The 225,223-nt window shown below is 74.1% G+C and carries 201 protein-coding genes, 2 pseudogenes and 1 riboswitch (2 of these 204 only partly in view); of the genes and pseudogenes, 83 read left to right on the top strand and 120 right to left on the bottom strand.

Translation table 11 applies throughout. The annotated features are described in order from the left end of the window. From ACZ5WK_RS04970 to ACZ5WK_RS04920, 11 genes are all read right to left on the bottom strand, one after another. Positions 1–391, bottom strand: partial view of a carboxylate--amine ligase gene (locus ACZ5WK_RS04970; protein ID WP_465545011.1) — the 5' portion only. 881 nt of this gene lie to the left of the window's left edge; the window shows 391 of its 1,272 coding nt (coding positions 1–391); its start codon is at positions 389–391; its stop codon lies beyond the left edge, outside the window. Between the two features lie 27 nt (positions 392–418). After that, on the bottom strand, positions 419–1,735 hold the full coding sequence (locus ACZ5WK_RS04965; RefSeq protein ID WP_465545009.1) for a glycoside hydrolase family 16 protein: 1,317 nt from the start codon (positions 1,733–1,735) through the stop codon (positions 419–421). Continuing rightward, positions 1,732–3,765, bottom strand: coding sequence for a glycosyltransferase (locus ACZ5WK_RS04960; RefSeq protein ID WP_465545007.1), 2,034 nt, complete (start codon positions 3,763–3,765; stop codon positions 1,732–1,734). The genes ACZ5WK_RS04965 and ACZ5WK_RS04960 overlap by 4 nt, the downstream gene beginning before the upstream one ends. Next, positions 3,762–4,595, bottom strand: coding sequence for a polysaccharide deacetylase family protein (locus tag ACZ5WK_RS04955; protein WP_465545005.1), 834 nt, complete (start codon positions 4,593–4,595; stop codon positions 3,762–3,764). The genes ACZ5WK_RS04960 and ACZ5WK_RS04955 overlap by 4 nt, the downstream gene beginning before the upstream one ends. Further along, a complete protein-coding gene (locus tag ACZ5WK_RS04950; protein ID WP_465545003.1) occupies positions 4,592–5,680 on the bottom strand; it encodes a glycosyltransferase family 2 protein in 1,089 nt (362 codons plus the stop codon). The genes ACZ5WK_RS04955 and ACZ5WK_RS04950 overlap by 4 nt, the downstream gene beginning before the upstream one ends. Then, positions 5,670–6,998 (bottom strand): lipopolysaccharide biosynthesis protein, encoded by a 1,329-nt coding sequence (locus ACZ5WK_RS04945; protein ID WP_465545001.1) that lies wholly within the window; start codon positions 6,996–6,998, stop codon positions 5,670–5,672. The genes ACZ5WK_RS04950 and ACZ5WK_RS04945 overlap by 11 nt, the downstream gene beginning before the upstream one ends. A 65-nt stretch (positions 6,999–7,063) precedes the next feature. Further along, positions 7,064–8,305 (bottom strand): glycosyltransferase family 2 protein, encoded by a 1,242-nt coding sequence (locus tag ACZ5WK_RS04940; RefSeq protein WP_465544999.1) that lies wholly within the window; start codon positions 8,303–8,305, stop codon positions 7,064–7,066. Further along, positions 8,302–9,624: a glycosyltransferase family 2 protein gene (locus ACZ5WK_RS04935; RefSeq protein WP_465544997.1), complete on the bottom strand. Its 1,323-nt coding sequence runs from the start codon at positions 9,622–9,624 to the stop codon at positions 8,302–8,304. The genes ACZ5WK_RS04940 and ACZ5WK_RS04935 overlap by 4 nt, the downstream gene beginning before the upstream one ends. Next, positions 9,621–10,454, bottom strand: coding sequence for a glycosyltransferase family 2 protein (locus tag ACZ5WK_RS04930; RefSeq protein ID WP_465544995.1), 834 nt, complete (start codon positions 10,452–10,454; stop codon positions 9,621–9,623). Before ACZ5WK_RS04930 ends, ACZ5WK_RS04935 begins: the two co-directional genes overlap by 4 nt. A 472-nt stretch (positions 10,455–10,926) precedes the next feature. Then, on the bottom strand, positions 10,927–13,041 hold the full coding sequence (locus tag ACZ5WK_RS04925) for a putative bifunctional diguanylate cyclase/phosphodiesterase (RefSeq protein ID WP_465544993.1): 2,115 nt from the start codon (positions 13,039–13,041) through the stop codon (positions 10,927–10,929). Continuing rightward, positions 13,038–13,844, bottom strand: coding sequence for an SAM-dependent methyltransferase (locus tag ACZ5WK_RS04920; protein WP_465544991.1), 807 nt, complete (start codon positions 13,842–13,844; stop codon positions 13,038–13,040). The genes ACZ5WK_RS04925 and ACZ5WK_RS04920 overlap by 4 nt, the downstream gene beginning before the upstream one ends. A 269-nt stretch (positions 13,845–14,113) precedes the next feature. Here ACZ5WK_RS04920 and ACZ5WK_RS04915 point away from each other — a divergent pair, with 269 nt between their 5' ends. The 9 genes from ACZ5WK_RS04915 to ACZ5WK_RS04875 all read left to right on the top strand — a co-directional run bounded on the left by ACZ5WK_RS04915 (position 14,114) and on the right by ACZ5WK_RS04875 (position 25,588). After that, positions 14,114–15,892: a glycoside hydrolase family 15 protein gene (locus tag ACZ5WK_RS04915; protein ID WP_465544989.1), complete on the top strand. Its 1,779-nt coding sequence runs from the start codon at positions 14,114–14,116 to the stop codon at positions 15,890–15,892. 47 nt (positions 15,893–15,939) lie between these two features. Next, complete coding sequence (locus ACZ5WK_RS04910; RefSeq protein WP_465544987.1) at positions 15,940–16,425, top strand: SRPBCC family protein; 486 nt, start codon at positions 15,940–15,942, stop codon at positions 16,423–16,425. A 183-nt stretch (positions 16,426–16,608) separates the two neighbouring features. Further along, a complete protein-coding gene (locus ACZ5WK_RS04905) occupies positions 16,609–17,760 on the top strand; it encodes an aminotransferase class I/II-fold pyridoxal phosphate-dependent enzyme (protein WP_465544985.1) in 1,152 nt (383 codons plus the stop codon). 244 nt (positions 17,761–18,004) lie between these two features. Next, complete coding sequence (gene egtA, locus ACZ5WK_RS04900) at positions 18,005–19,357, top strand: ergothioneine biosynthesis glutamate--cysteine ligase EgtA (protein ID WP_465544983.1); 1,353 nt, start codon at positions 18,005–18,007, stop codon at positions 19,355–19,357. Next, positions 19,354–20,724: an ergothioneine biosynthesis protein EgtB gene (egtB, locus tag ACZ5WK_RS04895; protein WP_465544981.1), complete on the top strand. Its 1,371-nt coding sequence runs from the start codon at positions 19,354–19,356 to the stop codon at positions 20,722–20,724. Before egtA ends, egtB begins: the two co-directional genes overlap by 4 nt. Beyond that, complete coding sequence (egtC, locus tag ACZ5WK_RS04890) at positions 20,724–21,479, top strand: ergothioneine biosynthesis protein EgtC (protein ID WP_465544979.1); 756 nt, start codon at positions 20,724–20,726, stop codon at positions 21,477–21,479. The genes egtB and egtC overlap by 1 nt, the downstream gene beginning before the upstream one ends. A gap of 48 nt (positions 21,480–21,527) precedes the next feature. After that, positions 21,528–22,511, top strand: a complete 984-nt coding sequence (egtD, locus tag ACZ5WK_RS04885) for an L-histidine N(alpha)-methyltransferase (protein WP_465544977.1) — start codon at positions 21,528–21,530, stop codon at positions 22,509–22,511. 117 nt (positions 22,512–22,628) lie between these two features. Further along, on the top strand, positions 22,629–24,068 hold the full coding sequence (locus ACZ5WK_RS04880; RefSeq protein ID WP_465544975.1) for a sugar porter family MFS transporter: 1,440 nt from the start codon (positions 22,629–22,631) through the stop codon (positions 24,066–24,068). A gap of 185 nt (positions 24,069–24,253) precedes the next feature. Next, positions 24,254–25,588: a nitric oxide synthase oxygenase gene (locus tag ACZ5WK_RS04875; protein ID WP_465544973.1), complete on the top strand. Its 1,335-nt coding sequence runs from the start codon at positions 24,254–24,256 to the stop codon at positions 25,586–25,588. A 71-nt stretch (positions 25,589–25,659) separates the two neighbouring features. Here ACZ5WK_RS04875 and ACZ5WK_RS04870 read toward each other — a convergent pair whose 3' ends face one another. Next, positions 25,660–26,301 carry a TetR/AcrR family transcriptional regulator gene (locus tag ACZ5WK_RS04870; RefSeq protein WP_465544971.1) on the bottom strand — a complete coding sequence of 214 codons (642 nt, stop codon included), beginning with the start codon at positions 26,299–26,301 and terminating at the stop codon, positions 25,660–25,662. Between the two features lie 244 nt (positions 26,302–26,545). On the opposite strand from ACZ5WK_RS04870, the gene ACZ5WK_RS04865 reads away from it, so the two are divergent. From ACZ5WK_RS04865 to ACZ5WK_RS04850, 4 genes are all read left to right on the top strand, one after another. Beyond that, positions 26,546–27,721, top strand: a complete 1,176-nt coding sequence (locus ACZ5WK_RS04865; protein WP_465544969.1) for an acyl-CoA dehydrogenase family protein — start codon at positions 26,546–26,548, stop codon at positions 27,719–27,721. A 96-nt stretch (positions 27,722–27,817) separates the two neighbouring features. Beyond that, on the top strand, positions 27,818–29,005 hold the full coding sequence (locus tag ACZ5WK_RS04860; RefSeq protein WP_465544967.1) for a thiolase family protein: 1,188 nt from the start codon (positions 27,818–27,820) through the stop codon (positions 29,003–29,005). Positions 29,006–29,057: 52 nt separating this feature from the next. Further along, entirely contained in the window at positions 29,058–29,816 is a 759-nt protein-coding gene (gene fabG / locus ACZ5WK_RS04855) for a 3-oxoacyl-ACP reductase FabG (protein WP_396320018.1), read from the top strand. Between the two features lie 196 nt (positions 29,817–30,012). Beyond that, a complete protein-coding gene (locus ACZ5WK_RS04850; RefSeq protein ID WP_465544965.1) occupies positions 30,013–31,374 on the top strand; it encodes a S53 family peptidase in 1,362 nt (453 codons plus the stop codon). 170 nt (positions 31,375–31,544) lie between these two features. Here ACZ5WK_RS04850 and ACZ5WK_RS04845 read toward each other — a convergent pair whose 3' ends face one another. Both ACZ5WK_RS04845 and ACZ5WK_RS04840 read right to left on the bottom strand, forming a co-directional pair. Then, positions 31,545–33,605: a hypothetical protein gene (locus ACZ5WK_RS04845; RefSeq protein WP_465544963.1), complete on the bottom strand. Its 2,061-nt coding sequence runs from the start codon at positions 33,603–33,605 to the stop codon at positions 31,545–31,547. A gap of 796 nt (positions 33,606–34,401) precedes the next feature. Continuing rightward, entirely contained in the window at positions 34,402–35,316 is a 915-nt protein-coding gene (locus tag ACZ5WK_RS04840; RefSeq protein WP_465544961.1) for an alpha/beta hydrolase, read from the bottom strand. Positions 35,317–35,619: 303 nt separating this feature from the next. Between ACZ5WK_RS04840 and ACZ5WK_RS04835 the strand changes: the two genes are divergently transcribed. After that, on the top strand, positions 35,620–36,636 hold the full coding sequence (locus ACZ5WK_RS04835; RefSeq protein WP_465544959.1) for an Lrp/AsnC family transcriptional regulator: 1,017 nt from the start codon (positions 35,620–35,622) through the stop codon (positions 36,634–36,636). 21 nt (positions 36,637–36,657) lie between these two features. Here the strand turns inward: ACZ5WK_RS04835 and ACZ5WK_RS04830 are convergent, their stop codons facing one another. The 14 genes from ACZ5WK_RS04830 to ACZ5WK_RS04765 all read right to left on the bottom strand — a co-directional run bounded on the left by ACZ5WK_RS04830 (position 36,658) and on the right by ACZ5WK_RS04765 (position 51,701). Next, a complete protein-coding gene (locus ACZ5WK_RS04830) occupies positions 36,658–37,395 on the bottom strand; it encodes a VOC family protein (RefSeq protein ID WP_465544957.1) in 738 nt (245 codons plus the stop codon). Positions 37,396–37,699: 304 nt separating this feature from the next. Then, positions 37,700–41,635, bottom strand: coding sequence for a BTAD domain-containing putative transcriptional regulator (locus ACZ5WK_RS04825; RefSeq protein WP_465544955.1), 3,936 nt, complete (start codon positions 41,633–41,635; stop codon positions 37,700–37,702). Then, on the bottom strand, positions 41,635–42,030 hold the full coding sequence (locus ACZ5WK_RS04820) for a hypothetical protein (RefSeq protein ID WP_465544953.1): 396 nt from the start codon (positions 42,028–42,030) through the stop codon (positions 41,635–41,637). The genes ACZ5WK_RS04825 and ACZ5WK_RS04820 overlap by 1 nt, the downstream gene beginning before the upstream one ends. A gap of 233 nt (positions 42,031–42,263) precedes the next feature. Then, complete coding sequence (locus ACZ5WK_RS04815; protein WP_465544951.1) at positions 42,264–42,662, bottom strand: TadE/TadG family type IV pilus assembly protein; 399 nt, start codon at positions 42,660–42,662, stop codon at positions 42,264–42,266. An 86-nt stretch (positions 42,663–42,748) separates the two neighbouring features. Then, positions 42,749–43,120 carry a TadE/TadG family type IV pilus assembly protein gene (locus ACZ5WK_RS04810; RefSeq protein ID WP_465544949.1) on the bottom strand — a complete coding sequence of 124 codons (372 nt, stop codon included), beginning with the start codon at positions 43,118–43,120 and terminating at the stop codon, positions 42,749–42,751. Positions 43,121–43,155: 35 nt separating this feature from the next. Continuing rightward, entirely contained in the window at positions 43,156–43,434 is a 279-nt protein-coding gene (locus tag ACZ5WK_RS04805; protein ID WP_465544947.1) for a hypothetical protein, read from the bottom strand. 67 nt (positions 43,435–43,501) lie between these two features. Beyond that, entirely contained in the window at positions 43,502–44,380 is an 879-nt protein-coding gene (locus tag ACZ5WK_RS04800; protein ID WP_465544945.1) for a type II secretion system F family protein, read from the bottom strand. Further along, a complete protein-coding gene (locus ACZ5WK_RS04795; RefSeq protein ID WP_465544943.1) occupies positions 44,377–45,369 on the bottom strand; it encodes a type II secretion system F family protein in 993 nt (330 codons plus the stop codon). Before ACZ5WK_RS04795 ends, ACZ5WK_RS04800 begins: the two co-directional genes overlap by 4 nt. Next, the gene (locus tag ACZ5WK_RS04790) at positions 45,369–46,967 is read right to left on the bottom strand and encodes a CpaF family protein (RefSeq protein ID WP_465544941.1); all 1,599 of its coding nucleotides are present in this window, start codon (positions 46,965–46,967) and stop codon (positions 45,369–45,371) included. The genes ACZ5WK_RS04795 and ACZ5WK_RS04790 overlap by 1 nt, the downstream gene beginning before the upstream one ends. Beyond that, on the bottom strand, positions 46,957–48,300 hold the full coding sequence (locus ACZ5WK_RS04785; protein ID WP_465544939.1) for a CpaE-like family protein: 1,344 nt from the start codon (positions 48,298–48,300) through the stop codon (positions 46,957–46,959). Before ACZ5WK_RS04785 ends, ACZ5WK_RS04790 begins: the two co-directional genes overlap by 11 nt. A 1-nt stretch (position 48,301) precedes the next feature. Then, positions 48,302–49,030, bottom strand: coding sequence for an SAF domain-containing protein (locus tag ACZ5WK_RS04780; protein WP_465544937.1), 729 nt, complete (start codon positions 49,028–49,030; stop codon positions 48,302–48,304). A gap of 105 nt (positions 49,031–49,135) precedes the next feature. Then, on the bottom strand, positions 49,136–50,074 hold the full coding sequence (locus ACZ5WK_RS04775; protein WP_465544935.1) for a hypothetical protein: 939 nt from the start codon (positions 50,072–50,074) through the stop codon (positions 49,136–49,138). Next, positions 50,068–50,628, bottom strand: coding sequence for a hypothetical protein (locus ACZ5WK_RS04770; protein ID WP_465544933.1), 561 nt, complete (start codon positions 50,626–50,628; stop codon positions 50,068–50,070). The genes ACZ5WK_RS04775 and ACZ5WK_RS04770 overlap by 7 nt, the downstream gene beginning before the upstream one ends. Before the next feature lie 200 nt (positions 50,629–50,828). Next, complete coding sequence (locus tag ACZ5WK_RS04765) at positions 50,829–51,701, bottom strand: hypothetical protein (RefSeq protein ID WP_465544931.1); 873 nt, start codon at positions 51,699–51,701, stop codon at positions 50,829–50,831. Between the two features lie 375 nt (positions 51,702–52,076). Between ACZ5WK_RS04765 and ACZ5WK_RS04760 the strand changes: the two genes are divergently transcribed. The 3 genes from ACZ5WK_RS04760 to ACZ5WK_RS04750 all read left to right on the top strand — a co-directional run bounded on the left by ACZ5WK_RS04760 (position 52,077) and on the right by ACZ5WK_RS04750 (position 54,704). After that, entirely contained in the window at positions 52,077–52,508 is a 432-nt protein-coding gene (locus ACZ5WK_RS04760) for a pyridoxamine 5'-phosphate oxidase family protein (protein ID WP_465544929.1), read from the top strand. Positions 52,509–52,683: 175 nt separating this feature from the next. After that, positions 52,684–53,136, top strand: a complete 453-nt coding sequence (locus ACZ5WK_RS04755) for a MaoC family dehydratase (RefSeq protein WP_465544927.1) — start codon at positions 52,684–52,686, stop codon at positions 53,134–53,136. Positions 53,137–53,372: 236 nt separating this feature from the next. Further along, positions 53,373–54,704: an MBL fold metallo-hydrolase gene (locus tag ACZ5WK_RS04750; RefSeq protein ID WP_465545239.1), complete on the top strand. Its 1,332-nt coding sequence runs from the start codon at positions 53,373–53,375 to the stop codon at positions 54,702–54,704. Between the two features lie 198 nt (positions 54,705–54,902). On the opposite strand, the gene ACZ5WK_RS04745 is transcribed toward ACZ5WK_RS04750, so the two are convergent. The 3 genes from ACZ5WK_RS04745 to ACZ5WK_RS04735 form a co-directional block, all read right to left on the bottom strand. After that, a complete protein-coding gene (locus ACZ5WK_RS04745) occupies positions 54,903–55,865 on the bottom strand; it encodes a DUF389 domain-containing protein (protein ID WP_465544925.1) in 963 nt (320 codons plus the stop codon). Positions 55,866–56,027: 162 nt separating this feature from the next. After that, positions 56,028–58,712, bottom strand: coding sequence for a DUF7824 domain-containing protein (locus ACZ5WK_RS04740; RefSeq protein ID WP_465544923.1), 2,685 nt, complete (start codon positions 58,710–58,712; stop codon positions 56,028–56,030). After that, positions 58,709–60,112 carry an SWIM zinc finger family protein gene (locus ACZ5WK_RS04735; protein WP_465544921.1) on the bottom strand — a complete coding sequence of 468 codons (1,404 nt, stop codon included), beginning with the start codon at positions 60,110–60,112 and terminating at the stop codon, positions 58,709–58,711. Before ACZ5WK_RS04735 ends, ACZ5WK_RS04740 begins: the two co-directional genes overlap by 4 nt. Positions 60,113–60,248: 136 nt before the next feature. On the opposite strand from ACZ5WK_RS04735, the gene ACZ5WK_RS04730 reads away from it, so the two are divergent. Beyond that, the gene (locus ACZ5WK_RS04730) at positions 60,249–61,160 is read left to right on the top strand and encodes an acyl-CoA thioesterase (protein WP_396319993.1); all 912 of its coding nucleotides are present in this window, start codon (positions 60,249–60,251) and stop codon (positions 61,158–61,160) included. A gap of 102 nt (positions 61,161–61,262) precedes the next feature. Continuing rightward, a complete protein-coding gene (locus tag ACZ5WK_RS04725) occupies positions 61,263–61,913 on the top strand; it encodes a TetR/AcrR family transcriptional regulator (protein ID WP_396319992.1) in 651 nt (216 codons plus the stop codon). A 194-nt stretch (positions 61,914–62,107) separates the two neighbouring features. Here the strand turns inward: ACZ5WK_RS04725 and ACZ5WK_RS04720 are convergent, their stop codons facing one another. Continuing rightward, positions 62,108–63,217, bottom strand: coding sequence for a mechanosensitive ion channel family protein (locus ACZ5WK_RS04720; RefSeq protein ID WP_465544918.1), 1,110 nt, complete (start codon positions 63,215–63,217; stop codon positions 62,108–62,110). 453 nt (positions 63,218–63,670) lie between these two features. Here ACZ5WK_RS04720 and ACZ5WK_RS04715 point away from each other — a divergent pair, with 453 nt between their 5' ends. From ACZ5WK_RS04715 to ACZ5WK_RS04705, 3 genes are all read left to right on the top strand, one after another. Next, on the top strand, positions 63,671–64,459 hold the full coding sequence (locus tag ACZ5WK_RS04715; protein WP_465544916.1) for an alpha/beta fold hydrolase: 789 nt from the start codon (positions 63,671–63,673) through the stop codon (positions 64,457–64,459). A gap of 59 nt (positions 64,460–64,518) precedes the next feature. After that, positions 64,519–64,947 (top strand): MerR family transcriptional regulator, encoded by a 429-nt coding sequence (locus tag ACZ5WK_RS04710; RefSeq protein ID WP_465544914.1) that lies wholly within the window; start codon positions 64,519–64,521, stop codon positions 64,945–64,947. Between the two features lie 194 nt (positions 64,948–65,141). Next, the gene (locus ACZ5WK_RS04705; protein ID WP_465544912.1) at positions 65,142–65,321 is read left to right on the top strand and encodes a hypothetical protein; all 180 of its coding nucleotides are present in this window, start codon (positions 65,142–65,144) and stop codon (positions 65,319–65,321) included. Between the two features lie 133 nt (positions 65,322–65,454). On the opposite strand, the gene ACZ5WK_RS04700 is transcribed toward ACZ5WK_RS04705, so the two are convergent. Beyond that, entirely contained in the window at positions 65,455–67,173 is a 1,719-nt protein-coding gene (locus tag ACZ5WK_RS04700; RefSeq protein ID WP_465544910.1) for a DUF2398 family protein, read from the bottom strand. A gap of 271 nt (positions 67,174–67,444) precedes the next feature. On the opposite strand from ACZ5WK_RS04700, the gene ACZ5WK_RS04695 reads away from it, so the two are divergent. Beyond that, a complete protein-coding gene (locus ACZ5WK_RS04695) occupies positions 67,445–68,176 on the top strand; it encodes a lysoplasmalogenase (RefSeq protein ID WP_465544908.1) in 732 nt (243 codons plus the stop codon). Positions 68,177–68,253: 77 nt separating this feature from the next. Here the strand turns inward: ACZ5WK_RS04695 and ACZ5WK_RS04690 are convergent, their stop codons facing one another. The 7 genes from ACZ5WK_RS04690 to ACZ5WK_RS04660 all read right to left on the bottom strand — a co-directional run bounded on the left by ACZ5WK_RS04690 (position 68,254) and on the right by ACZ5WK_RS04660 (position 75,888). Continuing rightward, positions 68,254–68,865, bottom strand: coding sequence for a hypothetical protein (locus tag ACZ5WK_RS04690; protein WP_465544906.1), 612 nt, complete (start codon positions 68,863–68,865; stop codon positions 68,254–68,256). A 153-nt stretch (positions 68,866–69,018) separates the two neighbouring features. Further along, the gene (locus ACZ5WK_RS04685) at positions 69,019–69,822 is read right to left on the bottom strand and encodes an exodeoxyribonuclease III (RefSeq protein WP_465544904.1); all 804 of its coding nucleotides are present in this window, start codon (positions 69,820–69,822) and stop codon (positions 69,019–69,021) included. A gap of 108 nt (positions 69,823–69,930) precedes the next feature. Continuing rightward, positions 69,931–71,733: a gamma-glutamyltransferase gene (gene ggt, locus ACZ5WK_RS04680; protein ID WP_465544902.1), complete on the bottom strand. Its 1,803-nt coding sequence runs from the start codon at positions 71,731–71,733 to the stop codon at positions 69,931–69,933. 189 nt (positions 71,734–71,922) lie between these two features. Beyond that, positions 71,923–73,029 (bottom strand): ROK family glucokinase, encoded by a 1,107-nt coding sequence (locus ACZ5WK_RS04675; protein ID WP_465544900.1) that lies wholly within the window; start codon positions 73,027–73,029, stop codon positions 71,923–71,925. Beyond that, positions 73,026–73,835, bottom strand: coding sequence for an ATP-binding cassette domain-containing protein (locus tag ACZ5WK_RS04670; RefSeq protein ID WP_465544898.1), 810 nt, complete (start codon positions 73,833–73,835; stop codon positions 73,026–73,028). The genes ACZ5WK_RS04675 and ACZ5WK_RS04670 overlap by 4 nt, the downstream gene beginning before the upstream one ends. Continuing rightward, a complete protein-coding gene (locus ACZ5WK_RS04665) occupies positions 73,832–74,863 on the bottom strand; it encodes an ABC transporter permease (RefSeq protein WP_465544896.1) in 1,032 nt (343 codons plus the stop codon). The genes ACZ5WK_RS04670 and ACZ5WK_RS04665 overlap by 4 nt, the downstream gene beginning before the upstream one ends. Further along, positions 74,860–75,888: a sugar ABC transporter substrate-binding protein gene (locus ACZ5WK_RS04660; protein WP_465544894.1), complete on the bottom strand. Its 1,029-nt coding sequence runs from the start codon at positions 75,886–75,888 to the stop codon at positions 74,860–74,862. Before ACZ5WK_RS04660 ends, ACZ5WK_RS04665 begins: the two co-directional genes overlap by 4 nt. 358 nt (positions 75,889–76,246) lie before the next feature. On the opposite strand from ACZ5WK_RS04660, the gene ACZ5WK_RS04655 reads away from it, so the two are divergent. Next, positions 76,247–77,356 (top strand): alpha/beta hydrolase, encoded by a 1,110-nt coding sequence (locus tag ACZ5WK_RS04655; protein ID WP_465544892.1) that lies wholly within the window; start codon positions 76,247–76,249, stop codon positions 77,354–77,356. 67 nt (positions 77,357–77,423) lie between these two features. On the opposite strand, the gene ACZ5WK_RS04650 is transcribed toward ACZ5WK_RS04655, so the two are convergent. Continuing rightward, positions 77,424–79,016 (bottom strand): PucR family transcriptional regulator, encoded by a 1,593-nt coding sequence (locus ACZ5WK_RS04650; protein WP_396319976.1) that lies wholly within the window; start codon positions 79,014–79,016, stop codon positions 77,424–77,426. 423 nt (positions 79,017–79,439) lie between these two features. On the opposite strand from ACZ5WK_RS04650, the gene ACZ5WK_RS04645 reads away from it, so the two are divergent. The 5 genes from ACZ5WK_RS04645 (at position 79,440) to ACZ5WK_RS04625 (ending at position 86,442) form a co-directional block, all read left to right on the top strand. Further along, positions 79,440–80,327 carry an FAD binding domain-containing protein gene (locus ACZ5WK_RS04645; RefSeq protein ID WP_465544889.1) on the top strand — a complete coding sequence of 296 codons (888 nt, stop codon included), beginning with the start codon at positions 79,440–79,442 and terminating at the stop codon, positions 80,325–80,327. After that, positions 80,324–80,812, top strand: coding sequence for a (2Fe-2S)-binding protein (locus ACZ5WK_RS04640; RefSeq protein ID WP_396319974.1), 489 nt, complete (start codon positions 80,324–80,326; stop codon positions 80,810–80,812). The genes ACZ5WK_RS04645 and ACZ5WK_RS04640 overlap by 4 nt, the downstream gene beginning before the upstream one ends. A gap of 73 nt (positions 80,813–80,885) precedes the next feature. Beyond that, positions 80,886–83,258, top strand: a complete 2,373-nt coding sequence (gene pucD, locus ACZ5WK_RS04635; protein ID WP_465544887.1) for a xanthine dehydrogenase subunit D — start codon at positions 80,886–80,888, stop codon at positions 83,256–83,258. 320 nt (positions 83,259–83,578) lie between these two features. Next, entirely contained in the window at positions 83,579–85,060 is a 1,482-nt protein-coding gene (locus ACZ5WK_RS04630; RefSeq protein WP_465544885.1) for an NCS2 family permease, read from the top strand. 80 nt (positions 85,061–85,140) lie between these two features. Continuing rightward, positions 85,141–86,442 (top strand): XdhC family protein, encoded by a 1,302-nt coding sequence (locus tag ACZ5WK_RS04625; protein WP_465544883.1) that lies wholly within the window; start codon positions 85,141–85,143, stop codon positions 86,440–86,442. A 57-nt stretch (positions 86,443–86,499) separates the two neighbouring features. Here ACZ5WK_RS04625 and ACZ5WK_RS04620 read toward each other — a convergent pair whose 3' ends face one another. The 11 genes from ACZ5WK_RS04620 to ACZ5WK_RS04570 form a co-directional block, all read right to left on the bottom strand. Continuing rightward, complete coding sequence (locus ACZ5WK_RS04620) at positions 86,500–86,793, bottom strand: hypothetical protein (protein WP_465544881.1); 294 nt, start codon at positions 86,791–86,793, stop codon at positions 86,500–86,502. A 223-nt stretch (positions 86,794–87,016) separates the two neighbouring features. Further along, positions 87,017–87,637, bottom strand: a complete 621-nt coding sequence (locus ACZ5WK_RS04615; RefSeq protein WP_465544879.1) for a LysE family translocator — start codon at positions 87,635–87,637, stop codon at positions 87,017–87,019. A gap of 30 nt (positions 87,638–87,667) precedes the next feature. After that, positions 87,668–87,871 (bottom strand): cold-shock protein, encoded by a 204-nt coding sequence (locus tag ACZ5WK_RS04610; RefSeq protein ID WP_465544877.1) that lies wholly within the window; start codon positions 87,869–87,871, stop codon positions 87,668–87,670. Positions 87,872–87,999: 128 nt separating this feature from the next. After that, positions 88,000–88,914 (bottom strand): SDR family oxidoreductase, encoded by a 915-nt coding sequence (locus tag ACZ5WK_RS04605; protein ID WP_465544875.1) that lies wholly within the window; start codon positions 88,912–88,914, stop codon positions 88,000–88,002. A gap of 198 nt (positions 88,915–89,112) precedes the next feature. Next, positions 89,113–89,799 carry a hypothetical protein gene (locus ACZ5WK_RS04600; RefSeq protein WP_465544873.1) on the bottom strand — a complete coding sequence of 229 codons (687 nt, stop codon included), beginning with the start codon at positions 89,797–89,799 and terminating at the stop codon, positions 89,113–89,115. A 103-nt stretch (positions 89,800–89,902) separates the two neighbouring features. Further along, the gene (locus ACZ5WK_RS04595; RefSeq protein WP_465544871.1) at positions 89,903–91,624 is read right to left on the bottom strand and encodes an SDR family oxidoreductase; all 1,722 of its coding nucleotides are present in this window, start codon (positions 91,622–91,624) and stop codon (positions 89,903–89,905) included. Beyond that, on the bottom strand, positions 91,621–92,562 hold the full coding sequence (locus ACZ5WK_RS04590; RefSeq protein ID WP_465544869.1) for a M24 family metallopeptidase: 942 nt from the start codon (positions 92,560–92,562) through the stop codon (positions 91,621–91,623). Before ACZ5WK_RS04590 ends, ACZ5WK_RS04595 begins: the two co-directional genes overlap by 4 nt. 10 nt (positions 92,563–92,572) lie before the next feature. After that, entirely contained in the window at positions 92,573–93,661 is a 1,089-nt protein-coding gene (locus ACZ5WK_RS04585; protein ID WP_465544867.1) for a PDR/VanB family oxidoreductase, read from the bottom strand. Positions 93,662–93,725: 64 nt separating this feature from the next. After that, complete coding sequence (locus ACZ5WK_RS04580) at positions 93,726–94,640, bottom strand: metal-dependent hydrolase (RefSeq protein WP_465544865.1); 915 nt, start codon at positions 94,638–94,640, stop codon at positions 93,726–93,728. Between the two features lie 424 nt (positions 94,641–95,064). Further along, positions 95,065–95,823, bottom strand: coding sequence for a DUF2637 domain-containing protein (locus ACZ5WK_RS04575; RefSeq protein WP_465544863.1), 759 nt, complete (start codon positions 95,821–95,823; stop codon positions 95,065–95,067). Positions 95,824–95,892: 69 nt separating this feature from the next. Further along, on the bottom strand, positions 95,893–96,084 hold the full coding sequence (locus tag ACZ5WK_RS04570) for a hypothetical protein (RefSeq protein WP_396319960.1): 192 nt from the start codon (positions 96,082–96,084) through the stop codon (positions 95,893–95,895). 532 nt (positions 96,085–96,616) lie between these two features. Between ACZ5WK_RS04570 and ACZ5WK_RS04565 the strand changes: the two genes are divergently transcribed. After that, positions 96,617–97,855 (top strand): Mu transposase domain-containing protein, encoded by a 1,239-nt coding sequence (locus ACZ5WK_RS04565; protein WP_465544861.1) that lies wholly within the window; start codon positions 96,617–96,619, stop codon positions 97,853–97,855. Positions 97,856–97,998: 143 nt separating this feature from the next. Here the strand turns inward: ACZ5WK_RS04565 and ACZ5WK_RS04560 are convergent, their stop codons facing one another. From ACZ5WK_RS04560 to ACZ5WK_RS04530, 7 genes are all read right to left on the bottom strand, one after another. Continuing rightward, on the bottom strand, positions 97,999–98,778 hold the full coding sequence (locus ACZ5WK_RS04560) for an IclR family transcriptional regulator (RefSeq protein ID WP_465544859.1): 780 nt from the start codon (positions 98,776–98,778) through the stop codon (positions 97,999–98,001). A gap of 285 nt (positions 98,779–99,063) precedes the next feature. Beyond that, entirely contained in the window at positions 99,064–100,524 is a 1,461-nt protein-coding gene (locus ACZ5WK_RS04555; protein WP_396319957.1) for a catalase, read from the bottom strand. A gap of 105 nt (positions 100,525–100,629) precedes the next feature. After that, positions 100,630–101,913, bottom strand: coding sequence for an allantoicase (gene alc / locus ACZ5WK_RS04550; RefSeq protein WP_465544856.1), 1,284 nt, complete (start codon positions 101,911–101,913; stop codon positions 100,630–100,632). Continuing rightward, positions 101,910–103,286 (bottom strand): allantoinase AllB, encoded by a 1,377-nt coding sequence (allB, locus tag ACZ5WK_RS04545; RefSeq protein ID WP_465544854.1) that lies wholly within the window; start codon positions 103,284–103,286, stop codon positions 101,910–101,912. The genes alc and allB overlap by 4 nt, the downstream gene beginning before the upstream one ends. A 130-nt stretch (positions 103,287–103,416) precedes the next feature. After that, positions 103,417–104,559, bottom strand: a complete 1,143-nt coding sequence (locus tag ACZ5WK_RS04540; RefSeq protein ID WP_465544852.1) for a glycerate kinase — start codon at positions 104,557–104,559, stop codon at positions 103,417–103,419. A 487-nt stretch (positions 104,560–105,046) separates the two neighbouring features. Beyond that, the gene (locus tag ACZ5WK_RS04535) at positions 105,047–105,934 is read right to left on the bottom strand and encodes a 2-hydroxy-3-oxopropionate reductase (protein ID WP_465544850.1); all 888 of its coding nucleotides are present in this window, start codon (positions 105,932–105,934) and stop codon (positions 105,047–105,049) included. Between the two features lie 61 nt (positions 105,935–105,995). Next, positions 105,996–106,841, bottom strand: a complete 846-nt coding sequence (locus ACZ5WK_RS04530; RefSeq protein ID WP_465544848.1) for a TIM barrel protein — start codon at positions 106,839–106,841, stop codon at positions 105,996–105,998. 204 nt (positions 106,842–107,045) lie between these two features. On the opposite strand from ACZ5WK_RS04530, the gene ACZ5WK_RS04525 reads away from it, so the two are divergent. From ACZ5WK_RS04525 to ACZ5WK_RS04495, 7 genes are all read left to right on the top strand, one after another. Next, positions 107,046–107,300, top strand: coding sequence for a thiamine-binding protein (locus ACZ5WK_RS04525; RefSeq protein WP_465544846.1), 255 nt, complete (start codon positions 107,046–107,048; stop codon positions 107,298–107,300). Continuing rightward, complete coding sequence (locus ACZ5WK_RS04520) at positions 107,297–107,677, top strand: helix-turn-helix domain-containing protein (RefSeq protein WP_465544844.1); 381 nt, start codon at positions 107,297–107,299, stop codon at positions 107,675–107,677. Before ACZ5WK_RS04525 ends, ACZ5WK_RS04520 begins: the two co-directional genes overlap by 4 nt. Positions 107,678–107,899: 222 nt before the next feature. Beyond that, a complete protein-coding gene (gene uraD / locus ACZ5WK_RS04515) occupies positions 107,900–108,403 on the top strand; it encodes a 2-oxo-4-hydroxy-4-carboxy-5-ureidoimidazoline decarboxylase (RefSeq protein WP_465544842.1) in 504 nt (167 codons plus the stop codon). Positions 108,404–108,475: 72 nt separating this feature from the next. Further along, on the top strand, positions 108,476–108,811 hold the full coding sequence (uraH, locus tag ACZ5WK_RS04510) for a hydroxyisourate hydrolase (protein WP_465544840.1): 336 nt from the start codon (positions 108,476–108,478) through the stop codon (positions 108,809–108,811). Between the two features lie 27 nt (positions 108,812–108,838). Continuing rightward, positions 108,839–109,759, top strand: coding sequence for a factor-independent urate hydroxylase (gene pucL, locus ACZ5WK_RS04505; RefSeq protein ID WP_465544838.1), 921 nt, complete (start codon positions 108,839–108,841; stop codon positions 109,757–109,759). 298 nt (positions 109,760–110,057) lie between these two features. Next, entirely contained in the window at positions 110,058–111,521 is a 1,464-nt protein-coding gene (locus ACZ5WK_RS04500; RefSeq protein ID WP_465544836.1) for a nucleobase:cation symporter-2 family protein, read from the top strand. A gap of 56 nt (positions 111,522–111,577) precedes the next feature. After that, entirely contained in the window at positions 111,578–112,963 is a 1,386-nt protein-coding gene (locus ACZ5WK_RS04495) for an 8-oxoguanine deaminase (protein ID WP_396319945.1), read from the top strand. Between the two features lie 187 nt (positions 112,964–113,150). Here the strand turns inward: ACZ5WK_RS04495 and ACZ5WK_RS04490 are convergent, their stop codons facing one another. Beyond that, entirely contained in the window at positions 113,151–114,425 is a 1,275-nt protein-coding gene (locus tag ACZ5WK_RS04490; protein ID WP_465544834.1) for an MFS transporter, read from the bottom strand. 55 nt (positions 114,426–114,480) lie between these two features. On the opposite strand from ACZ5WK_RS04490, the gene ACZ5WK_RS04485 reads away from it, so the two are divergent. Both ACZ5WK_RS04485 and ACZ5WK_RS04480 read left to right on the top strand, forming a co-directional pair. After that, entirely contained in the window at positions 114,481–115,284 is an 804-nt protein-coding gene (locus tag ACZ5WK_RS04485) for a transcriptional regulator (protein WP_465544832.1), read from the top strand. After that, the gene (locus ACZ5WK_RS04480; RefSeq protein WP_465545237.1) at positions 115,227–115,496 is read left to right on the top strand and encodes a helix-turn-helix domain-containing protein; all 270 of its coding nucleotides are present in this window, start codon (positions 115,227–115,229) and stop codon (positions 115,494–115,496) included. The genes ACZ5WK_RS04485 and ACZ5WK_RS04480 overlap by 58 nt, the downstream gene beginning before the upstream one ends. Before the next feature lie 48 nt (positions 115,497–115,544). On the opposite strand, the gene ACZ5WK_RS04475 is transcribed toward ACZ5WK_RS04480, so the two are convergent. Together ACZ5WK_RS04475 and aceB are read right to left on the bottom strand one after the other, a co-directional pair. After that, complete coding sequence (locus ACZ5WK_RS04475) at positions 115,545–115,931, bottom strand: allophanate hydrolase-related protein (RefSeq protein ID WP_465544830.1); 387 nt, start codon at positions 115,929–115,931, stop codon at positions 115,545–115,547. 143 nt (positions 115,932–116,074) lie between these two features. Then, entirely contained in the window at positions 116,075–117,727 is a 1,653-nt protein-coding gene (gene aceB / locus ACZ5WK_RS04470) for a malate synthase A (RefSeq protein ID WP_465544828.1), read from the bottom strand. Between the two features lie 200 nt (positions 117,728–117,927). On the opposite strand from aceB, the gene ACZ5WK_RS04465 reads away from it, so the two are divergent. Further along, entirely contained in the window at positions 117,928–118,725 is a 798-nt protein-coding gene (locus ACZ5WK_RS04465; RefSeq protein ID WP_396319940.1) for an IclR family transcriptional regulator, read from the top strand. A 186-nt stretch (positions 118,726–118,911) separates the two neighbouring features. After that, the gene (locus tag ACZ5WK_RS04460; protein ID WP_465544825.1) at positions 118,912–119,478 is read left to right on the top strand and encodes a hypothetical protein; all 567 of its coding nucleotides are present in this window, start codon (positions 118,912–118,914) and stop codon (positions 119,476–119,478) included. A 3-nt stretch (positions 119,479–119,481) separates the two neighbouring features. Here the strand turns inward: ACZ5WK_RS04460 and ACZ5WK_RS04455 are convergent, their stop codons facing one another. After that, a complete protein-coding gene (locus tag ACZ5WK_RS04455) occupies positions 119,482–120,474 on the bottom strand; it encodes a glycoside hydrolase family 16 protein (RefSeq protein WP_465544823.1) in 993 nt (330 codons plus the stop codon). A gap of 2 nt (positions 120,475–120,476) precedes the next feature. Continuing rightward, positions 120,477–120,642: riboswitch (cyclic di-AMP (ydaO/yuaA leader) on the bottom strand. Between the two features lie 180 nt (positions 120,643–120,822). Beyond that, complete coding sequence (locus ACZ5WK_RS04450) at positions 120,823–122,148, bottom strand: esterase/lipase family protein (protein ID WP_465544821.1); 1,326 nt, start codon at positions 122,146–122,148, stop codon at positions 120,823–120,825. A 258-nt stretch (positions 122,149–122,406) separates the two neighbouring features. Here ACZ5WK_RS04450 and ACZ5WK_RS04445 point away from each other — a divergent pair, with 258 nt between their 5' ends. Next, a complete protein-coding gene (locus ACZ5WK_RS04445) occupies positions 122,407–122,736 on the top strand; it encodes a MoaF-related domain-containing protein (RefSeq protein WP_465544820.1) in 330 nt (109 codons plus the stop codon). Positions 122,737–122,826: 90 nt separating this feature from the next. Here the strand turns inward: ACZ5WK_RS04445 and ACZ5WK_RS04440 are convergent, their stop codons facing one another. Both ACZ5WK_RS04440 and ACZ5WK_RS04435 read right to left on the bottom strand, forming a co-directional pair. Further along, positions 122,827–123,969 carry an alpha/beta hydrolase gene (locus tag ACZ5WK_RS04440; protein ID WP_465544818.1) on the bottom strand — a complete coding sequence of 381 codons (1,143 nt, stop codon included), beginning with the start codon at positions 123,967–123,969 and terminating at the stop codon, positions 122,827–122,829. Between the two features lie 416 nt (positions 123,970–124,385). Then, positions 124,386–125,006, bottom strand: a complete 621-nt coding sequence (locus ACZ5WK_RS04435; RefSeq protein ID WP_465544816.1) for a TetR family transcriptional regulator — start codon at positions 125,004–125,006, stop codon at positions 124,386–124,388. Between the two features lie 267 nt (positions 125,007–125,273). Between ACZ5WK_RS04435 and ACZ5WK_RS04430 the strand changes: the two genes are divergently transcribed. The 3 genes from ACZ5WK_RS04430 (at position 125,274) to ACZ5WK_RS04420 (ending at position 127,863) form a co-directional block, all read left to right on the top strand. Then, positions 125,274–126,038, top strand: coding sequence for an SDR family NAD(P)-dependent oxidoreductase (locus ACZ5WK_RS04430; protein ID WP_465544814.1), 765 nt, complete (start codon positions 125,274–125,276; stop codon positions 126,036–126,038). A 311-nt stretch (positions 126,039–126,349) separates the two neighbouring features. After that, entirely contained in the window at positions 126,350–127,345 is a 996-nt protein-coding gene (locus ACZ5WK_RS04425; RefSeq protein ID WP_465544812.1) for an FHA domain-containing protein, read from the top strand. Positions 127,346–127,470: 125 nt separating this feature from the next. Continuing rightward, positions 127,471–127,863: a hypothetical protein gene (locus tag ACZ5WK_RS04420; RefSeq protein ID WP_465544810.1), complete on the top strand. Its 393-nt coding sequence runs from the start codon at positions 127,471–127,473 to the stop codon at positions 127,861–127,863. Between the two features lie 112 nt (positions 127,864–127,975). Here ACZ5WK_RS04420 and ACZ5WK_RS04415 read toward each other — a convergent pair whose 3' ends face one another. Then, entirely contained in the window at positions 127,976–128,635 is a 660-nt protein-coding gene (locus tag ACZ5WK_RS04415) for a Pr6Pr family membrane protein (protein WP_465544808.1), read from the bottom strand. Positions 128,636–128,842: 207 nt separating this feature from the next. Between ACZ5WK_RS04415 and ACZ5WK_RS04410 the strand changes: the two genes are divergently transcribed. Then, positions 128,843–129,376: an SMI1/KNR4 family protein gene (locus ACZ5WK_RS04410; RefSeq protein ID WP_465544806.1), complete on the top strand. Its 534-nt coding sequence runs from the start codon at positions 128,843–128,845 to the stop codon at positions 129,374–129,376. Positions 129,377–129,424: 48 nt separating this feature from the next. Here the strand turns inward: ACZ5WK_RS04410 and ACZ5WK_RS04405 are convergent, their stop codons facing one another. From ACZ5WK_RS04405 to ACZ5WK_RS04385, 5 genes are all read right to left on the bottom strand, one after another. Next, complete coding sequence (locus ACZ5WK_RS04405) at positions 129,425–130,390, bottom strand: phosphotriesterase family protein (protein WP_465544804.1); 966 nt, start codon at positions 130,388–130,390, stop codon at positions 129,425–129,427. Further along, positions 130,387–130,785 (bottom strand): carboxymuconolactone decarboxylase family protein, encoded by a 399-nt coding sequence (locus tag ACZ5WK_RS04400; protein ID WP_465544802.1) that lies wholly within the window; start codon positions 130,783–130,785, stop codon positions 130,387–130,389. The genes ACZ5WK_RS04405 and ACZ5WK_RS04400 overlap by 4 nt, the downstream gene beginning before the upstream one ends. Before the next feature lie 17 nt (positions 130,786–130,802). Further along, a complete protein-coding gene (locus ACZ5WK_RS04395; protein WP_465544800.1) occupies positions 130,803–131,390 on the bottom strand; it encodes a DUF4865 family protein in 588 nt (195 codons plus the stop codon). 220 nt (positions 131,391–131,610) lie between these two features. After that, positions 131,611–132,180, bottom strand: a complete 570-nt coding sequence (locus tag ACZ5WK_RS04390; protein ID WP_465544798.1) for a TetR/AcrR family transcriptional regulator — start codon at positions 132,178–132,180, stop codon at positions 131,611–131,613. A gap of 249 nt (positions 132,181–132,429) precedes the next feature. Further along, positions 132,430–133,449, bottom strand: a complete 1,020-nt coding sequence (locus ACZ5WK_RS04385) for an LLM class flavin-dependent oxidoreductase (RefSeq protein WP_465544796.1) — start codon at positions 133,447–133,449, stop codon at positions 132,430–132,432. A gap of 455 nt (positions 133,450–133,904) precedes the next feature. On the opposite strand from ACZ5WK_RS04385, the gene ACZ5WK_RS04380 reads away from it, so the two are divergent. Further along, the gene (locus ACZ5WK_RS04380) at positions 133,905–134,894 is read left to right on the top strand and encodes an aldo/keto reductase (protein WP_465544794.1); all 990 of its coding nucleotides are present in this window, start codon (positions 133,905–133,907) and stop codon (positions 134,892–134,894) included. Between the two features lie 448 nt (positions 134,895–135,342). Here the strand turns inward: ACZ5WK_RS04380 and ACZ5WK_RS04375 are convergent, their stop codons facing one another. From ACZ5WK_RS04375 to ACZ5WK_RS04345, 7 genes are all read right to left on the bottom strand, one after another. After that, complete coding sequence (locus ACZ5WK_RS04375; RefSeq protein ID WP_465544792.1) at positions 135,343–136,419, bottom strand: LLM class flavin-dependent oxidoreductase; 1,077 nt, start codon at positions 136,417–136,419, stop codon at positions 135,343–135,345. A gap of 4 nt (positions 136,420–136,423) precedes the next feature. Next, entirely contained in the window at positions 136,424–137,329 is a 906-nt protein-coding gene (locus ACZ5WK_RS04370) for an ABC transporter substrate-binding protein (RefSeq protein WP_465544790.1), read from the bottom strand. Positions 137,330–137,382: 53 nt separating this feature from the next. Beyond that, positions 137,383–138,195: an ABC transporter ATP-binding protein gene (locus ACZ5WK_RS04365; protein WP_465544788.1), complete on the bottom strand. Its 813-nt coding sequence runs from the start codon at positions 138,193–138,195 to the stop codon at positions 137,383–137,385. Continuing rightward, on the bottom strand, positions 138,192–138,977 hold the full coding sequence (locus tag ACZ5WK_RS04360) for an ABC transporter permease (RefSeq protein ID WP_465545235.1): 786 nt from the start codon (positions 138,975–138,977) through the stop codon (positions 138,192–138,194). Before ACZ5WK_RS04360 ends, ACZ5WK_RS04365 begins: the two co-directional genes overlap by 4 nt. A gap of 125 nt (positions 138,978–139,102) precedes the next feature. After that, complete coding sequence (locus ACZ5WK_RS04355) at positions 139,103–139,324, bottom strand: hypothetical protein (protein WP_465544786.1); 222 nt, start codon at positions 139,322–139,324, stop codon at positions 139,103–139,105. A 6-nt stretch (positions 139,325–139,330) separates the two neighbouring features. After that, positions 139,331–140,125, bottom strand: a complete 795-nt coding sequence (locus tag ACZ5WK_RS04350; protein ID WP_465544784.1) for an NrtA/SsuA/CpmA family ABC transporter substrate-binding protein — start codon at positions 140,123–140,125, stop codon at positions 139,331–139,333. Next, on the bottom strand, positions 140,122–141,249 hold the full coding sequence (locus tag ACZ5WK_RS04345; protein WP_465544782.1) for an ABC transporter substrate-binding protein: 1,128 nt from the start codon (positions 141,247–141,249) through the stop codon (positions 140,122–140,124). Before ACZ5WK_RS04345 ends, ACZ5WK_RS04350 begins: the two co-directional genes overlap by 4 nt. Before the next feature lie 455 nt (positions 141,250–141,704). Here ACZ5WK_RS04345 and ACZ5WK_RS04340 point away from each other — a divergent pair, with 455 nt between their 5' ends. Next, complete coding sequence (locus ACZ5WK_RS04340) at positions 141,705–142,487, top strand: IclR family transcriptional regulator (RefSeq protein WP_465544780.1); 783 nt, start codon at positions 141,705–141,707, stop codon at positions 142,485–142,487. Positions 142,488–142,635: 148 nt separating this feature from the next. Here ACZ5WK_RS04340 and ACZ5WK_RS04335 read toward each other — a convergent pair whose 3' ends face one another. From ACZ5WK_RS04335 to ACZ5WK_RS04310, 6 genes are all read right to left on the bottom strand, one after another. After that, positions 142,636–143,454, bottom strand: a complete 819-nt coding sequence (locus ACZ5WK_RS04335; RefSeq protein ID WP_465544778.1) for a winged helix-turn-helix domain-containing protein — start codon at positions 143,452–143,454, stop codon at positions 142,636–142,638. 84 nt (positions 143,455–143,538) lie between these two features. Next, entirely contained in the window at positions 143,539–143,667 is a 129-nt protein-coding gene (locus tag ACZ5WK_RS04330; RefSeq protein WP_465544776.1) for a hypothetical protein, read from the bottom strand. Between the two features lie 807 nt (positions 143,668–144,474). After that, positions 144,475–145,023, bottom strand: a complete 549-nt coding sequence (locus tag ACZ5WK_RS04325) for a GTP-binding protein (RefSeq protein ID WP_465544774.1) — start codon at positions 145,021–145,023, stop codon at positions 144,475–144,477. Positions 145,024–145,126: 103 nt separating this feature from the next. After that, positions 145,127–145,606, bottom strand: a complete 480-nt coding sequence (locus ACZ5WK_RS04320) for a DUF742 domain-containing protein (RefSeq protein WP_465544772.1) — start codon at positions 145,604–145,606, stop codon at positions 145,127–145,129. Beyond that, positions 145,603–146,022 carry a roadblock/LC7 domain-containing protein gene (locus ACZ5WK_RS04315; protein WP_396319915.1) on the bottom strand — a complete coding sequence of 140 codons (420 nt, stop codon included), beginning with the start codon at positions 146,020–146,022 and terminating at the stop codon, positions 145,603–145,605. Before ACZ5WK_RS04315 ends, ACZ5WK_RS04320 begins: the two co-directional genes overlap by 4 nt. Continuing rightward, on the bottom strand, positions 146,019–148,982 hold the full coding sequence (locus tag ACZ5WK_RS04310; protein ID WP_465544770.1) for a sensor histidine kinase: 2,964 nt from the start codon (positions 148,980–148,982) through the stop codon (positions 146,019–146,021). Before ACZ5WK_RS04310 ends, ACZ5WK_RS04315 begins: the two co-directional genes overlap by 4 nt. A gap of 485 nt (positions 148,983–149,467) precedes the next feature. Between ACZ5WK_RS04310 and ACZ5WK_RS04305 the strand changes: the two genes are divergently transcribed. Both ACZ5WK_RS04305 and ACZ5WK_RS04300 read left to right on the top strand, forming a co-directional pair. Continuing rightward, entirely contained in the window at positions 149,468–151,300 is a 1,833-nt protein-coding gene (locus ACZ5WK_RS04305; protein ID WP_465544766.1) for an AMP-dependent synthetase/ligase, read from the top strand. Positions 151,301–151,531: 231 nt separating this feature from the next. Further along, entirely contained in the window at positions 151,532–152,722 is a 1,191-nt protein-coding gene (locus ACZ5WK_RS04300) for a polysaccharide deacetylase family protein (protein WP_465544764.1), read from the top strand. 74 nt (positions 152,723–152,796) lie between these two features. Here the strand turns inward: ACZ5WK_RS04300 and ACZ5WK_RS04295 are convergent, their stop codons facing one another. Further along, complete coding sequence (locus ACZ5WK_RS04295; RefSeq protein WP_465544762.1) at positions 152,797–153,156, bottom strand: hypothetical protein; 360 nt, start codon at positions 153,154–153,156, stop codon at positions 152,797–152,799. Positions 153,157–153,568: 412 nt separating this feature from the next. On the opposite strand from ACZ5WK_RS04295, the gene ACZ5WK_RS04290 reads away from it, so the two are divergent. Further along, positions 153,569–154,447 (top strand): nitroreductase/quinone reductase family protein, encoded by an 879-nt coding sequence (locus ACZ5WK_RS04290; RefSeq protein WP_465544760.1) that lies wholly within the window; start codon positions 153,569–153,571, stop codon positions 154,445–154,447. A 155-nt stretch (positions 154,448–154,602) separates the two neighbouring features. On the opposite strand, the gene ACZ5WK_RS04285 is transcribed toward ACZ5WK_RS04290, so the two are convergent. From ACZ5WK_RS04285 to ACZ5WK_RS04275, 3 genes are all read right to left on the bottom strand, one after another. Further along, positions 154,603–155,403 carry an SGNH/GDSL hydrolase family protein gene (locus ACZ5WK_RS04285; RefSeq protein WP_465544758.1) on the bottom strand — a complete coding sequence of 267 codons (801 nt, stop codon included), beginning with the start codon at positions 155,401–155,403 and terminating at the stop codon, positions 154,603–154,605. A 348-nt stretch (positions 155,404–155,751) separates the two neighbouring features. Then, positions 155,752–156,507, bottom strand: coding sequence for a hypothetical protein (locus tag ACZ5WK_RS04280; RefSeq protein WP_465544756.1), 756 nt, complete (start codon positions 156,505–156,507; stop codon positions 155,752–155,754). A gap of 206 nt (positions 156,508–156,713) precedes the next feature. Next, positions 156,714–157,607, bottom strand: coding sequence for a hypothetical protein (locus ACZ5WK_RS04275; protein ID WP_465544754.1), 894 nt, complete (start codon positions 157,605–157,607; stop codon positions 156,714–156,716). 505 nt (positions 157,608–158,112) lie between these two features. On the opposite strand from ACZ5WK_RS04275, the gene ACZ5WK_RS04270 reads away from it, so the two are divergent. Both ACZ5WK_RS04270 and ACZ5WK_RS04265 read left to right on the top strand, forming a co-directional pair. Continuing rightward, on the top strand, positions 158,113–159,282 hold the full coding sequence (locus ACZ5WK_RS04270; protein ID WP_465544752.1) for an exonuclease SbcCD subunit D: 1,170 nt from the start codon (positions 158,113–158,115) through the stop codon (positions 159,280–159,282). Beyond that, positions 159,279–162,335, top strand: a complete 3,057-nt coding sequence (locus ACZ5WK_RS04265) for an AAA family ATPase (RefSeq protein WP_465544750.1) — start codon at positions 159,279–159,281, stop codon at positions 162,333–162,335. Before ACZ5WK_RS04270 ends, ACZ5WK_RS04265 begins: the two co-directional genes overlap by 4 nt. A gap of 87 nt (positions 162,336–162,422) precedes the next feature. Here ACZ5WK_RS04265 and ACZ5WK_RS04260 read toward each other — a convergent pair whose 3' ends face one another. Continuing rightward, a complete protein-coding gene (locus ACZ5WK_RS04260) occupies positions 162,423–162,647 on the bottom strand; it encodes a hypothetical protein (protein ID WP_465545233.1) in 225 nt (74 codons plus the stop codon). A gap of 260 nt (positions 162,648–162,907) precedes the next feature. Between ACZ5WK_RS04260 and ACZ5WK_RS04255 the strand changes: the two genes are divergently transcribed. Then, on the top strand, positions 162,908–163,522 hold the full coding sequence (locus ACZ5WK_RS04255; protein ID WP_465544748.1) for a DUF1990 family protein: 615 nt from the start codon (positions 162,908–162,910) through the stop codon (positions 163,520–163,522). A 161-nt stretch (positions 163,523–163,683) separates the two neighbouring features. Here ACZ5WK_RS04255 and ACZ5WK_RS04250 read toward each other — a convergent pair whose 3' ends face one another. Both ACZ5WK_RS04250 and ACZ5WK_RS04245 read right to left on the bottom strand, forming a co-directional pair. After that, entirely contained in the window at positions 163,684–164,121 is a 438-nt protein-coding gene (locus ACZ5WK_RS04250; protein ID WP_396319903.1) for a YjbQ family protein, read from the bottom strand. Between the two features lie 323 nt (positions 164,122–164,444). Next, positions 164,445–164,711: a hypothetical protein gene (locus tag ACZ5WK_RS04245; RefSeq protein WP_396319902.1), complete on the bottom strand. Its 267-nt coding sequence runs from the start codon at positions 164,709–164,711 to the stop codon at positions 164,445–164,447. A 747-nt stretch (positions 164,712–165,458) separates the two neighbouring features. Between ACZ5WK_RS04245 and ACZ5WK_RS04240 the strand changes: the two genes are divergently transcribed. After that, the gene (locus ACZ5WK_RS04240) at positions 165,459–167,657 is read left to right on the top strand and encodes a bifunctional glycosyltransferase/CDP-glycerol:glycerophosphate glycerophosphotransferase (RefSeq protein ID WP_465544745.1); all 2,199 of its coding nucleotides are present in this window, start codon (positions 165,459–165,461) and stop codon (positions 167,655–167,657) included. A 196-nt stretch (positions 167,658–167,853) separates the two neighbouring features. Here ACZ5WK_RS04240 and ACZ5WK_RS04235 read toward each other — a convergent pair whose 3' ends face one another. Next, positions 167,854–168,066: an EF-hand domain-containing protein gene (locus tag ACZ5WK_RS04235; protein ID WP_396319900.1), complete on the bottom strand. Its 213-nt coding sequence runs from the start codon at positions 168,064–168,066 to the stop codon at positions 167,854–167,856. Between the two features lie 217 nt (positions 168,067–168,283). On the opposite strand from ACZ5WK_RS04235, the gene ACZ5WK_RS04230 reads away from it, so the two are divergent. After that, positions 168,284–168,952: a lysophospholipid acyltransferase family protein gene (locus tag ACZ5WK_RS04230; protein ID WP_465544743.1), complete on the top strand. Its 669-nt coding sequence runs from the start codon at positions 168,284–168,286 to the stop codon at positions 168,950–168,952. Between the two features lie 114 nt (positions 168,953–169,066). On the opposite strand, the gene ACZ5WK_RS04225 is transcribed toward ACZ5WK_RS04230, so the two are convergent. The 5 genes from ACZ5WK_RS04225 to ACZ5WK_RS04205 form a co-directional block, all read right to left on the bottom strand. After that, complete coding sequence (locus ACZ5WK_RS04225) at positions 169,067–170,887, bottom strand: ABC transporter ATP-binding protein (RefSeq protein WP_465544741.1); 1,821 nt, start codon at positions 170,885–170,887, stop codon at positions 169,067–169,069. A gap of 429 nt (positions 170,888–171,316) precedes the next feature. Then, positions 171,317–172,090, bottom strand: coding sequence for an SDR family NAD(P)-dependent oxidoreductase (locus ACZ5WK_RS04220; protein WP_396319897.1), 774 nt, complete (start codon positions 172,088–172,090; stop codon positions 171,317–171,319). 387 nt (positions 172,091–172,477) lie between these two features. Next, positions 172,478–173,371, bottom strand: coding sequence for an SDR family oxidoreductase (locus ACZ5WK_RS04215; RefSeq protein ID WP_465544739.1), 894 nt, complete (start codon positions 173,369–173,371; stop codon positions 172,478–172,480). After that, positions 173,368–174,315, bottom strand: coding sequence for an alpha/beta fold hydrolase (locus tag ACZ5WK_RS04210; protein ID WP_465544737.1), 948 nt, complete (start codon positions 174,313–174,315; stop codon positions 173,368–173,370). The genes ACZ5WK_RS04215 and ACZ5WK_RS04210 overlap by 4 nt, the downstream gene beginning before the upstream one ends. Beyond that, complete coding sequence (locus ACZ5WK_RS04205; protein WP_465544735.1) at positions 174,312–175,886, bottom strand: flavin-containing monooxygenase; 1,575 nt, start codon at positions 175,884–175,886, stop codon at positions 174,312–174,314. The genes ACZ5WK_RS04210 and ACZ5WK_RS04205 overlap by 4 nt, the downstream gene beginning before the upstream one ends. A 180-nt stretch (positions 175,887–176,066) precedes the next feature. Between ACZ5WK_RS04205 and ACZ5WK_RS04200 the strand changes: the two genes are divergently transcribed. The 7 genes from ACZ5WK_RS04200 (at position 176,067) to ACZ5WK_RS04170 (ending at position 182,911) form a co-directional block, all read left to right on the top strand. Beyond that, entirely contained in the window at positions 176,067–176,933 is an 867-nt protein-coding gene (locus ACZ5WK_RS04200) for a MerR family transcriptional regulator (protein WP_465544733.1), read from the top strand. A 134-nt stretch (positions 176,934–177,067) separates the two neighbouring features. Beyond that, the gene (locus tag ACZ5WK_RS04195; RefSeq protein ID WP_465544731.1) at positions 177,068–178,087 is read left to right on the top strand and encodes an ABC transporter substrate-binding protein; all 1,020 of its coding nucleotides are present in this window, start codon (positions 177,068–177,070) and stop codon (positions 178,085–178,087) included. 205 nt (positions 178,088–178,292) lie between these two features. Further along, positions 178,293–179,747 carry an MFS transporter gene (locus ACZ5WK_RS04190; protein ID WP_465544729.1) on the top strand — a complete coding sequence of 485 codons (1,455 nt, stop codon included), beginning with the start codon at positions 178,293–178,295 and terminating at the stop codon, positions 179,745–179,747. Between the two features lie 175 nt (positions 179,748–179,922). Beyond that, entirely contained in the window at positions 179,923–180,276 is a 354-nt protein-coding gene (locus ACZ5WK_RS04185) for a type VII secretion target (RefSeq protein WP_465544727.1), read from the top strand. Beyond that, entirely contained in the window at positions 180,273–181,829 is a 1,557-nt protein-coding gene (locus tag ACZ5WK_RS04180) for a hypothetical protein (protein ID WP_465544725.1), read from the top strand. Before ACZ5WK_RS04185 ends, ACZ5WK_RS04180 begins: the two co-directional genes overlap by 4 nt. After that, on the top strand, positions 181,826–182,227 hold the full coding sequence (locus tag ACZ5WK_RS04175; protein WP_465544723.1) for a hypothetical protein: 402 nt from the start codon (positions 181,826–181,828) through the stop codon (positions 182,225–182,227). The genes ACZ5WK_RS04180 and ACZ5WK_RS04175 overlap by 4 nt, the downstream gene beginning before the upstream one ends. Before the next feature lie 132 nt (positions 182,228–182,359). Next, positions 182,360–182,911, top strand: coding sequence for a GNAT family N-acetyltransferase (locus ACZ5WK_RS04170; RefSeq protein ID WP_465544721.1), 552 nt, complete (start codon positions 182,360–182,362; stop codon positions 182,909–182,911). Positions 182,912–183,169: 258 nt separating this feature from the next. Here ACZ5WK_RS04170 and ACZ5WK_RS04165 read toward each other — a convergent pair whose 3' ends face one another. Continuing rightward, on the bottom strand, positions 183,170–183,502 hold the full coding sequence (locus ACZ5WK_RS04165; protein ID WP_465545257.1) for an NUDIX hydrolase: 333 nt from the start codon (positions 183,500–183,502) through the stop codon (positions 183,170–183,172). Between ACZ5WK_RS04165 and ACZ5WK_RS04160 the strand changes: the two are divergent. From ACZ5WK_RS04160 to ACZ5WK_RS04150, 3 genes and pseudogenes are all read left to right on the top strand, one after another. Beyond that, positions 183,414–183,940, top strand: a pseudogene (locus tag ACZ5WK_RS04160) (DUF5753 domain-containing protein). The gene ACZ5WK_RS04165 and the pseudogene ACZ5WK_RS04160 overlap by 89 nt on opposite strands. A gap of 14 nt (positions 183,941–183,954) precedes the next feature. Next, positions 183,955–184,140, top strand: coding sequence for a DUF397 domain-containing protein (locus tag ACZ5WK_RS04155; protein WP_465544719.1), 186 nt, complete (start codon positions 183,955–183,957; stop codon positions 184,138–184,140). Then, complete coding sequence (locus ACZ5WK_RS04150) at positions 184,127–184,594, top strand: NUDIX hydrolase (RefSeq protein WP_465544717.1); 468 nt, start codon at positions 184,127–184,129, stop codon at positions 184,592–184,594. The genes ACZ5WK_RS04155 and ACZ5WK_RS04150 overlap by 14 nt, the downstream gene beginning before the upstream one ends. Positions 184,595–184,650: 56 nt before the next feature. Here ACZ5WK_RS04150 and ACZ5WK_RS04145 read toward each other — a convergent pair whose 3' ends face one another. After that, entirely contained in the window at positions 184,651–185,220 is a 570-nt protein-coding gene (locus tag ACZ5WK_RS04145) for a GNAT family N-acetyltransferase (RefSeq protein ID WP_465544715.1), read from the bottom strand. Positions 185,221–185,334: 114 nt separating this feature from the next. On the opposite strand from ACZ5WK_RS04145, the pseudogene ACZ5WK_RS04140 reads away from it, so the two are divergent. After that, a pseudogene (locus ACZ5WK_RS04140) lies at positions 185,335–185,618 on the top strand (GNAT family N-acetyltransferase); the annotation flags it as partial. Positions 185,619–185,751: 133 nt separating this feature from the next. Here ACZ5WK_RS04140 and ACZ5WK_RS04135 read toward each other — a convergent pair. Both ACZ5WK_RS04135 and ACZ5WK_RS04130 read right to left on the bottom strand, forming a co-directional pair. Next, positions 185,752–186,066, bottom strand: a complete 315-nt coding sequence (locus ACZ5WK_RS04135) for a hypothetical protein (protein ID WP_465544713.1) — start codon at positions 186,064–186,066, stop codon at positions 185,752–185,754. A gap of 213 nt (positions 186,067–186,279) precedes the next feature. After that, positions 186,280–187,188 (bottom strand): LysR family transcriptional regulator, encoded by a 909-nt coding sequence (locus ACZ5WK_RS04130; protein WP_465544712.1) that lies wholly within the window; start codon positions 187,186–187,188, stop codon positions 186,280–186,282. A 71-nt stretch (positions 187,189–187,259) separates the two neighbouring features. Between ACZ5WK_RS04130 and ACZ5WK_RS04125 the strand changes: the two genes are divergently transcribed. Beyond that, entirely contained in the window at positions 187,260–188,003 is a 744-nt protein-coding gene (locus ACZ5WK_RS04125) for a maleylpyruvate isomerase family mycothiol-dependent enzyme (protein ID WP_465544710.1), read from the top strand. Positions 188,004–188,070: 67 nt separating this feature from the next. Here the strand turns inward: ACZ5WK_RS04125 and ACZ5WK_RS04120 are convergent, their stop codons facing one another. Both ACZ5WK_RS04120 and ACZ5WK_RS04115 read right to left on the bottom strand, forming a co-directional pair. Beyond that, positions 188,071–188,838, bottom strand: a complete 768-nt coding sequence (locus ACZ5WK_RS04120) for a dienelactone hydrolase family protein (RefSeq protein WP_465544708.1) — start codon at positions 188,836–188,838, stop codon at positions 188,071–188,073. Positions 188,839–188,992: 154 nt separating this feature from the next. After that, positions 188,993–189,841, bottom strand: a complete 849-nt coding sequence (locus ACZ5WK_RS04115) for an alpha/beta fold hydrolase (RefSeq protein WP_465544706.1) — start codon at positions 189,839–189,841, stop codon at positions 188,993–188,995. Between the two features lie 58 nt (positions 189,842–189,899). Between ACZ5WK_RS04115 and ACZ5WK_RS04110 the strand changes: the two genes are divergently transcribed. After that, the gene (locus ACZ5WK_RS04110; RefSeq protein WP_465544704.1) at positions 189,900–190,379 is read left to right on the top strand and encodes a MarR family winged helix-turn-helix transcriptional regulator; all 480 of its coding nucleotides are present in this window, start codon (positions 189,900–189,902) and stop codon (positions 190,377–190,379) included. 103 nt (positions 190,380–190,482) lie between these two features. Here ACZ5WK_RS04110 and ACZ5WK_RS04105 read toward each other — a convergent pair whose 3' ends face one another. Beyond that, a complete protein-coding gene (locus tag ACZ5WK_RS04105) occupies positions 190,483–190,884 on the bottom strand; it encodes a VOC family protein (protein ID WP_465544702.1) in 402 nt (133 codons plus the stop codon). Between the two features lie 35 nt (positions 190,885–190,919). Beyond that, positions 190,920–191,798, bottom strand: coding sequence for a (2Fe-2S)-binding protein (locus ACZ5WK_RS04100; RefSeq protein ID WP_465544700.1), 879 nt, complete (start codon positions 191,796–191,798; stop codon positions 190,920–190,922). Between the two features lie 136 nt (positions 191,799–191,934). Here ACZ5WK_RS04100 and ACZ5WK_RS04095 point away from each other — a divergent pair, with 136 nt between their 5' ends. The 10 genes from ACZ5WK_RS04095 (at position 191,935) to ACZ5WK_RS04050 (ending at position 204,659) form a co-directional block, all read left to right on the top strand. Beyond that, positions 191,935–192,969: a FecCD family ABC transporter permease gene (locus ACZ5WK_RS04095; protein WP_465544698.1), complete on the top strand. Its 1,035-nt coding sequence runs from the start codon at positions 191,935–191,937 to the stop codon at positions 192,967–192,969. Beyond that, positions 192,966–194,009 (top strand): FecCD family ABC transporter permease, encoded by a 1,044-nt coding sequence (locus ACZ5WK_RS04090; RefSeq protein WP_465544696.1) that lies wholly within the window; start codon positions 192,966–192,968, stop codon positions 194,007–194,009. Before ACZ5WK_RS04095 ends, ACZ5WK_RS04090 begins: the two co-directional genes overlap by 4 nt. Beyond that, positions 194,009–194,947 carry an ABC transporter ATP-binding protein gene (locus tag ACZ5WK_RS04085; RefSeq protein WP_465544694.1) on the top strand — a complete coding sequence of 313 codons (939 nt, stop codon included), beginning with the start codon at positions 194,009–194,011 and terminating at the stop codon, positions 194,945–194,947. The genes ACZ5WK_RS04090 and ACZ5WK_RS04085 overlap by 1 nt, the downstream gene beginning before the upstream one ends. A 136-nt stretch (positions 194,948–195,083) precedes the next feature. After that, entirely contained in the window at positions 195,084–196,097 is a 1,014-nt protein-coding gene (locus ACZ5WK_RS04080; RefSeq protein WP_465544692.1) for an ABC transporter substrate-binding protein, read from the top strand. Positions 196,098–196,198: 101 nt separating this feature from the next. Next, entirely contained in the window at positions 196,199–197,554 is a 1,356-nt protein-coding gene (locus ACZ5WK_RS04075) for an ATP-grasp domain-containing protein (protein WP_465545231.1), read from the top strand. Positions 197,555–197,634: 80 nt separating this feature from the next. After that, positions 197,635–199,389, top strand: a complete 1,755-nt coding sequence (locus tag ACZ5WK_RS04070; protein ID WP_465545229.1) for an IucA/IucC family protein — start codon at positions 197,635–197,637, stop codon at positions 199,387–199,389. Continuing rightward, a complete protein-coding gene (locus ACZ5WK_RS04065) occupies positions 199,386–200,630 on the top strand; it encodes an MFS transporter (protein ID WP_465544690.1) in 1,245 nt (414 codons plus the stop codon). Before ACZ5WK_RS04070 ends, ACZ5WK_RS04065 begins: the two co-directional genes overlap by 4 nt. Then, positions 200,627–202,381 (top strand): IucA/IucC family protein, encoded by a 1,755-nt coding sequence (locus ACZ5WK_RS04060; RefSeq protein WP_465544688.1) that lies wholly within the window; start codon positions 200,627–200,629, stop codon positions 202,379–202,381. Before ACZ5WK_RS04065 ends, ACZ5WK_RS04060 begins: the two co-directional genes overlap by 4 nt. Continuing rightward, positions 202,378–203,628, top strand: a complete 1,251-nt coding sequence (locus ACZ5WK_RS04055; RefSeq protein ID WP_465544686.1) for a type III PLP-dependent enzyme — start codon at positions 202,378–202,380, stop codon at positions 203,626–203,628. Before ACZ5WK_RS04060 ends, ACZ5WK_RS04055 begins: the two co-directional genes overlap by 4 nt. Before the next feature lie 233 nt (positions 203,629–203,861). Next, positions 203,862–204,659 (top strand): inositol monophosphatase family protein, encoded by a 798-nt coding sequence (locus ACZ5WK_RS04050; protein WP_465545227.1) that lies wholly within the window; start codon positions 203,862–203,864, stop codon positions 204,657–204,659. A 145-nt stretch (positions 204,660–204,804) separates the two neighbouring features. On the opposite strand, the gene ACZ5WK_RS04045 is transcribed toward ACZ5WK_RS04050, so the two are convergent. The 4 genes from ACZ5WK_RS04045 to ACZ5WK_RS04030 all read right to left on the bottom strand — a co-directional run bounded on the left by ACZ5WK_RS04045 (position 204,805) and on the right by ACZ5WK_RS04030 (position 210,549). Then, a complete protein-coding gene (locus tag ACZ5WK_RS04045) occupies positions 204,805–205,992 on the bottom strand; it encodes a cytochrome P450 (protein ID WP_465544684.1) in 1,188 nt (395 codons plus the stop codon). Between the two features lie 267 nt (positions 205,993–206,259). Next, positions 206,260–207,057 (bottom strand): tRNA-dependent cyclodipeptide synthase, encoded by a 798-nt coding sequence (locus tag ACZ5WK_RS04040; RefSeq protein WP_465544682.1) that lies wholly within the window; start codon positions 207,055–207,057, stop codon positions 206,260–206,262. A gap of 472 nt (positions 207,058–207,529) precedes the next feature. Further along, positions 207,530–209,059: a pyridoxal phosphate-dependent decarboxylase family protein gene (locus ACZ5WK_RS04035; RefSeq protein ID WP_465544680.1), complete on the bottom strand. Its 1,530-nt coding sequence runs from the start codon at positions 209,057–209,059 to the stop codon at positions 207,530–207,532. Further along, on the bottom strand, positions 209,056–210,549 hold the full coding sequence (locus tag ACZ5WK_RS04030; RefSeq protein ID WP_465544678.1) for a diaminobutyrate--2-oxoglutarate transaminase family protein: 1,494 nt from the start codon (positions 210,547–210,549) through the stop codon (positions 209,056–209,058). The genes ACZ5WK_RS04035 and ACZ5WK_RS04030 overlap by 4 nt, the downstream gene beginning before the upstream one ends. A 156-nt stretch (positions 210,550–210,705) precedes the next feature. Here ACZ5WK_RS04030 and ACZ5WK_RS04025 point away from each other — a divergent pair, with 156 nt between their 5' ends. Beyond that, positions 210,706–211,329, top strand: coding sequence for a class I SAM-dependent methyltransferase (locus ACZ5WK_RS04025; protein ID WP_465544676.1), 624 nt, complete (start codon positions 210,706–210,708; stop codon positions 211,327–211,329). Positions 211,330–211,520: 191 nt separating this feature from the next. Further along, on the top strand, positions 211,521–211,886 hold the full coding sequence (locus tag ACZ5WK_RS04020; protein WP_465544674.1) for a PH domain-containing protein: 366 nt from the start codon (positions 211,521–211,523) through the stop codon (positions 211,884–211,886). A 34-nt stretch (positions 211,887–211,920) separates the two neighbouring features. Here the strand turns inward: ACZ5WK_RS04020 and ACZ5WK_RS04015 are convergent, their stop codons facing one another. Continuing rightward, a complete protein-coding gene (locus ACZ5WK_RS04015) occupies positions 211,921–212,667 on the bottom strand; it encodes a response regulator (protein ID WP_465544672.1) in 747 nt (248 codons plus the stop codon). Then, positions 212,664–214,394: a sensor histidine kinase gene (locus ACZ5WK_RS04010; protein WP_465544670.1), complete on the bottom strand. Its 1,731-nt coding sequence runs from the start codon at positions 214,392–214,394 to the stop codon at positions 212,664–212,666. The genes ACZ5WK_RS04015 and ACZ5WK_RS04010 overlap by 4 nt, the downstream gene beginning before the upstream one ends. A 251-nt stretch (positions 214,395–214,645) precedes the next feature. Between ACZ5WK_RS04010 and ACZ5WK_RS04005 the strand changes: the two genes are divergently transcribed. Next, on the top strand, positions 214,646–216,070 hold the full coding sequence (locus ACZ5WK_RS04005) for a cation:dicarboxylate symporter family transporter (RefSeq protein WP_465544668.1): 1,425 nt from the start codon (positions 214,646–214,648) through the stop codon (positions 216,068–216,070). A gap of 242 nt (positions 216,071–216,312) precedes the next feature. Here the strand turns inward: ACZ5WK_RS04005 and ACZ5WK_RS04000 are convergent, their stop codons facing one another. Continuing rightward, positions 216,313–217,269 (bottom strand): hypothetical protein, encoded by a 957-nt coding sequence (locus ACZ5WK_RS04000; RefSeq protein ID WP_465544666.1) that lies wholly within the window; start codon positions 217,267–217,269, stop codon positions 216,313–216,315. A 45-nt stretch (positions 217,270–217,314) separates the two neighbouring features. Continuing rightward, complete coding sequence (locus ACZ5WK_RS03995; RefSeq protein WP_465544664.1) at positions 217,315–217,962, bottom strand: RNA polymerase sigma factor; 648 nt, start codon at positions 217,960–217,962, stop codon at positions 217,315–217,317. Between the two features lie 390 nt (positions 217,963–218,352). Between ACZ5WK_RS03995 and ACZ5WK_RS03990 the strand changes: the two genes are divergently transcribed. Further along, positions 218,353–218,727 carry a hypothetical protein gene (locus ACZ5WK_RS03990; RefSeq protein ID WP_465544662.1) on the top strand — a complete coding sequence of 125 codons (375 nt, stop codon included), beginning with the start codon at positions 218,353–218,355 and terminating at the stop codon, positions 218,725–218,727. Positions 218,728–218,898: 171 nt separating this feature from the next. Here the strand turns inward: ACZ5WK_RS03990 and ACZ5WK_RS03985 are convergent, their stop codons facing one another. From ACZ5WK_RS03985 to ACZ5WK_RS03960, 6 genes are all read right to left on the bottom strand, one after another. Next, entirely contained in the window at positions 218,899–219,651 is a 753-nt protein-coding gene (locus ACZ5WK_RS03985) for a GTP-binding protein (protein WP_465544660.1), read from the bottom strand. Continuing rightward, positions 219,632–220,093 carry a DUF742 domain-containing protein gene (locus ACZ5WK_RS03980; protein WP_465545225.1) on the bottom strand — a complete coding sequence of 154 codons (462 nt, stop codon included), beginning with the start codon at positions 220,091–220,093 and terminating at the stop codon, positions 219,632–219,634. Before ACZ5WK_RS03980 ends, ACZ5WK_RS03985 begins: the two co-directional genes overlap by 20 nt. 92 nt (positions 220,094–220,185) lie before the next feature. After that, on the bottom strand, positions 220,186–220,596 hold the full coding sequence (locus tag ACZ5WK_RS03975; RefSeq protein ID WP_465544658.1) for a roadblock/LC7 domain-containing protein: 411 nt from the start codon (positions 220,594–220,596) through the stop codon (positions 220,186–220,188). Next, complete coding sequence (locus ACZ5WK_RS03970; protein WP_465544656.1) at positions 220,593–223,730, bottom strand: sensor histidine kinase; 3,138 nt, start codon at positions 223,728–223,730, stop codon at positions 220,593–220,595. Before ACZ5WK_RS03970 ends, ACZ5WK_RS03975 begins: the two co-directional genes overlap by 4 nt. Before the next feature lie 151 nt (positions 223,731–223,881). Further along, positions 223,882–224,700, bottom strand: coding sequence for an MHYT domain-containing protein (locus tag ACZ5WK_RS03965; protein WP_465544654.1), 819 nt, complete (start codon positions 224,698–224,700; stop codon positions 223,882–223,884). Between the two features lie 352 nt (positions 224,701–225,052). Further along, on the bottom strand, positions 225,053–225,223 hold the 3' portion of the coding sequence (locus ACZ5WK_RS03960; RefSeq protein WP_465544652.1) for a cytochrome P450. It continues 1,197 nt past the right edge of the window; the window shows 171 of its 1,368 coding nt (coding positions 1,198–1,368); the start codon falls outside the window, past its right edge; it ends in the stop codon at positions 225,053–225,055.

Raw genomic sequence — 225,223 nt, 5'->3', positions numbered from 1 at the left:
GGAGCCCGGCGGGCACCGGGGGCAGGACGAAGTACGGAGCGAGCTCCTCGGCGTGCTCGGCGAGCAGGACGGCGGCCTCGTCGTCGGTGGGCAGGGCGATGCACCGGCGGCCGATCGCCCGGCCGACGCCCCGGACGGCCGAGAGCAGCCGGTCGGTGCTCTCGCACCCGTTGGTGGGCCGGACGAAAGCGCGCGTCAGGTAGCGGGAGAGCGCCGTCGGGGTCAGCCGGTCCTCGACCATCGCGTGGACGGCCACCCCGGCGCGGCCCAGCGACCGCACGACGCCGACCGGGCCGTGCGCCAGCGGATACCTCCCCACCTTGACGAGCAGGACCGCGGTATTCCGGTCCAGGTCCAGCCTGGCCGGGTTGGTGTGATCGTCCCGGTTCATGTGTCGCACCTCCTCTTGATCGTGCGTTCAGTGCTGCCACACGCCGACCCAGTCGACCTGCACCTGCGTCTTGTCGACGCCGGGCGGGGGCGACTGCTGGTAGCCCACGGCAAGGTTGAGGATCAGTTCCATCGGGGTGGTCGGGATCGCGGCGGGGTCGGTGACCTGGAAGACCTGCACGCCGTCGACGTACCAGGTGACGGCGTCCGGCTCCCAGTCGAGGCCGAAGACGTGGTAGCCGACGGAGTAGTCCAGCGGACCGTGGGCGTAGTGGGCGTCGATGTTGGTGCCGTCGGGCGCCTCGGCGTGCAGGTTGAGGTCGGCGTACTGGTTGCTGTTGATGAACTCGACGGTGTCCAGTTCCGGCAGCCCGCCCCTGGTGTTGGCGGAGAGCAGCCAGAACGCCGGGAACATGCCGACCGGCTGGTCGGTGGTCCTGATCGCGGCCGCGAAGTACCCGTAGGTGAAGGTGTGCCGCGGGGTGCCGTCCCAGTGGTCGCGGCCGGTGGAGATCATCCCGGAGGTCCAGGGGTAGGTCTTCCCGTCGCTGGCGGGCGTCGGTTGGCGTTGGGCGGTGAGCGTGAGCGCGCCGTCCGCCACCGCGACCTGGCCCGGGAGGTACCACTCGTCCTCGTGGTTGCCGGTGTTGGTGCAGCCGCGGACGTTCCAGTCGTAGCAGGTGGTCCACTTGGAGCCGTCCAGCACGGTGCCGTTGAAGTCGTCCCGGAAGACCTGGTGCCACGGGCCGGGCCCGGGCGGCTGGTCCGCCCCGACCGGCGGCAGGATGGCGGTCGGGCTCGTGGGCGCCGCGATCCCGGGGTGGAGCGCTGCCGCGCCGACGCCCGCGCCGTTGGACGCGCCGCAGGCGGCGGCCAGGAGCAGCACTCCGGTCACCAGCAGCAGCCGCCACCGGGCCTCGGGCCGGGCGGACGGACGGCGCGGGCTCCGGAAACGGCGGACGGGCCCGCCGGACACGGATGCGGGGGCGGCGGGGAGACGGCGCGGGAGCAGCGTCAGGAGGGTGGTGAGCAGGGCGAGCGCCAGGACGGTCCGGCCGACCGTGAAGGCGTGCCTGAAGAACAGCGCCTCCGCCACCAGCATGGTCAGCGCCAGGCTCAGCGTCACGGTCAGCGCGGCGGCGCTCATCCGGCCCGGTCCCCGCTCGCGCCAGGACGGGCCCGGCCGGGCCCAGGCCACGGCCGCCGCGCCCGGACCGACGAGCAGGAAGATGCCGGCGGCGACGGCCCGCAGCGGGTTCCCGGCCGGGAGCAGCAGGGCGGCGAGGGCGATCCAGCCCGACAGTGCGGGCAGGACGCGCGGCAGGGTCCACGGTCGGACGGTCACGGTGTCCTCCCTCCGGCCGGGGCGGTTCCGACGTGCCCGCCACCGGGCGGGACGTACTGGTAGACGACGGCGTCCTCGTTGGAGAACACCAGCCTCAGCTCGGACGAGGTGGCCGCGGCGGCCGCGAAGGCCTTGGTGGCGGTGACCGGCAGCAGCCCGGTCAGCTCGCACTCGGCGATCTGGGCCCGGGTCAGGATCACGTAGCTCGGTCCGCCGGCCACGTTCGGGCGTTCCAGCGCCATTCTCAGGACGTCGCCGGGGTTGGTCGCCAGACGCTTGAGGTCCTCGCCGGCGGCGTCGCCGAGGACGAGCCGGTCGTGGTCGTCGTAGCGCATCTCGCCTCCCGGCTCGTTGGAGGTCAGCGAGATGACCCGGGAGCCGGGCGGGGTGGTGGCGACGTACCGGAGCGCGGCGGCCTCCTGCGGGGTGAAGTAGTTCATGCTCTCCTTGCCGAAGTAGCCGAACAGCAGGCCGGAGAGCAGGCCGAGCAGGACGACGGCGGTGGCGCCGGTCCGCAGCGGGCCGATGGGCCGGGCGGCCCGGGGAACGGACGAGGTGCCGGCCGGCGGACCTGACTGCGGATGGGACGGCGCGTCGGGCGACGGGCCGGACGGCCGGACGGCGCGCGGGCTCCAGAGCAGGGTCGCGGCGAGGAAGGCGGCGGCGGGGAGGGCGAACAGGTAGGCCCGGAAGAGCATCTCCCCGTCGTAGGCGTTGGCCAGCAGCAGCACGAGCGGCGCCACCAGCAGGGGCAGCAGGCCGACCCGGCGCACCCAGCGGTGGCGGACCAGGGCGGCCAGGGCGAGCAGGAAGACGACGAGGGTCAGGGACCGGTCCGCCCAGGAGGTCAGGATCTGGCCGGGGGCGGCCTGCCCCAGGTGGGCGAGGCCGGCCACCGCGTTGTGGTCCGGCGAGCCCAGGGCGGTGACCAGGCTGGTCAGGTGCTCCGACACGAACGGCCGGGCCACGGTGGCGTCCCAGAGCACGGTCAGCCCGACCACGGCGGCCAGTACCGGCAGGACGGTGCGGCGGTTGCGGCGGCCCAGAGCCAGCAGGGCCATGCCCACGGCCAGCATGATCGGGGTCAGCTGGTGCGAGGAGACGATCGCGGCGATCAGCACCAGGACCAGGGCGAACGGCGCCGCCCGCCAACCACCGCGGGCCGATGCATCGTCGGCCGCCGACAGGGCCCGGGCTCCGGGCGGTCCCGCCCTTCGCTCCCGGGGTTCGCGCGAGTCCGCCGCGAGCGAGCGCGCCACCGCCAGGCGGCGCATGACCAGCGCGATCACGGTGAGGGACAGCACGTAGGCGAAGGCCTGCGGGGAGAAGTAGTCCTGGCCGACCCAGGCGGTCGTGTAGTAGAGCCAGACCCCGCCCCAGACCAGTCGGTGGTCGGTGGTGATGCTCCGGTACAGCATCAGCAGCGGGCCGATCAGCAGGAGGTTGGTGATCACCGGGTACCAGGAGGCGTAGCCCAGGACGGAGTCCAGGCCGGTGGCGCGCAGGATCACCGCATGGAGGTCGAAGAAGCCGGGCCACTGGTTGTAGACGTCGAGCTTGCCCGCTCCCGGCACCGACCCGTCGTGGCGCAGCATGGCGTCGACGATCGCGACGTGCTTCCAGGCCCAGGCGTACCGCAGGGTCGGGTAGAGCAGGCTGGGCGTCGCGTGGATCACCAGGATCAGCGCCAGGACGTAGGCGGCGGGCCAGCGGTGACGGATCTGCGGGGCGCGCAGCGCGGTGACGAAGCCGAGGGTGAGCAGGCCCAGTGCGGCGAAGTAGGCCGGCGGCAGGGCCTGGAGCAGGCCGAGGTCGCCCATCCGGGAGAGCTCCACCCGGGAGAGGGCCAGCAGCCAGAGCACCAGCGCGGCCGGCAGCGCGCACCGGACCACCCAGCCGGACCAGCCGGCTCCGGAGAGGGCTGCGCGAAGCCGGCGGGTCCGCCGGCCCTTGTCGCGGGGGGAGGTCGAGCGGTGGGCCGGTGGCCGCGGGTCGGGTCGGACGTCTTCACGTTCCAGGGCGTCGGTCACTGTGATCTCTCCTGACCGCGAGTCCTCGGCGGTCCGCCGACCGGGGTGCCGAGGGCCGCGCGCAGGCGGCGGTAGGCCCGCCACGCCCGGGTGGCGGTGCTCTCGTGGATGGGCGCGGTCGGGGCGCCCCTGCGCTTCGTCCAGTCGTCGAACACCTGCGGCGGTGTGTCGGCGCGGACCATCAGCCGGGCGATCCGAAGCGGGTCGTCGGCCGGGGAGCTGAAGGCGTTGCCGACGGCGGCCGCGGAGGTGTAGCCGGCCTGTGCGACCTTGCGGCGGACCTCCACGCCGGAGTACCCGTGCGGGTAGGAGAAGGAGGCGACCTCGTGGCCGAGGACGTCCTCCAGGACCGTCTTGCAGCCGGCGACCTCGTCGGTCAGCCGCCGGCCGTAGACGGTGTCCATGGGGACGTGGGTCCGGGAGTGGGCGCCGATCTCGACGCCCAGCGCGTCGAGGTTGCCGATCTGGCGCCAGTTCAGCATGGGTGCCGGCGGCAGCAGACTTCCGGTGCCCCGCGCGCCGGGCGGGTGGACGGCACCGGTCGTGATGTAGAGAGTGGCGGGAAGGCCCTCGTCCGAGAGGATCGGGGCGACCGTCCAGTAGAAGTCGGCGTAACCGTCGTCGAAGGTCAGGACCGCGGCGCCGGGCGTCAGCGGCGGACCGCCGCGCAGGGCGGCGACCAGCCGTCGCAGCGGCACCAGCGACAGGCCGCTGTCCTTGATCCGGTCCAGCTGCTCGCGGAACACGTGGGGAGTGACGGTGAACGGCGCGAGCCAGGACGGCGGGTCGTCCGAGACCGAGTGGTAGAGGAAGACGGGTATCGCGCTCATGGCCCGTCCCTGGTCGGCCGGACCCCTGCGGGCCGGGCTGTGGTGGGCTCGGCGCCGGTGGTCCGGTCACGGGCGGCCGGACGGACCGCGCCGGTCCGACGGGACGCGGTCCGTTCGGCCCAGCCGCCGGCCAACCCGGTGAGGTAGCCGGCGGCGGTCAGGGTGACGCCGGCGCAGAGCGCCGCCGCCGTGGCGGGCCGGCGCCGCCGCAGGCTGTCCAGCAGCGCGGCGGGCACGGTGTGCCGCAGGTAGGCGCGTTCGCTGGCGAGGCCGGCGGCGGCGCCGTCGTAGCGCACCACCGCGGCCTTGGAACGGCCTTCGGCGAAGCAGCGTGCGGCGAAGTAGGAGAGGGTGGTACGGGCCGGCGGCACCCGGTGGAGGACCGCCGCGGCCGGCTCGTAGCGCAGCACGGCGCCGGGGTGGCGGGCGGCGAGGCGGATGCAGAGCTCCGTCTCCTCGCAGCCGAGCGGACGCCGGCCGACCCGGCCGAGGTCGGTCCGGAAGCCGCCGGCGGCCAGTGCCTCGGCACGCCGGAAGGACATGTTGGCGCCGATGAAATTCCGCACCCCGGCCGGCCGGCTCGGCAGTCCCCGGTAGGAACAGCCGACCACCCAGTCGAACTCGGGCGGGAACCAGTCCGGCCGGCCGCTCTGCCACCAGGGCCGGACGTGGCCGCCGACGCCGAGCACCCCGGGTGTCCGGTAGCCGGCGAGGAGCCGCGCGGTCCAGGCGGGGTCGGCGGTGGCGTCGTCGTCCAGGAAGGCGATCAGCTCGCCGTGGGCCGCGGCCAGGGCGGTGTTGCGGGCGCCCGAGAGACCGCGCCGCTGCCGGTTGGGGAGGATCCGCCCGTCGGCCGACAGGTGTTCCCGGGCGAGGTGCAGCAGCTCGGGGCAGTGGTCGATGACGAGCAGCAGCTCGGCGGGCGGGTGGTGCTGGCCGCGCACGGAGGCGACGGCGGCGCACAGGTCGTCCCAGCGCTCGACGGTGTAGGCGCAGATCACGACGGTCAGGCTCGGTGCACGGCCGTCGGCGGCGCGCTCGGGAGTCCGGTCGTCGTTCCGGCCGGAGGACTGGTCAGTGGTCATGGTCCTGGTCTCCTTCCATCGCACGCAGCCAGCGCCGGAGGACGAACAGCAGTGCCGCCGCCATCGTGTACTCGGAGATCACCCAGGCGAGGCCGACGCCGATCAGTCCGTGGCGCGGCAGCAGCAGGACGACCAGGGTGACGATCATCGTGGCGGAGGCCATCCGCACCCCGATCATCCAGGGCAGCGCCCGGCGGACCCGGGCCACCTGGATGACCACGTTGGTCACCGCGATCGGCAGCGCGCACAGGGCGAGCAGACGCAGCACCGCCGTGCCGTGCTCGGCGTACGCGGGGCCGAAGACGCTCAGGATCTGGCGCGCACCGATCTCGATCACCAGCACGGCGCCGACCAGCAGCAGACCGGTGTGGCGCAGCATGCGCCGGGCGTACTCGGCCAGCCGCTTCGGGTCGCGGGCGCCCTCGACCACCAGCGAGTGGCCCATGCTGAACGTCGCGACGAAGAGGGTGGAGGCGATGACAAAGGCGAGCGAGTAGTAGGCGCTGCCCTCAGGTCCGAGCTGGGCGAGCACGATCAGGGGGACGGCGCTGTAGCTCGCGAAGCTGAAGAGGTTTCCGATGTAGTCGGCGCCGGCCCAGTGCAGGACCCGCTGGGGCGGTTCGGCGTCGGCGTCGCCGGCCGCCTCGTGGGCCGGCACGGCCCGACGGAACAGCACCACGTTGGCCAGCGCGATCGAGACGACCATGGCCACCGCCCAGGCGACCAGGATGCCGGTGCCGACGGCCAGGGCCGCGCATCCGGCGAGCATCAGTGACTTGGCGACGGCGAAGACGGCGTTCTCGCCGAGGACCCAGCCGGTCCTGCGGGTGCCGGTGAGCGCGCCGTCCTGGAGCACGAAGACCGCGTAGCCGGCGGTGGCCGCGACGAACGCGACCGCGAGCACCGGCGAGTCCAGGAAGCCGAGGTTGGGGGCGACCACCGGGACCAGCAGCAGGAAGCCGACCGCGACCGCGGCGCTGACACCGACGCTGATCGCGTAGCACCGCAGCACCAGGTGCCGGGTGTGCCGGCCGGCGGCCGGGACGAAGCGCACCAGCGCGTCCCCGAGGTTGAGGCTGCCGAGCGTGGCCAGGAACATCGCGGCCGACAGGGCCGCGTAGCTGCGCCCCACGGCCTCGACGCTGTAGTAGCGGGTGGCGAGTATCCAGAAGAACGCGCCGAGTCCGGCTGCGACGATCGAACTCGCCGCCAGTACATGGCCGTTGTGCATCAGGGAGTCCGCGCGCAGGCTCTGGGCGCCCGCCCTGATCCGGGCCCGCAGCAGTGCCGGGTAGGAGCACTCGCAGGGCAGCGCCACCGGGCAGGAGCACGGCCGTGCGGCTGCCGTCCGCCGCCTGGAGCGCGTGTGGTCAAGGATGGACATCACGGCCTCGCCAAGGTGTCGGCCCGGCGTTGCAACCGGACGCTGCGCAGGTAGCAGACCGGCCCGTAGAGCAGGCCGAGGAGTTCGAGCCGCCCGAGGTGGACCATCAGCGGGTCGCGGCGGGCGGCGGCCGGGTCACCGCGGTGCAGGGTCTGCCGGACCCCGTGCGGCACTCGGGCGAGCAGGGCGGCGAGCAGGCGCGGCTGCCGACGGGTGGCTGCGGCCAGATAGGCGCCGAAGCCGACGCCGAAGCCGAAGACCTGGGCGGTCAGCGCCTCCATGGAGCGGCGGTGCGGGTGCCACACCAGTGCGTCCGGCCGGTAGACGACCGTGTGACCGGAGGTCAGGACCTGGAGGAAGGAGAGCAGGTCCTCTCCTCCGCGCGCCGGGGTGCCGGTGCTGGTCGCGGGGTCGAAGCCGCCGATCGAGCGGAGGACGCCGGTGCGGAAGGCCATGTTGGCCCCGGTGCCGAGCCGGCCGGTGGCGAAGGGGAAGAGCGGGTCGTCGGACGGTTCGCCGAGCGACCAGCTGCGGCTGGTGAAGCCCTTGGCGTAGCCGCAGTACCGTTCCAGCGCGATCTGCGCCCGGGTGTCCAGCTCGGCGGGCAGCACCAGGCCGGTCACGCAGCCCACCTGCGGGTCCGAACGGAAGCCGTCGACCAGGGCGGCCACCCAGCCCTCGTCGATCAGGAGGTCGTCGTCGGCGAAGGCGCAGATCTTCCCGCGCGCGACGGCGAGGCCGCGGTTGCGGGCACGGGCCAGGCCGGGCACCGGCTCGCGCAGGTACCGGACCCGGCCCGGGTAGCGGAGCGCGACGAGCAGCTCGGTGGCCCGGTCGGAGGGGGCGTTGTCGACCACGATGACCTCGACGTGCCGGTAGGTGCCGGCCAGGAGGGCGTCCAGGGAGCGGGGCAGCAGGTCGACGCGGTTGTGCGTGCAGACGATGACGCTCACGAGCGGGGCGTCGGCCGGCGGTTCCGGCCGCACCGCGGCCGGTGCGCGCGGGTCCCGCTCGCGGGCCGCTGCGGCGGCCAGGGCCCGGCAGAGTGCGGCCGGGTCACCGGGCGCGGCCTCGGCGGTCACCAGGCAGAGGGGCTGTCCCCCGCGGCGGATCAGGGCCAGCACCCGGCCGCTCGGGGAGAACACGTCGCCCCGGCCGGGACGGTGCAGTTCGTCCGGGTGTTCGAGATCCAGCTCGGCGACCTCGACGGGCGCGGGCGGCAGCGCGATCGGGGTGGTCATGACAGCCGACCTCCAGACCTGGGATGGTGTTGTTGCCAGACGGTGAACAGGTAGCAGAACGGGCCGTACAGCAGCCCACGGCGTTCCAGCCTGCGGAGGCCGCGCAGGGTGTCGCCGTCGGCCGGCCCGGTTCGGGCGCCGAGCCGGTGGCTGACGTGCCAGCGCCACACGCCGTAGGGCAGCCTCCGGACGAGCTCGGTGAGCAGGCTCGGCCGGTGGGACACCGCCGCCGCCAGGTACGCGCCGAACCCGACCCCGAACCCGCTCACCTGGTGGGCGAGCGCCTCCATGGTCCGCCGGTGCCGGTGCCACACGATCGCGTCGGGCTGGTAGGCCACGGTGTACCCCGCGGTCAGGACCTGCTGGAAGGAGAGCAGGTCCTCCCCGCCCCGCGAGGGCGTCCCGGTGCCGGTGGCCGGGTCGAAGCCGCCGAGGGCCCGGAGTACCGCGGTGCGGAAGGCCATGTTGGCCCCCATGCCGAACCGGCCGACGGAGAACTGGACCAGCGGGTCGTCCATGGGCGCCGGGAGCGACCAGCTGCGGGCCTCGAAGCCCCGGCTGGGAGCGCAGTACTGCTCCACGACGAGCTGTGCCTTGGTGTCCAGCTCCGCGGGCAGCACCAGGCCGGTCACACAGGCGATCCGCTCGTCCGACTGGAACGCCTCCACCAGGGCGTTCACCCAGCGGGAGTCGGCGATGGCGTCGTCGTCCGTGAAGGCGCAGAGCTCACCGCGCGCGGCCGCGAGGCCGCGGTTACGGGCCCGGGACAGGCCGGGCAGGGGCTCCCTCACGTACCGGATCCGGTCTCCGTAGCGCGATCGGACCAACTTCTCGGTGGCGTCGTTCCTGGGTGCGTTGTCCACCAGGATCACCTCGACGAGGGGATCGCCGATCCGCACCAGGGAGTCCAGGCAGCGCGGCAGCATCTCGTCGCGGTCCCGGGTGCAGACGATCACGGAGACCGTCGGCGGGCCCGCAGGCACCCGGGCGCGGCCGACCCGACCGGGACGCGCCGCGGGTGTCGCGGTGGACAGGGCGGGAACACGCAGTTCCCGGTGAGCGGCGTCGACCAGCGCCCGGCGCAGCGCGGCACTGTCGCCAGCTGTTCCGGTGGCCGTGACCAAGCCGAGCGGGTGTCCGTGCAGCCGCACCAACGCCAACACGCGGCCGTCCGGGTCGGCGGCACCGAGACCTCCGGGGGAGCGCAGCTCGCCCGGTTCGTCCAGGTCCAGGTCGACGACACGGACGGGGGTGTAGAGCGAGTCGCGGGCGGCGGGGCGCGGGCAGGCAGCTGCGGTGCGCCGGTCGGGGCCATTCATCGTCGCTCCTCCGCGGGGGCGGCCGCCGAGGCCCGGGCGCCGGGACGCTCGGAGATCAGGGTCCTCAGCACCCGGCGGCCGTCGGAGATGGCGTGGAGGTGGGAGCGACCGCTGCGGCGGGGGAGTTCCAGGCTCGGCACTTCGGCGATCCGCAGTCCGGAGCGCAGGGCGTGCGCGATCATCTCGGCCTCGATCTCGAAGCCGGTGGAGCGCAGGTCGAGAGCGTCCAGGAAGGAGCGGCGGAAGGCACAGTAGCCGTAGCACAGGTCGGTGAGGCTCGCGTCGTACAGGCGGTTGACGACGGCGAGCAGGGCGCGGTTGCCGAGCGAGCGGACCTTGGTGAAGTCCAGCGAGCCGCCGCCGGCGATGCACCGGGATCCCTTGACCAGGTCGAAGCCGTGGTCGAGGAAGTGCAGGAAGTGCGGGATCTCGCCGGGCCACATGGAGCCGTCGGCGTCCATCATGACGATGTACTCGCCGGTGGCGGCGGCGAAGCCGGTGCGCAGGGCGTTGCCCTTGCCCGGGCCGCACTGCTGGACGCTGCGGACGGTCGGCAGGCAGTGCCGGGCCATCGGGACGGTGGCGTCGTCGGACGAGCCGTCGACCAGGATCACCTCGTCGACGCAGCGCGGGATCTGCTCGAACACCCAGGGGATGTTGCGGGCCTCGTTCTGGGCGGGCACGACCAGCGTGACGCCGTGCTTGCTGGCGACGCCGTCCCCGGCCCGGCGCATCGGCCGCCGGACGGTGACCCGGTCCTCGGCGCGGCGCTGAGGCCGGCCGTCATGGTTCGAGTACGGAACGACGTTGGGGGGCAGGGTGGTGCTCATCGAGAACGGCCTCTCGGGGGGAGGCGACGGGCGGGCGCCGGGCACGGCGCGGCCCCTGACGGAACGGGGCGGGCCCGGTGCGCGACTGATACGCGGGGCGGGCGGGGCCCCGGAGGGAAGTCCCCGGGAGGGGACTGCCGAAAACGTGGAGAGCGACTCGGGCGGCCGGATGGGGGTGCGCGCCGCCGGCTCTCTCGGGCGCCGAAGCGCCGGTCTGTCGAACTGGCCGAATGTGCTTCCCGCACGGAGGTGCGAGGTGTGCCAGGGCCTCATCGTGCCCAGGTGACCGGCATCACGTCAAGTGGTTTGTCATAATTGGTTCTTTATGCCCGATTCGGCATACGTCCGTCGGCGCCCCCCGCACGGGCACCGCACGCCGAGCGGCCCTCGCTCCCGACCGGTCCTCAGCCCCCGGCCGATCCCCGGCCCCCGGCCGATCCCCGGCCCGACCGCCCCCCGGCCCCACCGGTCCTCAGCCCCCGACCGGCCGGCCCTCCGGCTCCTCGGCGATCCGGCGGGCGATCTCGCCCGGCCGCACCGGCCGCCCGAAGTGCCAGCCCTGCGCCCAGTCGCAGCCGATGGTGCGCAGCCGCTCGGCGTCCCGCAGGGTCTCCACGCCCTCGGCGGTGACGGTCAGGCCCAGCGCGTGCGCCATCGACACCAGGCCGCTGACGATCCGCCAGCCGGTCTCCTCGTCCTTGGCCGGATCGTGCAGGTCACCCACGAAGGAGCCGGCGATCTTCAGCCCCGAGACCGGCAGGTCGCGCAGGTAGGCCAGGTTGGACCAGCCGGTGCCGAAGTCGTCCACGGCGAGCGAGACGCCCTGGTCGACCAGCCCGTGCAGGGTGCGCAGTGCCTCGTCCTCCGGGCCGACCACGGTGGACTCGGTGATCTCCAGCTGGAGCCGGGCCGGGTCCAGGCCGGTGGATTCGAGGATCCGGGCGAGGTCGGCCACCAGCGCGGCACTGCGGGCCTGACGGACCGCCAGGTTGACGTTCAGCTGCGGCGCGTCGTCGCCGAACCGCCTGATCCAGTCGGCCGCCTGGCCACACGCCTGTTCCAGCACCCAGCGGCCGAGCGGCATGATCAGGCCGGTCTCCTCGGCGGTGGTGACGAACTCGTCGGGGCCGAGCACCCCCAACTGCGGGTGGCGCCAGCGCACCAGCGCCTCGACGGCGGCCAGCCGGCCGTCGGCCAGCGCGTACAACGGCTGGTAGTCGATGAAGAACTCGCCGCGGTCGAGCGCGGCCGGCATCCGGACGGACACGGCGTAGCGGCTGACCGCGCGGGCGTTCTCCTTGGGGTCGAAGAGCGTCCAGCGGCCGCGGCCGGCCTCCTTGGCCCGGTACAGCGTCAGGTCCGCCGCGCGGACGGCGGCGCCGGGGGTGGTGGTCGAGACGCGCCGCTCCAGCACGCCCACGCTGGCGCCGACGGCGAGCTTGTGATCGCCGATCAGGACCGGCCCGGCCAGTGCCTTCAGCACGGTCTTGGCGGCGGCGACGGCCTCCTGCTCGCCCCGGCAGTTCTCCAGCAGGACGACGAACTCGTCGCCGCCGAGCCGGGCGACCAGGTGGCCGAGCGGGGTCAGGGCGGCCTTCAGCCGGGCGGCGACGGCGGAGAGCAGCTGGTCTCCGGTGTCGTGGCCGAGGCTGTCGTTGACCACCTTGAAGCCGTCGAGGTCCACATAGCAGAGACCGAACCGGGCACCCGGGTCCGGCTCCTCGAAGAGCTTCTCCAGCCGCTCGAAGAAGGCCGCCCGGTTGGGCAGGCCGGTCAGCGGGTCGTGGGTGGCCTGGTGGCGCAGCCGCTCCTGGAGCCGGTAGCGGTCGGTGATGTCCTCCAGCATCGCCACCTGGTACTGCGGGACGCCGTCGTCGTCACGGATCAGCGAGACGGTCAGGTGGGTCCAGACCACCTCGCCGTCCTGCCGGTAGTACGGCTTGTCGAACTGGAAGTAGTCCCGCTTGCCGCTGATCAGGTCCTCGTACGCCTCCCAGACGCCCGGGGCGTCCTCGGGGTGGACGAGGTCGCCGACCCGGCGGCCCTGCATGTCCTCCGGGCCGGCCCCGAACAGCTCCTGGAGAGCCTTGTTGACGGCCAGGATGTTGCCCTCGGTGTCGCCGATGCCGATGCCGATCGCCGCGCTCTCGAAGAGCGCGCGGAACCGCGCCTCGGAGGCGCGCAGCGCCCGCTCGGCCTCCTTGCGGGCCATGTCGGCGGCGGTGCGGATGGCCTCCTGCTCGCGCAGGGTCCGCTCACGGAGGGCAGCCGCCCAGCCGGCCGCGAAGGCGCCGCAGAGCGCGGGCCCGCGGTCGTCGGTGACCGGCTGCTCCTGGAGCAGCTCCACGGCCCGGGCTAGCACCACCGGGTCGGTGAAGTGCGCGTCCACCAGTTCGGCACCGGCCTGCGCGGCCAGGTGCGGCTCGAACGGGTCGTCCTGCTGGGCACGGTGGAGCAGCGCGGCGGTCCGGGAGACGAGCCGGCCGAGCAGGCCGGGGTGGACCGCCGTGCCATGGTCACCGGAGAGCAGCCGCGACCAGTCCTCGTGGAACCGTTCGGCACTGCTCGGCACCGGCGCATCACTCACGGGCGGAACCCCACGCCCGCCACCCCGGTCATCCGCTCGGGGTGCTGGCCGACGGCCTCCGGCTGGTCGGGCCGCCACTGCGGCAGGTAGACGACACCGGGCTCGACCAGATCGAAGCCGGCGAACATCGCGGTGATCTGCTCGTGGGTGCGCATGGTCAGCGGAGTGGGCGTCATCCTGTACAGCTTCTGGTGGTCCTCGGCCTGGTCCGGGCGGCCCTCCAGGGAGGCGTGCGAGAGGACCAGCGCGCTGCCCGGCGGGAGGGCGTCGCGCAGCACCTCGACCAGCTTCCACGGGTCCTCGGAGTCGCTGACGAAGTGCAGGACGGCCACCAGCAGCACGGCCACCGGCTCGCCGGCCGCAAGCAGGGACCGCACCTCGGGGCGGGCCATCAGGTCGTCGATGTCCCGCAGGTCGGCCTGGACGACGGAGCTCTTCGGGTCGTCCTCCAGCAGCAGCCGGCTGTGCGCGACGGCGACCGGGTCGCGGTCGATGTAGACCACCTCGGCCTCGGGGCGGATCGCCCGGGCGATCTCGTGCACGGCGCCGAAGGTGGGGATGCCGGAACCGATGTCCAGGAAACGGGTGACGCCCCGTTCGGCGACGAACTGCACGGCGCGGCGCAGGAAGGCCCGGTTGGACCGCATGATCTGGGGCAGCTCCGGCCAGAGGGCGATCGCCTTGCGGGCCATCTTCCGGTCCACCTCGAAGTTGTGCGAACCACCGAGATAGTAGTCGTAGACCCGCGCGGCGTTCGGTTTGTCCAGGTCCGTGCCCTCCGGTACCCAGTTCGGTCGCCGCATCCTAAGGACTCCTTCACTCCGGTTCCGGGAAGCCAGCTGTCTGAAGGGACGGCTGGGACTGATGAGACTACAAGCACAAAAGATCCTCCCTTGCACGCCGAACGGGTGCAAGCGGAGCTCTCCCGTCCTGCCGGAGGGTCCGCCTCCGTTCCGGCCCGTGTCCGCCCGTGCGCCGCCCCGGGCCACCCGGCACCCGCCCGGCGCCCGCCCGCGCCCGGGGCCGGCTCCCCGCCCTGCCGGGAAGGCGAGCGGGCCGGACAATGGAGCCGATGGCCAGACTCATCGAGGACTACGCCCTGATCGGCGACCTGCAGACCGCTGCCCTGGTGGGCCGGGACGGATCTGTCGACTGGCTCTGCCTGCCCCGGTTCGACTCCCCCAGCTGCTTCGCCGGCCTCCTCGGCGACCGGCAGCACGGCGCCTGGCGGCTCGCCCCCGTCGGCGGCACGCAGTGTTCCGCCCGCCGCTACCTCGGCGACAGCCTCGTCCTGGAAAGTGAGTGGCGCACACCCGGCGGCTCGGTGCGGATCACCGACTTCATGCCCCAGCGCGGACCGGACAGCCGCACCCCGCAACTCATCCGGATCGTGGAGGGCCTCGGCGGCACCGTCCCGGTCCGCGGCGAGCTGCGGCTGCGGTTCAACTACGGCCGGATCGAGCCCTGGGTACGCCGCACCGGCCGGCACCGGGTCGCCGTCGCCGGGCCGGACTCCGTCTGGTTACGGGTCCCGCCCGGCGTGCACACCTACGGCGTGGACGGCATCACCGTCTCCGACTTCACCGTCACCGCCGGCGACCGCATCGCCTTCGTGCTCACCTGGCAGCCCTCCCACCTGACCGCCACCCCGCGCACCGACCCCGAGGAGACCCTGCTCGCCACCCTGCGCGACTGGCAGCGGTGGGCGGCCGGCTGCCGGTACCGCGGCGAGTGGCGGGACGCCGTGCTGCGCTCGCTGATCACCCTCAAGGCGCTCACCTACGCCCCCACCGGCGGGATCGTCGCCGCGCCCACCGCCTCCCTGCCCGAACGGATCGGCGGGATGCGCAACTGGGACTACCGGTTCTGCTGGCTGCGCGACTCCTCGATGACCCTCTCCGCCCTGCTCCGCGGCGGGTTCCGCGAGGAGGCCGCCGCCTGGCGCCGCTGGCTGCTGCGCGCCATCGCCGGCGACCCGGGCGACCTGCAGACCGTGTACGGGGTCGCCGGCGAACGCGTCCTCGGTGAGACCGTCGCCGACTGGCTGCCCGGCTACGAGGACTCCCGGCCGGTCCGGTTCGGCAACGCCGCCGTCGACCAGCTCCAACTCGACGTCTACGGCGAGGTGGTGGACACCCTGCACCTCGCACTGCTGGCCGGCCTGCCGATGGAACGGCACGTCTGGACCCTGCTGCGGACCCTGATGGAGTACCTGGAACAGCACTGGCGGGAGCCCGACGAGGGCCTCTGGGAGGTCCGCGGCGGGCGGCAGCACTTCGTCCACTCCAAGGTGATGTCCTGGGTCGCCGCCGACCGCGCCGTCCGGCTCGCCGAGGCCACCGGCCTGCCCGCGCCCGTCGACCGCTGGCGGGCCATGCGCGACGCCGTCCACGCCGACGTCTGCGCGCACGGCTACGACCGGCGGCGCGGCGTCTTCGTCCAGCACTACGGCGGGCAGGGGCTCGACGCGGCCACCCTGTTCGTGGTCAAGAGCGGCTTCCTGCCGCCGGACGACCCGCGGGTGATCAGGACCGTGGACGCCGTCCGGGACGGCCTCGACCACGGCGGCCTCGTCCGCCGCTACCAGGCCCACCAGCGCACCGACGGCCTGCCCGGCGGCGAGGGCGCCTTCCTGGCCTGCTCGTTCTGGCTCGCCGACGCGCTCGCCGCGACCGGGCGGCGGGCCGAGGCGCGCGAACTGTTCGCCCGGGTGGTCGGGCTCGCCAACGACCTCGGGCTGCTCTCCGAGCAGTGGGAGCCGCGCTCCCGCCGCCAACTCGGCAACACCCCGCAGGCGTTCACCCACGTCGCACTGGTCAACACGGCGTTCACGCTGGCCGAACCGGAGTGACGCGCAGGGGCCCTGCCCGGCGGGCGGACGGGAGTACCGTTCGGCAGGTGGACCCCAACCACTACCGATTCCGCGGCGCCTGGCGACTGCCCGCGCCGCCGGCCGCCGTGTACGCGGCACTGGAGGACGTGCGGAGCTACCCGCTCTGGTGGCCCGAGATCCGCACCGCCCGGGAGACCGGCCCGGACGCCGGCGAGGTGGAGGTGCGCGCGCTGCTGCCGTACCGGCTGGTCATCGGGCTGGAGAGGGTCCGGCGCGACCCGGCCGCCGGGGTGCTGGAGGCCGCCATGCACGGCGACCTCACCGGCTGGTCCCGCTGGACCGTCACCCCGGACGGCCCGGGCGCCGCGGACGGCGCGGGCAGCCGCGTGCTCTTCGAGGAGGACACCCGGCCGGCCAAGCCCCTGCTGCGCCGGCTCGCCCTCCCCCTGCACCCCGTCTTCCGCGCCAACCACGCCGCGATGATGTGGCGGGGGCGGCGGGGGCTGGCCGGGTACCTGGGCAGGGGCGGGGCGCGGGCCGCCGACGGCTGACCGCGGTCGGCGGGCGCCCGTCACCCCGCTGGCCTCGGTCGAACAGCCAGCCGCGCAGCAGCCGGGTGACGGTCGTCAGCCAGGCGGCCACCGGCTCCGGGCGGCCCGGTTCGAGTGATCGTCCGATGCGGCTAGCGTGGCTGTGGACGTCTTCGCCCGCCGCCGTACCGGGAGGCCCCTGCCGTGAGCGCTCCGCCCGAGGACTTCGGTTTCGACCGCCCCTTCGACCGCGCCGGCACCGGCAGCAGCAAGTGGGCGCGGGCCGGCGGCGGGGCGGACGGGGTGATCCCGATGAGCCTCGCCGACATGGACCTGCCCGGCCCGGCCGCCGTCGCCCGCGCCCTGGCGGACCGGGCCGGGCACCGCGCGTACGGGTACACGGTGTGCGACCCGGCCGGGCGGGCGCTGGTGGCGCGGTGGTACCGGGAGCGGCACGGGGTGACGGTGGATCCGGCATGGGTGGTGCTGCTGCCGGCCGGCCCGCGGACCGCCGTCCGGCTGCTGCTGGAGGCGGTGCGCCCGGCCGGGCCGGTGCTGTTCCCGGCCCCCGAGTGGGGCGGCTTCGCCCAGCTCTGCCGGTCCGCCGCGCTGCCGTACGAGGAGGTGCCGCTGCCCCGGGACGACGCGGGATACCGGCTGCCGGTGGCCGCGTTGGCGGGGCGCCGGGCCGGGGCGGTGCTGCTCAGCAGTCCGCACAACCCGTCCGGGCGGGTCTGGCACGAGGGCGAGATCCGTGCGCTCGCCGGGGCGGCGGCGGAGGCCGGCGCGGTGCTGGTCTCGGACGAGGTGCACGGCGACCTCACCCACCCGGGGCACCGGCACCCGGTGGCCGTCGCCGTGGCGGGCCCGTACCGGGAGCGGACCGTCACGCTCAACTCGGTGGGCAAGACCTTCAACACCTCCGGCATCCCCAGCTGCTTCGCGCTCGTCCCGGACGGCGCACTGCGCGAGCGGCTCACCGACGTGATGGCCGGTTACGGCCTCTGGGAGGGCGGGCTGCTGGAGCAGGAGGTGCAGCAGGCGGCGCTGCGGCACGGCGGCCCGTGGCTGGACGCGTTGCTGGCGCACCTGGCGGCCGCCCGGAACCGGCTGACCGGCCTGCTCGGCGGCGCCGTCGTCTCCGCGCCCGAGGCCTCGTACCTGCTCTGGGTGGACGCCGTCGCGCTGGGCCTGCCGCCGGCCGGGGCGCGGGGGGCGCTGCTGGAGCGGTGCGGTCTGGAGGCCTCCGACGGGGCCGACTTCGGGCCGGGCGGGCACGGCGCGCTGCGGCTCAACTACGCGCTGCCGGGCCCTGTCCTGGAGACCGTCCTGGAGCGGCTGGCCCGGCTCCGCTGAGGTCCGCCCGAGGCCCGGCCGAGGGGCTGCCCGGAGCCTGGGCGTGGCTCCGCCGGGGCCCCGGAAATGACTCCGCCGGGGCCCGGGCGAGACTCCCCCGGAGCCCCGGATCACCCGATTGCACCCCCTCTGACCTGCGACGACATCTCTTCACGAGATGTTTGCGGAGCGCCCCCGCATGGTCCGTAGCAGACTGGGCAGGGTAGACCGGGCCGCAATCGTGATCCCGAGGATGGTGAGTCCGGTGACACCCGTTCGCCCGACCAGCCCGACCGCCCGCCCCAGCACGGACCCGCCCCCGAGCGGGGTGACACCGCTCACCGAATCGGCGGCACGCCGCCACATGGCCGGCGTCTGTTTCAAGATCGGACCGCCCCGGCTGATCGGTGTCGAGGTGGAGTGGTTCGTCCATGACGACCGATGTCCCACCCGCCCCGTCCAACCGGAGCGGCTGCACGCCGCACTGGACGCGCTGCCCCTCGGAGGCCCCGACGGGACGTCGCTCCCCTCCGGAGCCCGCCTCACTCTCGAACCCGGCGGACAGGTCGAGCTCAGCTCCCCGCCCGCCGACGGCCTCACCGCCTGCGTCGACGACACCCGACGCGATCTCGCCGCCCTGCGGGCCGCCTTCGCCGCCCAGGGCCTGCGCCTCACCGGCACCGGCACCGACCCCCTCGCCCGTCCGCGCCAGATGGTGCTGGACCACCCGCGCTACCTGGCGATGGAACGGTTCTTCAACTCGGCCGGCCCCTGGGGCCGGATCATGATGACCGGCACCGCGTCCGTCCAGGTCTGCCTGGACGCCGGCGCCGCGGACGGTCCGCACGCGCTGGACCGGCGCTGGCGCCTCGCCCACCGGCTGGGTCCGGTGCTGGTCGCCGCCTTCGCCAACTCCCCGCTGCTGGACGGCAGGCCCACCGGCCACCGGTCCACCCGGCAGACCGTCTGGTCCCGGATGGACCCCACCCGCACGCTCGCCCCCGCCCCCGACCACGGCGACCCGCGCGAGGCCTGGACCCGGTACGTGCTGGACGCCGAGGTGCTCTGCATCCGCCGCCCCGACGGGCTGCCCTGGACCGCTCCGGCCGGGATGACGTTCGCCGACTGGCTGCGCGGCGCCGGCGAGCGCCCGCCCACCCTGGCCGACCTGGACTACCACCGCACCACGCTGTTCCCGCCGGTCCGCCCGCGCGGCCACCTGGAGCTGCGGATGATCGACGCGCAGCCCGGCGACGGCTGGATCGTCCCCGCCGCCCTGGTCACCGCACTGCTGGACGACCCGGTGGCCGCCGAGGCCGCACTCGCCGCGCTGGAGCCGCTGGAGTGCGCCGACGGCCCGCGTCCGCCGCGCAGCGACGCCTGGCGCCGGGCCGCCACCCTGGCCGTCGCCGACCCCGAGCTGCGCCGCGCCACCCTCGCCTGCTTCGCCGCCGCCGACGCCGCGCTGGGCCGCCTGCCCGGCGCCGGACGGCTGCGCACCGCCGTCGCCGAGTTCGCCGAGCGCTACCCCGCGCGCGGCCGCTGCCCGGCCGACGACCAGCTGGACGCACTGCGCTCCGGCACCCGACGCACTCCCCCGGAGGAGGCCGCACCATGATCGACGACGCCCGCCCGACCGGCGCCCCCGCCCCGGCAGCCGCGCCGCTGGAGACCCTGTCGCCGGAGGCCCTCCGGGAGATGATCGCCGCCGAGCTGCTGGCCGCCCGCGCCCGCACCGCCGCGCTCACCGACTGCGTCGAGGACCGTGACCTGACCGCCCAGCACTCACCGCTGATGTCCCCGCTGGTCTGGGACCTCGCGCACATCGGCAACCAGGAAGAGCTCTGGCTGCTGCGGAACGTGGGCGGCCGGGATCCGATGCACCCCGAGATCGACCCGCTCTACGACGCCTTCGAGCACCCGCGTGCCGAGCGCCCCAGCCTGCCGCTGCTGCCTCCGCACGAGGCCCGCGCGTACGCGCACGAGGTGCGCGGCCGGGTGCTCGACCTGCTGGGCGAGAGTCCGTTGGAGGGCGCGCCGCTACTGGACGCCGGGTTCGCCTTCGGCATGATCGCCCAGCACGAACAGCAGCACGACGAGACGATGCTGATCACCCATCAGCTCCGCAGGGGAGAGCCCGCCCTGGCCGCTCCCCCGCCGCCGCCCGCCCCCGCGGACGCGGCCACGCTGCCCGCCGACGTGGTGATCCCGGCGGGCCCGTTCACCATGGGCACCGACACCGAGCCGTGGGCGCTGGACAACGAACGACCGGCGCACCGGGTCGAGCTGCCGGCCTTCCGGCTGGACACCACGCCCGTCACCAACGGCGCCTACCTGCGGTTCATCGCCGACGGCGGCTACGACGACCCGCACTGGTGGACCGCCGAGGGCTGGGAGCACCGGCAGAAGGCCGGGCTGACCGCCCCGCTGTTCTGGCACCGCGAGGGCGGCCAGTGGCTCCGCCGCCGGTTCGGCCTGCTGGAGCCGGTGCCGGCCGACGAGCCGGTGCTGCACGTCAGCTGGTACGAGGCCGACGCGTACGCCCGGTGGGCGGGCCGGCGGCTGCCGACCGAGGCGGAGTGGGAGAAGGCCGCCCGGCACGACCCGGCCACCGGGCGCTCCCGCCGCTACCCGTGGGGCGACGCGTCGCCCGCGCCCGAGCACGCCAACCTCGGCCAGCGCCACCTCCGCCCGGCCCCGGCCGGAAGCTACCCGGACGGCGAATCGCCCGACGGGGTACGGCAGTTGATGGGCGACGTGTGGGAGTGGACGGCCAGCGACTTCCACCCCTACCCGGGCTTCCGGGCCTGGCCGTACAAGGAGTACTCGGAGGTCTTCTTCGGGCCCGAGTACAAGGTGCTGCGCGGCGGCTGCTTCGCCGTCGCACCGGTCGCCTGCCGGGGCACCTTCCGCAACTGGGACTACCCGATCCGCCGCCAGATCTTCGCCGGGTTCCGCACCGCCGCCGATGTGGAGTCGGACTGATGTGCCGCCACATCGCCTACCTGGGCGAGCCACTGGCACCGGGGGAGCTGCTGGTCGAGCCGCCGTTCGGGCTCTACCGGCAGTCCTGGGCGCCGCGGACGCAGCAGTACGGCACGGTCAACGCGGACGGCTTCGGCCTCGGCTGGTACGCCGACGGCGACGAGGTGCCGGCCCGCCACCGGCGGGCCGGGCCGATCTGGGCGGACTCCTCGTTCGCCGACCTCGCCCGGGTGATCCGCACCCGGGCGCTGCTGGCGGCCGTCCGCTCGGCCACCGAGGGGTGCGCGGCGGGCGAGGAGGCAGCCGCGCCGTTCGCCGGCGGGCGCTGGCTGTTCAGCCACAACGGCGCGGTGGCCGGCTGGCCGGAGAAGCTCGACGCCCTGGCCGGGCTGCTGCCGCCGGCCGAGCTGCTGGAGCTGGTGGCGCGCACCGACTCGGCGCTGCTCTGGGGCCTGGCGCTGCACCGGCTGCGCGCCGGCGCGGGCCTCGGCGAGGCACTGGCCGGCACCGTCGCGGACGTGGCCGCCCACACCACCGGCCGGCTCAACCTGCTGCTCACCGACGGCCGTGCCATCGCCGCGACCAGCTGGGGCGACACCCTGCACCACCGGACCCTGCCCGGGCGCGGGGTGGTGGTGGCCTCCGAGCCGTACGACGACCACCCGGACTGGACGGCCGTCCCGGACCGCTCGCTGCTGCTGGCAGGCCCGGACGGCATCACGGTCGAGCCGCTCGGAGCCGTTCGGGCGCTCTGAGTCTTCCTCCCTCTCCCCTTCACTTTTTGAACCGAGGACCCATCTGTCATGAGCACCTTTGATCTCACCCGGCTGCTGCCCGCCGACCACTTCAGCACCGCCTTGCGGCACGACGTGCAGCACGGTCTGACCTCCGAACCGAAGTGGCTCCCGCCGAAGTGGTTCTACGACGCCCGGGGCAGCGAGCTGTTCGAGGAGATCACCCGGCTGCCGGAGTACTACCCGACCCGCGCCGAGCGGGCCATCCTGACCGCCCGGGCCGGCGAGATCGCCGCCGCCACCGGCGCCCGCACCCTGGTCGAGCTGGGCTCCGGCTCCTCCGAGAAGACCCGGCTGCTGCTGGACGCCCTGCGCGACCTCGGCACCCTGCACACCTATGTCCCGGTCGACGTCAGCGAGAGCGCGCTGACCTCCGCCGGAGAGGCGCTCGCCGAGGAGTACCCGGGGCTGACGGTGCACGGCGTACTGGCCGACTTCACCGCCCGGCTCGGGCTGCCCCCGGACGGCGGCCCGCGCCTGGTCGCCTTCCTCGGCGGCACCCTGGGCAACCTGCTCCCCACCGAGCGGGCCGCCTTCCTGCGCGGCCTGCGCGCCGCCCTCGACCCGGGCGACTTCCTGCTGCTCGGCACCGACCTGGTGAAGGACCCGGGCGTACTGGTCGCCGCCTACGACGACGCGGCCGGGGTGACGGCGGAGTTCAACCGGAACGTGCTCAACGTGCTGAACCGCGAGCTGAACGCCGACTTCGACCCGGACGCGTTCGAGCACGTGGCGCTCTGGGACGAGGAGCAGGAGTGGATCGAGATGCGGCTGCGCTCACTGCGCTCCCAGACCGTGAAGATCCCGGTGCTCGACCTGCCGGTCCACTTCGACGCGGGCGAGGAGCTGCGCACCGAGGTGTCGGCGAAGTTCCGCCGGGAGCGGGTCGCGGAGGAACTGGCGGCGGCCGGCCTGCGGCTGAGCCGCTGGTGGACGGACGACGGGGGACGGTTCGGACTGTCGCTGGCCTCGCCGGCCGAAGCTCGGATTTGATAGTTCACTTTACTAATGGCAAAAGGGACTTGATGGGCATCCCACGTACAACATTTGAACATTGACGGGTTACGATCTCGGCACCAAGCTCAGCGTTGAGTATCAGGAGTCAAGATCGTGAGCGTCACCCAGCAGCCCACGGAGCCGACGGAGCCCTCGGCGGCGGAGGCCCGATCCACCGACCGCCTCGGCTTCGTCGTCTTCATCACCGCCGCCGCGGCCCTCGGCGGATTCCTGTTCGGCTACGACAGCTCCGTGATCAACGGGGCCGTCTCGGGCATCCAGGAGAAGTTCGGCGTCGGCGACGGCGTGACCGGCCTGATCGTCTCCTCGGCGCTGCTCGGCTCGGCGATCGGCGCCGCGGTGGCCGGCCGGTTCGCCGACCGGTACGGCCGGATCAAGGTGATGAAGGCGGGTGCGCTGCTCTTCGCGGTGAGCGCGGTCGGCTCGATGCTGCCGTTCTCCGCCTGGGACCTCGCCTGCTGGCGGGTCCTCGGCGGAGCGGCCATCGGCATCGCCTCGGTGATCGCCCCGACCTACATCGCCGAGGTGGCGCCGACCAAGTACCGCGGCCGGCTCGCCTCCTTCCAGCAGGCCGCGATCGTGCTCGGCATCGCGATCTCCCAGCTGGTCAACTGGGTGCTGGCGGACGCCGCCGGCGGCGAGACCCGTGGCCACCTGCTCGGCCTGGAGGCCTGGCAGTGGATGCTCGGCATCTGTGTGCTGCCCGCCGCCGTCTACTTCGTGCTCTCCTCGATGATCCCCGAGTCCCCGCGCTACCTGATCTCGGCCGGCCGCCTGGACGAGGCCCGCGCCGTGCTCGCCGACGTCGAGGGCAAGGACGCCGACACCGACGCCCGGATCGCCGAGATCCAGGGCCTGATCGACTCCGACCACCAGCCGCGCTTCCGCGACCTGCTCGGCGGCCGCTTCGGCCTGCTGCCGATCGTCTGGGTCGGCATCGGCCTCTCGGTGTTCCAGCAGCTGGTCGGCATCAACGTGATCTTCTACTACTCGTCGATCCTCTGGCAGTCGGTCGGCATCGACCAGAGCAACTCGCTGCTGATCAGCTTCATCGGCTCGGTCATCAACATCCTCGGCACGGTGGTCGCGATCCTGCTGGTCGACCGGATCGGCCGCAAGCCGCTCGCCCTGATCGGCTCGGCCGGCATGGCCGTCGCCCTGGCCGCCTGCGGCTGGGCGTTCTCCTCCGCCACCGGCAGCGGCGACAACGTCACCCTCCCGGACCTCCAGGGCACCGTCGCCCTGATCGCCGCCAACGCGTTCGTGCTGTTCTTCGCGATGTCCTGGGGCGTCGTGGTCTGGGTGATGCTCGGCGAGATGTTCCCCAACCGGATCCGCGCCGCCGCGCTCTCCGTCGCCGCCTCCGCGCAGTGGATCGCCAACTGGGCGATCACCGTCTCGTTCCCGTCGCTCTCGCGCTGGAACCTCTCGGCGACCTACCTGGTCTACGCGGCCTTCGCGGCCCTGTCGATCCTCTTCGTGGCACGGTTCATGAAGGAGACCAAGGGCATCCGGCTGGAGGACATGGGCTGACGCAAGCCATGGGCTGATCCGACAGTCCGACCTTCGGCCCCCGCACCCTAGCGCCCCCGGCGCGGGTGCGGGGGCCGAATCGTTCACTCTCTGCGGCGGGGCGCACACCTCCGGTACTCCTGGTGGCCAGGAGGGATGAGTCCTTGATCTTCAACCGGCTTCGCACCCGCAGCACCCGCAGACCCGTGGCAGCGCCTGCCGCCGGCTGTCCGTACGCCCATGCGCACCCCGCGCCCGAGCCCGCCGGGCCGGCGCCCGTCCAGACGCCCGGGCACCCGGTCGGGCGGCTGACCGACCACGGCACCGGCTCGCTCACCCCCCGCGACCAGGCGCCGGAGGCGGCCCACGTCATCGGGGCCGGCCACTTCACCGGCCCCGGTCACTTCACCGGCCCCGGTCACTTCACCGGCCCCGGTCATTTCACCGGCCCCGGTCATTTCACCAATCCTGCGGAGGCCGAAGCGTTCGTCCGGCAGTTCCACCGCGAGCAGCCCGCCGCCGGGGACCCGGCCGAGCGGGTGCGGGCCGTCCTCGACGAGATCGACCGCACCGGCACCTACGAGCACACGCCGGCCGAGCTGGCGTACGGCACCAAGCTGGCCTGGCGCAACGCGGCCCGCTGCATCGGCCGGCTGTACTGGCGCAGCCTGGTCGTCCGCGACCTGCGGCACCTCGCCTCGGCCGACGACATCGCCGCCGAGTGCTTCGAGCACCTGCGGGTGGCCGGCAACGGCGGCCGGATCCGCCCGGTGATCTCGGTCTTCGCCCCCGACCGGCCCGGCCGTCCGGCCGCCCGCATCCTCAACCAGCAGCTGATCCGCTACGCCGGCCACCCCGGCGCGGACGGTGGCTGGATCGGCGACCCGGCCGGCGCCCAACTGGCCGCCCGCGCCCGGGACCTCGGCTGGAAGTGCGGCGAGGGCCGGTTCGAGGTGCTGCCGCTGCTGGTCCAGGAGCGGCCCGGTGAGCGCCCCGAGTGGTACGAGCTGCCGGACGACACGACGTTGGAGGTCGAGCTCGTCCACCCCGACCACGACTGGTTCGCCGACCTGGGCCTGCACTGGTACGCGGTGCCAGCGATCAGCGACATGACGTTGGAGATCGGCGGTGTGCGCTACCCCACCGCGCCGTTCAACGGCTGGTACATGGGCACCGAGATCGGCGCCCGCAACCTCGCCGACGCCGACCGGTACGACATGCTGGCCACCGTCGCCGAGCGGCTCGGGCTGGACACCTCCAGCGACCGCACGCTCTGGCGCGACCGGGCGCTGGTGGAGCTCAACGTCGCGGTGCTGCACTCGTTCCAGGAGGCCGGGGTGACCATGGCCGACCACCACACCGAGTCGGAGCGGTTCCTCAAGCACGTCGCCCAGGAGAAGCGGCTCGGCCGGGCCACACCCGCCGACTGGAGCTGGATCGTGCCGCCGGTCTCCGGCGGGCTGACCCCCGTCTACCACCGGTACTACGACCCGGTGGACCCGTCGCTGCGGCCGGCCTTCGTGGCCCGCGAGCCCTGGTGAGTCCCGCGGACGGGGCGCGGCGGGGGCGCGGCCGGGTGGGGGGTCGGCCGGATGGGTCGGCGAGGGGGCGCTCAGCGGTGCGGGACGGTGCGTTCGTACCGTAGGAGCAATCCGTCGAGGAGCGCTTCGAGCCCGGTCTCGAACGCGCCCTCGTCGATCGCGCTCCGGTGCTCGGCCAGCCGGTGGGCCTCGCCGAGGTGCGGGTAGTCGGCGGCGTCGTACACCCCGGCGTCCTCGGGGAAACCCGCCGCGAACGAGGCGAGCGCCGAGCCGGCGACGAAGTACCGCATCAGCGCGCCGATCCGGGTGGCCTGCCCACGCGGCCAGCCGGCCTCGACAAGGCAGCCGAAGACGGCGTCGGCCAGCCTCAGCGCGTTCGGCCGCCGCCCGGGGCCCTGGGCCAGCACCGGGACGATGTCGGGATGCGCGGCGAGGGCGGCGCGGTAGGAGCGAGCCCAGTCGCGCAGCGCCTCCGGCCAGGCCGCTTCCCGGCCGAACATCGACAGGTCGACCTCGCCCATCACGCTGTCCACCACCGCGTCCAGCAGTTCGTCCTTGGTGGCGAAGTGGTTGTAGAGCGACGGCCCGCTGACCGACAGCTCGGTGGCGAGGCGGCGGGTGGAGAGCGCGGCCAGGCCCTCGGCGTCGATGAGCTGGAGCGCGGCGGTGACGATGCGCTCGCGGCTGAGCAGGGGGGTGCGCGGGCGGGCCATCGTCGCGGTGCCTCCGGGTCGAATGGGTTCGGGCGGGGTGGGTGCGGGCGGAGTGGGAGCGCGGGTCGGTCGGTAGACGGGTCGGTCGCTGCGCGGGTGGGTCGGTCGGTGCGGGCCGGTCTCGGACCGGTGGATGCGTTCGAGTGGGCGGGGACCGATTCTGGCAGGCGCCTCTTCCCAGTGCGCCCCGGTCGGGGCTACAGTCCCCCCATAAAACTTGCAGCGCTAGTTTAACGGGGTCCCGATGAACCTGGAGCTCTCCGAGGAGCAGGCCGCGCTCCGTGACCTGGCGGCCGCCTTCACGGACCGCGAGATCGTCCCGTACGCCGCCGAGTGGGACCGCGCCGAGTCCGTCGACCGCGCGATCATCGGCAAACTCGGCAAACTCGGCCTGCTCGGGCTCACCCTCCCCGAGGAGTACGGCGGCAGCGGCGGCGACCATCTCGCCTACTGCCTCGCCCTGGAGGAGCTCGGCCGGGGTGACTCCGCCGTGCGCGGCATCGTCTCGGTCTCGCTCGGCCTGGTCGCCAAGTCGGTCAACAGCTATGGCAGCGAGGAACAGAAGCGGCACTGGCTGCCCCGGCTCACCTCCGGTGAAGCCCTCGGCTGCTTCGCGCTGACCGAGCCCGGCACCGGCTCGGACGCCGCCAACCTCACCACCCGCGCGGTCCGGGACGACGGGGACACCTCCCGCCCGAAGGGCGGGGGAGACTGGCTGATCAGCGGCACCAAGATGTTCATCACCAACGGGACCTGGGCCGACGTCGCCCTCGTCTTCGCCCGGACGGGCGGGGCGGGACACAAGGGCGTCACCGCTTTCCTCGTCCCCACCGACCTGCCCGGCTTCACCCGCACGGAGATCCACGGCAAGCTCGGCCTGCGCGGCCAGGCCACCGCCGAACTCGCCCTCGACGGCGTCCGGGTGCCCGACTCCGCCCGGCTCGGCGAAGTCGGCAAGGGGTTCGGCGTGGCGATGGCCGCGCTCGCCAAGGGCCGGATGTCGGTCGCCGCCGGCTGCGTCGGGATCGCCCGGGCCTGCCTGGACGCCGCCGTCCGGTACGCGGGCGAGCGCGAGCAGTTCGGCAAGCCGATCGCCTCGCACCAGCTGGTGCAGGAGCTGCTCGCCGACATCGCCGTGGACGTCGAGGCCTCCCGCCTGCTCACCTGGAAGGTCGCCGACCACATCGACCGCGGCCTGCCGTTCGCCACCGAGTCCTCCGTCGCCAAGCTCTACGCGAGCGAGGCCGCCGTCCGGGCCGCCAACAACGCGCTCCAGGTCTTCGGCGGCTACGGGTTCATCGACGAGTACCCGGTCGGCAAGTACCTGCGCGACGCACGGGTGATGACGCTCTACGAGGGCACCAGCCAGATCCACAAGCTTCTGATCGGGCGCGCGCTCACCGGCGTCAACGCCTTCTAGCCCCGCTGTTCCCGCTGTTCCTGCTCTCCCCGCTCTTCCCGCAGTTCCCGCTGTTCCCGCTGTTCCGCTGTTCCCGCTGATAAGGAGCCCGACGACGTGCGTCCTGTCTACTTCGCCGCAGCCCGCCGCACACCCATCGGCCGGCTGCGCGGAGCGCTCGCCACGGTCCGCCCCGACGACCTCTCGGCCACCGTGCTGCGCGCCCTGCTCGCCGACGTGCCCGCCCTCGACCCCGCCCGGATCGACGACGTCTACTGGGGCGCCGCCAACCAGGCCGGCGAGGACAACCGCAACGCCGCCCGGATGGCCGTCCTGCTGGCCGGCCTGCCCGACACTGTCCCCGGCGCCACCGTCAACCGGCTCTGCGCCTCCGGCCTGGAGGCCGTCACCATGGCCGCCCGGGCCATCGGCTCCGGCGAGGCCGACGTGGTGGTGGCCGGCGGCTGCGAGTCGATGACCCGCGCCCCCTTCGTCCTCCCCCGCCCCGACGAGGCGCTGCCGCACAAGATCGAAACCTTTGACACCCGGCTCGGCTGGCGTCTCACCAACCCCCGGATGGCCGACCTGCACGGCATCCTCTCCATGGGCGAGACCGCCGAGGAGGTCGCCACCCGCTACGGCATCACCCGCGAGCGGCAGGACGCCTTCGCGCTCCGAAGCCACCAGCGCGCCGCCGCCGCCCGCAAGGACGGCCACTTCGACGCCGAACTCGTGCCGGTCGAGCGGCCGGACGGGGTGACGGTCGGCCAGGACGAGAGCATCCGCGAGGACACCAGCCTCGAAAAGCTGGCCCGGCTGAAGCCGGCGTTCCGGGCGGGCGGCACGGTGACGGCGGGCAACGCCTCCCCGATGAACGACGGCGCGGCCGGCCTGGTGCTGGTCAGCGAGGAGGCTCTCGGCGAACTGGACCTCCAGCCGCTCGGCCGCTACGTCGCCGGTGCCTCCGCCGGGGTGCACCCGGACGTCATGGGCATCGGGCCGGTGCCGGCCACCCGCAAGGCGCTCGGCCGGGTCGGCTGGTCGGTCGACGCGGTGGAGGAGGCCGAGCTCAACGAGGCCTTCGCGGCCCAGGTACTCGCCTCCGTCGACCAGTTGGGCATCGATCCGGAGCTGGTGAACCCGACCGGAGGCGCCATCGCACTCGGCCACCCCCTGGGCGGCTCCGGCGCCCGTATCCTCACCACCCTGCTGCACCGGATGCGCCGCAGCGGCGCCCGCCGCGGACTGGCCACCATGTGCGTGGGCGTCGGCCAGGGCACCGCCGTTCTCGTGGAATCGGCCTGAGGGCCGCGAGCCCACGATCGTCCCCCATTCCCCATTGATCGAAGGAGCAGCTGTGACTCGCTTCGCAGGCAAGGTCGCCGTCGTCACCGGCGCGGCGCAGGGTATCGGTGCGGCCACCGCGCGGCTGCTGGCGGAGGAGGGCGCGGCCGTCGCCGTCGTCGACCTCACCGCCGAGCGCGCCGCCGGCACCGTCGAGGAGATCACCGCGAAGGGCGGCACCGCGCGGGCGTACGGCTGCGACGTGGCCGACTACGACGCGGTGGAGGCCGTGTTCGCGCAGGTGGCGCAGGACCTCGGCGGGGTGCACGTCCTGGTGAACAACGCCGGGATCACCCGGGACAACCTGTTCTTCAAGATGCCCAAGTCCGACTGGGACGCGGTGCTGACGGTCAACCTGACCAGCGCCTACAACTGCAGCCACGTCGCGCAGAAGTACATGGTGGCGCAGAAGTACGGCAAGATCGTCTCGCTCAGCTCGCGCTCGGCGCTCGGCAACCGGGGCCAGGCCAACTACGCCGCCGCCAAGGCCGGCATCCAGGGGCTGACCGCCACCCTGGCCATCGAGCTGGGCCCGTTCAACATCAACGTCAACGCCGTCGCCCCCGGCTACATCGCCACCGCGATGACCGCCGCCACCGCCGAGCGGGTGGGCGCCTCGGCCGAGGACCACCAGACCGAGGTCGCCGCCCGGACGCCGCTGCGGCGGGTCGGGCAGCCGGAGGAGATCGCCTCGGTGGTCGCCTTCCTGGCCAGCGAGGACGCCTCGTACGTCAGCGGGCAGACACTGTACGTCAATGGTGGGGCACGCTGACCACTTCTGACGTTTCGTCAGATGGCCGTCCCCGGTGATGGGTTACCTTCACCTGGGACGGCCTTTACCTTTTCCGGTGGCCAGGCGTGACCATGCCGGCAGTACGAAATGACTATGGCATGATCATGTGGCGCTCGATGGGATGGCCGGACCGACCCGACCGAAACAGGTCGGGCCCTGCGTCCCAAGGAGTCCCATGGGCAGCCCCGCCACCCTCCGCCGCGCCCTGGCCCTGCTCGCCGCCGGGGCCACCGCCCTCACCGCCGGCACGCTCTCCGTTCCGGCCGTGAGCGCCACGGCCTCCGGCAGCCTGGCCGGTGTGCACGTACGCCCCGCCTCCGCCGGGCACGTCAGCGCCACCGGGCGCACCGCGCCACTGCCCACCTCACAGTGCGTCAGCCAGATCGGCATCCACTGCTACTCCCCGCTCCAGTACCGGACCGCCTACAACCTCGACCCGCTGTACCAGCAGGGCATCACCGGCAAGGGCCGCACCATCGTCATCGTCGACTCCTTCGGCTCGCCGACCATCCAGCACGACCTGGAGGTCTTCGACAAGCAGTGGGGCATCCCCGACACCCAGGTCGAGGTCGTCAAGTGGGGCAACGTCCCGCCGTTCGACCCCACCAACGCCGACCACACCGGCTGGGCGGGTGAGACCACCCTCGACGTCGAGTACGCCCACGCCATCGCGCCCGACGCGCACATCGTCCTGGTCGAGACCGGCGTCGCCGAGACCGAGGGCACCACCGGCCTGCCCGAGATGATGGACGCCGAGAAGGCCATCATCAAGTCCGGCCGCGCCGACGTGATCTCGCAGAGCTTCGGTGCCACCGAGAACACCTTCCCCGGCTTCGACAAGGGCAACTTCAAGTCGCTCACCGACCTGCGCTACGCCTTCAAGGAGGCCGCCGACCGCGACGTCACCGTGCTCGCCGCCTCCGGCGACAACGGCGCGACCGACGCCCAGGAGAACGGCGAGGACCTCTACCCGTACAAGGTCAACTCCTGGCCGTCCAGCGACCCGCTGGTCACCTCCATCGGCGGCACCCAGCTCAGCCTGGACGACGCCGGCAAGCGCACCGCGCCCGACAAGGTCTGGCACGACAACTACGGCGCGGGCGGCGGCGGCGTGTCCGGCGTCTTCGAGCGCCCGTGGTACCAGGCCGGCGTGGCCGGGGTCACCGGCAACCACCGCGGCACCCCGGACATCAGCATGAGCGCGGCCGTGGACGGCGGCGCCTGGACGTACGAGTCCTACGACCCGACCTCCGTCGGCTGGCACCTCACCGGCGGCACCAGCGAGGCCACCCCGATCTTCTCGGGCGTCGTCGCCCTCGCCGACCAGCTCGCCGGCCACCGCCTCGGCCAGCTCAACTGGCGCCTCTACGGCCTCAACCTGCTCCCGCAGCAGTGGAGCGGGCTGGTCGACGTGACCGCCGGCGACAACTCCTGGGACAAGGTGACGGGCTACCAGGCCGCCAAGGGCTACGACCTCGCCAGCGGCCTCGGCACCATCGACGGCACCAAGTTCGTCCACGCCCTCGCGGGCCGCTGACCGCACCACCTCTCGGAGGGGGAGCCGGCCCACCGGCTCCCCCTCCGGCGCGTCCGGCCGCCCCACCCGCACAGGAAGTCGGCCGGGCCGACTTCCCACTCCGCTCCCCCGGCTCGGGCGCGGTCCACGCGCACGAAAAGCCGGACCCGCCGACTTCCCGTGCGCGGGGGTCAGGCGGGGTCGGTGGCGGCCAGGTGGGCGAGGTGGCGTTCGGCGGCGCGGAGCTTCCGGCCGTCGGGGCCGGGGAGGTAGGCGCGCAGTTCGATGATCTCGGGGGCGATGCGGAGGGCCGCCGCACGGTCCGGGATCGCCCGCCAGCAGGCTTCGGCGTTGGTGGCGGCCTGCTGGGTCTCCGGATGCTCCGCGCCCTGGGACCGGAGGAGGGTGAGGGCCACCTCGCGGTAGATGTCGGCCGCCTCGATCGTCTTCCCGGCCAGGCGGCACACGTGCGCGCGGACCTGGCGGACCTGGAGGACCGGTTCGGAGACGGCGCCGTGCTCGGCGATCGCCTCCAGTTCGAGGGCGAAGGCGAGGTCGGTGGCGGCGCCGTGGTCCCCGGCGTCGGCGCTGCGGACGATCCGGCCGATCACCTCGCGGTAGTCCTCGCGGGGCTGGGAGGCGTCCGGTCCGGCAACCTCGGGCTCGGGCCCGGTCGGCGCAGCTTCGGGCCCGGTCGGCGCCGCCTCGGCGGGCGCAGGACCGGCCGGGGCAACGCCGGCCGGAGCAGCCGGCACCGCGTCCGCGAGGACGACGCCCTCGGTGACGCCTTCGGTCGCGGTGACGGCGTCGGTCGGGGTGACGTCCGCCGGCGTGGAGTCCGCCGGGGTGACGTCCGCCGGGGTGCGCTTGTCGAGGGTGACGACGCCGTCCGAGGTGGGCCGCCAGGCGTAGGCCTTGCGCAGGTCGACGGGGTGGGGCGGGGGCGGCGGCGTGGGCGGGACTCCGGGCTTGAACAGGTTCACCGGGCCGTCGGACGGCGGCAAGGGCACGACGGCGGGCGCGGACCCCGCGAAGGCGGCCGCGGCGGGCTTGTCCAGCGTGACGACGGGCCTCGGGACGAACGGGACGGCGTCACGCGGAACGGCGTCCCTCGGAACGGCATCGCGCGGACCGTCGTCGTGCCGGGCCGGCGGGCGGGGCAGCACGGCGGCCGGGCGCGGACCCTCGTAGGCGGCGGGGTCCAGGGCCGGACCGTCCGTCCGGCGGGCGGTGTTGCGGAAGAACGGACGGTTCGGCGCGTGCGTGGCGAGGATGACGACGTCCGGGCGCAGCACCGAGTACACCTGCTGGCGGAGCTGTTCGGGGGCGAGGACGGCGTCGGCCCCCGGGCGGCCGCCGTGCAGGGCCTCGATCAGCGCGCGGGTGAAGGTACCGATCTGCTCCGGGTCGGGGCTGACCACCGCCCAGAGCGGGAGGCCGTCGGAGAGCGGGGAGACGGTGCCCTGGAGGAACGGCCAGGCGTTCTGGTCGGCACTCAGGTCCGCGATCACGAGGGTCTGCCACTCGGCGGGCCGGTGCCGCAGTTCGCCGGCGATGGACTGCCAGGCGAGGCCGTCCTGCCGGACGCTGCCGGGCTTGGAGTCGCGCAGGGTGAGGTGCAGTTGGCCGCCGCGCTTGTCGGCGAGCAGGTGGCCGCCGAGGTGGACGAGAAGGGGGCCGGGGTGGCGGGCGGCGGCGCGGAGGTGGGCGAGCACGGTGTGCGGGTCGCTGGCGCCGGGGAGGTGGACGGCGTCCACCGCGTCGGCCGCGAGCAGGACCTGCGGGGAGACGGCGGCGAGCATCGCGGAGAGCACGGGTGCCTGGGTCGGTCCGCCGCGACCCCAGGTGCGGCGGCCGGAGTTGCCGTAGCCGCCTTCGACGACCAGCATCCGTCCGCGCGGCGCGGCCCCGAGACCGCCCGGGCCGGCCGCGCCGCCCGCCGCACCGACGGGGACGCCGTGGGCGGGGGTGGTCGCGGGGAGCGGGACGGTGAACGGCAGCGGGGTCGCCGACGGCGGCGGGGCCACGACGGACATGCCGGTGACGGTCCATCCGGTCGGCGGCGTCATCGGCGCGGGCGGCGCCTGGGCCGGTACCGGCGCCGAGGCCGGGACGGGCGGCTCGTACAGGGCGGCCGGGCCCGGCAGGCGCTCCTCGTACGGGTTGCGCGGGGGGCCCGGCGGCACGGCGTCCCAGGGGCCCGCGTCGGCCGCGGGATCGGGACCGCCGGGGACAGCCGTCGTCTCCGCCATCTCTGGTCACCGCCCCGCCCCGCCGTCCAGCGGCGTCTGACTGCCTTGCCCCGTGGTGCCTGCCACCACATCCGTCAGCGCCACCCTACGAGATCCCGGCACGCCCGAGCCAGGCCGGGGCGGTGATCAGGGCCGGGGCGGCGTCGCCCACCTTCCGTCCCGCCCGCCCTCCGGGGCGCGCCGACCACCCGCCGCCCGCCTGCCGCAGGCCCGCCGGCGCCCCCGGACCGGCGGGCGTCCGCGCCCGGTGCCGGGCCGGGCGGCGCCCGCACCGCCGGCGGCACCGGCCGCCCCGCCGGCCGAAGGGCGAACGGCCCTGCCTCGATGCCCAGTTGCCCTCGACGGCCCGCCGGCAGGACGTCGGGCCGAGCAGGGCCCCGTGCGGCGGCCGACCGGAGCGGCCGGGGCGACCGGTCCGTGCGCGCACGACCTGGCGCCGCGCCCGGGTGCGCGGTCCGGGGACGTGGCCCGCGGCCACCGGGCTCCGCGGGTACGGATCGGCCTCGTACCGGCCGAGGTCGGCGCGGGCCGATCGGGCTCGTACCGGCCGATCCGTACGTCCGGCCGGCATCCGCCGCAGTGCTGGTCCCCGGCCTGCACCCCCGTGCCAGGCCGTCGTCAACCGTCACTGCACCGCCGGTCGTCGTGCGACAGGGTGTCCACGCCGGCACCCGCACCGCCACCGCCCCCGTTCAGGGACCGCGGCTCCGTGGGCACGGCTTCCTGAGAGAACGTCGGACTCCGTGCGCGACGATCACCGCCTGCGTCGGCGGATCACCGGCTGCCGTGACCCGCCTCATCGTGGATCGCCGGGATCCAGGTGCTTCCGCAGGAACGAGACCTCCGCCGTGACGGCCTGTTCGTGCGCTTCGAGGAACGGGGCGTAATGACGGCCCGGCAGATGCACCACCTCGGACTCCGGCGCGTTCCGGGCCGCCCGGACGGCGGGGCCGGGGAGCACGCTCTGGTCCTGGTCGCAGACGACCACCAGCAGCGGGCACCGTATCCGGGCGGCATGGCGGCCGGGCCGGTACCCGCCGATCCGCAGGGAGATCCGTGCGGCCACCGTCTGCTCCCAGTTCGTGTGGCGGCGGTCGGGATCGAGGGCCCGGTCGCAGTCCGTCGCATCGGGTGTGGTGAGCGAGGCGACGGCGCCGCGCGGTCCGGAGGTCGGGACGAGGATCGGCGGACGCCCGACGAGGCCCCCGAGTGCGTCCGCGACGCCCCGGCCGAAGAGCCCCAGCAGCGCGAGGGGCGTCATGGAGCGCAGCGCGTGGGGAGCGACCGCGCGGCCGTCGACCAGCGGGGTCTGGGCGATCGCACAGGCGAGTCGCGGGTGGTCGGCCGCGACCCGGAAGACGTGGCCGCCCGCGAGCGAGAAGCCCCAGAGCGCGATCCTGTCCGGGTCGACGTCGGGCAGGCCGGCCGCGCAGGCGATCGCGGCGTGCCAGTCGGCGACCTGCTCGTCGAAGCGGACGATCTGGCGCGGCGTGCCCCCGCTCTCTCCGAACCGCCGGTGGTCGAACGCGAGGACGGCGAAACCGGCGTCGTTGAACCGTGCGGCGAAGAGGTCGGAGGCCGGTTCCTTCGTCACCGAGGTTCCGCCGGCCATGATCACGCAGCCGCCGTTGGACCCCGGGTAGTGCCAGGCGACGCACGAGGTGTCGCCGCTGGGGAAGCGTACTTTCTTCCGTTGCTCGAGTGCGGGCACGTGGGCCTCCGTGGGGATCCGTCGTTCTCGGGCTGCTGGGAAACCGCGGGCCCGCGGTGTTGTCGCACCGCAGGCCCGCTGCTCCGGGCCGCCGGTCGCGGCGCCGGAGGTGCTGACGGTCGACCGGTCAGCCGGTCAGGCCGGGGAACCAGATGCGCGGGTCGAGGATCATCGGCTGCTCCTTCCGTGTCGCGGGCCCCCGACGTGCGCCGGGGGACGGGGCGGAGGGGATGACATCCATGCTTGGGGCGTTGCCGCCGGAACAGGCTCCGCAGCGCGACGAAATGGGCGAAACTTGCCTCCATGGCGCACGCATCGGCGAATTCCGTACTGAGCCTCCTGGATCAGCGGCTGGTGGCCGCGTTGCAGTGCGACGGCCGCCTCACCGCGGAGCGGGCGGCCGACGTGCTGGGGCTCAGCCCCGCGACGGTCCGCCGCCGCCTGCAGGCGCTAGGCGCCGACGGCACCGTGCGCGTGGTGGTCTCACCCGTGGCGCGACCGCGCAACGGGGGCTCGGCCGGGGCCCTGTTCCTGCGCATCCGGGTCCTGCGGGGGAAGCTCGACACCATCGTGGCCGCGCTCGCGGCGCGCGAGGACATCCCCTTCATCGACGTCACCACGTCGGGTGACGAGATCTTCGCGGTCGCCCGCACCGAGCCGGGCTCACGCGACCCGCTGGTCTTCCGCCAGCTGCCGTCCACCCAGGCGGTGACGTCCCTGGAGAGCGCCACGATCCTGCACGTCTTCCGGCTCACCTCCGAGTGGCGCCACCAGGTGCTGAGCGCGGCCGAACGCACGGCGCTCGTCACGGGCGGGCCCGTCCCCGGGGCGGTCGCCTCCGGCTCCCCGGGCCCGTACGGCGTCGACACCGATGCCCTGGAACAGTCCCTGATCGACGCCCTCACACCCGATGCGCGCCTGCCCGCGGCGGCCCTGGCCGCGCGCACCGGCCGCCCGGAGAGCACGGTGCGCCGGCGCCTGGCCCAACTGACCGCCCAGGGCCGTCTGATCACGCAGGTCCTGGTCGATCCCCGCCGCCTCGGGCTGCCCATCGAGGCCAAGCTCCTGCTTCACGTGGCCCCCGACCATCTGGCCGCCGCCGGGCAGGCGTTGGCCGACCACCCCGCGGTGCACGGCGCGTTCGCGACGTCGGGCCCCTCCAACCTGCACGCGGCCGCGTACTTCCCGGACCTGACGACCCTCTACGGCTTCCTCTCCCGCGACCTGGTCGGCCTGGGCATCACCCACGTCGAGACGGCCATCGTCAGCCGCGCCGCCAAACGCACTCCCCAGCCGGTCCAACCCGTCCCGTCGAGGTGAGGGCGAAGCCGTTGCTCGAGGTCAGAGAGGGCTGAGGAGGCAGAACTCGTTGCCCTCCGGGTCGGCCAGAACCGTCCAGGAGATCGCCGACCGGTCGATGCCGGCGTCGGTGGCGCCCAGGGCGCGCAGTCGGGCTTCCTCTGCTGCCGGGTCGTCACCCGGGTAGGGGCGGACGTCGAGGTGGACGCGGTTCCACACGCTCTTGGTGTCGGGGGTGCGGATGAACTCCAGGTAGGGGCCGACGCCTTCGGCGGAGCGCATGGTCGCGTGGTCGTCGGTGACCTCGTGCAGCGTCCAGTCCATCGCCTCGCCCCAGAACCGGGCCATCGCTCGTGGGTCGGCGCAGTCGACCACCACCGCGGCGATCGGCCCGGTGCCCTCGTAGACCGGGCGGGGCTCCAGGACGCAGAACTCGTTGCCCTCCGGGTCGGCCATGACCGTCCAGGGGACGTCGCCCTGACCCACGTCGGCGAGCGTCGCGCCGAGGTCCTTCAGGCGTGCGACCAACTCCGCCTGATGGGCGGTCGAGGTGGTGGCCAGATCAAGGTGCACCCGGTTCTTCACCGTCTTGGGTTCCGGGCGGGCGATGATGTCGATGCAGACGGCCACGGGGGCGGGGTAGGCGAAGCCCACGGGTTCGAGGTTGGTCACACCGGGGCCCTCGCTGTCGAGCCCCCAACCGAGTGCCTCCGCCCAGAACCGGCCGAGCGCGGAGTCGTCCTGGGCCTTCATGTTGATCTGCACAAGTCGTGTTGCCATGCCGCAAATCCTAGGGTCCGCCTGCAAAGATGATCAAGGGATGAGAGGTCATGTCCGCCGCGTGCGTCGTCATGTGAGCACCAAGCTCCACCTGGCCTGCGACGGACGCGGCCGACCGCTCGGCTTCGCCCTGTCGGGCGGCAACACCAACGACTGCACCCGCCTGGAAGCGGTCCGTGTCCCGAGGGTCGGGCCGGGCGCCCGCACACCCGGCCCGACCACGTCATCGCCGGCATGGGCGAGTCCTTGTGAACGCAGGCGAAGCCCGACCATGCCGCCCGCACCTGACCGACGGTGCCCCGCGTCACGCCCCCGACAGGAGGTCGCGGAGCAGGGCGACCGTGTCGGCGTCGAGGTCGCGGCCGGTGCGGCGGCTCAGGGCGTCGAGGCGGTTGACGGCGCGCAGGAGCTGGTCGCGGGCGCCGGCGGAGGCGTAGGCGTAGAAGAGGTCGCGGTGCAGCAGTTCGACGTCCGGGGCGACGGCGAGGCCGCGGAAGACGGCGGCCTCGGCGCTGCGGTGGTCGCCGTACTGGAGGCGGCGGGCGGCGAGTTCGTGGGCGGTGTCGACGATCGCGGCGATCATGTCCTGCCGTTCGGCCTCGGCCCAGCCGTAGGCGGCGGGCGGGGCTTCGGCGAAGGGGGCGCCGCGGACCAGGGCGAGGGCGTGGGCGAGGGCCGCGTCGGCGGTGGCGCTGGTGCTGCGCATGCCGCGGCGGTAGAGGCTGCGGAACTCGTCCCAGTCGCAGGTGACGGTCGGAGCGAAGGTGTAGCCGTCGGGGGTGTCGGTGGGCAGGAAGGCCCGGCCCTCGGCCGAGCTGCCGAACCAGGCGGCCAGGTCGGCGAGTTTGGCGGGCAGCGGGCTCTTGGCGTCGGCGGCGGTGGGGTGCGGGTCGAGGTGGGCGGCGCCGGGATGGAGGTCGTGGTCGAGGGCGTTGTGGTCGGCGCCGGGTCGCAGGGCGAGGTAGGCGGCGAGTTCGGTGAGCCGGGGCAGGACGGCCGGTTCGGCGGTACCGGCGGCGCCGGCCACGTCGACCGGGCCGAGCAGCCGGATCCGGGGGGCGGTGCGCACGGCGTGCGCCTCCGGGGACCGGAGGATGGCGAGCAGGTCGTCGCAGTCGCTGCGGGCCGGGGTGGTACGGGCCGTCGGCGCGGAAGCCGGCTGGGGCGCCGGCTCGGCGGAGCGTTCCGCGGACGGCTCGGGGAGCGGCTCAGGGGCCGGCTCGGGGCGGGCGGGGAGGCGCGGGTCGACGCCGGTGGGCGCGGGTGCGGGGTCGTGGGTCGGCACGGGCTCCGGCGCGCGCTCGGGGGCGGGCGCCACCGGCCCGGACGTCACGGGCCCGGACGGGGCGGGCTCCGGCGTCACGGGCTCCGGCGCCGGCGCGGCGGGCGGTACCGGCTGGACGAGCTGGACGGACTGGACCGGCACCACCACGTCGGCCCCGGCCGGGAGGCGGAGGTTCTGCGTGGTCTCGTCCAGGTCCGCGTCCTCGTCGGCCTCCGCTCCGGCCCCGGTTCCGGCTCCGGCTCCGGCTGCGGTTCCGGCTCCGGCTCCGGCTCCGGACAGGACCACCGAGCCCGCTCCGCTCTGCCGGCCGAGGCCGTTGGCGAGGAAGCGCGCCCCCGGGCCACCCGCGGCACCCGCCGCGAACCCGGCAGGCGCGGCCGGGTCGGTGCCGGCGAACGGGCTCGCGCCCGTACCGATGACCCGGGCGAGCAGACGCGGGCCGGCCGCGTCCGAGCCGCCGCTCTCCTCCCCCGCACCGCCGGCGACACCCGCAGCACCGAGGAACCCGGCACCGACCGCTGCCAGGACCGGTACGGGGGAGGGGAGTTCGGCCGGTTCGAGGTCGATGCCGGGGCCGTCCAGGGTCCAGGCGGGGGCGGGGTGCTGGGTGGTGTCGTCGGCTGCCCGGAGCAGCTCGGAGACCTGCTCGTACTGCGGGCCGGTCAGGCGTTGCAGCTCCAGGGTGAGGTGCAGGCCGGGGATGGTGGCCTGGCCGGTGCTGGGCAGGGTCCAGCGGGCGACCGGGCCGGTGCCGCGCTCGGGCGCGCGGGTGACCACGGCGACACAGGTGCGGGGTCGGGCGTCGAGCAGGCGGCCGAGCTCGGCGGGGATGTCGCCGCCGGGCTGGTGGGCGCAGAGCACGATCTCCGGGACCCAGGACTCGTCGGCCTGGCCGCGGCTGCGCGCGTCCCGGGGGCTGGCGGCCTCCGCGGCGACCAGGGTGGCGCGGGCCTTGGCGGTGCGCGGGCCGAGGGCGGCGAGCGCCGCCTCCAGGGTGGGGTGGTGGTGGACCCGTTCGGCGGCCGGGCCGCTGATCGGCAGCTCCTCGGCGAGGTCGACGAGGTGCAGGTGGAGCCGGTCGGCGAGGGGGCTGTGAGCGAGTTCGACGGCCAGGGTGCGCAGCACGTCGCGGGCGTCGTCCGGGTGGCCGGAGAGGTGGAGCAGCCGGACGGTCTCCAGGTCGGCGAGGACGACCGAACCGTCCGGCGCGGTGCCGAGGGTGACCAGGGCCGGGTAGGGCGCGGCGGACTTGCGGGCCTGGGAGGGCGAGAGCAGCTCGGTGGAGTCGGCCGCGCACCACCAGACGTTGGGGGCGTGGGCGGCGCGGAACGGCGCGATCGGAGCGGCCGGGCCGGAGAGGTGGAGTTCGACGGTGTGCCCGGGGGTGACCCGGGCGGCCACGACGGCGGGCAGGCGCTTGCCGCCGCGGACGGTGTTGCGGGCCAGGGTGCGCAGGGCACGGTCGAGCAGGTCGAGGCCGCGGTCGTCCTGACGGGTCTTCAGCTCGGCCTCGAAGGCGGCGGCGGGCGCGGCCGGCAGGGCGATGCGGTGGCGCGGGCGGCGGGCGCGCAGCTGGGTGCCGCGCTTGCGGGCGACGGTGCCGATCATCATGGCGGCGAGCAGGACGCTGACGGTGGAGGCGGTGAGGGCGACGGTGTAGTCGTCGCTCGGGGCCGCCTCGGTGTGCGCGGCGGGGGCCGGGGCGTGGGTGGGCGGCGGGGTGGGCGCCTGGGTGGCGGGAGCCGGTGTGGCGGGGGGCGAGGCGGGCGGCGCGGGCGTGGTGGACGCCCCGGGTGCCGGTAAAGGCGCCGGGGCAGGAGCAGGAGCCGGATCCGGTACCGGCGCGGGCGCGGGAGCCGGAGCGGGAGCAGCAGCCCCCGGAACCGTCAGCACCATCCCCGGCACCACCACGTCCGGGTCGGTCAGCCGCTCCCCGTCCGGCGCCTGGACACCCCTGTTCGCCTCGAACAGCTTCGGCCAGGCCTCGGCATCCCCCAACTCCCGCTGGGCGATGGCCGACAGGCTGTCCCCGGCCGCCACCGTCACCGTAGCGTGCCCGGCACTCCCGGCCGTCCCCGCCTGCGGCACGCCGGACGCCGGCGCCTGGGCAGGGGCCGGCGCCGGGGCCTGGGCCGCAGCCGCGTCCGCCTTGGCGTCGCCCGGCATCAGCAGCTCCCACCCGGGCTGGATCGGCCGCTCGGCGTCGAAGCGGACGCCCGAACCGTCCATCACCCGGCCGTCGTTGAGCTTGGCGATCTCCACCCACCGCTCTCCCGAACCCAGTTGGCGCTCGGCGATGGACCAGAGGCTGTCGGCGGGCCGGCTGTCCCGGACGGTGTACGTGGGGTGCTGGTCGGCGGCGGGCGCGAGTGCGGGCGCGGCCTGGGCGGCGGGCAGTGCGGCCCGCTGCGCGCCGATGGTCAACTGGGCCGGGGCGGAGGCGGCATGGGCCCGGTCGGGAGTGGCGGCGAAGGACGATCCGGCCACCGGCAGCAGCGCGATCACCGAGCCGACCAGGCCGGCGGCCAGCCGCTGGCTCCAGCCGAAGGCCGGGATCCGCCGGGCGATCCGGCCGCGCAGCTGGGCCGGGATCTCCAGCAGGACGGAGACGGCGAAGCAGAGCCAGCCCAGCCAGCCGACCACCACCAGCAGCCAGAGGAAGAGCCGCCCGTCGTCGGGGCCGGTCAGCGCCTGCCCGACGCCGTCCGGCGCGACGTCACCCATCGCGGCGACGGCCTGGGTGCCGTACATCAGAAGCGCGGGCACGCCGACGAGCAGGGCGAGCAGGGTGAGCAGCGCCGCGACGGCGGTGAGCAGGGCGCCGCCCCGGCCGCCGCGGCGCGGGGGCAGCGACGCCGGCGGACGGCCGGACGCCGGCGCTCCGGCCCGGCGAGCGGGCCCGCGGCGGGCCGAACGTCCGTCGCGGGCTTGGTCCTTGGCACGTGGCGCGACCATCAGTCGGTCTCCGCTTTCTCGACTCCGTGGACGAGGGTGGCACTCCCCTTGCCCGTGACCTTCTGCTTGCCGAGCTCGCCCAGCAGGGCCGGCTTGTAGTCGGCCTCCACCGTGACGGTGACGGCCGTTCCGTCCGGTGAGAACGCCACGGCCGCCGCCTTGAGGTGGTACAGGGCGAGGTAGCTGTCGGCGGCGTCCTTGACGTACTGCTCCTTGATCCGGTACCCCTCGCCGCGGAGCACGGCTGCCTCGTCGAGCTGCTGGCCGCCGACCCGGGCGGCCTCCTGGGCATAGGCGTCGGTGCGCTCGGCGACGCGCAACCGGCCTCCGGCGTCCACGACGAGGGCGATGACCAGGACCAGGAAGGCCGCGCAGATCGCCACGAAGATGGCCATCGAGCCCCGGTCGGACCGGCCTCGCGCCCACCCCCGGCCCCCGCGGCCCCGCCGCCGTTCTCCCCCGGGTCTGCGCGCCATCACGCCCCCTCCCGCACGTTCGTCTCCCCACCGGTCCCCACCGGAACCGCTCCGCACCCCTGCCTGCCCGCCCCCGGGAGCCCTCCGCTTGCGTCTCCCCCGCCCGGGGCGTCCCCAATCCCCGCCCGGAAACCTCGTCCGCACCACCCGTCTCACCCACCCCGGTAGCGGTCGACCACCGAGATGAAGGTGCCGACGAGCCTCTTCGTCCCGGGCATGCCGGGCCCGGGCACGAGGTCGCTCAGGCCGACCTCGCACACCACGGTCACCTCCACGGTGGCCATCACGGCCCCGTGGCTCTCCAGTCGGCCGGGCTTCCAGGTGACGCTGCTGCTCCGGCAGTCGACGCCCTGCTGCTGGAGGGTGGCCCTGGCGGTCCGCTCGACCAGCGCGTCCGTCCCGTCGGCGCTGCGCACCAGCGACGCCGTCCGGGCGGCCGAGCGGGCCGCCGCCTCCACCGTGCCGGCCGCGGTCTGCACCCGGCCCGCGGCGACGGTGACCAGGATCAGCGCGACGACGCCCGGGGCGACGATCGCCGCTTCGATCGCCACTCCGCCGCCGTCGCGCCCCCGCGCCGACCGGGCGGCCCGCCACGCCGCGAACCGCCGCCCCGGGCCCCGGAGACCGCCCGCCCGCTTCACGGCACCACCTTCGGCGGCAGGAACCGCTCGCGCGGCGCCTCGGCGTACTGGGTGACGGTCGGCTTGAGGAACGGGACGACGGAGGGCGCCGTGAGCTCCACCGTCACCCTGATCAGCTCGGGTGTGCTGCCGGCCTTCGTCACCCGGTACTCGCGGACGCCCTGCCGGCCGAGGAAGTCCTCGGCCTGCCTCGTCGCCGCTTCGTCCTTGGCCTCGTCGCTGCGGTTGCCCTGCACGCGTCCGGCGTCCACGCCCTCGCGGGCAGCGGTGAGCGCGACCTGGCGGTAGTACCACCACATCGACACCTGGACGACGAGCAGGATCAGCACCAGGACGACCGGGAAGACGATGGCCAGGCTCAGGCTCACCGACCCCCGGTCGCCGCGGCGACGGGGCCGGTGCGTCACGTGGCCGCGCCCCCGCCCGGGAGGTTCGGGTCCTGCTCGACCTTCTTCACGACCTTGTCCTTCAGCGCGTACAGCGCCACCGCGACGGCGCCCGCGACGAAGACCAGCGCGATGATGGCGAGGGCGAGTTCGATGCTGATCGCGCCGCGGTCGCCGCGCGCCCGGGCGGCCTTCACCCGGCCGACGCGGAACTGGAAGAGCAGCAGCGCGAACTGGACGGGTAGCAGCGTGGGCCGGATCAACCGGCCCGCCAGGGACTTGAACTGGTCGTACATCGGGAACTCCCGGGGTTGGGTGTGGTGTCAGCTGCTCGGTCGGTGAGGCACGCCCCGTGCGGCCTGCTCAGGCGAGCATCTGGTGGAGCGCGGGGAAGACGATCAGGACGGTCATCAGCAGGGTCAGGGCGGCCCCGGGCGCGACCATCCGCTCGCTGTCGGCGTTGGCCCGGGCCAGGTCCTCTGCCAGCAGCTCGCCGCGCAGGCCCTTGGCCCGGGCCCGCAGGGTGTCGTAGACGGCGGCGCCGTCGGTGCCGGAGAGCCGCATGATGTCGGCGACGTCCTGCAAGGGGGTCAGCCCGAGTTCGACGGCCAGCGCGTCCAGTCCGGCCCACGGCGGCAGCCGGTCGGTGGCGGCGCGGTCCAGGGCGTCCCGGATCCGGCGGAAGACCGGGCCGCGCCCGACCGAGGCGGCGCGGCGCAGCGCCTCGGCGGGCCCGAGGTCGGCGGCCCGCTCCAGCGCGACCAGCTCCAGGTAGGCGGCGATGCCGTGCAGGTACTCGGTGCGCGCCTCCTTGGCCTCGCCGCGCACGATGGCGTCCGGGACGAACCAGAACAGCCCGCCCAGCAGCGGCCCGACGACCAGCGGCAGCGCGAACGGCAGGCCCATGTCCAGCAGCAGCGCCATCGCCGCCAGGTAGGCCGGCAGGACGAGGCCGATCACGGCGAACAGCAGCTTGTGTGCCATGAACCGGGCCGGGGTGCGGCCGATCAGCGACAGCTCCCGGTACGGGATGCGCACGCCGCGCAGGCCGGCCGAGCGCTCGCCGATCCGGTCGAACCAGCGCGGCCGCTCGTCCGGGTGGGGTGTCCGGTCGGCGGGCGTGCGGTGCAGCCGGTCCAGGGCCTGGCTCAGATCGGGCGGGGCGGGCCGGAGTTCGGAGATCAGCAGGGCGACGCCGCCGGCCGCGATCGCGCCGACCAGCACGGACCAGGGCGAGATCATCGGGCCTCCCCGAGAAGTGACTGCTCGTCGGCGGAGCCGTCCGGGCCCGGACCGGCGTCCGCGGGCCTGCCGGAGCGGCCACGGCCACCGGTCCGGCTGCGCCGGTCGGCCTCCAGCAGCCGAGGCACCGGCGGGTGCGAGGCCAGTGCGCGCATCCAGGCGATGATCGCCACGAAGAGCGCGGCGACCACCGCGAGCACGATCTGCCCCAGCACGGTGCTGTACGGCCGGGTGTACTCGGTGTTGAACGAGCCGAGCACCACGACCAGCACGATGATGCCGACCAGCCAGCGGATGGTGGTGCGGTGCTTGGCCCGGTCGGCCTCGATGGTGCGGCGCTGGCGGACCTCCTCGCGGACCGAGTCGGCCATGTCGGAGAGCGCCCGGGCCAGGCCGGGGCCGCTGTCCCCGGCCCGCAGCAGCAGCGCGGCGAGCACCTTGTCGGCGGTGGCGTCGGCCAGGCTGTCGGCGAAGGCGCGCAGCGCCTCCTCCGGCCGCCAGCGGGCCTGGAGCCGGGCGGCCAGCTCCCCGACCTCGTCCTCGATCGCGGCGGGCGCCGTGCGGCGGCTGGTGACGATGGCCTGGTTGAGGCCGACACCGAGCAGCAGCACGTCGGCGATCCGCTGGGTCCACTCGGAGAGCGCCTCCAGCCGCTCGATCCGGTGGGTGTCCGGGCGGGTGGTGTCGAACAGCCAGGGCAGGCCGAAGACGGCGCACGGCACCAGCAGCGCGGTCAGCGGGATGCCGGTGAACAGCCAGCCGAGCGGCGCGCCGGCCAGCGCCAGCGGCAGCTGGACCCGGCGCAGCCGCACCACCCGGGCCGGGGCGGTGCCGGGCGCGCCGTACCAGAACACGTGGAGGCGGCCGGCCAGCGGGCTGGGCCCGTCGGCCTCGGTGTCCTCGTCCACGGGCTCGCTGCCGCGCGCCCAGGCCACCAGGGCGGCCAGGCCGAGCGCGACCAGCAGGCCGCAGAGGGCGAAGAGCAGCATCACCGGGGGCCACCGCCGATCCGCAGCTGGAGCGGCTCGGCCCAGCTCCCGTACCGGGAGCCGAGCAGCGCGGCGTCGAAGCCGGCCCGGCGCAGGTCGTCCAGGCAGTTCGGCGGGGTGTGCGGGACGGCGCGCGGCTCGCCCAGCTCGGGGCGCGGGCCGAACACGGTGTTGAGGGCGGGCCGGCCGCTCTCGCCGAGGCCGGTCACCTCCAGGACGTGCGAGACGAAGCGGTGGCGCCGGCCGCCGACGGCCGTCTCGTCGACCATCGACACGTGCACGATGAGGTCCACGGCGTTGGCGGTGAGCCGGTAGGCGAGCGCGTCGGTCATGTGCGAGCCGTACTCCAGGCAGAGTTCGGCGATGCGGTCGACCACCATGTGCGGGCCGCGGGCGTGCAGCGTGCACATCGAGCCGCCCTCGCCGTTGGTCATGACGCGCAGCATCGGGACGACCTCGCCGGAGCGGACCTCGCCGACGATGATCCGTGACAGCGTCATCCGGAGTGCGGCCGGGATGAGGTCACCGATCGTCAGCTCACCGGCCATCCGGCCCTCGACGCGCTCGCCGTTGCCCTCCCGGGCCTCCATCGGAACGACCTGGCGCAGGTGGCCGAGGGTGTGCAGCCAGAGCTCGAACTCCGACTCCAGGGTGCCGATCCGCTCGTCCGGCGGGATCTCGGCGGCCATCGCGCGCAGCAGGCTGGTCTTGCCGACACCCTGGGTGCCGGTGATCATCACGTTCTTCCGGGCCCGGATCGCCGAGGCCAGGAAGGCGGCAAGGGTGGAGTCCAGGGTGCCCAGCCGGACCATCTCAGGCAGGGTCGCCGAGGCCACCCGGTGGCGGCGGATCGCCACGTACGGGCGCGGGGTCACCTCGGTGAGCGCCTGGAGGCGCATGCCGCCCTCCAGGCGCAGCGCGAGGGTCGGGCTCGCGGTGGAGAGGCTGCGCTCGCCGCCGCCGTGCTGGCGGGCGAGGTCCTGGAGCAGCTCGACCAGTTCGGCGTCGGTGTCGGCCACCGGCGGGACCTGGCGCAGCGGCTGGTGCACCCGGGAGACCCAGACGTCGTCGCAGCCGTTGATCAGGATGTTCTCGATCTCCGGGTCGTCGAGGTAGGGCTGCAGCCGGCCGGCCCGGAAGAGCAGGTCGAAGACGGCCTCGGCGAGCGCGCGGTCCTGGTCGCGGGTGGGCGGGATGCCGTGGGTCTGCGCGTAGGCGTCGGACCAGCGGGCGACGGCCTCCTCGATCAGGGCCCGGCCGCGCTGGCGGCGGGTGGCGCGGTCCGGTTCGGTACCGGAGGCGGCGGTCAGCCGGGTGATCTGCTGGTGCAGTTCGGCCGCGACCTGGCGCTTGAGCTCGCGCGCCACCTGCGGGTCGACGGCCGGGCGGGTGCCGGCGCCGCGCCGGTCGAGGGAGGGCAGCTGGGACGGAACGGCGGTGGGGGTCGCGGCGCCGCCCTGCTGGGCGCCCGCGACGGGGCCGGGCGCGACGGGGCCGGGCGCGACGGGGCCGGGCTGGACGACCGGCTGGGGCGCCGTCCAGGGCAGTGCGGCCGGGTCGGCCGCCGCCGGGTGCTGGTGCAGGGGGCTACCGCGCACGGAGCACCTCCCCGTGGCCGAGGTGGGACTGCTGCGGGCCCTGGCCGTACGGCTGCGCCGACCGGTACTGCTCCGGCTGCTCCGGCTGGACGTGGCCGTACTCCGGCGCGGGCCCCTGGCCGTACTGCCCACCGTCCGGCGGCCCGTACGGTGGCCCGGCGTGCGGCCCGGCGTACGACGCGGCCGCGTACGGCGGGCCTGCGAACGGCGGGCCTGCGTCCGGCAGGCCTCCGGCGGTCGGCGCCCCGGTGGTCGGCGCTGCCGACGACGGGCCTGCCGACGACGGGCCCCCGTCCGCCGGGCCCGCGTACGGCGGCCCGGGCTGCTGCGGCTGGACGTGCGCAGGGAAGGGCGCGGGCGCGGCCGGCTGCGGCGCGAACCCGGCCAGCGGCGCCACCGGGCCGGTGGCGATCACCGGCGGCACCGGCGGCGGCACCTGACCGTACGGCTGCGGCGCCGGAGGAGGAGGCGCGTAGGTGAGCGGCTGCGCCCCGGCGTCGGCCGGGGGCGCCGCGGCGAGCTGTGCGGGTGCGGGCGCCGCCGTGGGCGCCAGCCGCTGCCGACGGCGGCGCACCAGCAGCTGCACCTCGTCCGCCGCCGAACGGGCCGTCCGCATCAGCTCCGAGCGGATGAACCGGCGGTCGGTGATGTCCCCGCCGTCCGACAGCACCCGGGCGGTGCGCACGGCGTGCGGCAGCAGCCCGAGCACCGGAAGTCCGAACTCCCGCGAGACCTCCGCACCCGAGTACGGTCCCTCGGCGACCAGCAGCAGGCCCAGCGCGTCCGCACCGGTGCCGGCCGTGGCGAGGTCCTCGGTGAGCGCGGACAGCCGCGGCCGGACGGCACTCAGCCCGCGCAGGGTGCTGCGCACGGTGACCGCGACCACGTCGGCCCGGCGGGCGAGGACGGCGCTGGTCCCGGTGGCGCCGGAGCGGCCGAGGTCGAGGATCACGTCGTAGCCCTGCTGCTCCAGCCCGTGCAGCACCTCCATCAGCGGCTCCCAGGTGTAGGCGAGCCCGGGCGCCTGGGTCGGGTCGGTCAGGCCGGGCAGCAGCAGCCGTTCGGCGTTCCCCTCGGGCGAGAGGTCGATCAGCTGCTCCCAGAGCGCCTGGGCGAGCAGCCCGCGCCGGTCCGCGACGGCCAGGTTGCGCAGCCCGTAGACCGCCTCGACCCGGCCCTCCAGCGCACCGGCCAGCACCGCGCCGCCGTCCGGGTCGCACTCCACGAGCAGGATGCGGCGCCCCGGCTGCAACGGCCAGGCCAGCAGCAACGCCAGGGCCGTCGTGGTGGCGCCCGGTGCCCCGGGGCCGCCGACCACCGCGATCACCGCCATCTCAGGCCCCACCCGCCCCGGGCGACGCCGACGCGGCGCCGGTCGCGGCCCCGGAGGGCGCCGCCGTGCCCGAGGGCGCGGGAGCCGCCGGGGGCGTGACGCCGGCCGCTCCGCGTGGCGACAGCACCACCTGGATCCGCCCGCTGGCCACCCAGGAGGCCAGCCGGGAGGCATCCGCCGCCGGCACCGCCACGTCCACCACCTGGCTGCCGTCCGTGTCCACCCGGCCGACGGTGACGACCACCGCGGCCAGCGAGTCCGGCCGGCCGGTGTCCGGCGTGTAGACCACGACGATCGGCAGGCCGGGCTGGAGCCTGGTCGCCGGCAGCTGGGTGCGCTTGGCCGAGACGCCCACGATCAGCTGGCCCGGCTGCACGGCCAGCGCCTGGGCGAGGTCCGCCTTCAGCAGCAGCGAGCCGCGCTTGAGGTCGGTGGTGGCCCGCATCCCGACCGCGTCCTTGCGGTCCTTGGCCGACACCGGCTTGAGCACCGGGTCGCTCGCGATCCGCGCCTCCACCAGGTCCGCTTCGGTCAGCACCTGCCCGTACGGCACGTCATGGGCGAGCGCCAGCACGGCGACCCGCTGCCCGGTGCTGTTGTAGAGCGCCGCGCCGCCGAGCCCGCCGGCGGCTATCAGTGCCACCGCCATCGCCAGCACCGCCGGCCGCCGCCGCCGGGCCCGGAGCGTGCGCCCCGGGGTGTGCGGCGTGGCCGGTCCCTGCTCAGGCACCACCACGGACACCCCCGGCGTCGCTGTCTGTACGGTTCTCCACCGGGTTCCGGCCCCTCCCACGTCGTTCTGGCACGTTGCTGTGTTGCGGCCCTGCCGCCGGGCTCAGTTGAGGACCTGCACCTCGGCCACCCGCATGGCGAGGTTGGCGGAGAGCGGCACCTTGATCGGGGCGACCTTCTGGTTGCTGCCGGTGACGGTCACCTCGCCCACCCAGTTGGCCGTGACCGTCCCGGCGAAGGTGCCGTCGGCCTTCGTGGCCGAGCCGGTCGAGAACACGTGGCCGCAGGTGGGCGACTTGGCGGCGCCGTACGTCGGGTCGTACGGGGTGCCGGCCGCGCCCTCCTTGTCACAGGTCTCCTTCGCTCCGTCGCCGAGGTCCCAGACCACCGACTCCAGCCGGGGGGTGACCGTGACGGTGACGATGCCGTTGCTCACCCACTTCGGCGCCGGCGCCTTGGCGTTGGTCAGCCAGAGCCAGACCGGCACGCCGACCACGGCCGTGCCCTCGGGGGCGATGCCCGGCTCGGGGAACGGCAGGGCGATCTGCTCGAACATGAGCTTCTCGGCCTCCGCCACCGGGTCGAACGGCGGCTCGGCGGGCGCCTGGGCGAAGAACTTCGGCGCCGTCGTGCCCATGCTGCCGTCGGTGAAGCGGCAGGTCTCGGCGTAGACGGTGCCCTCGGTGGGCTTGTGCCCGGCCCAGACCGGGTCGTCGGCCGGAGGCTGCGGGGTGACCGTCCGGTAGTAGCAGCCGGTCGCGCTGCTGAACCAGCCCAGCTCCGGGTCCCGGCAGGGCCAGTCCTCGCCGTTCCAGCGGCAGAGCTGCGGACCGCCGGAGCCCCCGTCGCCCGTCCCGCCGTTGCCGCCGGCCGGGGTCGGCGTGCTCCCCGGCGTCTTGGTCCCCTCGCAGATGACGTTCACCGCGCAGTGCGTGACATCACCGGCCGGTGGTTCGTCCGCCATCGCGGGCGCCGCCGGGGCCATCAGTAATCCGGCGGACAACAGCGCGCGGATCACGATTCGCCGTTCGAGTTTCAGCACGATCGGTTCACCTCCCGCTTGAACTCGTTGATCAGCCAACGCGTTTGGAACTTCCGCAGGGAAACGGTCGCGAGGTACCGCGTCAGCCGCTGTTGTGGATCCTTTACCGCGTGCGTGGTGGCGTCGGCCTGGTGCCAGCCCGTCACATCGAGGCAGTCCTCGATCACGGCGGTCTGGGGATCCGACTTCAGGTCGACGGTCTTCACCACCGGGGAATTCCTCGGACTTCCGATCATCACCAGTTTGGCGTCGCGCAGCTGACGGAGATTGACGAGCGAGTCGCGCAGCGCCGTCCCGGAGGAGTACGTCTGCAGCCGGGACCCGTCCGAATCGGTACGGCCGAACTCCTCCGTCTGAGCTTGCCACCAGTCCTGATAGGTGCTCAACGCCAGCCGCCCCTGGGCCCCTTCGGGCCCGTCGGTCGGCGCGATCCCGATGTTTGCGGAACCACCCGAAGGAGTTACCGGGTTCACTCCCGCAACAGTGGGCGCACCCGACCCGAGACGATCGACGGAACCGGCGTCACCACTGGCCGCACAGGAGCTCAGCAGCATCGCCAGAACCAGCCCGGCGACCCCAACCGCCCCAGGGCGCAACACATTTCCGCGCCGCCGCATCGCCCCACCTCATCGCGACCGACCCCGTCCGTGGTCCGTGGTCGCCAGAAGAATTCCGCCGTCCCGCCGGTGTTGCTGCGAGGGCATCGATTCTTCGCCAACCCACCCCTTCACGGCAACACCCCGGGCCCCTGACCTTACGCGGAAGGCGGATCCGTCGGGGCACTTTCCCGCCACAGAACGGCCAACAGTTCTTCGGAAAGCGACAATCCGGCCAATGCGCCCCGAACCGCGGCCCGATTTCGCATCAACAGGCGCCCGCCCTGCGGCGGTACGAGCAGGCGTGCGCCCGGTATGCCACCGCTCGGGGCGGTGCCGGTCCCGGGACCGCCGCCGTCGAGCAGCGCGGCGACGGCCGGTTGGAGGTCGAGCGGGGCGACGACGGCGGGCGCACCGGGGAGCCCCTGCTGGAGCACGGTGGTGAGGGCACGGCTGAACGATCCGTCGCCCCCGGGCAGGACGGCGTCCCGGCCCCGTCTACCGGCGGTGTAACGGCCGACCCGGCCCCAGAGCGGCACCCGCGGGTAGCTGAGCAGTTCGCCCGCACCGTCCTCGCCCCCGCCGCGTTCGAGCGCGGCCCAGGTGTCCCGGTCGGCGACGGCGTCGACCAGCAGCAGCGCCTCCTCCTGGTCGCCGTGGACCATCGCGCTGACCACCCAGTCCCAGGCCAGCCCGCGCCGGTAGGCGTTGTCGGCGGTGGAGCCGCCGGTGACCAGGGCCAGCCGCCGGCCGCGCGGATCGGCGACCAGCTGGCCCACCAGGCAGACCAGCAGCCACCGGCCGGGCCGGGCGGCCGCCTCGCGCACCGCGGTGAGCATGGTGTTGGCGTCCGCCCCCGGGTCCACCACGGCGACCCGGCAGCCGACCGCGCCGGCGTCGAAGCACATCCCGGGCAGCACGTCGGCGAGCAGCCGGGCCCCGGCCGCGGCGAGCGCGGACCCGCCGAAGCCGCGGTCCGGACCGCCGTCCGCCCCGATCACCACGAGATCGATCCCACTGACCACCCGCACCGCCCCCTCCTCGCCGGCCCCGCCCTACCCGGGGCCGCCCGCCGCACCACCGCACGCTCCGTCCGGCCGTGCGTCCGGTCCTGCCGTTCCCGCGGCCGCCCCGGCCCGCGGCTCCTGCCGTACGGCCGTTCCCGGCCGTACGGCGCTTTCTGTCGTACGGCCACACCTCTCGCGCGGCCGCACGGGTCGGACAGCCGTTCCCGTCGGACAGCCGTTCGTGTCGTACTCGCGGCGGGGCGCCCGTGCCCCCGGCACGTTCCGCACCGCCGCGGACAAGCTACCGCCCCGCGGGCCCGGCGACGGGGCTCCGGGCCCACCCGCTCCGGGACCATGGGCCCTATCGGCCCGCAGTCCGGCAAGAGGACGATCGGAGGCATGGACCGTGACGAGCGTGTGGAGCCCCTGAGCGAGGCCGAGTGCCTGCGGCTGCTCAGCACCGTGCCCGTCGGGCGCGTGGTGTACACCGAGCACGCGCTGCCGGCCGTCCTGCCGGTCTCCTTCGAGGTCACCGCGGACGGGCGCCTGCTGCTGGCCGTACGCCGGGGCAGCACCACCGCGCGCGGGCTTGACGGCACCGTCGTCGCGTTCCAGGCCGACCGCTTGGACCCGGTCACCCGGACCGGGTGGAGCGTGCTGGTGCACGGCCGGGCGGACGTGGTGCGCGAGCCCGAGCAGGTGCGGCAGGCGCTGCGTTCCGGGCTGTGGCCCTGGACCGGCGACCCTGAGCCGTTGTTCGTCGCCCTGGTGCCGGAGCTGGTCAGCGGCCGTCAGCTGCTGCCCGCCGGCCGGACGGCACAGCGCTCCTGACGCCTGCACGGCCACGGCCGGGCCCTTGGCAGTCCTGGTCCCTTCCGGCCCCGATCGCTTCCGGCCCTGATCCTTTTCCGGCCCTGATCGTTTTCCGGCCGACCCCTGACAGGTGACCGGCGAGTAGGCATACTCTGCCGGAGTCCGCACCCCCACCTGCCACCAGGAGCGTTCCGTGACGACCTTCGCCTCCCTCGCCGACCTCACCGCGGCCGTCGGCACCGAACTGGGCACCAGCCAGTGGCACACCGTCGACCAGGAGCGGATCAACCTGTTCGCCGAGGCCACCGGTGACCACCAGTGGATCCACGTCGACCCCGAGCGGGCCAAGGAGAGCCAGTTCGGCTCGACGATCGCGCACGGCTATCTCACGCTGTCGATGATCCCGGTGCTGGCCAAGGAGTGCTACGGCGTCGAGGGCGTGCGGATGGCGCTCAACTACGGCTCGGAGAAGGTGCGCTTCCCGGCGCCGGTGCCGGTCGGCACGGCGATCCGGGCCACCGCCGAGCTCGTCTCGGCCACCGAGGTGCCCGGCGGCGTCCAGGCCGTGGTCCGGTTCACCATCACCAGCGCGGAGAGCGCCAAGCCGCACTGCGTCGCGGAGACGATCACCCGCTTCTACGCCTAGCCGGCCGGTCGCGCCCGGCCGCGCCCTCGCCACTCCCCCGTTCTGTACGCCGAACGGCACGCACGGGGCCGCCCACCGGGTCCGGGCGGCCCACTGCGAGTAACCTCCGACGAGATGGTTGTCGTACTGCATCGGCCCTGCTGCCGTGGGTACGCGCCCCGGCATGCCCGGTAGCCGTAGCCGTCCTTGGAGGTGCCGTGCCCCGCCCTGCCCCGTGGTACTCCCGCGTAGCCGGTCTGACCTCGCAGTTCTCCAGCCCGCCGGCGCTCTCCGGACTTCCCCGCGCGGCCTGGCACCGGGTCCGGACGGACGCCTTCGGCGCCGAGCCCCGGGGCGAGCGGCTCTCCCGAATCCACCGCTCGCCGCAGTTCGCCGACGGCGCCTTCCGCAACCCGCTGCCCACCCGCCGGCTCGTCTACGAGCGCACCCCGCTGGAGATCACCCGCGCCCAGCTGGCGGCCGACAAGACCCGCCGGATGCCCACCGCCGCCGTGCCGCTGCACCGGCTAATCCCGGTCGACCTCGCCGCACCGCCCGCCTCCGGCCTGCGGCTCACCTGGCTCGGCCACGCCACCGTACTGGCCGAGATCGACGGCCGCCGGGTGCTGTTCGACCCGGTCTGGGGCGAGCGCTGCTCCCCCTTCGGCTGGACGGGCCCCAAACGGCTCCACCCGGTGCCGCTCCCACTCTCCGAACTCGGCCCGGTCGACGTCGTGGTGGTCTCGCACGACCACTACGACCACCTCGACATGGCCACCATCCGCGCCCTCATCGGCACCGGCGCGGTCTTCGCCGTCCCGCTCGGCGTCGGCGCCCATCTGGAGCACTGGGGCGTTCCCGCCGACCGGCTCGTCGAGCTGGACTGGTGGGAGTCGGCCGAGGTCGCCGGGCTCACCCTGACCGCCACGCCGGCCCGGCACTACTGCAGCCGCGGCCCGCGCACCAGCGCGCTCTTCCTCTGGGCGTCCTGGGTGGTGGCCGGCGGCGGGCACCGGGTCTTCCACAGCGGCGACACCGGCTACTTCCCCGGGTTCGCCGAGATCGGCCGCCGGCTCGGTCCGTTCGACGCCACGATGATGCAGGTCGGCGCGTACTGCGACTTCTGGCCCGAGGTCCACATGACCCCGGAGGAGGGCGTCCGGGCCCACCTCGACCTCGGCGGCGAGCTGTTGCTGCCGATCCACTGGTGCACCTTCAACCTGGCGCCGCACCCGTGGGAGGAGCCCGCCGAGCGGGTGGTCGCCGCGGCCCAGGCGCTCGGCGCGCGCCTGGCGGTACCCCGTCCCGGCAAGCCCTTCGAACCGGCCGATCCGCCCGCGCTGCGGCTCTGGTGGCGGGCGGTCGCGGCGCTGCCGCAGGACGACGCGACGCTGGTCGTCCCGGACGGCCTCGCCCCGGCGGCCGGAGCGGAGGCGAGCGGCGCGCCGGCTGGCGCTGCGCCGGCAGGGATGGCGGCGGGCACCACGCCGGCGGGGGCGGCGGGCGACCCGGCGGCAGGCGGTGCGGCGGCGGCCGCGCCCGCGACCCGGCCCAAGGCGGCGGCCGAGGACGACGGGGTCACCGTCTGACGCGGCCCGGCGCATCGGGAGGGGCAGGAGTCCACGCGAACTCCGGCCCCCTCCGCCCGTCCGCCGCTCCGGCGCTCATCCTCCCCGCGTCGCCGCTCCCGCGCTCGTCCTTCCCGCGTCCGCCGCTCCGGCGCTCGTCCTTCCCGCACTCACCCTCCCCGCGCTCACCCTCCGTGCTGCCCGCGGACGGTGCGTCCCTCAGCCGGCCGTCCCCCGGGCCGCCGGCTCCCCCTTCGCCCGGCGGCGGATCCGCCGCCAGGCGCCCTGCTGGACCAGCAGCGTCAGCACCCCGGCCACCACGATGCCCAGCATGTTCAGCACCAGCTGCAGACTGGAGCCCCAGAACTGCCGGAAGTCGCCGTACCCGAGCGCGACCGCCGCGTTGGCGGCGGCCGGCACGGTGGTCACCGAGATCGCGACGCCGACCAGCATCCCGGCCTTCGAGGAGGTCAGCGAGAGCAGCCCGGCGATCCCCGCGAGGAAGGCCACCACGAACGAGGTCGCGTCCGGCTGCCAGATGAACGACGTGTTCGGCCGGGCCCCGTCGAACTGCCCCTGGCTGAACAGCCCCAGGCCGTCCATCAGCAGCGTGAAGCAGACCGTCAGCGCCATCGCCACCGCGAACCCGGCCACCAGCGCGTTCAGCGAACGCAGCGCCGGCCGCGGCCGGCGCTGGACCACCGCGACGCAGAGACCGGCCAGCGGCCCGAACTCCGGGCCCACCGCCATCGCGCCGACGACCAGGACCGCGCTGTCCAGCACCGCACCGCAGGCGGCCAGCATCGTCGCGACGGTGAGGAAGGCCAGGTAGACCCCGGTGAGGGTGGACTCCTCGTGGGTGATCTCGGAGACCGCCTCCCAGACCAGTGCGTCGGCGCCCTCCCCGGGCGCGAGGCGCTCGGCCTCGTCGGCGGCGGCCGAGAGGGTCAGCTCGATCTCCTCGACGTCGATCGCCCCGCGCTCGGTCAGCCCGGTCTCCCGCAGCGCCCCCAGCACCTCGTCCGCCGACTCCCGCGCCACGTCACAGAGCACCACGTCCCCGGCGGGCCGGACGGCGGCATCCGGCAGCAGCACCACATGGGTCACGCCGACCGAGCCGTCCAGGCAGGTCAACACGGTGTCCCGGAGGTCGGTGGGCACGATGAGGCGCAGGTGCAGCACGGGTGCTCCGGACGGTGCGACGGCTGATGACCCCGCTCACCCTAGACGGCCCCGTCACGCGGACGGGCCGCCCGGCCCGGTGAACCGGCTGGGTGCCGGGTCCGCCGGGCCCGGCACCGGGGCCCACCTCGGACCCGGCCGGTCCCGCACCCGGCCGGTCCGTCAGCCGGCGAGCAGGTCGCGCAGCGAGCGTGCCTCCTTCACCAGGCGGCCCGACCCCGCCCGCGCCGCCACTGCGGCCACCTCGGGTATCGGGCCGCGGGCCGCACAGCGGCGGGCGGCGTCCGTGGCCACGGCGAGGAGGTCGGTGGTGCCGCGGGCGGGCTCGCCGGCCAGGAGCACCGGGAGGGCGGGGGCGAGGACGGACCAGACGGTGGCGTAGGCACCGGTGTCGGCGGCGGCGGTGACGGCCGCGGCGAGGCGGTTCGGCTTGACGGTGCCACGGGCCACCAGCTCGCCGAGTTCGCGGCCGAGCAGGGCGCCGTCGAGATCGCCGCGGGCGGCGAGGACCAGCAGGGCGTCGACCGCGGCCGTACGGTCCTCGGGGGAGCGCGCGCCCAGGCCGTAGGCGACGGCGAGGTGGAGGGCGAGGCCGGCCGGGCCGCCGGCCTCGGCGAGGACCGGCAGCAGGGCGGCCGCGCCCCGCCGTTCCCGGTCGGCGGAGTCGGCGAACCAGTCCAGCCAGCGGGCGGCCTGTTCCTCGCGGTGGTGCGGGAGCATGGCGACCCAGTGCACGGTGGGCTGCCAGAGCCACTCGTCCTGCTTCCGGGCCCGCGCCACGCTGGGCTCGGTGCCGTCGAACAGGGCCCGGAACCTCGCGTCCAGGCGCTGCCCGGCCGGGCCCTTCGGTCCGGCGCCGAAACCGGGCTGGGCCACGGAGACCCGCTTGAGCCCCTCCCACCAACGCTCCCAGTACGGCCGGACGCTCTTCGCCCCCCGGCCGGGTTCGAAGACCACCCGCTCCGAGGACTGACCGGGCAGGCCGCCCTCGCGCAGCCACTGCGCCGCCCAGCGCCCGGCCGGCGAGGCGAGCCGCCCGGCCGCGGCGAGCACCGCCTCGTCGGTGGTCGGGGTGAGCCGCAGCAGGGCCGCCTGGAGGTCGACCTGGCCGGGCGTCACTCCCCCCGATTCGTAGCCGGCCAGCCGCGAGACCAGCACGGCCGCGTCCAGCGCGCCGGTGGCGTCGGTCGGGGTGGCGAGCAGGAACGGCGGCCGGGTCGCGGTCACCTGCCAGGCCGCCTCCTCCAGCCGGGCGGCGAGCACATGACCGTGGACGGTGCCGGCCTGACCGCGCAGCGGCGATCTGCCCCCGCCGCCGAGGAAGTCCCGGAGCCGGTGAGGCGGGGTCTGCCCGGCGACGGCGGCCGCGACGTACAGGACGTCGCCGGGCCCGCAGTCCTGCCACCGGCCGACGCCGCTCCACTGGTGCACCCTCAGGACCGGCTCCAGCGCCTCGGCGAGCGCCGTGCGGTCGCGGTGGGCATGCCGGACCAGGCCGTCCAAGGTGCGTTCGAAGACGGCGACGTCCACCCGGCCGGAGAGCATCAGCACGGACAGCTCCTCGGCGACCTCCTCCGGGGTGGCGAGCGGCTCCCCCAGCGGCCTCGGCTGCGGGACGGGCGGGAGCAGCTCGCTCCACCCGGTGTCCGGGTCGTCGCCGCCGAGCGGCGCGCCCAGCAACTCGCCGGCGCGCGCGTGGTGGGCCGGGTTGAGCGCCTCGGCGGCGAACCGCAGCTCCGGAAGCACCGCCTCACCGGCCGCCCCGAGGTGACGGGCCACCACGTTGAGCGCCCGCTCCTGGAGGGCGCTGTCGGAGTGCCCGAAGGCCTCGGCCGCCGCCAGCACCGCCGGGCCGGCCCGCTCGGGCGAGCGCCGGGCCGCCTTGTCGAGCCAGCCCAGCTGCGCACGGACGAGCTTCTTCTCCGTCCGGAACAGCACCACCGCCGAGGCCTCCGTCAGCACCTCCGGCCCGACCAGCCCGGCCGCGTCCAGCCCGGCCAGCGTCTGCTGGGCGTGGCCGGCCACCACGGAGAGCCCGTCCAGCAGGGCGACCAGGCTGCGCAGCCGGGCGGTGTACTCCTCCGGGGTGGGCGCGAGGGCGGCCAGGACGGCGAGGAAGGCCCGCTGGTCGGCCGGCTTGCCACCGCGCACCAGCCGGGCGAGGCACCGGTCGAGCAGCTCGGCCCGGTCCAGCTCACCAGCGGCCGCCAGCGCGGCGACCGCCTCCGGCCAGCAGTCCCCGGGCCGCTCGGTGAACCGGTGTTCGAGCCGCCAGCCGATGTCCGCGAGCTCGAACACCCGGGGCGCCAGCACCGGCGTGAAGTCGTCCTCGCGCAGGCGCTCCAGCAGCGTCCGGCCCCAGCCGCGGTTGTCGTCGCCCCTCGCGAGCTGCTCCAGCCACTCGGCGGTGAAGGCCTCCGTGTCGGGCACCGGGCAGCCCGTCCGCCGGACCACGTCCTCGATCAGCGGGTAGAGGTCCCAGTTCCAGCCCGGCCCGCGGCGCGCCGCCAGCCGGGTGGCCACCTCGACCTGCCACTCGACCGGTTGCGCGCCGACCACCTGGGCGAGTGCCGGGTGGCGGGCGAAGGAGCGGCCGGCGAAGTCCCGCCCGCCGATCCAGGTCGCGGCCCCGGCCGGCCCGGCGTGGCAGCCGGCGCCGGCCACCAGTAGCGCCCCGGCCTGCGCGATCGCCTCCTTCGACCACTCGCCCCGGACCTTCTTGCGCAGCTCCTTGAACGCTGGCAGACAGGCCCGCCGCTCGGCCGGGCCGAGCCCCGCCACCAGGGCCGGCACCTGCGGCGTCCGCCCCTCGCGGACCGCCGTCACCAGCTGCTCGACGCCATTCATGCGCCCGCTCCCACCGTGCTCGTCGCGTCCGCCGCACTCGCCGCGTTCTCCCGGACCATCCCGACCGCCAGCGCGTGCTTGCACGGCCCGCGCCCGCCCCGGTACTTGGCCCACCAGAGGCAGGTGCAGCTCAGCGCCCCCGCCGCGTCCGTCCGGACCCGCTGGAGGTGGTCGTCCACCGTGACGGTGGCGAGCGCGCCGCCCTCCTCCAGCCGGACGGCGCCCGCCGCGACCAGCGCGTGGGCGGCCCGCAGCCGCGGGTTCCGCGCCTCGGCGCGGCCGGCGTCGTACGGCAGCTGCCGGTGGAAGTACGCGGCCTCGGCGGTGTCGTAGCCGATCTGCCCCGCGGTGCCGAGCCGGGTGAGCGCGGCCCGCACCCGCGCCGGGGTGAGGCCGGACTGCTCGGCCAGCTCGGCGACCTCGACCCGCGGCTCCCAGGCCAGCAGGACGGCGACCAGTTCGGCGTCCTGCTCGGCGGTGCCGGTGGCCAGTGCGCCCAGCACCCCTCCCTCGCCGGAGAAGCCGCGCGAGGCGTCGGGCGACAGGGTGAGGGTGAGCCGCATGCCGGGCAGCACCACCTCCCAGGCCGAGGCGGCCGGGCCGTCGCCCGCCACCGGCCCGTAGACCCGCAGCGCCAGCGCGTGCCTCAGCACCCTCTGCAGGGCGGCCAGCCGCTCCGGGCCGGGCAGGCAGACCGCACCGGGCACCGGCCGGGTGGTCGGGCGCAGCGTCCGGCCGGCGGGGACGACCCAGCCTGCGGCGGCCCGGGTCCGGCCGCCGCCGCGCGGCAGCGAGCGCAGGAAGCGGACGGCCTCGGCGGCGGGCAGCTCGGCGCGCAGGTCGAAGCCGGCGGCCGTCACCTGGGTCTCGGCGAAACCGCGCAGCCAGCGCTCGGGCAACGGCACCTTCTTCTCGACGACCGGCCCGTCGAAGGTGGTGACCTCCAGGGCGTCCGGGCCGACGGCGAGGTGCAGCGGGTCGCCCGGGGCGATCCGGGTGAGCGCCTCGCGCAGCGGGTTGTTGACGTCGACGTTGGTGGTGCCGTGGCCGATCTCGTCGCCGTCGAGCCCGGCCCCGAGGACGTCGAGCCGGGCGTAGACGCCGCAGCAGCCGGAGAAGGACTCGAACCGCAGCCGGTCGCCGTTGGCGGTCACCACCGGGTCGAGCGAGGCGCGCAGCTGCGGCTGGTAGTAGCGGGCGGCGGCGACGTCCGCGACCGCGAGCAGCGCGGCGGCGGCCGGTGCCGGGTCGGCCAGGAAGCCCGCGAAGAAGCGCGGGTTGGCGACCGCCCCGAGCGGGGTGGCGCCGCCGGAGGTCTCCAGGGCGAGGCGCGGGCCGTCGGAGCCGTCGAGGACGGCGGACGGGCGCAGATAGGCGTACGCGTGTGCGGCTTGCGACATGCCGAGCACGCTAGGAGGGGGTACTGACAACGCGTCGGCCGCCGCCTGGTACTGAAACAGGTTCTAGGCCGGGATTAACCCGAAAGGGTTACCCAGGTCACACCGCCGGACCGTTGGCTTCTGCCACTATGGGCCGGTGACCGACGTGACCGAACAGGAAAGACGGGCCACCGATACCGCCGGCCCGTTCGCCGAGCTGCTGCGGATCGAGCGGCTGGACGAGAACACGTTCCGGGGCCGGTGCCATGCCGGCGCCCCGATGCGTGCCTTCGGCGGCCAGGTGGCCGCGCAGGCGCTGACCGCCGCCGGGCTGACCGTCGGGCCGGACCGCCCGGTGCACTCCCTGCACGGCTACTTCCTGCTCGCCGGCGACCCGACCCGCCCGATCCGCTACGAGGTCGACCGGGTCCGCCAGGGCATGTCGTACGCCACCCGCCGGGTGACGGCGGTCCAGGGCGGCGACGCGATCTTCACCCTCTCCGCCTCCTTCAAGCGGCCCGAGCCCTCCGCCGACCGTCACCGCGAGATGCCCGCCCTGCCCGGGCCCGAGGAACTGCCGGACGCGCTCTCGCTCTGGGACGAGGCGGACCGCGCGGCACTCACCCGCACGAGCGGCTTCGGCTCGCTGGAGCTGCGGTTCGTCCCGCCGGACGCGCCCGGCGTGCCCCCGGCCGTGCCCGGCATGCCCCAGCAGTTCGTCTGGCTGCGCACCGGCTCCCCGCTGCCCGACGGCGACCCGCTGCTGCACGTCTGCGCGCTCACCTACCTCTCGGACCTCACGCTGGCCTCGACGGCCGGGCTGCACATCCAGCCGAACTTCTTCCAGCGCACCGAGGCGCCGCGGCTGATCCTGGCCTCGCTGGACCACGCGATGTGGTTCCACCGCCCGTTCCGGGCCGACGAGTGGCTGCTGTTCGCCCAGCGCAGCCCGTCCTCCTCGGACGGGCGCGGGCTGTCGTTCGGCGAGTTCTACGACCGGGACGGCCGGCTGGTGGCCTCGGCGGTGCAGGAGGCGCTGGTCCGCGACCGCTCGGCCCGGCTGCGCTGACCGGCGGCCGCCCCCGCCTGCACCCCGGTGCACGGCGGGCGGACGAGAGGCGGCCGGTCGGCGTCATACTCCTGGGCGGCCCCGGGCCGTATCATGGTGCGGGTGACCAAGGTTGACCTGTCACCACGGCCGGTGGAGACGATGTCTCCGCGTCAGCTCGAACGCCGCGAGTCCCTGATCGCGGCCGCACTCGCCCTGGTGAACGAGATCGGCGTCGAGCGGCTGCAGATGAAGCAGGTCTGCGAGCGGTCCGGAGTCGCCCTGGGGACGGCGTACCGCTACTTCTCCTCCAAGGACCACCTGTTGGCGGCGGCCATCGCGGAGTGGCACCGGCTGCTCCTGGCCGACCTGGTGGCGGAGCTGCGCGGGCCCCGGGCCGGGCTGGGCGCCACCGACCGGGCGGTGCGCTTCGTCCGCGGCGGCATGCGCGCCTACCAGCGCCAGCCCGAGCTGGCCCGGCTCCGGGTGGCCGTCGCCGCCTCCACCGACCCCTTCGCCAGCGAGGCCCTGCAGGGAATGGCCCGCGCCGACAGCACCGCGCTCCAAGCGGTGATGGCCGAAGTCCCGGCGGCCGCGAGCGACCTCGTGCGGCACATCGTGGGCCACGCCTGGCAGGGCGAGCTGACCGCCTGGGTGACCGGCCGCACCACGCTCGGCGACGCCCGGCGGCGGCTGGAGGACGTGGTGCGGCTGGTGCTGACCCCGTACGAGACGCCGTACCCGGCCCCGTACGAGGTCCAGCCCGCCGGCTAGGGCCTCTCTTTCGGATCTTGTCGGATCAGCGCAGGAACTCTGCCCCCGAGGGCTGGGAGCTCCCCGACGTCGTGCGCCCGACGGGTCCTGAAGGTGAAGCCCTGTCCGCGCCCCACTGCGCGTCAGTCAACGGCACGGTCGGACCGGCGGTCCGATGATCGGAAAGAAACGGCCTGGCCGGCCCCACGCGCCGGCTACCGCCGCCGGTCCGCCAGCGCCTTGGACGACGCCTCCCACTGGTGCGGAACCGCCGGGAGGGACGACGGTTCGCCCGCCCCGTCCTGCTGCAGCGAGACCGTGCGCGTGGGCGCGGGGATCGAGATGCCCTCCGTCCGGTACCGCTGGTGCAGGCGCTTGATGAACTCGTGCTTGATCCGGTACTGGTCGCTGAACTCGCCGACGCCCAGGATCACCGTGAAGTTGATCCTGGAGTCCGCGAAGGTGTGGAAACGGACGGCGGCCTCGTGGTCGGGCACGCCACCGCTGATGTCGGCCATCACGCTGTCGACGACGTCGAGGGTGACCCTCTCCACGTGCTCCAGGTCGCTGTCGTAGCCGACCCCGACCTGGACCAGGATCGACAGCTTCTGCTCGGGCTGGGAGTAGTTCGTCATGTTCGTCCGCGCCAGGCGGCCGTTGGGGATGATCACCAGGTTGTTCGACAGGTTGCGCACCACGCTGTTGCGCCAGTTGATGTCGACGACGTACCCCTCCTCCCCGCTGGTGAGCCGGATGTAGTCACCCGGCTGGACCGTCTTCGAGGCGAGGATGTGCACACCCGCGAAGAGGTTGGCGAGGGTGTCCTGCAACGCCAGCGCGACCGCGAGACCGCCCACCCCGAGGGCGGTGACCAGCGGGGCGATGGACACCCCGAGGGTCTCCAGGGCCACGAGGACGCCCATCGACAGCACCACGATGCGGGTGATGTTGACGAAGATGGTCGCGGACGCCGCGACGCCCGTCCGGGACGCGGCCACCGACTGCACCAGCCCGGCCACCACCCGGGCCGCGCTGAGCGTCGCGATGACGATGAGCACGGCCGTCAGCGACCGGTCGACCAGCACCCCGATCCGCGCGGTGAGCGGCAGGGCCGAAGCGGCCACCGCGGCCCCGGCGATCACGGCCGCCCAGGGGACGATGGTGCGCAGCGCGTCGACGATGATGTCGTCCCCGCTCCACTTGGTCCTGCTCGCGTGCTTGCCCAGCCACTTCATCAGCGCCCGCAGCACCAGACCGGCCACACAGCCGGAGGCCAGCGCGATGCCGGCCACCACCCAGTCGTGCAGGAGCAGGTCCCGGGTCACCGACCCGCCCCCGCAGCGTGGAGGGCGAGGGAACGGGCCGCCGCCGGCCGCCGTACGTGCTGTGTCGTCACCTTGTCGCCTGCCAGGTCGTGTCGTGCGCAGCCGCGTTGGAGCGGACGTACGTATTCCGAACGGACTGCCATCCTGCCCCATGGCCCGGCTGCCGCCACAGCCGGACCCCGGCGTTCCGTCCGTGCGACAGCGGGGCCGCCTGTTCCGGGCGGTCGACGCGGCCCCGGCGTTCGGCGGGAGGCCCCCTCCGCAGCGCCGAGGCACGCTCCCTCCTGCCCGCCGGTCGACGCTCCGGCGCGTCCGGCGGCCGGCCCGCGATCCGGCATGTCACCTCGGGTTGCTCTGAAGGGAGTTGGGCCGCGTGCTTGACCTTCACATCGGTGTGAACACGTACTGTCGCGAGTGACCGAGACACCCACGGCCGCAGAGGAGCCACCTGCCATGTCCGAGAAGCCGACCACCCCCGCCCCGCTCGCCCGGACCGTCCTCGGCTCCGGCCCCGGCCTGCTGCTCGCCCACGGCGCGGGCGGCAGCGGCATCAACAACTGGGGCCCGCTGCTGGAGGACCTCGCCGCCCACCGCACCGTCGTCGCGCCGGACTTCCCCGGTTCCGGTGACTCCCCGTACGAGCCGCAGGCGCCCACCCTGGACGAGCTGGCGGACCGGCTGGTCGCCGCCGCCGTCGAGGAGGGCCTGGAGACCTTCGACCTGGCCGGCTACTCGATGGGCGGCGCCGTCGCCGTCCGTGCCGCCAACCGCCACCCGCAGCGGGTCCGCTCGCTGCTGCTGATAGCCCCGGTGGCCGGCGGTGACCACCGCCTGCGGATGACCGCCGAGCTGGTGGTCGGCCTGAGCGACCACCCGGAGCTGATGGCCCGCTTCATGCTCTCGGTGCTCTTCGGTTCGACCTGGGTCTCCTCGCTGACCCCCGAGGAGCTCGCCGGTCTGTACGACAACCTGCTGACCCCGCTCCCGGACGGCGTCCGGCAGCAGTTCACCCTGGTGGGCGAGGTGAACGTCCGCGGCGATCTGGGCTCCGTCGCGGTGCCGACGCTGGTGATCAGCCCCACCGAGGACATGCTGGTGCAGCCCAGCCAGCACCGCGTCGTCGCCGGGGGCATCCCGGGTGCCCGGCTCGCCGAACTGGCCGCCGGCCACATGGCCTTCGTCGAGCTGCTGCCCGAACTGCGCAAGCTGGTCATGGACTTCCTCACCGGCCTCCCGGAGTAGCCGGAGCAGCCGGCCCGCCGGCGGCGGGCGGGAACAGCGGCGGGCGGGCGGACGTTCCGATGATCATGCGCATCGGAGAACTCGCCCGCCTGACCGGGGTGTCCACCCGCCTTCTGCGGTACTACGAGGAGCAGGGCCTGATCCTCCCGGAGCGGTCGGCCGCCGGCTACCGCGAGTACGGCGACGACGCCCTGGTCCGGGTGCGGCAGGTCCGCGGCCTGCTGGCGGCGGGCCTGTCCACCCGGGTGATCGCCGAGATCCTGCCGTGCGCCAGCGGCCCCCTCCCCGCCCTGGAGGCCTGCCCCGACCTGCTCGCCACCCTGCGGGGCGAGCTCGCCGAACTCGACGCCCGGATCGACGACCTGGCCCGCAGCCGGCAGGCCCTCGCCCACTACCTCGACACAGCCGAGCCGACGACCCGGGTGAGCCCCGAGCAGGCCGCGCGCCCGACCGCCGAGCCGGCGCGGCGCATGTACGCCGCCGCCTGACGGGCCACCGTCGCGCGGGGCACCCGCGCACCTGGCTGCCTCGTGGCCCGGAGCGGGCCGACCCGCCGAGGCCCGCGCGCGCCCCGGCGGGGCCGCTCACCTGCGGCCCTGTCGGCACGAACCGACGCCCGCCCCCCATCCGGACTTCACCCACGCGTAGCGATCGTTCACACCACCCTGGAACGCTCCCTGACATGAACGCCAACCCTCCGGCGACCCTCCAGGATCCGCGCTTCCCGCTCCCCCAGCGCCACCGCCGCTACCTCGCCTGCGCCGCCGTCCTCGCCTCCATCGCCCTCGGCACCCTCGGCGTCGGCGCCACCGTCGAAACCGTCCAACACGGCCCGGTGACGGCGGCCACGGCCGGACGGTGATGTGATCAGCGCACATGCACGCACGGCGGGGTCGCCGATATGGCCACGACCAAGAAGTACACCGTGACCCTGCCCGAGAAGCTCGCGGAGCAGATCCGGACAAAGGTCGGCCCGGGCGAGTCCAGCCGTCATGTCACGCCCGCTGTTCCTCCCTCGGCCCGGCCGGGGCGGGGACCGTCACCGGCTGGTCCCGGCGGGAGTGGCGGCCGGTGCCCGGGGGCGGGAGGAGGTCGGCGGCGGGGGCGTAGCGGGCGGCGGGGGCGCGGACGAGCCAGCCCGGGGGGCGGGTGCCGCGGGGGGTGGGGGCGAGCAGGCCCATCCGGTGGAGCAGGTCGAGGGTGTCGCGGCGCAGGGCGGTGCGGTCGGCGAGGTAGTCGCGGCGCCAGCCGGCCGGGAGGCCGTACTCGTCGGCGATGTCGCCGAGGACGCCGTCTATCAGGGCGTCGGGGACCGGGACGTCCGCGTCGGTGGTCTCGCCCGGGAGCGGGCGGACCTCCTCGACCAGGCGCTCGACCAGCAGCAGGGCGGCCTGGGCCACGGTGCCGGGGCCCGGCAGCGCGAGGTCGGTGAGTTCGTCGGCGGGGTCGAGCAGGGCGACGCCCTCGGCCCGCACCTCGGCCTCCAGGCCGAGGAAGTCGGCGAGGGCGGCGGGGCCGGTGTGGTGGTGGTCACGGAGCCAGGCGCGCTGGTCCTCGGGCAGGTCGGCGGCGAGCACGGCCGGGGTCTCGGCGAGGCGGCGGCGGACGGCCGTGCCGGGATCGGCCTGGGTGGCGCGGCGGATCAGGTCGGTGGCGTCGGCGGCGAGGGCGGGCGGGCCGGCGGGGACGGCACGGGCCAGCTCGCGGTCGACCGTCAGGACGGCGCTCTCCTCGGCCAGGTCGGCGGGTATGCCGTCGAGCACCTGCCACTCGGCGAGCGCGGCCAGGGCCGTGGCGAGGTCGGCGGGGGCGGCGCAGCGGTCCGGCCCCGGCGCGGCGGAGCGCATCGCGGCCAGCAGCCGGCCGAGCGGGAGCTGTTCGGGGGCGTCGACCAGCAGGGCCAGGGCGAGGGCGAGTTGGGCGTATCCGCCGGGGGTGAACGGGGCGCCGGTGCCGGGGTGTTCGAGCCGGCGGCCGGTGCCGGGGCCGAGGCCGGCCTTGCAGAGCCGGGCGTGCCAGGGACCGACCACGAGGCGGTAGCCGAGCAGGGTGTCGAACCGCTCGGTGAGCCAGTCACGGTGACGGCGGATCAGCGGGAAGCCCTCGGCGTGCGGCCCGGAGGCGGTGACCAGCGGGTGGGCCAGCAGCAGCCGGGCGGCGATCCGGCGCTCGGCGGCAGCGGAGCGATCCTGCGTCCCGGCGGCGGAGCGGGCGCGCTCGGGTTTGCGGTGCTTACCGGGCGTGCCCGGTTTGGCCCCTGAGAGGACGGCGGACGATGCCCCGGCGTCCCGCCGGGCCCGGCGCGGACCGCGCGCCGGGCGGGCCTCTCGGGCGCGCAGCGCGGCGGGCGCGTGCGCGGTGGGGCCGTGCCACCAGCTGACCTCGGCCTCGGCGGGGCCGGGCGCGGCGCCGGGGGCCGGCTCGGCGGGGACGCCGAAGTGGCGGGCGGGGTAGAGGCCGAAGGAGGCGGTGCAGAGGTCGTCGGCGGCCCCGGGACCGGCCTCGGCGAACCACTGGGCGAGCCGGAGCAGCCCGGGGTCGGGCGAGAGTCCGCCGGCGTCCGCGGCCGGGCCCGGCACCTGCGGAGCGTCAGGACCGGCTTCGCGTACGGCGACGACGGCGACGGTGGTGCTCCGCCCCGCCCCGCCCGTGCGTCCGTCCGACGTGCCGCCGGCCACCTGCGTGGTGTCGGCCGCGTACTCCTGCTGCTCCATGTCGTGGACCAGACTAGACGGTGGGCGCGGCCCCGGTGGCAGCAACCGGACCGGGCGGCGGATCGGCCGGCCCACCGCCCGCCGAGCGCCGCGCCCGCCGCCCGCCGACCGCCGCGCCCGCCGCCGCGTCACCCCGCGGGCACCGCCGGTGCTACGCGCCGGTAACAAGCCCTTCCCCGGCGCGGGCCCGGTCGCCTAGGGTGCGGACGAACGGGCCGCCGCCCCGGCGCCCGGGCCCCGCCCCACCCGGACCCCCGGAGGACACCGCCGCATGAGCATCCGTACGACCACCCGCGCCGTTCTCGGCGGCCGCGGACCAGGGCGCCTGCGCGCCGCCACCGGGCTGCTCACCGGCTTCGCCGCCACCTCGGCGGCCCACCTGGGCGCGCTCCTCACCGACACGCCCGTGCTGCGGCACGCCACCAAGCCGGCCCTGATGCCGCTGCTGGCCGCGCACAGCGTCACGGCCGCCACCGCGGCCGGCCGGGAGGCGCCGAAGCTGCTGGCGCCCGCGCTGCTGCTGAGCGGGGGCGGCGACGTGCTGCTGCAGCTCGGCAACGACACCGCGTTCCTGGCCGGCATGGGCTCCTTCGCGGCGGCGCACGTCTGCTTCGTGACGATGTTCGTCCGGCAGGGGGCGCTGACCGACCGGCGGCGGGCGCTGGTGGTCGCGGCCGCGTACGCCACGGCCTGGGCGACGATGGTGGGCCGGCTCTGGCCGGACCTCGGCGACCTCCAGGTCCCGGTGGCCGGGTACAGCCTGCTGCTCGCCTCGACGGCCGTCACCTCGGCCGGGCTGGGGTGGCGGACGGGTCTGGGCGGGGCGCTCTTCCTGCTCTCCGACACCCTGATCGCCACCAAGCTCGCGAAGTGGCGGGAGCTGCCGGGACATCAGTTCTGGATCATGGCCACGTACATCCTGGCCCAGTACCTGCTGGCCACCGGCGCCCTGAGCGCCGCGGAGGACAGCGGATCCCCGCAGGCGCTGCCGGCCATCGCCTGAGCGGCACCCGGGAACACGACGGTGCCGCCGGACGTGACGTCCGGCGGCACCGTCGAAGCCGCACGCGCGGCGGCCCTTCAGGCGGAGTCGGCGCCTCCCCGCCGCCGCAGCAGCCAGAACCCGCCGATGCCGCCGATGACCAGCGCCGCGCCGCCGGCCAGCTCGGCCGGGTTGGCGGCGACCGAACCGCCCAGGCCGGTCTTCACCGCGCCGTGCGGGGCGATCTGCTGGCTGCCCGCGCCGGACTGGCCGAGCGAGCCGGCCCACTCCCCGGCCGCCTGGCCCCACTCGCCGAGGCTGCCGGCCGGCGACGACGTGGTCGTGGACGTGGTCACGGTGGTGACCGTGACGCTGGTGGAGAAGGCGGCTCCGTCGGGGCAGGTGCCGTCGACCTTGTTGTCGCCGCTGTTCTTGGCCGCCAGCCGGGCGGAGCCGGTGTGCTTGCCGTCCGAGCCGAGTGTGAGGGTGGCCGGGCCGCCCTCGAAGGCCTGGGAGTTGGCGGTGATGGTCTTGGCGTTGGGCTTGTCGGACTTCTCACAGGAGACCGTGACCGTCACGGTCTGGCCCGGTGCGGCCTGGGACGGGCTGACCGTGGCGGCGCCGTCCTTGGCCAGCGCGATGGGGGCCGTCAGGCCGGTCAGCACCGTCGCGCCGATCAGGGCGGCGGCGGCCGTACGCGTGGGGCGCATACCGGAACCTCCGGGATTCTCGGGCGCAGCCGGGGACTCCGATGTCCACGTGATCGAACAACTACACCCAGTCATTCACCGACGCTAGGCACCCGGCCCCCGCCCGGCCACCGCTCTGGACCGTTCGGGGGACCACCCGCTACCGGGAGTGACTCAGAGGTCGAGGTCGACCACGACCGGGGCGTGGTCGGACGTGCCCTTGCCCTTGCGGGCCTCGCGGTCGACGTAGCTGTCCGTCACGGCGTCGGCGAAGGCCTTGTTGGCGAAGGTGAGGTCGATCCGCATGCCCCGGTTCTTCGGGAAGGCCAGCTGGCGGTAGTCCCAGTAGGTGTACGGGCGGTCGTACTTGAGCGGGCGCGGCACGACGTCCTGGAGGCCCGCCTCGGCGAGGGCGGTGAGGGCTGCGCGCTCGGTGGGGGTGACGTGGGTGAGGCCCTCGAAGGCGGCGACGTCGAAGACGTCCTCGTCGGCCGGGGCGATGTTGAAGTCACCGAGGACGGCGAACGGGCGCGGGCCCGCGGCGTCCTCCAGCGAGGCCTGGCGCAGGGCCTCCAGCCACTCCAGCTTGTAGCGGTAGTGGGCGTGGTCGACCTCGCGGCCGTTGGGCACGTAGACCGACCAGACCCGGACCGGGCCGCAGGTGGCGGCGATGGCGCGCGGCTCGACGTCGGGCAGCAGGGCGTCGTCGGCCAGGTAGCCGGGCTGGCCCGGGAGGTCACGCACGACGTCGTCCAGGCCGATCCGGGAGACGACGGCGACGCCGTTCCACCGGCCGGTGCCGTGCGCGGCCGTCTCGTAGCCCAGCTCGCGCACGGGCTCGTACGGGAAGGCGTCCGCGGCGCACTTGAGCTCCTGGAGGCAGAGCACGTCCGGCTTGGCGCTCTCCAGCCATTCGAGGAGCTTGGGCAGCCGCGCGGTGACGGAGTTGATGTTCCAGGTGGCGATGCGGACGGTCACGGCGGGCGGCCTTCCCGGTGGTTCGGACGGGTGCTTCGGACGACGGGTGGGCGCCCGGAAGGACGCCCACCCCGAATCTACCGCCGCCCACCGACAAACCGGCCGGCGTCAGGGTGCGGGCCGCACCACCGCCGCGGCGCCGCCGCCACGGCGGACCGGTTCGGCGGCCGCCACCCAGCGGCCGTCCGGCAGGCGTTCGACGCCGGTCGCGGCGCCGATCTCGGGCGTGCTCGCGAACACGTGGCCGAGCGCCTCCAGCCGGGCCCGCTCGGGCAGGGCGAGGAAGGCCGGCTCGGCCTGGGTGGCGGCCGTGTTGCGCTGGCTGGCGCGCGGCGCGGTGATCGCCTGCTCCAGGCTCAGGCCCCGGTCGAGGCGGCCGAGCAGCACCTGGAGGGTGGTGGTGATGATGGTCGCCCCGCCGGGCGAGCCGGCCGCCAGCACGGGCTCGCCGTCGCGCAGCACGATGGTCGGCGAGAGCGAGGAGCGGGGGCGCTTGCCCGGGCCGGGCAGGTTGGGGTCGGGCACCCCGGGGGTGAGCGGGGTGAAGTTGAAGTCGGTCAGCTCGTTGTTGAGCAGGAAGCCGCGGCCGGGGACGGTGATGCCGCTGCCGCCGGTCTGCTCCAGGGTGAGCGTGTAGGAGACGATGTTGCCCCAGCGGTCGGCGACCGTCAGGTGGCTGGTGCTGAGGCCCTCGTAGGGCTCGGCGGCGGGCGCCGGACCGGCGCTCGCGCAGGCGGCCGGGTGGCGCGGGTCGCCGGGGGCGAGCGGGCTGGTGAGCGCGCGGTCGGGGCTGATCAGGCAGGCCCGGGCGGCCGCGTACCGCGCGGAGAGCAGCTCCTTCGCCGGCACGTCGTTGAAGGCTGGGTCGCCGACCCAGCGGTTGCGGTCGGCGAAGGCGATCCGGGAGGCGTCCAGGAAGTGGTGGTAGTACTGCGTGCCGTCGTACCGGCCGACCTCGCCGTCCTCCAGGATGCCGAGCGCCTCGCCGACGGTGGTGCCGCCGGAGCTGGACGGGGCGATCGAGTAGAGGTCGTAGTCGCGGTAGGCGACGTGGGTGGGCTGCTGCCGGCGGACCTGGTAGCCGGCCAGGTCGGCGGCGTCCACCTTGCCGGGGCGGGCGTTGCGGCCGGAGGCCGGGTCCACCGGCGGGTGCTGGATGGTCCGGACGATGTCGCCGGCGAGGTCGCCCTGGTAGAGCGCCTTGGTACCCTCCTTGCCGAGCTGCCGGTAGGTGGCGGCGAGGTCGGGGTTACGGAAGGTGGAGCCGACGACGGGGAGGCTGCCGCCGGGCAGGAAGAGCTTCGCCGTGTCGGGGAAGTCCTTGAACCGGGCCTGGTTGAGCGCGGTCTGGTCCTGGAAGGTCTGGTCGACGGCGAAGCCCTGGTCGGCGATCCGCTGGGCGGGCCGCAGCGCGTCGGCGAAGGAGCGCTTGCCCCAGAGCCGGACGGCCGTCTCCCAGGTCGCCGGGGATCCGGGCACGCCGACCGAGAGCCCGCTGGTGACGGCGTCGGCGAACGGCAGCGGCGTGCCGCCCTCCAGGAACAGCCCCTCGTCGGCCGTCCGGGAGGCGGTCTCCCGGCCGTCGATGGTGGAGACCCGCCCGCTGGCGTGGTCGTAGTAGACGAAGTACCCGCCCCCGCCGATCCCGGCCGAGTACGGCTCGGTGACACCGAGCGCCGCCGCGACGGCGACCGCGGCGTCCACGGCGTTGCCGCCCTTGCGGAGCACCTCGATCCCGGCCGCGGTGGCGTCGGCGTCCACGCTGGCCACGGCGCCGCCCCAGCCCACCGCCTCGGGCACCTTGGGCGGGGACTGCACCGGTGGTCCCGCCGCGCCGGCCGGCCCCGCGGCGGAGCAGACCAGGGCGGTGGCGAGCAGGAGCGGCGGGGCGATGCGGGCCAGAGCTCTCATCCGGAAAGGCCTCCCGAGTCGACGTCAACTCCGTTGTTTCACAGGAGCCATGGCCCCGACAACAGGGCCGCACGGCTACCAACGGGTAGTTGACACCTCGGGCACCCGCGCACGGGGAGGCCGGACCGGCCGGCCTCCCCGTGCGCGGGCCCGGGCGCCGGGCGCCGGGCGGGAACGGTCGGACGCGCCCTACGGCACCGAGCGCTCCACCCGGCGCCGCTTGATGGTGCGGAAGCGGCGGGCGACCTGACGGGCGAGGTCGGCGGCGCCGACCAGGCCGGCCTCGTTGCCGAGGGCGGCGTGGACGATGGCCGCCTCGGGGCGGAAGCCGCGGCCGGTGAGGGTGCGGCGGAAGGCGGCGCGGGCGGGGGCGAGGAGGAGGTCGCCGGCCTCGGAGACGCCTCCGCCGATGACGAAGCGGCCCGGGTCGAGGGCGGCGGCCAGATTGGCGATGCCGACGCCGAGCCAGGTGCCGACCTCGTAGAGGAGTTCGGTGGCGGTCGGGTCGCCGGCCCGGGCGGCCTCGGTGACCAGCGGGCCGGTGATGCCCTCGACGGCGCCGCCGGCCCGGGCCAGCAGCGGCTGGACCACCGGGGACTCCTCGGCGACCAGTTCGCGGGCGTCGCGGACCAGGGCGTTGCCGGAGGAGTACTGCTCCCAGCAGCCCCGGTTGCCGCACGGGCAGCGGTGGCCGCCGGGCACCACCTGCATGTGCCCGAACTCGCCCGCCAGCCCGTACTTTCCGCGGTCGACGTAGCCGTCGCGGACGACGGCGCCGCCGATGCCGGTGCCGAGGGTGAGCATCACCATGTGGTCCTCGCCGCGCCCGGCACCGAAGCGCCACTCTGCCCAGGCGGCGGCGTTGGCGTCGTTCTCGACGATCACCGGGAACCGCAGCCGCTCGCTGAGCGCCTCCTGGAGCGGCTCGTTGCGCCAGTTGAGGTGCGGGGCGAAGAGCACCTTGGAGCGGTCCGCGTCGACCCAGCCGGCCGCGCCGATGCCGACCGCGTGGACGTCGTGCCGGTCGGCGAGCCGGAGCACCAGCTCGACGATGACGTCCTCGACGATCTTGGCGCTCTTGCTCTTGTCGGGGGTGTCGGTGCGCAGCTTCTCCAGCACCTTGCCCTCGCCGTCCACCACGCCCGCGACGACCTTGGTGCCGCCGATGTCGACGCCGATGGTGGGCAGCCGCAGGAGGCCTGCGGGCAGGGCGCGGCGGCGGCGCTCGGCGCGCGGGCCGAGGCCGAGCAGGGTGGGCAGGACCGGCGGCCGGGTGGCGGCGTTGGGGCTGGTCACGGCTGCGGGCGCTCCTCTGGGGTGTCGTCGGACTGCGGTCGGGCGAGCTCGTGCGAGAGTTCGGCGAGGTCGGAGCCGCCGGCCATCTCGGTGGTGAGCTGTTCGAGGCCGATCTCGGCCCGGGGGTGGCTGCCGGCCATCCGGCCCCGCCGGAGCAGGGTGAAGTGGTCGCCGACCAGGTACGCGTGGTGCGGGTTGTGGGTGATCAGGACGACCCCGAGGCCGGCGTCGCGGGCGGCGGTGACGTACTTGAGCACCACGCCGGACTGCTTGACGCCGAGCGCGGCGGTCGGCTCGTCCAGGATCAGCGCCTCGGCGCCGAAGTGCACGGCGCGGGCGATGGCCACGCACTGGCGCTGGCCGCCGGAGAGGGTGCCGATGGGCCGGTCGACGTCGTGCAGGTCGATGCCCATCCTGGCGAGCGCCTCGCGGGTGGTGGCGCGCATCCCGTCGGCGTCCAGCCGCAGGCCGCCCCAGCGCTTGTACCCCTGCTCGGAGCCGAGGAAGAAGTTCCGCCAGACCGGCATCAGCGGGACCACGGCGAGGTCCTGGTAGACGGTGGCGATGCCGCGGTCGAGGGCCTGGCGCGGGGAGTCCAGGCGGACCTCCTCGCCGCCGATGGTGTAGGTGCCCTCGTCGTGCCGGTGCAGCCCGGCGATGATCTTGATCAGGGTGGACTTGCCGGCGCCGTTGTCGCCGAGCACGCAGCTGATCTCGCCGGCCCGCAGGGTGAGCGAGACGTCCTCCAGTGCGCGGACCGTGCCGTACGTCTTGCCGACGCCGACGAGTGAGAGCAGTTCGGTCATCGCGGTCCCCTCTCGGCGCGGCGCTTGACCCAGGAGTTGAGCAGGGCGGCCAGCAGCAGCATCGCGCCCAGGAAGAACTTGAACCAGTCGGGGTTCCACTGGGCGTAGATGATGCCCTTGCTGACCATGCCGAAGATCAGCGCGCCGAGCGCGGAGCCGGCCACCGAGCCGTAGCCGCCGGTGATCAGGCAGCCGCCGATGACGGCCGCCACGATGTAGATCAGCTCGTTGCCGACGCCCTCGCCGGACTGCACGGTGTCGAAGGAGAAGAGCAGGTGCTGGCCGAGGACCCAGGCGCAGAAGCCGACGCCGAGGTAGAGCACGGTCTTGGTCCGGGCGACCGGCACACCGACCGCGCGGGCCGCGGCCGCGTCGCCGCCGACCGCGAAGATCCAGTTGCCGAAGCGGGTGCGCAGCAGCACCCAGCTGCCGATCACCAGCAGGCCGAGCCACCACCAGACGGTGGCCTTGATCGTCAGCCCGCCGACGGTGACCTCGGAGGCGAACAGCCAGCGGCAGGAGGCGAAGCCCTCCATGTCGGAGATCGGCTTGGTGGAGACGGTGCCGGAGATCAGCTTGGTGACGCCGAGGTTGGCGCCGGTGAGCATCAGGAAGGTGCCGAGGGTGACGATGAAGCTGGGCAGCTTCGTCCGGCTGAGCATCCAGCCGTTGAAGCCGCCGACGGACAGCGTGACCGCGAGCGAGACCACCACCCCGACCCAGGTCACGGCGGTGAGCTGGTAGCTGACCATGGACGAGGTGAGCGCGGCGGTGGTGACCAGCACGCCGGCCGAGAGGTCGAACTCGCCGCCGATCATCAGCAGCGAGACCGGTACGGCCATGATTCCGATGGTCGACGCCGCGTAGAGCACGGTGCCCAGCGAGGAGACCCGCAGAAAGGGTTCGGCAACGGCGGCGAAGACCAGGAAGACGGCGGCGGCGGCGATCAGCGCGCCCAGTTCGGGCCGGGCGAGCAGCCGCCGCAGCGCCGCCGGGCGGTCCTGGGCGAGCAGGTCCGTGGTGCTCAACGCGTCCCCCTCGCGACGTACTCGGCGAGCGCGTCGGCGTTGTCCTTGGTGAGGATCTGCGGGCCGGTCAGCACCGGCTTGCCACCGCCGAGCATGTCGAGGTTGGAGCGGTAGAGCCAGAGCAGGTCGACGCCCTCGTACCCCTGGAGGTACGGCTGCTGGTCGACGGCGAAGCCGACGCTGCCGGACTTCAGCCCGGCGACCACCTGCGTGCCCAGGTCGAAGGTGTCCAGCTCGACGGTGCGGCGGGCGTCCTGGATGGCCTGGAGGCCGGTGGCGGCCATCGGGCCGGAGAGGGTCAGCACGGTGTCGATGGCCGGGTCGGCCTGGAGCTTGGCGGCGACGGCGGCCCGGGCGTCGGGCATGTTGACGCCGTCCACGTAGAGCACCTGGAAGGCGCCGCCGGCCAGTCCAGCGCCAGACCGGGCGCCGGAGCAGCGCTGCTCCTGGCCGACGTTGCCCTGCTCGTGGATCACGCAGAGCACGTTCTTGCGCCCGCGGGCGGCCAGCTCGGCGCCGGCGGCCTGGCCGGCGGTGGACTCGTCCTGGCCGATGTGGGTGAGCGCGCCGAACCTGGCGGAGTACTCCTGGCCCGAGTTGATGGTGATCACCGGGATGCCGGCGGCCTTGGCCTTGCCGAGGACGTCGCCGAGCGCGTCGCCCTTGGCGAGCGTAACCAGCAGGCCGTCGACCTTCTGGTCGATGGCGGCCTGGACGAGCTGGACCTGGTTCTGGGTCTGCGCGTCGTTGGAGTACAGGAAGGTGATGTTGTCCTTGGCCGCAGCCTGCTCGGCACCCTTGCGCACGGTGTCCCAGAAGGCGTCGCCGGCGCCCGCGTGGGTCACCATGGCGACCTTCCAGCGCGGGGTCGTGACGGCGCCGCCGGCGGCGGCCGAGGCCTTGGCTCTGGCCTGCTCGGCGCGGAGGCCTCCGGTACTGCTGCATCCGGCGACGGCCGCGAGCAGGGCCAGGGCGGCGCAGACGGGCCAGATCCGGCGGGATGCGCGAAAACGGGTTGTGCTCATGACCATAGTCTCGCTGCCCGCTCGTGGGGCGATTGCACCGCCTCGCCCGCCGGCCGGCTCCGTACGGGCGGTATCGTGCCCTGGTGGGGGGCGATCCTGGGAGTCGGCTGGGCGCATCGTCCGGGCGCGGGCCGTCAGGGTGGCAGACTAGGGCGGACCTGAAAAGGGATCATCACTGAAACGTGATGTTCCTCTCAGGTTCCGCACAGATTCGGATGGCAACCGATCCCCGTTCCAGGCCGTCCGATGCCATTGGAGCGAGTTCCGGGCGAGTGGGGCCCGGGACGGCTTTGAACCCGGATACGAGAACTTGATGCAACTGACAGGCACGCCATTCTTCCTCTGCACGGTCATTCTCGTGCCGATCTCCATCGCAGCGGCCCTGCTGCTCTGGGGCAAGGTGCGCGGACCCCGGCCGCTGCAGATCCTGTCCCGGCTGGCGATGATCGTCTTCTGCCAGGTCACGGCCGTGCTGATGGTTTTCGTCATGGTCAACAACGCCAACCTGATCTACGGCAGCTGGGACGACCTGCTCGGCACCGGCAAGCACGTCCGGGCGGTGCCCTCGGTGCCGCCGGCCGACCCGGGCACCGGCGGCACGGCCGGCCAGGCCGGTGGCCAGGCGGGCAGCGGGGACGCCAAGCAGCCGCCCAAGGTGACGCAGCAGTTCCGGGGCGTGGACGACCCGAAGGTACCGAACGACGTCCAGAAGACCGACCTCAAGGGCCAGCTGTCCGGCGTCGACGGCGAGGTGCTGGTCTGGCTGCCGCCGCAGTACCACGACCCCGCGTTCAAGGACAAGAAGTTCCCGGTCGTCGAGCTGATCCCGGGCTTCCCGGGCTCCTCCTCCACCTGGTACGGCACGCTCAAGGTCTCCGAGCAGCTCAAGCCGCTGATGCAGCAGGGCAAGGTCGCCCCGTTCATCCTCGTCTCCCCGCGCACCCTGCTGCTGGGCAACAGCACCGACGCCGGCTGCACCGACGTGCCCGGCAAGGTCAACGCGGACACCTGGCTGACCCGGGACGTCCCGCAGATGGTGCTGGACAACTTCCGTGCCGACGCGGCCCCGGACCGCTGGGCGGTCGCCGGGTACTCGGCCGGCGCCCACTGCGCCACCAAGCTCGCCCTCGCCCACCCCAACCGCTACCGGGCCGGCGTCAGCCTCTCCGGCTACAACGACCCCGCGACCGAGAAGGACTCGCTGGTCGGCAAGGACCAGAAGCTGCGCGAGGCGAACAACCCGGTCAACATCGTCAAGAACGCCGCCCAGCCGCCGAAGGTGGCGCTCTACATCTCCGGCAACAAGGGCGACGGCTACGAGGACGGCCAGGCCATCGCCGCGGTCGCGAAGGCGCCGACCACCGTGCAGGTCCAGGAGACCACCGGGCCGCACTCCAGCGACGTCTGGAAGAACATGGTGCCGGGCGTCTTCGAGTGGATCACCGGTCTGATCCCCGCCCAGCCCTGACGGAGTGTGACGAAGGGCCCGCCGCGATCGTCAGCGGCGGGCCCTTCGGCGTCAACGCCCCACGGGATCAGGCCAGTTCGAGGGCCAGGTAGAAGTCCACCCGGTCCTCCAGCCGGGAGAGGTCCCGGCCGGTCAGCTCCTCGATCCGGCCGATCCGGTAGCGCAGCGTGTTGACGTGGACGTGCAGTTGGGCCGCGCACCTCGTCCACGAGCCGTCCGAACGCAGGAACGCCTCCAGGGTGCGGACGAGGTCCGCCTGGTGCTCGATGTCGTAGGCGATCACCTTGTCCAGCAGCCGGCTGCGGAACGCCCGGCGGACCTCGTCCGGGACGGCGGCCAGCAGCAGCACGTGCGAGGCCAGCTCCTCCGGACCCGCCACACAGACCCGGCCGACCCGGGCGGCGGCGATCCGGCGGGCGTGCCGGGCCTCCTCCAGGGCGCCGCGCAGACCGCCCGCCTCGGAGGCGGGGGCGGAGACGCCGAGGGTGATCCGGCCCTCCGAGCCGAGGCCGGCCTCCAGCGGGGAGAGCAGCTCGCGCAGCGTGTCGGCGGGCACCGTGCTGTCCAGCGCGGGCAGCACCACGACGGCGCCGGTGCCGGCCCCCGCGATCAGCGCGCGGTCGGTCGTCCCGCCCAGCGCCTCCTCCAGGACGGACCGCACCGTCCCCTCCGGCAGGCCCGTCCCCTCGGCACTGAGCACCAGCCAGGAGCCGTCCTGCGCCTGGGGCTTGGGCTCGGCGTTCTCGTAGCGGGCGGCCATCGCCGAGGAGGCGTACAGGGTGCGGCTGATCTCGGCCGGGTCGGCGTCGCGCTGGAGCAGGGTGAGCACCTCGTCGGCGAGGCGGCGGCGCAGCCGGCGGCCCTCGTCACGGCGCTGCCGCTCGGCGGCGACCAGCCGGGCCAGGTTCTCGGCGAGCTGCTGGCGCTTGCCGGTCCACTCGGTGACGTCGCCGGCCACCGCGAGCATCCAGTCGGCGAGCGGGGACTCGGCGTCGGGGGTGGCGGAGGCGGGCAGCAGCGAGTAGGAGCCGGTGAGCAGCCGGGCCCGGTGCGGAGGACGGCGGCGCTGGCGCTGGGCCCCGAGGTGGGCGCGGACCAGCTGGTCGCGGTCCTCGGCGGAGAGCCGGTCGGCCGGGCCGGCGATCACCGCGCCGGTGGGGGTGAGCACCCAGCAGTCGAGGTCGAGGTCGCCGCCGAGCAGGTCGAGGACGGCGTCCAGGCCGCCGCCGCCGGCCGCGGAGACCAGCAGGCGGTGCCGGTCGACCAGGGCCGCGAGGTCGGCGGCGCGGTCGGCGGAGACCTGCCGGCCGATGAACTCGGTGACGGTGCCGAAAGCGATGTCGTCGGGTACCGCCAACAGGGGCATGCGGTGGCGCCGGCAGGCCTCGACGAGGTCCTCGGGGACGGGGCCGACCTCGGCCTCCCCGGCCGCGAGGGCGACCGCGCCGCCGGCCACGATGGTCCGCACGAACCGCTCGGAGTCGGCCGGCCCGGTGCGCCAGAGCATGCCGGTGAGCACCAGCTCGCCGCCGTGCAGGTAGCGGCCGGGGTCGTGCAGGTCCGTGGTCATGACGCCGCTGACCTGGCGGTCCAGCTCTTCCTCGGCCGCGAGCAGGCGCAGTCGCGGGGCTCCGGGGGCGAGCAGGTCACGGACACGCATCCGGGACTCCTATCGGGCTGGGGGTGAGGTGGTGGGGGCCCGAGCGCTCGGGCCGGGGAGACAGTGTGCCCGAACATCTGTGCTCGGCGTTACGTACCGACCGGCGCCGGGATCACGGGGCCGTAGCTTGGAAATCACGGCCGGATTACGGTCGTAGGTAGCACCCGGTGAACGGCTGGGCTGCGAGATTGTCCGCCTTAGAGGAACGTACAGGATGCCGGGCGGGACCACAGCCGGGGCTTCATGCCATCGGTGACTGCCAGTGGGCCCCGTCACAGAGGTTCACTGGCCACACGCCGCCGGACACATCCCGGTGACCAGGATCCGACGCCGAGGCAACGAAGCGGTTTGCGAGGTCCGAACACCGAGTTCCGGGCACTGTGCCCACCCGTCCGGCCGGCGACGACTTGAGGAGACACCCGCATGGAGTTCCTTCGGCCCGCTACCTGGGACGAGGCACTCGCGGCGAAGGCTGAGTACCCGACCGCGCTGCCCATCTCGGGCGGTACGGACGTCATGGTCGAGATGAACTTCGACGTGCACCGGCCATCCGCGATTCTCGACCTGAACCGCATCACCGAGCTCACCGAATGGTCGAACGACGGCGACGTCGTCAAGCTCGGCGCCTCGGTCCCCTACACCCGGATCATCGACGAGCTGTCCGGGCCGCTGCCCGGCCTGGCCCTGGCGGCCCACACCGTCGGCTCGCCGCAGATCCGCAACCGCGGCGGCGTCGGCGGCAACCTCGGCGGTGCCTCCCCGGCCGGTGACGCGCACCCCGCGCTGCTGGCGGCCGGCCGCGACGTGTTCGTCGAGGCGGCCTCGGTGCGCGGTACCCGGCTGATCCCGATCGACGAGTTCTACGTCGGCGTGAAGCGCAACAGCCTGGAGTCCGACGAGCTGATCCGGGCCGTGCACATCCCCGTCGCGGACGGCCCCCAGCAGTTCTCCAAGATCGGCACCCGCAACGCCATGGTGATCGCGGTCTGCGCCTTCGGTTTCGCCCTTCACCCGAAGAACGGCACCGTCGGCACCGGTATCGGTTCGGCTGCCCCCACGCCGCGCCGCGCCGTGGAGGCCGAGGAGTACCTGCAGGGTGTGCTCGCCGAGCGCGGTCTCTGGGAGTCCGGCGACCTGCTGGGCGCCGAGGTGATCCAGCAGTTCGGCGAGCTGGTGAAGGCGGCGGCCTCGCCCATCGACGACGTCCGCGGCACCGCCGACTACCGGCGCCACTCGCTGGCCGTGATGGCCCGCCGCACCCTCACCTGGTGTTGGAACGACTACAGCAAGCAGATCAGGAGCGCGGCATGAGGGTCACTTTCACCGCCAACGGCAAGCCGGTCGAGGCCGACGACGTGTGGGAGGGCGAGAGCCTGCTCTACGTGCTGCGCGAGCGGGTCGGCCTCCCGGGCTCGAAGAACGCCTGTGAGCAGGGCGAGTGCGGCTCCTGCACGGTCTACCTCGACGGGGTTCCGGTCTGTTCCTGTCTGGTCGCCGCCGGCCAGGTGCAGGACCGCGAGGTCCGCACCGTCGAGGGCCTGACCGACGAGAACGGCGAGCTGGGCCTGGTCCAGCAGGCGTTCATCGACGCCGGGGCCGTCCAGTGCGGCTTCTGCACCCCCGGCCTGCTGGTGCAGACCGACGCCCTGCTGGAGAACGACGCCCAGCCGAGCGACAACGACATCCGCGAGGCGCTGTCGGGCAACCTCTGCCGCTGCACGGGCTACGAGAAGATCATGGACGCGGTGCGGCTGGCTTCCGCCCGCAAGTGCGCCGGTAAGGGGACTTCCGCATGAGCGAGCGACGCGAGCGAATCATGAAGGGCGGCGCGCTGTGCGAAGCGCCCGCCGAGCGCAGCGAGGTGGCCGCATGAGCACTCGTACCATCCAGGGGCAGAAGAACCTCCAGAACATCAACCAGGCGTCCAAGGACGGCATCGGCGGCTCGCCGCTGCGCCCGGACGGCAATCTGAAGGTCAGGGGCGAGTTCGCGTACTCGTCCGACATGTGGCACGAGGACATGCTCTGGGGTATGGCGCTGCGCTCGCCGCACCCCCGCGCCAACCTCCTCTCGGTCGACATCTCCGAGGCGCTCAAGGTGCCGGGCGTGTACGCCGTCCTCACCCACGCCGACATCCCGGGCTCGAAGTACTACGGCCTGGAGATCCAGGACCAGCCGGCCCTGGCCATCGACAAGGTCCGCTGCCACGGTGAGGCGATCGCGCTGGTCGCGGCCGACCACCCGGAGACGGCCCGCCGCGCGGTGAAGAAGATCAAGGTCGAGTACGAGGTGCTCACCCCGATCACCACCGAGGAGCAGTGCCTCGACCCCGAGACCCACGGCTACGTGCACGAGCCGCACGAGTACAAGTCGCACGGGTACGGCAACATCTGCCACGAGCAGAAGCTGGTCTCCGGTCTCGGCGTGACCGACGAGGTGCGGGCGATGGCGGACGTCATCGTCAAGGGCACCTACGAGGTCGGCATGCAGGACCAGGCCTTCCTCGGCCCGGAGTCCGGCCTGGCCGTGCCGGCCGAGGACGGTGGCATCGACCTCTACATCGCCACCCAGTGGCTGCACGTGGACCGCCAGCAGATGGCCCCCGTGCTGGGCCTGCCGGAGGACAAGGTCCGCCTCACGCTGGCCGGCGTCGGCGGCGCCTTCGGCGGCCGCGAGGACCTCTCGATGCAGATCCACGCCTGCCTGCTCGCCCAGCACACGGGCAAGCCGGTCAAGATCGTCTACTCCCGTGACGAGTCCTTCTTCGGCCACGTGCACCGCCACCCGGCGAGGATGACCTACGAGCACGGCGCCACCCGCGACGGCAAGCTGGTCTTCGCCGACGCCCGGATCGTGCTGGACGGCGGCGCCTACGCCTCCGCCTCGCCCGCCGTGGTCGGAAACGCCGCCTCGCTCGGACACGGCCCGTACGTGATCCCGAACGTCAAGATGCACGCCATCGCGCTGTACAGCAACAACCCGTCCTGCGGCGCGATGCGCGGCTTCGGCGCCGTCCAGGCCGCGTTCGGCTACGAGACGCAGATGGACCGCCTCGCCGCCGAGCTGGGCATGGACCCGGTCGAGCTGCGCCAGCTGAACGCGATGGCCGAGGGCGACCACATGCCCACCGGCCAGCAGATCGACTCGCCGGCCCCGGTCGCCGACCTGCTCCAGCGGGTCAAGGACATGCCGCTCCCGCCGCCGCTGGACACGGAGCACCTGGACGTCCGGCAGATCCCCGGCGCACTGTCCAACACCTCGCACGGCGAGGGCATCGTGCGCGGCGTCGGCTACTCGGTCGGCATCAAGAACGTCGGCTTCTCCGAGGGCTTCGACGACTACTCCACCGCCCGGGTCCGCCTGGAGGTCATCGGCGGCGAGCCGGTCGCCATGGTGCACACCGCGATGGCCGAGGTCGGCCAGGGCGGCGTCACCGTGCACGCCCAGATCGCCCGCACCGAGCTCGGCGTCGAGCAGGTCACCATCCACCCGGCCAACACCGAGGTCGGATCCGCCGGTTCGACCTCCGCGTCGCGCCAGACCTACATGACCGGCGGCGCCGTGAAGCTGGCGGCCGAGGCGGTCAAGCAGGCGCTGATCGAGAAGGGCCGGCGGCGCTACGGCTGGTCCCAGAACGACCTGTCGCTGGTCGGCGGCAAGGTCGTCTCCGAGTCGGCCGGCCCGCTGGTCTCCATGGTGGACCTGCTCGGCGACGAGGCGATCGACCTCACCCGCGAGCACCACCACCGCCCGACCGTCCCCTTCGACAAGGAGACCGGGCAGGGCTTCGGCCACGTCCAGTACACCTTCTGCGCCAACCGCGCGGTGGTCGACGTGGACGTCGAGCTGGGCCTCGTGAAGGTGGTCGAGCTGACCGCCGTCCAGGACGTCGGCAAGGCGCTCAACCCGCTCTCCGTCGTCGGGCAGATCCAGGGCGGCTGCACCCAGGCGCTCGGCCTGGCCGTGATGGAGGAGATCGTGGTCAAGGACGGGAAGGTGCGCAACGCCTCCTTCACCGACTACCTGATCCCCACCATCCTGGACACCCCGCCGATCCCGGTGGAGATCCTCGAACTGCCCGACCCCAACGCCCCGTACGGGCTGCGCGGGGTCGGCGAGGCCCCGACCGTGTCGGCGACGCCGTCGATCGTGGCCGCCATCCGCAACGCCACCGGCCTGGCGCTCGACCGGATCCCCGTCCGGCCCGAGCACCTGACCACCGAGATCCCCGGCTCCCTCTAGCCCCGGATCTCCGCACACCTCCCCGGGGCGGCGACAGTCTTCCCCGCCGCCCCGGGGCAGCACCACCCGAGCAGTGAAGAGCACCACCGATGCACCACCGGAAGCAACGCGAACGCACCATCCCGCTGCCTCTCCCACGCCGGGGTTCCGCAGCGGTGCGCACCACCTTCCCCCAGCCTTCGGCAGGGGGTGCCCCCCAGCACCGCAGCACTGCCACAGAGTGCGCCCAGTGAGTCGAATCGTCCCCCTCTGCCAACATCGTTGACTGGCTGTCAGGTCGGCTCGCCCACCCCAACCCCCTTTGACACTTGGGAGTGGACATGACCAGGATCCCCACGGAGCCCGGCACCACTGAAGACAGACCCGCCGAGGACGAGACCCCCACGTCGGTCCCGGCACCGCAGCCGAAGAACGCCCTCGACGCGTACTTCAAGATCTCCGCCCGAGGCTCGACCATCGGCAACGAGATCCGCGGCGGCCTCACCACCTTCATGGCGATGGCCTACATCGTGCTGCTCAACCCGATCATCCTGAGCGGCGCCGACGTCAACGGTCTCAAGCTGGACCACGCGCAGCTCACCACCGCGACGGCGCTCGCCGCCGCGGTCACCACGATCCTGATGGGCGTGGTGGGCAACGTCCCCCTCGCGGTCGCCGCCGGCCTCTCCGTCTCCGGCGTGATATCCGCGCTGGTCGTGCCGCACACCACCTGGCCCCAGGCCATGGGTCTCTGCGTGGTCTACGGCCTGCTGATCGTGCTCCTGGTCGTGTCCGGGCTGCGCGAGAAGATCATGAACGGCATCCCACTGCCGCTCAAGCACGCCATCACCATCGGCATCGGCCTCTTCGTGGCGCTGATCGGCCTGGTCAAGGCCGGCTTCGTGCACACCGGCGGTCCCACCCCGCTCGCGCTCGGCCCCTTCGGTGAACTGGCCGGCTGGCCCGTGCTGGTCTTCTGCCTCACCGTGCTGACGATCTTCGTGCTGCTGGCCCGCAACGTCCGCGGCGCCATCCTGATCGGCATCGCCGGCGGCACCGTGCTGGCCTTCGTCATCAACGCGGTCGCCGACCTCCCGGCGAAGACCTGGGTCAGCTCCGCCCCGGTGTGGCCCGGCAGCCCGGTCTCCTCCCCCGACTTCAGCCTCTTCGGCGACGTCGACGTGTTCGGCGCCTTCGGCGGCAAGGGCCTCGGCGCGATCAGCGCCTCGGTCGCGGTCTTCACCCTCGTGCTGGCCGGCTTCTTCGACGCGATGGCGACCATCATCGGCGTCGGCACCGAGGCGGGCCTGGCCGACAACAAGGGCCGGATGCCCGGTCTCTCCAAGGCCCTGTTCATCGACGGCGCAGGCGGCGCCATCGGCGGCCTGTCGGGAGCGTCCGGCCAGACCGTGTTCGTCGAGTCGGCCACCGGTGTCGGTGACGGCGCCCGCACCGGCCTCGCCTCGACGGTCACCGGCGGCGTGTTCGCCCTCATGCTCTTCTTCTCGCCCCTCGCGGCGATCGTCCCGACCGAGGTCGCCTCCGCCGCCCTCGTCGTCATCGGCTCGATGATGATGAGCCAGGCCCGGCACATCGACTGGTCGGACCGCGAGGTCGCCATCCCGGCCTTCCTCACCTGCACCCTGATGCCGTTCACCTACAGCATCACGGCGGGTGTCGCCGCGGGCGTCATCTCCTACACGGTCATCAAGGCGGGCACCGGCAAGTGGCGCGAGCCCGGCCCGCTGATGTGGATCCTGACCGTGGTCTTCGTGATCTACTTCGCGCTCACCCCGATCAAGTCCTGGCTGGGCGTCCACTAGCAGCACCGCCGCCGTACGGGAATCGTTTCCCGTACGGCGGCACCTCCCGTTCCCCCGCACCCCGTAAGGAGCTCCCCGACATGCAGGACATCGCCGAGCAGCTGCAGGCCTGGCACGCGTCCGGGCGCTCCTTCGCCGTGGCCACCGTGGTCGGGGTCTCCGGCAGCGCCCCGCGCGACCCGGGCGCCGCGCTCGCCGTCGACGCGGCCGGCGAGGCGGTCGGCAGCGTCTCCGGCGGCTGCGTCGAGGGCGCGGTGTACGAGCTCTGCCAGGCTGCCATCGAGTCCGGCGAACCGGTCCTGGAACGTTTCGGCTACAGCGACGAGGACGCCTTCGCCGTCGGCCTGACCTGCGGCGGCATCCTGGACGTCTTCGTGCAGCCGGTCGTCCCCGGCGCCGACCCGGCGCTCGACGCCGGCATCACCTACATCGCCTCCGGCACCCCCGTCGCGCTCGCCCGGGTCATCGCCGGCCCCGGCGGACTGGTCGGCTCCACCGTCGCCGTCACCGCCGACACCCACCACGGCGCCCTCTCCCCCTCGCCGACGACCGCCCTCGCGTCGCCCGCCACCGGCCTTCCGGCGACGCTCCCCCGGACTCCGGCCGGCGAGACCCCCGTCGCGCGGCGCCTGCTTGTCGGGCTGGAGCACGCCATCGTCGCCGAGGCGCGGGCCATGCTGGACGCCGGGCGCACCGGCCGGGTCGTGCTCGGCCCGGACGGCCGCCCCTGTGACGAGCGGGAACAGGGCACCGTCACCTTCTTCGTCGAGGCCTACGTGCCCGCGCCGCGGATGCTGGTCTTCGGCGCCATCGACTTCGCCGCCGCCGTGGTGCGGATCGGCAGGTTCCTCGGCTACCACGTCACCGTCTGCGACGCCCGCCCGGTCTTCGCCACCGAGCGGCGCTTCCCCGAGGCCGACCAGGTCGTCGTCGACTGGCCGCACCGCTACCTGGACTCGCAGCTCGACAGGATCGACGGCCGTACGGTGCTCTGCGTGCTCACCCACGACGCCAAGTTCGACATCCCGCTGCTGGAGCGCGCCCTGCGGCTGCCCGTCGGCTACATCGGCGCGATGGGCTCGCGCCGCACCCACCGCGACCGCGAGGCCCGGCTGCGCGAGGTCGGCCTCACCGAGGCGGAGATCGGCCGGCTCCGCTCGCCCATCGGCCTGGACCTCGGCGCCCGCACACCCGAGGAGACCGCCGTCTCGGTCGCCGCGGAGATCGTCGCCCACCGGCGCGGCGGCAGCTGCCTGCCGCTGAGCGCCGGCAACGGGCCGATCCACCACGACCTGGCCCGCGCCGAGGACGATCCGGCGGACGCCCGCGAGGGCGCTCCCGCGGAGCGGAGCACCGAGACCCCGCAGCCGCACGCGGCCTGAGCGCCGGGCCGGCCGCACGGCCCGGGGCGCGGTTCCGGGCGCGGTACCGGGCCCGGCTCAGCTCACCACGTTGTAGGCCTCGCAGATCAGCGGCGGGGTGGTCGGGATGCCGACCTCCTGCAGGATCGGCATCAGCACCGCCGCGAAGTGCTCGAACGCCTCCCGGGACTCCCAGGCGTCCGTGACGTGCCACCCGCCGTCCGGCGTCGGGCCCGTCGCGTGCAGCAGCAGCCCGCGCACCGGCCAGTCGGACGGCTTGTTCAGCCCGGCGCCGCCGGTCAGCCGGTCCGTCGCCTCGTCGTACTGGGCCCGGGTGACGCCGGGAAACTCGAACGTCGCGATGATCGCCATGGGGGTGCTCCTGCCTGGTGGGCTCCGGGGTGGGGGTTTGCCGTCTCCCATGCAGCCCCCGCCGCGCCCCCGCGTCCATCCCGGCGCCACCAGCCGGGTGACGTCGCGGGGCCGGAGGCGGGCCGGACTCGGGACCCGCCCGGCGGACTCGCCGTGCGCCGGGGGGAGGCCGCGCCGAGGAGAGCGCACCGCCGGGCCCGGGGCGCCGAGTGTCCTGTCCGCCCTAGTTCGAGGCCGCCAGCTTCAGCCCGAAGCCGATCACCACCGCACCGGTCACCCGGTCCAGCAGCCGGTGCGCGGCCGGCCGGCGCAGCCAGCCGCGCACCGCCTGGGCGAAGCCCACCAGCACCGCCGACCAGAGCAGTCCCTCCACGACGTGCACGCAGGTCAGCGCCACGCCGGCGGCGAAGTGCGGCGCACCCGCCGGGATGAACTGCGGCAGCACCGCCACGTAGAAGACGCCGACCTTGGGGTTGAGCAGGTTGGTCAGCGTGCCGCGCCGCCAGCCGTGCGCCAGGCCCCCGTCCGCGAGCCCCTCCTCCGGCTCGGCCGCGCCGCCGCGGTTGCGCAGCATGGCGACGCCCATCCAGACCAGGTAGGCGGCCCCGCCCCAGCGCAGGACGTCGTACGCGAGCCGGGAGGCGGTCAGCAGGGCCGTCACGCCGGCCGAGGTCAGCGTGCCCCAGAGCAGCGTGCCGGTCTGGATGCCGAGCACCACGCCCCACGCCTGCCGTCGGTGCCCGAGCGCCGAGGTGCGCAGGATCAGCGCGGTGTCGAGCCCGGGCGTGAGGGTGAGCAGCCCCACGACGAGGGCGAAGGACCACAGGGCGGTCGTCATCTCCATGGGGCCTGATCGTAGGCGGCCGGACCGCTCCTACAACCGGCGGACCCGCTCGGCGACCGGGCGGCCCTCCTGCTCCGTCGGGTCGAACTCCACCCGCTGGCCCTCGGTGAGCGCCCGGTCCCCCTCCGCCACGATCGAGTCGAAGTAGACGTACAGCGCGGGCCCTTCCTCGTCGGGCGTGATCAGGCCGTAGCCGTGGTCGGCGTGGTAGGACTGCACGGTGCCGGTGGCCATGGGTGTGCTCCTTCGGTCGGCGGGTGGGGGTGTCCCCGGTTTCCACCCATCGTCACCGCCGGGCCGCCTCGCCGCACGCCGCGTTCACCGCACGCCCCCGGCACCGGTGCCGTGGCGCCGCCCGCCGCTCAGCGGTAGCCGGACGGGTCCAACGGGCCGTCCGCCTGCTCGGCGTCCACCAGGTAGCTCCAGGCGTCCGGGCGGCTGCCGTCCAGGTCGGTGAAGCCGTACTCCTTCGCCAGGGCGCCGCTGGAGAGCGAGGTGCCGTTGAAACGCGCCACCTGCGGATCGGTGGCCAGCGCGACCACCGCGCGGCCGACGTACGCGGGCGACTCCGAGATGGCGAAGTCCGGCTGTTTCCCGGTCGCCTCGCGCCAGGTCTCCTCGGTGACGCCGAAGTGCTCCAGCATCATCTCCGAACGCAGCCAGCCGGGGGTGAGCGCCACCGCCGTCGCCCCGCGCGGGCCGAGCTCGTGCCCCAGGGCGAAGGCCATCCGCAGCACCGAGGACTTGGCGAGGTCGTAGAAGAGGGAGTTCCGGTAGCGGGTCGCGTTGTACTCGGCGGTGCCGTCGGTCATCTCCACCACCAGCCCGCCCGGCCGGCGCAGCAGCAGCGGCAGCAGGTGGTGGTTGGTGATCGCGTGCGTCTCGACGGCCAGGCGCAGCAGGCGCAGCCCGTTGTCCAGGTCGTGCTCCCAGACCGGGCGCTCCCACTCGAAGAGCTGCTCGCCGCCCCAGATGTCGTTCACCAGGATGTCCAGCCCGCCGTGGCCGGCCTCGATCCGCTTCGCCACGGCCGCCACCTCGGCGGGCACCAGGTGGTCGGCCCGCACCGCGATGCCCTGCCCGCCGGCCGCCGTCACCAGCGCCGCCGTCTCCTCCAGCGTCTCCGCCCGCCCGTACTCCGACCGGCGACCCCCGGCGCTGCGGCCCGTCCCGTACACCGTCGCGCCCGCGGCCCCCAGCTGGACCGCGATCCCCCGCCCGGCGCCCCGGGTCGCCCCGGCGACCAGTGCGACCTTGCCCTTGAGCGGCTGCTCCATGCGCGTGCCTTCCCTCGTGGCTGCCCGTCTCCTGCGGCGACGCCGACGCCCCGGTGAGGAGCGCGGCGTCGACGTCATTCACGGTACGAGGCGGGAGGGCGTTCCCCAACTGCGAGGGCCGGTGAGGTCGGGTCCGGGTGGAGTCGACCTCACCGGCCCCGGGGCACGCGCCGTCAGGTCAGGCCGTGGGCGGGCGCCTCACTGGCAGCCGTGCTGCCAGTTCCAGCCGATGAAGGTGTGCTTCAGCTGCACGTCGAAGGTGCAGCTGCTGGTGAGGTCCGGGTTCAGCGTCAGGTACGTGTGGTGGGTGTTGCCGTACCAGCCACCGGTGACGTCGAAGATGCCCTTGTAGCCGAAGTCGGCGTGCGCCTGGGAGTTGACGACGGCGCAGTCGGTGGTGCAGTCGTCGCTGCTGGTGGCGGACTTCACCGACCAGCCGGCGTCCCACGGCTCGCGGTTGAACTCCTGGCGCGCCACGGTGGTGGCGCTGGTGACGCGACCGTCGGCGGTGTTCCAGTCGGACGTGGTGTACAGCCCGGTCATCCGGATGTTGCAGCAGTCGAACATCTGGTTCCAGCTGCTGATCTGCCGCTTGCCCGTGGTGGCGCCGGCGGCGGCCGCGGCCTTCACGGACTTCGCGGCGGGGGTGGTGGTGGCCGGGACGTACGTCACCGGGCCCTCCTGCGGCTTGCAGTCCTCGCCGATCGTCACCGTCTGCTGGACCGCGAGGCCGGCGGGCGGCACCGGCAGCGATCCGGAGAGCGTGACGCCCTCGCACGACCTGGCGTTCGTCGTCTCGGCGGCGGGTGCGGCGGAGGCCCCCGGAGCCACCGCCAGGACCAGGCCCGCCGCGGAGAGCGCAGCGGAAACCAGACGCTTGTTCACTTGATCTGTCCCCTCGTCATGATCTTCGCCGGAGCCTAACGACGCCCGGCCGGGGCCTGGCGTCGCGCGGGGGATGTTGGCAGGAACCTGCCGCCGGCCGGCCTCAGGTGACGTTGAGGCGGGCGGCGAGGCGCAGGAGGCCCGGGGAGAGGCGGCTGAGCAGGCGGGCGGCCTTGGCCTCGGGAGTCACCGGGACGACGGGCTTTCCGGTGCGGACGGCGTGCAGGATCGCGGCGGCGACCTTCTCGGGCGGGAAGCCGCGACGGGCGTAGAGCCTGGCGGCACGGGCCTGCTTGGCGGCCTGCTGGGCGGCGCCGGTCGCGGAGAAGGTGGAGGTGCGGGTGATGTTGGTGTTGACGATGCCGGGGCAGATGGTGGAGACGCCGATGCCGTGGCCGGCCAGCTCGGCGCGCAGGCAGTCGGAGAGCATGAAGACGGCGGCCTTGCTGGTGGCGTAGGCGGTGAGCGCCTTGGACGGCAGGTAGGCGGCGGCCGAGGCGAGGTTGACGATGTGGCCGCCGGCGCCGCGGTCGGCCATCAGGGTGCCGAACGCGCGGCAGCCGTGGATGACACCCCAGAGGTTGACGTCCAGGACGCGCTGCCACTCCTTCTCGGTGGTCTGCAGGAACGTCCCGGAGTGGCCGATGCCCGCGTTGTTGACCACCACGTCGGGGACGCCGTGGTCCTCGGCGACCTGCTGGGCGAAGGCGTCCACGGCGGCGCCGTCGCTGACGTCCACCCGGTAGGCGTGGGCCGGCGGGCCGATCAGGGAGGCCAGTTCGGCGGTGCGGCGGGCCGCGTCCGGGTCGAGGTCGCAGACGACGACGCGGGCGCCGTCCTCGGCGAAGGCCAGCGCGGTGGCGCGGCCGATGCCGCTGCCGCCACCGGTGACCACCACCAGCCGGCCGAGACCGGCCCGGTCGGCGCTCTGCCCGGCGTCGACGGCGGTGGTGAACTCACGGACCATGCCGGCCACGGCGGATCCCTTCTCCAGCAGGGCGGACCAGTGGGTGGCGTGCAGCGAGCGGCGGGTCAGCCTGGGCACCCAGCGCTCCAGGCCCTCGGAGAGGAACTCGCCGACGTAGTGGTCCTTGGTCAGGGTGATCAGCTGGACCGGCACCTCGGTGGGCCGCTCGCGCGGGCTGCGCAGGGTGGGCCGCATGTTGGCGCGGTACAGCTCGATGCCGCGCACCGCGTCCCGCCGCAGGGTGGGCTGGGGGTGACCGGGCCGCGGGGTGACCTCCTCCAGGTCGCGCAGCACCCGGCCCCAGGCGCGGGCCAGGCCGAGCCGCCAGATGCCGGGGGCGAGGTAGGGCAGGTGGAAGGCGGTGATGTACCAGGAGTGGACGCCCTGGGAGAGCAGCTGCTTCAGGTGGCGCGGGGTGGGGCGGCGGTAGCGGTCGCGCAGCCAGTACCCCATGTGGTCGAGGCAGGGCCCGGACATGGTGGTGTAGGAGGCGATCCGCTGCTCGGCGCCGGGCGAGGTGACGGCCTCCCAGGACTGCAGCGAGCCCCAGTCGTGGGCGACCACGTGCACCGGGCGGTCCGGGCTGACGGCGTCGGCGACCGCGAACAGGTCGGCGGCGAGCTGCTCCAGCCGGTACCCCTCGCGGGAGGCCGGGGCACCGGACTCCCCGGCGCCGCGCACGTCGTAGCGGACGACGTGGTGGTCACGGGCGAGGTCGGCGGCGACGTCGTCCCAGACCACGTGGGTGTCCGGGTAGCCGTGCACCAGCAGGACGGTGGGCGCGTCCGGGTCGCCGTCCTCGAAGACGGCGAGCGGCAGCCCGCCGGAGTGGACGGTCCGGCGGCGGGTGGTCGTCATCGGGTCGCCTCCTGGGCGGTCTTGGGCGCACCGGCCGCGGTCTCGGTCCCGGCCGGCGCGACGGTCCGGGCCGACGCGGTCCCGGAGGCGGCCGCCGTGCTCTCGCTCCCGGCCGCCGCCGTCCAGCGGCGGACGTGCGGCAGGTCGTCGTCGAGCCAGTACGCGTCGTCCTCGGTGACCACGAGCAGCTCCTCGAACTTGATGCCCACCTCGCGGAACCCGATGTGCGGCTCCACCGCCCACAGGCCCGGGGTCGGCGCGTGCCGGGACGCCCGGCCGTCCGCCCAGAGCGGCGAACGGCCGTGCAGGCGCTCACTGATCAGCTCACGGCCGAGCGTCTGGAGTGTACGCACCCCGAAGCCGAAGAGGTTGACCCCGGCCGGGCCGCGGGCGGTCGTCCGGGTCACCTGGTGGCCGATCACCCGGCCCGGGTAGACCTGGTGGCGGTTGTCGTAGCCGTGCGCGGCGATCTGCGCGTCCACCGCCGCGTACACCTCGTCGAGCGGTTTGCGGGCGCGGACCTCGGCGAGGATCAGCTCGCGGTAGACCCGCAGGTCGGCGGCGAGCCGGTCCCAGACCGGGTTCTCGCCGACCTTGCCGCCGTAGCCGATGTCGGCGGTGTAGCCGTCCACGACGGGCGCGCAGTCCAGGACGTACGGCATGCCCTCCTCCAGCCGGCGGCCGCCGGCGAAGAACTGCAGCGGCGTGTGGAAGTGCCGGAACGCCGTCCGGTCGCCGAACCAGGCGAACGGGACGTGGAAGAAGTCCTGCACCCCGGCGGCGACCAGGCAGCGGCGCAGCTCGGCGGTGGCCTGCCGCTCGGTGACGCCCGGTTCGATCCAGGCGGCGACCTGTTCGGCGCAGTGGTAGGCGAGTTGCTGGGTCTCCCGGAACCGGGCGAGGTCGTGCTCGGTGAACGGGAAGGCGGGCTGGGCCATCGAGGGCTCCTTAGACGTCGAGCACGAGGGTCTCGCCCTCGGCGGCCCGGGAGACGCAGGGCAGCAGGGCGCCGGCGGCGCGCTGCCCGGGGGTGAGACGGCGGTCGCGGTGGTCGGGGGTGCCGGACAGCAGCCGGACCTCGCAGGTGCCGCAGAACCCCTGGTGGCAGGAGTAGGGAAGGTCGGGCCGGGCCTCGCGGAGCACGTCCAGGGCGGACCGGTCGGCGGGGACGTCGAGCACCGGGCCGTCCGTGCCGAGCCGGAGGGTGAACGGCTCGCCGCCGGTGACCGGCGCGGCGCCGAACCGCTCGAAGTGCAGGGCGGCGGAGGGCGATCCGTCCAGTGCCCGCTGGACGGCGGCCAGCATCGGGGCCGGGCCGCAGCAGTAGACGGCGGCACCGCGCGGGGCGTACGCGAGCAGCTCGGCGCCGGTCGGCACGCCTCCGTGCACGTCGTCGGTACGCAGGTGCACCCGGTCGGGGGCGAGGGCGCGCAGCTCGTCCGTGTACGGGAGGGTGCCGGCGGTGCGGCCGACGTGGACGAGCTGCCAGTCCAGGCCGTGGCGCTGCGCCTCGCGGGCCATCGGGAGCAGCGGGGTGACGCCGATGCCGCCGGCCAGCAGCAGGAGGGCGGGCTCGGCGCAGAAGGCGAAGCCGTTGCGCGGGCGGCGGGCGGTGAGGCGGGTGCCGGGGTGCAGGGTGTCGTGGACCTCCACCGAGCCGCCGCCGCCCTCGGGCAGCCGGCGGACGGCGATCCGGTAGGCGGTGCGGTCGGCGGGGTCCCCGCAGAGGGAGTAGTGGCGCTCGCGGCCGGAGGGGAGCGCCAGCCGCAGGTGCGCTCCGGGCTGCCAGGCGGGGAGCGGGCCGCCGGAGGGGTCGGCGAGGCTCAACTCGACGGCGTCGGCGGCGACCTGGCGGCGGGCGGTGACGACAAGTTGCAGCGGCGGGGTGGGGCGGCTGGGCGGGCGGCGGGGGCTGCGGCGCAGCAGCGGCGAGCCGAGCGCGGGGCTGTAGCGGTCGCCGAAGGCGGTGAGGCGCCGCATGAACCGGTCGGCGCGGGGGCGGCCGTAGAGGTCGGGGGGCGGGTTGTGCAGGTCCATCCGGCGGGTCCTTCGGTCCTTGGGGCCTTGGCGGCGGGAGGGCGGCGGCGACGGCTGCCGGTCGTCAGCCGGCGGCGGCCGCGCGGGCGGCCGGGGAGGTGGCGAGGTAGCCGAGCGCCTGGCTGGAGGAGCCCTCCTGGGTCGGGTGGTAGCCGGGCCGCAGGTAACGCAGGCCGGAGCGGACCGACTTGACCGGATCGGGCAACAGCCCGCGCTTGGCGATCCGGCCGGCCTCGCGCCAGCTGGGCCGCAGCCGGCCGTCCAGGGTCGGGTCGGCGGCCAGCAGGAAGCGGGCGCCGCGCACCCAGAGGTGGACCAGCAGCGGGCCGGAGACCGCCATGCCGCGGATCCGCCGCAGGTAGCCCGGGTCGAGGTGGACCATCAGGTCGAAGGCGACGCTGCGGTGCTCGACCTCCTCCGCGCCGTGCCAGCGCAGCAGGTCCAGCATGGTCGGGTCGGCCTTGGCACGGTCCAGGCCCGGGGAGTTGAGCGCCCAGTTGCCGAGGAAGGCGGTGAAGTGCTCGATGGCCGCGACGAACGCGACCCGCTCGATGATGTTCTCGCGCCGCCGGGCGGGCGACAGTCCGGGCTTGTCGCCGAGCACGCGCCGGAACAGCCAGGAGACCTGCCGGACGTACGGGCGCGGGTCGAGGCCCTGGCCGAGCAGGTGGTCCAGCACCTCCTGGTGCGCCTCGGCGTGGATCGCCTCCTGCCCGATGAAGCCGAGCACCTCCTCGCGCAGCCGCTCGTCCCTGATCAGCGGCAGCGCCTCCTTGAACACCTTGACGAACCAGCGCTCGCCCTCGGGGAGGAGGAGGTGGAGGACGTTGACGATGTGCGTGGCCATCGGCTCGTCCGGGATCCAGTGCAGCGGCAGCCCGGCCCAGTCGAAGCGGACGTCGCGGGGCTCCAGGACGAGGCTGTCGTGCACGCGAGGGGCGGGGGCGGCGACGGCGGGGACGGGGGTGGCGCTGGGCATGGGAGGGCCCTCCTGACCTGCGGGTGGCGGCTCGGCTCCAGAGCAACTTACCCATGGGTACAGCAGGCCACAATGGTTTCGACCAACCTTATCGACAGCACGTCTAATAAGCCCGCGCCGACGACTCCCCCGACGCGTCGGACCGGGCCGCACACCCCTGCCACCGGACCTCCGGCGTCGAGGTCCGCGGCCGAATGCCGGACGCCGGCCCGCCGGCCCCGCGCCGTCGTCGATGTGCCGACGTATCGACACCAAGCGGTCGCGACCCCCGCCGCCCGGGCGGGAGCCGCGACCGTCCACACCGTGCCACCACAGCCCGGTGCTGTCAGCACCTGCCGGAAAGGCCCGCCGACCCACCCCGAGTGCGGTCGGCGTGCCGCCGGCGCTGCGAATGGCCCGGGCAGCCCGATTGGATGCGAGCCGTTCAGACGCGCACCCTGCCGGAGGCCTTGTGGGAAGCCCGCAGCCCCTTCTGCCGCGGCGAGGTCCGGCACGAACTGCGACTGCCGATGATCTGACGCACCAGCTGGTGCAGCGAGACCACCCCGGTGATCGGCGGCAGGCCGGCGACCACGAGGTCCGGCATCGTTCGCGACACGCCGACCGCGCACAGCCAGGTCGCGACACCGGCGAACAGGGTCACCACGATCCAGGAGTGCACGGCCCGACGACCGTCCAGGGCTGCCCGCAGCACCGACAGACAGCCCACGAGCCACGGGCCGATGACGACGACGGGCCACAGTCCCGACAGGCCGTGCGGAACCCTGGAGATGGCCAGACCCTGCAGCGGGTCGTAGGAGAGGGCCCAGCCCAGAAGGCACACGGCGGTGAACGTGGCCGCCGTCATCACCCCGAACAACGGGCCGACCAACCGCGCCCACGAGCCCCCGGGCGGCCTCGGCCGCCGCCGTGGCCCCGCGGGCGGCACGGCGGCGACGCCGGGCGCGGCCGGTGACGGCTCCTCGGTCGCGACACGGGGCGGAGGAACGAAGAGCCCGACCGGCTCCCAGGTGTCCATGACTTCGAGGTCGGGGGCGAACCAGGGGCCGCCGGAGACCTCACCGTCGACGTGCCAACCGTGCTGCTCATAGGCCGCGGCCCGCTGGTAGTCCTCCGCGGATCCGTACCAGGTGGCGCCGTAACCGTGGGGGACGTAGAACTCACCTGTCCGGTCATAGGTCACGGGACGCTCCGGACAGTCGACGCCTCGCGGGTCCGCCGGCTATCGCCCTCCCGCATCCGATCGGGGCCGTCACGCTCCGCCCTCCGCCCGCTGGGAACCGGACCGCGCGACGAAGTCGTCCTCCAGCTGACGGATCGTCCGCACGAACTCGGCCAGGATGCGCGAGCAGTTCTTCAGGACGACCCGCTCGCCGTTGCGGGACAGGTAGCCGATGCGCAGGTCACCCACGACGTTCGGCCGGTCGGGGACGAAGAGCCACATACCCAGCCTGCAGACGGGGTCACGCGCTGGTGGGACGGGTGGACGACACATTGCAGTCATGCCACGTCAACGAGGCGCGACCGGGCCCGGAATGTACGACATTCGGGCGTCCTTCTATGTTCAACGGGATATCGCTCCGTGAAATTCCCCGGCTGCGCACCCCCAGCCACCCGAGCTTTCCACCGGCCCCTTTCCCCGCCCGGCCGCCCCAGGCCCGGCAAAAGGACCAGACCAAAGCGCCTTACCGCATACACGACAATGCTGCTCGATGAAACTCCCCAGGCGCGCCGAGCCACTCCTCACTCCCCCCACCTGACCAAAGCGCTGGTCAGGGGAGTAGCAAGATTCCGGCACACGCCTTGCCCCGTCGGCCCACAATCACGCTCCGCGAAATCCCCAACCCCATTGCCAGACTGCATAAACCTTTCTGCAGGGCGAGCCGTCCGACATCGTGCTATATTTCCCGCCTCGTTGGAGACGCCATTGCTTCAGAGTCCGCATGGGCAGGAGAACGGATTGCAAGGGGGTTTGGATGCTCACCAAGGAGGAATTCGAGGAGGCCCGCTCACGTCGCGCGCAGGGGTGGTCGATCTCGGCGATCGCCCGCCACCTGGGCCGCGACCGCAAGACCGTGCGGTCCTACCTCGACGGGGAGCGGATCGCGGGCGTCCGGAGCCGCCCGCAGGACGGCTTCACCCGGTTCTCGCCGTACTGCCGCCAGCGGCTGGCCGATGACCCGCACCTGTCGGCGAGCACGCTGTTCGAGGAGATCGTCGAACTCGGCTACCCCGGCGGCTACTCGACCTTCACCCGCTCGCTGCGACAGCACCAGCTGCGACCGCGTTGCCCGCACTGCCAGCGCATCGCCCGCGATCACAGCACCGTCCCGTCCCCGCCGGCCAGCGAGGAGGTGCGCTTCGACTGGCTCACCCTGCCCGGCGCCCCGACCCACTGGGGCAACGGCGGACGCGCCCACCTGCTGGTGGGCTCGCTCACCCGTACGGGGCGCTGGCGCGCGGTCATGGCCGAGAACCAGGAGTTCCCGCAGGTCGTGGAGGCCATGGACCAGTTGCTGAGACGGCTGGGTGGCACCGGCACGCGATGGCGGTTTCACCGGACGCCCGCGGCCTGCTGTCCCGAGACCGGCCGGGTGACCCCGGCCTTCAGCGAGGTCGCCAAGTACTACCACGTGGCGATCGCCTGCCCGCCCCGCTGGGAGGACCACGACCGAGGACCGGACGAGGGCCTTCGGGCCACCACTCACCACTGGTGGCGCAACCTGCGCCACGAGACCCCTCTGCTGGCAGCGCAGGACCACCTCGACGAGCTCGCGGCGAGGATGGACCGTGTCCGGCCGACGAACGGGGTACCGGACGAGGGACGCGCCGGCGCGAACGGCCTCCTGGACCTGCCGAGCGCTCCCTTCCCCGCGCGGATCTGCGTCACCCGTACGGTCAGCACTCACAACGTGGTCCCCTTCCGTGGCAACGTCTACGCGGTCCCGCCCGAACTGTCCGGCGCCACCGTGCAGGTCCGCTGGCGCCTGGACGAACCGCACCTGTCGATCTCCACCACCCGCGGAGCGGTGATCGCCCGACACGCCGTCGCCCCGCGGGGAGCGGGCGTCGCCGTGACCGGACGCGGACACGCCGTCGTCCTGGAACGCCCGCTCCCCACCCGAGCCGCGCCCTGCCCCGCCAACACCCACCGCCCGCCGTCGGCGGCGGCCCTCGCCGAGGCCGAGGCCGTGCGCACGGGTCGTCCGGGGTAGGGACGCCCTGACGCCCGACGTCCGACGCCGGCCGAACCTCGTGCCGCCGCCCCGGGATCCGGGCGGCTCCGGACGGCCTCCGGCGGGCCGGACCGGCTCCGTCCCGCCCGGCCCGAACACGCGGGCGACCCTCGGGCGGGCGGTCAGACGGCCATGGCCAGCATCAGCGGCGCCGCCCGGGCCGCCAACAGCTCGGCGGCCGCCTTCAGCCGGTGCACGTTGTCCACCGGCATCGAGGTGGCCAGGCAGCCCACCGTGCTGCCCGCCGTCACCGGGACGGCCGCGCAGACCGTGCCGAGCGCGTACTCCTGGATGTCCAGCACCGGCACGGTGGCCGGCTGGCGCTCCAGCCGGTGCATCAGCTGGTCGACGTCGGTGACGGTCCGCGAGGTCAGCCGGACCACCGGGTGCCGGGACAGGTGGTCCCGGCGGGCGTCGTGGTCGAGCTGGCTCAGCAGGCACTTGCCGATCGCGCTCGCGTGCGCGGTGGCCCGGAAGTCCACCCACTCCTGCACCGCCGGCGCGTGGTCGGCGGCGGAGACCGCCTCCACCGACAACTCGCCGTCGTGGTAGCGGCTGAAGTACACGGCCGCACCCAACTCGTCGCGCAGGTCCGCGAGCTTGCGGTCGAGCCGGGCGCGTACCAGCTGCTGCCGGTTACCCTGCCCGAGCAGGGCGAAGGTGCCGCCGAGCACCCAACCGCCGTCCTGGCACTGGAGATAGCCCTCGATCTCCAGGATCTCGGCGAGCCGGCGAACCGTCGGCAGGCCCAGGGACGTCTCCCTGGCGAGGGAGACCAGGGTGGCACCGCCGGGGTGCCGGTCGACGGCCTCCAGCAGTCTGAGCGCGTACTGCAAGGAGGTGAACGGACCGGGCATGCCCTGGTCCAGTGCGGCGTGACGACCCGGGGCTGGTGTCGACATGTCGTCCCCTTCCGATGTCCGCCCGCGGAGCGACCTGCGGGCGTCCTCCAGCCTAGCCACCCCGAGGCCCCGGCAGTTGCCGTCCGCGAATATTCGGTGAAGGTGCTGGACGACCGGGCGGCGGCGTGCTTCCGGCGGACCGGCGTACGCCTGCGGCACGCGCCGTACGCACCGGGCCGGCGCACGACGGACGGGCCCCTCCCCCACTGCCCTTGGGGGGAGAGGCCCGGTCGCGACCGCCGGGGTGCGGGCCCCGGCGGCCGGTGAGGGTGGTCCGGCTGAACGTCAGCCCTCTTCGCCGGCGCGGAGCTTGGCGACGGCGGCCTCCAGGCGGGCGCCGTACTCCTCGTCGGCCGCGTGGAAGTGGGCGAGGTTCTTCTCGACGATGTCGTCGCGCGAGACCTGCGCCAGGAAGCCCGCGATGTTGTCGATCAGGCGGGTCTTCTCGCCGGCCGACATCAGCCGGTAGAGCTCACCGGCCTGGAAGAAGTCGTCGTCCTTGGTGTGCGCCGGCGTGGTGTAGGTGCCGGTGTAGCCGTCCAGTCCGACCGGCGCGGCGAGCGCGTTGTCGGTCTGGGCGGGGCCGTCGTACGAGTTGGGCTCGTAGTTCTTGCCGCGGCCGGACTTGTTGACGGCGGAGAAGCCGTCACGGCCGTAGTTGTTCGCCTCGGTGGCCCGGGGGGCGTTGACGGCGAGCAGGGTGTGGTTGACGCCGAGGCGGTAGCGCTGGGCGTCGGCGTAGGCGAACAGGCGGCCCTGGAGCATCTTGTCCGGGGACGGGCCGATGCCGGGCACGAAGTTGTTCGGCGAGAACGCGGACTGCTCGACGTCGGCGAAGACGTTCTCGGGGTTGCGGTTCAGCACCAGGCGGCCGACCTTGACCAGCGGGTAGTCGGCGTGCGGCCACACCTTGGTGAGGTCGAACGGGTTGAAGCGGTACTCCGCGGCCTCGGCGACCGGCATCAGCTGGACGTAGAGGGTCCAGGACGGGAAGACGCCGCGCTCGATGGCCTGGTGCAGGTCGCGCTGGTGCGAGTCGGCGTCGGCGCCGAGCACCTCGGCGGACTGGTCGCCGTCCAGCGAGCGGATGCCCTGGTTGGTCTTGAAGTGGTACTTCACCCAGAAGGCGTCGCCCTGCTCGTTGACCCACTGGTAGGTGTGCGAGCCGTAGCCGTTCATGTGGCGGTACGAGGCCGGGATGCCGCGGTCGCCGAAGAGCCAGGTGATCTGGTGGGTGGAGGCCGGCGAGTGGGCCCAGAAGTCCCAGACGTTGTCGGCTTCCTGGACGCCGGTGTACGGGTCGCGCTTCTGCGAGTGGATGAAGTCGGGGAACTTCAGCGGGTCCTTGATGAAGAAGACCGGGGTGTTGTTGCCGACGAGGTCGTAGTTGCCCTCCTCGGTGTAGAACTTCAGTGCGAAGCCGCGCGGGTCGCGGACGGCGTCGCTGGAGCCCAGGTTGCCGGCCACCGTGGAGAAGCGCAGGAACAGCTCGGTGCGCTTGCCCACCTCGGAGAGGAACGCGGCCTTGGTGTACTGCGAGACCTCGTCGGTCACCTCGAAGTAGCCGTACGCGCCGGAGCCGCGGGCGTGCACGACGCGCTCCGGGATGCGCTCGCGGTTGAACCGGGCGAGCTTCTCCAGGAGCTGCTGGTCCTGGATGAGCAGCGGGCCGTACTCGCCGGCCGACGCCGAGTTCTGGTTGTCGGCGATGGGCGCGCCGGACTCCGTGGTCAGGATCTTGGACATGGAGGGTCCTTCAGGTGTCGATAAAGGCGTTGCGTGGAGAGTGAAATGACTGGACCTCAGATGGCGAATGCTCGGATCGGGGGCGCCGCTTCGGCCCCGGACTGCTCAGATGCCGAGCAGGCGCCAGACGGCGGAGCGACGGCGGGAGGAGTGCTCGCCGTCCGGGCCGTCGGCCGGCCGGAGCGCGGCGACGGCGGCGGCGGCCGCGCTCCGGTCCGCCAGCGGGCGGGCGGCGGCCAGTTCGGCGGCCTCGTCGGCGCTCAGGCCGGCGTCGGTGAGCGCCGCGGAGGCCTCGGCGGCCGGGACGGCGTTGAACCAGCGCAGCGCGAGGGCGGCGCGGCCGGCCTCGGTGAGCCGGCCGGTGAGGCGCAGCCGGGCGAGGCCGCCGTCCGGGTGGACGTTGATCCGGACGTGCGTCACCGGGCGGCCCACGTCGAGCCGGAAGCGGTGCCGGGTGTCGGGCTGGAGGCGGGTGCGGGGCAGGATCTCGAACCAGCCGTCAGCGTCGTTCGAAGGTGCCGCGGCCTCGGACGGGTTTCCGCCGGCCGAGGCGTCGTAGCCGGCCAGGTCGGCCCAGCCGGGGGCGTTGGCGACGAAGTGGGTGGTGTCCACCTCGGCTGCCAGGACCTCGCCGCCCCCGGCCAGGGCGATCTGTACCCAGTCGTTGGCCTTGTCGCGCCGACGCCGGGTCTCCCAGCCCTCGCCCATGACGGAGGCGCGACCGGGAGCGTTCAGGTTGTGCGGGGAGGAGAAGTAGCGGTCGGACGCCGCCTCGGCCACGCCGCCGTACTCCTGGGCGGCCAGGTCGAAGGTGAGGCCGTCCAGTTCGCGCGGGTCGGGCAGGACTTCGCCGTGCACGCGGAGCCGGGCGACACCGCCGTCCGGGAAGATGTTGAGGCGTACGTGGGTGAAGCGGGTGGCGTTGTCGACGGCGAACTCGTGCGCGGTGTCGCCCTGGAGCGGGGTGCGCGGCAGGAGCTCGACCCACTCGGCGCCGGCCAGCTCCTCCGGCGACGGGTGCCCGGGGACGGCCGCGGCCTCGACCGAGGCGCTCTCCGGGTAGTTGCCGGTGAAGTGGGCGGTGTCGACGACCAGCCCGCGGATGACGCCGCCGACGCCGAGCCGCACGATCGTCCAGTCGTGGTCGTCGTCGGTGGGGTGCGGCTGGTCGGCGCTGACGCCGCGGCGGCGCTTGGACTCCCAGCCGTCCATGATCTGGCCCTTGTGGCCGAAGGTGTGCGCGCGGAACTCGGCGGGCTTGGCGACCAGCAGGTTCTCCGCGTCGGCGAAGGTGTCCTCGTTGGTGGCGACGACGCCGGCACCGAGCAGCCGGGAGGCCAGGTTGACCAGCTCGGTGAACGGAGCGCTCGGGGTGTTGGCAGTGCTCACTGAGACTCCTCGTGGCGGATGACCGGGCGGGTGATCTGGCGGCCGAACGGCTCGGCCGTGACGTCGACGACCCGGCCGCGGAGCCAGGTGGTGCGCACGGCGCCGGTCAGCGTCCGGCCCGCGTACGGGGTGACGGGGTTGCGGTGGTGGAGTTCGGCGGCGTGCACCGCGAAGTCGGCGTCCGGGTCGAAGGCGACCAGGTCGGCGTCGTGGCCGACGGCGATGGCGCCCTTGGTGCCGGTGAGCCCGACCAGGCTCGCCGGCCCGCCGGCCATCCAGCGGACGACGTCGACGAGCGTGTGGCCGCGGCGGCGGGCCTCGGTCCAGATCGCCGGCAGGCCGAGCTGCAGGGAGGCGATGCCGCCCCAGGCCGCGGCGAAGTCCCCGCTGCCGCCGAACTCGGGCAGCAGCTTGAGGTCCGGGGTGGACGGCGAATGGTCGGAGACGATCGCGATGAACTCGCCGTCGGCCAGGGCCGCCCAGAGCGCGTCGCGGTTGGACTCGTCCCGGATCGGCGGGCAGCACTTGAAGGCGGTGTCGCCGTCCGGGATCTCCTCGGCCGCGAGGGTGAGGTAGTGCGGACAGGTCTCGGCGGTCACCTGCACGCCGTCCTCGCGGGCCTGGCGCAGCAGCGGCAGCACGGCGGCGGAGGAGACGTGCAGGATGTGGACGCGGGCGCCGGTGCGGCGGGCCGTGTCCAGCAGCCGGGCGACGGCGGTGGTCTCCGCGTCGTCGGGGCGCGAGGCGAGGAAGTCCCGGTAGTGGACGCCGGGCTGCTGCGGGGCGGCGGCGAGGACCGCCGGGTCCTCGGCGTGGATGATCGCCAGCGCGCCGATCCGGGCCTGCTCGGCCAGCGCGGCCTCCAGGTCGACCTGCTCGACGTGCGGGAACTCGTCGACGCCGGACGGCGCGAGGAAGCTCTTGAAGCCGAACACACCGGCGCGGTGCAGCGGTTCGAGGTCGGGGACGTTGCCGGGGACGGCGCCGCCCCAGAAGCCGAGGTCGATCCAGGCCTGGCCGTCGGCGATCTTCCGCTTGGCCGCCAGGCCCTCCACCGTGGTGGTGGGCGGGATGGAGTTGAGCGGCATGTCGATGACGGTGGTGACGCCGCCGGCCGCGGCGGCCCGGGTGGCGGTGGCGAAGCCCTCCCACTCGGTCCGGCCGGGCTCGTTGACGTGCACGTGGGTGTCGACCAGGCCGGGGAGCAGGGCGGTGTCGCCGAGGTCGGTCAGATGCTGGTCGCCGGCCAGGAGGGACCCGTGCGCGGCGATCTGCTCGATCCGCCCGTCCCGGATCAGCACGTCCGCGGGACGCTCGCCGTCCGGCAGGACCACCCGGCGGGAGCGGATCACCACGGTGTCGCTGAAGGGCATGGGGGACCTCCGAAAACCTGAGGGGGGTGGTCTGAAGAAGGAAGGGGGCTTCGTCGAAGGATTGCCGGGAGCCTAGGGCCGCCTTCAACAAAACGTCAATGGAGGAACGCACGAGAGGCGGGCGGGTGGTTCATCCGCCCAGGAGGGCGGCCGCGAGCCGCTCCCCCGCGACCTCGGCCAGTTCCGCAGCCTTGGTCATGCTGTCCCCGGGCTGTTCGGCCAGGTCGGTGAGGGCATAGGCGGCGGCGAACCCGGCCGCCCGCCACTCGCTCTCCGACAGTTCCAGCCGCCCTGCCACAGCGGCCACCCGAACCCCCGCCCGGGCGGCCGCCGCGGCAACTCCGGCGGGTGCCTTGCCATGGAGCGTCTGTGCGTCCAGGCAGCCCTCACCGGTCACGACGAGGCGTGCCCCACGCACGGCCTCGTCGAAACCCAGCAGTTCGAGCATGAGCTCGATGCCGGGTCGCATGGTGGCGCCGAGCAGGGCGAGGGCGGCGAAGCCCACCCCGCCCGCGGCCCCGGCGCCGGGGGCGTCACGGAAGTCCCGTCCGACGGCCTCGCCGACCACGTCGGCGAAGCGGGCCAGACCTTCCTCGAGGATCACCAGGTCGTCGCCGTCGGCGCCCTTCTGCGGGCCGTACACGGCGGTCGCGCCGCGTGGGCCCAGCAGCGGGTTGTCCACATCGCAGGCCACCACGACCTCGACCCCGGTCAGCGAGTCCGCCAGCGGGCCGACGTCGAGCCGGGCCAGCCTGCGCAGCGCGGCCCCGCCCGGCGGCAGCTCGGTGCCGTCGGCGTCCAGCAGCGAGACGCCGAGCGCCTGGACCATGCCCGCGCCGCCGTCGGTGCAGGCGCTGCCGCCGAGACCGAGCACGATCCGCCTGGCGCCCAGCGAGACCGCCCTGCCGATCAGCTGGCCGACCCCGTAGGAGCCGGCCGCGAGCGGGGCGGTCCGGCCGCCGGGGAGCCGGGCCAGCCCGGAGGACTGCGCCAGCTCGACCACGGCGGTGTCGCCCCTGACGGCGAGCGCGGCGTCCACCGGCAGGCCGGTGGGGCCGGCCACCTTGGCCGGGATCCGGGTGAATCCGGCCGCCAGCGCGGCGGCCAGGGTGCCCTCACCGCCGTCGGCGACGGGCAGTTCACGGATGTCGGTGCCGGGCGCGGCCCGTCGGATGCCGGCGGCGATCCGGGCGGCGACCTCGGCACCCTCCAGGGTGCCCTTGAACTTGTCGGGAGCTACGACCACATGGCCCTGGGTGGGGGTGGCGGGCATGGCGTGGGCCTCACTTCCGGACGGGTCTGGCGATGGTTCGTCAAGCATGTGCCCCGGGGTCCGCCGAGGGACCCCCGTGGACCGCTGTGCCCCGGGTGGGTGGGTGCGGCCCCCTCCCCGCCGTTCCCCTCGTCCCGCTTCCGACGTACGAGAGGCTCCCCTCGGCGAGGGAGGGGGCCGGGCGACGCACAACAGGCACGACCGAAGTGCCCCCGACAGGGAGTGTGCGTCACCGGTCTGGACGATCGGCAGGAGGCGGATGAGCCCCAGCCCACCTGCCGATCGGGCCTGGCCTCCTGGTGGCGCGGGCACGACCGGTTAGGTACACGCCACCAGGAGGAGTCTCCGGAGCCGGGGCGGGTGTCACCGCCCCGGCGTGGTGGCCGGGGTCTCACCACCCCGGCCACCGGGGTGTCCGCGCCGCGCGGCCCGAAGGGGCGGCGGCGGGCTCGGGTCCCCCGGCCTGAGGCCGGGGGGGGAGGACGGGCTACTTGACCTCGCGGCCCGACAGCCGCTCGACGCCGCGCAGCAGCGCCGAGTGGTCCAGGGAGCCGTCGCCGTTTGCCCGGGCCGAGGCGACCAGCTGGGCGACGACCGCGCCGACCGGCAGGGCGGCACCGACGGCACGGGCGGCGTCGGTGACGATGCCCATGTCCTTGTGGTGCAGGTCGATGCGGAAGCCGGGGGCGAACTCGCGGCCCAGCATGTTCGCCTTCTTGCGGTTGAGCACGGTCGAGCCGGCCAGGCCGCCGCCGAGCACGTCCAGCGCCGCGGCGAGGTCGACGCCGGCGTTCTCCAGGAAGACCACGGCCTCGGCCAGGACCTGGATGTTGACGGCGACGATCAGCTGGTTGGCGGCCTTGACGGTCTGGCCGGCACCGGCCGGGCCGACGTGGACGACCGTGGTGCCCAGCACGTCGAACAGCGGCTTCGCCTCGGCGAAGTCCTCGGCGGCGCCACCGACCATGATCGACAGCACGGCCTCGATGGCACCGGCCTCGCCACCGGAGACCGGGGCGTCCAGGGTGCGGACGCCCTTCTCCTTGGCGGCGGCCTCGACCTTGATCGAGGTCTGCGGGGTGATGCTCGACATGTCGATCACGAGGGTGCCCGGCTTCACGTTCTCCAGCACACCGCCCTCGCCCAGGATGGCCTGCTCGACGTGCGGGTCGGCCGGGACCATGGTGATCACGACCTCGGCGTCCTTCACCGCGTCCGCGATGCTGGTCGCACCGTGGCCGCCGGCCGCGACCAGGGCGTCGATCTGCGGCTGGGTGAGGTTGAAGCCGGTGACGTGGTGACCGGCCTTGACGAGGTTGGCGGCCATCGGGCTGCCCATGATGCCGAGGCCGATGAAGGCGATCTTGCGGCTCATCGCGTCGTTCCTTTGTACGTGGTGGGGTGGGGGTGCCGAAGGGCCTACCGGGCGGCGCGCGTCACCTGGACGGACGCAGCTCGCGCGGGAGCCACTCGAAGCTGTCGGCGCTGACGCCGGTGGAGGGGCGGTACTCCAGGCCGATCCGGCCGGTGTAGCCGGCGGCGGTGAGACGGGAGAAGAGGTCCTCGAAGTCCAGCTCGCCGGTGCCGGGCTCGTTGCGGCCCGGGTTGTCGGCGATCTGCACGTGGCCGAAGCGGTCGGCGTAGGCGTCGATGACAGCCGCCAGGTCCTCGCCGTTCTTGGCCAGGTGGTACAGGTCGCAGAGGAACTTCGCGTTGCCGAGGCCGGTCGCGGCGTTCACCTTGTCGACGACCTCGACGGCGGCGGCGGCGGAGACCAGCGGGTAGTCCGGGGACTCCGGCTTGTTGAGCGCCTCGACCAGCAGGATCGCGCCGGCCTCGTGGGCGGCCCTGGCCGCGAGAACGAGGTGCTCCAGCGCGAGGGCGTCCTGCTCGGCCGGGTCCACCCCCTCGAACCGGTTGCCGTAGAGGGCGTTGAGCGCCTTGGTGCCGAGCGAGGCGGCGAGCTCGGCGGTGACCGGGACGTTGGCCCGGAAGCGCTCCTGCTCGGACGGTACGGAGACGGTACCGCGGGCGCCCTTGGTCAGGTCGTCCAGGAAGTTGAGGCCGGTGAGCTGCACGCCGGCGTCGGTGAAGGCCTTGCGGAGCGCGTCCTGCTCGGCCTGCGACGGGGCGTGCTCCTCACCGAACGGCCACCACAGCTCGGCGGCGGTGAAGCCGGCGGCGGCGGCAGCGGCCGGGCGCTCCAGGAGCGGCAGCTCGCTGAACAGGATCGACAGGTTGACCGTGAAGCTGTGCTGGGCGGCGGCCGTCACGTCAATCACCTCTCACTCTCTTCCGTCATCCGCAACTTCCACGATACGGAAGAGGGATTCTGCTTGATGGAAGCATGTCCGCACCGCTGAGCGGGTGTCAAGACTGTCGCAACAATTTGTTGAAGCCGACCGAAACCACTCCGCCCCAGGCCCGGCCGCTGTTCGATCGACCAGCCCCTGACCTCGCCCGCACCCGCTCGCTAGAGTGAGCAGGTGCGATTGATGGTGGAGTTCACGACAGAACCGTTCGAACTGGACACGTTCCCGGAGCACGCCGTGGCGGCCCGGAAGGTGGTCGACGAGGCCGGCCTGGCCGTCTCGGTCGGCCCGTTCGGCACCGGCGCGGAAGGCGGGGCCGAGGAGGTCCTGGCCGCCGTGACCAGGCTGCTCCGGGAGACCCTGGACGCGGGTGCGACCCGGATCTCCGTCCAGCTCAGCGTCCTCGGCGAGGAGGGCGGTACGCCATGACCGATCACCTGGAACACCCGCTCTCCGCGGCGATAAAGCCGCTGCTGGCCGCCGTCGGCGCGACGCCCGTCCCGCTGGACGAGGCCAAGGCCGAGGACGTCGTCCTCGAGTGGGAGGGCGCCCCGGCGCTGGCCGTCCGACTGCCGCACCTGAGCAGTGCGCTGGACCGGCTGCTGGCCGAGATGACCCGCCAGTTCGACGGCCGCCCGCTGTCCGAGCTGGACCGCTGGGAGAAGCAGCGCGTGGTCGCCCTGCTGGAGGAGCGAGGCGCCTTCACCGTCCGCCATGGAGTGGAGACGGTCGCCACGGCGCTGGGCGTGAGCCGCTTCACCGTGTACAACTACCTCAACCGCCAGGACGGCTCGAAGCCCGGCTGAGCACGGCCGGGCACGCCCTGGCGGGTGCACTCGGGTGAGCCCTGCCGGCCCGGCCAGTCTTCACCAGCCCCCGGCGGGGCACACTTGTCTCATCGCACACGAAACGGCCCGGTAACCGGGGCCGGTTCAAAACGTAACCACCAACCGTTCAACAAAGTGTTGACGGCCCGGGTGGGTGGATCTAGCTTGTGCGGGTGGCACCACTCTTCAGGAGGTCCACTCGTGACCAACCACCCCCACGCCCTTGACGCCCTGGCGGCGGCCGACGCCGCCGAGCTGAGGACGATCCTGCTGGAGGTCTGCTCCAGCCCCCGTTGGGCCGACGCCGTCGCGGCGGCCCGCCCGTGGTCCGATCGCGAGGCCCTGCTCGACGCCAACGCGTCGGCCATGGCCGCGCTCACGGCCGCGGACCTGCACGACGCGATGGCCGGCCACGCCCGGATCGGCAAGCCCAAGCCGGGCGACGCCACCTCCGAGCGCGAGCAGGCCGGCATCAGGGGAGTGGACACCGCACTCCTCGACGAACTGCACGACGCCAACGCGGCCTACGAGGCCAAGTTCGGCCACGTGTTCCTGATCTGCGCGACCGGGCGCACCGCGGACACCATGCTCGCCGCCCTGCGCGAGCGGTTCCCCAACGACGCCGCCACCGAGGCGGAGATCGTCCGGGGCGAGCTGCGCAAGATCAACGACATTCGCATCAACCGCCTGCTCGACGGGGCCTGACGTCACTTCTGACGTAACGTCAGTCTTTTCCGACGCAAAGTCACATCTGCCATCAGTAAGGTCACTTCACCCATGACTGGCATCTCCACCCACGTGCTCGACACCAGCCTCGGCCGCCCGGCCGAGGGTGTCCCGGTCGAGCTCGCACTGCACACCGAGGGTGGCTGGAAGGTGCTCGGCACCTCCGCCACGGACTCCGACGGCCGGGCCGAGGACCTGCCGGCCGTGGAGGCGGGCTCGGTCGTCCGGCTGCTCTTCGACACCGCCGCGTACTACGCCGGCCGGTCGGACGGGACGCCGTTCTTCCCCGAGGTCTCGATCGTCTTCACGGTCGCGCCCGCGCAGCACCACTACCACGTGCCGCTGCTGCTCAACCCGTTCGGATACTCGGTCTACCGCGGAAGCTAGACCGCTTGATTGATTGGGAGCCACGTCATGGCCCACGTGCTCGGTCAGAACCAGTACGGCAAGGCGGAGAACCGCATCGTCCGGATCTACCGTGACTCGACCCGTCACGAGATCAAGGACCTGAACGTCTCGGTCTCCCTCCAGGGCGAGTTCGAGGACGTCCATCTCACCGGGTCGAACGCCAACTGCCTGCCCACCGACACGACGAAGAACACCGTGTACGCCTTCGCCAAGGAGTACGGGATCGAGTCGGCGGAGCAGTTCGGCATCATCCTGGCGCGGCACTTCGTGGACGACACCGAGCGCGGTGTGGTGCACAGCGCCCGGATCCGGATCGAGGAGTACGTCTGGGACCGGATCAAGACGCCGGACAACTCGGCCCGCTTCATCGGCTCCGAGGAGGTCGGCCACTCCTTCGTCCGCAACGGGCAGGAGACCCGCACCACCGAGATCGTCTACGACGGCGAGACCGTCCAGGTCATCTCGGGCCTCAAGGACCTCATCGTGATGAACTCCACCAACTCGGAGTTCTGGGGCTACATCAAGGACAAGTACACCACCCTCCAGGAGGCGTACGACCGCATCCTCGCCACCCAGGTGACGGCGCGGTGGAAGTACGGCTTCAGCGGCCGTGACGGCGAGGCCCAGCCCAACTGGAACCGCTCCTACACCCACGTGCGGCGGCACCTGCTGGAGGCCTTCGCCGAGACCTACTCGTACTCGCTGCAGCAGACCCTGCACGCGATGGGGACCCGGGTCCTGAACAACCGCGCCGAGGTGGACGAGGTCCGCCTGGAGCTCCCCAACAAGCACCACTTCCTCGTCGACCTGGAGCCGTTCGGCCTCAAGAACGACAACGAGGTGTACTACGCCGCCGACCGGATGTACGGCCTGATCGAGGGCACCGTGCACCGCGAGGGCGTGGTACCCGTCATCCCGGTCGCCTGACCCCTCCACCCCCATGCCCCCGCCCGGCACGGTTGCACCCTCCGGCCCCCCGCGGCCGGCCGATGCCGGACGGACGGAAACACCCGCAGTACCGGCACCACCCGCTGTACCCGCACCACATGTTTCTCCATCCCCCACCCACCGGAGATCGTGCCCGCCTCACGGCGGCCGGCCCCGGGTGCTGGAGAGGCCGGCCGAGGGACCCTTGCACCGCCGTCCCGCCCTCGGCCGAGGCAGTACCAGCCAGTCTCCAGCGCCACGGGCGCGTCGCGAGCCACGGGCACAAGAGGGGCTCGACATGGCACCCAGCAACACCGGCAACACCGACGGCGGTTCCACCCCTGCAAGACCTTCTGGTCCGGACGGTGCGTCAAGCAGCCTCCCCGGCAAGCCGTCCGGACCGGAAGCCCACCCCGTGGACGAGTTGCTGCCACCGGTGAAGCTCGTCTCCACCGGCCTGCAGCACGTCGCCGCGATGTACGCGGGAGTCGTCGCTCCCCCGCTCATCGTCGGCGCCGGCGTGGGGCTCTCCCCCACCGAGCTCGCCCTGCTCATATCGGCCAGCCTGTTCACCGCCGGGCTGGCCACCCTGCTCCAGACCCTCGGCATCTGGAAGATCGGAGCGCGGCTGCCGTTCGTGAACGGCGTCTCGTTCGCGGGCGTCGCGCCCATGATCGCCATCGCCGAGGAGCACGGGCCGAAGGACGCCCTCCCGGTGATCTTCGGAGCGGTGATAGTCGCGGGGATCCTGTGCTTCCTCGCGGCACCGTACTTCTGCAAGCTGATCAGGTTCTTCCCACCGGTCGTCCAGGGCACCGTGATCACCCTCATCGGGGTGTCCCTGCTCCCGGTGGCGGTGAACTGGGCGCGCGGCGGCTCGCCGGGCGCCCCCGGATACGGCTCCATGCGGGCCATCGGCCTCGCCGCGATCACCCTCGTCGCGGTGGTGCTCTGCAACCGGCTGCTGCGCGGCTTCTGGCAGCAGCTCTCCCTGCTCCTCGGACTGGCGATCGGCACCCTGCTCGCCTTCCCGCTGGGCCTGGCCGACTTCGGCGCGGTCCAGGACGCGAAGATCTTCGCGCTCCCCTCCCCGTTCCACTTCGGCGCCCCCGCCTTCGACGCGGCCGCGATCGTCTCGCTCTGCATCGTCATGGTGGTCTCGATGACCGAGTCCACCGCCGACATGCTGGCGCTCGGCAAGATCGTCGACCGCGAGGCCGACGAGACCGTGCTCGCCGCCGGCCTGCGGGCCGACGGACTGGCCACCGCGCTCAGCCCGGTCTTCAACGGGTTCGCCGCCAGCGCCTTCGCCCAGAACATCGGACTGGTGGCGCTGACGAAGATCCGCAGCCGTTTCGTGGTCGCGGCCGGCGGAGGCATCCTGATCCTGCTCGGGCTCTTCCCGGTGCTCGGGTCGGTCGTCTCCCTCGTACCGCAGCCGGTCCTCGGCGGCGCCGGGATCGTGCTCTTCGGCACGGTCGCGGCAAGCGGCATCCGCACCCTCGCGGAGGCGGGAATGGAGTCCAGCTCCAACACCATCCTGGTGTCGGTCTCGCTCGGCGTCGGCATCATCCCGATCGCCGTCCCGGCCTTCTACGACGCGTTCCCCGAAGCCGTCCGCACCCTGATGCACTCCGGGATCTCGGCCGGCTGCGTGATGGCCGTCCTGCTCAACCTGCTCTTCCACCACGTCGGAGTCGCCCGCCGGTCGCCGGCCGACGGGACATCCGGCACGACGGTGCCGACGGCGACACCGTCCTGACCCACCGGGCGGGCATGCGCCCCATGCCCGCCCGGCCTCCCCCATAGGAGTTCCCCATGGCAGTCCAGCCTCCGCCCGCCGACCAGCGGATCGTGATCGAGAACGTCGCGATCGCGACGGTCGACGCCAACGACACCGAGTACGCCCGCGGCCACGTGGTCATCCTCGGCAACAAGATCGAGTCGGTCGGCGACGGCCCCGCCCCGCAGTGGCTGGACAACGTGGTACGCCGGATCAACGGCGAGGGCCACCTCGTCACCCCCGGCCTGGTCAACACCCACCACCACTTCTACCAGTGGATCACCCGCGGCCTCGCCCAGGACAACATCCTCTTCGACTGGCTGGTCGCGCTTTACCCGACCTGGGCCCGCATCGACGACAAGCTCGTCCACGCCGCCGCCCAGGGCTCGGCCGCCGCGCTGCTCAAGTCCGGCTGCACCACCGCCTCCGACCACCACTACGTGTTCCCGAAGGACGGCGGCGACATCCTCGGCGCCGAGATCGAGGCCGTCCAGGAGCTCGGCATGCGCTTCACCGCGCTGCGCGGCTCCATGGACCGCAGCAAGAAGGACGGCGGCCTGCCGCCGGACCACGCGGTCGAGAACACCGAGGAGATCCTGATCGCCTCCGAGGCGGCCGTCGACACCTACCACGACGCCTCCTTCGACTCGATGCTGCAGATCGCCATCGCGCCCTGCTCGCCCTTCTCGGTCTCCACCGAACTGATGCGCGAGGCCGCCCTGCTGGCCCGCCGCAAGGGCGTCCGGCTGCACACCCACGGCTCCGAAACCGCCGAGGAAGAGGCGTTCTGCAAGGAACTGTTCGGCATGGGCCCGACCGACTACTTCGAGTCGGTGGGCTGGCTCGGCGAGGACGTCTGGATGGCGCACTGCGTCCACATGAACGACTCCGACATCGCCAAGTTCGCCGAGACCGGCACCGGTGTCGCCCACTGCCCCTCCTCCAACGCCCGCCTCGCCGCCGGCATCGCCCGCGTCCCGGACATGCTCAAGGCCGGCGTCCCGGTCGGCCTCGGCGTGGACGGCACCGCCTCCAACGAGTCCGGCGAGCTCGGCACCGAGCTGCGCAACGCCCTGCTGATCAACCGCCTGCACGGCTACCCGACCGCGCTCACCGGCCGGCAGGCCCTGCGCCTGGGCACCATGGGCGGCGCCCGGGTGCTCGGCCGGCAGAACGAGATCGGCTCGATCGAGGTCGGCAAGCTCGCGGACCTCGCGCTCTGGAAGATCGACGGGATCATGCACTCCTCGATCGCCGACCCGATCGCCGCCCTCACCCTCGGCGCGCTGCCGCCGCTGGCCACCCTCTTCGTCAACGGCAACGCCGTGGTCGAGAAGGGCTTGCTGACCACGGTGAACGAGGACCGGATCGCCCAGGCCTGCGCCCGCGCCGCCAAGGAGCTGGCCGCCCGCCCCGTCTAGCCCCCGTTCGCAGTACCCCTGAACTCCGGGCCGCCCAGGGACGGTGCGTCACCCGGACTCCGTGCGCCGTCGCTCAGGACGGCCCACGGACCACAGCCCCGGACCCACGGCGAGGGTCCGGGGCTGTGGCGTGCCCGCGCACACCGGCCGGCCCGCTCCCACCCCCGTGGGGCGCGGGCCGACCGGCCTACCCGGCGCGCTCCGCCCCGCGGGCGGCGTCGGGGGCGGCGTGACGGGCGGCCGCGCGGGCGGCCGCCGGCATGGCCAGACCGGCCAGCGCGAACAGCCCCGCCAGCACCGCCCAGCCGGCCCCGCCGTGGTCGACGACCGTCACGGTGATCACCAGCGGGCCGATCACGTGCGCGGCCGCCTGACCGCTCATGAACACCCCCTGGTACTCGCCGTGCGCCTCCGGATCGGCCAGGTCCAGACTGAGCGTCCAACCGCCGGCCGAGGTCAGCAGCTCACCGAGGCTGTGCACCAGCGCCCCCGCCAGGACCACCCCGGCCGCCAGGGCCGCCGGACCGGACTGCGCCGCCGCGTACACCAGACAGGCCCCCGCCAGCAGCAGCGCACCCCGCGCACAGGCCCGCCCGGCCGAGACGACCTCGGTGACCCCGCGGCTCGCCCGGACCTGGAACACCACCACCAGCAGGCAGTTGACCACGTTCACCGCCGAGACCACCGCCGCCGGCGCGTCCGTGGCGAGCACGATCCAGAGCGGCAGGCCCACGCTGAGCACCGCGAGCTGCAGCTCCAGCACCGCGTGCAGCCCGGTGACCAGCAGGTACCGGCCGTCCCGCAGCGCCGTGCGCCGCTTCGCCGGCCCGCGCTCGGCACCCGCCGGGCGGGCCGCCCCGTCCGGGACGGGCAGGCCGACCAGCAGCGCCGCAGCACCCAGGAAGCTCACGGCGTCCAGCGCCAGCACGGCCACGTAGCCGGCGTACGCATCGGCCTGCAGGGCGAGCGCCGCTCCACCGGACCCCACGACGAGCCCCGCGTTCATCACCGAGCGCAGCAGCGCCCGGGCGCTGACCTGGCTCTCGGCGGGCAGCGCCCGGGCGATCAGGGCGCTGCGCACCGCCACCGCGCCGCGCTCCAGCACCGTTGCCGCACAGGCCAGTGCCACGAAGGCGGCGAAGGAGTGCACGAACGCGTAGCCGAGCACCGCCGCGGCCTCCAGCGGCCCGACCACCATCAGCAGCCGCTTGCTGCCGACCCGGTCGGCCAGCCGCCCCATCGGCACGCCGGCCAGCACGCCGCAGATGCCGGCCGCGGTGAGCCCGAGCGCGACCCGGCCGGGCGTCAGCCCGATGGAACGGGTGAAGAACAGGACGCTCACCGTGATGAAGAGTCCGTTGCCGACGGTGTTCACCAGGGTCATCAGGACGAGCCGGCGCAGGAGCGGATCGTCCGGCAGAAGGCGGCCGGAAACAGCGGGGCGCACCGCGGTGGAGGTCATGGCAGAAGCACAGCGGGCTTCCCGGGCGGGCGGAATTCTTTTACCGTTACGGTCAATGTTCGAGTTCCGCTTCGGCGTTGACGACCTCGCCGCCACCTGGTTCGCCTACTCGCCGCTCCAGGAGGCGGTGCTGAGCCTTCGTGCCCGCCGGTCCGCCGCCCGCTATCCGGAGCAGCAGCCGTGGATCGCCGGCTGGCGCTCCCGGTACGAGACGCTGGACACCGCGCTGCTGGAGTCGCTGATCGCGCCGGTCGGCTTCGTGCCGGACTTCCTCACCCCCCGTCCGGCGGCCCCCCGCCCGGACTTCCACGCTGAACTCGCGCGGCTGGCGGCCACACCGCCGGAGGTCGTGCGCTCCGACGTGCTCGCCGCGTACGGGGGCGACGGGAGCCCGCTGCCGCCCGTACTGGCCGGGCTCATCGACGACCCGGCGGCGCTCACCGCACGGGTGGCCGAGGTGCTGGAGGCGTACTGGACGCGCTGCCTCGCCCCGGCCTGGTGGCCGAGGGCGCGGTCGGTGCTGGAGGCGGACATCGCCTACCGGGGCCGCATGCTCTCGGAGCGCGGCGCGGAGGGGCTCTTCGCCGATCTCGACGTCCGGCTCTCCTGGCGTGCCGGGGTGCTGCGGCTCACCGATCCCCATCCGGCCGTGCAGGCCGTGGGCGCCTCGGTGGACGTCGCCGGGCGGGGGCTGGTGCTGATCCCGACGCTGTCCGGGCTCGGTGCGCAGACCGACATCAGCCAGGTGGGGCCGCCGCTGATCGCGTACCCCGCGCGCGGCAAGGCCACCATGGCCGAGGCCTGGACGCGGGTCTCCGTGGGGACCGGGCCGGGCCGGGCGGGCCGCTGGCCGGGCTGATCGGTTCGCCGCGGGCCAGGCTGCTCGTCCTGTTGGAGACCCCCGCCAGCACCACCGAACTCGCCCACCGTCTGGGCGTCACCCCGGGCGCGGTCAGCCGCCATCTCGGCGCGCTCGCCGCCGCCGGCCTCCTCGACCGCACCCGGCACGGCCGCAGTGTCCTCTACCGCCGCAGCCGTCTCGGCGACGCCCTGCTCGGGCGGGAGTCCTGACCAGGGGTGCTCGGCGGTTCAGGCCGTGCGGCCCAGGGTGCTCCGCGCTCAGGCCGTGCGGCCCAGGGTGGCGAGGTAGGCGCGCCAGCCGCCGTGGTGGGTGATCTCGCGGTGGACGCCGCGGTCGGCCTCGCCGCGGGCCAGCAGCATGGAGAGGCAGGCGGAGCCGTCGGCCAGCTCGATGACGCCGAGCTCCAGCTCGCGCGGCTCACCGGGGAGGATGACGTCGCGGAGGTGTTCGAGGGTGATGTCGTACAGCTCGCCCTCGATCGCGGTGCCGGCGGCGGGGTCCGGGTGCAGGCCGGGGCAGACGTCTCCGATGGAGAAGAAGCGGTAGCCGGGCGCGGTGCGGACCGGGCCGATCAGGGCGTCGGCGACGGACGCGTGGAACGGGCCGCCGACCATGGCCTGGCCGTTGAAGAAGATGCGGGGCATGGGGGTTCCTCGGGCGAAGGGGCCGTTCCGTACGGCGACGAGAGGACAGGTGGATTCGTCGCCGTACGGAACGGAGCAATGGGGCGGGAGGAGTGCTACAGCCTGGCAGGCGGCAGCCTCCTCCGCACTGGATAGATTGGGGCTCAGCCCAGCAGGGGAAGCGCGGGGAGGGTCAGGAAGTCCGCGAACTCCTCGGCCAGGGCGACCTGTTCGAAGAGCTTGGCGGCCTCGCGCCAGCGCCCACCGGCGTAGGCGTCCTCGCCCAGCTCGGCCCGGAGCCCGGCGAGCTCCTCGGCCACCAGGCGGCGCACGAGGTCGGCGGTGGCCTTCTCGCCGGTGTCGGAGAGCACGACGCCGTTGTTGATCCACTGCCAGATCTGCGAGCGGGAGATCTCGGCGGTGGCGGCGTCCTCCATCATGTTGAAGATGCCGACGGCCCCGAGGCCGCGCAGCCAGGCCTCGATGTAGCGGACGCCGACCTGGACGGCGTTGTGCAGGCCCGCGTGGCTGCAGGTCCCGCCGGCGCCGGCGATGTCGAGCAGCTGGGCGGCGGTGACGGGCTCGGCCGGGCCGGGGTTGTCCTTCTGGTTCGGGCGGTCGCCGAGGACGGCGTCGAAGGAGGCGCGGGCGACGGGCACGAGGTCCGGGTGGGCGACCCAGGAACCGTCGAAGCCGTTGCCGGCCTCGCGGTCCTTGTCGGCCTTGACCTTCTCCAGGGCCGCGGCGTTGACCGCAGGGTCCTTGCGGCTGGGGATGAACGCGGCCATGCCGCCGATCGCGTGGGCGCCTCGGCGGTGGCAGGTCTGCACCAGCAGCCGGGTGTAGGCGGCCATGAACGGGGACGCCATGGTGACGGTGTTGCGGTCGGGCAGGATGTAGTGCGCGCCGGCGTCGCGGAAGTTCTTGACGATCGAGAACAGGTAGTCCCAGCGGCCGGCGTTGAGCCCGGCGGCGTGCTCGCGCAGCTCGTGGAGGATCTCCTCCATCTCGAACGCGGCCGTGATGGTCTCGATCAGCACGGTGGCCCGGATGGTGCCGTGCGGGATGCCCAGGGCGGCCTGGGCGTGGGTGAAGACGTCGTTCCAGAGCCGGGCCTCGAGGTGACTCTCGGTCTTCGGCAGGTAGAAGTACGGGCCGGAGTTCGGGTCCTCGGGGCCGCGGGCGATCAGCCGAGCCGCGTTGTGGAAGAAGTAGAGCCCGAAGTCGAAGAAGGCGCCGGCCACCGGCACGCCGTCGACCAGCAGGTGGTTCTCGTCCAGGTGCCAGCCGCGCGGGCGGACCACGACGGTGGCGAGTTCGGCGGCGGGCTTGAGGGTGTAGGCCTTGCCGGCCGAGGACGTGAAGTCGATCCGGCCCTCGAAGGCGTCGATCAGGTTGAGCTGGCCGCTGACCACGTTGTCCCAGGTCGGGGCGGTGGCGTCCTCGAAGTCGGCGAGCCAGACGCGGGCGCCGGAGTTCAAGGCGTTGATGACCATCTTGCGGTCGGTGGGGCCGGTGATCTCGACCCGGCGGTCCTGGAGCGCGCGCGGGGCCTCGGCCACCGTCCAGTCGCCTTCGCGCACGGCGGCCGTCTCGGGGAGGAAGTCCAGGGTGCCGGTGCGGGCGATCTCTGCGCGGCGGGTCTTGCGGCGGGCCAGGAGCTCCTGCCGGCGGTCCTCGAAGGCGCGGTGAAGCCCGACGACGAAGGCGACCGCCTCCGGAGTGAGCACCTCCTCCGCCCGATGGACGCGCGGACCGGCGACAGTGACGACCGGAGCGGCGGGGGAGGCGCCGGCGGGTCCCTGATCTGTAGCCATGAGCAGGACACTCCTAAGACGGTTGAGCATGGCGAAGGGAGCTCCGGTGGGAACTTCCTTGATCTGAACCGATCTGAACCCGACTACCGGCGGGTTCGATTCTGTAAGGTGGAGACTAGTTTCCGCGATACAGAATTTCAACGGTTTGTTGAGGTGATCGCAGGGACTCTACTCCTCCCCCGACATCGAAGGGAACGCCGGTGGTTGCGACCCCCGACACAGCATCGACGACGGGCACGGACCGCGCGAGCGGCGGTGTGCAGTCCGTCGAGCGCGCCTTCCAGCTGCTGGAGGCGCTGGCCGACTCCGGCGGCGTGGCGACGCTCAGCGAGCTCTCCACCACCTCCGGGCTTCCGATGCCCACCATCCACCGACTGGTTCGTACCCTCGTCCAGCAGGGCTATGTGCGCCAGGACACCGCGCGTCGCTACACCCTCGGCCCGCGGCTGATCCGGCTCGGCGAGACGGCCGGCCGGCTGCTCGGCAGCTGGGCCCGCCCCTACCTGGCCGAACTGATGGAGGCCACCGGCGAGACGGCCAACCTGGCCGTGCTGGAGGGTGGCGAGGTGGTCTACGTCGGGCAGGTGCAGTCGCGGCGCTCGATGCGGATGTTCACCGAGGTCGGCCGCCGCGTGCAGCCGCACTGCACCGGGGTCGGCAAGGCCCTGCTGGCCCAGCTGCCCGAGGCCGAGGCACGCGCCGTCCTGGGCCCCAACCCGCTGCCCGCCCACACCGAGTTCACGGTGACCGACCCGCAGGAGCTGCTGGACCAACTGGCCGAGGCGCGCGAGCGCGGCTACGTGGTGGACGACCAGGAGCAGGAGATCGGGGTGCGCTGCATCGCCCTCGCGGTGCCTGGCGCGCCGACCCCGACGGCGCTCTCGGTCTCCGGCCCGGAGGCCCGGATCCGGGCACTGGAGGAGCAGGCCGGCGCAGCCTCCCTGGTGCCGGTGATGCACCACATCGCAGCCCGGCTGGGGCAGGTCCTGGCCCCCTGACGCGGCATCACCGGGGCTTTCGCGCACGGGAGGTCGGCCCGGCCGTCTTCCCGTTGAAGCGTTCGCCCGTTCGAGCGGCCCGAGGGCGGGTTGCCCCGGCCGCGGCGGACCGGTCGGTCACGCTGGGTGCGGACGCGCCCCGCGACGGTGCGGGGCGCCGGAACGCAGAGGGCAGGGTGAGCGGCGATGTCGCACAGTGGGTCCGTACGGGGTTTCTTCGGCAGGTCACTGACAGTGGGGTGCGCGCTGGCGGCGCTGGCCGCCGGGCCCGCGTGGGCGTGTCCGGGCGCCGGTCCGGCGCCCGGCGGCGGCCCGGCGGCGGAGGTCGCGGCACCCGGCGGGCCTGCGACCTCCGACTCCGACCTGAAGGTGCTCCGCATCAACCCGGACGCCGCCGCACCCGGCGGCACCACCACGGTGCGCGCCCGCGTCCTCAACACCGGCCCGGACCGGACCGCCTCACCGTTCACCGTGGTGATCACCCTGCCCGGGGGCGTGACGCCCGAGGGCCCGTTCCTCCCGGAGAACTGCTACGCGTTCCAGAACGGCCACCGGGTGCGCTGCACCTTCCCGGCCGGGCTGGCGAGGTTCCGGACCGCGACGGCACTGATCCCGGTCCGGATCGCCACCACCGTCCCGGCCCCCAGCACGTTGACCGGGGGCTGGGTGGCGGTGCGCAGTGACGACGACCGGAACGAGGCGAACAACAAGCGGCCGTTCGAGATCCGGGTCGTACAGACCGCCATGCCGTAGGTCCTAGCGGTACACCCGGACGTAGTCCGCGGCGAAGGTGATCGGAGCCGTGCCCTGCGGCGCGGGGTGGTACTGCCCCGCGCTCAGGGACAGGTTGAGGATCGGGTACGCCGACCAGTTGGCGCCGACGCCCTTGCCGTCCGAGAAGACCTTGGTGCCGTTGACGTACCAGTCGACCGAGCCGGCCCCGCAGTGGGTGCCGATGGTGACCCAGCCGCCCTTCGTGATCGCCTTGGCGTCCGTGTAGTACAGATTGGCCGGGTTGATGTGGTTGGTCAGCTCCAGCAGGTTCGGGTTGTCGGGGTGGTACTCGAAGGAGTCGATCTCCCCGTGGGTGCCGCTGGTGCCGTTCCACGTCCAGAGCGCCGGCCAGGCGCCGGTGCCGGCCGGGAGCTTGACCCGGGTCTCGATGTAGTCGCCGGTCTTCACCGTGAAGCCCTCGCTGGAGTACTCGGTGGTGAGCAGCCCGGTGTCCCAGGCCTGCTTGCCGTTCTCCAGCGTGTGCGTGCCCGGCCTGGCGGTGAAGGTGGCGACGCCGCCGGAGACGATGACGTTGGCCCTGTTCAGCCAGTCGAGCTTGTTGTCGTTCGGATTGTGATCGCCGTATTGGTAGGAGCTGCTCCTGTCGGCGGTCCAGCGGGAGCCCAGGGCGAGGCTGTTGAAGTCGTCTGACCAGGTGAGCTTCTTGCCCGCGACGGGCGCGCCGGGGGCGGGGGCGGGGGCGGGGGCGGTGCTGGTGACGCTCAGCGAGAGGGTCGCCGTGGGGGCGGGCGGCGGCGAGGGGGCGGCGGACCTGCCCGCGACCATGGTGGCCGGGCCGAGCTTGTCCTGGGTGACGGTCGGCGCGGCGGCCGCCTGGGCCCCGCTCACCGCCGGGGCACCGAGCAGTCCGGCACCGCTGACGGCGAGCGTGCCGGTGACGGCGAAGGCGGCGTTGCGGCCGCGGTGGGTGGGGCGGGCATGGCGCGGCGCGCTGCGCCGGGCAGGCTTCTGCATGACAGTGTCCTCTGCGACGCCTGCGAGGTGAGCTGTCGGGTTCGGGCTGAGGTTGCCCGGCCGCCCGTGAAGCGGCTTCACCCCTAGCCTCGGCCCGGGCGCGGGGAGCGCACGGGCCGGGCACTGACCTGGGTCCCCCGCTCCCGTCCGCTGTGGCGCTCGGTTGCCGGCCGGCGGGTGGACAGGACTCGGCGTCCCGACGGCGGAGATCCGCGAAGCGGACGTCCTGTGCAGGCTAGGCAGGTCCCCCGGGGGCCGACAACTCGACGAGGGGTGTTCTCGCGCGGCTCACAGTGAAGTCGATCAACGACGGTACGGGGGCTCGGCCGGTGCGGGCCGGCCGACCGGTCAGCCGAGCCAGCCGTCCACCTGGCTCATCGCGTCCGGGGACCAGGCCAGCTCCAGGTGGTTGAGCCCGGTGAGCAGCCGGGTGCCGCCGACCGTGCCGACCCCGGTGGTGTCCAGGGCGCTGCGGGTGAGGACGATGCCGTCGCTGGGCCCGCGGTTCTCGTTGAGCACGCCCGGGATGTCGGCCGAGCCGCCGGCCAGCAGGTAGGTGCGGACCGCCGCCGGGACGCCCGCCTGCTGGAGCGGCCCGATCAGCGAGCCGGCGTCGATGGCCGCCTGGATGCCCTGGCCGGAGGTGTAGTAGCCCTGGCCGCCGTAGTACGTCGTCCACCAGTCCTGGGCGGAGCCGTCCACCCCGTAGGTGGCGTCCCAGCGGGCGAGCAGCTGGCGCTGGCCCGGGTAGCAGTCGTACCCGCCGGTGGGCAGCACCCCGAGGCAGGGCTGGGCGGTGGAGGTGCCATAGCAGGTCATGTACAGGTGCGGAGACGGCACGTTGGCGGTGCCGCCACAGGCCGGCCAGGTGGCCAGCGAGAACGCCCAGCCGTGCGCGTACACGTAGTCCAGGCCGCCGTTCGGCCCGCCGAGGGTGACCAGACGGCGGACGTCACCCGCGTACGCCCGGCCCCAGGGCGGACGCACCGAGGACACGTACGCGCGGGCCGCGACCTCGCCCTTGCTCCACGCGACCACGTCCACCTGGGGCACCCCGAGCCGGGCGCGGATCAGGGCGATCGCGTCGCCGACGGCCTGTGCCTGGAGCAGGTTGTCGCCCTGCTTGTGGGCGAACCCGATCGCGAAGACGCGATGGCCGGTGCCGGCGAGGTACTGGGCGAGCCCGGTGGAGGGGCAGGCGGACGCGCCGCAGGTGCCGCTCTCGCTCGGGTCGGCCCAGGCGCGGTCCGCGTTGTCGTTGGCGCCGTGGACGAGCAGGACGGGGGTGGCGCGGCTGCCGGTGTCCCAGCCGGCGGCGGAGTAGAGCAGGAAACGCCCGGAGTAGGGCTGGCGGACGCCGCCGAAGTAGGTGCGGCGGGCGCCGTCCTGGTCACCGCGCCCGCCGGGCGGGTACTGCTCGGCGCGGAAGCCGGTGGTGGTGTCCAGATAGCGCTCGACCTTGGCCCAGCCGTTGCCGGGGGCGGGGAAGCCGGCCTCCAGGGTGAGGGACGCGGTGGCGGGGGCGGCGGTGGCCGCCGATGCGGGTGGGGGCGCGCCGAGGAGGAGGGCGGCGAGGGTGAGGGCGGCGGACAGACGGCGGGCGGCGGGGCGCGGGGTGGTGGGCGGTCGTCTGTCGGACGGGCGTCCGGTGGTGAGGCGCGAGGTGGCGGGCATCGGCGGCTCCCTGGTCGGGCCGGTGGGCCGTAGGGCGGGCTGGGGCAGGCCCACGTCCCGGTGGGCCGGAGCTGCACGGTACGGCCGGGCCGCCGGGCCGCCCATGTGCCGGTGTCACACCCGGCGGGCGGGCGGCGTGGCGGCCTGTGCCGTGGCGGGAGTGGCCGCAAGGCCGCCGCCGAGGTCACCCGTCGGATAGGTTGGAGCTCCACCCGCAGTGCCGTACCGCCCAGACGAGAGACGAGGACCCGTCCCGCCATGACCGCGCCCCTGCCCGCCTTCGCCGGCCGCACCTACCTCTTCCAGGTCGACAACGGCGCGGCCTTCCGCAACGCCTACTCGGCCGACGGCAAGCGGCTGCGCTGGGAAGGCCTCGGCGAGTCGGCCGGCCAGTGGGAGGACGTGGCGCTGCACGTCGCCGAGGTGGGCCCGGAGCTGTACTTCGTCAGCTGGACCGAGCAGAGCGGCATCACCGTCAGCCACGTGATGGACCTCGGCAAGCTGACGGTGCGTGCGTTCTGGACATACGAGGGCGAGGGCGGCCGGGTCGGCGAGCTGCACACGGGCACGCTGGAGCCGGTGGCCTGAGCAGGTGCGCTGAGCAGGTGGGTTGATCCGATGCTCTGAGCAGGTGCTCTGAGCCGGTGGACCTGCCGGACCGGCCGGACCGGCGGCCCGTCAGACCGGCTGGCCCGGCACCTGGAGGTGCTGCGAGAGCCACTCCAGCGAGGACGGCAGCAGCTTGCTCCACGTCTCGAAGTTGTGGCCGCCGGTGTGCAGCATGCTGTACGAGACCTTCATCGGGCTCTGCACCGCGGCCACGAACGCCTCGGTCTCGCGCCGGTAGTTGCCGTCGCCCTCCCTGGTCCCGGCCAGCAGCACGGACACCCTGGGCTGCGGCAGGTTCTTGAGGCGCCACATCAGGTCGGCCTCGTTGCGACGCTGCTGACTGCCCTTGAAGAGGTCGGGGACGGTCGGGTCGTCGGCGGCCTGGTAGTAGCCGGAGAGCGAGACGGCGGTCGGGAAGACCTCCGGGTGCCGCATGGCGAGCTTGAGCGCGCAGTAGCCGCCGGTCGAGTTGCCCATGAAGCCCCACGCCCGCGGGTCGGCGGAGACCCGGTAGCTCGCCTGGAGCGCCGACGGGACGTCCTTGGTGAAGTACGTCTCCGACTGGGCGCCGCCCGGGATGTCCTCGCACTCGGTGTCCAGCGGCAGCGCGGGCGAGGGACGCACCAGCACCATCACGGTCGGCTGCATCTTCCCCTCCTGGAGCAGCTTGAGCGCCGCGCCCGGGTAGTTCAGCCGGGTCACCAGATTCTTGGCGATGCCGGGGAAGCCGGTGCTGACGATCACCACCGGGAACTGCCGCTGCGCGTACTCCGGTTGGAAGTACTGCGGAGGCAGGTAGACGTACCCCTCGGTGGAGAGCCGGGTGGTGGCCCCGTCGATCCGCACCTCGCGGATCTCGCCGGACTGCTTGGGCTCGCGACCGAGCGCACCGCCGCCCTGGACGGAGGCGTGGCCGATGGTCTCCACCGTGAGCCGGCCGGAGGCGTCCGCCTTGTTCTGGATGACCACCGGGCCGGAGTCGCCGGTGCCGAGCAGGTCGTCCCAGCTGCTGTAGAAGGCGAAGTAGTTGTTGGCCACCAGGCCGAGTGCGGCGAGCACCGTGAGCTGGGTGGCGAGCAGCGCGCCGATCCGGCCGAACACCGCCTGCCAGGTCTGCTTCGCCAGTCTCGGCCACAGCCAGACCGTGCCGGCCATCATCACGACCGCGATCAAGACGGTCAGCGCCAGCACCTTGTGGCTCGTCAGACCCATGTCCTACTTGCTCCCACGCCTCGTACGTCCCCTGCCCCGACCATCGGCGGCCAGTTGCCAGGACACTCGGGACGGCCGCCCCGGTTCCCCGTCCGCAGCGGGGGCCGTCGCCGAGGCTCGGTCAACAAGCCTAGCGGGCCACGGAGGCCTTCCGAACCCGCCGACCAGCGGGGATCCGCGGGTGGGACGGGGTCCGGAAGTATGACGTGGGGGCGTGCGGAGGTGCGACGCGGCGAGGCGGCGGGTGATGCGGGCGGGCGCGCATCGGGCGCTCCGGGCGTGGCGCGAGGCTTTCGGTGGCGCAGGTGGGCCGTGGCGCACCTGGCCGGTGGCGCAGGGGCCGTGGTACGGGCACGGGCCGGTGCCGGTGGTGAACTGGCGCCCGGTGAACTGGCACCCGGTGAACTGGCATCCGGTCAGCTGACGAGCGCCCAGAGGCGCAGACCTGCGGTCAGTTCGCGCATGCAGCGGGCGCCCAGTTCCTGGGGCGATCCCGGGCCGGCGGTCGGGGCCTGTGAGAAGGCCCACTCCTCCAACGCCACCCGAATGGCGGTGGTCGCGGCCGCCGCCGCGAGCCGGATCTCCAGCGCGTCCGTCCCGTGCGGGCAACGGGAGGCGATCACCTCGCGCAGCCGCTCCTCCGAGTCGCCGTGCACCCGCTGCCAGACGTCGGCCAGGCTCGGGTCCCGGAGCAGGTCGCGGGTCCAGTGCATGGCCTCGACGGCCGGGTCGTCGGACGGGGTCAGCGACTCGACCGCCGAGCGCTCCAGCGCCTCACGTACCGGCAGCTCGGCCGAGCTCTCCGCGAACAGCAGGACCCAACGCTGCCCGCCCGCCGCCAGCAACGGGGCGACGGCGTCCTCCTTGACCGAGAAGTAGCGGTAGAAGGTGCGCAGCGAGATGCCGGAGGCGAGGGCGATCTCCTCGGCGGTGACCGCGTCGGCGCCGCGCTCGGCGAAGAGTTCGGCGGCGTTGCGGGCGATCTCCAGCCGGGTGGCGTCACGGCGGCGCTGGTTCAGGGTCGGGCGTCCGGTCACGGTGGTCAGCGTACGCGGGCGGGCGGGCGCGGTGGCGCAACGTGCCACTTCGGCGCGGCGTGCCGTGATGGCGTGGCGGGTCGCGGTGACGCGGCATCGGCCTGGCGCGGCGGGTCGCGGTGGCGCAGCCGGTCACGTCGGCGCAGCGCAGCGCAGCGCGGGACACGGAGTGTCGATGTGGCACGTTGAGCCTTATTGGCACGTTGTGCCACTTCGGCGTACCGTGTCATGCGAGGTCGCGAGACCACGAACGAACGGAGTACCACCATGGAGCGCTTCAGCGGACGGAACGTCCTGATCACCGGCGGCGGCTCGGGCATCGGCCAGGCCACCGTGCACCGGATCCTCGCCGAGGGCGGGCGGGTCGTCGCGGTCGACGTCAACGAGGACGGCCTGAAGGCCACCCTGGACCGGGCGGCCGCCGCGGGCACCGCCGACCGTCTGACGATCACAGTGCTGGACATCTCGGACGAGGCCGCCGTCCGGACGGGTGTCGCCGAGGCGGTGGCCAGCCTCGGCGGGCTGGACGTCCTGGTCAACGCCGCCGGGATCCTGCGCTCCTCGCACACCCACGAGACCACGCTGGAGTTCTGGAACAAGCTGATCGCGGTCAACCTGACCGGCACGTTCCTGATGACCCGCGAGGCGCTCCCCGCCCTGCTCACCGGCGGGAAGGGCGTGGTGGTGAACTTCAGCTCCACCTCCGCGACCTTCGCCCACCCCTACATGGCCGCGTACGCCGCGACCAAGGGCGGTATCCAGTCCTTCACGCACGCGATCGCGTCGGAGTACTCCAAGCAGGGACTGCGCGCGGTCTGCGTCGCCCCCGGCAGCATCGACAGCGGCATGACCAACAACCCCGGCCTGCCGGAGGACGCCGACTTCAGCCTGCTCGCCAAACTCTCCCCCGCCCTCGGCCAGGGCTTCGCCGGGCCGGAGACGGTGGCCGGCGTGATCGCCATGCTGGCCTCGGACGACGGCGCCTTCGTGACCGGCACCGAGATCCGGATCGACGGCGGCACCCACATGTGACCCGCTGCCCGCCGGGTCATCGGTGGCGGGCCGAAGCGGTCGGCGGCCCCGGTCTCGACCGCTTCGGCCCGTCACAGCCGGCCGGCGAAGGGCCGCGAGCGGAGCCCGGCGGTGCCCCGGCGCCCGGTGCCCGAGCCGGCCGGCCGGCGGTTTCCCGGAGGGCGACCCCGGTCGGGGCTGTTCCTGAGCGCGGGGGTGGCCTTTACTGGAAGGGAAGGCACCCGAGCCGACGGGCGGGCGGACCGATCCGCCGCCGTCAGTGGTTCACCGGTTCACCGGTTCGCCGGTCTCACCCGGCAGGAGGTAGTGCCATGAGCCCGCCTTCGCGAGAGCAAGCCTTACCCCGTCTCGTCGTCGACAGCCCCGACCAGCTCCACGGGCAGGTCTTCGTCCTCGCCGATCAGCCGATGACGGTCGGCCGGGACTCCGAGTGTCAGATCCACGTGGGCGATCCCGGCGTCAGCCGGCGCCATGCCGTGGTGTGGCGGTCCGGCGGGCACACGACCGTCGAGGATCTCGCGTCCACCAACGGCACCCGGCTGAACGGCCACCCGGTGCTCGGGCAGCAGGAGCTGCACACCGGGGACGTGCTGGACTTCGGCCCGTTCGAGGTGCACTACGAGGAGCCGCGCGACACCGCCGTGACCGTCCCCGGGGTCGGCGCGGCGGGGCTGACGGCCACCGTCGCGGGCGTCCCGCCGCCGGGCCGGCAGGCACCAGCGCCGCCACCGCCGTCACAGCCACCACGGCCCCAGTGGCCGCAGCCGTCCCAGCAGGCACCGCCGCCGTCCCCCCAGCCACCGTCCCACCAGGCGCCGCCGCCTCCGGCACGCCCTGCGCAACCGGAGCGGCCGCAGCCCGCGGCGGGGCACCGGTTCGACGTGGAGCAGCAGCAGGCCGGGAACCTCAGCAACGTCGCCGGGAACCAGTACAACTACGTGATGCAGGCGCGGCGGGACAGCTTCTTCCGCGAGATCGCCGCCACCCGCACCCGGGCACGGCACCTGGTCATGGCCGGTTTCCTGCTGCTCGTGATCGGCGGCGGAGTCTACGGCTGGGCGCTGGTCAGCTTCATCGTCCGCACCAACAACGCCGCCCAGTCCGCCAACCCCGACTTCTCCGTACCCGACCTGCTCGGGCCGAAGGTCGGCGGAGTACCGGTCGGCGCCCTCGGCTTCGCGGCGGCGGCGATCGGCGGCGTCCTGCTGATCGTCGGCATCGTCCTGCACGTCGTGACCACCTCGCGGCGCCGGCGCTTCGAGGAGGAGGAGTCACGCCGGCTGAACGTGCCGCCCCCGCCGCGCTGAGGCCACTGCGTCGCCCCCGTCGGTGGCCGCCGGCCCGGGCGGTCGCGTCAGGCCGACGCATCAAATCACGGCGTCAAGCCGTCGCATCGAGCCGCCGCACCGAGTCCATCACGGGAGGCCCGGCCATGGTCTTCAACATCGGCAGCCAGCAGGGCGGCGTGATCAACAACGTCGCCGGCGACCAGACCGTCCACGGCGGTCAGTCCGGCCACTTCACGGCGGACGGGCAGGACGTGCGCGGGCTGGTCGGCGAACTCCGTACGGCCGTCGAGCAGGCGCAGCTGCCGCCGGCGGTGGCGCCCGAGGTCCGGGCCGAACTGGACTCGATCGATGCGGAGGTCGCCCGGCCGGAGCCGGACCGCGAGGCGGTCGCCGGCCGACTGACCCGGGTCACCAGGCTGCTCAGCTCCGCCGGCGCCCTCGTCGCCGCCGGCACCGGCCTGCTCGGACCTCTCTCCGCACTGGCCGGCTGGCTGGGCACCCTGGGCCTGCCGGTCCTGCATGCCCTCGGGGGCTGAGGCCGGCCCGTCCTCGGACCGTCTGCTCGGACCACCCGGCTTTCGGCCGGTGGCTCGCCGCCGCCGGCCCGCGGTCGTCGGACCGCGTCCAGGGCGCGCCTCCGGCTCGTGGTCAGGTCGGCCGGGCGTGGGCGCGGCGGCCGGTCGGCGCGGTGCCGGTACGGGCGTCCCGGCGGTCGCCGAGGGTGTTGCCCGCCCACAGCAGCACGGCCCCGACCAGGGCGAAGCCCCCGGTCGTCAGGAAGGACGCCCCCGCGACCCGGCAATAGCCGCCCGGGATGGCGGGGTCGAGGAACACGTACGGGTACCAGTCGACCACCACGCCGCGGAGCAGCGTGTAGGCGAGGTAGAGCAGCGGGGGCACCAGCCAGCCGGCTGCCTCCACCGGGCGGATCCGGCGCTCCGGCGGGTCGACCAGCCAGTCGGCGAGCACTGCGGCCGGCACCACCTGGTGCACGACGTGGTGGACCCACGGGACCATCATGTCGACGGGGTAGGGCGCCTGGAGCAGTCCGTACGCGAGCCCGGTGACGGTCGTGCAGAGCAGTACCGCGCCCCGCACCGTACCGGGCACCGGGCGCCGGCCGGTCAGTGCGGCCCCTCCGCCGAGCAGCAGGACGGCCGCGGCGGCCATGGCGCTGAGGTTGCCGAAGTAGCTGAAGAAGTTCGGCAGTCCGGTGATGCCGGTCGCGGCGCGGTGGCCCGCGAAGCCGAGTGCGACGACGGTGAGGAGCGCGAAGGCGATCCTGGCCGGGGCGAGCCATCGGTACATCCTCGGATCCGCCTCTCCGCCGGGGGCTACGGTGCCGTGGTTGCTCAGATTCAAACCCCGGCACGGGAATCCGGCCACCGGGCGGCGGCCGACGGGCCGGTGGCCGGCACGTCGGTCGGTGAGCAGAGGGGCCTGAGTGGCGGGGCGGCGGGCGACCCGCGGCGGGCGGCGGATCGGTCTGTCGGGGGGAGGCGCTAGCGTGCGGGCATGACCGCGACGACGACCGGCGACGACCGCAGCTTCCCGCCCGCCCTGGCCGAGGTGGCCCGGGTGGAGTTCGAGTACGGCGAGGAGGGCGAGGGCGTCGACTTCGAGCCGTACGACGTCTTCGACTCCGCCGAGGAGACCACCGACTGGATCCGGTCCTGGACCGGCAACCGCGAGCTCGACGGAGCCGCCTACCGGGTGTTCGGGCAGGACGGCACCGGGGGCCTGGCCGCACTCTGGCTGGTGCGGCCCGGCCGCCCGCTCGCCGACCAGCCGGTGGTCTTCCTGGGCTCGGAGGGCGAGCGGGGGGTGGTGGCCGGGAGCCTCTCCGACTTCCTCTGGGTGCTGGCCGACGGCCTCGGCCCGCTGGAGGCCGCCGTCCACGAGGAGTGGGAGTCCCGTCCCTCCCCCGTCCTGGCCGACCTGGCCGAGCGCCACGCCACCACCGCGCGCCGGCCCGCCCGCGAGATCATCGCGGAGGCGCAGAGCGAGTTCGCCACGTTCTCGGAGGACCTCGACGCACTCTGCCGCTGAACCGGCCGCGGGGACAGGACCCGGTACGTCGGTGCCGGAGGTGCCCGCTCAGGAGGGCCAGGCCACGGCCAGCGCCCGGGCCGGGTTGGCCGTCAGGAGGAGCTCGGGCAGCTCGGGGCCGAACTCACGGGCGAGGCGCGGAGCGAGGGCGGTGAGGAGGTGCGCCGGGCCGGGGGCCAGGCGAGCGGTGCGGGTGGTGGTGTCGCCGCCGAGGAGGAGTTGCGGGGCGTGGCCGGCCTCCACCAGGGCGGCGACGGTGTCGAACAGGTGGTGGTCGGTGGCGTGGTGGGCACGGGAGGGGCCGTCCAGGGCGAGGTACGCGCCGGACTCGGCGAGGTGCCGGTGCAGCCGTAGGTCGGGGAACCGGTTGAGGTGGCCGAGGATCACCCGCTGCGGGGGCACGCCGTACCGGTCGCAGAGCAGGTCCAGGACGTCGGACGCGGCGGTGCCGAGTTCGTGGTGCACGGCGATCGGGGCCCCGGTGGCGTGGTGGGCCTCGGCTGCGGCCGCCATCACGCGGCGGGTGTGGTCGCCGAGGCCGTGGTAGTCGCCGGCCACCTTGACGAGTCCGGCCCGGACGCCGCCCGGCACGTCGCGCAGGCCGGTGGTCAGCTCGGCGGTGAACAGCTCACCGAGCCCCTCGTACAGCGCGGCCAGCACGGCCGGTTCGTAGTGGACGGCCTGGTGCAGGCCGGTGGCCGCGACCAGGTGGACGCCGGTGGCGCGGGAGAGCCCGGCGAGCGCGTCGCCACCGCGGCCCATGCCGTGCGGGGTCCACTGGACGAACGCCCGGCCGCCGGCCGCCGCGAAGGCGCGCAGGACCTCCTCGGCCGCGGCGGCGTCGTCCAACTCCTCGCCGGGGAGGCGGGGGCTGCGAAGGAAGAGGTGGTCGTGGGCGTCGCACACGCCGAGCTCGGCGGGGTCGAGGTCGCCGAGGACGGTGCGGACGGTGGGGTCGCCGAGGACGGTGCGGTCGGCGCGGACGGCGGCGCCCGGAGCGACGGCGCCGGTCATGCGGACTCGGCGAAGGTCGCGGCGGCGACCCGCAGGCCGGCCAGCGCCTTGGGAACGCCGACGTAGGGCGCGAGGTGGACCAGCACCTCGGTGATCTCCTCCCGGGTGACACCGATCCGCAGGCTGATGCGGACGTGGTCGGCGAGCTGTGGTTCGACGCCGCCGAGCGCGGTCAGGGCCGCCAGGTTGGCGATCTGACGGTCACGCAGGGCGAGGCCTGGCCGCTGGTAGGTGCCGCCGAAGAGGCTGGTGACGATCCAGTCGGGGAAACCGGGCGCCAGTTCGTCCAGGCCCTGGAGGGTGGTCGCCTGCGTCTGCGGGCCGGCGAGTTCGTTCAGCAGGGCGTAGCCGGCGGCGCGGTCCAAGGGGGTGGGGGTGAGCGCGGTGGAGTCCATCGGAGGGGGTGGTCCTTTCACCAGTGGCGCCCGGCTGGCAGCCGGTCGAGTTCGGGGCTGGACAGGTGGAGCACCTCGTAGCGGGTGCCGGGTTCGGCCTCGGGGGCCGCGCCGTCCCAGAGAGCGATGCGCAGCAGCTCCCAGCGGCTGGGGTCGACGGCGACCGCGGCCGTGTGCAGGGCGGGGTGGTCGGGCAGGGCGGCGAGGGCGGCCTCCACGGCCTCGGCCGGGTCGGCGCCCTCCGGGAGGCGTTCGATGTGGCGGGTGGCATGGCGGGTGGCGGTGACCGGGGCGTCCCGGGCGGGGCCGCGGCGCAGGCCGGTGCCGAGCCAGTGACGGACGGCAGGGCGGCCGAAGTCCTGGCTCAGGCCGCGGAAGCCCGGGCCCCAGAGGAAGCTGTTCATGCCCTCGGGGGTGCGCCAGAGGTAGAACGGGGCGTACTCGTTGACGGGCGACCCGGCCCGGCCGCGCTCGCGGATCAGGTACGCCTTGAGGCCGAGGCCGGGGAAGGCGTCGAGCAGGTGGCCCTTGTCGGCGACCCGCTGACGGATGATCCCCATGTCGTAGTCGGCCGGGAGGGTGATCTCGTACTGCATGGCGTGCACGGGCGGTCTCCCCGAGTCGTGACTCCGGGCCGGACGCGTCGGCCGGCCCGGCGGGCGGCGGGTGCTTCAAGGCGGGTGCTTCAGGGCGGATAGCTCAGGCGGGTGCTTCAACGCGGGTGGCTCAGGCGAGCGTCTCGCGCAGGCAGCTCAGGCGGGCAGCTCAGGCGGGTGCGCCGGGCCGGTGCTTCACGCAGGTGCTTCGGCCGGGGCGATGGGCCGGTCAGCCGATGCGGTGGGCTGCGAGCAGGCCGAGGACGCCGCGGACGGCCTGTTCGAACGGCTCGGCGGTGCCGGCGGCCCGGGCGAGGACGTATCCGCCCTGGACGACGGCGACCACGGCGGCGGCGGTGTCGGCCGGGTCGGCGGCGGGGGTGAGCTCACCGGCGGCCTGCCCCTCGGCGACCACCTCGGCGAGACGGCCGCGCAGCCAGTCGAAGGTCTCCTCGACGGGTGCGCGCAGCTGTGGGTCGGCGATGACGTCCGGGTCCTGGGCCATCCGCCCCATCCGGCAGCCGCGCAGCACCTCGCGTTCGCGGTGCAGGTAGGCGGCGATCCGGTCGTAGGCGGTGCCGGGGCCGGCCAGGTCGGCCTCGGCGATCGCCCGCATCTGCTCGGCGCTGCGGCGCAGGGCGGCGGCGGCGAGGCCGGGCTTGCCGGTGAAGTGGTGGTACATGCTGCCCTGGCCGACGCCGGCGTGCTGCTGGATGGCCTTGGGGCTGGTGCCGACGTAGCCGCGCTCCCAGAGGAGTTCCTGGGTGCTCTCGATGAGGCGGTCCTGGGTTGCTGCCATGCGGATCACTGTACATACCTGTAGGTACAGTGTCCATACCAGTAGGTACAGAAGCCGGGGGCTCGTGAGACGCCGATGGGCCGTGGGCCGCCGCCGGCGGTCCACGGCCCCGTGTGATCACCGTCCCCCGGGACGCAGCGCGGCATTCACCGCGTCACGGAGGCGCGCGTCACCCGGGGGAACGGTCGGACGGCGGCTGCCGGAGCCGCATCCCGGCCGACGATGCCGGAGCGTCAGGCCCACCGGCAGTCACGGCAGTTCACGGCGGATCACCGGGGCGACCTCGCTCGCGAACAGTTCCAGCTGCTCGTGCTGCACCTCCTCGGTGAGCGAGTCCACGCCGATGCCGACCACCTCGTTGCCGAAGGCCTCGTGGTAGCGGTGGATCTTCTCGATCACCTGCTGCGGACTGCCGACCAGCGCCGAACCGCGTTCCAGCGCGTCCTCCAGCGACGTGAACGGCGAGTTGTTGTGCTTGCCGGCCGCGGAGTTGAACAGCGCGTCCCAGTAAGGGCGGAAGCCCGCGACGGCATCCTGCGAGCGCCGGGCGATGAACAGGCCGCCGAAGCCGGTGCCGACCCTCGCGTCCTTCGGGTCGTGGCCGTGGTGCTCCCAGCGCTCGCGGTAGTGGTCGACCAGCGCCTTGTACTTCGCCAGCGGGTGAAAGGAGTTGGCGGAGAACAGCGGGTCCCCGTAGCGGGCGGCGAGATCGGTGGACTGCTCGCTGGTGGCACTGCCGTGCCAGACCGGGATCGGATCCTGGAACGGGCGCGGCGAGGTGGTCACCCCCGTGAGCGGCGGCCGGGTGGACCCCTCCCAGCTGACCTTCTCCTCACGCCAGAGCCGGTGCAGCAGGCCGTAGTTCTCGGCCAGCGCGTCCCACTGGCGCTCCTCCGGCAGGCCGAACAGGTCGAAGTGGCGCGGGTCGTTGCCCTTGCCGATGATCAGTTCGAGGCGTCCTCCGGAGAGTTGGTCGAGCACCGCGTAGTCCTCGGCGACCCGGACCGGGTCCAGGATGCTGAGCACCGTGACGGTGGTGAAGAGCCGGATGGTGGACGTGCGGGCGGCGATGGCGCTGAGCAGCACGGGCGGCGCCGGGGAGAGGAACGGCTCACCGTGCCGCTCCCCCACCCCGTAGCCGTCGAAGCCGAGCCGCTCGGCGGTGACGGCCTGGTCGATGACGTTGTGCAGCTTCTCGTACGGGGTGCGCTGCACGCCGGTGACGGGGTCGGGTCCGTTGGAGACGAGGGACGAGACGGTGAACCGCATGGCGGCCTCCTTGTGGGCGTTCGGCGGCCTGGGGCCACCGGGCGTGCCCCGCAAGGCCTGCGAGGGCCTTCGGGGCGCCCGGTGGCCTTGAGAGGCGCTCGGAGATCGGCTCCGCCGGGAGACGGCGGGGCCCGGGGCTTCGGTGGCGGCCCGGCGGAGCGCCCGGCAGGCGGCTGCGCTCGCACGGGGGCAGCACCGGGGGCAGGACCGCGCGGAGGTCGGCTCTCGGGCGGAGGTCGGCTCTGCGCGGTGTCAGCGCGCGGCGGGGCGCGGGCCGCGGAGGTTACCGGGGCTGCCGGGGCTGCCGGGGCGACAACAGCGCGGGGGCGCGGCACGGTCGGACATCCCCGCTCCCCCCTTCGCCTCGCACACACACGATCCCCCGCGAGCATAGGCACCGGTCGGGAGCGGGGCAAGAGCTTGATCCCGGCCGCCGGACTGGCAGGATGTCCGCCATGACCTACCTCGCCGCGGATGACCGCTATGCCTCGATGACCTACCGCCGGGCCGGCCGCAGTGGCGTCCAGCTGCCCGCCGTCTCGCTGGGTCTGTGGCACAACTTCGGTGACACCCAGCCCCTCGACGTGCAGCGGGCGGTACTGCGCCGCGCGTTCGACCGGGGCATCACCCACTTCGACCTGGCGAACAACTACGGCCCGCCGTACGGCAGTGCCGAGCGCAACTTCGGCTATCTGTTCGCGCAGGACTTCCGCCCGTACCGGGACGAGCTGTTCATCGCGAGCAAGGCGGGCTGGGACATGTGGCCGGGCCCGTACGGCGACGGCGGCAGCCGCAAGTACCTGCTGGCCAGTCTGGACCAGTCGCTGGGCCGGATGGGCCTGGACTACGTGGACGTCTTCTACTCGCACCGCCACGACCCGGACACTCCGCTGGAGGAGACCATGGGCGCGCTGGACTCGGCGGTGCGCTCGGGCAAGGCCCTGTACGCGGGCATCTCCAACTACCCGGCCGCGCAGCACCGGGAGGCGGTGGCGATCCTCCGCGACCTGGGCACGCCGGTCCTGATGAACCAGTCCGCGTACTCGATCCTCAACCGGTCCGTGGAGGACGGCGTCCTCGACGCGGTCGGCGACACCGGGACCAGCCTGATCGCCTACTCGCCGCTGGCCCAGGGCCTGCTGACCGACCGCTACCTCTCCGGCGAGGTGCCGGCGGGTTCGCGGATGTCGGTCGGGCACTTCCTCAAGGAGGAGGCGCTGACCGGCGCCAAGCTGGAGCAGCTGCGGGCCCTGAACAAGGTGGCCGAACGGCGCGGCCAGACCCTCGCCCAGCTGGCGCTCTCGTGGGTGCTGCGGGACGAGCGTGTGGTGTCGGTGATCATCGGCGCCAGCAGCGTCGAGCAGCTCGACCAGAACATCGACGCGCTGAACGGCGGCCCGCTGACCACTGAGGAGCTGGCAGAGATCGACGCGCTGAGCCGCTGAACTCCTGGCAGGTCTCGGCGGATTGCGCGGGGACCCGGCGGAGTCGCGGGGGGGGGGGGGGGGGGGGGGGGGGGGGGGGGAGGGGGGGGGGGGCGGGGGGGGGGGGGGGGGGGGGGGGGGGGGGGGGGGGGGGGGGGGAGAGGTGTGTTTGGGGGGGGGGTGGGGTGGGGGGGGGGGGGGGTGGGGGGGGGGGGGGGGGGGGGGGCGCCCCCCCCCCCCCCCCCCCCCCCCCCGCGACCGCACTCCGGCCGGGCAGCCGGGCAGGCCGCGCACGCCGGGGCCGTGACCCGCCGGGGCGCCGGGCGTTGCACCGTCCGCACACGTCCTTCGAGACCCCGGGAGTCCCCCGTGCGGACGATCCTCCTGCGCACCCTGGCCCGCTTCGCCCGTCAGCCGGCGCTGACCTCCCCCGCGCCGTTCCCCGTCCTGCCCGGCACGCTGCCGCGCGCTACCGGCGACTGATCCCCAGCGCGGGCAACACCGTCTCGGCCACCCGGTGGGCCTCCTCCAGCAGCGGGTTGCCGGAGAGGATGAAGGTGTCCACGCCGAGCGACTCGAACTCCTGGAGGCGCTCGACCACCTGCGCGGTGGAGCCGACCACCGCGGTTCCCGGCCCCGGGCGGAACAGGCTCATTCCGGGCCAGAGATTCGGGTGGCTCTCCAACTCCCTTGCACGCGCTGGGACTCTGCCGCCGTGCTGGCGGAACTGCCGCTGCCAGCCGACCCCGTCCTCGCCCTTGGCACCGCCGAGCTGCCGGGCGTAGGTGGCCTCGCTGGTGACGTCGAGCAGCCGGTCCGCGGCGGCCCAGGCCTCGTCCTCGGTGTCACGGACGATCAGGTGCAGCCGCAGCCCGATCCGCAGGCTGCGCCCGTACGCGGCGGCACGCTCGCGGACGAGGTCCAGCTTCTCCTTCAGCAGGTGCGGCGGCTCGCCCCAGGTGAGGTAGACGTCCACATGCCGGGCGGCCATCTCGATCCCGGCCGCCGAACTGCCGCCGAACCAGAGCGGGATGCCGCCCGGCTGCACCGGGGTCAGCTCGCGCAGGCTCGCACCGGCGTTCTTCAGGTCGTAGAACTCGCCCTTGTGGTCGAAGACTTCACCCGCCGTGAGGCGCTTGACGATCGACCAGTACTCGGCGCTGAGCCGGTACCGGTCGTCGTGCTCGACGTCCAGGCCGTACTCGCGCAGCTGCGCGGTCGATCCGTTGACCACGTTGAAGCGCAGCCGGCCGCCGTGCAGGTGGTCGAAACTGAGCGCCATCTTGGCCAGCAGGGTGGGCGAGATCAGTCCGGGGTGCACGGCCAGCAGCGGCTTGAACGCGGGGGTGGTGGCGGCCGCGAGCGCGTTGCCGAGATCCCAGACGTCGTAGAGGTCGGTCGCCAGCAGCGCGCCGGTGTAGCCCAACCTCTCGACGCTGACCGCGAGTTGCTGGAGGTAGCGGAGGTCGACCGGCCGGCGGCCGGCGGGCTCCCACGGGTAGTGCCCCTCGCGCGGGATGATGTACCAGAGGACTTCGGAGGCCATCGGGTCAGACCGCCCTGGCGAGCGCGGCGGCCACCAGGGCCTCCAGGCCGGGCAGATGGGCGTCGGCCACGGTCACCGCGCGGTCGATGAAGCCGACCCCGTGGAAGATGTCCGCCGCCTCCTGCTGCTCGGCGACGAACCCGGCGGTGGCGGGCTCCAGTTGCCACGGAAGCGCGGCCAGAGCGGCCTCCCAGTCCTCGGCCGTGCCGCCCAGGTCGGCGGCGGCGATCGCGGCCGCCTCGGCCGGGTTGGCGGCCACCCAGGCGTCCGCCCGGCGCAGCGCGGCGCCGATCGCGGCGACCACCTCGGGGCGGTCGGTGGCGAAGCCTCGGCGGGTGAAGAACACCGAGCGGTCGGTGATGACGTCACCCGTCCGGATCAGCTCGCGGAACCCTCCGCCCCGCCGGGCTGCGGCCAGCTCGGCGCCCTGCGCGATCCAGCCGGCGATCTCGCCGTCGCGCAGCCGCTGCGCCTGGTCCTGGCCGGCCGCCGGGCGGACGGGGGTGATGTCGGCGGCGTAGGAGAGGCCCTCGGCGTACAGGGCCTTGGCGAGCAGGTGGGTCTGCCAGGAGCCGACGCCGAGCACGACGGTCCCGCCCTTGAGGTCGGCGACGGACCGCACCGGGCCGTCGTCACGCACCAGCAGCGCGCCGTGGTCCGGACGGGGCGCGGAGACCACCGCGTACACCAGGTCGTGGCCGGCGGCCTGGGCGGTGACCGGCGGGGTGGATCCGGTACCGCCGAAGTCGATCGTTCCGTCGGCGAGCAGCTCGCCCGTTCGGGTGCCGTCGGTGTAGTGGTGGAACGCGCCGGTCTCGCCGAGCGGGGCCAGCTCCTCGTCGAGGTGGTCCAGCCGGGAGAGGTAGTAGAGCGTGGGGTTGGCGGCATGGACGCCGAGGGTGATGGCCATGGTGAACTCCGTTGCGGGTGGTGGGGGCTGGGGCCGGCTCCGGTGGAGCGGGGTCAGTGGACGCCGAGGTCGGCGAGCAGGCGGCGGCGCAGCTCGGCGAAGGCCGGGTCGGCGGGGTCGCGGGGCCGCCCGACGGTGACGCGTTCGTCGCGGACGAGGCGGCCGTCGCGCAGGACGGCGACGCGGTCGGCGAGCCGGACGGCCTCCTCCACGTCGTGGGTGACCAGCAGCACGGCCGGACGGTGACGGCGGACGAGCTCGCCGACCAAGTCCTGCATGCGCAGTCGGGTGAGCGCGTCCAGGGCGGCGAACGGCTCGTCCAGCAGCAGCAGTCGGGGCTCGCGGACGAGCGCCCGGGCGAGCGCGACGCGCTGCGCCTCGCCGCCGGAGAGGGTGGCGGGCCAGGCGTCGGCGTGCTCCTCCAGGCCGACCTCGGCGAGCGCCCGCAGCCCGGTCGCGCGGGTTGCGGCGGCGCGTGGCAGGCCGACGGTGACGTTGGCCAGGACCCGCTTCGAGGGGACCAGCCGGGGCTCCTGGAAGACCACGGTGCGCGCCGGCGGGACGAGAACGGTGCCGGCATCGGCCTTGTCCAGGGCGCCGAGGATGCGCAGCAGGGTGGTCTTGCCGGTGCCGCTGGCGCCGAGCAGGGCGACGAACTCGCCGCGGGCGATGGAGAGATCGACACCGTCGAGGACGGCCCGGGTGCCGAAGACCCGGCGCAGACCGCGCAGGTGGACGGCGGGGACCGCTGCGGTGCCGGCCGTCGGCGTCTCGGCGGCGGGCCCTGTGGGGGTGGCAGGTTCGGCGGTGGCGGGTTCGGCGGGCGCGGTGGTGGCGGTCGGGGTGGTGGCGGTCGGGGTGGTCATCGGCCCGCTCCTTGGGTGGCCTTGCGCCAGGGCATCAGGAAGCGCTCCAGGACGCGGACGACTCCGTCGGCGGTGAGGCCGAGCAGCCCGTAGATCAGGATGCAGACGGCGAGGACGTCGGTGCGCGAGTAGTTCTGCGCCTGGGCCATCAAGTAGCCGATTCCCTCGGTGGAGTTGATCTCCTCGGCGGCGATCAGGGCGATCACGCTGAGCGTCATGGAGAGCCGCAGACCGGAGAGGAGCGAGGGCAGGGCGCCGGGCAGGACCACGGTGCGCACGATAGCCCAGCGGCCGAGGCCGAAGCTGCGCATGGCCTCGATCAGCTTGCGGTCGGTGTTGCGGACGCCGCCGGAGGTGGAGACGTACATCGGGAAGCTGGTGGCGACGCCGATCAGGGCGATCTTCGCCGTCTCGGTGATGCCGAACCAGACCATGAACAGTGGCACCAGAGCCAGGAACGGCACCGTGCGCAGGACTTGGACCGCCGAGTCGAGCAGCTCCTCGCCGAGCCGGAAGAACCCGGTGACCACGCCGAGGACCAGCCCGGCCGCGGCGCCGAGGAGCAGGCCCAGGCCGGCCCGGGTGAGCGAGACGGTCAGCGCGTCGGTGAGCTGGCCGTTGCCCCAGAGCTCGCCGACCGCGTGGGCGACCTGGCCGGGCGAGGCGAGCACGTCCTGGGTGAGGGCGCCCGTGCCGGAAGCCAGCGCCCAGCCGCCGAGCAGGGCGAGCGGGCCGATGGTGCGCAGGGTGACGGCGAGGGCGCGCGGGCGGGGCCCGGGCAGCCTGGTCCGCGGGGCGACGAGACCGGCGTCGAGGGCGGCCGCGGTGCCGTCGTCGGCGGCGGTCGCGGTGGCGGGGCCGGTGGCCGCGGTGGCCGCACCCGGGGCCGCCGTGGCCGTGGCGGTGCTCACTCGGCGCCGCCCGCGAACGTGCTGATGTCGATCAGGTACGGCCTGACGTCGACCAGCTGCCTGGTGACCTTCTGGTCGGCGAAGAACCGGGCGACGGTGCCGAAGCGGACGGTGTCGGCCTCGGAGATCACGTCCGCGGTGGCGCCCTGCCTGCCGACGACGATCGCGACGTCCTTCTCGGCCGCGGTGACGGCGGTCGGTCCGGCGTCGGTGAACACGTTGAGCTAGGCGGCCGGGTCGGCCTTCTCCTTGAGGCCGTTCTCGTGCAGGTAGGTGTAGAAGGCCTTGACCACCTCCGGGTGCTTCTCCGCGAAGCCGTTGCGCACCGCCCAGACGGCGTAGTTGTCGGAGCCGACCTCCTTGCCGTTGGCCAGGAAGTGCGCACCCGCGTTGGCGATCGACGGGGTGGAGAAGGTGTTCCACGTCGCCCAGGCGTCCACCTGCCCCGAGTTGAAGACCCCCGAGGTCTGGTCGGCGCGCAGGTAGACGCGCTCCACCGCGTCGGCCGGGACGCTGTTCTTCTCCAGTGCCTTCAGCAGCAGGTACTCGCTGGTGCCGCCCTGCGAGACGGCGACCTTCCTGCCGGCCAGATCCCGGACGGACTTGATGGGCGAGTCGTTCTTCACCAGGATGCCCTCGCCCACCCCGTCGGGTGCGGTCTGGGCGAACAGCTTGAAGCCGGGCTTCTGGGCGAGCGCGGCGACGGCCGAGGTGATCGAGCCCTGGGCAACGTCGAGCTGGTCGGCGGAGAGCGCCTGGGCGGCGGGGGCGAACGGGCCGGCGCTGCCGGTCCAGGCGACCTTGGCGTGGACGGCGGCCAGGGCTCTGTCCAGCGAGCCGTCCTTCTTGCCCACTGCGAGGAAGCCGTTGTTGCCCGGATCGGGCAGGCGCAGCACGACGTCGGCCTTGCCCCCGCCGTCGGCGGAGGCCCTGGACCCGTCGGCGGACGAGCCGCAGGCGGCCAGGGCTGTGGTGGCGAGCAGCACGGTGCCGGCGAGGGCGAGGCGGGAGGTCTTCACTGGCTGGCTCCAGGTGGGGTCGGCAGGGGGTGGGGCGCGGAGAACGGGCGGCCGGCGGCTTGGGGCAGAGGGCCGGGCGCTCCGGGCGGACGGCCGGCGACGCGGCGGCGTTCGACCAGCTCGCGAGCGGCGCGCAGCGGCTCGGGGTCGGTCCAGGCGCGGACGTCGACGGGGGCGGCGAGGAAGCCGTGGCGGTGCAGGAACCGCTCCTGCTGGGCCAGCAGGCCCAGGCGCTCCTCGGAGAGGTCGAGGTGCAGGGTGCGGTGACCACCCGCCGCGTACGCCCCGGCGACGCCCTCGGCACCTGCGCCCGTCTCGGCCTGCAGGATGCGGACCACCTCGGCGGGGTGGCCGGCGGCCCAGTCCGCGGCGTCCAGCAGGACGGCGAGGAAGCGGGCGACCAGCTCCGGGTGGTCGTCCAGCAGCCGCTGGTGGACGGTGACCGGGCGCGGCGTGCCGTTGTTGACCCGGGCGCGGCGGTCCGGCGCGGCGTCCAGCTCGACGGCGACCTCGGCGCCGATCCGGCGGGCCGCCTCGACGGCCAGCGCCCCCTTGACGTAGACGGCGTCCACGGTGCCGTCGCGCAGCGCGGCCAGCTCGCCCGCCCATTGCCCGCCACCGGGCAGGGCCGGGACGTCCACCAACTCCGCGTCGTCCGGGGTGAGTCCGGCCAGTGACAGTGCACCGTGCAGGCCGGTCAGTGCCATCGCCCGCCAGAAATCGATGCCGATCCCATGACGTGGAACGGCGAGCCGCAGGCCGCGCAGCTGCCCGGGCGCGGTGATCCCGCTGCCGGAGCGGACCAGGACGACTTGGCGCTCCTCGATCCAGGTGAGGCCGATCAGCCGGGTCCGCTCGCCCCGCGAACGGGCCCAGAGGGCGGGCACGTTGCCGCCCTCACGGAACAGTCCGGTCAGCGCGTGGGTGTAGTGGTGGTCGGCGGCGACCTCGGGCGGGGCATCCTGGAGCGAGCGGACGGCGATGCCGTCGGCGGCGAACTCCCGGGCGAGCCACCCCTGGTCGGCGGCGATGCCGGTGGCGGTGGGGACGGGGCAGCGGGTGAACCAGAGGGTGTCCGGGGCTTCGGCTGACGCCTGGACGGCGGTTCGGGCGTGACTGGGCACGGTGGGCGGGTTCCTCTGCGGATGGGGGTGCACGGGCGCGGCGGGGCACGGCTCGGACGCGGGACGTCGGGTGGGCGGTGTGGCTTCGCGGCGGCACGGGAGAGGTCAGCGACAACAGACGCAGGGGGCGGGGCACCGGTGGGTCGTCACGGCGCTCCTCCTTCCTGCGGACCGGGACCGTCGATGCGGCCGGCCGACGGGGATCGTCGGGGGCCGTCGGCGAGCCGGACGCGCACGGGCCCGGCGGGTGCTCCGGGCGGGGCCGTCCGGAGCGATGCGCCGAGCGTTCCACGGCGCGGGAGCACGAAGCAAGCTTTTGCCACATGATGGGATCGCTTGTTCATGAACGCCATTCCATTGCAACGCCATCGACATAATCCCGAAGCATCGGCTGCCCTACTCTGGGGACCGACTTCGGTGAACCGGCCGGAGCGCCGGACAGAACGCGAGGTGCCATGGCCGAGGCCGCCACCGCCGTCCAGAGCCCGCCGGCCGGCGCACAGGCCGTCCAGCGGGCCCTGGGGCTGCTGCACTGCTTCCACGACAACGGCCCCGACCTGAGCGCCTCGGACCTGGCCCGCCGGATGGGACTGTCGGTCTCCACCGCGCACCGGCTGGCCCGCACCCTGGTGAGCGCCGCGTTCCTGGAGCAGGACGAGCAGACCGCCCGGTACCGGCTCGGCCCGGCCGTCGCCGAACTCGGCCAACTCAGTTTTCACCAGCGCGGGCTGCACCTCGCCGCTCCCGAGCTCGACCTGCTCGCCAGGCGCACCGGCGCCACCGCGGACCTGGCGATCCGCAGCGGTCCGCACGCGGTGATCCTGGTCGGCGCCTCGGTCCGCCCGGACACCGGGCTCGGCCTGCGCCGGCCGCTGCACTCGACGGCGCTGGGCAAGGTCCTGCTGGCCTGGCCGCGCCCCGGTGACCCGGGGGCGGCGGCGATCGGCCCGCTGCAACCGTTCACCGACCGGACGATCACCGAACCGGAGCTGCTGGCCGAGGAGTTGGCGAAGGTCCGCGCCGCGGGCTTCGCGCTCAACGACGGCGAGTCGGCCACCGGGGTCCGGACCGTGGCGGTGCCGGTACTGGACAGCGGCGGGCAGGCCCGGTTCGCGCTGGCCGTCCGCTCGACCCCGGTGCACCTCACCGACGACCGGCTGGACTGGTTCCTCGGGCACGCGCGGACCTGCGCGGGCGCACTGGCCGTCCTGCTGCTGCCACCGGACCAGCGCGCCTGAACGACGGGGCCGGCCGGCACTCCCGGCCGGGCCGGCAATCCGGACCGGGCCGGGCCGGAACGACGGTGCGGGCCGGACGTCCAGGGGGAACGCCCGGCCCGCACCGGCAGGGTTCAGCGGCGGCTCGCGCGCGTGTCCGCGCCCGGGTTCACACCACCGGGGTGTACTTGTAGCCGACCCGACGGACCGTCACGATGCTGTCCCGGTAGGCCGATCCGAGCTTGCGGCGCAGGCGCGCCACGTGCACGTCCACCGTGCGGCCGTCGCCGACGTGGCCGTAGCCCCAGACGGCGGAGACCAGGTGGTCGCGGGTGTGCACGCGCTGCGGGTGCTCGGTCAGGTGGGCCAGCAGCTCGAACTCCAGGTAGGTGAGGTCGAGCAACCGCCCGTCGACGTAAGCGTTGCGGCGCTCCACGTCGACGGTGATGCCGCGGCCGGCGGGCCGGACCGGGCGGACGACAGCAGACCCGTTGGACGGGACCGCCGACGGCACCCGGGCGCCGCCGGAAGCGGCGGAGACCGTCGAAGTCGCGCCGACGGAGGGCGAGCCGGCCGGAGCCGACCCGGTCTCGGCGGGCACCAGGACCAGGTACCCGACCATCGGGTGGCCGTTCGCACCGCCGAGCTGCGCACCGAACTGGGCGCCGTACTGGGCCAGCAGGGCCTGCGGCAGCGCGCCCTGAGGGAGAGCGGCGACCACGGTGGCCCCCTCCGGCAGTGCGGCGAGCAGGGCCTGCGGAGCCTGCGGGGCCGGGGCTCCCGGCGCGACCGCGGCCACTGCCGCGGTGTGCGACGGGGTGGCCGCCGGGTGCTGCTGGACGGACGGGTGCTGCGGGCTGATGGCGTGCTGCGGACCGGCCTGGTGCTGGCCGTGCCATCGGTCGGCGCTGGAGGGAACGGAGCGGACCGCGCGCAGGTGCGGGGTCGCGGCGGGCAGGGGAAGGGTGGCCGTGGAGGAAGAAGACATGGTGCCGCTCATTTCGCGCGTGTGACGGACGGGGTGGAGTCGTCTGCGCATCGACCGGGCGTACTGCCGGGGGCTGATCAGAAGTCAGCGGGCGGAGTACCGGGACGCGCTGGGCGAACCCGGACACGTCTGGTCGAACAGGTGCGGCTGCCGGGACGGCCAGAACGGCTCGAGGTCGAAGTGACCTCGGCTGCTGTCCACGACGTTGCTCATGCGCCCATTCAACCATGTGAACGGACCGTTGCTCCGCACGCGGTGCATCGCCCCCGGCGCGCGGACGGGACCGGCAACGGCTCTGATGCCGGCGACGGCGACGGGGGTGGAGGTGGGGAAGACGAGGTTCACTGGTGCTCTCCGCGAGGCGGGCCTTGGCCACGGCCGTACGCCGGACGGGGCGATGTCCGATACGGCCGGGTCGACGAGTTGACGGATCGTCAGGAGGTGGACGGGGCGGTGACCCGGCGACCGCCACCGGAGGGGGCGGGGCGCGCGGGGCCGGCCGGGAGATCCGTCGGAACAGCAGGGACGGGCTGGTCCGTCACCGACAACAGGCGCTGCAGATCAACGCGTGGTCGATGTACCGGCGGATCGTCAGCGCTGGGGTGACCGGAGTGAGGGCGGGTGCGGCTGCTGCGCGTCGCTGGTCGACGGTCACGGTGCTGCCCCTCCCCCTGGTTCCCGAACGTCCTGGCCGAACGCCATGGCCGGACATCCCTTGCCGCACGCCCCTGTCGGACGCCCTTCTCGGACATCCCCTGCGGCATCCGGTACATCGTTGCTGTGGTGCGCCCCGGTGCCTGCACCGCGGCGTCCTGCGCGGTGCCCCTTCGGGCGCCCCGAGACATCCCGACAGCAGGTCCGGGCGGCCTTCGAGGACAGAGCCTTCCACGCCGTGCCGGTCAAGGCAACCTCCCGGCCGCAGAACGTCCGGGATGCGGACGCCCGAATGAGACGGCGGACTCCCGAGCCCCGGCCGGACCGTCCGACCGACCGCCCTTCGAACCGTCGCCCGCCCCTCCGTCAGACCCGTGCGGGAGCGCCGCGGCGTCGTTCCGCGGCGTGTTCGACCAGCGTGACCAGGAGTTCCTTCCCGTCCTCGCGCCGGCGCGCATCGCACAGCACCACCGGGATGCCCGGGTCCAGATCGAGCGCGTCCCGGACCTCCTCCGCCGTGAACGCCTCGGTGCCGTCGAAGCAGTTCACCGCCACCACGAAGGGGATGCCGCGCTGCTCGAAGAAGTCCACCGACGGGAAGCAGTCCGCCAGCCGCCGGGTGTCGGCGAGCACCACGGCGCCCAGCGAACCGCGCGCCAGCTCGTCCCAGACGAACCAGAACCGGTCCTGGCCCGGCGTGCCGAACAGGTAGAGCGCGAGCCCGGGCCGCAGGTCGATCCGGCCGAAGTCCATCGCCACGGTGGTGGTGCGCTTGGCCTCCACGCCCGAGGTGTCGTCCACCGGGCGGCCGAGCTCACTCAGCTCCTCCTCGGTGCGCAGCGGACGGATCTCGCTCACCGAGCCGACCAGCGTCGTCTTGCCCGCGCCGAAGCCGCCGGCGACCAGGATCTTCACGGCGACACCCGGACCGCCCCGCCACAGCGGGTCGCCGGCGTTTCCCCGTCCCCCGGCTTGCCGGTGTCCCCGGTGTCCCTCGTGTTCCTCGCGGGGCTGGTGGTCAGAGCGCACGGAGTCCATTGATCACGTCTCGCAGCAGGCGCTCGTCCGGCAGCTCGGCGAGCGGAACGGGTCGGGTGACGCTGATCAGCTCGGCGTCGTAGAGGTCACCGAGCAGGACGCGGACCACACTGACCGGAAGGTCGGTGTAGGAGCCGAGTTCGGCGACGGACAGCGGCTCCCGGCGGCACCAGGCCAGGATGGTCTGGTGCTCCGGGTCGAGCACGTGCGCGGGCACGGCGTCCGCGGACGGCCCGGGCTCGGCGGCGGTGACCAGCGAGATCAGGTCGAACAGACCGTCCTCGACCGGCCGGGTGCGACCCCGGGTCATCGAGTAGAGCCGCACCACCGGCCCGGCGTCGTCGTCGAACCAGCGGTCGTCGACCGGGGTGCGCGCCCGGAACAGGTCGACGTCGGGCTCGTCCCCGCCCGGGTCGTCCTGTTCGCGCGTCGGCTCCTCCTCCGCCATCGGGCCGCTCATCTCCCCGGCGGGGCGACTTCGGTGCGTGGCTCGGCGGCCAGGTGCTCGCCGACCCGCTTGACCAGCAGGGCCATCTCGTAGGCGATCTGGCCGATGTCGGCCTCGGCCTCGCTCAGCACCGCCAGGCAGCTGCCGTCGCCGGCCGCGGTGATGAAGAGGAACGCCTCGTCGAGCTCCACCATGGTCTGGCGGACGCCGCCGACCTTGAAGTGGCCGCCGGCGCCCTTGGCCAGGCTGTGGAAGCCGGCCGCCACGGCGGCGAGGTGCTCGGCGTCCTCGCGGTCGAGGTCGCGGGAGGCGCCGGTGGCCAGCCCGTCGCTGGACAGGATCACCGCGTGCCGCAGGGCCGCGACGCGACCCACCAGGTCGTCCAGGAGCCAGTTGAGGTCCCCGGATGACTGCGTCGAAGTGGTCATGAATCTGTTCCTTCCGCTGGAGCGGGTGGTGCGGGTGGTGCAGACACTGCAGGTGGTGCGGGTACTGCGGTTGGTGAGGGTGTTGACGACGGTGTCCGGGCCGCGCGCGGCGCCGGGAGTGCGGACGGCATGCGGTTGGCCAGCGGCGCCGAGCCGGTCGCGGGCGGGGCGGGCAGCGCGGCCGGGGCGGGCGCCGGGCTGATCGCCCGTCGGGCCGGGTCCGGGGGCAGCCAGGCGGGTACGGCGACGGGCCGGCCGGGCGGGTTCGCCGGCGCGGTCCCGGTGCCGGTCCCGGTCCTGGTACCGGTGGTGACTCCGGCGCCGCGTCCACGGGTGAAGCCGCGCTGGAACGAGGCGAAGGTCGCCCGCGCCTCCTCGGGCGAGCGCTCCCGGATGCTCTCGGCACCACCGGAGCCCTGCCCGGAACCCGGAGAGGCGTCCTGGGCGGCGCGCTCGCGCAGCTGCGGCGCGAGGCTCGCCTGGCGCACCCGGCGCGGCAACGGGCCGGGGCCCGCGGGCGCGCCGCCCGCCGGAGCGGCGCCGGCAGGGCCGGAGGCGGCGGGCGCGGGTACAGCGGCGGGGGCAGCTGCGGCGGCCGGGGCAGGAACAGCGGCAGGCGCAGGTACGGCGGCGGGCGCCGAGACGGGTCCAGCGGCGGGCGCAGGCACGGCCGCCGGGGCAGTCGCGGCCGCCTCATCGCGGCGGTGGCGGCCGGTGCCCGGGGAGTCCTCGTCGCCGGGCGTCGGCACCAGCACCGGACCGCTCTTGGTCCGGGAGCGCCTCGGCAGCCCGCCCGGGGTGCGGGCCGGTTCGGGCGCCGACGGGCGCGGCCCGCCGCTCACCCGGTGCCGCCCGCCCTGGCCGGCCGCGGCGACCGGGCCGCCGCCCGCCGCGCCGCCGGCACGGCCGTCGTCGCCCTCGTCGCTCAGCGCCGGCACCGCGACCAGGTCGCGCTGGCCCCGCCGGGCGGGCACCGCGCGCTGCGCCGTACCGGCAGCGCCGGTGACGCCCGAAGCACCCGAAGCGGCGACGCCCCCTCCCGAGGGCGGCTCCGGCAGTCCGTCCGGCGCCTCCGCCAGCAGCTCGCGCGGGATCAGCACCACCGCCGTCGTCCCCCCGTACGGCGAGGGCCGCAGGTGGACCCGGATGCCGTGCCGGCGGGCCAGCCGGCTGACCACGAAGAGGCCGAGCCGGTCGGTGTCGGCGAGGTCGAACTCCTGCTCCACGGCGAGGCGTTCGTTGATCTCGGCGAGCGCCTGCTCGCTCAGCCCGAGGCCGCGGTCGTCGACCTCCAGCGCGAAGCCGTGCGCCACCACCTCGCCCTGGACGGTCACCTGGGTGTTGGGCGGGGAGAACACGGCGGCGTTCTCGACCAGTTCGGCCACCAGGTGGGTGACGTCGGCGACCGCACTGCCGAGCAGTCCGGTGCCGGGGAACGGCCGGACGGTCACCCGGGCGTAGTCCTCCACCTCGCCGACGGCGGCGCGGACCACGTCCACCATCCGCACCGGCTTGCGCCAGGCCCGGCCCGGCGAGCCGCCGGCCAGGATGATCAGGCCCTCGGCGTGGCGGCGCATACGCGTGGTGAGGTGGTCGACCTTGAAGAGGTCCTCCAGCTCCGCCGGGTCCTCGGTGCGGCGCTCCATGGTGTCGAGCAGGGTCAGCTGGCGGTGCAGCAGCACCTGGCTGCGCCGGGCCAGGTTGACGAAGACCGCGGAGACGCCGCGCCGCAGGTCGGCCTGTTCGACGGCGGCCTCGACGGCGGCCCGCTGCACGGCGTTGATCGCCCGCCCGACCTGACCGACCTCGGCCGGGCCGAACTCCAGCTCGGGTGCCTCCGCCGCGACGTCCACCGCCTCACCCCTGCGCAGCCGCAGCATCACCGAGGGCAGGCGGGTGCCGGCCAGCTCGTTGGCCGCGTTGCGCAGGCCGATCAGCTCGCGGGCCATGCCGCGGCCGATGCGGTAGGAGATCATCACCGACAGCACCACGGCGATCAGGCCGATCGCACCGGCGATGCCGCCGCGCCAGAGCATGCCGACGGCGTAGGAGCGTTCGCGGTCGCCGATCGCCACGGCGAGGCGGCTGTTGATCGCGGCGAGGTCGCCCAGGGCCCGGTCCGCGGTCTCCCGCCAGGAGTCGCCGTTGATCGCCTGGACCACCCGGTCCGGCCCGCCCGCGCCGACGAAGTCCGCCTCGGCGCGGGCCAGCGCCGCCCAGGCCTCGCCGCCGCGCAGGGCGATGTAGTCGGTCTGGTCGGCCGGTTCGAGCTCGGCGATGTAGACGGTGAACAGCGCCTGCTGGTTGTGCAGGGCGTCCAGCGCAACCTGGTACTGCTCGGCCGTGGGCCGCCCGGTGGCGGTGCGCAGCCCCTCCATCGCCGCGTCCTCCTGCGCGAGGTACTCGCGGGCGCGCGCCAGCTCGATCAGGATCGTTCCCTGGCGCGGAAGTTGGCCGCTCTGCCGGGCGACGAAGGCGGACCGGAAGCTGAAGGTGGGCTTGACGAGGTCGCTGTACTGGCCGAGCGCGAACTCCCAGTTGAGTGCCGCGCGGTTGACCTGGCCACGCAGCGGGGCGAGCTGGTCCGCGGCGGCGAGGATCTGCACGAAGCGCCCGCGCTGCGCGGTGTCGAGCCGGCTGCCGCCGCTGTCCTTCTTCTGCCGCAGCACGGCCAGGCCCTGGTCGGTGGCGGCCTGGGCGTGCTCGAAGGCGTCCCGGGCGGCCCGCGAGGCCGGGTCGGCCAGCCGCTGGACGGCGGCGCGGCGCTCGTTCTGCAGGTCGGCCGCGTACTGGTCGACCGGTGTCCCGAACTCCTTGTACGTACTGCTGACCTCCAGTCGGCTCCAGACGTCTCCGGTGGTGGCGAGTGTCGCGTAGGCCCACAGGGCGGTCAGGGCGACGATGGGCACCAGGAGCAGCGCGATGATCTTCGCGCGGATCGAGCTGCTGCGCAGACGCATGGAGTCCTCGGTCGGGAAGTGCCAGGCGCGGACGGGGAGCGGTTCGAGGGACAGGCGGGACGACAGTACGGGCGGAACAGGCGGAACGACGGTACGGCAGGGCGGGTCTGGCGGGCGGTCGGTGGGCACATCAGGCCTGGCCGGGAGCTCCCGGCCGCAGGTCTGCGAGAGCCTACTACGCCCTGACCACTCGTTCGAGGGGCGAACCTGTCCTCCCCACGCCCTCGCCCCGATCCCGTCCGGATCATCCCTGACGTCCCGGATTCACCCACTCCCCCGCCCGTCCCACGCCGCCCCAGCCGCGGCCCGCTACGGCACTTTCCCTACGAGCCGGTGCCGATCTCGTCGCGTCACGGTCACAACCCTGGGCAGTGACAGAGCAATCCGATAGTTTCGCTCCCACCTGCCCGACCGGTCAGCGCGCCGCCGATCCGGACGCCCGAACGGGCCCGGCAGGCAGGGGCCGCAACGGGATCGGGGGCAATGTGCGCGAGTTCACCACCCCCGCACCGGCCGGACCCCCGGCCAGTGGCGGACTGGCCGACTCGCTCTACGACGCCGCCGAACGCACGCCCGGTCTGGTCCAGCTGGCCCGCCTGGACGGTTCCGGCCGGGAATGGCACGAGGTCACCGCGACGGTCTTCCGGGACGAGGTGCTGGCGCTCGCCAAGGGCCTGCTCACCCGCGGCGTCCGCTACGGCGACCGGGTCGCGCTGATGTCCCGCACCCGCTACGAGTGGACGCTGTTCGACTACGCACTCTGGTCGATCGGCGCGATCCCCGTCCCGGTCTACCCGACGGCGGCGCCCGAGCAGGTGCGCTGGATCCTGGCCGAGACCCAGGCGGTGGCCTGCGTGGTCGAGGACGAGGACCACGCCATGACGGTCGGCGCGGTCTGCGACGCGCTGCCGGACCTCACCGGGATCTGGCAGCTGGACCGCGGCTGCGTCGCCGCGATCACCGAGGACGGGCACGGCGTGCCGGACTCGCTCGTCCACCGCCAGCGACTCGGCGTCGCGGCGGCGAACATCGCCACCGTCGTCTACACCTCGGGCACCACCGGCCGGCCCAAGGGCTGCCCGCTCACCCACGCCAACCTGGCCGCCGCGGCCGACGCCCTGCTCGACGGCTGGGGCGACGTCCTCCGGGACACCGGCTGCGGCAGCCAGCCGTCGACCCTGCTCTTCCTCCCGCTGGCGCACGTCTACGGCCGGATGGTGCAGGTCGCGGCGGTCCGCGGCGGCTTCCGGATCGGGCACGTCCCCGACGTCACCACCGAGGCCCTGCTGCCCGCGATGGCCTCCTACCGGCCGACCTTCCTGCACGTCGTCCCGTACATCTTCGAGAAGATCTTCCAGCGGGCCCGGCGGACCGCCGAGGAGTCCGGGCGCGGCGAACTCTTCGAGCAGGCCCGGCAGGTGGCCGTCGAGTGGGCCGCCGCCCGCGAGCAGCGCACGCTCGGCCGCGGCCCCGGCCCGGGCCCCAAGCTGCGGCTGCGCCACCTGGCGTACGAGCGGACCGTCTACCAGCGGCTGCGGGCGGTGCTCGGCGGCCGGGTGCGCGGTGTGATGTGCGGCGGCTCCTCGCTCGGCCGGGAGCTCGGCCTCTTCTTCACCGGCATCGGCCTCGACCTGTACGAGGGGTACGGCCTCACCGAGACCTCCGCCGCGATCACCGCCAATCCGGCCGGGCGGCAGAAGCTCGGCACGGTCGGCCGGCCGGTGCCCGGCGCCACCGTCGCGATCGCCGACGACGGCGAGGTCTGGGTCCGCGGCTCCGGCGTCTTCGACGGCTACCTCAACCACCCGCGGTGCACGGCCGAGGCGCTGTACGACGGCTGGTTCGGCACCGGGGACCTGGGCAGCCTGGACGACGACGGCTACCTCACCATCACCGGGCGCAAGAAGGACCTGATCGTCACCAGCAGCGGCAAGAACCTCGCCCCGGGCGCCCTGGAGGAGCGGGTCCAGGCGCATCCGCTGGTCTCCCAGTGCCTGGTGGTCGGCGACGACCGCCCGTACGTGGCCGCGCTGATCACACTGGACCCGGCGGCGCTGGCGCACTGGCTGAAGTCGCACGGCCGCGAGCAGCTGGACCAGTGGGCGGTGCTCACCGACGAGGAGCTGCACGCCGAGATCCAGCGGGCGGTGGGCGCCGCCAACACCGCCGTCTCGCGCGCCGAGTCGATCCGTGCGTTCCGGCTGCTGCCACGGGAGTTCGGCGTGGAGCAGGGGCTGCTGACGCCGTCCCTGAAGCTGCGGCGCTCCGCGATCACGGAGTACTACGGGCAGGATATCGAGGAGCTGTACGCCCCCTGACGGTGCGTCTCGTCCCTTTTGCCGCAGGGAGGATGGCTTCTGCTGCTTTGGCGCGCGGGAGCGCGCGGTCCACCCGTCGTTCCCTTGACGATCCGAATGGTCCAGTCCATTGTTCTGCCACGGTCCGCGTGCGGCACGCCGACGGCTCCCATCCCTCGGGGAGCGCTCCACCCCGCGCCCTCCCCACGGGCGTGGTCCCCCACGGCCCCACGCAGGAGTCCTCACGTGTCCATGTCCTCACGCCTGTCCGCGATCTCGCGCCGCTCCTCACGCCTGTCCGCGATCTCGCGCCGGTCCTCACGCCTGTCCGCGCTGGCCGCCTGCGCCTCGCTCGCCGTCTGCGGCCTCGCCGCCCCGGCGTCTGCCGCACCTGCCGCGCCCGTCGCGCCCGTCGCCCCGACGGTCAACCTGGCGACCAACCCCGGGTTCGAGATCCCCGCCTCCTCGCTGGCCGACTGGGGCAGCGTCCCCGGCTGGCGCTGCACCGGCGGCCGCGCCGAGGCGGCCGTCACCACCACCGCCCCGCACTCGGGCGGCTCCGCCCTGGCCGTCACCCCGGCGGGCGACGACTCCAACGGCGAGTGCGCCCAGACCGTCTCCCTCCAGCCCGACACCACGTACACCGCCTCGGCGTGGGTCCGCGGCACATTCGTCTACCTGGGCGCCACCGGTACCGGCCGCGACGTCGCCCCCGCCTGGACCGAGACCACCGACGGCGGCTGGCAGCAGCTGACCACCCGGTTCACCACCGGCCCCGACGCGCGCACCGTCCGGCTCTACGTCCACGGCTGGTACCAGCAGGGCCCGTTCGCCGTCGACGACGTCCGGGTTCACGGCCCGGCCCCCACCCCCGCGACCGGCTCGGGCTCGGTGCCGACCAGCGACAAGGTGGTCTTCTTCACCGTGGACGACGGCTGGCAGCGCACCCCCGAGGCGGAGAGGTTCATCGCCGACCACAAGCTGCCGATCACCGCCTTCCCGCTGCCGATGCCGGCCGCCACCGACCCCGACTTCTTCCGGCGCGTCACCGCCGCCCCCGGCTCGTCGATCCAGGACCACAGCGTCTCCCACACCGACCTGACCACGCTCTCGCCCGCCGAGCAGCAGGTCGAGATCTGCGACGCCCGGGACTCCCTGACCCGCGCCTTCGGCATCGCCCCGACCGTCTTCCGCCCGCCGTACTTCGCGTGGAACGCCGACACCCTGCAGGCCGCCGCCAACTGCGGCATCCGCACCGTCCTGACGGCGGACGCCGACTTCAGCTGGGGCGCCTCCAACATCTGGCACGAGGGCACCCTGTGGCCCGGCGACGTCGTCCTGATGCACTGGACCGACACCCTCGCCACCGACCTCCAGCGCGCCCTCGCCGCCGCCGACGCGGCCGGCCTCAAGCCCGCCGGGCTGGCCTCCTACCTGCACTGACCGCTGCGGGGCCGCTCTGCCGATCCCGGGGGGACCGGCAGAGCGGCCCCGCGGCACCCCCGGCCTGACGGCGACTACGGCCGGACCCCGAGGACCTGCCGCACCCAACCGTCGAGCAGCCCGCCGAAGACGCGGGCCGAGGTGATGCCCTGAGCCGGGATCGCGCCGCCCTCACCGCCGGACAGATGGTCGACGTCGGCCCAGCCGCCCCGGAAGAGGACCACCAGCAGCTCGGTCTCCGCCGGGCCGGAGACGTGGATCCCGACGGAATCCGGATCGGCCACCCGGGCCCGGTCCGTCTCCAGGGGCTGCGGCCACCGGGCGAGCCCGTCCCGCAGGGTGACCGGGCGGACCACCAGGCCGGCCGCCCGCCACCGGTCGAGCCGTGCAGCCAACTCCTCGGCCGCCGCGTCCGCATCGACATGACGTTCCATGACGGGATCATCCGCCAGCCACCGCGGGCCGGGCACCCGGTTCTTCGCGGTACCGGCCGACGCCCCGGCGATCTTGCTCGTTGACAGGTGGCGGGGCTGGTGGCTCTAATGTGAGGCGTGCAGCGCGGCGTCGGCCAAAGAGAACTGGGCCGGCCGACAGCCGAGCGAGCACCTTTCACAGAGGGACGATGCGCGATGAGTACCTACTCCGCTTCCCTTGTCTGACCTCAGCGGCTGCGGCGGCGTCCGCGTGACGGCTTTCGTCCTCGGCTGCTGAGCCTCCGGGCTCCGGCCTCCCGCCTGCTCACGCATTGCTGCACCGCTCCGCACGTCCGTGCCGATCCGTGCAGCTCTACAGCGCCGCCTGTGGCCTTTCGCTCCCCATGTTCACGTTCGGAGAATCCACAGGCGTATGCCCATGTCTTTCAATCAAGCGATCATCGAGGAATTCCGCGCCAACGCCGGCAAGGTCGGCGGCCCCTTCGAGGGCGGGGACCTGCTCCTGCTGACCACCGTCGGCGCCCGGTCCGGACAGGAGCACACCGTGCCGCTCGGCTACGTCCGGGCGGACGGGCTGTTGCTGGTCGTCGCCTCGGCGGCCGGAGCTCCGGAGCACCCGCAGTGGTACCGCAACCTGCTCGCCCGGCCGACGGTGCGGGTGGAGCTCGGGACGGAGGTGTTCGACGCGGTCGCGGTGCCGGCCGAGGGCGCCCGGCGGGACCGGCTGTTCGAGGCGGTGGTGCGGGTGGCGCCCGGGTACGGCGACTACCAGGCGCACACCGCACGGCTGCTGCCGGTCGTGGTGCTGGAGCAGTCCGCGACCGAACCGCGTGAGGTGGCCACCCTCGCGGACAAGCTGCTGGAGGTGCACACCTGGCTGCGCGCCCAGCTGCGGCACGTCCGGGCGGAGACCGAGGCGCACTTCGCGGCCGGGCCCGCGGGCGACGGCCGGCCGCCGGGCCTCGGGCTGCAGATCCGGCAGCACTGCCTCGCGCTCTGCGAGGGACTGACCCACCATCACACCGGCGAGGACGTGGCGATCTTCCCCGCGCTGGCGCGGAGCCACCCGCAGCTGCGGGGGACGCTCGCGCGGCTGGGCGAGGAACACCGGTCGGTCGGCCGGATCAAGGACGAGCTGGTGGGGCTGCTCGCCGGGATCGGGGTGGCCGAACCGGAGCGGTTCCGGGCGGAGCTGGCGCGGATGTCGGCCGAGCTGGAGGCGCACCTGGACTACGAGGAGCAGGAGCTGCTGCCGGTGCTCGCCGGTATCCCGTTCCCGCCGAGGCGCTGAGACGCCGCGCCCGCCGGCCCCCCGCCCCGTTGCCGAGGCGCTGAGACGCCGCGCCCGCCGGCCCCCCGCCCCGTTGCCGGGGTGGGGGGACCGGCGGTGCGCAGCCGCAACCGGCGGGCGGAGCCGGAACCGGCGGGCGCCCGGCTCCGGTCCGGTTACACCTGCGCGGAGAACACCGGCAGGTAGCCGCCCGAGTGGCCGGAGGCCTTCGGGTGGTAGCTCTCGTCGATGGGCAGAGTGGTGCTGTTCAGCCAGGTGGTGCTGGAACCGCAGATCTCGTGCTCGGTGAAGATGCTCCGGACGTCACCGAAGGCGAAGCCCGCGTTGGCGGCACGCTTGGCGATGACGCCGTCCAGGACGTCCGCCGCGCTGTTGATGGCGGAGCGCTTGGTGTCGCCGATGCCGAAGATGCAGCTTCCGCCGATCTTGTAGAGGTGGGGGTAGCCCAGCACGACCACGTGGGCGTTGGGGGCCTTGGCGTGGATCGCCGCGTAGACCTGGTCGAGCAGGCCGGGCAGGGTGTTGGTGGCGTAGTTCTTCGCGGTGGCGACGGCATTGAGGCAGGCGCTGTCGGAGTCCAGCACGCAGGTCTGCATGGTGCTGGCGAAGCCCGCGTCGTTGCCGCCGATGCTGATGCTGACCAGCGTGGTGCCGGAGTTCAGCACCGAGAGCTGGTTGTTGAGTACGTCACCGGTTCTGGCGCCGGAACAGGCGACGAAGGAGAAGGACGACGGCGCGTGCGCGTTCTTCCAGAGGTAGGGGTAGGCGTTGGTGCTCCGCTTGCAGCTTCCGCTCTCGCTCGTGTAGCTGCCGGCGCCGACACCGGAAGCGTAGGAGTCGCCCAGGGCGGCGTAGTTGACGCCGGCTGCGTGGGCGGACGAGGCGGTGAAGAGGGTGGACAGGGTGAGGAGCGCCGCGAAGGCGGCGACGGACATGGAGCGGGTGGGGCGCAGCATGACACCTCCAGGGAGTGACGTGAGTCACAGAATTTGATACCAGGCAGTAGGTATCCCGGGAAGTGGTCATGCCAAGGCAATTGACGGTCAGTCTGACGACTGCGAGGTGAACTGCCCTGCGGGCAGCGGAAAGTGCGCCGGTCAGGCACCCGCGGAGCACCCTGGGACGCCCCACGGCAAGTCACTCATTCGGAGGACCGCACTTGGCCGGAGGGCCGTCCGGCAGTCCGACGGCGAGGTCCACCGGCGTGCCGGCGTGGCTGCGTGGACTGCGCGCCGCTCGAAGTCCTGACCGTCGATCAGGCGCACTGCCCCGCCGGGGGCGGCGCGCGGCGTCCGGTCAGAAGTTCACTCCCCGCCGGGGCGGGTCGCACCGGCGCCCCGGTAGGACGCGCCGGGGTGGGCCGTGCCGGGGTGAACCGAACTGGGCCGGGCGGCACCGGGCTGGGCTCCGCCGGGATGGGCGGCGGCCCCGCCCAGGTGGACCACGCCGGGGAAGACCGCGCCCGGGAAGACCTCGCAGCCCTCGTCCGGCAGCTCCTCGATCGTCTCGTTGGCGGCCGCGGGCACGCCGAGCCACCGGACGCCGGCCGACACCGCCGCCCGGGCCTGCCTCAGGCCGGGCGCACCCCAGCCGAGCAGCTCGACCGCGAGGCCGGGCGCGACCAGCAACCGCCGGTAGTGCCGCCCGGAGGCCGGATCCGGCGCGCTGGGGCCGACGGCCCGCAGCGCCGCTGCCATCCGGACCCGTGCGCACTCGTGCCCGCCGTTGGCCGAGCCCACCCGGTCGTAGAGGTAGCCGAGGTAGTGCGGCGTGCCGATCAGCGCCTGGGCCTCCTCGGCCGCCTCGCGGGCCAGGGCGGAACCCGGATCACCGGCGTCCTCGGGCTCCAGCGAGCCGCCGGGGAGCGAGACGATGCCGTCCCTGGGGTTGACCAGGGTCAGCACCCGGCCGTCCGGTGCGAACAGCCAGCCCCACGACTGCTTGACCGGCAGCCCGTCGGGCACCCGCTCGGCCGGCCGCCAGGGCCAGCCTGCGGTGGGACGCCGTCGCACCTTGCCGAGCAGCTCGGCGATCTCCGCGCTGTACTCGATCCGGCTCATGCGTCCCCCCTTTCGGTGTCGGGCTCGCCGGACCGGCGGTGCGCGGGGAGGACCTGCGGTGCGCGGTTCGGGGCGGAGCGGCCGGAGCGGCGGCGTGGGGTACCGCCGGCCCCTGCTGTTGATCTTCCCCGAAATCTTCCCCGAACAGGCGGTCGATGAACAGTCCCCAGCGCCGCTTGGTGGACACGGAGACCTGAAGTACCTGGTCAGCCCACGGCCTCACCACCCTCCTCACGCGCCCCGCCGGCACCCGGCGGCCCGGCGCCCCGCGGCCCGTCGGGCGGCACCGCGCCCGGCAGCGCGAAGCCCGGCAGCGGGACGGCGCCCGGCGGGAAGGGCATGCCCCGGCCCACGTCGTCGGCGAGCGAGTCGAACACCTCCTGGGCACTCATCGGCGCCAACCGGCCGCCCTCCAGGGCCCAGCCGCGCACCGCCTGGCCGCCGGGGGCGGCCGGATCGCCGTGCAGCAGCAGCGCGCCCGCGCCACCGGCGGCCACGCCCGCCGCCAGCGTGACGCAGAACGCCTCGGTGTCCCGGCCGGCGTCGAGCAGGCGGCCGCCCCGGACCCGGACGTCCGCGGCGGCGGTGAGCTGCTCGCCGTCCTCCGGGCCGTGGCAGCGCAGGGTCAGCAGGTGGCGCCCCTCGCCGGCGCCCTCGGCCAGCGCCAGGTAGACGGAGGTGACGTACGTCATCACCGCCACCAACCCCGGCCGCCCGGCCGGGCCCTCCCCGAGCGCGTCCAGCAGCGCGGTGCAGCCGACGGTGATCCGCACCCTGGCCCGGTGGTCGTCGGCCAGCGCCGGGAGCAGCTCGGTCAGCCGCTCCCCCGCGTAGACGAAGGGCTCGCCGGCCAGCTCCGGGTCGGCGGCGTAGGCGACGCGCGCGGCCGCGCCCGCGGGATCGAAGCCGAGGGCCTCGCAGTAGTCCTCGTAGTCGGCCGGGTCGAGCACCCGCAGGTGTACCTCGACCCCCTGCCCGCACAGGGCTCTGAGCTGGGACTCCGTCCGGCGCAGGTACTCCCGGAAGGCGAGGCCTCCGAACAGTCCGCGGCGGGCCAGGCCGGAGAAGTCGGCCTGGCGGACGGCCAGGGCGACCGCCACCGGCAGCGGCGGCGGCGCGCCGCGCGCCCGGCCCCGCTGCCGCGCTCTGCCGCCGGGAGTGCCCCGGCCCCCGCCGCCCGCACCGCCGCGCGGAGGCCGGCCGCCACCCCTCCCGTCGGACGGCGGACCGCCCGGCGGACCACCCGGCAGACCGCCCGAAGGACCGCCGCCGCCCGGCCCGCCCGGGCCCGGCCGCCGCGCGGACACCCTCCCGGGCAGCCTCTCAGAGCCCCTCCCGGGCGGCACCGGGCGGCCACCCGCAGCCGCCCCCGCAACGGCGCGCACCCGCCGCACCAGGGGCTCGGCGAGGTCGAAGAACTGGGACTGCACGGACATGGTTCCTCCCACGAGGTCCTGCCGGTCGCTCCCGAGCGGCGCCGGCGATCGCGACCATACACACCGTCACCGACAATCCACCGAGAGCGACCACCGGCCGCTCCGGGCGGGACCCCCGAGTCCCCTGTTCACGCCGCGTTGTCAGTGCCGGACGTTAGGGTCGGGGACCATGCGACTGCTGCATACCTCCGACTGGCATCTCGGGCGCCCCTTCCACCGGGAGAGCCTGCACGACGCCCAGCGCGCCTTCCTGGACCACCTCGTGGCGGTGGTCCGGGCCGAGCGCGTCGACGCCGTGCTGGTCGCCGGCGACGTGTACGACCGGGCGCTGCCGGGCCTCGAGGCGGTCGCCCTGTTCGACGACGTGCTGCACCGGCTGGCCGAGCTGGGTGTGCCCACGGTGTTCATCAGCGGCAACCACGACTCGGCTCGTCGGCTGGGCGTGGGCGCCGGCCTGATCGGCCGGGCCGGCATCCACCTGCGGACGGACCCCGGCGAGTGCGCCGTGCCCGTCCTGCTGGCCGACGAGCACGGGCCGGTGGCCGTCTACGGGCTGCCCTACCTGGAGCCGACCCTGGTCCGCGAGCAGTTCGGGCTGGCGCGCGGCGGCCACGCGGCGGTGCTCGGCGCGGCGATGGACACCGTCCGGGCCGACCTCGCGGCCCGCCCGGACGGCACCCGCGCGGTGGTGCTGGCGCACGCCTTCGTCACCGGCGGCGCCTCCAGCGACAGCGAGCGGGACATCGCGGTCGGCGGCGTCGCCTCCGTGCCCGCATCCGTCTTCGACGGCGTGCACTACGCCGCGCTCGGCCACCTGCACGGCTGCCAGACCCTCGCTCCCCACCTGCGCTACAGCGGCTCCCCGCTCGCCTACTCGTTCTCCGAGGCCGGGCAGCGCAAGACGATGTGGCTGGTCGACCTCGCCGCGGACGGTTCGGTCACCGCCGAGCGGGCCGACTGCCCGCAGCCGCGCCCGCTGGCCTGCCTGCGCGGCCGGCTGGACGAGCTGCTCACCGACGAGAGGTACGCCGGGTACGAGCAGTCCTGGGTGCAGGCGACGCTCACCGATCCGGGCCGCCCCGGCGAGCCGATGGAGCAGCTGCGCCGGCGCTTCCCGCACACCCTCCAGCTGCTGTTCGACCCCGAGGAGAGCGGGACCGTCCCCTCCCCGTCGTACGCGGCGCGGGTGAGCGGGCGGGCCGACCTGGAGATCGCCGAGGGCTTCCTGCGGCACGTCCGCCCCGGCGCCGAGCCTGACCCGCACGAGCTGGGCTGGCTGCGCGAGGGCTTCGAGACCGTCCGGGAGACCGGCGACCGGAAGGCGGAGCTGCCCCGATGAGGCTGCACCAACTCACCGTCACCGCCTTCGGGCCGTTCGCCGGCACCGAGACGGTGGACTTCGACGCGCTCGCCGCCGGAGGCCTCTTCCTGCTGCGCGGGGCAACCGGCGCGGGAAAGAGCAGCGTGCTGGACGCCGTCTGCTACGCCCTCTACGGCGAGGTGCCCGGCACCCGCCGGGTCAACCGGCTGCGCAGCGACCACGCCGACCCCCGGCGGCTGACCGAGGTCCGGCTGGAGCTGACGCTCGGCGGGCGCAGGCTCCAGATCACCCGCCTCCCGGAGCAGCTGCGGCCGAAGAAGGTCGGCACGGGGACGACCGTCGAGCGGGCTCAGACGCTGCTGCGCGAGTGGTCCGCGGACGGCTCCGGCAGCGGCGACGGCACGCCCGGCTGGCGGGCCGTCAGCAAGTCGCACCAGGAGGCCGGGGAGGAGATCCACCGCCTGGTCGGGATGAGCCGGGACCAGTTCTGCCAGGTGGTGCTGCTGCCGCAGGGCGACTTCGCGCGCTTCCTCAAGGCCGACTCTGAGGAGCGCAGCAAGCTGCTGCGGCGGCTGTTCGACACCGAGCGGTTCCAGCACGTGGAGTCCTGGCTGGCCGAGCAGCGGCGGGCCCAGGAGGCCGCCGTCCAGGCCGGGCGCCGCCGGCTGCGGGACTTGGCCAGCAAGGCCGAGCAGGCGGCCGGCCCGCAGGCCGAGCCGGCCACCGGCTGGGTGCCCGGCGAGGACGGGCCGGCCCAGGCCGCCGACCTCACCGCGGGCGTGCTCGGCTGGGCCGCGATCCTGCGCAGCGGCGCCGCCGAACAGCTCGCCGTCGCGGACGCCGCGCTGGCCGGAGCCGAGGCCGGCCACCGCGCGGCCCAGCTCGCCCGGGCCGCCGCCGAGGAGCTGGCCGGCCGGCAGCGGCGCCACCAGGCGGCGGCGCAGGAGGCGGCGCGCCTCACCGCGAGCGGTCCGGCGGTCGAGCACGACCGTCGCCGGCTGGCCGACGCCCAGGCGGCCGTCGGGGTCGAGTCGGTTCTGCACCTGCGCCGAACCGCCGCCGAGGCCCACCGGGCGGCCGCCCGGGAGGAGCGCCTCCGCCGCGAGGCGCTGGCCGGCGCACCCGGCGGCGAGGGCGCAGAGCCGGCCCGGGCCGGGGCCGAGGAGCTGGCCGCGGCCGAACAGCGGCTGCGGGCCGAGGTCGTCCGGCTGGAGGCGGCCCAGGCCGACGAGCGGCGGTGCGCGGCGCTCGGCCGTGAGCAGGCCTCGCTGGACGCGGACCGGCGCCGGGCCGAGGAACTCGCCGAGGAGGCGGCCGACTGGCTGGCCGACTTCGACGGCCGGCTCGCCACGCTGCAGGAGGAGCAGACCGCCGCCCGGGAGGCCGGCACGCGCGTCGAGCAACTGGACGCCCGGCACGGCGAGATGACGGAGCGACTGGCCGCCGCCCGCCGCCGGGACGGCCTCCGGGCGGAGATCGGAGCGGCCGAGCCGCGCGCGCTCGCCCGGCGCGCCGAGGCGCTGGACGCCCGCGAGCACAGCCAGGACATCCGGGAGCGCCGGCTCACCGGCATGGCCGCCGAGCTGGCGGAGCAGCTCCGGTCGGGCGAGGCCTGCCGGGTCTGCGGTTCGCCGGAGCACCCGGAGCCGGCCAGGCCGGCCGGCGGGCAGGTCGGCGCGGCGGACGAGGAGCGAGCCCGGGCCGCTCAGGCGGCGGCCGAGCAGGCGGCCGACGCCGCCGAACGCGAGCTCGCGGGCCTCCGGGTGCGCGAGGCGGCCGCCGCCGGCGCAGCCGGGCCCGAGAGCGTCGGGGCCCTCGCCGAGGCGCTCGCCACGCTGGAGCGGGAGCGCCGGGAGGCGCTGCGGTCGGCGGAGGGGCTGGGCCCCGTCACCGGCCAGATCGAGCGGCTGACGGACGACCGGAACCGCCGGCTCGCCGAGCTGCGCGACGCCGGTGAGCGCACGGCCGCGCTCACCGCGCGGATCGAGGCGCTCGGCACCGAGCGGGAGGGGCTCGACCACCGGGTCGCGGCCGCCCGGGGCGACGCGCCCTCGGTGGCCGACCGGGCCGCGGCGCTGGCCCGCCTCGCCGGGGCCGTGGCGGCGGTCGCCGAGGCGGCGCGGGCTACCCGGGCGGCGGCCGGGCGGCTGGAGGAGGCCTCCGGGGAGCTGGCCCGGGCCGCCGAGGCGGCCGGGTTCCCGGGCCCGGAGGAGGCCGCTGCCGTCCTGCTGCCGCGGGAGCAGCGAGAGCAGCTCGACGGCCGGCTCAAGCGGTACCACGCGGAGCTGGCCTCGGCGCAGCAGCAGCTCACCGAGCCGGAGCTGGCCGCGGCCGCGGCCCGCCCCCCGGCGGACGTTCCGGGCGCGCAGTCCCGGCTCCACGCGGCCGTCGACCGGCTGCGCCGGGCGCACGCGGCGCAGGAGGCGGCCCGCGAGCGTGGCGAGGCGCTCGCGGCGATCGGCCGGGAGCTGTCGGAGCTGGCCGCCTCGCTGGCCCCGGCCCTGGACCGGTTCGGCCGGATCAACCGGCTCGCCGCGCTCACCGCCGGCACCTCGGCGGAGAACCGGCTGCGGATGCGCCTGGAGTCGTACGTGCTGGCGGCACGGCTGGAGCAGGTGGCGGCGGCGGCCAGCGACCGGCTGGTGCGGATGTCGGGCGGCCGGTACACCCTCGTCCACAGCGACGACCGGGGCACCGGCACCAAGCGCTCGGGCCTGGCCCTGCGCGTGGTGGACGCCTGGACGGGCACCGAGCGGGACACCGCGACGCTCTCCGGCGGCGAGAGCTTCTTCGCCTCGCTGGCCCTCGCCCTCGGCCTGGCCGACGTGGTCACTGACGAAGCGGGCGGCATGCCGCTGGACACGCTCTTCATCGACGAGGGCTTCGGCACGTTGGACGAACAGGCCTTGGAGGAGGTGATGGACGTCCTCGACGGCCTCCGGGAGCGGGACCGCGCGGTCGGCATCGTCAGCCACGTCGCCGACCTGAGGTCCCGGATCCCGGCGCAGCTGCTCGTCCGCAAGGGCCGGAACGGCTCCACCCTCGCCCTGGCCGGCCGGGAGGACGCCTGACGAGGAGTTGAGGAGAGTGGAATCCGGGATCCGGGATCCGGGGAACGACGAACAGGTAGGAAAGGGTAGGGGCAGGTACCGGCGGGGTCAGCCGGAACAGGCGATCCGCTGTGCCTGCTGCCAGGCGCAGACCGGGCAGAGCGTGCTGCCCGGGTGGTCGGCGGGCAGCTCGGTCGGCTCGCCGCAGAGCACGCAGTCCGCGCGCGGACCGGTCAGCCCGGGATCGTGCGCCAGCGCGGCCTGCGCCGCCTCGGCCCCGGCCGGGGCCAGGACGCACACCAAGCCGTCGCCGTCCGCCACCGAGCCGTCCATCGCCGAGCCGGCCGTCGCCGAGCCGTCCGTCGCCGAGCCGTCCGCAGTCGAGTCGTCCGCCGCCGCGCTGCCGGCCCTCACAGCTGCCGTCACGCCCACCGCCGCGTCCACCGCCACCGAGTCGCCCGCCGCCGCTGCTTCGCTGCTCATGCCGCCTTCCTACTCCGCTCACCCACCCTGCCGCAAGGCCACCCGTGGCGCCCCGGCGACGGACCGGACCCGCGGCGTTCCCGGTCCAGGGCCTCCCGTACGGTGGCCCCGTGCCTGCCGACCTCGCCCAGATCCTGGCCTCCGCCCGCGCCGCCTCGCCGAGCTACCCCGAGGTGGGCGCCACCCGGGGGCCCCGGCTGCCGGCCGGGTACGCGCAGCTGCGGCGGCGCGTCCACCTCGGCCACGGGCCCGCCGTGCTGGAGCGGGCCGGGCGGTACGTGCTCGGCTGGGGCTGCCAGCTCGGCACCGGCTTCGCCGTCCACCCGTACGCGCCGGCCGAGGAGGGCGCGACCGTCCTGCTTCGGCTGAGCCCGCCCCGGCTGCGGTGGCCCCGCGTGGTGATCCCCTGCCGGGTGATCTGGACGGTGGACGAGCCGGACCGGATCGGCTTCGCCTACGGGACGCTGCCCGGGCACCCGGAGTGCGGCGAGGAGGCGTTCCTGGTGACCATGGACGCGACGGGCGAGGTCTGGTTCGAGGTCACGGCGTTCGCCCGGCTCGCCGCCTGGTACGCGCGGCTCGGCCGCCCGGTGGCGGTGCTCTGCCAGTACCTGGCGATCGAGCGCTACCTCGCCGCGGTGGCCGCCGCCGTCGCCGACCTCCCCGCCCTCACCGACCTCTCCCCGGCCCCGGGCGAAGCCGCAGAAACCACAGAAGCCGGGTAGCCGAGGCCACCGGGCCACCCGGCCAGCGCGAAAGCCGCGCCACCGGGCCCACCGAGGCAACCGAGGCCACCGAGGCCACCGAGGCAACCGCGAAAGCCCCTCAACCCCTCAGCCCGTCACGGCCGTCACGGCCGTCACGGCCGTCACGCCCGTCACGCCCGTCAGCCGAGGAAGGACAGCCGGACCGTCCGGTGCGGGTTGTCGCCGTTGGTGTCGATCAGGACGACCGACTGCCAGACGCCCAGCGCGAGTTGGCCGCCGATCACCGGCAGGGTGGCGTGCGGGGCGACCAGGCCGGGGACGACGTGGTCGCGCCCGTGGCCGGGGCTGCCGTGCCGGTGGCGCCAGCGGTCGTCCGCGGGGAGCAGGTCGCGAAGGACGGCGAGGAAGTCGGAGTCGCTGCCCGAACCGGTCTCCAGTACCGCGATGCCGGCCGTGGCGTGCGGCACGAAGACGTTGAGCAGGCCGTCGCGCCCGGCGGCCCGGTCGTTGAGGAATTCGGCGCAGCGGTCCGTGATGTCGAGTGCGACCTCACGGCTGCCCGTGGTGATCTCGATGGTGGTGGTGTGGAAGGGGCTGGAGTGGGTGTTGTCCGCCATGCCGTCATCCTCACCCACGCCCGGGGGTGCGCCGGCCCGCCTCGCCGACTCTCCTTGCCTGGGAGGCAGAGTGTCGTAGGCTGACCGGTTCGGGCAGCTGCCGGGCCGACCCGATCCCCCGAGGCCGCCCCCCGAGCCGACCGACCGCCCCGGGCCCACGCTGCCACCCCGGGCCCGCCGTTCGCCCGCGGACACACCAAAGACCCGACGGTCCCTGAGGTCCGTCGGGCCGGATGCCGGTCGACGCGGGGCGGCGTACTGCCCCAGGTCCCGTCCGGTCGATCTTGGCGGATCAGCGCCCGGCAAGATCGGCCGGGCAGGACCTAGCCGCGACTCCCGAACAGGCTCCGCCGCAGCCGACGCAACGGCGCCAGCAGCGACACCCGCACGTGGCGGCGCGGCGCGGTGGGGGCGCCGGCGCCGCGCGGCGTCAGCTCCCTTATCAACCCGAGAGCCTCGGCGGTGTCCACCGCCGGGAGTGCGGGCGCGCCGAGCACAGCCAGGTGACGCTCGATCCGACGGCCGGTCGCGCCGACACCGCACTGGATCGCCGGCACGCGGGGCCGAGTCCGCACTTGCATGTGTTCCATCAGTTTTTCCCACCCCTACGAGGCGCCAGGGCCGTGAGGCGAAGACTATCCGTGACTGACGGCCTTCGCGCAACCGTCCTGGTGTCCCGCCACCGTATCGCGCGGCGTCAACTGACGGCGCACCAGGGGCCACCCGTCCCGGTCACGACTAGGCATCAATGATGGTGCACGACCCGCAGAACGTCACCGGGGCCACGGGGACACGGACCCGGCGCCTGCCCGGGAGGCACGCGCCGGGCGCGCAGGGTCACCGTCGGTCACGGTCCGCACACCGCGCCCGCCCTTGACAGCCGCACATCACCCTGCGGAGTTACCTCGACAAATCCCTATGACAATCAGTTCAGGAAGTGAACACAATCGAGGGATTGACTCGGGCGAAACCTCCAAGCAATATCTTCATCGACCGCACAGGGTTGCTTCCCGCTCACCTGCGCGTTCGACTGATGAACATCGATGAGGGTCGATGATGATCTCCGGCTCCCCCGAGCCACTGCCTGGCCGCCTCGACGCTGCGGTGGCCAGGCTCGGGAGGTTGCCCGGACCGGCGGCCGGCCGTAGAGGGTCGGCCGGGCCGCCACCAGGCTGCCGGTGCCGCCCCGTACGGGGCCCGGCACCGGCGGTTCCGGCCCCGGCCCCCAAGGGGCCCTGCCCCCGCCGCGAGCGCCGCCCACGCCCCGGACCCGGCCGGTCCCGGCCCCCGGCCCCGAGCGGCCCCGGACGCCGTCGCGCTCGGTAGACTCACCCAGCGTGCCAGTCCTCCTCAGCATCGTGCTCCCGGTCCACGGCGTGGAGCGCTACCTGCCCCGCTGCCTCGACTCGATCCTGGAAGCCACTCCCGCCGGGGAGTCCCGCTTCGAGGTGATCGCCGTCGACGACCTCTCCCCCGACCGCTGCGGCGCGATCCTGGACGAGTACGCGGCCCGCGACCACCGGCTGCGTGTGCTGCATCTCACCGAGAACCAGGGTCTCGGCGGCGCCCGTACCGCCGCCCTCCCCGAGGTGCGCGGCGAGTACGTCTGGTTCGTCGACAGCGACGACTGGCTGCCCGAGGGCACGGTCTCCGCCCTCCTCGACGAACTCGACGGGGAGCGCCGCCGCGAGACCCCCGCCGATGTGCTGCTCACCGGCTTCACCCACGTCTACCCGGACGGCGGGACCGAGCCCAACCCCTGGCGCCACGTGCTGGTCGGCTCCCCGCTGACCGACGGCGCCACCCTCGCCGAGCACCCGGCCCTGTTCCAGACCGTGATGTCGGTCTGGAACAAGGTGTTCCGCCGGGAGTTCCTGCTCGGCCTCGGCGTCTCCTTCGGGCGCGGCTTCTACGAGGACATCTCGGTCACCTACCCCGCGCTGCTCGCCGCCGAGCGGCTGCGCTACCTCGACCGCCCCTGCTACTTCTACCGGCGCGGGCGGGCCGGCGCGATCACCTCCACCGCCTCCCCCAAGCACGCCGACGCCTTCGCCCAGTACGACGCGATCTTCGCATTCCTGGACCGCCCGGACCGGCCCGGCCGCCCGGTGCCGGACTCGCTGCGCACCCTCGTCTTCGACCGGACCGTCAAGCAGGCGCTCACCGTCTACGACACCCCCGGGCTCGTCCCGGAGGACCGGCGCAAGGACTTCTTCCGCCGGATCGCCGAGCACTTCGCCCGCCACCGCCCGGCCGGCTACCGGTTCCCGGCCGGCCTGCGCGGCGTGCAGTACCGGCTGGCGGCGCGCGGCGCCCGGATCGCGTACGCCGAGCTGCGCCGCACCGGGCGGCTTCCGCGCGAACTCAAGCGCGGGGCGCGCGCGGTGGCGCCGGCGGTGAAGAAGGGCGTGCGCAGCAGCGCCCGGTTCACCGCGTACAACGCGTTCCGCCGGCTGCCGCTGGACGAGCACCTGGCGGTCTACGCGGCGTACTGGCACCGGGGTTACGCGTGCAGCCCGGCGGCGATCTACGAGAAGGCGAAGGAGCTGGCGCCGGACGTCCGGGGCGTCTGGGTGGTGGAGAACCGCACCCAGGCGGCCACGCTGCCCGCCGGCGTGCCGTACGTGATCGTCAACACACCCGCGTACCTGAAGGCGATGGCGACCGCCAAGTACTTCGTCAACAACGTCAACTCCCCGCGGACCATGGCGAAGCGGCCGGGCACGGTGCACGTCCAGACGCAGCACGGCACGCCGCTGAAGGCGATGGGGATGGACCTCAGGGACCACCCGGTCGCGGCCGACGGGATGGACTTCGACCGGCTGCAGGAGGCCGTCGACCGCTGGGACTTCCTGGTCTCCTCCAACCCGCACACCAGCGAGCACTTCGCCCGGGCCTTCCCCGGTCGGTACGAGATGCTGGACACCGGCTACCCGCGCAACGACCGGCTGGCCGACGCCACCCGGGCCGAGGTGGCGGCGATGCGCGAGCGGTTCGGCCTGGCGCCGGGCCGTACGGCGGTGCTGTACGCGCCGACGCACCGCGAGGGCAAGGGCGGCTACGTCCCGCTGGTGGACGTGCGCGAGCTGGCCCGTCGGCTCGGGCCCGGCTTCACCCTGCTGGTCCGCACGCACTACTTCCACACCGGCGGCCCGGGCGACCTGGTGGCGGGCCCGGACGCGGCGGAGATCGTGGACGTCTCCGCGCACCCGACCGTGGAGGACCTCTACCTTGCGGCGGACGTGCTGGTCACGGACTACTCGTCGATGATGTTCGACTACGCGGTGCTGGACCGGCCGGTGGTGATCTTCGCGCCGGACTGGGACGAGTACCGGCAGAACCGCGGCGTCTACTTCGACCTGTTCGAACAGCCGCCGGGCGCGGTGACGGTGGACGCCGACGGGCTCGCGAAGGCGCTGCTGGCGGGCGATCCGGAGCCGGCGGCGCGGGCGCGGTTCCGCGAGCGGTTCTGCCCGTGGGACGACGGCGGGGCGGCGGAGCGCGTGGTCCGCCGGGTGTTCCCGACCCGGGGCTGAGGCAAGCGGCCCCGATGACGGGCGGGTGCCGAGCAGGCGCTGAGCCCGGGCCGGCCCCTCGGTGCGGGCCCGAGGGTGGGCCCATGGGTGGGCCCGCGAGTGGGCCCGGAAGGGCGACGGGCGGGTCCCCGGGAGTCCCGGAGCCCCGCCCGACCGACTCGGCCGGTCTCGGCCGGCCCTGCCGGCCCGACCCGACTCAGCCCTGACGCGCGGCCAGGAACTCCTCGAAGGTCAGCTCGCCGTCGTGGTTGGTGTCCATCTGCTTGATGATGGCCTCGGCCACCGAGATCGACGTGGTGAGGTCGCCGAGCTCGCGCGCGACCTTGGCGTACTCGACGGCGGTGATCCGGCCGTTGCCGTCCACGTCGTACTTGTCGAACGCCGCGCGGATGGTGTCGACGTCTGCCATGGGTGGGCCCTTCCTGATGAACTGCTGATGTGCGTTTCCGACGGCCGTACCCTACCCGCCGTGGCGAGCGCCACGGCTGGCGGGAGTGGACGGGCTCGGGGGTGGGTGTCGTAGTCTGCGGGTCTGTTCCCGGCCCGGCCGGGGATTGATCGACCACCGATCGTCGTCTGTTCAGGCCCGGGCACACCCCTCGGGCGTGCACGTCCTGGGAGGGACCATGCTCGATCTCGTCACCAAGCTGGTGCTGAAACCGCTCGCGCGGGGGATCTGGCGGCCCACCATCGAGGGCCTGGAGAACGTGCCGCGCAAGGGCGGCGTGATCCTGGCCAGCAATCACCTCTCCTTCATCGACAGCGTCGTGATCCCGATGACCGCCCCGCGCCGGGTGCACTTCCTGGCCAAGGCCGAGTACTTCACCGGCACCGGGCTGAAGGGCGCGCTGTCCAAGAGCTTCTTCCAGGCCATCGGCGCGGTGCCGGTCGAGCGCGGCACCTACCGTTCGGCACAGGCCTCGCTGGAGTCGGCGCTGGAGATCCTGGAGGACGGCAAGGCCTTCGGCATCTACCCGGAGGGCACCCGCTCCCTCGACGGCCGCCTCTACCGCGGCAAGACCGGCGTGGCCTGGCTGGCCCTCACCGCGGGCGTCCCCGTGGTCCCGGTGGCGCTGGAGGGGCCGGAGCAGATCCTGCCGGTCGGCAAGCGCGTGCCCCGCATCCGCAAGGTGACGGTCCGCTTCGGCGAGCCGCTGCACTTCGACGAGCTGCACGGCCAGGCCCGCTCGCTCAAGGCCCGCCGGCAGGTCACCGACGAGGTGATGCGGGCGATCCAGGAGCTCTCCGGCCAGGAGGTCGCGGAGACCTACAACGAGGTCCCCAAGGCCGCCTGAGGCTCCTGCGGCCGCCTGGAGGTCTCCGAGGCGCCCGAGCCGGCCGGCGCGGCTGAGGCGGCGGCCGGCGCGGCCGAGGCGGCTCCGGGCTCCCGGCCGGCTCCCGGGACCCGGCTACACGTGCCCCAGCGCCACGGGCACCGGTGCCTCGCGGCGCAGCAGCGCCGCGTACCGGCCGTCCGCCTCGACCAGTTCGTCGTGGGTGCCCAGCTCGGCCACCTCACCGCGGTCCAGGACGACGATCTGGTCGGCGGCCCGGACGGTGGAGAGCCGGTGGGCGATGGTGATGGTGGTCCGGCCGGCCGCCAGGGTGTCGATGGCCTGCTGGACGGCGTGCTCGGTGCGGTTGTCCAGCGCACTGGTGGCCTCGTCCAGGATCAGCACCGGCGGGTTGCGCAGGATGGTCCGGGCGAGCGCGAGGCGCTGCTTCTCCCCTCCCGAGAAGCGGTAGCCGCGCTCGCCGACCAGGGTGTCGTAGCCGTCGGGCAGGCCGGCGATGGTGTCGTGGATCTGTGCGGCCCCGGCGGCGGCGACCAGTTCGGCGTCGGTGGCGTCCGGCTTGGCGAAGCGCAGGTTGTCGGCGACCGAGGCGTGGAAGAGGTAGGTCTCCTGGGAGACCACGCCGACCGCCCGGGACAGCGTGTCGAAGGAGAGGTCGCGGACGTCGACGCCGTCGATGGTGACCCGGCCGCCGGTCACGTCGTAGAGGCGCGGGACGAGGTAGCTGAGCGTGGTCTTGCCGGAGCCGGTCTCGCCGACCACCGCGAGTGAGCTGCCGGCCGGCACCTTGAGTTCGACGCCGGAGAGCGTCGGCCGCTCCTGCTCCGGGTCGTAGCGGAAGTCGACGCCCTCGAAGCGCACCTCGCCGCGGAGCTCCTCCAGTGCGACGGGGCGCTCGGGTTCGGCGATCTCCACGGGGAGGTCGAGGTACTCGAAGATGCGCTGGAACAGCGCCAGCGAGGTCTGCACCTGCACGCCCGTGGAGAGCAGGCTGATCGTCGGGCGGAAGAGCCCCTGCTGGAGCGAGACGAAGGCGACCAGGGTGCCGACCGAGACGATCGGCGCGCCGTCGGCGGCGGCCAGGCCGGCCGCCCAGTAGATCACCGCCGGCATGGCGGCCATCACGATCTGGATGGTGTTCATCCGCCAGCGCCCCGCCATGCTGGCGCGCACCTCCAGCTCGGCCAGCTGGTCGGACTGCCCGGTGAACTCCTTGGCCAGCGAGTCTGAGCGGCCCATGGTGCGGCCGAGCAGGATGCCGCTGACCGAGAGCGACTCCTGCACCGCCGAGCTCATCGCGGCGAGCTGCTTCTGCCGCTCGGTGGTGATCTTCTTGCGCTCGTTGCCGACCCGGCGGCTGATCCAGACGAAGAGCGGCAGGAGCAGCAGCGAGACCACGGTCAGCCGCCAGTCCAGTGCGACCATGGCGACCACGGAGGCGATCACGCTGGTGAAGTTGGAGACCAGCGAGGTGGCGGTGGAGGTCACGGTGGACTGCATGCCGCCGATGTCGTTGGCGATCCGGGACTGCACCTCGCCGGTGCGGGTCCGGGTGAAGAACGCCAGTGACATCCGCTGGAGGTGGCTGTAGACGGCGGTGCGCAGGTCGTGCATGACGCGCTGGCCGACGGTGGTGGAGATCAGCGTCTGCAGCACGTTGAAGATGCTGTTGACCACGGCGGCGGCGATCATGCCGAGCGCGAGCAGGCTCAGCAGGCCGGTGCGGCCCTGCGGGATGGCGGTGTCCAGCACGGCCCTCAGCAGGAACGGCGATATGACCGAGACCACCGCGGAGGCCGCCACCAGCAGGCCGACCACGGTGAGGCGGCCCGAGTACGGGCGGAACAGCGCAAGGATGCGGTGCCACTGGGCCGGCGGGCGGGGTTCGTCCTCGGCGCGGGCGGGCGGGGTCCATCGGATGCCGTCGGGCCTCAAGGGCGGGCCTCCCTGGGTCGGACGCGCGGGCGCGCGGCGGGCTTGGCGGGTGTCGCGGCCGCCGCGGGGTTCGCGGGCGTGCCGGGTGCCGCGGGGTTCGCCGGTGCCACGGGTGTCACGGGTGTCACGGGTGTCACGGATGTGGCGGGTGCCGCGGGGTTCGCGGGCACGGCGGGTGCCGCGGGCATGGCGGTCGGGCGGCCGCCAGCATAGCGAGAATAGCTCATAGTTAGCGAAGCTAATAGTGAGGCTCGCCCTATTCCCACTTCCCGTGGATGCTGTGCGGCCGCCCGGGGCCGGTCTGCGCGCGATCCCCCGCCGGGTCCGCCCGTCCGCACGGACAGCCGCCGACGCGGGCCGCCCGTCGATGCGGACCACGCCGTCCGCACAGGGCCCGCCGCCCGTCCGCTTCCGAGGTGCGCCGGCCGGCTAGGTGGTCCGGTAGGTCCGCGCCGCCTTCGAGGAGACCCCGCCGAGCTTGCCGGACGGCAGCAGGCGGGCGATGGCGACCGCGATCTTGTAGCGCTTGCCCGGGACGGACACCGAGCGGCCGCGGGCCAGGTCGCGCATGGCCTCGTCGACCACCCGCTCGGCGGACAGCCAGCCCCACGACGGGATGTTGCCCGTCCCCATGCCGGCCCGCTGGTGGAACTCGGTCCGGGTGAAGCCCGGGCAGAGCGCCATCAACCGCACGCCTGCGCCGCCGAGGTCGCGCTGCACGCCCTGGGTGAAGCTCACGACCCACGACTTGCTCGCGCCGTACGTGCCGCGCGGCAGGAAGGCCGCCACCGAGGCGACGTTGACGATCGCCCCGCGCCCCCGCTCGCGCATGCCCGGCAGGGCGGCGGTGGTCAGCCGGAGGATCGCCTCCACGTGCACCTTCAGCATGTCCAGCTCGTCCTGGAGCGGGACGGTCAGGAACGCGCCCTTGTTGCCGAAGCCGGCGTTGTTCACCAGCAGGTCCACCGGGCGGCCGGCGTCGGCCAGCCGTGCCTCCACGGCGGCGATGCCGTCATCGGTGGCCAGGTCGGCGGTCAGGACCTCGGCGTCGACGCCGTACTTCGCTTGCAGGTCGGCGGCGGCGCGCTCCAGCCGCTCGGTGTCCCGGGCCACCAGGACGAGCTGGTAGCCGCTCCGGGCGAGCCGGCGCACGAACGCGGCTCCGATGCCGGCGGTCGCGCCGGTGATCAAGGCAGTGGTCATGCCCCTGACCGTACCGACTGCGCCCGGCGACGGGTACCGCTCGGCCGCCCGGCTCGCGCGCCGACTGGCCCGGACCGGCGCGGACGGCGTCCCGGCCAGGCTCGACCTCGCCCCGACCCTCGACCGGATCCGGGCACCCGGCGACGGCAGCGCACACACCGCTCTCGAAGTCACCGGCCGCCCGAGGCTGCACCGCCTTCGTCGGCTTCTGCCCCCAGTCCGCCACCGCCGTCGCCGCCCTCGCCAACTGCGGCCCCGCCCTGGACGACCGGTTCGTCCAGGGCGGGTACGAGGTGCTCAAGCGGCTGTCAAGCGGGCGGGGCCGACGGAAGGCGGCCGGCAGATTCGCCATCGGGCGGCGGCCGTCCGCCATCCGTGAGCGTCGGCTCAGTTCCTCTCGGAGCGGGCGGCGCTGTCGGCCGCTCCCCCGGCGCCGACCGGGCGCAGTCGGGTGGCGGCGGTGGCGGCGAGCTGCGGGGCGAGCCTGGCGATGTCGCGGGAGCCGACGGCGGCGATCACCAGCGGCAGGACGGCGCGGACCGGCTGCATGCCGCGCAGCCAGGCCTGGGCGTAGACGTGGGCGGAGCGGCGGGCGATACCGGCGACCAGGCGGTCCACGGCCGGGCCGAGCGGGTAGGTCTTGTTGGCGGGCCAGGGGAGGCGGGAGCGCATCTGCCTGAGGACGGCGTCCTGGTCCGCGCCGCGCACCATGTCGGTGTCGGTCCAGCTCAGGTAGCCGACGCCGACCTTGACGCCCTGGTGGGCGACCTCGGCGCGGATCGAGTGGGCGAAGGCCTCGACACCGGCCTTGCTCGCGCAGTACGCGCTCATCAGCGGCGCGGGGGTGAGCGCCGCGAGCGAGGCGATCTGGAGGAGGTAGCCGCGGCTCTCGGCGAGGGCGGGCAGGAAGGCGCGGGCGGTGGCGACGCTGCCCAGCAGGTTGACCTCGATCACCCGGCTGAACGCCTTGTGGTCGCTCTCCAGCAGCGGGCCGCCGATGGCGATGCCCGCGTTGGCGACGACGGCGTCGATCCGGCCGTAGTGCTCCTTGATCAGCCGGGCGGTCTCGGTGAGCGCCGCGACGTCGGTGACGTCGGCCTCCCAGGCGGTGGCGGAGGGGCCACAGAGCGCGGCGACGGCCTTGAGCTCGGCCGGCTCCAGGCCGAGCAGCGCGACCTTGGCGCCCTGCGCGGTGAGCTTGCGGGCGAGGGCGGCACCGACGCCGCGCGCGGCACCCGTGACGACAACGACCTGTGCGGACAGCGGCGGAACGACGCTCATGCGGTCAGGCTCCTCTGCGGGCTGGGAAGTCGGGTCGCCGTCAGGTGGGCGGCGGCCATGCGGTCGATCTCGGCGGCGACCTCGGCGGGCCGCTCCAGCGGCGCCATGTGGCCGACGCCGGGCAGCAGAAGCAGGCCCTGCGGGTCGGGCAGTGCGGCGACCATCCGGTGGGCGTGCACCGGCGGGGTCAGGCGGTCGTCGGTGCCCACCACCACGGCCGTCGGCGCGGCGAGCGCCGCCAGCCCGGACCGGACGTCGAGGACGTCCAGCACGCCGGCCCACGCGGCCCGGACGGCGGTCGGGCAGGCGTGCACGATCCGGGCCGTCGCCTCGACCCGGCCGGCCGGTGAACCCGGACCCATCGTCCCGTACTTGAGGGCTGCGCGGCTCACCGGGCCGACCGGTCCGAGCGGGAGCCGGGAGCGCAGCACCTGGCGGTGCAGGAGGCGCCGAAGCCGCGGGGCGCGGACCGCGTCGGGCAGCACCCGCAGCTCGGCCACCAGGTCGGACGGGCCGGTGGAGACCAGCACCGCGGCGGCCGTCCGCCCGGCGACCTCGGGGCGCGCGCCGGCGGCCATGATGGTCATGCCGCCCATGCTGTGGCCGGCGAGGACGGCGCGTTCCCCCGCCGGAACGGTCCGGGCGAGCACCGCGGAGAGGTCCTCGGCGAGCGCGCGGGTGGAGTAGCGGAGCCGGCTGGGCGGGATCTCGCTGCGGCCGTGGCCGCGCTGGTCGTACGCCACCACCCGGTACCGGTCGGAGAGTTGGCGGATCACCGGCGCCCAGAAGGCCGTTGAGCACGTCCAGCCGTGGGCGAGCACGACGGTCGGGGCGGCCGGCTGACCGTGGATCTCGACGTGCAGCCGGATGCCGTCGGCCGAGCGGACGTCCAACTCCTCGACGGGGGTGGGCGCAACGCAGTCGGCGGGGATCGCGGGGCTCATGCCACGACCTCCTCGACCGCGGCCGTCCGGGGCTTCGGCGTGGTGCGCATGATCAGCTCGTACTCGCCGAGGTCGACCTTGCGGGTGGCGCGGCGGAACGAGGTGGTCGAGCCGGGCCAGAGCACGGTGTTCCTGCCGCTCGGGTCGAGGTACCAGCTGCGGCAGCCACCGGTGGTCCAGACGGTGCGGTCCATCCGGTGCTGGAGTTCGAGGTTCCAGTGCCGCTGGGCGCGTTCGGTGGGCTGCATCGCGGTGGCACCGATCGAGCCGAGCGTGGTGAGCGCGTCGATCAGGTAGTTCAGCTGGGACTCGATCATCAGGATCATCGAGCTGTTGCCGAGCCCGGTGTTGGGGCCGATGACGAAGAAGAGGTTGGGGAACCCGCGGACGGTGGAGCCGCGCAGCGCCTCCATGCCGTCCTTCCAGTGCTCCGCCAGGCTGGTGCCGTCGACGCCGAACACCCGGGCGCCGATGGGCATGTCGGTGACGTGGAAGCCGGTGCCGAAGACGATCGCGTCCACCTCGTGCTCGCTGCCGTCGGCCGCGACCAGGGTCGAGCCGCGCACCTCGCGCAGGCCGGACGCGACCACCTCGGTGTTGGCGGCGGCGAGTGCCGGGTAGTAGGTGTTGCTGAGCAGGATGCGCTTGCACCCGATCCGGTAGTCCGGGGTGAGCTTGGCGCGCAGCGCCGGGTCGGCGACGCCCTGGGCGATGTGCCGTTCGGCGAGCTGCTGGACCACCTTCAGCAGGCCGGGACGGCGGACGAAGGCGTCCACCTGGAGCTCGCGGAGGGCGAACAGGGCGCCGCGGCGCAGCTTGGCGGTGACGGGCAGCCGGCCGTGCAGCCACTTCTCGATCTCGGTGATCTCGCGGTCGCGGCGCGGCAGCACCCAGGCGGGCGTGCGCTGGAAGACCGTCAGTTTGCCGACCTTCGGCTGGATCGAGGGGATGATCTGGGCGGCGGAGGCGCCGGTGCCGACCATCGCGACCCGCCGGCCGGCGAGTTCGTAGTCGTGGTCCCAGCGGGAGGAGTGGAACACCTTGCCGGGGAAGGCGTCGAGGCCCGGCAGGTCCGGGATCTGCGGGTCGGCGAGCGGCCCGGCGGCGGAGACGACGGCGTCGGCGGTCCACTCGCCGGCCGTGGTGGTGATCCGCCAGCGGGTGTGCTCCGCCTCCCAGCGGGCCTCGGTGACCTCGGTGTCGAAGCGCAGGTGGGGGCGGAGGCCGAAGACGTCGGTGACCTTCTCGAGGTAGGCGCGGATGTCGGGCTGGCCGGAGAAGCTGCGCGGCCAGTCGGCGTTGGGCGCGAAGGAGAAGGCGTAGAGGTGGGAGGGGACGTCACAGGCGCAGCCGGGGTAGCTGTTGTCCCGCCAGGTGCCACCGACCGAGTTGGCGCGCTCCAGGATCACGAAGTCGGTGATGCCGGCGCGGCGCAGCCGGACACCGGCGCCGAGGCCGCCGAAGCCGGAGCCGATGACCGCCACCCGGACGTGCGGGACGGGCTGGGCGGCCTCGGCCGGGGACTCCTGGCCGGACGTGCCGGGGCGGGGGCGCTTGGTCGTGGATGCCATGCGGCGTCCTCCTGGGGGTGGGGGGCCTGAGGTGCGCACTGCTGCGACGCGCCGCCTTCATGGTGCCGTGGCGCCGCCGCGATAACCATGCCAGCAATCACTGGCACGATTGGCAGATTAGCTCGTGGCGCCGGTGGAGGGAAGGAATCCGACCACCGCGCTTCGACAATCTCCCGTCCTATGCTGAGCGCCGTGGACAAGCCCAGAGCAGCTGCGGACGACGGAAAACGCGAGTACCGGGTGGAGGAACTGGCCGAGGCGGCCGGCATCACCACCCGCACCCTGCGCTTCTACCGCGAGCGCAAGCTGCTCCAGCCGCCGCGCAAGGAGGGCCGGATCGCCTGGTACGGGGAGGCCCACCTGGCCCGCCTGCGGGTCATCGCCGAACTGCTGGAACGCGGCCACACCCTGGGCGGGATCGCCGAGTTGATCGGCGCGGGCGAGAGCGGCCGGGACGTCGCCGAGCTGATCGGGCTGGAGGCCGCGATCGTCGCCCCCTGGTCCGACGAGACCCCGGTCCACCTCGACTGGGCCGAACTGACGGCCACCTTCGGCGGCCAGCTCACCGAGGGGACCACCGCGGAGGCGATCGCCCAGGGCTACATCACGGTGGAGGAGGACGGGATCACCCATGTCAGCCGCCGGCTGATGGACGCGACCACGGCGCTGGTCGCCGAGGGCGTGCCGCTCTCCGTCGTCCTGGAGGCCAGCCGGCGCACCCAGGAACACGTGGACGCGATCGCGGAGATCTTCACCGCGCTGGTCCGCGACCAGATCCTCGGCGCGCTCGCCGCCGACGCCCCGCTGCCGCCCGGCGAGGCCGCCCGGCTGACCGAGCAGATCCTGCGGGTGCGCCCGCTCGCCCGGACGGTCACCGACGCCCAGTTCGCCCTGGCGATGGACCGGCGGGTGCACGCCGAGTACGACGAGCTGCGGCGGCAGCGGCTGGAGTGCCGGGAGGACGGGGAGGGCGGAGAGGGCCAGCAGGGCGAGGCGCCCGGGGAGGCCGCGGACGTGGAGAGCGGAACGGACCAGGAGGGCGGTTAGCCCGGGGATCCCGGGGAGGCGGCGGGCGGCCGAACGCCACCGCCCGCCCCCGCGCGACCCGCCCCCGAGGCGTAGCGGCGCCCGCCGCCGGGCAGGGATCGGGGCGCCTCGCCGCCCCGGAACGGAGTCGCCCGATGCCCCCTGCCCTGCCCGCCGATCTCGCTCCCGCCCTCACCCGCCGCAGCCTGCTCGTCCTCGCCTCCGCGCTCGCGCTGGCCGCCTGCGGGTCGAACAGCTCCGGCGGCGCCGACAGCTCGGACGGTGCCGGCAACGCGACCGCCGGCTCCGCCCCCGCGCCGGCCGCCACCGGCCCCCGCACCGTCCGCCACGCGCGCGGTGAGAGCACCGTGCCCGCGCGCGCCGCCCGCGTCGTCGTACTGGACACCGACGCGCTGGACTCCGCCGTCACCCTCGGCCTCACCCCGGTCGGCGCCACCGCCGTCGCCGAGGGCGCGCCGCTGTCCGGGTACCTGCCGGCCGCCCAGCTCGCCGGGATCAAGCGGGTCGGCACGATCGGCCAGCCCAGCCTGGAGGCCGTCGCCGCGCTGAAACCGGACCTCATCCTGAGCAACCAGGTGCGCGACGACAAGCGGTACGACGAGCTCTCCAAGATCGCGCCGACCGTACTGACCAAGACCACCGGGCCCGCCTGGAGGGAGAACGTCCGGCTGCACGCCGAGGCGCTGGGCCGCCAGAGCGAGGCCGCGGCGGCGGAGGCGGCGTACCGGGCCAAGGCGGCGGAGCTGGTCACCGCGCTCGGCGGGCCGGAGAGGGCGGCGGCCACCAGGGTGGAGATGGCCCGCTTCCTGGCGGGCGCGCCCACCAGGCTCTACCTGAACGACACCTTCGTCGGCTCGATCCTCAAGGACCTCGGCCTCGGCCGGCCCGCCAACCAGGACAAGCCCGGCTTCTCGATGGAGATCAGCCCCGAGCAGGTCGACCAGGCGGCCGCGGACGTCATCTTCTACTCGGTCTACGGCGACGCGGCCAAGTCCGACCGGGCGAAGGTCATGGAGGGCTCGCTCTGGAAGAACCTGGACGCGGTGCGCAGCGGCCGGGTCTTCCCGGTGGACGACGGTCTCTGGATGCTGGGCATCGGCTACACCGGCGCCGGCCTGATCCTGGACCAGATCCGCAAGAACCTCGTCGCCTGAACGGCTCGGCGGCGGCCCCGTTGGCCGGTCCTCCAACATGGTCGAGGACCGGGCGCTGACTGCGCTGGGTGATCGCACGGTTACCTGGAGGATCGTCCGAGCCGTACGGTCGGAACTCACCCGCGGGTCGCACACTCACCAGGCCGGGCCGGTGGTGGGAGGCGGGCGCCCACCCGGCTCCGTGTGGGGGCTCAGAGGAATGTCCGTGGTCACGAGGTTCCGTTCAGCGGCGCGGCTGACGGGTGGTGGGGTGCTGCTCTGGTCGCTGCTGGGGCGGCTGCCGAACGCGATGTGCCCGATCGGCACGCTGCTGCTGGTCACCCGGAACACCGACAGCGTCTGGCGCGGTTCGGTGGTCGCCGGGGCGCTGGCCGTCGGGCAGGCGGTCGGCGGTCCGCTGGTCGGCCGGCTCGCGGACCGGCGCGGGCAGCGGACGGTCGGGCTGGTCGCGGCGGCCGTCAACGCGGTGGCGATCGTCGCCCTGGTCGCGGCCTCCGAGGCCGGGCTCCCGCTGGTCTGGCAGATCGCACCCGCCGCGCTGATCGGCCTCTCCGTACCGCTGGTGGGCCCGCTGTCCCGTAGTCGCTGGGTCCGACTGGCCGACGGGGAGAGCGAGTTGACGTCCTCGATGCTCTCGCTGGACGGCATCGTCGACGAGGTCAGCTTCACCACCGGTCCCGCGCTGGTCGGCCTGCTCGCCACGCTGGCCTCCCCCGCCGCCGGCCTGCTGACGGCGGCCGCGCTGGTCGGCGTCTGCGCGTCCCTCTTCGCGCTGCACCCGACGGCGACCCAGGGGGCCGTCGGCGCCGGCACCCACGTGCGGCCCTCCGGGCGGCTGATGAGCGCGCCCTACGTCCTGCTGCTGGCCGGGATGGCACTGCTGGGCGCCTGCTTCGGCTCGGTGCAGGTCGGGGTGACGGCCACCACGGACGCCCTCGGACAGCCGGGCGCGGCCGGACTGCTCTACGGCTTCATGGGCTTCACCAGCGCCTTCGCGGGCATCGCCACCGCCGCCCTGCCCGCCCGCTGGGAGCTGCCGCTGCGCCTGCGGGCGGGGACCGTCCTGCTCTGCGCCGCCTCCGTCCTGCTCCTGTTCTCCGGCGGCAGCGTGGCCGCCCTGGCCGCCGCCATCGGGTGCCTGGGCGTGGCGGTCGCGCCGCAGATGATCACCATGTTCGGACTGGTGGAGCGGACGGTGCCGACCGCCCGCCTGGGCGAGGCGATGGCGGCGCTGGTCAGCGCGATCATCCTGGCCCAGTCGGCGGGGACGTTCCTCGGCGGCTGGGCGGCCGACAACGTCGGGCCCACCGCGCCGTTCCGGATCACGGTCGCCGCCGCGGTGGCCGCCCTGCTGCTCGCCGCGTTCACCGCCACCGACCGCCGCTACCGCCGCCGCGACGACCCGTCGGACGTTCCGCCGGCCCCTTCATCGGCCCCTTCATCGGCCACGCCCTCGGACGCTCTGTCGGACACGCCGTCGGACACCCCGTCGGACGTCCTGCCTGACGTTTCGCCGGGTCGTGGAGGAGGCGCCGCGACGGGTGGCGGCCCGATACCCAAGAGCGTCCCAAGCGCAGGCAAAGATTCCCCGAAGGACATGGAGCCGACGCACCGTCTGCGTGAAGAAGACGAGGAGCCGGTGCAGCCCTCGCGGGCGTAACACCCCGGCCTCCGGCACACGTTAGGCTCAGCCACCGATGTCCGCGCCGCACCACAGGCTCGGGCATCGAGCCATTCGGACACACCGCGGATGCGTCGGCGGACGTTCCGAGGAACGTAGCGGCGGACGTACCGGACGACGTGAAGACGTCCCGGAGACGGGGGAACGGGGAACCATGAGCGGCGGGACAGGCGCAGGAGCAGCAGGGCCGGGAGCGGGCGGGGCGGGCGGATACGGCGTCAGCCTGGCCGGTCTGAGCGGCGTCAGCGACCAGCTGGGCAAGACGGCGACCGACATCGCGACGGCCAAGACCGCCTACGCGGGCTCGGTCTGCTACGCGTCCACGGCCTTCGGCGAGTTCGGCATGGACCAGGCGTGGGCCGCCTTCGACGCCGCCTGGTCGAAGGAGATCGAGGTCACCCAGCGCGCCCTCGACGAGCTGTCGCAGAAGATGTCGACGACGACGCAGAACTACCGCAACGCGGAGAAGGCCGTCACCGCCTCGCTCGTGCCGGCGGGTGGCCGGTGAGCAAGGTCAAGGATCTGGAGCACGCCCAGCACAACATCGAGCAGGTGCAGTTCATGCTCGCCAACCTGCACCTGCTGGAGGGCATCAACGACGCGCTCGCCGTCCCCGAGCCGGTCGGCGACCCGGGCGCCGTGAGGGCGCGTGCGAAGGACTACGCGCAGGCGGCCGCCTCCTTCGGCCAGGCCTCGCAGGACCTCGCGGGCATCGCCACCAACCAGTTGCCCGCGGTCTGGACGGGTTCGGTGGCCGAGCACGCCACCCAGGCGATCCACGCGATGTCGGCGGAGACCACCACCTCCAAGGAGACCCTGGCCGCGGCGGCCACGCTGCTGGACGCCTGGGCCAACGAGCTGGAGTCGGCGAAGAGGACCGACGCCGACGGGTGCCGCCAGCTGAAGGAGGCCGGGGAGAAGGCCAGGCAGGACCCGGGCGGCTTCGACCCGGACGCGCGGAACACCGCGCTGTCCGGGGTGGGCGCCCGGCTCGCGGCCGCACGGCGGGTCGAGAGCTCCGCCACCAGCACCGCGAGCAAGCTGAACCAGCTGACCTCCAAGGCTCGCGCCTCGCGCGCCGGCCTGGGCTCGATCGACCCGCTGGCGGCCGTGGTGCTGGCCACCGAGAAGAACCCGGGCGCGGGCGAGGACGACGGCTACATCCTGACGCCGGGCCAGCTCGACCGGGCCACCCAGACCCTCGGTGTGATGCCCGGCGCCGACCAGGCGGCGTTCCGCGCCCTGCTGGCCGGAGCCAAGTCCCCCGAGGAGGCCGCCTACCTCTGGAAGGCGCTGGCGGCCGGCCACTCGGTGGCCGACATACAGAAGTTCGACGAGGGCATCCACCCGCACGGCGACGACCCGGCCTGGCTCGCCCAGCACCTGGTGCCCGCGACCAGCACCAAGGACATCAACCGCGAGTCCTCGGACAACATCGACCTCACCTACCAGGGCAAGCAGGTCAACATCAACGGGTACGGCGTCTACTCGCAGCGCGACGTCAACGACTGCGTGGCCGCGTCCACCGTGATCGCCCAGGCCAAGCTGGACCCGCTGCTGATGTACCAGCTCACCACCGGCGGCACGCCCGACACCCCCGGCTCCGACTCCGCCGACAACTTCGAGCAGCGGCTGCAGAAGACCTACGTGGACGAGTACATAGCGGGTCAGAAGGTCGACGGCCGGAAGACCTACCCCAAGGAGGACAGCGGTCTCGGCCCCGATGCCCAGACCTACCTGGCCGACAAGGACCTCGGCAAGGCCACCGGCGCCGACTACGAGCACGTGGAGCTGGAGAGCGACGAGGACCGGCGAGCGGCGCTGGCCCGGATCGAGAAGTCCGTGGACGAGGGCCTGCCCGTCCCGATCAGCGTCCGCAACAAGGACGAGGGCCATCAGATGATGATCATCGGCCGGGACGGCGACAAGCTCCAGATCTACAACCCCTGGGGCTTCACCTCCTGGGTGACCGAGGACCAGTTCGTCAACAGCCAGCTCGGCGGACTGACCCCCGGCGAACACCCCCTGAACAAGCCGACCGCCCTGGAGCTGCCGAAATGACCACCGTCCGGCCGGATGCCGAACTGGCGGACCTCGACGTGCCCGCCGCCATCACCCGCGGCCTGCTGCTCGCCGGCGGCCCGCGCCAGGCCCTCTTCACCGAGGCCGCCATCGCCGCCACCCACCGCGCGGAGGCGGCGGGCGTCGGCCCGTACCCGCTTGGCTTCCTCGCCCGGCACGTCCGGGCCGGCGGCTTCGCGGCCGCCCTGGCACTGCCCGAGCCGGTGATCGGCGCGGCCGGCCGCGCGCTGGTCCGCGACTGGCTGCAGGCCGCCGCGGCGACCGGCGCCGACGTGGCCCGCGAGCACCTGTTCGCGCGCTGGCTGGCGGAGGTCTCCGCGCTGCTCGCGCTCCGGCGCGACCTGCGGGAGCTGGACGACTCTGAGTGGCCGTCCTGAATGGCCGTCCTGAGGGGCCGCTCTGCACGGCAGTCCTGAGTTGGCGTCAGCGCGGCGAGGCATCGCGGTCGGGGCCGAGGGTCCGACCGCGATGTCTGCCGACCGGCCGGTCCACAATCCTATGATCTGATCATGATCGAAGGAACGCAGGTAAGGCTGCGCGCGCTGCGCGCCGAGGACGCGGAGCACCATCTCCGGTGGCGCAACGACCCGGAGGTGGTGCGCTTGGCGTGCGCCGGGGACCCGTGCTTCGGGCCGGTCACGGCCGAGGCGGTGGGGCTGTCGTTCGACAAGATGCTGCGGCTGGTCCCCCGGGAGGCGGCCGTGCTCACCGTCGAGGAGTTGGCCGGCGGCCGCGTCATCGGCATGGCCGACTACCGCGGCCTCGACCCGTACATCGGGGTCGCCACGCTCGGAATCACCATCGGCGAGCGGGAGTTCTGGGGCCGGGGCCACGGCTCGGAGGCGGTGCGACTGCTGGTCGACCACCTGTTCGGCGCGTTCGGGCTGCACCGGCTGGAGCTGGACACCTGGAGCGGCAACGAACGCGCCGTCCGGACCTTCGAGCGGCTCGGCTTCCGGGAGGAGGGCCGCCGCCGGTCGGCCGTCCTGGTGGGCGGGGCCAGGTACGACCGGGTGCTGTTCGGCCTGCTCCGCGAGGAGTGGACCGCGGCGCCCCAGTAGGACGGACCAGGGGGCCGTCGTCACCCTGCGGGCCTTGCCGGTCCCCGGGTGTGCGTCGGCCTCGCCCCACCACGCCGTCCGCGTCAACGCGTACTCCACATCAGCACCCAGACCAGCCAGAGTGTCCCGGCGAGCACCGCAGACCCGCCACCAGCATGGTGACCCCGAACGCCCACCGCTTGATTCCGTGCACGCCCGCTGCCTCTCCCGCTTTTGGTCAACGTGCGGGATTTCAGTGCCAGTTGGAGCATCTCGGGCTCAGGCCGCACGTTGGCCGTGGAGGAGGAGGGGGAGGGCGCGGCCGAGGTTGGCGAGGGCCTGTTGGACGCGGGCGTTCTGGGCGGGGCTCATGAGGGTGGGGAAGTGGGCGGGGTCGGCGAAGCGGGCGCCGTGGAGGTGGGAGTGGCGTTGGGGTGGGACGGTGAGGCGCTTCGCGTCGTGGTCGGTGATGGTGCCGCCGTCGAAGACGAGGTTGAGGCGCTCCAGGTAGCGGTCGGCGGGGGTGAAGTCGACGGCGAGGAGCTGGGTGAGGCGGCGGTGGAGGCCGGTCTGGGCTCTGGAAGCGGGCCACGTCCGACAGGGCAGCGCCACTCAAGAACAGGCAGACGAACGCGTGCACTTCCTGGAAACGCGGAAGCAGTGCCTGGAGCGCACGCCGCCGCCGCTCGTACACGCAGTTCTTGACGAAAGCTGCATCCGGCGGCCGGTCGGGGGCGAGATGTCATGATCACCCAGCTCCTGCACCTTGAAGAACTGGCCAAGCGGCCGAACATCGCCATCCAGGTAGCGCCATACAGCCTCGGCGAGGACCGACCGTTCATGCGCATGGTTTTCCTCCTTACCATGCCGGACCGAAAAGTGCTCGGATACTCCGAAAACGAGCACCGCGGGTTCCTTGATCGCGACTCAAACACCGTCCTCCCACTGGTCAAGAGCTACGATCGACTTCAGATCGAGGCCATGAACCAGGCCGATTCGATGGCGATGATCCGTGCAGTACGGAGGGACTTTGAATGGACGTCGATCTGAATGAAGCCCATTGGATGAAGAGCTCACACAGCGGCGGCGGCGGCGCGTGCGTCGAGGTAGCCCCCGGGTACCCGCATGTCGTTCCCGTCCGCGACTCCAAGGACCCGAGCGGCCCTGCCCTCGTCTTCCCCTCCAGCGCCTGGCAGTCCTTCGTCACCGCCGTCCGCGCCGGCGAGTTCGGTCCGCATGGCCAGGCGTGACTACGAGGACGACCCCACCGCTCCCAAACCCAACAGCCTGGTCCCCGCCGCCTCCGTCATCGTCGTCGACGGCTCCGGCCGTCTTCTCCTCCAGCGCCGTACGGACAACGGAATGTGGGCACTGCCCGGCGGAACCATGGAACTCGGCGAATCCATCGCCGACTGCGGAATCCGTGAGACCCGCGAGGAGACCGGCATCGACATCGCGATCGCCGGCATTGTCGGGACCTACACCAACCCGCGCCACGTGATGGCCTACGACGACGGCGAAGTCCGCCAGGAGTTCTCGATCTGTCTCCTCGGCCGCCCCACCGGTGGCTCTCTCCGGTCATCCGACGAGTCGCACGAAGTCGCCTGGTTCGAGCTCTCAGAGCTCGACGCCCTGCCCATGGTTCCCAGCATCAGCAAACGCATCACCGACTGGCGCTCCAACACCGGTCCCGCCATCCGCTGAGACGTTCTTGGAGTGGGAAGTCGGCCGGTCCGACTTCCCACACTCCTCTGCCTGCACTACTCGTCGAGGTCGTGGTGAGCCTCCGGCGCGGTGGCGGCCACGACCCTGCCTTCTCCCGGCTCGGGCTCGCGAACCATGCGCACGTTGGGCAGGCTGCCGCGCCAGAGCTCGCGCTCACCGGTGATTCTGAATCCGTACCGCTGGTAGAAGCGGATCGCCTTCTCGTTGTAGTCGGTCACCCAGAGGCGCATGGGAGCGCCGCGTGCCCACGCCAGGAACTCGCCCATCAACCGGCCGCCGGTGCCTCGGCCTTGGGCTTCGTCGAGCAGGTACATCGGCCCGAGCGTGACCACGTCGTCCCGGCGGCCGCAGAGGAACCCGACGATCCCCCCTCCTGAGCGAACGACACGGCAGAACAACAGATCCGGCCGCCGCGCGGCCTCCTCGATGAACTCCCGCCAGTGGTCGATGCCCTCCGCGGTCACAGTGGAACCGCGGTGCTCGTGGATCCACGCCTCGTCGATCCCCGCTCTCTCGTTGGGGTAGGTCTGGAGCCAGGCCCTCAACTGCGTCCGGCCCACGGAGGCTGCGTCGTCAGGTCGGGGTACGTCGATCTGATGGACCATGGGGCCATTGTTCGCAATGCAGCCGATGGGTTCCACGTGATTTTCCGTCCGGTCCCGGAACGTCCGCGACGGGACACCGCCGGCCCCGGAGGGCCGTCGTACGACGATCCGTCCATGTCCGTGGTCACTCGCGGGGAAGACGGCTACGACGTCGACACCGAACGCGGCCGCCTCGACGTGGACCGGGTGCACCACTGGCTGTCGACCGACGCCTTCTGGGCCCTCGGCCGTACCCGTGCAACCGTCGAACAGGCCGTCCGCGCGTCCGACAGCTTCGGGTTCACGACTCCTCCGGCTCACAGGTCGCATACGCGCGCGTCGTCACCGATCCGGCGGCCTTCGCGTGGCTCTGTGACGTCTACGTCGACCGTGCTCATCGCGGCACGGGCCTCGGCACCTAGCTCGCCGGCGCCGTCCGTGACCACCCCGTCGCCCTGGTCCGCACCGGAGCCCGCTTTGAGTGCGGTCAGCTGATCGAGCGGCCCGCGCCCGCTGCTGCCCGGCCGAGCCGACCGTCGACGAGCCACTCCCTCACGCCGCGGGCGGCCAAGCGATCAGCCTCAGATTTGCAGGGGTCGGATTCCCGCCCGGACACCGCAACGTGAGCTGCCTGCGACGTAGTCGGGGTGTCCAACCGTGGTAGAGCAACGCGTCTCGAATGGCTCCGGCAACCAACCCCGGTACGACCACCACACCGTGCTCAACCCACGTCACCATGCGCTGTCCATCGACTTCCTCATGCAGGACGACGATCGCCGCGCCGGGCTCGTCGTTGGGCGCGACCACCCAGCGATAAAGCTCCCCGTCGACGACAATGACCCGCGTTCCCTTTTTTGCTATAGCCATGCAATGCAGCTTTTCAGGTGTTCTACCGCCTCACCAGCTCGCGCGGATCAGTCCGGCCTGCGCCGGTGCTCCGCGCGAGATACCGCTGACGCTCCGCGCCTTCGGACGCTCCCGGGTCCCGGCCTGTCCCGCGAAGGTTCCGAACGCGGACCGGACCGGACCGCCGAGCGTTCGGCCGTGGCGGCCGGCACGGCGTAGGGGCTCGGAGCGCGCTCAGCCCGCCCCCACCGCCGGGAACGCCTTGCGCAACCTGGCCAGCAGTTCCCGCGCCGCCGGGCGGGGCGGGCCGTCGGTCTGCCAGGCGAGGGCGATGCGGCCGCGGGGCGCCGGGTCGGTGAGCCGCCGGGTTTCGAGGCCCAGGGCGGCGGAGTACTCGGCGGGGAGGTCCGGCAGGACGGCCACGCCCAGGCCGCGGGAGGCGAGTTGGGCGAGCAGGGGCGGCGACGAGGCCTCGAAGGCGATGCGCGGCTCGATGCCGGCCTGCGCGCAGGCGTGTTCGAGGGTGGCGCGCAGGCCCGTGCCGCGCGGGAGGCTGATCAGGGGGCGGTCGGCGAGGGCGGCCACAGGGACGCAGTCGGCGGCGAGGAGTGGGTCGCCGGCGGCGGTAGCGGCGACCAGCGGGGTGTCCACCACCACCTGGAACTCGATTCCCGCTGGCGGCTGTCGATCCGCCACCCCAGCGATCGCGATGTCCAACTCGCCGCGGCGCAGGGCGGCGAGCATCTGCTCGGAGGTGGATTCGCTCAGCGAGATCTCGACGCCGGGGTGGTCGCGGTGGAAGCCGGCGAGGAGTTCGGCGACGGCGAACTCCTCCGTCGCCGCCCCCGACACCAGCCCGATCGCGACCTGTCCGCGCACCAGACCCGCGTACTCGTCGGCCGTCTGCCGGATGCCCTCGACCGCCGCGAGCACCGCCCGGACGTACGGCAGGACGGCCTCGCCCACCTCGGTCGTGGTGACCGTCCGGCCCGAACGGTCGAGCAACTGATGACCCAACTCCCGCTCCAGTTGCCGGATCTGGGCGCTCACGCCGGGCTGGGCGAGGTGCAGACGTGCCGCGGCCCGGGTGAAGTTGGCCTCCTCGACCACGGCCGTCAGGTACTGCAACTGACGAAGCTCCATAACCAGGAATGCTAGCGATCAGAAGAACCGGCTCTTGGACTGATGACGCGGGCCCGGGCAGGCTGGTGATCATGGGAAGCAGCACCGCATCGACCGTCCGGGCCGCCATCGCCGCCGAGCGCCGCGAACTCGCCGACGTCCTCGACAGCCTCACCGACGCGCAGTGGGACGCCCCCTCGCTCTGCGCCGGCTGGCGCGTGCGCGAGGTGGCCGCGCACATGAGCCTGGGGTTCCGCTACTCACTCCCCCGCACCGCGCTCGAACTCGCCCGGGCGCGCGGCAGCCTGCACCGGATGACGGACCGCACCGCCCGGCGCGACGCCGCCGCGCTCGGGCCGCGCGAACTCGCCGACGCCCTGCGGGAGAACGCCGATCACCCGTGGACGCCGCCGGTCGGCGGGTTCACGGCCGCGCTCGGGCACGACGTCGTCCACGGCCTGGACATCACCGTCCCACTTGGCCTCGACCGCCGGGTGCCCGCCGACCGCCTGCGCCTCCTCCTGGACGCCGTCACCCCGCGCAGCCTGCGCTTCTTCGGCGCGCAGCTGGGCGGGGTGGAGCTGCGCGCCACCGACCTCGACTGGTCCTACGGCAGCGGCGGCCGCACGGTGGCCCGGCCGGCCCGTGAGCTGCTACTGCTCGCCTACGGGCGGAAGTTGGCGCCTGACCCGGAACTGCGGGGCGGCCACCCGGCCGCCCACGGCGTCGGCCGCCGCCCGGGCGACGCCTCGGGCGGCGGGGAGGCCGTAGGAGCGCCACTGATCGAGGGTGAGGTCGGCGAGGGACATGGGCAGGAGTCTGCTACGGGCCACTGACACGGCCGCCCCGCCGAGGAGCGGGACGTCCGCCCGAACAGCCTCCTGCCAATCGTCCGCCCCGGCGTCAGAAGGCGCGCTTGAGCAGGGCGAGCAGCGCGTCCCAGTGCCGGGCGGCCGCCTCCGGATGGTAGGCGGCGGTGTCGGCCTGGGTGAAGCCGTGCGACGCGCCCTCGTAAACCTCGCAGGTGTGGCGGACGCCGGCCTCCGTCAGGGCCTCGGCCAGGCGGACTATCTGGTCGGCCGGGAGCGACGGGTCCTGGTCGGCGTGCCCGAAGTACAGCTCCGCCGTGACCTTGCCCGCGACCAGGTGGGGGCTGTCCTCCTCGCCGGTGGCGAGCATGCCGCCGTGGAAGCCCGCCGCCGCCGCGACGCGGTCGGGGTAGGCGCCCGCGGTGCGCAGAGCGAGTTGGGCGCCGAGGCAGTAGCCGGTGATGCCGACCGGCCCGTCGACCGTGAGCGGCGAGCGGGCCAGCCAGTCCAGGTACGCGCCGGCGTCACGGACCGCCTGCTCGGCGGTGAACGACGCCATGATCGGGCCCAGCTGTTCGAACAGGGTCGGGTCGGTGGCCGGGTTGATCAGCTCAGGCTGTTCGGGCAGCGCCACGACCGGCGCGCGGCCGTGCCGGTAGAACACGTTGGGCACCAGCACCGTGTAGCCCTCGGCGGCGAGCCGCTCGGCCAGCGACTCCAGGAACTGGCGGAGTCCGAAGGCGTTCATGTAGAGCAGCACGGCGGGGTGCGCGCGGCCGTCGTCCGGGTGGGCCAGGTAGGCGTCGGCGATGCCGTCCGCCGCCGGGATGTCCACGCTCGTACCACGCACGGCAATCGTCACGGTCGGGTCTCCTCGGTGCTGCTGGGCGGTTGGGACGGCCGGGCGGGCGGGAGGTCGGCGCATCCGGCCCGGAGATTATCGACGCCCGGGTGCGGCCCGTCCACGCAATTCCCGCCGCGGCCCGGGCCGGGCGCAGCCGCCCGCGCGGCGCGGACTAGCCGCGGGCGACGGCGCGCAGGAACGACGTCAGGTGCGCGTTGAACTCCTCCGGCCGCTCCATGTTGGGGTAGTGCGCGGTGCCGTCGAGCTCGACGGTGCGCCCGTCGGGGACGGCCGCGATGAGCCGGGCGGGCATGGCCAGGTGGTCGGCGCTGTCGAGCGCGCCGTTGATCGCGAGGACGGGAACGGCGATGGTGGCCGCGCGGGCCCAGGTGCCGGTGACGGGCACCCGGTGGTCCGGCTCGTCGGCGGTGTGCTTGAGGATCGTGCCGAGGGCCATGGCGCGCTGGAGTTCCATCACGTCGCGGTCGACGTCGGCGGTCGAACGGTGCGGTCCGGGAAGGAACTTGAGGAAGGCGTCGGCCCAGCCGTCGACGTCGCCGGCGGCCAGCGCCCGGCTCCATTCGGCCAACACGCCGAGGGTCCAGGGGTCCTGGAAGTCGGGCTCGCTGGTGCCCGCCCCGCTGACCACCAACGCGCTGACCAGGTCCGGGTGTTCGAGGGCGGTGTCGACGGCTATGCCCGCGCCCATCGAGACACCGACGAGCGGGACGGGCCCGGTGCCGAGGTGGCGCAGCAGGGCGGCGAGGTCGTCGCAGGGGCGGAACGGGCGGGTGGCGTTGGCGGACTTGCCGTGACCGCGGACATCCGGCGCGATGACCCGGTACTCCGGGGCGAGGGCGGCCAGCTGGGCGTCCCACATGCGGTGGTCCAGGAAGCCGCCGTGCAGCAGGACCACCGGCCGGCCGGTCCCGGCGTCCCGGTAGGCGAGTTCGCCGTCGTCGGTCGTGAACGACGAGAGGTGGGTGACAGCGGCGTCAGGTGATCCAGCGGCGTCAGTCATGACAACCAAGGTGCCATCCTGACCGGAGAATGGCAACCAGGGTGTCATGATGGTGCCCATGCAGGAACACCCGCTGGAACCCGACGAACTCGCCCACCGCCTCACCGAGGTGTTCGACCTGGTGGGCCCGCTCTACCGCCGGGTGCTGCGCAAGGTCGAGCAGGCCGCACCCGCCGAAGGTCTCTCGGTCGGCGTGCGGGCCGTGCTGAACCTGCTGGGCGAGCACGGCCCGATGACCGTCCCGCAGATGGGCCGCGCGCAGGCACTGAGCCGGCAGTTCGTGCAGCGGATGGTGAACGAGGCGGCGGCCGACCGGCTCGTCGAGGCCGTCCCCAACCCGGCCCACCGGCGCTCCTCGCTGATCCGGCTCACCGACGACGGGCGGGCCGCCATCGCCGCCGTGACCACGCGCGAGCACGCGCTGATGCGCCAGGTCGGCGGCGGCCTCACCGACGCCGAGGTGACCGCCTGCGTGAAGGTGCTCGGCGAGATGCTCGCACTCTTCGACGATGTGGATGTGGACGGGCGGCTGGACTGAACTCCGGGCGGACGGCCCACCGGCCGGGCGCTCAGGCACCGGCCGGGCGGGCACTCGGGATGAGCGGGAGGTCGGGCACTCCGACACCCGGGCCGTCAGGCAGTCAGGCGGCCCAGGTGCGGGTGCAGAGCACCAGGCGGTAGCCGTCCGGGTCACTGACGGTGACGCCGAACTCGTCCCAGTACGGGTTGTGGGCGGGGACGCGGGTGCCGCCGGCGGCCTCCAGCCGGGCGACGAGGGCCTCGTCCACGGGCGCGCCCAGGTAGAGGACGAAGAGGTCGTCGACGGTCGGGGCCGGCTCGACGGGGTGGCCGGGGTCGTGGGTGAGCTCGAAGTGCCAACTGCCGCCGGGGAAGCCGACCATGAGCAGGTCGTGCTCACCGGGAACGTGCTCGGTGGTCCGCCAGAGCACGGAGAGGCCGAGGCCGTCGACGTAGAAGCGCTCGGCGGCGGCGAGGTCCCGGGAGGGGCGGGCGACCCGGACGTGGGTGGTGGAGTCGATCATGTGACCGATCGTACCGGTCGTGATGTGAGCAGGCGTCAGAGCCGCTGCAGGCGCTCCTCGTCGGGCGTCCGGGGGCAGGTGACGCAGGCGGAGTCGGGGCGGATCGCGTAGTAGAGGCAGCAGCCGAGGCGGGTCCGGGTGGGGTGGCTCCGGCCGTCCGGGCCGCACAGCGTGCGGAAGGCGGCGGCCCCGAGGAGAGGCTGGGTGCCGCCGGGGAGGACGGCCCCGGCGGCGGCGACCGCCTCGGCCTCCCCGGCGGCGACGGCCTCCCCGGCTCCGGCGGCACCGCCGGCGGGCGCGGTGACGCCGGCCTGCGCATCGAGCATCCGGCCGAGGTACCAGATCGCGGAGGCCAGGTCGTCCGTGACCATGCCCCAGAGCGCCCGGGTGCCACGGCGGGTGGGGGCGGCGAAGGCGGTGAGCAGCGGTTCGACGTGGGTGACGACGGCGGCGCGCAGTTCGGCACGGAGTTCGTCCTCGCCCGGGAGCGTGACGTGGGCGCGCGGACGCAGGGCGAGGTCGCCGGTGGGGGCGTGCAGCCAGAGGTCCGATCCGTCGATCACGGGGACGCGGCGGGCGAGGTGCCAGGGTCCGGCGATCAGGACGCAGACCGACCACAGGTAGTGGTGCAGCAGCCGGGACGCGGCGACGTGCGGGCGCGGGGTGGTGCCGTGCTCGGCGGCGACCGGGGCGATCCGGGCGGCCTCGCCGGCCAGCGCGGCCTCCAGGGCCGTGGGGTCCGCAGCCAGTTCGGCGGCGGAGCACCAGCCCTGAGCACGCGTCGGGGACGGTTCGCCGTCCGCGATCAGCGTGACCTGCAGGACGGGGCAGAGGTCCAGCAGCCGCCGGTAGTCCGCCCGGAGAGGAGAGGGGCTCCGGCCGGTGGCGGGCATGGGTGCAGGTCCCAAGATCATCGGCACTCCCGAGATCGGATAAGGTGAGGCTCACCTTATAGGCACTCAGAAGCCGCTCCGACTGCACCACCCCCGCCTGGACCGCCCCCGGACGGATTTGACGAACTTAGGTTTGCCTAACCTAATATCTCGTCTCGTGTTCACCACCGCCCCACCGGCCACCACGGCCCCGGCCCCGCCTCGGACCTCGGCGCTCCGGCGGCCCCTGCTGCTGGCCGCCGGAGTCACCGCGCTCGTGCTGTGCGCCGCGCTGAGCCTCGCGCTCGGCTCCCGCGCCATCCCGCTCTCCACCGTGCTCGACGCCATCACCGGCTCCGGATCCGGCGGCGATGCCGACGTGGTGACGGGCCTTCGGGTCCCCCGGACGGTCATCGGCCTGGTGCTCGGCGCGGCCCTCGGCGTCGCCGGGGCGGTCGCCCAGGGCGTCACCCGCAACCCGCTCGCCTCGCCGGTCACCCTCGGGATCAACGCGGGCGCGAGCTTCGCCGTCGTCGCCGCGATCTACACCTTCGGGCTCACCCGGCCGGTCGAGTACGTCTGGTTCGCCTTCGCCGGCGCGGCCGTCGCCGCCGTGGCCGCGTACGCGATGTCCCGGCGCGGCGGGGATCTCGACCCCGTCCGGCTGGCACTCGGCGGCACCGTGCTCACCGTGGTCCTCACCTCGTGGACGTCGGCGTTGATGCTGGCCAGTCACCGCACCCTGGACGAGGCCCGGTTCTGGCTGGCCGGCTCGATCGCCGGGCGCCACCTGGACACCCTGACGCCCGTCCTGCCGTTCCTCGTCCTCGGCCTGGTCGGTGCGTTCGCCGTCGCCCCCGCACTCAACGCGCTGGCGCTCGGCGACGAGGCCGCGCAGTCGCTCGGCGTGCCGGTGGCCCGGATCCGGGTGCTCGGCGGGCTGGCCGTCGTGCTCCTGGCGGGCGGCGCGGTCGCCGTCGCCGGGCCGGTCGCCTTCATCGGGCTGGCCGCGCCGCACCTCGTCCGGCCGCTCCTCGGCAACGACCACCGATGGCTGCTGCCCGGCTGCCTGATCGCCGGTCCGGTGCTGCTGCTCGCCGCCGACGTGCTGGGGCGCGTGGTGGCCCGGCCGTCCGAGATCGAGGTCGGCATCGTGACCGCCTTCCTCGGCGCGCCGCTGCTCGCGGTGCTGGCCCGGAAGGTGGCCCGATGAGCCTCCTCACCCCGAACCCCCCGGCGGGCACCACCATGGCCCGGCGCCGGGCCAGGACCGCCGCCTGGTCGCTGGTGGCCGCCGCGCTGCTCGTCCTGCTGACCGGCGTCGCACTCGGCACCGGCCAGGTGAAGATGTCCGTCTGGGACGCACTGCGCGCCCTGGCCGGGCTCGGCGACGCCGGAAACGTGCTGGTGGTGCAGGAGTTCCGCGCACCCCGGGTGGTCTCGGCGCTGATCGCCGGCGCCGGGCTGGCGGTGGCCGGCTCGATGCTGCAGCGGCTCTTCCGCAACCCGCTGGCCTCCCCCGACACCATCGGCGTCACCGGCGGCGCCTCCTTCGGCGCGGTGCTGATGCTCGCCACCGGCGCCTCGCAGGAGCTGATCCCGCTCGCCGCGCTCGGCGGCGGTCTGCTGGCCGCACTGCTGCTCGGCGGGTTCGCCTGGCGCTCGCGGATGGCGGTGACCCGGCTGGTGCTGGTCGGCCTGGCGGTCCAGCAGGGCCTGGCCGCCGCCGTGAACCTGATGATCGTACGGTTCCCGGCCGAGCTGGCCTCCTCCGCGATGCAGTGGACCACCGGCTCGCTCTACGGCCGGGACTGGACCGAGGTCCGGATCGGCGGCGCCGCCATCGCACTCGCCGCGCTCGCCGTGCTGCTCGCCCAGCGGCGCGTCGCCGTGCTCGACCTCGGTGACGACTCGGCCGGCGGGCTCGGCCTCGACCCGGGCCGCGACCGGGTGCTGCTCCTGCTGCTCACCATCACGCTGGCCTCGCTCGCCGCCGCCCTCACCGGACCGGTCGCCTTCGTCGCCCTCGCCGTGCCGCACCTGGTCCGGCTGCTCGCCGGCCCGCCCACCCTCGGCACGCTCGGCCTCACCGCCCTCACCGGCGCCGTGCTGCTGCTCTCCTCCGACCTCCTCGTGCTCCACGTGATCCCCGTCCACGGCCTGCCGGTCGGTGCCGTCACCGCCACGCTCGGCGCGCCCTGGCTCCTGGTGCTGATGATCCGCCAGGGCCGGCTTCCCCAGAGGAGCAGCTGATGACCGCAGACCCCACCAGCACCGCCGGGACCGCCACCACAACCGGGACCGCCACCACCGCCGGGACCGCCACCAGCACCGCCGGGACCGCCACCACCACCGCCGCCGTCGGGACCGCCGGCACGCCGGCCAACCGCCTGGCCGCCCACGGACTGCACCTGCGCTACGGCAACCGGGTGATCGTGGACGGCCTGGACCTGGAACTGCCCGGCGGCGCCGTCACCGCGATCGTCGGCCCCAACGCCTGCGGCAAGTCCACCCTGCTGCGCGGCCTCGTCCGGCTGCTCGACCCCGCCGCGGGCACCGTCACCCTGGACGGCTCCGACATCCACCGGATGCCCGCCCGGGCACTCGCCAAGCGGATGGGACTGCTGCCCCAGCAGCCGGTCACCCCCGAGGCGATCACCGTCGAGTCGCTGGTCCGGCTCGGCCGCTTCCCGCACCAGCGGATGCTCAGCCCCTGGTCCAAGGCCGACCAGGCGGCCGTCGAGGACGCACTCGCCCGCACCGGCACCGCCGAGCTGCGCGACCAGCAGGTCGACCGGCTCTCCGGCGGTCAGCGCCAGCGCGCCTGGATCGCGCTCGCCCTCGCCCAGGACACCGACCTGCTGCTGCTCGACGAGCCGACCACCTTCCTCGACCTCCGGCATCAGCTGGACGTCCTCGACCTGGTCTCCGACCTGCACGCCGAGGCCGGGCGCACCGTCGTCATGGTGCTGCACGACCTCGGGCAGGCCGCCCGGTACGCCGACCACCTGGTCGTGCTCAAGGACGGCCGCCTCGCCGCCGCCGGGGCGCCCGCCGAGGTGCTGACGGCCGAACTGGTGGAGGAGGTCTTCCAGGTGCCCTGCCTGGTCGTACCCGACCCGGAGACCGGCACCCCGCTGGTCGTGCCGCGGGCCCGGACCAGGCCGCGCACCGCCGCCGTCACCAGCTGACGGCCCCGTCCTCCGGCCGCCCGCGCTCACCCGCGGGCCGCCCCCGCCCTGCCCGGATCCGTCCGGCGGCGCCCGGATCCGTCCGGGCACCCGCCGGACGCGTCCGACCACCCCGCCCCAGAGACAAGGAACCGCCTTGAACCGCTCCAGCCGCGCCCGCAGGCTCCCCGTCGCCGTCCTCGCCGTCGCGCTCTCCACCACCCTGCTCGCCGCGTGCGGCAGCAACGGTGACACCAAGGACGCCGCCAAGCCGGCCGGCGACGCCGCCGCGTCCGCCGGGTCCGCCGCCGTCTTCCCCCGCAGCGTCAGCCACGCCGCGGGCACCACCCAGATCAAGGCCCAGCCCGAGCGCGTCGTGGTCCTGGACAGCGGCGAGCTGGACGACGTCACCCTGCTGGGCATCACGCCGGTCGGCGCGGTCTCCCCGCACATGAAGACCGAGGGCGGGTTCCCGAACTACCTCAAGGACAAGATCAAGGACACCAAGGACGTCGGCCCGATGAACGAGCCGAACCTGGAACTGATCGCCTCCCTCAAGCCCGACCTGATCCTCTCCTCGAAGGTCCGGCACGCCAAGGTCTACGACAAGCTCAACGCCATCGCGCCGACCGTGCTCGCCGAGACCACCGGCTTCCCGTGGAAGGAGAACCTCGCCCTCTACGCGCAGGCGCTCGGCAAGGAGGCCGAGGCCAAGAAGGCACTCGCCGACTACGAGGCCCGCGCCGCCCGGCTGGGCGAGGCGATCAAGGCCAAGAACGGCGGCAAGGAGCCGACCGCCTCGGTCGTCCGCTTCGTGGCCGGCCCGACCCGCCTGTACGCCAAGTCGTCCTACAGCGGCGTCGTGCTGAAGGACGTCGGCCTGGCCCGCCCGGCCTCCCAGGACGTGGACCAGAACATCATCGAGGTCAGCGCCGAGCAGATCAACCAGGCCGACGCCGACCTGGTCTTCGTCACCGTCGCCGACGACCCGGCCAAGACCAAGGAGAGCGAAGTCCAGGGCACCCCGGTCTGGCAGGGCCTGAACGCCGTCAAGAACGGCAAGGTCTTCAACGTGCCGGACGAGACCTGGATGTCCGGCATCGGCGTCCAGGCCGCCGACGCCATGCTCGGCGACATCGCCAAGGCCGCGGGCGTCGACGCGCCCAAGTAGCAGCCGACCAGTACCCGTTGACGTTCGGGGGCGGGCCATGCGGAGCCCGCCCCCCGGGGACCGCCCCGCTCCCCCACCCCATGGAGAGGACCCGCGCCGACATGCGGCTCTACCTGCTCGCCCTCAACCCCACCGACTCCGTCACCCAGGGGTTCCTGCCGGCCGCCGCCCGGCTCGGGCTCGATGTCACGGTGCTCACCGACCACGCCGAACCCCACCGACGTGCCTACGCCGAGCTGGAGTCCGCGCCGGACGTGGTGGAGTGCGACGTCCGGGACTTCCGTGAGGTGATCGGACTGATCACCCGGCACCACACCCCCCGGCCCGACACCCCCCGGCCCGACACCGGCCGGGCCGCCGGTCCCGGCACCGGTGCCGCCCGGCCCGTCGCCATCGCCGGCACCGGAGCGGACACCGACACCGACGCCGGCGCCGGCGCCGGCCGGGCCGCGGGTGCGCCGTTCGCCGTGTTCAGCAACAGCGACCACCTGCAGACCCAGACCGCCCTCGTCGCCGGGTACTTCGGGCTGCCGGCCAAGGACTGGAAGGCCGCGCTGCGGGCCAAGAACAAGGGCGAGCTGCGCCGCCACCTCGCCGCCGCCGGCGTGGACACCGTCCGCTCGGTCGAGCTCGACCCCGGACAGGACCCGTCCGTGCTGGGGGACGCGGACCTTCCGTACCCGGTTGTGGTGAAGCCGCGTGAGGGCGTCGCCAGCGAGGACGTCTCGCTGGTCGCCGACGCCGACGAGCTGGTGCTGCGCTGCAAGGAGATCCAGCACCGGCGGCCCGGCGCCGCGCTGGTCGTCGAGGAGTTCCTGGACGGGCAGCTGTGCACCCTGGAGACGCTCGGCGACGGGCGGCGCCGCCACATCCTCGGCGGCTTCCGGACCAGGATCTCCCCGCCCCCGCACTTCATCGAGGAGGTGCTGGAGTTCGTCCCCGCCCACCCGGCCGCGGTGGTCGGGCAGGTGCTCGCCCAGCTCGACGCGCTCGGCGTCGGACTCGGCGCCTGCCACACCGAGTTCGTCGTCCAGCCGGACGGCCGCGCCCGGATCATCGAGGTCAACTACCGCGCCATCGGCGACCAGTGCGACCTCATGCTCGCCGAGATCCTCGGCATACCGCTGTTCGAGCACATCCTCGCCGCCCACCTCGGCCGCGAACTGCCCGCCGACCTCGCCGAGCGCTGCGCCGCCACCCCGCTGCGCGCCCGCAACGAGGTGGTCTGCGCCGACCGCGCCGGCACCCTCACCGCCGCCCCCGGCCCGTACGACGAGGAGCGCGACGGCGTCCGGCTCGCCTATCGGCCGCTGCGCCCGCTCGGCGAACGGCACGAGCACTACCGCACCAACCGGGACTACCTGGGCGTGATCTGGGCCGTCGGCCCCGAGCAGACCGCCGTGGACGCCGCCGTCGCCCGCTTCGTCGCGGCCAACCGCTGGGAGATCACGCCGTGACCACGTCTGCCGACAGGGCTCCTGCCACCTCCGCTACTCCCGGAGCCTCCGCCACGTCCGAGCGTTCCTGCGCCGCTGCCGTGCCCGAGCGGTCCGCAGCCCCCGCCGCGTCCGACGCCCTGGTGCTCCGGGTGCTCTCCGCCCTGCTGCGCGAGGACGTACTCGGGCTGCGCACCCGCAGCACCGCCGAGGACCGGCCGGACGGCCGCTGGCTCGTCCTCGCGGACGCCCGCCTGGCACTGCCCGTCGACGCCGACGGCTTCCAGAGCGAGTACGCCGCCCGGCTGCCGCTGCTGGAGCTGGACGGCGCCCGGCTCGACGGCCTGGACCCCGTCGTGACCGCCCTGGCCGGCCTCGCCGAGGCGCAGGACCGGCCCGGCTGGACGGCCTTCGCCGAGGAGTGCCGGCAGACCCTCGCCACCATGGAGCTGCACGACCGTGCCCGGGCCGGGGTGCACGCCGCGCTCACCGACCTGTACGGCACGGACCCGGCCCACTGGACCGGCCCCGCCGCCGCCCTCGGCCACGACACCCTCGCCGCCTACCTCGACCACCCGGTCTACCCGACCGCGCGTGGCCGATCCGGCCTCACCGACACGCAACTGCGCTCCTACGCACCGGAGTTCCACCCGTCCTTCGAGCTGCGCTGGCTCGCCGTGCCCGCCGGGGAGCTGACCACCCACGGCGACCGGCCGCTGCCCGGCTGGTGGCCCACCCCGAGCCGGCTCGGCCTCGGCCTCCCGGGCGGCGACGCGGCCTGGGCCACCCTGCCGGTCCACCCGCTCACCGTCGGCGCACCACTGGCCGAGGCCCTGGACGCCTCCGGCCTGGCGGGCCGCGCCGTACTCGCCGACCGGCCGTACCTCACCGTGCTGCCCACCCTCTCCATGCGGACCGTGGCCGTCGCCGACGACCCCGTCCACCACCTCAAACTCCCGCTCGCCACCGCCACCCTGGGCCGGCTCAACCGCCGCACCATCAAGCCCGGCACGCTGCTCGACGGCGCCGCCGGCCAGCGGCTGATCGAGGCCGTGCTGGAGCGCGAACCGCGCTTCGCCGGCCGGATCCTGCACGCCGACGAGCAGAGCTGGGCACACGCCGGGCACGAGCTGCTCGCCGTGCTGCTCCGCCGCTACCCCGCCCAGCCCTGCGGATCCGTCACGGTGCCGCTGGCCGCCCTGCTGGCCCCGGCCCCCGGCGGGCGCCTGGTGATCGACCACCTCGCCGACCGCTTCCACGGCGGTGACCCCGTCGCCCTCTTCGACGCCCTGCTGGAGCTGCTGCTCGACTGGCAGACCACCCTCTTCGGCTACGGCATCGCCCTGGAGTCCCACCAGCAGAACACCTCCCTGGTGCTGGACGAGGACGGCGGCCTGCGCCTGCTCTACAAGGACGACGACGGACCGCGCGTCCACACCGCCCGGCTCGCCGCCACACTCGGCGAACTCGCCCCCGGACGCGACGAGTTCGACGACGCCAGGATCTTCGGCGACGACGACCGGCCGCTGACCGACCTGTTCACCACCATCACCGGCCACCTCTGCACCGGCGCCCTCGCCTTCGGCCTGGCCGCGCACGGCCGCGGCGAACTCGCCGACCTGCTCGCCCTGTTGCGCAAGCGACTGGCCGAGGCCGTCGACCGGACCGGACCGGCCGGCGAACCCCTGCGCACCGCGCTGCTGGACGCCGAACGGCTGCCGGTCAAGGCCATGGTCACGGCCGGGACCCTGCTCACCAAGCAGCGCTCGGGCGCCGCGGACATCAACAAGCACTACACCGACGGCCCCAACTACCTGCTGCCGCCCGTCTCCTCCCCCCGGGGAAGGCTCCGATGACGGTCGACGCGCTCGCCGCGCACTCCGGGAGCGGCACCGCCCGCACCGGCGGGCTCGGCCGGCGCCAGGTGCACGCGGTGGCCGCCTGCTACTTCGTCGCCTCCTTCGCCGCGCTCGGCCTGCCGCCGTACCTGACCGCCATCCTGCCCACGCTCGGCGACCCCCAGGGCCGGTGGGCCGGCGTGCTCTACATCGTGCCGACGGTGTTCAGCGGCCTCGGCGCCCCGCTCTGGGGGCGGCTCGCCGACCGGTTCGGCCGCAAGCGGCTGCTGCTCCGCGCCCAACTCGGGCTCGCCGTCTCGTTCCTGCTGGCCGGCGCCGCCGACAGCCTGCCCGCCTTCACCCTCGCCCTCGTCCTCCAGGGCTTCCTCGGCGGCACCTTCGCCGCCACCAACGGCTACCTCGCCGCCGCGCTCGACGGTTCGCAGCTGTCCCGGGCGCTCACCCTGATGCAGGGCAGCGCGCGGGCCGCGCTGGTCGCCGCGCCGATCCTGGTCGGCGTGCTCTCGCCGTGGATCGACCCGCACCGGCAGTACCTGCTGATGGCGGCCCTGCCGCTGGCGGCCGCCGTCCTGCTCTCGCTGCTGCCGGAACCGGCCCGGCCGGGCCGGACGGGCGAGGAGGGGGACCCGTCCGGCGACGGGCCGCCCGTCGCGGGCGCCGAGCCGGCCGGGCGGGCGCCGCTCGCCGTGCTCTACACCTTCGAGTTCGCCTTCGTCTTCGCGACCGTGATCTCCTTCCCCTATCTGATATCCCTGGCGCAGGAGCGGCTGCCCGGCGTCTCCGGGAGCACGACCGGCATACTGTTCGCGATGCCCCACCTGTGCTACCTGGCCTTCGCCGCCCGCACCCACACCGCCTTCCTCACCCGCCCGCACACCGGTATCGCGCTCGGCTTCGGCTTCGTCGCGCTGGGCCTGGCCGGGCACGCCGCCGCCCACTCGCTGCCGGCCTTCGTCGCCGTCCGGCTGCTGCTCGGCGCCGGGCTCACACTCGGCCTGGTCTGCCTCTCGGTGCTGGCCGCCGAGGCCGCCCGCGGCCGGGCACCGGGCCGGATGTTCGGCACCCTCGAGTTCATCTCCAAGGGCGGCGCCGTGGCCGCCGGCGCCGTCGCGGCGCTGGCCAACGGCCGGTTCGGCGCCGCCTCCCCCGTGCTGGCCGGCACCGCCGCCGCACTGCTGGCCGCCGCCGCGGCCGCACTGCTCGCCGTCCCCTCCCGCAAGCGTTGGAGTCACCGATGACCCACGAACTCCCCACCGCCGACCATGCGGTGGCCCACACCCTGCTCAACTGCCTGCTGCGCGAGGTCTCCGCGCCCGAGCACCAGACCGCCGTCACCGACGGCCGCCTCCTGCTGCGCCTCCCGCGGCGCGGCGCCCTGCTCCGGATCGCGCTGCGCCGCACCTCACTGCTCGGCGCACACCGTTTCACCGGCCCGGTGCAGGAGGAACGGGGCGACGGCTGGGCCGAGTTGGACTGGCGGACGCTGGCCGGGTACGTCCGGGACGAACTGGAGCTGCGCACCGGGACGGTGAACGAGGAGTTCCTCGGCCAGCTGACGTCCAGTCACAAGGTTGTTTGGAACGCCCTGGAAGGCCGCCCGGCACCGGGCGCGGACCGCTACCTGGAGTCCGAGCAGGCCCTGCTCTTCGGCCACCGGTTCCACCCCGCGCCCAAGTCCCGCTCCGCCGAGCGCGGCGACTGGCAGTCGTACGCGCCGGAGTCGCGCGCGGCGTTCCGGCTGCGGTACCTGGCCGTTCGGGAGGAGCTGATCGCCGAGGGCTCGGCGGACCGGGCGGCGACCGGGCTCCTCGACGGGCTGCTGGACGGCCTGCCGGACGGCACGCACGAGGTGCCGGCCGGCTACCGGCTGCTGCCGGCCCACCCCTGGCAGTACCAACTGCTCACCGACCACCCGCTGCTGCGCGGTGCGCTGGAGCGCGGCGACATCCTGGACCTCGGCCCCGGCGGCGAGCCCTTCACCGCCACCGCCTCGGTCCGCACCCTGTACGGCGCGGGCGCGTTCCTGAAGTTCAGCCTCAACGTGCGCATCACCAACTGCCTCCGCAAGAACGCCGCCTACGAGCTGACCGGCGCCGTCGCCCTGACCCGGCTGCTCGCTCCCGCACTGGCCGACCTCGCCGAGCGGTTCCCGGACGCCGCGATGCTGCGCGAACCGGCCTTCCGCACGCTCGCCCTGCCCGGCGCGGACGGCCTCCCGGACCGCGCCCTCTACGAGGGGTTCGGCCTGATCGTCCGCGAGGGCTTCGCGGACGTCCTGCGCCCCGGCGTCACCCCGCTGCTGGCCGCCGCCGTCGCCGACGAGCACCCGACCAGCTCCGCCCACGTCTCCGCGCTGCTCGGGCCGGACGCGACCGCGCAGGACGCCCTGGACTGGTGGACGGCCTACCTGCGGCTGCTCGTGCCGCCGGTGCTCGCGGCCTACTTCGACCACGGCGTGGTGCTGGAACCGCACCTGCAGAACGTGCTGATCGGCGTGGACGCGGCCGGACGGCCGGCCCAGGTGCTCTTCCGCGACCTGGAGGGCACCAAGCTCGTCCCGGACCAGAACGCCGCCCTGCTCGCCGCACTGCCGCCCGAGGTGGCCGGCCCGATGGCCTACGACGCCGAGCGCGGCTGGGACCGCGTGGTCTACTGCCTGCTGGTCAACCACGTGGCCGAGCTGCTGGCCGCCCTCGCCGACCTCCACCCGGAGGCGGAGGGCGCGCTCTGGGAGGCCGTCCGGCGTGTCCTGGAGGAGTACGCCGCCTCCCACGGCCGCCCGCCCAGGCTGCGCGCCCTGCTCGCCGGGGTGCCACTGCCCGCCAAGGCCAACCTGCTGACCCGCTGGGAGCGCCGCCCGGACCGCGAGGCCGGCTACGTCCGGCTGCCGTCCCCGCTCGCCCGCACCGTCCTCGCGGAGGCCGCGCACCTGCCGGCGCGGGGCGTGCGGACGCCGGCCCCGCGGACGCCGGCCTGGAGTGCCCGATGACCGCCCCCGACCGCGTGGAGGAGACCCCGATGACCGACGCCGTCCGCCGGCACGTCGCCGCACTGGCACCGGACGCCCTGCCCGCCTTCGTCTACGACCTCGCGGCGCTGCGCGCGCACGCCGCCGCCGTCCGGGCCGCGCTGCCCGCGCGCGTCGAGCTGTACTACGCCGCCAAGGCCAACCCCGACGCGCCCGTGCTGACCGCGCTGCGGGGCGCGGTCGACGGCTACGAAGTCTCCAGCGGCGGCGAGTTGGCGCACGTCCGGGAGGCCGTGCCGGGCGCGCCGCTGGCCTTCGGCGGGCCCGGCAAGACACCCGCCGAGATCACGGCCGCCGTGGACGCCGGGGTGCACCGCTGGCACGTGGAGAGCGAACAGGAGCTGCACCGGCTCGCCGCCGTCCTGACCGACGACCGGCCGCAGGCCTCCGTGGACGTGCTGCTGCGGGTCAACCTCCCGGTGGGCTCGGGCGCGCTGGACGCGGTGGCGCTCGCGATGGGCGGCCGGCCGACCCCGTTCGGCCTGGACCCGGAGCGTGCCGAGGCCTGCGCCCGCCTGCTGACCGATCCGCTCGGCCCCTTCGCCCCGCTCCGCCCGCGGCTGCGGCTGCGCGGCGTGCACGCGCACCTGGCCAGCGGGCTGGCGGCGGCCGAGCAACTGGCCCTCGCCGAGCAGATCGTCGGCTGGGCGGCCCGGCTGGCGGAACGGCACGTGTTCACGCTGGACGAGGTCAACGTGGGCGGTGGCATGGCCGTCGACTACGACGACCCCGGGGCGCGCTTCGACTGGGCGGAGTTCGGCGAGGGCCTGGGCAAGCTGCTCGACCGGCACCCCGGCCTGACCCTGCGGATCGAACCGGGCCGCGCCCTGACCGCCTACTGCGGCTGGTACGCCACCGAGGTGCTGGACGTGAAGCAGAGCCACGGCGAGGACTTCGCGGTGGTCCGCGGCGGCACCCACCACCTGCGTACCCCGGCCACCCGCGGCCACAACCAGCCCTTCGCCGTGCTGCCGGTCGACGCCTGGCCGCACCCCTGGCCGCGCCCCTCGGTCACCACCGGCCGCGCCACCCTGGCCGGCCAGCTCTGCACCCCGAAGGACGTCCTCGCCCGCGCCGCGACGAGCGCGGACGGCCTCCGGACGGCGGACCGGGTGCTCTTCGCGATGGCGGGCGCGTACGGGTGGAACATCTCGCACCACGACTTCCTGATGCACCCCCGGCCGGGGTTCCACTACCTGGGCGGGTGACGGCCGGCGGCTCGCAGCTCACGGTTCAGGGGCAGCGGCCCACGGCTCACGGCTGGCGGACGGCGGACGGGGACGGCGGCGAACACTCTTCAGCCGACAGATGGTGAACGCCGTCACCCGGTCGACCACCGGCAGCCGTCGCCCGCCCCTCCCCCGCCCGAGGGGGCTGCCGCAGGTCACCACCGCACAAGCGTGCGAGAGTGGTAGCCAGCGAAGGGAGCGCGCACGTGCTGATGGACAGGGTGGCCGAGATCCTCGCCGAGGCGTCGGCCGAGGTGGTGGAGCCGCGGTTCCGGGCGCTTGCCGCCGGCGAGGTGATGGAGAAGGCCCCCGGCGAGGTGGTCACCATCGCCGACCGCGAGGCCGAGGTGATCATCGAGCGGCGGCTGCGCGAGCTGCTGCCCGTCCCGGTGGTCGGCGAGGAGGCCGTCGCCGCCGACCCCGGGCTCGCCCGGGCACTGCACTCCGAGCCGGCCGTCTGGCTGGTCGACCCGGTGGACGGGACGTCCAACTTCATCGCCGGCCGCCCCGAGTACGCCGTGATGGCCTCGCTGGTCCGCTCGGGCCAGACCGTCGCCGCCTGGATCTGGCAGCCCGCCACCGCCACCGGCTACACCGCCGAGCTGGGCTCCGGCGCCTGGCGCAACGGCCACCGCCTCACCCGGACGCCCGCGTCCGGCGAACCCGCCAAGTGGTGCGGCTCCGTCAAGAGCCGCTTCCTGGACCCGGACCGGCGCCGGCAGGTGGAGGCCAACGCCACGGCGTTCGGCGAGGTCACCCCCGGCCGGCACGCCGCCGGGATCGAGTACCCGGACATCGCCGCGGGCGCCCTCGACTTCATCCTCTACTGGCGCACCCTCCCCTGGGACCACGCCCCCGGCTCACTGCTGGTCGCCGAGGCCGGCGGCGTCTCCGCCCGCCTGGACGGCAGCCCCTACCGGCCGGAGGCTCCGGGCGGCGTGGACGGCCTGCTGGTCGCCGCCGACCCGGAGTGCTGGGAGCGCACACGCGACATCCTGCTCCGCCGATAGGCCCTCGCCCCCGGGGCCTCGGCCTCCGACTCCGGGCCTCCGGCCTCACCGGAAGGCGGGTCCTCCCACCTGCCGACCGGCCTCAGCCGTCGCCGTCACCTGGCGCAGGTCCCACCTGCCGACGGGCCTCAGCCGTCGGCCGGTCTCACCAGACGACCGGCAGCCGCTCCGGCAGCCGCTTGATGAACCCCGGCCGCCAGGCCAGCTGCTCGACCGGCAGGGCGAGCCGCAGGCCCGGCAGCCGCTCGACCAGCGCCGTGATCGCGATCTCGGCATGGGTGCGGCCGAGCGCCGAGGCCGGGCAGAAGTGGCGACCCCCGCCGAAGGCCAGGTGCGGGTTGTCGGCCCGGTCGAAGTCGATCTTCTCCGGATCCGGGAAGACCGCCGGGTCGTAGTTGGCACCCTCGATCAGGACGAGCACGAGCTCGCCCTGCTTCACCTCCACCTCGCCGAGCCGCACATCCGCCAGCGCGATCCGGGGCAGTGCGTCGCCGATCGACAGGTTGACCCGGAGCAGCTCGTCCACCGCGCGGCCGGTCAGCGCGGGTTCCCGCCGCAGCCGCTCGGCCAGTGCGGGCTGCCGGGCCAGGTAGATGATCGCGTGCAGCAGGAACGAGGACGTCGAGACGGCACCCGCGCCGAACAGCGACAGCGCGACGGTGGCCAGCAGCTCGTCACCGACCTGGTCCGAGACCTCGGGCGAGCGGCGCAGCTCGGCGAACCGGCCGAGCAGGCCGTCCTTGGGCTCCGGGTCGGCGTTGAGCCGGTCCAGCATGTAGCCGAGGTCCTTGTACCAGTTGGCCGCCGCGCCCTCGAACGGCACCGGGCTGGTGAGGAAGGCGACATCGATGCCGGTCATCAGCCGCCGCCAGTCGTCGGCGGGGATGCCCAGCAACCGGCAGTGCAGGGCGGCGGAGTAGGGGTCGGTGAAGCCGTCCCGCAGTTCGCCGGGGGCGCCCTGGTCGACCAGCGCGTCGATCAGCCGGTGCGCCTCGGCCTGCAGCCAGCCGTCCAACTCCCGGTCGGCGCGCGGGGAGAGGGTCTTCATGACGGCGTTGCGCAGGCCGGCGCTGTTGATGTTGCCCATGTTGTTGACCACCTCGGGCGGGATGGTCAGCGCGTACTGGCGGGGGACGCCCGGGTTGGCGGTGTCCTTGAGGCTGAACCGCTCGTCCTCCAGGACCTGCTTGGCCAGCTCGTAGCTGCTGACCAGCCAGGCGGGGTCGCCGGTCATCGTGCGGACCCGGGCGACGGGCCGCTCCTCGCGGAGCCGTCGCGCCTCCTCGGGAAGGACGTCGCCTCTGCGGGAGAGCGGGAAGGTCAGGTCGGTCACAGGTGTGCTCCAGGTGCGGGTGCGGATGCGGGGCGCTGCAAGGTGCGGGTGCGGGGTGCTGCAAGGTGCGGGTGCGGGGTGCTGCAAGGTGCGGGTGCGGGTGCGGGGTGCTGCAAGGTGCGGGTGCGGGTGCGGGGTGCTGCAAGGTGCGGGTGCGGGTGCGGATGCGGGGTACAGGGCGCGGGTGCGGGGTGCTGCAAGGTGTGGGGTGCGGGAATGGCTCTGGGGATCCGGGTCTCGCGGTCGCGGTTCGGGGGTCTCGCGGCTTCAGGCGGCGTGCGCAGGCGCGACGACGACGGAGGCAGCGGCGGCAGCGGCGGCAGCGGCGGCAGACGGGGCGGACGCGGTCGGCGACGCCGGACGGACCACGGCGTACCCCTGGCCGGGCGCCGCGCGCAGCCCCTCGTCGCGGCCGAACAGGACCGGGGTGAGGGGCAGTTGGAGGTGGTAGCAGCTGACCGAGGAAGGCACGCCGAGCAGCGCCGGGGTGTCCAGGAAAAACGGCAGCTCAGCGGTGATATACCGGAGCCCGGCGGCGAGTTGGGGCTCGTTCGGTACCAGGCCCTCGTCCATCCGGGCCGCCAGGAACCCGCGCGCCATGCCCTCGGCGGCCTCACGGAACACCCCGTCGGTGGCGAGTGCGTCAAGGGCCTGCCGGTGCAGCCGCCGGTAGGCGGGGTGGCCGGTGAACTCGGAGAGCGCGTGCATCCGGACGCGGTCGGGCCGGCCGGCCTCCTCGGCGCCGCGGGCGATCCGCCGGGCGGTGGCCTTGACCTCCTTGGCGGCCCGGCGCCGGGCGTGCTCGGCGGTGTAGCCGAAGCTCTCGAACTGCGCCTCGACGTGCAGGTCGGCGTGGACGATGTCGATTCTCTCGAAGAACTCCTGCCCCCACCCGATGAGTTCGGCTATTCGGCGGTGGCTGAAATAGCTGTTTCCCGGACTGACGCCGATGAGCAGGTGGTCGCCGCGGCGCCAGATGTCCCGGCAGCGGTCGGAGAACGGCAGTGCCTCATACGTGGCCGGTTCGATGGTGACGGCGCTTTCGCCCGGGAGGGTTTCGCGCATGCCTTGCCTCCGCTTCGCAGGATTGGTCAAAGGATTGGTCTCACGTGGTTCACGCGGTTTTTACCGGGGTTCACCGAAGTGCATGACGGATAGGCGGAGTTCACTCGGCTGTAGGGGGTGAGCTCACCGCATGCGGATGGCACGCGCCTGGTCAGGCGGCCTTCACCGAGGAGCCGTGTGCTCTTGGTGGGCCGGCGACCACATGAAGTTACCGCCGCTCTTCGGGATCTCCGCAAGCCCTGCCAGGGGGTTGGCGAAATCTGATCACCGGGCGGCCGGAATCGGCCTGTACTCCCGCGGAAACGTATGTCCACGGAGGCTTTTCGGGGGCGGCCGAATATCCCCCGGACAGCATGTCACGCCAGTGTGCCTTCCTCCAACATCCCTCCGGGGAAAAGGCGTTGTTTTGGAATGCGGCGCGCTGCGGGCCGGGACCGGCCGCGCCGGGCACACGACCGCCCGGGGCCCGGCGCTACGCCGGCCGGACGTCCCGCCCGGTCCGTACGATCGCGTGCAGCAGTTCGCCGACCTCGGCGGCGGTGGTGTGCGGGTTGAGCAGGGTCAGCTTCAGGCGGATCCGGCCCGGGCCCTCGCCGGGCAGTTCGGTCCGGCCGACGACGGCGCGGCCGGTGCGCAGCAGGGTCCGGCGCACCTCGGCGTTGACCGCGTCGAGCGCGGCTCCGTCCTGCCCGCCGGGCGGGCGGTAGCGGAACACCACGGTGGTGAGGACGGGTTCGGCGTGGAGTTCCAGTTCGGGTTCGGCGCGGACGACCTCGGCGGCGTCCATGGCCAGTTGGTGGCAGGCGTCGACCAGCCGGCCGAGTCCGGCGCGGCCGAGGGTGCGCAGGGTGACGGCGATCTTGAAGGCGTCGGCCCGCCGGGTGGTGCGCAGCGACTGCCCCAACAGACTGGGGTAGCCGGCCCGTTCGTCGTCGGCCGGGTTGAGGTACTCGGCGCGGCGGGCGAGCGAGACGTAGGTCTCGGCGCGGCGCACCAGGAAGACCCCGGCGGCGGCCGGCTGCCAGCCGAGCTTGTGCCAGTCGAGGGAGACGGAGTCGGCCCGGGCGATGCCGTCGAGCAGCGGGGCGAGCCGGTCGGAGAGCAGCGCGCCGCCGCCGTAGGCGGCGTCGACGTGCAGCCAGGCGCCGTATCGGGCGGCGAGGTCGGCGGCGGTGTGCAGCGGGTCGATCGCACCGGTGTCGGTGGTGCCTGCGGTGGCGACGACGGCGATCGGGGTCCGGCCGGCCCAGCAGGTCTCGGCCAAGGCCCGCGCCAGCCCGTCCGGGTCCATCCGCAGTTCGCGGTCGACCGGGACGGGGATCACGGCGCGCTCGCCGAGGCCGAGCAGGGCGGCGGCGCGCTGGACGGAGAAGTGCGCGGCCTGCGAGGCGATGATCCGGGGTGCGGCGCCGGCCGGGATTCCGTCCAGCTCCACGATGCCGTCGAGTTTCTGGTCCCGGGCCAGCATCAGGCCCATCAGGTTGGACTCGGTGCCGCCGGAGGTCAGCACGCCGGCCGCGTGGGCCGGGTCGTAGCCGACCAGGGCGGCGAGTTCGGCGAGCAGTGCGGTCTCCAGCGCGGTCGCGGCGGGCGCCTGGTCCCAGGAGTCCTGGGAGGGGTTGAGCACGCTCACGGCGAGGTCGGCGGCGGCCGCGACGGCCAGTGGCGGGCAGTGCAGGTGGGCGGCGCAGGCCGGGTCGGCGGGGTCGGCGGCGCCATGGGTGAGCAGTTCGGTGAGGGTGGCGAGCGCCTGCGGGCCGTGGGCGGCGGCCAGCCCGTCGGTGACGGCGCCGGCGATCCCGGCCGGGTGCCCGGCGGGCAGCGGGCCGCCGCGGCGGGCGGCGCCGGCGTCCAGCGCGTCCAGCACGGTGGCGAGCAGCGGTCCGAGCGCGGCCGGGCCCGCCACGCCGCCGGCCAGCGCGTCGGGCGGGGCCGCGGGGTCGTCGGGGAGGCCGGGCTCCTCGGGCTGCTCCGGCACCCCGGAGAAGCCCGGGCCGCTCACCGGGCCTCCGCAACAGCCGTAGCGACGGCCGTGCCGTCGACCGCGCCGTCGGCGGCACGGGCGGGCGCGCGGCCCGCCCCGGTGGCACTCCCGGTCCCGGTGGCGCCCACGGCCCGGGCAGCCGCCGCGATGGCGTCGGCGAGCCGGTCGAGGACGGCGTCGGCCTGCTCGTCGGTGATGGTGAGCGGCGGGAGCAGACGCAGCACCGCGTCGTGCCGGCCGCCGAGTTCGACGATCAGCCCGCGCGCGAGGCAGGCCTCGCGGACCTTGACGGCGAGCGCGGGCGCGGCCGGGCGCGCCCCGCAGGCGTCCGGTTCGGCGGCCGGGTCCACCAGTTCGACGCCGATCATCAGCCCGCGCCCGCGCACGTCGCCGATCACCGGGAGTTCGCCGGCCAGCGCGCGGAGCCGCTCGGTCATCCGGGCGCCGACCAGCGCGGCCCGGTCGGCCAGGCCGTGCGCGGCGACGTACCGGAGGGTGGCCGCGCCGGCCGCCATGGCGAGGGTGTTGCCACGGAACGTGCCGGTGTGCGCGCCGGGGCGCCAGCCGTCGTACTCCGTGCGGTAGACGACGACGGCGAGCGGCAGGCTGCCGCCGATCGCCTTGGAGAGCACCATGGCGTCCGGGACGATCCCGCTGTGCTCGACCGCCCACATCGCACCGGTGCGGCCGACCCCGGTCTGCACCTCGTCGACGATCAGCGGGATGCCGCGTTCGGCGGTGATCCGGCGCATCGCGCGCAGCCACTCGTCGGGGGCGGGGACGACGCCACCCTCACCCTGCACGGCCTCCAGGACCATCGCGGCGGGCCGGACCACGCCGCCCGAGGGATCGTCCAGCAGCCGCTCGGCGTAGGTGGCGGCGAGGCCGGCTCCCGCCTCGCCGCCGACCCCGAACGGGCAGCGGTAGCCGTACGGGTAGGGCAGCCGGACCACCTCGCCGCCGCCCGGCAGCGGCTCCTTGACGGCGACGTTGCCGGTGAGCGCGAGGGCGCCGGCGGTCATGCCGTGGTAGGCGCCGGTGAAGGCGAGGGCGCCGGAGCGGCCGGTGGCGGTCTGCATCAGCTTGAGCGCGGCCTCGACGGCGTCCGTCCCGGCGGGCCCGCAGAAGTGCACCCGGGCCTGTTCGCCGAACTCCCGCGGCAGGCTCTCGAACAGGGCGGTGGTGAACTCGTCCTTCTCGGCGGTGGCGAGGTCCAGCAGGTGCAGCGGCGCGCCACTGTCGAGGGTGCGGCGGATCGCCTCCAGGACGACCGGGTGGTTGTGGCCGAGCGCGAGGGTGCCGGCGCCGGAGAGGCAGTCCAGGTAGCGGCGGCCGTCGGCGCCCTCGACCGTCATGCCGCTGGCGCGCACCGGGACGATCGGGAACGAGCGGGCGTAGGTGCGGGCGGCGGACTCGCGCACGCGCTGGCGGCGCAGAATGGCGTCGCCGCCCTGGGCCTGGGCGGGGACGGCAGCGGACCCGGTGGCGGGGACGGCGGCGAGCGTCAAGACGGACTCCCAAGAAGTTAGGTAAGCCTAACTTTACTTCCCTGGCCTGGGCGGGAGCGCCACGGGGCACGAGAACCACCCGAGCGAGTGACGGGGAGCCCGATTCCCCAACGATCGGCCGGGCCGGAGGTTACGGCCGGGCGCTACGCTCGCCGCATGTCGCCGTCCACGCCTCCGACCTCCCCGTACGCCGCCGAACTGGCCCGCACCCGCGAGTTCTTCGCCGCCCGCGCCGCCGGCTGGGACGCCCGCTTCCCCGACGACGGCCCCCGCTACGCCGCCGCGATCGCCGGACTCGGCCTGCGGGCGGGCGATTCCGTACTCGACGCAGGCTGCGGCACCGGTCGCGCGCTCCCTCTACTGCGCGCGGCGGTCGGCCCCGAGGGCCGGGTGATCGGCGCCGACGTCACCCCCGAGATGCTGCACGAGGCCGACGCCCGCCACCCCGGCACCGCCACCCTGCTGCTCGCCGACTGCGCCCGCCTCCCGCTCCCCGACGCCACCCTCGACGCCGTCTTCGCCGCCGGCCTGATCTCCCACCTCCCCGACCCGGCCCGCACTCTGCGCGAACTCGCCCGCATCAGCCGCCCCGGCGCCACGCTCGCCCTCTTCCACCCCATCGGCCGCGCCGCCCTCGCCGCCCGCCACGGCCGCGAGCTCACCCCTGACGACCTCCGCGCCGAGCCCAACCTCCGCCCCCTGCTGACCGCCGCCGGCTGGCGGCTGGACAGCTACACGGACACGGAGGACCAGTACCTCGTGCGGGCCGGACGCCGGTAACTGCGGGACGGCCGCCCGGCCCCCGTCCGGGCCACCCGGCCGACCTCGCCCGGCCGTTCCGACCAGGGGCCCACTCCGACCCGACCTCGCCCGGCCGTTCCGACCAGGGGCCCACTCCGACCCGAGATCGCCGCCGTGCCAGACTCGGTGCCCGACGCACCCGAGCCGGGTGCCTGACGGAAGGACGACGCATGGCGCTCTTCGGCAACGCACACCGGGTGGACAACGCCGAGGCCCAGAAGGAGTTTTCCCGGCTGTTCGGCCAGGGCGAGCAGGTGCAGGCCGCCTACCAGCTGGTGCGCGACACCTTCCTGTTCACCGACCGGCGGCTGATCCTGATCGACAAGCAGGGCATCACCGGCAAGAAGACCGAGTACCACTCGGTCCCCTACCGCAGCATCACCCACTTCGCCGTGGAGACCGCCGGGACCTTCGACCTCGACGCCGAGCTGAAGATATGGGTCTCGGGCGCGGCACTGCCGATCTCGAAGAACTTCACCAAGGGCGTCGACATCTACGAGGTCCAGGCGCTGCTCACCGCCTTCGTGGCCCGCTAGCAGGCACCCGGCCGCCACCGTCCTCCGCCGGCCCTCATCCGCCCCCGCCCCCACCCGTCCAGCGGTAACAGAGTTCGGGCCGACCGACGTTGCCGTACTGGGGTTCGCGGGCGGCGAGGCCGGTGTCGACGAGGTGTTCGAGGTAGCGGCGGGCGGTGATGCGGGAGACGCCCGCCGCCGTGCCGGCGGCGGCTGCGGAGAGACCGGTACGGGCATCGCGCAGGACGGTGGCCACGGTGTCCAGGGTGGGGGCGCTCAACCCCTTGGGGAGGGCGGTGCGTTCGGGGGTGCGCAGGAGGGCGAGGGCCTGGTCGACCTCGTCCTGGCCGGTGGCCTGGCCGGTGCGGGCGAGCGTGTCACGGTAGCGGGCGTACCGTTCCAGCCGGTCGTGCAGGGCGGCGGCGCTGAACGGCTTGAGCAGGTACTGGACGACGCCCGCCGAGACGGCCTGGCGGACCATCGCGAGGTCGCGGGCGGAGGTGACGGCGATGACGTCGGTGGTGTGGCCGGCCGCGCGCAGGGTGCCGCAGAGCTGGAGGCCGTGCCCGTCCGGCAGGTAGAGGTCGAGCAGGGTGAGGTCGACGGGCCGGCCGGCGGCGCGGGCGCGGTCCAGGAAGCGCAGCGCGTCCGCACAGCTGTGCACCGTGCCGGCGGCACGGAAGCCCGGTTCGCGCTGGACATAGAGGGTGTGGGCGGCGGCGGCCACCGGGTCGTCCTCGACCACCAGGACGGAGATGTCGGGCCGGGCCGCGATGTCCGGCCGGCCCGGGGAGCGGCTCACGACGCCACCGCCTCACGGCGGCGGGGCAGCCGGCTCAGCGGCAGCCGGACGGTGAGCACCGCGCCGCGGTCCCGGCCGACCTCGACGGTGCCGCCGTTGCGCCGGGCGGCCTGGGCCACGAGGGCGAGCCCGAGCCCGTGCCCGCGGCCGTCCTGCTTGGTGCTCCAACCGCGCCGGAACACATCCTCCACGGCGGCCGGGTCGATGCCGGTGCCGGTGTCGGCGACCCGCAGCAGCAGGTGCTCGCCCTCGGGCCGGGCGGCGTCGGGCGCGGCGGCATCGATCCGGGCGCTGTCGGGCAGGGTGACGTCGGCCCGGGTGCTCTCGGGCCGGAGGGCGTCGATCCGGGCGGTGACGGTGACCTCGGGTGGATCGGGGCTCTCGGCGGCGCCGGCGATGGCCGCGTCCACCGCATTGTCGATCAGGTTGCCGAGGACGGTGATCAGGTCGCGGGCGGAGAGGCCGGGCGGCAGCACGCCGTCGTCGATCCGACTGTCCTCGGTGAGCGTCAACTCGACTCCCCGCTCGGCGGCTTGGGCGGCCTTGCCGAGCAGCAGCGCGGCCAGTACCGGCTCGCCCACGGCGGCGACCACGCGGTCGGTGAGCTGCTGGGCGAGGGCGAGTTCGGCGGTCGCGAACTCCACCGCCTCCTGGTGACGCCCGAGTTCGATCAGCGAGACCACGGCGTGCAGCCGGTTGGCGGCCTCGTGCGCCTGTGCGCCGAGCGCCTCGGTGAAGCCGCGAACGGAGTCCAACTCTCCGCTCAACGACTGCAGTTCGGTATGGTCGCGGAGGGTGAGGACCCGGCCGAGGCCGGTGCCGATGGTGGAGGTGTTGAGCACCACGACGCGTTCGGCGGTGAGGTGGACCTCGTCCCGGACCGGCTCCGCCCCGAGTACGGCCGCCACCAGTGCCTCCGGCAGCCCCAGACCGTCGACCGGGAGGCCTTCCAAGTCACCGGTCAGCCCGAGGAGTTCGCGGGCCGCGTCGTTGCAGAGCACCACCCGGTGGCGGCGGTCCAGCAGCACCAGCCCCTCGCGCACCGAGCGCAGGGTGGCCTGGTGGTACTCGTAGAGGTGGCTGAGCTCGGCCGGTCCCATGCCGTGGGTGTGCCGCCGCAGCCGGGAGTTGGCGAGGTAGGTGCCGACCCCGCCGAGCGCCAGCGCGGCCACCGCGACACCGGCCAGGGCCAGCAGAGGCCCGCTCAGCTGGGCGGAGATGGACTTCACCGTGATGCCCGCGCTGACCAGCGCGACCACCCGGTGCCGCTCGTCCAGCACCGGCGTGACCACCCGGACGGACGGGCCGAGCGTGCCGGTGTACGTCTCGCTGCGGGTCTCCCCGGCGAGCGCCCAGTCGATGTGGCCGAGGAAGGTCTTGCCGATCTGCTCGGGCAGCGGGTGGGTCCAGCGCACCCCGGCGGTGTCCATCACCGTGATGAACGAGACCCCGGTGTCGGCCCGCACCTGCTCGGCGTACGGCTGGAGGACGGCGGTCGGGTCGGGCCCGGCGACGGCGGCCCGCACGGACGGTGAGTCGGCGACCGACCGGGCGACGGCGGTGACCTGGGCGCGGGCCGCGTCCTCGGCCCGGCCGGCGGTGAACAGGTACGCGAGCACGGCACCCCCGGCCACCACGGCGGCGACGATGACCACCTGGACAACGAAGAGCTGTCCGGCCAGGCTGCGCACCAGCCGGCGCGGCGTGGGGAGCGTGCGCGGGGACATGCCTGCCAGTGTGCACCACGGCGGCCCGGCGTCCAGGTGGGCGGCGGAACGCGGGCAGCCGACCTGCGGGGCGCGGACCGGCGCACGGAGGAACGCAGGCAGCCGAGCCACGGGACGCGGGCGGCCGGCCCGAGGGGCGCGGGCGTACATGAACTCTATGAACGCAAACGTGACCTCCGTCACTGCGCAGCACATAGTCGGAGCGGCCCACCACCCGGGGCCGCCAGGACTGCAGGGCGAAGGAGCCGCAGATGTCGATCACAGGAGCAGGACCGCAGGCGGGGGTCAGACGGAAGGACCGCACCCACTACCTCTATCTCGCGGTCATCGTGGCCGTGGTCGCGGGCGTGGTGGTCGGCCTGGCCGCACCGAAGTTCGCGGTCGAGCTGAAGCCGGTCGGGACCGGCTTCGTCAACCTGATCAAGATGATGATCAGCCCCGTCATCTTCTGCACCATCGTGCTGGGCATCGGCTCCGTGACCAAGGCCGCCAAGGTCGGCAAGGTCGGCGGTCTGGCCCTCGGCTACTTCCTCACCATGTCGACGGTGGCACTGGGCATCGGCCTGGCGGTCGGCAACCTGCTGGAGCCCGGCGGCGGACTGCACCTGACCGCCGCATTGGCCAAGTCCGGACACGCCCAGGCCGCCGCCGGGGCGGCCCAGTCCACCACCGACTTCCTGCTCGGGATGATCCCGACCACCATGCTCTCGGCCCTCACCGAGGGCAAGGTGCTGCAGACCCTGCTGGTCGCCCTGCTGGCCGGCTTCGCGCTGCAGGCGATGGGCCCGGCCGGCGCGCCCGTGCTGCGCGGGATCGAGCACGTGCAGCGACTGGTGTTCCGGGTCATGTCGATGATCATGTGGGTGGCCCCGATCGGCGCCTTCGGGGCGATGGCCGCGGTGGTCGGCGCCACCGGCACGGCCGCGCTGAAGAGCCTCGCCGTCATCATGATCGGCTTCTACATCACCTGCGCGCTCTTCGTGGTGGTGGTGCTCGGCGCGCTGCTGCGGCTGGTCGCGGGCGTCAACGTGTTCACGCTGCTTCGCTACCTCGGCCGCGAGTTCCTGCTGATCCTCTCCACCTCCTCCTCGGAGAGCGCGCTGCCCCGGCTGATCGCCAAGATGGAGCACCTGGGCGTCAGCCGCCCGGTCGTCGGCATCACCGTCCCGACCGGCTACAGCTTCAACCTCGACGGCACCGCGATCTACCTGACCATGGCCTCGATCTTCATCTCCGAGGCGATGGACAAGCCGATGTCGCTGGGCGAGCAGGCCTCGCTGCTGGTCTTCATGATCATCGCCAGCAAGGGTGCGGCCGGGGTCACCGGCGCCGGGCTGGCCACCCTGGCCGGCGGGCTGCAGTCGCACAAGCCGGCACTGGTGGACGGGGTCGGCCTGATCGTCGGCATCGACCGCTTCATGTCGGAGGCGCGGGCGCTCACCAACTTCGCGGGCAACGCCGTGGCCACCGTGCTGATCGGACACTGGACCGGTGAGTTCGACCGCGAGCGGGCCCGGCAGGTGCTGGCGGGCGAGGTGCCGTTCGACGAGCGGACGTTGGTCGACGCGCACGGCGGCCCGGCCTCGTCCGGGGCCGCAGAGGCTCCTGACGCCGCTCCCGCGCCGCCGGAGACCGTCCCGCCGCAGGGTGGAGCGCCGAGCCCGGCGGCCGCCTGACCTCCGCTCCCACTCCTGCACTCCCCTACTCCCCGGCCCGGCGCCGCAGCCCGATCCCCCGGGCGGCGCCGGGCCGGGGTCCGTCGCACACCGGGCCTGCCCGGCCCTCGCGCCACCGCCTCGCGGCCCTGTCCCCGCGACCCCGCCCCCCACGGCCCCACGGCCCCGCCCCCCGCTGCCCTCTCCCGCGGCCCCACGGCCCCGCCCCCCGCTGCCCTCTCCCGCGGCCCCGCGCGCACGCGTCAGGGCTCGTCCGATCCGCTGACCGCCCAGCTCAGGCCGCTCGCCGGGTCCTCCATCGCGACGTGGACGTGGCGCAGGCCGTCCGCCGGGTCGCACCAGGTGAAGCAGCGCATCCGGGCCACCAGCGCGTTCACCTCGGCACGGTTCGGCCCGTCGCCGCCGGCCATCGCGCCGAGCGCCCGCCAGAGCGCGAGCCTGCCGTCCGCCGAGCCGTGCGCCAGGTCCGCCGCGGCCGCCTGCACCAGCACCGGGTAGGCGATGGCGAACGGCAGGTACCCGCCGGTGACCCGTCGGCCCGGAGCCAGCTGCCCGGCCGCCTGCGGCGCCGGCCCCCGGACGCAGGCCACCTCCGCCCACTCCGCCAGCGCGGCCAACGCCCGCGTCGCCCGCTGACCGCGCAGGCGCGCTCCCGGCTCGGGCAGCAGCACCGGGCCCAGGCCCTCCCGGGTGGCGGGCAGCGTCAGCAGTGCGCTGCGCGAGCCGCCGCGCGGCAGGTAGTCCCGGACCCGCGTGCCCTCGCCCCAGCCCGCCGACTCCCAGGGCTCCAGCACCAGCGGGACGCCCTCCGGGTCCGGCTCGGCGCCGTACGAGAGGTCCTCGCCGATCAGCACCCGGGTGTGGGCGACCAGCCGGCGCACCGGCGCCGGGCCGAGCAGCGGGGCCAGCCGCAGCCACGAGTGCCGGGTGGCCAGCACCTCCCAGAGCGGCCCGGCGTCATGGTCCGCGACCCCGGCGGCGGTGCCGGGTCCGCCGTCCGGGTCGAACAGCCGCACGGCCAGCTCGGGCGGCGCGGCGTACGCGATCAGGTGGCCGAGCGGTGCGGTCGCGGCCGCCGCCCGGCCCTCGCCCGCGCGCGACACGGCGGCGGCCCGGGCCTGGCGGTAGGCGCCCAGCAGTTCGGGCCAGCGGCCGTCCTCGGCCAGGGCGCGGAGCCGGTGCTCCTCGTACGTGATCACGGATCGCAGCGTACGGGCCGGGGCGGCGCATCAGCTGACTTGTCGTCAGCTCGGTGCGTCGGGCCGGGACGGCGGCCTCGCCGCAGCGCGGCCGCCGGCGCCGTCGCGGCCGCTGCCGCTGTTGCCACCGCCACCGCCACCGCCACTGCCGCCCAGGTCGCTGCCGCCCAGGTCGCTGCCGCCCTCCCGGCCGTCCACCCGGTCGCAGTCGTCCGCCCGGTCGCGCTCGCGTTCGAGGACGGCCCGGAGCCGGCTCAGCGCGCGGCGCCGGGTGACCGCCAGCGTGGAGCGGTGCACGCCCAGCAGGACCGCCGCCTCGTCGACCGTGTACCCGCCGAGGTCGACCAGCACCACCACGCGGGCCTGCTTGGCGGTCAGGAACCGCAGCAGCCGGACCACCTCCCAGCGAGCCTGCAACTCCCCCAGCCCCCCGCCGAGCGGGTCGGCCCGGGCACGCTCCCCCTCGGCCTGCTCCGGAACGACCACCCGGCGGCGCTCCCTGCGCCACTGGTCGCGCACGATGTTCGCCATGGTGGTGAACGCGTAGGCATAGGGCTGGGGATGACGGAGAAACCGCTCGGGCCTGCGGGCGATGCGCAGATACGCGTCGTGCACGATGTCCCCGGCCGCGAACGGGCTTCCGGTGAGCGAGACCGCCGCCCGGTGGAGCCGCGGCAGCATTTCCGTGAACACCCGGTTGAATTCCGCCGTTTCGGGATCGGCCGGACCCGGATCCCGCGCACCGCGGTCCGGTGTGCTGCGATCCGGTGCACCGAGCCCCACCTCACCGCGCGCGGCCGCCGCACGATCCTCCGCCCCGGGAGCGGCGGCGATGTCCGGATCCCGCCCACCCCGGCACCGACCGGTGAATTCCATGCCGCTCCCCTCGGAAATCGGCACCCCGAAGGCACGGCCGACGATCCGATCGCCAGCCGGCCTGTGACTCACATCACATCGTAGTTCGTCGTCTCACCGTGCGCAGTCATTCGTGTGCAATGCGTCATCACCCCGACGGGGCACGGGAAATTCCGATTCAGACCCCCACCCGGACGGGGCAGACAGCACCAGCGAGGAGAGATCACCATGTCAGGTTGCATCGCCCGGAACATCGCCAAGCTCGGGATGGTGGCCGCGGCCGCCCTCGGCGTGCTCGGCACCGCGACCCTGCCGGCCGCCGCCGCCACGCCCGCCGCCGACCAGAGCATCTCCGCCGGCTCGGGCGCCGCGTCGTCCGAGGCCATCACCGCCTCCTACCACTGCACCATCACCGCCGACTACGGCTGGCGCTGGGAGGGCAACTGCCGGATCTACTCCGGCGAGCTGCGCACCATCACCTACTGTGCCAACGGCACGTCCACCACCGGCCTCTGGATCGGCGCCCGGTCCCAGCCGTGGGCGGTCTGGGGCAACTGCCCGGGCTCCAGCTGGACCCGGATCGTCTTCCAGAGCCGCGGCTGACCGACCACCGGCGGCAGCACTCCGGCAGGCGCGCTCCGACGACAGAACCGACCGACCGGCTGAAGCCCTTCGAAGGAGACCGGCTGAAGGGCTCCGACACAGCACCGAGGGGTGCCGCCCGCACGGGTGGCACCCCTCTCCGCTCTTGCCGGGCCAGGCCGTTGCCGTGCCCTACCTCACGGCCGCGCCGGCATCGGCCAGCAGGCGGGCGGCGTGCACCCGGCCGGCGTGCTCGACCAGGTTGATCAGTACCTGCTTACCGGAGGCTCGGCGGCGCGCGTCGCAGAGCACCACCGGGGTGCCGGACTCCAGGTCCAGCGCCCGGGCGACCTCCTCCGTCCCGAAGTCACGGGTGCCGGCGAAACGGTTGACCGCCACCACGAACGGAATACCCCGGTGCTCGAAGAAGTCCACCGCGGGGAAGCAGTCGGTCAGCCGCCGGGTGTCGGCGAGCACCACCGCCCCGAGCGCGCCCTGCGCCAGCTCGTCCCAGAGGAACCAGAACCGGTCCTGCCCCGGCGTACCGAAGAGATAGACGGACAGGCCCTCGCGGATGGTGATCCGGCCGAAGTCCATGGCCACCGTCGTGGTGGTCTTCTGTTCGACCCCACCGGTGTCGTCCACGCCCCGCCCGGCCTCGGTGAGCCTCTCCTCGGTGCGCAGCGGGCGGATCTCGCTGACCGACCCGACCAGGGTGGTCTTGCCGACCCCGAATCCGCCCGCGACCAGGATCTTCAGGGCGAGCACGGGGGTGTCCGAGGGGGCGGCGGTGTCCGAGGGGCCCTCGTCCTCGGCCCCGTCCCGACCCCCGTCCCGACCCCCGCCGTTCTCGCGCCCGTTCCCGGGCTCCTCCCCCCCGGTCTCGGGCGGGCCGTCCCCGTAAAGGCTGTCGGCGTACGGGCGGTCAGAGTGCGCGGAGTCCATGGATGACCTCCTGGAGGATGCGCTCGTCAGGGAGCAGTGCGGGTGGGACGGGGCGGCTGACCCGGATGCAGCCGGCCGCCAGCAGATCGCCTAGCAGCACCCGCACCACGCCGAGCGGCAGGTCGAGGTCGGCGGCGATCTCGGCCACCGAGAGGGCGTTGCCGCGGCAGAGGTCCAGGATCAGGCCCTGCTCGGGGCCGACCGGCACGTCCGGCGCGTCCGGGAAGTCCGCCGGGTCCGGGACATCGCTGACGACCAGGGCGATCAGGTCGAACTCCCGCCCGGTGGGCCTGGTCCGCCCCCTGGTCATCGCGTACGGGCGGACCAGCGGCCCGGCCTCGTCGTCGTACCAGCGCGAGCGGTAGGCGGCGGCGAGCGGATTCCTGGCGAGCGGCGGGGTCCTGGACGGTGTGGTCCTGGACGGTGTGGTGCTGGGCTGCATGGTGCCGGACGGCGTGGTGTTGGGCGGCGTGGTGTTGGGCGGCGGCTCGTGAGGCTGTCGGTACGGCTGTTCGTCCGGATGCGGCACCCGGCTCACCGGCCGTCCGCGCTGCGCGGTGGTGTGAACAGGTGCTCGCCGACCCGGCGGACCAGTCTGGCCATCTCGTACGCGACCAGGCCGAGGTCGGCGTCGGCGGTGGAGAACACCGCCAGGCAGGTGCCCTCGCCCGCGGCGGCCACGAACAGGAAGCCGTGCTCCAGCTCGACCATGGTCTGGCGGACCTCGCCGGCCTCGAAGTGCCGGCCCGCGCCCTTGGCAAGGCTGTGGAAGGCGGAGGCGACGGCGGCCAGATGCTCGCCGTCCTCGCGGCCGAGGCCGGCCGAGGCGCCCATGGCGAGGCCGTCGGCGGAGAGCATCACGGCGAACCGGACCTCGACGACCCGCGAGACCAGGTCGTCGAGCAGCCAGTTGAGCTCTCCCGCGCGGTGGGTGGTGCCGATCATGGACGCTCTCCTTCGTGGTGGTGCGGTGGGAGGGGGTGGTGCGGGGGCACCGGCGTCCCGTCCGGACGGCGGTCCGGGCGACGTTGCGCCGGGTACTGGTCGGGGTGCCGTTGGTCCGGGTGCTGGTCCCGCTGCTGGTCCCAGTGGTCGTCGTGGTGCTCGTCGCGGACCTGTGGGCGTGTGCCGCGGGCCCAGCCGGCCTGGAACGCGGACATCGCGGCCCGGGCCGCCTCCGGGTTGCGTCCGGGAGCGGATGCGGCGACGCCGCGACGGCGGCCCGGAGCCGGCCGCGGCGGGGCGTCGCGCAACTGCGGGACGAGGCTGGCCTGGCGGACCCGCCGGGGCAGCTCGTCCGGCCCGGCAGGCCCGGCCGGCCCCGCAGGTCCGGCGGCGGGGTTCACGCCGGACGGGCCGGTGAGCACGGCGGAGGGCGTGGCTCCGGGAGCGGCCTCGGCCCGGTGACCACGGACGGCCCGGACCGGCCGAACGGCAGGGGCTGCCGCCGGCGGCAGCGGGCCCGCGTCCACCGCCGGACCGTCCGCGCGGGCCCCGGAAGCCCGGAACGGGATGGGGCGCAGCACCCCGGGGTCGCCGCCCCGGGCGCCGAACGGCCGCAGTGCGCCGCTCTCCGACGGCGGCTCGGCGCCCGGCACTCCGTCCGCCGGGGTGTACCCGGTCCCGGCGCACGAGGCCCCGGCGTGCCCGGGCGGCGTCGCAGGCGCGGGCGTCGCAGGCGCGGGCGTGCCGGGATCGGGCGTCTCCGCCGCTGGACCGACGAACGCAGGCTTGACGCCCGCAGGCTTCACGAACGCGGGCTTCACGAACGCGGGCGCCACGACCTCGGGCTCCGCAGGGGCGGGCCTCACGGCCTCGGGCCCGGCGAATTCGACGACGGGAAAGGCCGGTTCGTCGTACCAGGGCCCGTGGCCCGGGCGGCCGGAGACCTCCCCAGGCGCCGGATCGACATCCAACTCCGGTACCACGTCCTGGATTTCATGCCGCACCCGAGGACTTTCATCGGCCAGCAGCACGGTGGGCAACAGCACCACGGCGGTCGTCCCGCCGTACGCGGAGGTCTGGAGCGAGACCCGGACTCCGTGCCGCCGGGCCAGCCGGCTGACCACGAACAGGCCGAGCCGGTCGCTGTCGAAGAGATCGGTCTGCTCGGCCGCGGCGATCCGCCGATTGGCGTCCGCGAGCACCTCCGATCCCATACCGAGGCCGCGGTCCTCGATCTCCAACGCGTAGCCGTTGCCGACCTGTTCACCCCGGACATGCACCCGGGTGTGCGGCGGCGAGAAGCCGGTCGCGTTCTCGACCAGTTCGGCGACCAGGTGGGTGAGGTCGGCGACGGCCTGCCCGGTGACCGCCGCGTACGGGAGCCGGTGGACCTCGACCCGGGCGTACTCCTCGACCTCGGAGACGGCGGCGCGCACCACGTCCAGCAACGGGACCGGTTTGCGCCAGGCCCGGCCGGGGGCGGCGCCGGAGAGGATGATCAGGCCCTCGGCGTGGCGGCGCATCCGGGTGGTGAGGTGGTCCAGCCGGAACAGGTCGGACAGTTCGGCCGGGTCCTCCGTCCGCCTCTCCATGGCGTCCAGCAAGGTGAGTTGGCGGTGAACCAGGACCTGACTGCGCCGGGCGAGGTTGACGAAGACGCCGGAGACGCCGGAGAGCACCTCGGCCCGTTCGACCGCCGCGGTGACCGCCGCCCGCCGGACGGTGCCGAGCGCGCCGTGCACCTGGCCGATCTCGTCGCTGCCGTGCACCGGGACGGGCGCCTCGGCGTCGATGTCCACCTCCTCGCCGGCGCGCAACCGCCGCATCGTGGCCGGCAGTTTGCGCCCGGCCAGTTCGAGGGCCGAGTTCCGGAGGCCGATCAGCTCGGTGACCAGGCCGCGCCCGATCTGCACCGAGATCACCAGCGAGGCCACCACACCGGCCAGACCGAGAAACACGGCCGCCCCGGCCGGCGTGAACAGGCCCAGCGCGTACGGGTCTTCCCGGTCGGACGCCGCCCGGCCGGCCGTGTCCTCGACGGCGCGCAGGTCGCGGGCGACGTTGCCCGCCGCCACCGACCAGCGTTCGGGCGGGACGGCGGCTGCCGCGGCGCGACCGCCGGCGGCGGTGCGGACCTTGTCCTCGTAGGAGGTGAGGTCCCGGTGGTCCTGGCCCCCGGTGACCGCGAGCAGGGCGGCGCGGTCCTCGGGGCGCAGGTCGGCAGCGGAGCCCTGCTCGAACTGACGGCGGGCGAAGACGGCACCGGAGAACTCGCGCAACTGGTCCTCGGCGAGGCCGCCGGAGAGCTGGGCGGCGCGCAGCAGCGCGTCCTCGCGGCTGAGGAGTTCACGCGAGCGGGCGAACTCCAGCAGGACCCGGGCGTCCGAGGCGACCCGGTGGTCCTGCATCGGGGTGAGTGCCCCGGCCACCGCCAACGCCCGGTCCACGGCGGCCCCGTACGCGGCGTACGCCTCGGGCCAGCCGACACCGCGGGCCAGCACCCGGGTCCGCAGCTCGGGCAGCGCACCGACGGCGGCGCCGAGCGCGTCCAGCCGGGCGGCGGCGTCCGGGCCGAGGCCCTGGGCGTCGGCCCGGTTGTAGCCCTGGCTGTTGCCGCCGTCGCCCGTGCTGCCGCGGCCCGGGCCGCCCTGGCTGTTGCCGCCCTGACCGCCCTGACCGTCCTGACCGTCCGGACCGCCCGGGTTCCGGCCGCCGGACCGGGCATCGAGGAAGAGCGGGGCGAGGGCCCGGTCGGTGGCGACGGCGGCCTCGCGCAGGGCGCTCTCCCGGGCGGCTCCAGGAGCGGCCAACACCTGCCCGGTGGCGGCGCGTTCGGCCTGGAGGCCGGCGACGGTCGCGCCGACGGGGGTGAGCACGGTGCGCTGGGCCTCGCGCAGCCGCAGCAGGTCCCAGACGTCCTGGGCGGCGGTGACGCTGGCGAACGCCCAGAGCGCCAGCACGGACACCACCGGGACCATGAGCAGTGCCACGATCCGGGCACGGACGGTCCGGGGGCGCAGCCCGCGCGGGCCGGGGCGGGGTGTGCGGCGGGTCGCTTCACGAGCAAGCCGGGTGGGCGGCCCGGCGTGGGCACCCCGGCGGGTACCGGGCGCGGTACCGCGGCTTTCGCGCATGGGTGAGGAGCCTTTCGGGCGGGGGACGTGCGGTACAGGACGTCGGAAACGGGGAGCCGGCGGGGAACACCGGCGAAGGATGCCGACGGGGAGCCCCGAGGGAGGCCACCGGCGGACAGCCAGGGGGTGCCAGTCAGGCAGGGGGGGCTGGTCAGGCGGCGCGGTGGTGCTGCTCAGGCGCCGGACGCGCGGGCGTCGTCGGGAACTCCTCGATGGTCAGCTCACCCGCCTCCTGGTAGGCGGCGCGCTCCTGGGCCGTCGGGGAGAGGGCGACGAAGGCCGAGGTGAGGAAGAGGAAGGAGCCGAGGCCGACCGCGAGCGGGAAGACGAACTCCATCGGCGCGGCCCCGCCGAGCCCGGTCCGGGCCGGCTCCAGTTGGACGTGGACCGCCGCCATGCCGGTGTAGTGCATACAGCTCACGGCGAGGCCCATCACCAGCGATGCGCCCACCGCGGCAGACACGTTGCGGATGGTGACGGCCGCCCAGAGCGCGGCGGTGGCGGCTCCGACGGCGATCAGCACGGAGAGCGCCACCGTGCCCGGGTCGTAGTGCAGGCCGCCGTGCAGCCGCATGGCCGCCATGCCGAGGTAGTGCATCGCGGCGACGCCGAGGCCGGTGGTGAGCCCGCCCGTGAGCAGTGCCAGGCCCCGGTGCCGTCCGTAGCCGACCGCCATCAGCCCGAGCCCGGTGACCAGGATCGCGACCACCAGGCTGAGCACGGTCAGCGGGACGTTGTACCGCAGCTCCGTCCCGTCGACCGCGAAGCCGAACATGGCGACGAAGTGCATCGTCCAGATGCCGGACCCGATCGCGGCGGCCGCCGTGAGCAGCCAGTTCCGGCGCGGGGCACCGGTCGCGACGAGTCCGCGCAGCGTGCACCGCAGCCCCAGCGCGGCGCCGGCGCACGCCACCACGTACGAGAGCGCGGGCGTCAGCCAGCCGAAGCTGAAGTGGTTCATCGTGCCCATGGGGACCTCCGGTCGACCGGTCGGGCCCGGGGGCGTTCACGCTGCGCCCGGGCTCCCTGGACCGGGCGGACTCCGCGTGGGGGCGGACGGTGAAGGGTCCGGGCCGGCCAGGACCAGCCCGGAGGATCGATCACCCGTCATATGCCAGACACACGTGCGCTTCCGGTCCGGGGTGCGTGGGACGCTATCGGGGTCCGGAATGAGCTACGCGAAGATGTGAAAAGCTGCCCACGGCGTGCGGGCGCTGTGTTCGAATGGGTCGGTCCTGTGCCCATGCGCCCCAGCTGACAACTCCCGTCCACTGGCTGCCAGTTGTCAGCTGTCACCCGCAAGCCGTCGGCCCCACAGCCCGTCAGCGCGGTGCGAGCCGGATCCGCATCGGGCTGTCCACCCGCAGCGTGATGCCCTGGCCGACCGCCACCCGGCGGTCGATCACCTCGAAGTCGAAGTCACGCAGCAGCACCCCCAGGGCCAGCACCGACTCCAGCATCGAGAAGTGCTGCCCGATGCAGGCGCGGGGGCC

This window comes from Kitasatospora sp. NPDC032757, assembly GCF_055579305.1.
The sequence above is the reverse complement of the archived record's forward strand: the minus strand, read 5'-3'. Positions and strand labels throughout refer to the sequence as shown.

What these genes read in the sequence shown, in the direction of transcription:
- ACZ5WK_RS04955 (WP_465545005.1), bottom strand. Translation starts at nt 4,595, where the DNA reads ATGAGCGCGATACCCGTCTTCCTCTACCACTCGGTCTCGGACGACCCG.
- ACZ5WK_RS04950 (WP_465545003.1), bottom strand. Translation starts at nt 5,680, where the DNA reads ATGACCACTGACCAGTCCTCCGGCCGGAACGACGACCGGACTCCCGAG.
- ACZ5WK_RS04940 (WP_465544999.1), bottom strand. Translation starts at nt 8,305, where the DNA reads ATGACCACCCCGATCGCGCTGCCGCCCGCGCCCGTCGAGGTCGCCGAG.
- ACZ5WK_RS04935 (WP_465544997.1), bottom strand. Translation starts at nt 9,624, where the DNA reads ATGAATGGCCCCGACCGGCGCACCGCAGCTGCCTGCCCGCGCCCCGCC.
- ACZ5WK_RS04930 (WP_465544995.1), bottom strand. Translation starts at nt 10,454, where the DNA reads ATGAGCACCACCCTGCCCCCCAACGTCGTTCCGTACTCGAACCATGAC.
- ACZ5WK_RS04920 (WP_465544991.1), bottom strand. Translation starts at nt 13,844, where the DNA reads ATGCGGCGACCGAACTGGGTACCGGAGGGCACGGACCTGGACAAACCG.
- ACZ5WK_RS04915 (WP_465544989.1), top strand. Translation starts at nt 14,114, where the DNA reads ATGGCCAGACTCATCGAGGACTACGCCCTGATCGGCGACCTGCAGACC.
- egtB (WP_465544981.1), top strand. Translation starts at nt 19,354, where the DNA reads ATGATCGACGACGCCCGCCCGACCGGCGCCCCCGCCCCGGCAGCCGCG.
- egtC (WP_465544979.1), top strand. Translation starts at nt 20,724, where the DNA reads ATGTGCCGCCACATCGCCTACCTGGGCGAGCCACTGGCACCGGGGGAG.
- egtD (WP_465544977.1), top strand. Translation starts at nt 21,528, where the DNA reads ATGAGCACCTTTGATCTCACCCGGCTGCTGCCCGCCGACCACTTCAGC.
- ACZ5WK_RS04870 (WP_465544971.1), bottom strand. Translation starts at nt 26,301, where the DNA reads ATGGCCCGCCCGCGCACCCCCCTGCTCAGCCGCGAGCGCATCGTCACC.
- ACZ5WK_RS04865 (WP_465544969.1), top strand. Translation starts at nt 26,546, where the DNA reads ATGAACCTGGAGCTCTCCGAGGAGCAGGCCGCGCTCCGTGACCTGGCG.
- ACZ5WK_RS04850 (WP_465544965.1), top strand. Translation starts at nt 30,013, where the DNA reads ATGGGCAGCCCCGCCACCCTCCGCCGCGCCCTGGCCCTGCTCGCCGCC.
- ACZ5WK_RS04845 (WP_465544963.1), bottom strand. Translation starts at nt 33,605, where the DNA reads ATGGCGGAGACGACGGCTGTCCCCGGCGGTCCCGATCCCGCGGCCGAC.
- ACZ5WK_RS04835 (WP_465544959.1), top strand. Translation starts at nt 35,620, where the DNA reads ATGGCGCACGCATCGGCGAATTCCGTACTGAGCCTCCTGGATCAGCGG.
- ACZ5WK_RS04830 (WP_465544957.1), bottom strand. Translation starts at nt 37,395, where the DNA reads ATGGCAACACGACTTGTGCAGATCAACATGAAGGCCCAGGACGACTCC.
- ACZ5WK_RS04825 (WP_465544955.1), bottom strand. Translation starts at nt 41,635, where the DNA reads ATGGTCGCGCCACGTGCCAAGGACCAAGCCCGCGACGGACGTTCGGCC.
- ACZ5WK_RS04820 (WP_465544953.1), bottom strand. Translation starts at nt 42,030, where the DNA reads ATGGCCATCTTCGTGGCGATCTGCGCGGCCTTCCTGGTCCTGGTCATC.
- ACZ5WK_RS04805 (WP_465544947.1), bottom strand. Translation starts at nt 43,434, where the DNA reads ATGTACGACCAGTTCAAGTCCCTGGCGGGCCGGTTGATCCGGCCCACG.
- ACZ5WK_RS04800 (WP_465544945.1), bottom strand. Translation starts at nt 44,380, where the DNA reads ATGATCTCGCCCTGGTCCGTGCTGGTCGGCGCGATCGCGGCCGGCGGC.
- ACZ5WK_RS04795 (WP_465544943.1), bottom strand. Translation starts at nt 45,369, where the DNA reads ATGCTGCTCTTCGCCCTCTGCGGCCTGCTGGTCGCGCTCGGCCTGGCC.
- ACZ5WK_RS04785 (WP_465544939.1), bottom strand. Translation starts at nt 48,300, where the DNA reads ATGGCGGTGATCGCGGTGGTCGGCGGCCCCGGGGCACCGGGCGCCACC.
- ACZ5WK_RS04770 (WP_465544933.1), bottom strand. Translation starts at nt 50,628, where the DNA reads ATGCTGCTGAGCTCCTGTGCGGCCAGTGGTGACGCCGGTTCCGTCGAT.
- ACZ5WK_RS04760 (WP_465544929.1), top strand. Translation starts at nt 52,077, where the DNA reads ATGGACCGTGACGAGCGTGTGGAGCCCCTGAGCGAGGCCGAGTGCCTG.
- ACZ5WK_RS04740 (WP_465544923.1), bottom strand. Translation starts at nt 58,712, where the DNA reads ATGAATGGCGTCGAGCAGCTGGTGACGGCGGTCCGCGAGGGGCGGACG.
- ACZ5WK_RS04735 (WP_465544921.1), bottom strand. Translation starts at nt 60,112, where the DNA reads ATGTCGCAAGCCGCACACGCGTACGCCTATCTGCGCCCGTCCGCCGTC.
- ACZ5WK_RS04715 (WP_465544916.1), top strand. Translation starts at nt 63,671, where the DNA reads ATGTCCGAGAAGCCGACCACCCCCGCCCCGCTCGCCCGGACCGTCCTC.
- ACZ5WK_RS04710 (WP_465544914.1), top strand. Translation starts at nt 64,519, where the DNA reads ATGATCATGCGCATCGGAGAACTCGCCCGCCTGACCGGGGTGTCCACC.
- ACZ5WK_RS04705 (WP_465544912.1), top strand. Translation starts at nt 65,142, where the DNA reads ATGAACGCCAACCCTCCGGCGACCCTCCAGGATCCGCGCTTCCCGCTC.
- ACZ5WK_RS04700 (WP_465544910.1), bottom strand. Translation starts at nt 67,173, where the DNA reads ATGGAGCAGCAGGAGTACGCGGCCGACACCACGCAGGTGGCCGGCGGC.
- ACZ5WK_RS04695 (WP_465544908.1), top strand. Translation starts at nt 67,445, where the DNA reads ATGAGCATCCGTACGACCACCCGCGCCGTTCTCGGCGGCCGCGGACCA.
- ACZ5WK_RS04690 (WP_465544906.1), bottom strand. Translation starts at nt 68,865, where the DNA reads ATGCGCCCCACGCGTACGGCCGCCGCCGCCCTGATCGGCGCGACGGTG.
- ggt (WP_465544902.1), bottom strand. Translation starts at nt 71,733, where the DNA reads ATGAGAGCTCTGGCCCGCATCGCCCCGCCGCTCCTGCTCGCCACCGCC.
- ACZ5WK_RS04670 (WP_465544898.1), bottom strand. Translation starts at nt 73,835, where the DNA reads ATGACCGAACTGCTCTCACTCGTCGGCGTCGGCAAGACGTACGGCACG.
- ACZ5WK_RS04660 (WP_465544894.1), bottom strand. Translation starts at nt 75,888, where the DNA reads ATGAGCACAACCCGTTTTCGCGCATCCCGCCGGATCTGGCCCGTCTGC.
- ACZ5WK_RS04650 (WP_396319976.1), bottom strand. Translation starts at nt 79,016, where the DNA reads ATGCGTGTCCGTGACCTGCTCGCCCCCGGAGCCCCGCGACTGCGCCTG.
- ACZ5WK_RS04645 (WP_465544889.1), top strand. Translation starts at nt 79,440, where the DNA reads ATGGAGTTCCTTCGGCCCGCTACCTGGGACGAGGCACTCGCGGCGAAG.
- ACZ5WK_RS04640 (WP_396319974.1), top strand. Translation starts at nt 80,324, where the DNA reads ATGAGGGTCACTTTCACCGCCAACGGCAAGCCGGTCGAGGCCGACGAC.
- pucD (WP_465544887.1), top strand. Translation starts at nt 80,886, where the DNA reads ATGAGCACTCGTACCATCCAGGGGCAGAAGAACCTCCAGAACATCAAC.
- ACZ5WK_RS04630 (WP_465544885.1), top strand. Translation starts at nt 83,579, where the DNA reads ATGACCAGGATCCCCACGGAGCCCGGCACCACTGAAGACAGACCCGCC.
- ACZ5WK_RS04625 (WP_465544883.1), top strand. Translation starts at nt 85,141, where the DNA reads ATGCAGGACATCGCCGAGCAGCTGCAGGCCTGGCACGCGTCCGGGCGC.
- ACZ5WK_RS04620 (WP_465544881.1), bottom strand. Translation starts at nt 86,793, where the DNA reads ATGGCGATCATCGCGACGTTCGAGTTTCCCGGCGTCACCCGGGCCCAG.
- ACZ5WK_RS04615 (WP_465544879.1), bottom strand. Translation starts at nt 87,637, where the DNA reads ATGGAGATGACGACCGCCCTGTGGTCCTTCGCCCTCGTCGTGGGGCTG.
- ACZ5WK_RS04610 (WP_465544877.1), bottom strand. Translation starts at nt 87,871, where the DNA reads ATGGCCACCGGCACCGTGCAGTCCTACCACGCCGACCACGGCTACGGC.
- ACZ5WK_RS04605 (WP_465544875.1), bottom strand. Translation starts at nt 88,914, where the DNA reads ATGGAGCAGCCGCTCAAGGGCAAGGTCGCACTGGTCGCCGGGGCGACC.
- ACZ5WK_RS04595 (WP_465544871.1), bottom strand. Translation starts at nt 91,624, where the DNA reads ATGACGACCACCCGCCGCCGGACCGTCCACTCCGGCGGGCTGCCGCTC.
- ACZ5WK_RS04590 (WP_465544869.1), bottom strand. Translation starts at nt 92,562, where the DNA reads ATGGCCCAGCCCGCCTTCCCGTTCACCGAGCACGACCTCGCCCGGTTC.
- ACZ5WK_RS04585 (WP_465544867.1), bottom strand. Translation starts at nt 93,661, where the DNA reads ATGGACCTGCACAACCCGCCCCCCGACCTCTACGGCCGCCCCCGCGCC.
- ACZ5WK_RS04580 (WP_465544865.1), bottom strand. Translation starts at nt 94,640, where the DNA reads ATGCCCAGCGCCACCCCCGTCCCCGCCGTCGCCGCCCCCGCCCCTCGC.
- ACZ5WK_RS04570 (WP_396319960.1), bottom strand. Translation starts at nt 96,084, where the DNA reads ATGTGGCTCTTCGTCCCCGACCGGCCGAACGTCGTGGGTGACCTGCGC.
- ACZ5WK_RS04565 (WP_465544861.1), top strand. Translation starts at nt 96,617, where the DNA reads ATGCTCACCAAGGAGGAATTCGAGGAGGCCCGCTCACGTCGCGCGCAG.
- ACZ5WK_RS04560 (WP_465544859.1), bottom strand. Translation starts at nt 98,778, where the DNA reads ATGTCGACACCAGCCCCGGGTCGTCACGCCGCACTGGACCAGGGCATG.
- ACZ5WK_RS04555 (WP_396319957.1), bottom strand. Translation starts at nt 100,524, where the DNA reads ATGTCCAAGATCCTGACCACGGAGTCCGGCGCGCCCATCGCCGACAAC.
- allB (WP_465544854.1), bottom strand. Translation starts at nt 103,286, where the DNA reads ATGCCCTTCAGCGACACCGTGGTGATCCGCTCCCGCCGGGTGGTCCTG.
- ACZ5WK_RS04540 (WP_465544852.1), bottom strand. Translation starts at nt 104,559, where the DNA reads ATGCCCGCCACCCCCACCCAGGGCCATGTGGTCGTAGCTCCCGACAAG.
- ACZ5WK_RS04535 (WP_465544850.1), bottom strand. Translation starts at nt 105,934, where the DNA reads ATGAGCCGCAAGATCGCCTTCATCGGCCTCGGCATCATGGGCAGCCCG.
- ACZ5WK_RS04520 (WP_465544844.1), top strand. Translation starts at nt 107,297, where the DNA reads ATGACCGATCACCTGGAACACCCGCTCTCCGCGGCGATAAAGCCGCTG.
- uraH (WP_465544840.1), top strand. Translation starts at nt 108,476, where the DNA reads ATGACTGGCATCTCCACCCACGTGCTCGACACCAGCCTCGGCCGCCCG.
- pucL (WP_465544838.1), top strand. Translation starts at nt 108,839, where the DNA reads ATGGCCCACGTGCTCGGTCAGAACCAGTACGGCAAGGCGGAGAACCGC.
- ACZ5WK_RS04500 (WP_465544836.1), top strand. Translation starts at nt 110,058, where the DNA reads ATGGCACCCAGCAACACCGGCAACACCGACGGCGGTTCCACCCCTGCA.
- ACZ5WK_RS04495 (WP_396319945.1), top strand. Translation starts at nt 111,578, where the DNA reads ATGGCAGTCCAGCCTCCGCCCGCCGACCAGCGGATCGTGATCGAGAAC.
- ACZ5WK_RS04490 (WP_465544834.1), bottom strand. Translation starts at nt 114,425, where the DNA reads ATGACCTCCACCGCGGTGCGCCCCGCTGTTTCCGGCCGCCTTCTGCCG.
- ACZ5WK_RS04485 (WP_465544832.1), top strand. Translation starts at nt 114,481, where the DNA reads ATGTTCGAGTTCCGCTTCGGCGTTGACGACCTCGCCGCCACCTGGTTC.
- ACZ5WK_RS04475 (WP_465544830.1), bottom strand. Translation starts at nt 115,931, where the DNA reads ATGCCCCGCATCTTCTTCAACGGCCAGGCCATGGTCGGCGGCCCGTTC.
- aceB (WP_465544828.1), bottom strand. Translation starts at nt 117,727, where the DNA reads ATGGCTACAGATCAGGGACCCGCCGGCGCCTCCCCCGCCGCTCCGGTC.
- ACZ5WK_RS04460 (WP_465544825.1), top strand. Translation starts at nt 118,912, where the DNA reads ATGTCGCACAGTGGGTCCGTACGGGGTTTCTTCGGCAGGTCACTGACA.
- ACZ5WK_RS04455 (WP_465544823.1), bottom strand. Translation starts at nt 120,474, where the DNA reads ATGCAGAAGCCTGCCCGGCGCAGCGCGCCGCGCCATGCCCGCCCCACC.
- ACZ5WK_RS04450 (WP_465544821.1), bottom strand. Translation starts at nt 122,148, where the DNA reads ATGCCCGCCACCTCGCGCCTCACCACCGGACGCCCGTCCGACAGACGA.
- ACZ5WK_RS04445 (WP_465544820.1), top strand. Translation starts at nt 122,407, where the DNA reads ATGACCGCGCCCCTGCCCGCCTTCGCCGGCCGCACCTACCTCTTCCAG.
- ACZ5WK_RS04440 (WP_465544818.1), bottom strand. Translation starts at nt 123,969, where the DNA reads ATGGGTCTGACGAGCCACAAGGTGCTGGCGCTGACCGTCTTGATCGCG.
- ACZ5WK_RS04430 (WP_465544814.1), top strand. Translation starts at nt 125,274, where the DNA reads ATGGAGCGCTTCAGCGGACGGAACGTCCTGATCACCGGCGGCGGCTCG.
- ACZ5WK_RS04425 (WP_465544812.1), top strand. Translation starts at nt 126,350, where the DNA reads ATGAGCCCGCCTTCGCGAGAGCAAGCCTTACCCCGTCTCGTCGTCGAC.
- ACZ5WK_RS04420 (WP_465544810.1), top strand. Translation starts at nt 127,471, where the DNA reads ATGGTCTTCAACATCGGCAGCCAGCAGGGCGGCGTGATCAACAACGTC.
- ACZ5WK_RS04415 (WP_465544808.1), bottom strand. Translation starts at nt 128,635, where the DNA reads ATGTACCGATGGCTCGCCCCGGCCAGGATCGCCTTCGCGCTCCTCACC.
- ACZ5WK_RS04410 (WP_465544806.1), top strand. Translation starts at nt 128,843, where the DNA reads ATGACCGCGACGACGACCGGCGACGACCGCAGCTTCCCGCCCGCCCTG.
- ACZ5WK_RS04405 (WP_465544804.1), bottom strand. Translation starts at nt 130,390, where the DNA reads ATGACCGGCGCCGTCGCTCCGGGCGCCGCCGTCCGCGCCGACCGCACC.
- ACZ5WK_RS04400 (WP_465544802.1), bottom strand. Translation starts at nt 130,785, where the DNA reads ATGGACTCCACCGCGCTCACCCCCACCCCCTTGGACCGCGCCGCCGGC.
- ACZ5WK_RS04390 (WP_465544798.1), bottom strand. Translation starts at nt 132,180, where the DNA reads ATGGCAGCAACCCAGGACCGCCTCATCGAGAGCACCCAGGAACTCCTC.
- ACZ5WK_RS04385 (WP_465544796.1), bottom strand. Translation starts at nt 133,449, where the DNA reads ATGCGGTTCACCGTCTCGTCCCTCGTCTCCAACGGACCCGACCCCGTC.
- ACZ5WK_RS04380 (WP_465544794.1), top strand. Translation starts at nt 133,905, where the DNA reads ATGACCTACCTCGCCGCGGATGACCGCTATGCCTCGATGACCTACCGC.
- ACZ5WK_RS04375 (WP_465544792.1), bottom strand. Translation starts at nt 136,419, where the DNA reads ATGGCCTCCGAAGTCCTCTGGTACATCATCCCGCGCGAGGGGCACTAC.
- ACZ5WK_RS04370 (WP_465544790.1), bottom strand. Translation starts at nt 137,329, where the DNA reads ATGGCCATCACCCTCGGCGTCCATGCCGCCAACCCCACGCTCTACTAC.
- ACZ5WK_RS04365 (WP_465544788.1), bottom strand. Translation starts at nt 138,195, where the DNA reads ATGACCACCCCGACCGCCACCACCCCGACCGCCACCACCGCGCCCGCC.
- ACZ5WK_RS04340 (WP_465544780.1), top strand. Translation starts at nt 141,705, where the DNA reads ATGGCCGAGGCCGCCACCGCCGTCCAGAGCCCGCCGGCCGGCGCACAG.
- ACZ5WK_RS04335 (WP_465544778.1), bottom strand. Translation starts at nt 143,454, where the DNA reads ATGTCTTCTTCCTCCACGGCCACCCTTCCCCTGCCCGCCGCGACCCCG.
- ACZ5WK_RS04330 (WP_465544776.1), bottom strand. Translation starts at nt 143,667, where the DNA reads ATGAGCAACGTCGTGGACAGCAGCCGAGGTCACTTCGACCTCGAGCCG.
- ACZ5WK_RS04320 (WP_465544772.1), bottom strand. Translation starts at nt 145,606, where the DNA reads ATGAGCGGCCCGATGGCGGAGGAGGAGCCGACGCGCGAACAGGACGAC.
- ACZ5WK_RS04315 (WP_396319915.1), bottom strand. Translation starts at nt 146,022, where the DNA reads ATGACCACTTCGACGCAGTCATCCGGGGACCTCAACTGGCTCCTGGAC.
- ACZ5WK_RS04310 (WP_465544770.1), bottom strand. Translation starts at nt 148,982, where the DNA reads ATGCGTCTGCGCAGCAGCTCGATCCGCGCGAAGATCATCGCGCTGCTC.
- ACZ5WK_RS04300 (WP_465544764.1), top strand. Translation starts at nt 151,532, where the DNA reads ATGTCCTCACGCCTGTCCGCGATCTCGCGCCGCTCCTCACGCCTGTCC.
- ACZ5WK_RS04295 (WP_465544762.1), bottom strand. Translation starts at nt 153,156, where the DNA reads ATGGAACGTCATGTCGATGCGGACGCGGCGGCCGAGGAGTTGGCTGCA.
- ACZ5WK_RS04290 (WP_465544760.1), top strand. Translation starts at nt 153,569, where the DNA reads ATGCCCATGTCTTTCAATCAAGCGATCATCGAGGAATTCCGCGCCAAC.
- ACZ5WK_RS04285 (WP_465544758.1), bottom strand. Translation starts at nt 155,403, where the DNA reads ATGCTGCGCCCCACCCGCTCCATGTCCGTCGCCGCCTTCGCGGCGCTC.
- ACZ5WK_RS04280 (WP_465544756.1), bottom strand. Translation starts at nt 156,507, where the DNA reads ATGAGCCGGATCGAGTACAGCGCGGAGATCGCCGAGCTGCTCGGCAAG.
- ACZ5WK_RS04270 (WP_465544752.1), top strand. Translation starts at nt 158,113, where the DNA reads ATGCGACTGCTGCATACCTCCGACTGGCATCTCGGGCGCCCCTTCCAC.
- ACZ5WK_RS04265 (WP_465544750.1), top strand. Translation starts at nt 159,279, where the DNA reads ATGAGGCTGCACCAACTCACCGTCACCGCCTTCGGGCCGTTCGCCGGC.
- ACZ5WK_RS04260 (WP_465545233.1), bottom strand. Translation starts at nt 162,647, where the DNA reads ATGGACGGCTCGGTGGCGGACGGCGACGGCTTGGTGTGCGTCCTGGCC.
- ACZ5WK_RS04250 (WP_396319903.1), bottom strand. Translation starts at nt 164,121, where the DNA reads ATGGCGGACAACACCCACTCCAGCCCCTTCCACACCACCACCATCGAG.
- ACZ5WK_RS04245 (WP_396319902.1), bottom strand. Translation starts at nt 164,711, where the DNA reads ATGGAACACATGCAAGTGCGGACTCGGCCCCGCGTGCCGGCGATCCAG.
- ACZ5WK_RS04235 (WP_396319900.1), bottom strand. Translation starts at nt 168,066, where the DNA reads ATGGCAGACGTCGACACCATCCGCGCGGCGTTCGACAAGTACGACGTG.
- ACZ5WK_RS04230 (WP_465544743.1), top strand. Translation starts at nt 168,284, where the DNA reads ATGCTCGATCTCGTCACCAAGCTGGTGCTGAAACCGCTCGCGCGGGGG.
- ACZ5WK_RS04220 (WP_396319897.1), bottom strand. Translation starts at nt 172,090, where the DNA reads ATGACCACTGCCTTGATCACCGGCGCGACCGCCGGCATCGGAGCCGCG.
- ACZ5WK_RS04215 (WP_465544739.1), bottom strand. Translation starts at nt 173,371, where the DNA reads ATGAGCGTCGTTCCGCCGCTGTCCGCACAGGTCGTTGTCGTCACGGGT.
- ACZ5WK_RS04210 (WP_465544737.1), bottom strand. Translation starts at nt 174,315, where the DNA reads ATGAGCCCCGCGATCCCCGCCGACTGCGTTGCGCCCACCCCCGTCGAG.
- ACZ5WK_RS04205 (WP_465544735.1), bottom strand. Translation starts at nt 175,886, where the DNA reads ATGGCATCCACGACCAAGCGCCCCCGCCCCGGCACGTCCGGCCAGGAG.
- ACZ5WK_RS04200 (WP_465544733.1), top strand. Translation starts at nt 176,067, where the DNA reads ATGCTGAGCGCCGTGGACAAGCCCAGAGCAGCTGCGGACGACGGAAAA.
- ACZ5WK_RS04195 (WP_465544731.1), top strand. Translation starts at nt 177,068, where the DNA reads ATGCCCCCTGCCCTGCCCGCCGATCTCGCTCCCGCCCTCACCCGCCGC.
- ACZ5WK_RS04185 (WP_465544727.1), top strand. Translation starts at nt 179,923, where the DNA reads ATGAGCGGCGGGACAGGCGCAGGAGCAGCAGGGCCGGGAGCGGGCGGG.
- ACZ5WK_RS04175 (WP_465544723.1), top strand. Translation starts at nt 181,826, where the DNA reads ATGACCACCGTCCGGCCGGATGCCGAACTGGCGGACCTCGACGTGCCC.
- ACZ5WK_RS04170 (WP_465544721.1), top strand. Translation starts at nt 182,360, where the DNA reads ATGATCGAAGGAACGCAGGTAAGGCTGCGCGCGCTGCGCGCCGAGGAC.
- ACZ5WK_RS04155 (WP_465544719.1), top strand. Translation starts at nt 183,955, where the DNA reads ATGAAGAGCTCACACAGCGGCGGCGGCGGCGCGTGCGTCGAGGTAGCC.
- ACZ5WK_RS04150 (WP_465544717.1), top strand. Translation starts at nt 184,127, where the DNA reads ATGGCCAGGCGTGACTACGAGGACGACCCCACCGCTCCCAAACCCAAC.
- ACZ5WK_RS04145 (WP_465544715.1), bottom strand. Translation starts at nt 185,220, where the DNA reads ATGGTCCATCAGATCGACGTACCCCGACCTGACGACGCAGCCTCCGTG.
- ACZ5WK_RS04135 (WP_465544713.1), bottom strand. Translation starts at nt 186,066, where the DNA reads ATGGCTATAGCAAAAAAGGGAACGCGGGTCATTGTCGTCGACGGGGAG.
- ACZ5WK_RS04130 (WP_465544712.1), bottom strand. Translation starts at nt 187,188, where the DNA reads ATGGAGCTTCGTCAGTTGCAGTACCTGACGGCCGTGGTCGAGGAGGCC.
- ACZ5WK_RS04125 (WP_465544710.1), top strand. Translation starts at nt 187,260, where the DNA reads ATGGGAAGCAGCACCGCATCGACCGTCCGGGCCGCCATCGCCGCCGAG.
- ACZ5WK_RS04115 (WP_465544706.1), bottom strand. Translation starts at nt 189,841, where the DNA reads ATGACTGACGCCGCTGGATCACCTGACGCCGCTGTCACCCACCTCTCG.
- ACZ5WK_RS04110 (WP_465544704.1), top strand. Translation starts at nt 189,900, where the DNA reads ATGCAGGAACACCCGCTGGAACCCGACGAACTCGCCCACCGCCTCACC.
- ACZ5WK_RS04105 (WP_465544702.1), bottom strand. Translation starts at nt 190,884, where the DNA reads ATGATCGACTCCACCACCCACGTCCGGGTCGCCCGCCCCTCCCGGGAC.
- ACZ5WK_RS04100 (WP_465544700.1), bottom strand. Translation starts at nt 191,798, where the DNA reads ATGATCTTGGGACCTGCACCCATGCCCGCCACCGGCCGGAGCCCCTCT.
- ACZ5WK_RS04090 (WP_465544696.1), top strand. Translation starts at nt 192,966, where the DNA reads ATGAGCCTCCTCACCCCGAACCCCCCGGCGGGCACCACCATGGCCCGG.
- ACZ5WK_RS04085 (WP_465544694.1), top strand. Translation starts at nt 194,009, where the DNA reads ATGACCGCAGACCCCACCAGCACCGCCGGGACCGCCACCACAACCGGG.
- ACZ5WK_RS04075 (WP_465545231.1), top strand. Translation starts at nt 196,199, where the DNA reads ATGCGGCTCTACCTGCTCGCCCTCAACCCCACCGACTCCGTCACCCAG.
- ACZ5WK_RS04065 (WP_465544690.1), top strand. Translation starts at nt 199,386, where the DNA reads ATGACGGTCGACGCGCTCGCCGCGCACTCCGGGAGCGGCACCGCCCGC.
- ACZ5WK_RS04060 (WP_465544688.1), top strand. Translation starts at nt 200,627, where the DNA reads ATGACCCACGAACTCCCCACCGCCGACCATGCGGTGGCCCACACCCTG.
- ACZ5WK_RS04055 (WP_465544686.1), top strand. Translation starts at nt 202,378, where the DNA reads ATGACCGCCCCCGACCGCGTGGAGGAGACCCCGATGACCGACGCCGTC.
- ACZ5WK_RS04050 (WP_465545227.1), top strand. Translation starts at nt 203,862, where the DNA reads ATGGACAGGGTGGCCGAGATCCTCGCCGAGGCGTCGGCCGAGGTGGTG.
- ACZ5WK_RS04040 (WP_465544682.1), bottom strand. Translation starts at nt 207,057, where the DNA reads ATGCGCGAAACCCTCCCGGGCGAAAGCGCCGTCACCATCGAACCGGCC.
- ACZ5WK_RS04025 (WP_465544676.1), top strand. Translation starts at nt 210,706, where the DNA reads ATGTCGCCGTCCACGCCTCCGACCTCCCCGTACGCCGCCGAACTGGCC.
- ACZ5WK_RS04020 (WP_465544674.1), top strand. Translation starts at nt 211,521, where the DNA reads ATGGCGCTCTTCGGCAACGCACACCGGGTGGACAACGCCGAGGCCCAG.
- ACZ5WK_RS04010 (WP_465544670.1), bottom strand. Translation starts at nt 214,394, where the DNA reads ATGTCCCCGCGCACGCTCCCCACGCCGCGCCGGCTGGTGCGCAGCCTG.
- ACZ5WK_RS04005 (WP_465544668.1), top strand. Translation starts at nt 214,646, where the DNA reads ATGTCGATCACAGGAGCAGGACCGCAGGCGGGGGTCAGACGGAAGGAC.
- ACZ5WK_RS03990 (WP_465544662.1), top strand. Translation starts at nt 218,353, where the DNA reads ATGTCAGGTTGCATCGCCCGGAACATCGCCAAGCTCGGGATGGTGGCC.
- ACZ5WK_RS03985 (WP_465544660.1), bottom strand. Translation starts at nt 219,651, where the DNA reads ATGGACTCCGCGCACTCTGACCGCCCGTACGCCGACAGCCTTTACGGG.
- ACZ5WK_RS03980 (WP_465545225.1), bottom strand. Translation starts at nt 220,093, where the DNA reads ATGCAGCCCAGCACCACACCGTCCAGGACCACACCGTCCAGGACCCCG.
- ACZ5WK_RS03975 (WP_465544658.1), bottom strand. Translation starts at nt 220,596, where the DNA reads ATGATCGGCACCACCCACCGCGCGGGAGAGCTCAACTGGCTGCTCGAC.
- ACZ5WK_RS03970 (WP_465544656.1), bottom strand. Translation starts at nt 223,730, where the DNA reads ATGCGCGAAAGCCGCGGTACCGCGCCCGGTACCCGCCGGGGTGCCCAC.
- ACZ5WK_RS03965 (WP_465544654.1), bottom strand. Translation starts at nt 224,700, where the DNA reads ATGGGCACGATGAACCACTTCAGCTTCGGCTGGCTGACGCCCGCGCTC.